General features: G+C 70.6%; 215 protein-coding genes, 1 pseudogene and 1 riboswitch (2 of these 217 running past the window's edge). Of the genes and pseudogenes, 104 read left to right on the top strand and 112 right to left on the bottom strand.

All coding sequences use genetic code 11. The features are described 5' to 3' along the window. The 3 genes in view from cydC to V1351_RS13745 are tightly spaced (each overlapping or abutting the next) and all read left to right on the top strand, a layout consistent with a single transcriptional unit that may run on beyond the window. Positions 1 to 581: the end of a thiol reductant ABC exporter subunit CydC gene (cydC, locus tag V1351_RS13735; RefSeq protein WP_338748757.1), read on the top strand. 1,093 nt of this gene lie to the left of the window's left edge; only the last 581 of its 1,674 coding nucleotides appear in the window; its start codon lies beyond the left edge, outside the window; it ends in the stop codon at positions 579 to 581. Then, positions 556 to 978 (top strand): BlaI/MecI/CopY family transcriptional regulator, encoded by a 423-nt coding sequence (locus V1351_RS13740; RefSeq protein WP_338748758.1) that lies wholly within the window; start codon positions 556 to 558, stop codon positions 976 to 978. Before cydC ends, V1351_RS13740 begins: the two co-directional genes overlap by 26 nt. Continuing rightward, on the top strand, positions 975 to 1,823 hold the full coding sequence (locus V1351_RS13745; protein WP_338748759.1) for a M56 family metallopeptidase: 849 nt from the start codon (positions 975 to 977) through the stop codon (positions 1,821 to 1,823). The genes V1351_RS13740 and V1351_RS13745 overlap by 4 nt, the downstream gene beginning before the upstream one ends. Positions 1,824 to 1,887: 64 nt before the next feature. On the opposite strand, the gene V1351_RS13750 is transcribed toward V1351_RS13745, so the two are convergent. After that, a complete protein-coding gene (locus V1351_RS13750) occupies positions 1,888 to 2,988 on the bottom strand; it encodes a L,D-transpeptidase family protein (RefSeq protein ID WP_338748760.1) in 1,101 nt (366 codons plus the stop codon). 220 nt (positions 2,989 to 3,208) lie between these two features. On the opposite strand from V1351_RS13750, the gene V1351_RS13755 reads away from it, so the two are divergent. The 14 genes from V1351_RS13755 (at position 3,209) to V1351_RS13820 (ending at position 15,315) form a co-directional block, all read left to right on the top strand. Next, entirely contained in the window at positions 3,209 to 3,481 is a 273-nt protein-coding gene (locus V1351_RS13755) for a hypothetical protein (protein ID WP_338748761.1), read from the top strand. 202 nt (positions 3,482 to 3,683) lie between these two features. Beyond that, a complete protein-coding gene (locus tag V1351_RS13760) occupies positions 3,684 to 4,271 on the top strand; it encodes a TetR/AcrR family transcriptional regulator (protein WP_338748762.1) in 588 nt (195 codons plus the stop codon). Positions 4,272 to 4,335: 64 nt separating this feature from the next. Further along, positions 4,336 to 6,633, top strand: coding sequence for an MMPL family transporter (locus V1351_RS13765; RefSeq protein ID WP_338748763.1), 2,298 nt, complete (start codon positions 4,336 to 4,338; stop codon positions 6,631 to 6,633). 126 nt (positions 6,634 to 6,759) lie between these two features. Next, positions 6,760 to 7,797: a 2-dehydropantoate 2-reductase gene (locus V1351_RS13770; RefSeq protein ID WP_338748764.1), complete on the top strand. Its 1,038-nt coding sequence runs from the start codon at positions 6,760 to 6,762 to the stop codon at positions 7,795 to 7,797. Between the two features lie 57 nt (positions 7,798 to 7,854). After that, positions 7,855 to 8,358 carry a low molecular weight protein-tyrosine-phosphatase gene (locus V1351_RS13775; RefSeq protein ID WP_338748765.1) on the top strand — a complete coding sequence of 168 codons (504 nt, stop codon included), beginning with the start codon at positions 7,855 to 7,857 and terminating at the stop codon, positions 8,356 to 8,358. Positions 8,359 to 8,434: 76 nt separating this feature from the next. Further along, entirely contained in the window at positions 8,435 to 9,079 is a 645-nt protein-coding gene (locus V1351_RS13780) for a hypothetical protein (RefSeq protein WP_338748766.1), read from the top strand. 67 nt (positions 9,080 to 9,146) lie between these two features. Then, entirely contained in the window at positions 9,147 to 10,565 is a 1,419-nt protein-coding gene (purB, locus tag V1351_RS13785) for an adenylosuccinate lyase (RefSeq protein WP_338748767.1), read from the top strand. Next, positions 10,562 to 11,134 (top strand): biotin transporter BioY, encoded by a 573-nt coding sequence (locus tag V1351_RS13790; protein ID WP_338748768.1) that lies wholly within the window; start codon positions 10,562 to 10,564, stop codon positions 11,132 to 11,134. The genes purB and V1351_RS13790 overlap by 4 nt, the downstream gene beginning before the upstream one ends. 19 nt (positions 11,135 to 11,153) lie before the next feature. Continuing rightward, on the top strand, positions 11,154 to 11,825 hold the full coding sequence (locus V1351_RS13795) for an energy-coupling factor ABC transporter ATP-binding protein (RefSeq protein ID WP_338748769.1): 672 nt from the start codon (positions 11,154 to 11,156) through the stop codon (positions 11,823 to 11,825). After that, positions 11,822 to 12,433, top strand: coding sequence for an energy-coupling factor transporter transmembrane component T family protein (locus V1351_RS13800; protein WP_338748770.1), 612 nt, complete (start codon positions 11,822 to 11,824; stop codon positions 12,431 to 12,433). The genes V1351_RS13795 and V1351_RS13800 overlap by 4 nt, the downstream gene beginning before the upstream one ends. A gap of 78 nt (positions 12,434 to 12,511) precedes the next feature. Beyond that, entirely contained in the window at positions 12,512 to 12,901 is a 390-nt protein-coding gene (locus tag V1351_RS13805) for a universal stress protein (RefSeq protein WP_338748771.1), read from the top strand. A gap of 110 nt (positions 12,902 to 13,011) precedes the next feature. Next, the gene (locus tag V1351_RS13810) at positions 13,012 to 13,692 is read left to right on the top strand and encodes a 3-oxoacid CoA-transferase subunit A (protein ID WP_338752551.1); all 681 of its coding nucleotides are present in this window, start codon (positions 13,012 to 13,014) and stop codon (positions 13,690 to 13,692) included. Further along, on the top strand, positions 13,692 to 14,387 hold the full coding sequence (locus tag V1351_RS13815; RefSeq protein ID WP_422389032.1) for a CoA-transferase: 696 nt from the start codon (positions 13,692 to 13,694) through the stop codon (positions 14,385 to 14,387). Before V1351_RS13810 ends, V1351_RS13815 begins: the two co-directional genes overlap by 1 nt. Before the next feature lie 67 nt (positions 14,388 to 14,454). Continuing rightward, entirely contained in the window at positions 14,455 to 15,315 is an 861-nt protein-coding gene (locus V1351_RS13820; RefSeq protein ID WP_338748773.1) for an acyl-CoA thioesterase, read from the top strand. A 35-nt stretch (positions 15,316 to 15,350) separates the two neighbouring features. Here V1351_RS13820 and V1351_RS16320 read toward each other — a convergent pair whose 3' ends face one another. From V1351_RS16320 to V1351_RS13850, 5 genes are read right to left on the bottom strand one after another with little or no spacing between them, the layout of a single operon-like run. Further along, complete coding sequence (locus V1351_RS16320) at positions 15,351 to 16,475, bottom strand: alcohol dehydrogenase catalytic domain-containing protein (RefSeq protein ID WP_422388982.1); 1,125 nt, start codon at positions 16,473 to 16,475, stop codon at positions 15,351 to 15,353. Between the two features lie 34 nt (positions 16,476 to 16,509). Continuing rightward, positions 16,510 to 17,310, bottom strand: coding sequence for an enoyl-CoA hydratase/isomerase family protein (locus tag V1351_RS13835; protein WP_338748774.1), 801 nt, complete (start codon positions 17,308 to 17,310; stop codon positions 16,510 to 16,512). After that, the gene (locus V1351_RS13840; RefSeq protein ID WP_338748775.1) at positions 17,307 to 18,395 is read right to left on the bottom strand and encodes an acyl-CoA dehydrogenase family protein; all 1,089 of its coding nucleotides are present in this window, start codon (positions 18,393 to 18,395) and stop codon (positions 17,307 to 17,309) included. The genes V1351_RS13835 and V1351_RS13840 overlap by 4 nt, the downstream gene beginning before the upstream one ends. Further along, the gene (locus V1351_RS13845) at positions 18,392 to 19,522 is read right to left on the bottom strand and encodes an acyl-CoA dehydrogenase family protein (protein WP_338748776.1); all 1,131 of its coding nucleotides are present in this window, start codon (positions 19,520 to 19,522) and stop codon (positions 18,392 to 18,394) included. Before V1351_RS13845 ends, V1351_RS13840 begins: the two co-directional genes overlap by 4 nt. Beyond that, a complete protein-coding gene (locus tag V1351_RS13850; RefSeq protein ID WP_338748777.1) occupies positions 19,519 to 20,742 on the bottom strand; it encodes a CaiB/BaiF CoA transferase family protein in 1,224 nt (407 codons plus the stop codon). The genes V1351_RS13845 and V1351_RS13850 overlap by 4 nt, the downstream gene beginning before the upstream one ends. 86 nt (positions 20,743 to 20,828) lie before the next feature. Here V1351_RS13850 and V1351_RS13855 point away from each other — a divergent pair, with 86 nt between their 5' ends. Genes V1351_RS13855 through V1351_RS13865 form a run of 3 tightly spaced genes read left to right on the top strand, consistent with a single transcriptional unit; the run spans position 20,829 to position 23,172 of the window. Continuing rightward, positions 20,829 to 21,218: a Zn-ribbon domain-containing OB-fold protein gene (locus tag V1351_RS13855; RefSeq protein ID WP_338748778.1), complete on the top strand. Its 390-nt coding sequence runs from the start codon at positions 20,829 to 20,831 to the stop codon at positions 21,216 to 21,218. Next, the gene (locus tag V1351_RS13860; RefSeq protein WP_338748779.1) at positions 21,215 to 22,381 is read left to right on the top strand and encodes an acetyl-CoA acetyltransferase; all 1,167 of its coding nucleotides are present in this window, start codon (positions 21,215 to 21,217) and stop codon (positions 22,379 to 22,381) included. Before V1351_RS13855 ends, V1351_RS13860 begins: the two co-directional genes overlap by 4 nt. 35 nt (positions 22,382 to 22,416) lie before the next feature. Further along, entirely contained in the window at positions 22,417 to 23,172 is a 756-nt protein-coding gene (locus V1351_RS13865) for an SDR family NAD(P)-dependent oxidoreductase (protein ID WP_338748780.1), read from the top strand. Between the two features lie 85 nt (positions 23,173 to 23,257). Here the strand turns inward: V1351_RS13865 and V1351_RS13870 are convergent, their stop codons facing one another. The 9 genes from V1351_RS13870 to V1351_RS13910 all read right to left on the bottom strand — a co-directional run bounded on the left by V1351_RS13870 (position 23,258) and on the right by V1351_RS13910 (position 33,535). Continuing rightward, positions 23,258 to 24,235, bottom strand: a complete 978-nt coding sequence (locus V1351_RS13870; protein WP_338748781.1) for an NAD(P)H-dependent flavin oxidoreductase — start codon at positions 24,233 to 24,235, stop codon at positions 23,258 to 23,260. Between the two features lie 41 nt (positions 24,236 to 24,276). Next, entirely contained in the window at positions 24,277 to 25,170 is an 894-nt protein-coding gene (locus V1351_RS13875; protein ID WP_338748782.1) for an enoyl-CoA hydratase-related protein, read from the bottom strand. Further along, a complete protein-coding gene (locus tag V1351_RS13880; RefSeq protein WP_338748783.1) occupies positions 25,167 to 25,958 on the bottom strand; it encodes an enoyl-CoA hydratase/isomerase family protein in 792 nt (263 codons plus the stop codon). Before V1351_RS13880 ends, V1351_RS13875 begins: the two co-directional genes overlap by 4 nt. An 11-nt stretch (positions 25,959 to 25,969) precedes the next feature. Beyond that, positions 25,970 to 26,983, bottom strand: coding sequence for an acyl-CoA dehydrogenase family protein (locus V1351_RS13885; protein ID WP_338748784.1), 1,014 nt, complete (start codon positions 26,981 to 26,983; stop codon positions 25,970 to 25,972). Further along, the gene (locus tag V1351_RS13890) at positions 26,980 to 28,140 is read right to left on the bottom strand and encodes an acyl-CoA dehydrogenase family protein (protein ID WP_338748785.1); all 1,161 of its coding nucleotides are present in this window, start codon (positions 28,138 to 28,140) and stop codon (positions 26,980 to 26,982) included. The genes V1351_RS13885 and V1351_RS13890 overlap by 4 nt, the downstream gene beginning before the upstream one ends. A 7-nt stretch (positions 28,141 to 28,147) precedes the next feature. Continuing rightward, positions 28,148 to 29,677: a tripartite tricarboxylate transporter permease gene (locus V1351_RS13895; protein ID WP_338748786.1), complete on the bottom strand. Its 1,530-nt coding sequence runs from the start codon at positions 29,675 to 29,677 to the stop codon at positions 28,148 to 28,150. A gap of 1 nt (position 29,678) precedes the next feature. Further along, positions 29,679 to 30,212, bottom strand: a complete 534-nt coding sequence (locus tag V1351_RS13900; RefSeq protein ID WP_338748787.1) for a tripartite tricarboxylate transporter TctB family protein — start codon at positions 30,210 to 30,212, stop codon at positions 29,679 to 29,681. A 75-nt stretch (positions 30,213 to 30,287) separates the two neighbouring features. After that, on the bottom strand, positions 30,288 to 31,277 hold the full coding sequence (locus V1351_RS13905; RefSeq protein ID WP_338748788.1) for a tripartite tricarboxylate transporter substrate binding protein: 990 nt from the start codon (positions 31,275 to 31,277) through the stop codon (positions 30,288 to 30,290). An 86-nt stretch (positions 31,278 to 31,363) separates the two neighbouring features. Beyond that, positions 31,364 to 33,535, bottom strand: coding sequence for an acetate--CoA ligase family protein (locus V1351_RS13910; protein WP_338748789.1), 2,172 nt, complete (start codon positions 33,533 to 33,535; stop codon positions 31,364 to 31,366). Positions 33,536 to 33,737: 202 nt separating this feature from the next. Here V1351_RS13910 and V1351_RS13915 point away from each other — a divergent pair, with 202 nt between their 5' ends. Beyond that, entirely contained in the window at positions 33,738 to 34,397 is a 660-nt protein-coding gene (locus V1351_RS13915; RefSeq protein WP_338748790.1) for a GntR family transcriptional regulator, read from the top strand. Here the strand turns inward: V1351_RS13915 and V1351_RS13920 are convergent. Next, complete coding sequence (locus V1351_RS13920) at positions 34,363 to 35,643, bottom strand: MFS transporter (protein WP_338748791.1); 1,281 nt, start codon at positions 35,641 to 35,643, stop codon at positions 34,363 to 34,365. The two genes, V1351_RS13915 and V1351_RS13920, sit on opposite strands and share 35 nt — an antisense overlap. A 1-nt stretch (position 35,644) precedes the next feature. Beyond that, a complete protein-coding gene (locus V1351_RS13925) occupies positions 35,645 to 36,097 on the bottom strand; it encodes a MaoC family dehydratase (RefSeq protein ID WP_338748792.1) in 453 nt (150 codons plus the stop codon). 83 nt (positions 36,098 to 36,180) lie between these two features. On the opposite strand from V1351_RS13925, the gene V1351_RS13930 reads away from it, so the two are divergent. From V1351_RS13930 to V1351_RS13940, 3 genes are all read left to right on the top strand, one after another. Further along, positions 36,181 to 37,236, top strand: coding sequence for a zinc-binding dehydrogenase (locus V1351_RS13930; RefSeq protein ID WP_338748793.1), 1,056 nt, complete (start codon positions 36,181 to 36,183; stop codon positions 37,234 to 37,236). 145 nt (positions 37,237 to 37,381) lie between these two features. After that, positions 37,382 to 38,020, top strand: coding sequence for a DUF433 domain-containing protein (locus V1351_RS13935; protein ID WP_338748794.1), 639 nt, complete (start codon positions 37,382 to 37,384; stop codon positions 38,018 to 38,020). Positions 38,021 to 38,051: 31 nt separating this feature from the next. After that, positions 38,052 to 38,396: a hypothetical protein gene (locus tag V1351_RS13940; protein ID WP_338752555.1), complete on the top strand. Its 345-nt coding sequence runs from the start codon at positions 38,052 to 38,054 to the stop codon at positions 38,394 to 38,396. Positions 38,397 to 38,414: 18 nt separating this feature from the next. Here the strand turns inward: V1351_RS13940 and V1351_RS13945 are convergent, their stop codons facing one another. From V1351_RS13945 to V1351_RS13980, 8 genes are all read right to left on the bottom strand, one after another. Continuing rightward, positions 38,415 to 39,344 (bottom strand): type II secretion system F family protein, encoded by a 930-nt coding sequence (locus tag V1351_RS13945; protein ID WP_338748795.1) that lies wholly within the window; start codon positions 39,342 to 39,344, stop codon positions 38,415 to 38,417. A 1-nt stretch (position 39,345) separates the two neighbouring features. Beyond that, entirely contained in the window at positions 39,346 to 41,298 is a 1,953-nt protein-coding gene (locus V1351_RS13950; protein WP_338748796.1) for a type II secretion system F family protein, read from the bottom strand. Next, positions 41,295 to 42,674: a CpaF family protein gene (locus V1351_RS13955; protein ID WP_338748797.1), complete on the bottom strand. Its 1,380-nt coding sequence runs from the start codon at positions 42,672 to 42,674 to the stop codon at positions 41,295 to 41,297. Before V1351_RS13955 ends, V1351_RS13950 begins: the two co-directional genes overlap by 4 nt. Then, positions 42,671 to 43,849, bottom strand: coding sequence for an AAA family ATPase (locus tag V1351_RS13960; RefSeq protein ID WP_338748798.1), 1,179 nt, complete (start codon positions 43,847 to 43,849; stop codon positions 42,671 to 42,673). Before V1351_RS13960 ends, V1351_RS13955 begins: the two co-directional genes overlap by 4 nt. Then, positions 43,849 to 44,661: a Flp pilus assembly protein CpaB gene (cpaB, locus tag V1351_RS13965; RefSeq protein ID WP_338748799.1), complete on the bottom strand. Its 813-nt coding sequence runs from the start codon at positions 44,659 to 44,661 to the stop codon at positions 43,849 to 43,851. The genes V1351_RS13960 and cpaB overlap by 1 nt, the downstream gene beginning before the upstream one ends. A gap of 40 nt (positions 44,662 to 44,701) precedes the next feature. Continuing rightward, positions 44,702 to 45,928 (bottom strand): pilus assembly protein TadG-related protein, encoded by a 1,227-nt coding sequence (locus V1351_RS13970; protein ID WP_338748800.1) that lies wholly within the window; start codon positions 45,926 to 45,928, stop codon positions 44,702 to 44,704. Next, positions 45,916 to 46,317 (bottom strand): TadE family protein, encoded by a 402-nt coding sequence (locus V1351_RS13975; protein WP_338748801.1) that lies wholly within the window; start codon positions 46,315 to 46,317, stop codon positions 45,916 to 45,918. The genes V1351_RS13970 and V1351_RS13975 overlap by 13 nt, the downstream gene beginning before the upstream one ends. 173 nt (positions 46,318 to 46,490) lie before the next feature. Next, a complete protein-coding gene (locus V1351_RS13980) occupies positions 46,491 to 46,682 on the bottom strand; it encodes a Flp family type IVb pilin (RefSeq protein WP_338748802.1) in 192 nt (63 codons plus the stop codon). Between the two features lie 166 nt (positions 46,683 to 46,848). Here V1351_RS13980 and V1351_RS13985 point away from each other — a divergent pair, with 166 nt between their 5' ends. Both V1351_RS13985 and V1351_RS13990 read left to right on the top strand, forming a co-directional pair. After that, a complete protein-coding gene (locus V1351_RS13985; RefSeq protein ID WP_338752557.1) occupies positions 46,849 to 47,232 on the top strand; it encodes a prepilin peptidase in 384 nt (127 codons plus the stop codon). 156 nt (positions 47,233 to 47,388) lie between these two features. Further along, the gene (locus tag V1351_RS13990; protein WP_338748803.1) at positions 47,389 to 48,696 is read left to right on the top strand and encodes a polysaccharide deacetylase family protein; all 1,308 of its coding nucleotides are present in this window, start codon (positions 47,389 to 47,391) and stop codon (positions 48,694 to 48,696) included. Here the strand turns inward: V1351_RS13990 and V1351_RS13995 are convergent, their stop codons facing one another. The 4 genes from V1351_RS13995 to V1351_RS14010 form a co-directional block, all read right to left on the bottom strand. Then, a complete protein-coding gene (locus V1351_RS13995) occupies positions 48,697 to 50,820 on the bottom strand; it encodes an MMPL family transporter (protein WP_338748804.1) in 2,124 nt (707 codons plus the stop codon). It lies immediately after the preceding gene. Between the two features lie 57 nt (positions 50,821 to 50,877). Further along, complete coding sequence (locus V1351_RS14000) at positions 50,878 to 51,933, bottom strand: SGNH/GDSL hydrolase family protein (protein ID WP_338748805.1); 1,056 nt, start codon at positions 51,931 to 51,933, stop codon at positions 50,878 to 50,880. Positions 51,934 to 52,054: 121 nt separating this feature from the next. After that, on the bottom strand, positions 52,055 to 52,909 hold the full coding sequence (locus V1351_RS14005; RefSeq protein WP_338748806.1) for a transglutaminase-like domain-containing protein: 855 nt from the start codon (positions 52,907 to 52,909) through the stop codon (positions 52,055 to 52,057). Between the two features lie 34 nt (positions 52,910 to 52,943). Further along, positions 52,944 to 53,294, bottom strand: coding sequence for an ArsR/SmtB family transcription factor (locus tag V1351_RS14010; protein ID WP_338748807.1), 351 nt, complete (start codon positions 53,292 to 53,294; stop codon positions 52,944 to 52,946). An 80-nt stretch (positions 53,295 to 53,374) separates the two neighbouring features. Here V1351_RS14010 and arsM point away from each other — a divergent pair, with 80 nt between their 5' ends. The 3 genes from arsM to V1351_RS14025 are packed head-to-tail and all read left to right on the top strand — an operon-like array spanning position 53,375 to position 55,680. Further along, a complete protein-coding gene (gene arsM / locus V1351_RS14015; RefSeq protein WP_338748808.1) occupies positions 53,375 to 54,199 on the top strand; it encodes an arsenite methyltransferase in 825 nt (274 codons plus the stop codon). After that, on the top strand, positions 54,200 to 55,297 hold the full coding sequence (gene arsB / locus V1351_RS14020; RefSeq protein WP_338748809.1) for an ACR3 family arsenite efflux transporter: 1,098 nt from the start codon (positions 54,200 to 54,202) through the stop codon (positions 55,295 to 55,297). Then, a complete protein-coding gene (locus V1351_RS14025) occupies positions 55,294 to 55,680 on the top strand; it encodes an arsenate reductase ArsC (RefSeq protein WP_338748810.1) in 387 nt (128 codons plus the stop codon). Before arsB ends, V1351_RS14025 begins: the two co-directional genes overlap by 4 nt. Before the next feature lie 22 nt (positions 55,681 to 55,702). On the opposite strand, the gene V1351_RS14030 is transcribed toward V1351_RS14025, so the two are convergent. Then, complete coding sequence (locus V1351_RS14030; protein WP_422388983.1) at positions 55,703 to 57,262, bottom strand: SulP family inorganic anion transporter; 1,560 nt, start codon at positions 57,260 to 57,262, stop codon at positions 55,703 to 55,705. A gap of 93 nt (positions 57,263 to 57,355) precedes the next feature. On the opposite strand from V1351_RS14030, the gene V1351_RS14035 reads away from it, so the two are divergent. Then, positions 57,356 to 58,969 carry a peptide chain release factor 3 gene (locus V1351_RS14035; protein WP_338748811.1) on the top strand — a complete coding sequence of 538 codons (1,614 nt, stop codon included), beginning with the start codon at positions 57,356 to 57,358 and terminating at the stop codon, positions 58,967 to 58,969. Continuing rightward, on the top strand, positions 58,966 to 59,361 hold the full coding sequence (locus V1351_RS14040; RefSeq protein ID WP_338748812.1) for a MerR family transcriptional regulator: 396 nt from the start codon (positions 58,966 to 58,968) through the stop codon (positions 59,359 to 59,361). Before V1351_RS14035 ends, V1351_RS14040 begins: the two co-directional genes overlap by 4 nt. A gap of 105 nt (positions 59,362 to 59,466) precedes the next feature. Here the strand turns inward: V1351_RS14040 and nhaA are convergent, their stop codons facing one another. From nhaA to V1351_RS14055, 3 genes are all read right to left on the bottom strand, one after another. Next, a complete protein-coding gene (nhaA, locus tag V1351_RS14045; RefSeq protein WP_338748813.1) occupies positions 59,467 to 60,714 on the bottom strand; it encodes a Na+/H+ antiporter NhaA in 1,248 nt (415 codons plus the stop codon). Between the two features lie 92 nt (positions 60,715 to 60,806). Beyond that, positions 60,807 to 60,962: a hypothetical protein gene (locus V1351_RS14050; protein ID WP_185992662.1), complete on the bottom strand. Its 156-nt coding sequence runs from the start codon at positions 60,960 to 60,962 to the stop codon at positions 60,807 to 60,809. Between the two features lie 38 nt (positions 60,963 to 61,000). Next, a complete protein-coding gene (locus tag V1351_RS14055) occupies positions 61,001 to 61,525 on the bottom strand; it encodes a YbaK/EbsC family protein (RefSeq protein ID WP_338748814.1) in 525 nt (174 codons plus the stop codon). A gap of 102 nt (positions 61,526 to 61,627) precedes the next feature. Between V1351_RS14055 and V1351_RS14060 the strand changes: the two genes are divergently transcribed. The 14 genes from V1351_RS14060 to mftM all read left to right on the top strand — a co-directional run bounded on the left by V1351_RS14060 (position 61,628) and on the right by mftM (position 76,343). Further along, complete coding sequence (locus V1351_RS14060) at positions 61,628 to 62,107, top strand: hypothetical protein (RefSeq protein ID WP_338748815.1); 480 nt, start codon at positions 61,628 to 61,630, stop codon at positions 62,105 to 62,107. A gap of 68 nt (positions 62,108 to 62,175) precedes the next feature. After that, entirely contained in the window at positions 62,176 to 63,831 is a 1,656-nt protein-coding gene (gene pgm, locus V1351_RS14065; protein WP_338748816.1) for a phosphoglucomutase (alpha-D-glucose-1,6-bisphosphate-dependent), read from the top strand. 28 nt (positions 63,832 to 63,859) lie between these two features. After that, on the top strand, positions 63,860 to 65,068 hold the full coding sequence (locus V1351_RS14070; protein ID WP_338748817.1) for a transcriptional regulator: 1,209 nt from the start codon (positions 63,860 to 63,862) through the stop codon (positions 65,066 to 65,068). A 191-nt stretch (positions 65,069 to 65,259) separates the two neighbouring features. Further along, positions 65,260 to 65,367 carry a mycofactocin precursor MftA gene (gene mftA, locus V1351_RS14075; protein WP_338748818.1) on the top strand — a complete coding sequence of 36 codons (108 nt, stop codon included), beginning with the start codon at positions 65,260 to 65,262 and terminating at the stop codon, positions 65,365 to 65,367. 25 nt (positions 65,368 to 65,392) lie between these two features. Continuing rightward, positions 65,393 to 65,686, top strand: a complete 294-nt coding sequence (mftB, locus tag V1351_RS14080) for a mycofactocin biosynthesis chaperone MftB (protein ID WP_338748819.1) — start codon at positions 65,393 to 65,395, stop codon at positions 65,684 to 65,686. Positions 65,687 to 65,694: 8 nt separating this feature from the next. Beyond that, entirely contained in the window at positions 65,695 to 66,960 is a 1,266-nt protein-coding gene (mftC, locus tag V1351_RS14085; RefSeq protein WP_338748820.1) for a mycofactocin radical SAM maturase, read from the top strand. Positions 66,961 to 66,974: 14 nt separating this feature from the next. After that, positions 66,975 to 68,228, top strand: coding sequence for a pre-mycofactocin synthase MftD (gene mftD / locus V1351_RS14090; RefSeq protein ID WP_338748821.1), 1,254 nt, complete (start codon positions 66,975 to 66,977; stop codon positions 68,226 to 68,228). Positions 68,229 to 68,233: 5 nt separating this feature from the next. Further along, positions 68,234 to 68,944 (top strand): mycofactocin biosynthesis peptidyl-dipeptidase MftE, encoded by a 711-nt coding sequence (mftE, locus tag V1351_RS14095; protein ID WP_338748822.1) that lies wholly within the window; start codon positions 68,234 to 68,236, stop codon positions 68,942 to 68,944. After that, the gene (locus tag V1351_RS14100) at positions 68,941 to 69,729 is read left to right on the top strand and encodes a mycofactocin-coupled SDR family oxidoreductase (RefSeq protein ID WP_338748823.1); all 789 of its coding nucleotides are present in this window, start codon (positions 68,941 to 68,943) and stop codon (positions 69,727 to 69,729) included. Before mftE ends, V1351_RS14100 begins: the two co-directional genes overlap by 4 nt. Further along, a complete protein-coding gene (gene mftF / locus V1351_RS14105; RefSeq protein ID WP_338748824.1) occupies positions 69,726 to 71,108 on the top strand; it encodes a mycofactocin biosynthesis glycosyltransferase MftF in 1,383 nt (460 codons plus the stop codon). The genes V1351_RS14100 and mftF overlap by 4 nt, the downstream gene beginning before the upstream one ends. Positions 71,109 to 71,309: 201 nt before the next feature. Beyond that, the gene (mdo, locus tag V1351_RS14110; protein ID WP_338748825.1) at positions 71,310 to 72,602 is read left to right on the top strand and encodes an NDMA-dependent methanol dehydrogenase; all 1,293 of its coding nucleotides are present in this window, start codon (positions 71,310 to 71,312) and stop codon (positions 72,600 to 72,602) included. 94 nt (positions 72,603 to 72,696) lie between these two features. Next, positions 72,697 to 73,887, top strand: a complete 1,191-nt coding sequence (locus V1351_RS14115; protein WP_338748826.1) for an AAA family ATPase — start codon at positions 72,697 to 72,699, stop codon at positions 73,885 to 73,887. Positions 73,888 to 73,899: 12 nt separating this feature from the next. Next, positions 73,900 to 75,429: a VWA domain-containing protein gene (locus tag V1351_RS14120; protein WP_338748827.1), complete on the top strand. Its 1,530-nt coding sequence runs from the start codon at positions 73,900 to 73,902 to the stop codon at positions 75,427 to 75,429. Next, positions 75,426 to 76,343, top strand: a complete 918-nt coding sequence (mftM, locus tag V1351_RS14125) for a mycofactocin oligosaccharide methyltransferase MftM (protein WP_338748828.1) — start codon at positions 75,426 to 75,428, stop codon at positions 76,341 to 76,343. Before V1351_RS14120 ends, mftM begins: the two co-directional genes overlap by 4 nt. 6 nt (positions 76,344 to 76,349) lie before the next feature. On the opposite strand, the gene V1351_RS14130 is transcribed toward mftM, so the two are convergent. The 3 genes from V1351_RS14130 to V1351_RS14140 are packed head-to-tail and all read right to left on the bottom strand — an operon-like array spanning position 76,350 to position 79,653. Continuing rightward, entirely contained in the window at positions 76,350 to 77,021 is a 672-nt protein-coding gene (locus tag V1351_RS14130) for a MadR family response regulator transcription factor (protein ID WP_338748829.1), read from the bottom strand. Between the two features lie 2 nt (positions 77,022 to 77,023). Beyond that, a complete protein-coding gene (locus tag V1351_RS14135; protein ID WP_338748830.1) occupies positions 77,024 to 78,418 on the bottom strand; it encodes a MadS family sensor histidine kinase in 1,395 nt (464 codons plus the stop codon). Continuing rightward, entirely contained in the window at positions 78,415 to 79,653 is a 1,239-nt protein-coding gene (locus V1351_RS14140) for an iron-containing alcohol dehydrogenase (RefSeq protein ID WP_338748831.1), read from the bottom strand. The genes V1351_RS14135 and V1351_RS14140 overlap by 4 nt, the downstream gene beginning before the upstream one ends. 175 nt (positions 79,654 to 79,828) lie before the next feature. Between V1351_RS14140 and V1351_RS14145 the strand changes: the two genes are divergently transcribed. From V1351_RS14145 to V1351_RS14170, 6 genes are all read left to right on the top strand, one after another. Beyond that, a complete protein-coding gene (locus V1351_RS14145; protein WP_338748832.1) occupies positions 79,829 to 81,352 on the top strand; it encodes an aldehyde dehydrogenase family protein in 1,524 nt (507 codons plus the stop codon). Between the two features lie 43 nt (positions 81,353 to 81,395). After that, the gene (locus tag V1351_RS14150) at positions 81,396 to 81,770 is read left to right on the top strand and encodes a DUF779 domain-containing protein (protein WP_338748833.1); all 375 of its coding nucleotides are present in this window, start codon (positions 81,396 to 81,398) and stop codon (positions 81,768 to 81,770) included. 153 nt (positions 81,771 to 81,923) lie between these two features. Beyond that, positions 81,924 to 83,177: a threonine ammonia-lyase IlvA gene (ilvA, locus tag V1351_RS14155; protein WP_338748834.1), complete on the top strand. Its 1,254-nt coding sequence runs from the start codon at positions 81,924 to 81,926 to the stop codon at positions 83,175 to 83,177. A gap of 44 nt (positions 83,178 to 83,221) precedes the next feature. Then, positions 83,222 to 84,028: a class I SAM-dependent methyltransferase gene (locus V1351_RS14160; RefSeq protein ID WP_338748835.1), complete on the top strand. Its 807-nt coding sequence runs from the start codon at positions 83,222 to 83,224 to the stop codon at positions 84,026 to 84,028. Between the two features lie 57 nt (positions 84,029 to 84,085). Further along, the gene (locus tag V1351_RS14165; protein ID WP_277237620.1) at positions 84,086 to 84,367 is read left to right on the top strand and encodes a metal-sensitive transcriptional regulator; all 282 of its coding nucleotides are present in this window, start codon (positions 84,086 to 84,088) and stop codon (positions 84,365 to 84,367) included. Between the two features lie 193 nt (positions 84,368 to 84,560). After that, on the top strand, positions 84,561 to 86,765 hold the full coding sequence (locus V1351_RS14170) for a heavy metal translocating P-type ATPase (RefSeq protein ID WP_338748836.1): 2,205 nt from the start codon (positions 84,561 to 84,563) through the stop codon (positions 86,763 to 86,765). Positions 86,766 to 86,891: 126 nt separating this feature from the next. Here the strand turns inward: V1351_RS14170 and V1351_RS14175 are convergent, their stop codons facing one another. From V1351_RS14175 to V1351_RS14200, 6 genes are all read right to left on the bottom strand, one after another. Beyond that, positions 86,892 to 88,058 carry an ABC transporter permease gene (locus tag V1351_RS14175; protein WP_338748837.1) on the bottom strand — a complete coding sequence of 389 codons (1,167 nt, stop codon included), beginning with the start codon at positions 88,056 to 88,058 and terminating at the stop codon, positions 86,892 to 86,894. Further along, entirely contained in the window at positions 88,055 to 88,972 is a 918-nt protein-coding gene (locus tag V1351_RS14180) for an ABC transporter ATP-binding protein (protein ID WP_338748838.1), read from the bottom strand. The genes V1351_RS14175 and V1351_RS14180 overlap by 4 nt, the downstream gene beginning before the upstream one ends. A gap of 208 nt (positions 88,973 to 89,180) precedes the next feature. Continuing rightward, a complete protein-coding gene (locus V1351_RS14185) occupies positions 89,181 to 89,846 on the bottom strand; it encodes a response regulator transcription factor (protein ID WP_338748839.1) in 666 nt (221 codons plus the stop codon). Beyond that, complete coding sequence (locus V1351_RS14190) at positions 89,843 to 91,192, bottom strand: sensor histidine kinase (RefSeq protein WP_338748840.1); 1,350 nt, start codon at positions 91,190 to 91,192, stop codon at positions 89,843 to 89,845. The genes V1351_RS14185 and V1351_RS14190 overlap by 4 nt, the downstream gene beginning before the upstream one ends. 12 nt (positions 91,193 to 91,204) lie before the next feature. Then, the gene (locus V1351_RS14195; RefSeq protein WP_338748841.1) at positions 91,205 to 91,846 is read right to left on the bottom strand and encodes a VOC family protein; all 642 of its coding nucleotides are present in this window, start codon (positions 91,844 to 91,846) and stop codon (positions 91,205 to 91,207) included. Between the two features lie 47 nt (positions 91,847 to 91,893). Next, on the bottom strand, positions 91,894 to 92,718 hold the full coding sequence (locus tag V1351_RS14200; protein WP_338748842.1) for an RNA methyltransferase: 825 nt from the start codon (positions 92,716 to 92,718) through the stop codon (positions 91,894 to 91,896). 17 nt (positions 92,719 to 92,735) lie between these two features. Here V1351_RS14200 and V1351_RS14205 point away from each other — a divergent pair, with 17 nt between their 5' ends. The 3 genes from V1351_RS14205 (at position 92,736) to V1351_RS14215 (ending at position 94,199) form a co-directional block, all read left to right on the top strand. Further along, positions 92,736 to 93,407: a phosphatase PAP2 family protein gene (locus V1351_RS14205; protein ID WP_338748843.1), complete on the top strand. Its 672-nt coding sequence runs from the start codon at positions 92,736 to 92,738 to the stop codon at positions 93,405 to 93,407. Positions 93,408 to 93,537: 130 nt separating this feature from the next. Next, complete coding sequence (locus V1351_RS14210) at positions 93,538 to 93,843, top strand: hypothetical protein (protein ID WP_338748844.1); 306 nt, start codon at positions 93,538 to 93,540, stop codon at positions 93,841 to 93,843. Continuing rightward, positions 93,843 to 94,199: a hypothetical protein gene (locus tag V1351_RS14215; RefSeq protein ID WP_338748845.1), complete on the top strand. Its 357-nt coding sequence runs from the start codon at positions 93,843 to 93,845 to the stop codon at positions 94,197 to 94,199. Before V1351_RS14210 ends, V1351_RS14215 begins: the two co-directional genes overlap by 1 nt. A gap of 16 nt (positions 94,200 to 94,215) precedes the next feature. Here V1351_RS14215 and V1351_RS14220 read toward each other — a convergent pair whose 3' ends face one another. The 9 genes from V1351_RS14220 to V1351_RS14260 form a co-directional block, all read right to left on the bottom strand. Then, complete coding sequence (locus tag V1351_RS14220; RefSeq protein WP_338748846.1) at positions 94,216 to 95,007, bottom strand: HAD family hydrolase; 792 nt, start codon at positions 95,005 to 95,007, stop codon at positions 94,216 to 94,218. A gap of 66 nt (positions 95,008 to 95,073) precedes the next feature. Beyond that, entirely contained in the window at positions 95,074 to 95,940 is an 867-nt protein-coding gene (locus tag V1351_RS14225) for a siderophore-interacting protein (protein ID WP_338748847.1), read from the bottom strand. Then, complete coding sequence (locus tag V1351_RS14230) at positions 95,937 to 96,797, bottom strand: ABC transporter ATP-binding protein (protein ID WP_338748848.1); 861 nt, start codon at positions 96,795 to 96,797, stop codon at positions 95,937 to 95,939. Before V1351_RS14230 ends, V1351_RS14225 begins: the two co-directional genes overlap by 4 nt. Next, positions 96,797 to 97,858 (bottom strand): FecCD family ABC transporter permease, encoded by a 1,062-nt coding sequence (locus tag V1351_RS14235; protein WP_338748849.1) that lies wholly within the window; start codon positions 97,856 to 97,858, stop codon positions 96,797 to 96,799. Before V1351_RS14235 ends, V1351_RS14230 begins: the two co-directional genes overlap by 1 nt. Further along, entirely contained in the window at positions 97,855 to 98,847 is a 993-nt protein-coding gene (locus V1351_RS14240; protein ID WP_338748850.1) for a FecCD family ABC transporter permease, read from the bottom strand. The genes V1351_RS14235 and V1351_RS14240 overlap by 4 nt, the downstream gene beginning before the upstream one ends. A gap of 4 nt (positions 98,848 to 98,851) precedes the next feature. Further along, the gene (locus V1351_RS14245; protein WP_338748851.1) at positions 98,852 to 99,883 is read right to left on the bottom strand and encodes an ABC transporter substrate-binding protein; all 1,032 of its coding nucleotides are present in this window, start codon (positions 99,881 to 99,883) and stop codon (positions 98,852 to 98,854) included. Positions 99,884 to 100,064: 181 nt separating this feature from the next. Then, positions 100,065 to 100,619: an orotate phosphoribosyltransferase gene (gene pyrE, locus V1351_RS14250; RefSeq protein WP_338748852.1), complete on the bottom strand. Its 555-nt coding sequence runs from the start codon at positions 100,617 to 100,619 to the stop codon at positions 100,065 to 100,067. A gap of 101 nt (positions 100,620 to 100,720) precedes the next feature. Next, positions 100,721 to 101,485: an SDR family NAD(P)-dependent oxidoreductase gene (locus V1351_RS14255; RefSeq protein ID WP_338748853.1), complete on the bottom strand. Its 765-nt coding sequence runs from the start codon at positions 101,483 to 101,485 to the stop codon at positions 100,721 to 100,723. Continuing rightward, on the bottom strand, positions 101,482 to 102,234 hold the full coding sequence (locus tag V1351_RS14260) for a dienelactone hydrolase family protein (protein WP_338748854.1): 753 nt from the start codon (positions 102,232 to 102,234) through the stop codon (positions 101,482 to 101,484). Before V1351_RS14260 ends, V1351_RS14255 begins: the two co-directional genes overlap by 4 nt. Positions 102,235 to 102,336: 102 nt before the next feature. Between V1351_RS14260 and V1351_RS14265 the strand changes: the two genes are divergently transcribed. Continuing rightward, a complete protein-coding gene (locus V1351_RS14265; RefSeq protein ID WP_338748855.1) occupies positions 102,337 to 103,155 on the top strand; it encodes an exodeoxyribonuclease III in 819 nt (272 codons plus the stop codon). Beyond that, positions 103,152 to 104,030 (top strand): alpha/beta fold hydrolase, encoded by an 879-nt coding sequence (locus V1351_RS14270; protein WP_338748856.1) that lies wholly within the window; start codon positions 103,152 to 103,154, stop codon positions 104,028 to 104,030. The genes V1351_RS14265 and V1351_RS14270 overlap by 4 nt, the downstream gene beginning before the upstream one ends. Here V1351_RS14270 and V1351_RS14275 read toward each other — a convergent pair. Genes V1351_RS14275 through V1351_RS14285 form a run of 3 tightly spaced genes read right to left on the bottom strand, consistent with a single transcriptional unit; the run spans position 103,992 to position 107,443 of the window. Further along, a complete protein-coding gene (locus tag V1351_RS14275) occupies positions 103,992 to 105,692 on the bottom strand; it encodes an MFS transporter (RefSeq protein ID WP_338748857.1) in 1,701 nt (566 codons plus the stop codon). The genes V1351_RS14270 and V1351_RS14275 overlap by 39 nt on opposite strands. Beyond that, on the bottom strand, positions 105,692 to 106,381 hold the full coding sequence (locus V1351_RS14280; protein ID WP_338748858.1) for an LppX_LprAFG lipoprotein: 690 nt from the start codon (positions 106,379 to 106,381) through the stop codon (positions 105,692 to 105,694). The genes V1351_RS14275 and V1351_RS14280 overlap by 1 nt, the downstream gene beginning before the upstream one ends. Positions 106,382 to 106,390: 9 nt before the next feature. Beyond that, the gene (locus tag V1351_RS14285; protein WP_338748859.1) at positions 106,391 to 107,443 is read right to left on the bottom strand and encodes an FAD-dependent oxidoreductase; all 1,053 of its coding nucleotides are present in this window, start codon (positions 107,441 to 107,443) and stop codon (positions 106,391 to 106,393) included. A gap of 135 nt (positions 107,444 to 107,578) precedes the next feature. Here V1351_RS14285 and V1351_RS14290 point away from each other — a divergent pair, with 135 nt between their 5' ends. Genes V1351_RS14290 through V1351_RS14300 form a run of 3 tightly spaced genes read left to right on the top strand, consistent with a single transcriptional unit; the run spans position 107,579 to position 110,324 of the window. Further along, on the top strand, positions 107,579 to 108,754 hold the full coding sequence (locus tag V1351_RS14290; protein WP_338748860.1) for an acyl-CoA dehydrogenase family protein: 1,176 nt from the start codon (positions 107,579 to 107,581) through the stop codon (positions 108,752 to 108,754). Between the two features lie 2 nt (positions 108,755 to 108,756). Further along, positions 108,757 to 109,845: an acyl-CoA dehydrogenase family protein gene (locus V1351_RS14295; RefSeq protein ID WP_338748861.1), complete on the top strand. Its 1,089-nt coding sequence runs from the start codon at positions 108,757 to 108,759 to the stop codon at positions 109,843 to 109,845. A gap of 44 nt (positions 109,846 to 109,889) precedes the next feature. After that, the gene (locus tag V1351_RS14300) at positions 109,890 to 110,324 is read left to right on the top strand and encodes a DUF1330 domain-containing protein (protein ID WP_338748862.1); all 435 of its coding nucleotides are present in this window, start codon (positions 109,890 to 109,892) and stop codon (positions 110,322 to 110,324) included. Positions 110,325 to 110,337: 13 nt separating this feature from the next. Here V1351_RS14300 and V1351_RS14305 read toward each other — a convergent pair whose 3' ends face one another. From V1351_RS14305 to V1351_RS16325, 4 genes and pseudogenes are all read right to left on the bottom strand, one after another. Beyond that, positions 110,338 to 111,660, bottom strand: a complete 1,323-nt coding sequence (locus tag V1351_RS14305; RefSeq protein WP_338748863.1) for a mechanosensitive ion channel family protein — start codon at positions 111,658 to 111,660, stop codon at positions 110,338 to 110,340. A gap of 150 nt (positions 111,661 to 111,810) precedes the next feature. Beyond that, a complete protein-coding gene (locus V1351_RS14310; protein WP_338748864.1) occupies positions 111,811 to 112,962 on the bottom strand; it encodes a hypothetical protein in 1,152 nt (383 codons plus the stop codon). Between the two features lie 234 nt (positions 112,963 to 113,196). Further along, positions 113,197 to 113,739, bottom strand: coding sequence for a glycosyltransferase (locus V1351_RS14315; protein WP_338748865.1), 543 nt, complete (start codon positions 113,737 to 113,739; stop codon positions 113,197 to 113,199). A 12-nt stretch (positions 113,740 to 113,751) separates the two neighbouring features. Next, a pseudogene (locus tag V1351_RS16325) lies at positions 113,752 to 114,339 on the bottom strand (glycosyltransferase); the annotation flags it as partial. Positions 114,340 to 114,692: 353 nt separating this feature from the next. Between V1351_RS16325 and V1351_RS14320 the strand changes: the two are divergent. From V1351_RS14320 to V1351_RS14340, 5 genes are read left to right on the top strand one after another with little or no spacing between them, the layout of a single operon-like run. Next, entirely contained in the window at positions 114,693 to 115,943 is a 1,251-nt protein-coding gene (locus V1351_RS14320; protein WP_338748866.1) for a hypothetical protein, read from the top strand. After that, positions 115,940 to 116,725 carry a polysaccharide deacetylase family protein gene (locus tag V1351_RS14325; protein ID WP_338748867.1) on the top strand — a complete coding sequence of 262 codons (786 nt, stop codon included), beginning with the start codon at positions 115,940 to 115,942 and terminating at the stop codon, positions 116,723 to 116,725. The genes V1351_RS14320 and V1351_RS14325 overlap by 4 nt, the downstream gene beginning before the upstream one ends. Positions 116,726 to 116,728: 3 nt before the next feature. Beyond that, a complete protein-coding gene (locus V1351_RS14330) occupies positions 116,729 to 118,015 on the top strand; it encodes an O-antigen ligase family protein (RefSeq protein WP_338748868.1) in 1,287 nt (428 codons plus the stop codon). Continuing rightward, on the top strand, positions 118,012 to 120,123 hold the full coding sequence (locus tag V1351_RS14335; RefSeq protein ID WP_338748869.1) for a glycosyltransferase: 2,112 nt from the start codon (positions 118,012 to 118,014) through the stop codon (positions 120,121 to 120,123). The genes V1351_RS14330 and V1351_RS14335 overlap by 4 nt, the downstream gene beginning before the upstream one ends. Further along, on the top strand, positions 120,120 to 121,571 hold the full coding sequence (locus tag V1351_RS14340; protein WP_338748870.1) for an oligosaccharide flippase family protein: 1,452 nt from the start codon (positions 120,120 to 120,122) through the stop codon (positions 121,569 to 121,571). The genes V1351_RS14335 and V1351_RS14340 overlap by 4 nt, the downstream gene beginning before the upstream one ends. A 9-nt stretch (positions 121,572 to 121,580) precedes the next feature. On the opposite strand, the gene V1351_RS14345 is transcribed toward V1351_RS14340, so the two are convergent. The 3 genes from V1351_RS14345 to clpB form a co-directional block, all read right to left on the bottom strand. Then, the gene (locus V1351_RS14345; RefSeq protein ID WP_338748871.1) at positions 121,581 to 122,420 is read right to left on the bottom strand and encodes a phosphotransferase; all 840 of its coding nucleotides are present in this window, start codon (positions 122,418 to 122,420) and stop codon (positions 121,581 to 121,583) included. Beyond that, a complete protein-coding gene (locus V1351_RS14350) occupies positions 122,420 to 123,202 on the bottom strand; it encodes a GNAT family N-acetyltransferase (protein ID WP_338748872.1) in 783 nt (260 codons plus the stop codon). Before V1351_RS14350 ends, V1351_RS14345 begins: the two co-directional genes overlap by 1 nt. A 260-nt stretch (positions 123,203 to 123,462) precedes the next feature. Then, positions 123,463 to 126,036, bottom strand: coding sequence for an ATP-dependent chaperone ClpB (clpB, locus tag V1351_RS14355; protein ID WP_338748873.1), 2,574 nt, complete (start codon positions 126,034 to 126,036; stop codon positions 123,463 to 123,465). 178 nt (positions 126,037 to 126,214) lie between these two features. Between clpB and V1351_RS14360 the strand changes: the two genes are divergently transcribed. The 5 genes from V1351_RS14360 (at position 126,215) to V1351_RS14380 (ending at position 130,644) form a co-directional block, all read left to right on the top strand. Then, positions 126,215 to 126,811: a DoxX family protein gene (locus tag V1351_RS14360; RefSeq protein WP_338748874.1), complete on the top strand. Its 597-nt coding sequence runs from the start codon at positions 126,215 to 126,217 to the stop codon at positions 126,809 to 126,811. A gap of 198 nt (positions 126,812 to 127,009) precedes the next feature. Continuing rightward, positions 127,010 to 128,119 carry a FecCD family ABC transporter permease gene (locus tag V1351_RS14365; protein ID WP_338748875.1) on the top strand — a complete coding sequence of 370 codons (1,110 nt, stop codon included), beginning with the start codon at positions 127,010 to 127,012 and terminating at the stop codon, positions 128,117 to 128,119. 28 nt (positions 128,120 to 128,147) lie between these two features. Next, positions 128,148 to 129,149, top strand: coding sequence for an ABC transporter substrate-binding protein (locus V1351_RS14370; RefSeq protein ID WP_338748876.1), 1,002 nt, complete (start codon positions 128,148 to 128,150; stop codon positions 129,147 to 129,149). Next, a complete protein-coding gene (locus tag V1351_RS14375) occupies positions 129,146 to 129,916 on the top strand; it encodes an ABC transporter ATP-binding protein (protein WP_338748877.1) in 771 nt (256 codons plus the stop codon). Before V1351_RS14370 ends, V1351_RS14375 begins: the two co-directional genes overlap by 4 nt. After that, the gene (locus V1351_RS14380) at positions 129,913 to 130,644 is read left to right on the top strand and encodes a class I SAM-dependent methyltransferase (RefSeq protein ID WP_338748878.1); all 732 of its coding nucleotides are present in this window, start codon (positions 129,913 to 129,915) and stop codon (positions 130,642 to 130,644) included. Before V1351_RS14375 ends, V1351_RS14380 begins: the two co-directional genes overlap by 4 nt. A gap of 12 nt (positions 130,645 to 130,656) precedes the next feature. Here V1351_RS14380 and V1351_RS14385 read toward each other — a convergent pair whose 3' ends face one another. Then, on the bottom strand, positions 130,657 to 132,150 hold the full coding sequence (locus V1351_RS14385; RefSeq protein ID WP_338748879.1) for an LCP family protein: 1,494 nt from the start codon (positions 132,148 to 132,150) through the stop codon (positions 130,657 to 130,659). A gap of 119 nt (positions 132,151 to 132,269) precedes the next feature. Continuing rightward, positions 132,270 to 132,530, bottom strand: coding sequence for a hypothetical protein (locus tag V1351_RS14390; protein WP_338748880.1), 261 nt, complete (start codon positions 132,528 to 132,530; stop codon positions 132,270 to 132,272). A 105-nt stretch (positions 132,531 to 132,635) separates the two neighbouring features. Here V1351_RS14390 and V1351_RS14395 point away from each other — a divergent pair, with 105 nt between their 5' ends. Together V1351_RS14395 and V1351_RS14400 are read left to right on the top strand one after the other, a co-directional pair. Next, positions 132,636 to 133,100, top strand: coding sequence for an SRPBCC family protein (locus V1351_RS14395; RefSeq protein ID WP_338748881.1), 465 nt, complete (start codon positions 132,636 to 132,638; stop codon positions 133,098 to 133,100). A gap of 1 nt (position 133,101) precedes the next feature. After that, positions 133,102 to 134,316: a cysteine desulfurase-like protein gene (locus tag V1351_RS14400; protein ID WP_338748882.1), complete on the top strand. Its 1,215-nt coding sequence runs from the start codon at positions 133,102 to 133,104 to the stop codon at positions 134,314 to 134,316. A 58-nt stretch (positions 134,317 to 134,374) separates the two neighbouring features. Here V1351_RS14400 and V1351_RS14405 read toward each other — a convergent pair whose 3' ends face one another. The 5 genes from V1351_RS14405 to dnaK all read right to left on the bottom strand — a co-directional run bounded on the left by V1351_RS14405 (position 134,375) and on the right by dnaK (position 139,133). Then, positions 134,375 to 134,950, bottom strand: a complete 576-nt coding sequence (locus tag V1351_RS14405) for a maleylpyruvate isomerase family mycothiol-dependent enzyme (protein ID WP_338748883.1) — start codon at positions 134,948 to 134,950, stop codon at positions 134,375 to 134,377. A gap of 100 nt (positions 134,951 to 135,050) precedes the next feature. Next, positions 135,051 to 135,506 carry a heat shock protein transcriptional repressor HspR gene (locus V1351_RS14410; RefSeq protein ID WP_338748884.1) on the bottom strand — a complete coding sequence of 152 codons (456 nt, stop codon included), beginning with the start codon at positions 135,504 to 135,506 and terminating at the stop codon, positions 135,051 to 135,053. A 37-nt stretch (positions 135,507 to 135,543) separates the two neighbouring features. Further along, complete coding sequence (locus V1351_RS14415) at positions 135,544 to 136,566, bottom strand: DnaJ C-terminal domain-containing protein (RefSeq protein WP_338748885.1); 1,023 nt, start codon at positions 136,564 to 136,566, stop codon at positions 135,544 to 135,546. Between the two features lie 27 nt (positions 136,567 to 136,593). Then, positions 136,594 to 137,238 (bottom strand): nucleotide exchange factor GrpE, encoded by a 645-nt coding sequence (gene grpE / locus V1351_RS14420; RefSeq protein ID WP_338748886.1) that lies wholly within the window; start codon positions 137,236 to 137,238, stop codon positions 136,594 to 136,596. Then, entirely contained in the window at positions 137,235 to 139,133 is a 1,899-nt protein-coding gene (gene dnaK / locus V1351_RS14425) for a molecular chaperone DnaK (RefSeq protein WP_338748887.1), read from the bottom strand. Before dnaK ends, grpE begins: the two co-directional genes overlap by 4 nt. A 232-nt stretch (positions 139,134 to 139,365) precedes the next feature. Here dnaK and V1351_RS14430 point away from each other — a divergent pair, with 232 nt between their 5' ends. Then, positions 139,366 to 139,875 carry a hypothetical protein gene (locus tag V1351_RS14430; protein ID WP_338748888.1) on the top strand — a complete coding sequence of 170 codons (510 nt, stop codon included), beginning with the start codon at positions 139,366 to 139,368 and terminating at the stop codon, positions 139,873 to 139,875. A gap of 29 nt (positions 139,876 to 139,904) precedes the next feature. Here V1351_RS14430 and V1351_RS14435 read toward each other — a convergent pair whose 3' ends face one another. After that, complete coding sequence (locus V1351_RS14435; protein ID WP_338748889.1) at positions 139,905 to 140,612, bottom strand: spermidine synthase; 708 nt, start codon at positions 140,610 to 140,612, stop codon at positions 139,905 to 139,907. Positions 140,613 to 140,703: 91 nt separating this feature from the next. Between V1351_RS14435 and V1351_RS14440 the strand changes: the two genes are divergently transcribed. From V1351_RS14440 to V1351_RS14455, 4 genes are all read left to right on the top strand, one after another. Next, positions 140,704 to 141,399: a GAF and ANTAR domain-containing protein gene (locus V1351_RS14440; RefSeq protein ID WP_338748890.1), complete on the top strand. Its 696-nt coding sequence runs from the start codon at positions 140,704 to 140,706 to the stop codon at positions 141,397 to 141,399. 67 nt (positions 141,400 to 141,466) lie between these two features. Then, entirely contained in the window at positions 141,467 to 142,402 is a 936-nt protein-coding gene (locus V1351_RS14445) for a cation diffusion facilitator family transporter (RefSeq protein ID WP_338748891.1), read from the top strand. Between the two features lie 37 nt (positions 142,403 to 142,439). Beyond that, a complete protein-coding gene (locus V1351_RS14450) occupies positions 142,440 to 143,387 on the top strand; it encodes a DMT family transporter (protein ID WP_338748892.1) in 948 nt (315 codons plus the stop codon). Continuing rightward, positions 143,384 to 144,082 carry a hypothetical protein gene (locus tag V1351_RS14455; protein WP_338748893.1) on the top strand — a complete coding sequence of 233 codons (699 nt, stop codon included), beginning with the start codon at positions 143,384 to 143,386 and terminating at the stop codon, positions 144,080 to 144,082. Before V1351_RS14450 ends, V1351_RS14455 begins: the two co-directional genes overlap by 4 nt. Positions 144,083 to 144,113: 31 nt before the next feature. On the opposite strand, the gene V1351_RS14460 is transcribed toward V1351_RS14455, so the two are convergent. Continuing rightward, on the bottom strand, positions 144,114 to 144,989 hold the full coding sequence (locus V1351_RS14460; protein ID WP_338748894.1) for a diacylglycerol/lipid kinase family protein: 876 nt from the start codon (positions 144,987 to 144,989) through the stop codon (positions 144,114 to 144,116). After that, the gene (locus tag V1351_RS14465; RefSeq protein WP_338748895.1) at positions 144,986 to 146,653 is read right to left on the bottom strand and encodes an FAD-binding oxidoreductase; all 1,668 of its coding nucleotides are present in this window, start codon (positions 146,651 to 146,653) and stop codon (positions 144,986 to 144,988) included. The genes V1351_RS14460 and V1351_RS14465 overlap by 4 nt, the downstream gene beginning before the upstream one ends. Before the next feature lie 74 nt (positions 146,654 to 146,727). On the opposite strand from V1351_RS14465, the gene V1351_RS14470 reads away from it, so the two are divergent. The 4 genes from V1351_RS14470 (at position 146,728) to V1351_RS14485 (ending at position 151,651) form a co-directional block, all read left to right on the top strand. After that, entirely contained in the window at positions 146,728 to 148,260 is a 1,533-nt protein-coding gene (locus V1351_RS14470; protein ID WP_338748896.1) for a glycerol-3-phosphate dehydrogenase/oxidase, read from the top strand. 89 nt (positions 148,261 to 148,349) lie between these two features. After that, complete coding sequence (locus tag V1351_RS14475) at positions 148,350 to 149,714, top strand: TrkH family potassium uptake protein (RefSeq protein WP_338748897.1); 1,365 nt, start codon at positions 148,350 to 148,352, stop codon at positions 149,712 to 149,714. Then, the gene (locus V1351_RS14480; RefSeq protein WP_338748898.1) at positions 149,707 to 150,114 is read left to right on the top strand and encodes a potassium channel family protein; all 408 of its coding nucleotides are present in this window, start codon (positions 149,707 to 149,709) and stop codon (positions 150,112 to 150,114) included. Before V1351_RS14475 ends, V1351_RS14480 begins: the two co-directional genes overlap by 8 nt. 103 nt (positions 150,115 to 150,217) lie before the next feature. After that, positions 150,218 to 151,651: a carboxyl transferase domain-containing protein gene (locus V1351_RS14485; RefSeq protein WP_338748899.1), complete on the top strand. Its 1,434-nt coding sequence runs from the start codon at positions 150,218 to 150,220 to the stop codon at positions 151,649 to 151,651. On the opposite strand, the gene V1351_RS14490 is transcribed toward V1351_RS14485, so the two are convergent. The 16 genes from V1351_RS14490 to V1351_RS14565 all read right to left on the bottom strand — a co-directional run bounded on the left by V1351_RS14490 (position 151,638) and on the right by V1351_RS14565 (position 172,346). Continuing rightward, positions 151,638 to 152,792 (bottom strand): XdhC/CoxI family protein, encoded by a 1,155-nt coding sequence (locus tag V1351_RS14490; RefSeq protein WP_338748900.1) that lies wholly within the window; start codon positions 152,790 to 152,792, stop codon positions 151,638 to 151,640. The two genes, V1351_RS14485 and V1351_RS14490, sit on opposite strands and share 14 nt — an antisense overlap. Beyond that, entirely contained in the window at positions 152,785 to 153,897 is a 1,113-nt protein-coding gene (locus V1351_RS14495) for a vWA domain-containing protein (RefSeq protein WP_338748901.1), read from the bottom strand. The genes V1351_RS14490 and V1351_RS14495 overlap by 8 nt, the downstream gene beginning before the upstream one ends. A gap of 7 nt (positions 153,898 to 153,904) precedes the next feature. Then, positions 153,905 to 154,756, bottom strand: a complete 852-nt coding sequence (locus V1351_RS14500; protein WP_338752561.1) for an AAA family ATPase — start codon at positions 154,754 to 154,756, stop codon at positions 153,905 to 153,907. A gap of 120 nt (positions 154,757 to 154,876) precedes the next feature. After that, a complete protein-coding gene (locus V1351_RS14505; RefSeq protein WP_338748902.1) occupies positions 154,877 to 156,085 on the bottom strand; it encodes a CaiB/BaiF CoA transferase family protein in 1,209 nt (402 codons plus the stop codon). A gap of 6 nt (positions 156,086 to 156,091) precedes the next feature. Next, positions 156,092 to 157,198, bottom strand: coding sequence for a ring-opening amidohydrolase (locus V1351_RS14510; protein ID WP_338748903.1), 1,107 nt, complete (start codon positions 157,196 to 157,198; stop codon positions 156,092 to 156,094). A gap of 58 nt (positions 157,199 to 157,256) precedes the next feature. Next, positions 157,257 to 158,195, bottom strand: a complete 939-nt coding sequence (locus tag V1351_RS14515) for a carbamate kinase (protein WP_338748904.1) — start codon at positions 158,193 to 158,195, stop codon at positions 157,257 to 157,259. An 85-nt stretch (positions 158,196 to 158,280) separates the two neighbouring features. Then, positions 158,281 to 159,102 (bottom strand): SDR family oxidoreductase, encoded by an 822-nt coding sequence (locus V1351_RS14520; protein WP_338748905.1) that lies wholly within the window; start codon positions 159,100 to 159,102, stop codon positions 158,281 to 158,283. After that, entirely contained in the window at positions 159,099 to 161,039 is a 1,941-nt protein-coding gene (locus V1351_RS14525) for a hydantoinase B/oxoprolinase family protein (protein WP_338748906.1), read from the bottom strand. Before V1351_RS14525 ends, V1351_RS14520 begins: the two co-directional genes overlap by 4 nt. Further along, a complete protein-coding gene (locus V1351_RS14530) occupies positions 161,036 to 163,135 on the bottom strand; it encodes a hydantoinase/oxoprolinase family protein (protein WP_338748907.1) in 2,100 nt (699 codons plus the stop codon). Before V1351_RS14530 ends, V1351_RS14525 begins: the two co-directional genes overlap by 4 nt. A gap of 109 nt (positions 163,136 to 163,244) precedes the next feature. Continuing rightward, positions 163,245 to 164,660: an amidase gene (locus tag V1351_RS14535; RefSeq protein ID WP_338748908.1), complete on the bottom strand. Its 1,416-nt coding sequence runs from the start codon at positions 164,658 to 164,660 to the stop codon at positions 163,245 to 163,247. Between the two features lie 10 nt (positions 164,661 to 164,670). After that, positions 164,671 to 165,309, bottom strand: coding sequence for an SRPBCC family protein (locus tag V1351_RS14540; RefSeq protein ID WP_338748909.1), 639 nt, complete (start codon positions 165,307 to 165,309; stop codon positions 164,671 to 164,673). After that, on the bottom strand, positions 165,306 to 167,726 hold the full coding sequence (gene cutA, locus V1351_RS14545) for an aerobic carbon-monoxide dehydrogenase large subunit (protein WP_338748910.1): 2,421 nt from the start codon (positions 167,724 to 167,726) through the stop codon (positions 165,306 to 165,308). The genes V1351_RS14540 and cutA overlap by 4 nt, the downstream gene beginning before the upstream one ends. Continuing rightward, on the bottom strand, positions 167,723 to 168,235 hold the full coding sequence (locus V1351_RS14550; RefSeq protein ID WP_338748911.1) for a (2Fe-2S)-binding protein: 513 nt from the start codon (positions 168,233 to 168,235) through the stop codon (positions 167,723 to 167,725). Before V1351_RS14550 ends, cutA begins: the two co-directional genes overlap by 4 nt. Further along, the gene (locus V1351_RS14555) at positions 168,232 to 169,119 is read right to left on the bottom strand and encodes an FAD binding domain-containing protein (protein WP_338748912.1); all 888 of its coding nucleotides are present in this window, start codon (positions 169,117 to 169,119) and stop codon (positions 168,232 to 168,234) included. Before V1351_RS14555 ends, V1351_RS14550 begins: the two co-directional genes overlap by 4 nt. After that, positions 169,116 to 170,507 carry a uracil-xanthine permease family protein gene (locus V1351_RS14560; RefSeq protein ID WP_338748913.1) on the bottom strand — a complete coding sequence of 464 codons (1,392 nt, stop codon included), beginning with the start codon at positions 170,505 to 170,507 and terminating at the stop codon, positions 169,116 to 169,118. The genes V1351_RS14555 and V1351_RS14560 overlap by 4 nt, the downstream gene beginning before the upstream one ends. Positions 170,508 to 170,687: 180 nt before the next feature. Then, positions 170,688 to 172,346, bottom strand: coding sequence for a PucR family transcriptional regulator (locus V1351_RS14565; RefSeq protein ID WP_338748914.1), 1,659 nt, complete (start codon positions 172,344 to 172,346; stop codon positions 170,688 to 170,690). Between the two features lie 100 nt (positions 172,347 to 172,446). Between V1351_RS14565 and V1351_RS14570 the strand changes: the two genes are divergently transcribed. The 5 genes from V1351_RS14570 (at position 172,447) to V1351_RS14590 (ending at position 177,657) form a co-directional block, all read left to right on the top strand. Continuing rightward, a complete protein-coding gene (locus tag V1351_RS14570) occupies positions 172,447 to 173,265 on the top strand; it encodes a DUF2877 domain-containing protein (protein ID WP_338748915.1) in 819 nt (272 codons plus the stop codon). Next, on the top strand, positions 173,262 to 174,767 hold the full coding sequence (locus V1351_RS14575; RefSeq protein ID WP_338748916.1) for an FdrA family protein: 1,506 nt from the start codon (positions 173,262 to 173,264) through the stop codon (positions 174,765 to 174,767). Before V1351_RS14570 ends, V1351_RS14575 begins: the two co-directional genes overlap by 4 nt. Beyond that, on the top strand, positions 174,764 to 176,182 hold the full coding sequence (locus V1351_RS14580) for a DUF1116 domain-containing protein (RefSeq protein ID WP_338748917.1): 1,419 nt from the start codon (positions 174,764 to 174,766) through the stop codon (positions 176,180 to 176,182). The genes V1351_RS14575 and V1351_RS14580 overlap by 4 nt, the downstream gene beginning before the upstream one ends. A 192-nt stretch (positions 176,183 to 176,374) precedes the next feature. Next, entirely contained in the window at positions 176,375 to 176,893 is a 519-nt protein-coding gene (locus V1351_RS14585; RefSeq protein ID WP_338748918.1) for a GNAT family N-acetyltransferase, read from the top strand. Further along, entirely contained in the window at positions 176,890 to 177,657 is a 768-nt protein-coding gene (locus V1351_RS14590; RefSeq protein ID WP_338748919.1) for an SDR family NAD(P)-dependent oxidoreductase, read from the top strand. The genes V1351_RS14585 and V1351_RS14590 overlap by 4 nt, the downstream gene beginning before the upstream one ends. A 3-nt stretch (positions 177,658 to 177,660) precedes the next feature. On the opposite strand, the gene V1351_RS14595 is transcribed toward V1351_RS14590, so the two are convergent. Beyond that, positions 177,661 to 178,992 (bottom strand): NAD(P)/FAD-dependent oxidoreductase, encoded by a 1,332-nt coding sequence (locus V1351_RS14595; RefSeq protein WP_338748920.1) that lies wholly within the window; start codon positions 178,990 to 178,992, stop codon positions 177,661 to 177,663. Positions 178,993 to 179,067: 75 nt separating this feature from the next. Here V1351_RS14595 and V1351_RS14600 point away from each other — a divergent pair, with 75 nt between their 5' ends. Both V1351_RS14600 and hrpB read left to right on the top strand, forming a co-directional pair. Beyond that, positions 179,068 to 180,381: a threonine/serine ThrE exporter family protein gene (locus V1351_RS14600; protein ID WP_338748921.1), complete on the top strand. Its 1,314-nt coding sequence runs from the start codon at positions 179,068 to 179,070 to the stop codon at positions 180,379 to 180,381. A 114-nt stretch (positions 180,382 to 180,495) separates the two neighbouring features. Beyond that, complete coding sequence (gene hrpB / locus V1351_RS14605; RefSeq protein ID WP_338748922.1) at positions 180,496 to 183,006, top strand: ATP-dependent helicase HrpB; 2,511 nt, start codon at positions 180,496 to 180,498, stop codon at positions 183,004 to 183,006. Between the two features lie 39 nt (positions 183,007 to 183,045). Here the strand turns inward: hrpB and V1351_RS14610 are convergent, their stop codons facing one another. The 6 genes from V1351_RS14610 to V1351_RS14635 all read right to left on the bottom strand — a co-directional run bounded on the left by V1351_RS14610 (position 183,046) and on the right by V1351_RS14635 (position 187,480). Continuing rightward, the gene (locus V1351_RS14610) at positions 183,046 to 183,519 is read right to left on the bottom strand and encodes a hypothetical protein (RefSeq protein WP_338748923.1); all 474 of its coding nucleotides are present in this window, start codon (positions 183,517 to 183,519) and stop codon (positions 183,046 to 183,048) included. After that, positions 183,516 to 184,025 (bottom strand): mycothiol transferase, encoded by a 510-nt coding sequence (locus V1351_RS14615; protein ID WP_338748924.1) that lies wholly within the window; start codon positions 184,023 to 184,025, stop codon positions 183,516 to 183,518. Before V1351_RS14615 ends, V1351_RS14610 begins: the two co-directional genes overlap by 4 nt. A gap of 130 nt (positions 184,026 to 184,155) precedes the next feature. Next, positions 184,156 to 184,884, bottom strand: a complete 729-nt coding sequence (locus tag V1351_RS14620; RefSeq protein ID WP_338748925.1) for a DsbA family oxidoreductase — start codon at positions 184,882 to 184,884, stop codon at positions 184,156 to 184,158. An 8-nt stretch (positions 184,885 to 184,892) separates the two neighbouring features. Continuing rightward, a complete protein-coding gene (locus V1351_RS14625; protein WP_338748926.1) occupies positions 184,893 to 186,098 on the bottom strand; it encodes an MFS transporter in 1,206 nt (401 codons plus the stop codon). A 90-nt stretch (positions 186,099 to 186,188) separates the two neighbouring features. Beyond that, positions 186,189 to 186,617 carry a universal stress protein gene (locus V1351_RS14630; RefSeq protein ID WP_338748927.1) on the bottom strand — a complete coding sequence of 143 codons (429 nt, stop codon included), beginning with the start codon at positions 186,615 to 186,617 and terminating at the stop codon, positions 186,189 to 186,191. 158 nt (positions 186,618 to 186,775) lie between these two features. Next, entirely contained in the window at positions 186,776 to 187,480 is a 705-nt protein-coding gene (locus tag V1351_RS14635; protein WP_338748928.1) for a DUF1361 domain-containing protein, read from the bottom strand. 129 nt (positions 187,481 to 187,609) lie between these two features. Here V1351_RS14635 and V1351_RS14640 point away from each other — a divergent pair, with 129 nt between their 5' ends. From V1351_RS14640 to V1351_RS14650, 3 genes are read left to right on the top strand one after another with little or no spacing between them, the layout of a single operon-like run. Further along, positions 187,610 to 188,194, top strand: a complete 585-nt coding sequence (locus V1351_RS14640; RefSeq protein ID WP_338748929.1) for a DinB family protein — start codon at positions 187,610 to 187,612, stop codon at positions 188,192 to 188,194. Positions 188,195 to 188,208: 14 nt separating this feature from the next. Then, complete coding sequence (locus tag V1351_RS14645) at positions 188,209 to 189,003, top strand: hypothetical protein (RefSeq protein ID WP_338748930.1); 795 nt, start codon at positions 188,209 to 188,211, stop codon at positions 189,001 to 189,003. 41 nt (positions 189,004 to 189,044) lie between these two features. Then, a complete protein-coding gene (locus V1351_RS14650; protein ID WP_338748931.1) occupies positions 189,045 to 189,620 on the top strand; it encodes a hypothetical protein in 576 nt (191 codons plus the stop codon). A 183-nt stretch (positions 189,621 to 189,803) separates the two neighbouring features. Here V1351_RS14650 and V1351_RS14655 read toward each other — a convergent pair whose 3' ends face one another. The 3 genes from V1351_RS14655 to V1351_RS14665 form a co-directional block, all read right to left on the bottom strand. Continuing rightward, positions 189,804 to 190,298, bottom strand: a complete 495-nt coding sequence (locus V1351_RS14655; RefSeq protein WP_338748932.1) for a flavodoxin family protein — start codon at positions 190,296 to 190,298, stop codon at positions 189,804 to 189,806. A 91-nt stretch (positions 190,299 to 190,389) separates the two neighbouring features. After that, positions 190,390 to 192,702 (bottom strand): ATP-binding cassette domain-containing protein, encoded by a 2,313-nt coding sequence (locus V1351_RS14660; RefSeq protein ID WP_338748933.1) that lies wholly within the window; start codon positions 192,700 to 192,702, stop codon positions 190,390 to 190,392. 5 nt (positions 192,703 to 192,707) lie between these two features. Then, positions 192,708 to 193,352 (bottom strand): ECF transporter S component, encoded by a 645-nt coding sequence (locus V1351_RS14665; RefSeq protein ID WP_338748934.1) that lies wholly within the window; start codon positions 193,350 to 193,352, stop codon positions 192,708 to 192,710. A gap of 86 nt (positions 193,353 to 193,438) precedes the next feature. Continuing rightward, positions 193,439 to 193,540, bottom strand: a riboswitch (TPP riboswitch). Positions 193,541 to 193,670: 130 nt separating this feature from the next. Here V1351_RS14665 and V1351_RS14670 point away from each other — a divergent pair. Further along, positions 193,671 to 194,003, top strand: coding sequence for a DUF4235 domain-containing protein (locus V1351_RS14670; protein WP_338752563.1), 333 nt, complete (start codon positions 193,671 to 193,673; stop codon positions 194,001 to 194,003). A 1-nt stretch (position 194,004) separates the two neighbouring features. After that, a complete protein-coding gene (locus V1351_RS14675) occupies positions 194,005 to 194,982 on the top strand; it encodes an NAD(P)H-quinone oxidoreductase (protein ID WP_338748935.1) in 978 nt (325 codons plus the stop codon). Between the two features lie 63 nt (positions 194,983 to 195,045). Here V1351_RS14675 and V1351_RS14680 read toward each other — a convergent pair whose 3' ends face one another. From V1351_RS14680 to V1351_RS14695, 4 genes are all read right to left on the bottom strand, one after another. Then, positions 195,046 to 195,765: an ABC transporter ATP-binding protein gene (locus tag V1351_RS14680; RefSeq protein WP_338748936.1), complete on the bottom strand. Its 720-nt coding sequence runs from the start codon at positions 195,763 to 195,765 to the stop codon at positions 195,046 to 195,048. Next, positions 195,762 to 196,598, bottom strand: coding sequence for an ABC transporter ATP-binding protein (locus V1351_RS14685; RefSeq protein ID WP_338748937.1), 837 nt, complete (start codon positions 196,596 to 196,598; stop codon positions 195,762 to 195,764). The genes V1351_RS14680 and V1351_RS14685 overlap by 4 nt, the downstream gene beginning before the upstream one ends. Further along, positions 196,595 to 199,621: an FtsX-like permease family protein gene (locus V1351_RS14690; protein WP_338748938.1), complete on the bottom strand. Its 3,027-nt coding sequence runs from the start codon at positions 199,619 to 199,621 to the stop codon at positions 196,595 to 196,597. The genes V1351_RS14685 and V1351_RS14690 overlap by 4 nt, the downstream gene beginning before the upstream one ends. Positions 199,622 to 199,752: 131 nt before the next feature. After that, positions 199,753 to 201,417 (bottom strand): FAD-binding dehydrogenase, encoded by a 1,665-nt coding sequence (locus tag V1351_RS14695; RefSeq protein ID WP_338748939.1) that lies wholly within the window; start codon positions 201,415 to 201,417, stop codon positions 199,753 to 199,755. A gap of 68 nt (positions 201,418 to 201,485) precedes the next feature. Here V1351_RS14695 and V1351_RS14700 point away from each other — a divergent pair, with 68 nt between their 5' ends. Then, complete coding sequence (locus V1351_RS14700; RefSeq protein WP_338748940.1) at positions 201,486 to 203,012, top strand: metallophosphoesterase family protein; 1,527 nt, start codon at positions 201,486 to 201,488, stop codon at positions 203,010 to 203,012. A gap of 274 nt (positions 203,013 to 203,286) precedes the next feature. On the opposite strand, the gene V1351_RS14705 is transcribed toward V1351_RS14700, so the two are convergent. From V1351_RS14705 to V1351_RS14720, 4 genes are all read right to left on the bottom strand, one after another. Beyond that, on the bottom strand, positions 203,287 to 204,747 hold the full coding sequence (locus V1351_RS14705) for a glyceraldehyde-3-phosphate dehydrogenase (protein WP_338748941.1): 1,461 nt from the start codon (positions 204,745 to 204,747) through the stop codon (positions 203,287 to 203,289). Positions 204,748 to 204,835: 88 nt separating this feature from the next. Further along, positions 204,836 to 205,726, bottom strand: coding sequence for a sucrase ferredoxin (locus V1351_RS14710; protein ID WP_338748942.1), 891 nt, complete (start codon positions 205,724 to 205,726; stop codon positions 204,836 to 204,838). Positions 205,727 to 205,736: 10 nt separating this feature from the next. Next, positions 205,737 to 206,969 carry a cupin domain-containing protein gene (locus V1351_RS14715; protein ID WP_338748943.1) on the bottom strand — a complete coding sequence of 411 codons (1,233 nt, stop codon included), beginning with the start codon at positions 206,967 to 206,969 and terminating at the stop codon, positions 205,737 to 205,739. Beyond that, the gene (locus tag V1351_RS14720; protein WP_338748944.1) at positions 206,966 to 207,172 is read right to left on the bottom strand and encodes a hypothetical protein; all 207 of its coding nucleotides are present in this window, start codon (positions 207,170 to 207,172) and stop codon (positions 206,966 to 206,968) included. Before V1351_RS14720 ends, V1351_RS14715 begins: the two co-directional genes overlap by 4 nt. 240 nt (positions 207,173 to 207,412) lie before the next feature. Here V1351_RS14720 and V1351_RS14725 point away from each other — a divergent pair, with 240 nt between their 5' ends. Beyond that, positions 207,413 to 208,696, top strand: coding sequence for a saccharopine dehydrogenase family protein (locus V1351_RS14725; RefSeq protein ID WP_338748945.1), 1,284 nt, complete (start codon positions 207,413 to 207,415; stop codon positions 208,694 to 208,696). 48 nt (positions 208,697 to 208,744) lie between these two features. Here the strand turns inward: V1351_RS14725 and V1351_RS14730 are convergent, their stop codons facing one another. The 3 genes from V1351_RS14730 to V1351_RS14740 are packed head-to-tail and all read right to left on the bottom strand — an operon-like array spanning position 208,745 to position 210,976. Beyond that, positions 208,745 to 209,839, bottom strand: coding sequence for a GNAT family N-acetyltransferase (locus V1351_RS14730; RefSeq protein ID WP_338748946.1), 1,095 nt, complete (start codon positions 209,837 to 209,839; stop codon positions 208,745 to 208,747). Continuing rightward, on the bottom strand, positions 209,836 to 210,645 hold the full coding sequence (locus tag V1351_RS14735; protein WP_338748947.1) for a crotonase/enoyl-CoA hydratase family protein: 810 nt from the start codon (positions 210,643 to 210,645) through the stop codon (positions 209,836 to 209,838). Before V1351_RS14735 ends, V1351_RS14730 begins: the two co-directional genes overlap by 4 nt. Before the next feature lie 10 nt (positions 210,646 to 210,655). Next, on the bottom strand, positions 210,656 to 210,976 hold the full coding sequence (locus tag V1351_RS14740; protein WP_338748948.1) for a hypothetical protein: 321 nt from the start codon (positions 210,974 to 210,976) through the stop codon (positions 210,656 to 210,658). Between the two features lie 43 nt (positions 210,977 to 211,019). On the opposite strand from V1351_RS14740, the gene V1351_RS14745 reads away from it, so the two are divergent. Continuing rightward, positions 211,020 to 211,523: a hypothetical protein gene (locus tag V1351_RS14745; RefSeq protein ID WP_338748949.1), complete on the top strand. Its 504-nt coding sequence runs from the start codon at positions 211,020 to 211,022 to the stop codon at positions 211,521 to 211,523. 214 nt (positions 211,524 to 211,737) lie between these two features. Here V1351_RS14745 and V1351_RS14750 read toward each other — a convergent pair whose 3' ends face one another. After that, on the bottom strand, positions 211,738 to 212,208 hold the full coding sequence (locus V1351_RS14750) for an SRPBCC family protein (protein WP_338748950.1): 471 nt from the start codon (positions 212,206 to 212,208) through the stop codon (positions 211,738 to 211,740). Further along, positions 212,205 to 214,754, bottom strand: coding sequence for an MMPL family transporter (locus V1351_RS14755; protein ID WP_338748951.1), 2,550 nt, complete (start codon positions 214,752 to 214,754; stop codon positions 212,205 to 212,207). The genes V1351_RS14750 and V1351_RS14755 overlap by 4 nt, the downstream gene beginning before the upstream one ends. 88 nt (positions 214,755 to 214,842) lie before the next feature. Between V1351_RS14755 and V1351_RS14760 the strand changes: the two genes are divergently transcribed. The 4 genes from V1351_RS14760 (at position 214,843) to ppdK (ending at position 220,002) form a co-directional block, all read left to right on the top strand. Continuing rightward, the gene (locus V1351_RS14760; RefSeq protein ID WP_338748952.1) at positions 214,843 to 216,057 is read left to right on the top strand and encodes an MFS transporter; all 1,215 of its coding nucleotides are present in this window, start codon (positions 214,843 to 214,845) and stop codon (positions 216,055 to 216,057) included. Between the two features lie 57 nt (positions 216,058 to 216,114). Next, positions 216,115 to 216,630, top strand: a complete 516-nt coding sequence (locus V1351_RS14765) for a GNAT family N-acetyltransferase (RefSeq protein WP_422388984.1) — start codon at positions 216,115 to 216,117, stop codon at positions 216,628 to 216,630. Further along, positions 216,630 to 217,166 carry an SRPBCC family protein gene (locus V1351_RS14770; RefSeq protein WP_338748953.1) on the top strand — a complete coding sequence of 179 codons (537 nt, stop codon included), beginning with the start codon at positions 216,630 to 216,632 and terminating at the stop codon, positions 217,164 to 217,166. Before V1351_RS14765 ends, V1351_RS14770 begins: the two co-directional genes overlap by 1 nt. A gap of 118 nt (positions 217,167 to 217,284) precedes the next feature. Further along, entirely contained in the window at positions 217,285 to 220,002 is a 2,718-nt protein-coding gene (gene ppdK / locus V1351_RS14775; RefSeq protein WP_338748954.1) for a pyruvate, phosphate dikinase, read from the top strand. A gap of 212 nt (positions 220,003 to 220,214) precedes the next feature. Here the strand turns inward: ppdK and V1351_RS14780 are convergent, their stop codons facing one another. Continuing rightward, a complete protein-coding gene (locus V1351_RS14780; RefSeq protein ID WP_338748955.1) occupies positions 220,215 to 220,361 on the bottom strand; it encodes a hypothetical protein in 147 nt (48 codons plus the stop codon). A 108-nt stretch (positions 220,362 to 220,469) separates the two neighbouring features. Here V1351_RS14780 and V1351_RS14785 point away from each other — a divergent pair, with 108 nt between their 5' ends. Together V1351_RS14785 and V1351_RS14790 are read left to right on the top strand one after the other, a co-directional pair. Continuing rightward, positions 220,470 to 221,372 carry a LysR family transcriptional regulator gene (locus V1351_RS14785; protein ID WP_338748956.1) on the top strand — a complete coding sequence of 301 codons (903 nt, stop codon included), beginning with the start codon at positions 220,470 to 220,472 and terminating at the stop codon, positions 221,370 to 221,372. Between the two features lie 248 nt (positions 221,373 to 221,620). Beyond that, positions 221,621 to 223,006: an NAD(P)-binding protein gene (locus tag V1351_RS14790; RefSeq protein ID WP_338748957.1), complete on the top strand. Its 1,386-nt coding sequence runs from the start codon at positions 221,621 to 221,623 to the stop codon at positions 223,004 to 223,006. A 10-nt stretch (positions 223,007 to 223,016) separates the two neighbouring features. Here the strand turns inward: V1351_RS14790 and V1351_RS14795 are convergent, their stop codons facing one another. Beyond that, entirely contained in the window at positions 223,017 to 224,645 is a 1,629-nt protein-coding gene (locus V1351_RS14795; RefSeq protein WP_338748958.1) for a DHA2 family efflux MFS transporter permease subunit, read from the bottom strand. A 195-nt stretch (positions 224,646 to 224,840) separates the two neighbouring features. Between V1351_RS14795 and V1351_RS14800 the strand changes: the two genes are divergently transcribed. From V1351_RS14800 to V1351_RS14810, 3 genes are all read left to right on the top strand, one after another. Next, a complete protein-coding gene (locus V1351_RS14800; protein WP_338748959.1) occupies positions 224,841 to 225,698 on the top strand; it encodes an NmrA/HSCARG family protein in 858 nt (285 codons plus the stop codon). Then, positions 225,695 to 226,624 carry a DUF5996 family protein gene (locus tag V1351_RS14805; protein WP_338748960.1) on the top strand — a complete coding sequence of 310 codons (930 nt, stop codon included), beginning with the start codon at positions 225,695 to 225,697 and terminating at the stop codon, positions 226,622 to 226,624. The genes V1351_RS14800 and V1351_RS14805 overlap by 4 nt, the downstream gene beginning before the upstream one ends. A gap of 83 nt (positions 226,625 to 226,707) precedes the next feature. Then, positions 226,708 to 228,148: the 5' portion of an NAD(+) synthase gene (locus V1351_RS14810; RefSeq protein WP_338748961.1), read on the top strand. 674 nt of this gene lie beyond the right edge of the window; only the first 1,441 of its 2,115 coding nucleotides appear in the window; the start codon lies at positions 226,708 to 226,710; its stop codon lies off the right edge, out of view.

The following is a 228,148-nucleotide window of genomic DNA, read 5'->3' on the forward strand; positions in this document are numbered from 1 at the left end:
TCGCGATCACCGGCCCGAACGGCAGCGGCAAGTCGACGGCCCTGGCGGTCCTCGCCCGCCACCTCGACCCCACCGGCGGCAGCTACACCATCGACGGCGTCGAGGCCACCGACCTGGACCTGCAGGAGGTGCGCGAGCTCTTCGCGATCGTCGACGACGAGCCGCACGTGCTCGCCGGCACCCTGCGGGCCAACGTGGTCCTGGCCGCCCCGGGCGCGGACGACGAGGTGGTCATCGACTCCCTTCGTCGCGCGGGGCTGGGCGCCTGGCTCACCGGCCTGCCCGACGGGCTCGACACCCGTCTCGGCGCCGGAGGTCTGGGGATCTCCGGCGGTGAGCGGACCCGCCTGGCCATCGCCCGCGCCGTCGCCAGCGCACGCCCGGTCATCGTCCTCGACGAGCCGGTGGCCCACCTCGACCACCCCACTGCGGAGGCGGTCCTGGCCGACCTGCTGCACCACGCCGACCGGCGGTCGGCAATCATGGTGACCCACCACGGGATCGGCCTGGACCACATGGACCGCGTCGTCATGATCGAGCGGGAAGGAGCAGACGGTGTCCAAGAACGCATTGCTGGGTGATCTCGAGCAAGCCATCATGGACGTGCTGTGGGCCGACGACGCCGGACTCACGGTGCGGGAGGTCCTCGCGCGCCTCACCGGACGGGACCTCGCGTACACGACCGTCATGACCGTCCTCTCGCGCCTCGAGGCCAAGGGTGTGACGACGCGCGAGCGTGACGGCCATGCCTGGCGCTACCGGGCCGTGTCCTCCCGGGAGTCGATGACCGCCCAGGCCATGCGTGACCGGTTGCACGACCTGAGCAGCGCGGACCGGCAGGCAGCGATCCTGCACTTCCTCTCCGAGGCGAGCGCCGACGACCTCGATGCCGTGCGGGCCGCGATGGCCGAGGTGGAGGCGAAGGGAGATCGTCCGCGCCGTCGTCGGGGACGAGGTAGGGCAGACTCCGCAGGGTGATCGCCGCCCTGCTCCTGCTCTGCACAGCGGGCCTGCTCGCCGTCCCGCGCCTGCTGGTGCGGGTCGAGCGACTGCGTCGGAGCCCGCGGGCGGCGCTCTTCGTGTGGCAGGCCCTCTCGCTGTCCGCGGTGCTCTGCCTGCTGGGGGCGGGTCCGGTCGCGTGGCTGCGCCCACGACCGCTGCCCCCGCTCCCCGGTGGCGTCGTGATCGTCGTGGCCACCGTCGCCTCGCTCGCCGTCCTCGTCCACCTGCTCCTGCGGAGCCACCACGTGGGCCGTCGGATCCGGGCCGCACGGGCCGAGCACCGACAGCTCGTCGACATCGTCGGTCGCCACGAGGGCGAGTACACCCGGGTGCTGCCCTCCCCGCGGGTGGCCGCCTACTGCGTGCCCGGCGCCGACTCCCGGCTGGTCATCACCGATGCCCTCGGCTGCCTGCCCGATGACCAGATCGCCGCGGTCGTCGCCCACGAGGAGGCGCACCTGCGCGAGCGGCACGATCTGGTCCTCGAGTTCTTCACCGTGCTGCACACCGCGACCCCGCGGCTGCTGCGTACGGACGCGGCCCTGACGGAGGTCGCCCTGCTCATCGAGGTCCTCGCGGACCGGGCGGCGCGGCACGAGGTCGGCGAGGTGTCGCTCGCACGGGCGCTCGGCTCGCTCGCCGAGGCCGCGGGTGAGCAGGTCCCGGTGCCGGGCGTCTCCGCCGGCGCCGGTGCAGCCACCACCAGGATCCGTCTGCTCGTGGCCGACGACCCGGCGCCGTGGCAGACGCTCGCGCTCTACCTCCTCTGCGTCGCCGCGCTGGTCACCCCTGTGGTGCTGTCGGTGATCGTGGCCCGGTGAGCCGCACCGGGCACCGGGAGCCGCCGGTGGGCACCAGTTCCCAGGCGCAAGGAGTTCCGGCCGGTCAGTGCACGATGACGGCGGCCCCGATCGGCATGAGGTCCTGCGACCAGATCAGGTCCATGGCCGCATTGGTCACCCGCGCGCACCCGTGCGAGGCCGGGTGGCCGGGGACCGACCCGAGCCCGTGGACGGCGATGCCTCCGTTGAAGTAGCGCGGCCGGTACAGCGTGCCGAGCGTGGCCTCGTCCCACCCGTCGACGGAACGGAAGACCGAGAAGCTCCCGGGCGGCGTGGTCGCGATGGCCGGCTCGCCCTGCGAGGAGGTATAGGGCTGTCCCGAGCCGGTGCTGGTGTGTAGGACGTACCTCACCGTCCCACCGCGGACGACGACCAGGACCTGTCGGTCGAGGTCGATCTCGATCCGGTTGGCCGGGCCGCCGTGGACGGGCGGACGGACGCCGCGCTCGAGGGCGGCGCGCGTGTTCGGCCCAGCGATGCCGTCGCGGCCCAGTCCGGCCGACCCTTGCAGTGCCATGACGGCCTGGACGGTCAGGCCGCCGTAGTTGGCGTCGGGGGCGCCCAGCCAGTACCCGAGGGCGGACAGCTTCTGCTGCAGGTCCTGCACGGCGGGTCCGGAGTCCCCGGGACGAAGGGTGGTGCTCGCCGGCGCCGTCTCCGGCGCCGGCGGCGCGGGAGCCGAGTTGGCTGGCGCCCCCTTCGCCTCCTCGGCCGCGGCCTCCTCCCGCGCGGCCTCCTCGGCTTCGGCTTCGGCTTCGGCCTTCTCCTCCGCCTCGGCCTCCGCTTCAGCCTTCTCCCTGGCCTCCGCTTCAGCCTTCTCCCTGGCCTCCGCTTCGGCCTTCTCCCTGGCTTCGGCCTCTGCCGCGGCCCTGGCCTTGGCCTCCTCCTCTGCCTTCTCCTCGGCCCGTGCCCTGGCCTCCGCCTCGGCTCGGGCCTCCGCCTCCTCCCTCGCGTGCGCGTCGTCCTTGGCATCGGACTTCTCCCGGGAGGCGTCCTGGGAGGAGTACGACGGTGCGCCGCTCCCGTCGGGCGAGAGGGTCGTGGGTGCCGACTCCGGCGCCTGTGGCGCCCCCTGCACGCCACAGGCAGCGAGCAGCCCGGTCACGGCGAGGGCAGTCAGGACACTGCGGGTCCGATGGATCATGTGAGGTTCCCCCTGACAGAAGTTGGGTGCAGTCTCGTGACCCGTGACGCGCTCTGCCCACGCGTCGTTGCGTGTCGCCGCGGACTGTGACCGAGGTGTAACCAGTGGGTGCGAGCCGCGCGCGATCGAGGGGTGATGTTCGTCTCTGTGCCTGCGCGCACTATTCTGCTCGGGTGCTTGTTGACCTGCCGATGCCACACACTGCCCCGGGGACGCCGTGATGAGCGACCTGCCCACCGCCGGCGACCCCGGCTGGAGCGACCCCGACACGCTCGGCGCGATCCCGCCGGTCCGCACCATCACGTACTGCGGCTACTGCGGTGAGTCGGCCTCGAAGAAGAGCCACGTGCTGTGCCGCCAGCGGCTCGAGGTGGAGCCACCGAGGATGTGCCCCACCTGCCGGCGCCAGTTGATCGTGCAGGAGACCGAGGACGGCTGGGTCGCCCGGTGCAAGAAGCACGGTGAGACCTCCGGCACGATCACCCGCGCCTGACGCGACCGCAGCGGGGAGCGCCCCCCTTCGTCCCGCCCGCCGCCAAACGAAGTGCTGCAGGCCCTATTTCGTATGGCCAGCCGCACCACGAGGTGCTGCACGCAATACGAAGTGCTGCCTGCAGCACTTCGTAGGGGAGACGCGGACGAAGGGGGCGGGACCGGATTTTGCACCATCGACCAGATAGTGCAAACTGCACTGTGTGACCAATAGTGCAACGGACAGTCGACGGACGGCGATCGTCGCCGCCGCGCAGCGACTGGCGGTCAGCTGCGGCTACTCCGGCTTCACCGTCGACGACCTCGCCCAGGCGGTGGGCGTCTCCCGGCGCACCCTCTTCAACCACGTCTCCTCCAAGGAGGAGGCCGTGCTGGGTCTGCTGCCGGTCCTCACCGACGAGCAGGTCGAGACCCTGCGCGCGGGCGGCCCCACGGGCGACCTCGTGCAGGACCTGGTCATCACGGCCATCGACAGCCTCGGCGGCGACGCCGCGACCGCCGAGGACTGGCAGCAGCTCCAGGACGTCGTCCACCGCAACCCCGAGCTGCTCGTGCGCGTCCAGGCCCACGTCGAGGAGCTGGGCCTGTCCCTGGTCACGCACCTCGCGGCCCGTGACGGCGTCGGCGAGGAGCAGGCACGGATCGTCTTCACCGTCGTGGGCGGTCTGATCAGCCGCACCGTCCAGGACCTCATCGACTCCCCCGCCGCGGACCTCCGGTCCGGCGGGCTCACCGCCCGCGTCCACCACAACCTCGCCATCGCACGGGAGCTCCTCGCCACCCGGCGGTGACCCCCTTCGTCCATCCCCGGCCCCGACGACGTGGTCGCACCCACCCCCGCCCGAAAGGCATCCCATGGCCCACGCCCTCTACCGGCTGGGTCGGCTCGCGCACCGGCGCTGGTCGGCCTTCATCATCGGCTGGCTCGTCCTCCTCGTCGCGATCGGCGCCACCGCGGCGACGATCGCCAAGCCGATGACCGACTCCTTCACCATCCCGGGGATCCCGTCCGAGCAGGCCATGGAGCTGCAGCAGGAACTCTTCCCCGACGCCGACGACCCGCTCGACACGCCGATGGGCACCGTCGTCGTGGTCGCTCCCGAGGGCGAGCAGCTCTCCGACCCGGCCAACGCCGAGGTCGTCAACGACCTGCTCGCCGACCTGCGCGGCGTGCCGCAGGCCGGAGACCCGGAGCAGTTCGTGGACCCGGTCGTCGCCGACAAGGGCCTGACCCAGCAGTACCTGTCGACGGCCCAGGAGAACGGCACCCCGGAGGAGGTCGCGAAGGCCAACGCCGCCGCGGTCTCCCCGCTGTCGCAGGACGGTCGCGCCGGCCTGATCCAGTGGACCTTCGAGGGTGACTCGGTCACCGACGTCGAGCCGGCCACCAAGGACGCCGTCCACGCCGCCGTCGAGGACGCCCGCGACGCGGGGCTCGACGCCGCCGCCACCGGGTCGGGCATGCAGGGCATGCCGGACATCGGTGTGACCAGCGAACTGATCGGTATCGCCGTCGCGCTGCTCGTGCTCGTGCTGACCTTCGGCTCGCTCGTCGCCGCCGGGCTGCCGATCCTCACCGCGCTCGTCGGTGTCGGCACGGGCGCGCTCGGCGTCACCGCCGCGACCGCCTTCTTCGACCTGTCGACGACGACCCCGATCCTGGCCACGATGCTCGGTCTGGCCGTCGGCATCGACTACGCGCTCTTCATCCTCTCCCGCTACCGCACGGAGCTGCGGGGCACGAGCGACCGCGGGCACGCGATGGGCCTGGCCGTCGGTCGCGCCGGCTCGGCCGTCGTCTTCGCCGGACTGACCGTGATCATCGCGCTCGTCGCGCTGTCGGTCGTCAACATCCCCTTCCTGACCGCCATGGGTCTGGCCGCCGCGGGCACCGTGCTCGTCGCCGTGCTCGTGGCGCTCACCCTGCTGCCGGCGATCCTCGGTGCGCTGGGCGCACGCGCCTTCGCCGGGCAGGTCCGCAAGGACCGGATCGTCGACGAGGGTGCCGTCACCGAGAACGGCGGCACCCGCTGGGCCCGCGCCATCGGTGCCCGCCCGGTCCTGGCCGTGCTCATCACGGTCCTCGCCCTCGGCGCCCTGGCCATCCCGGCCAAGGACCTCAACCTCGCCCTGCCGACCGACTCGACCGCTGCCGAGGGCACACCCCAGCGCGAGGCGGGCGACCTCATCGCGGAGCACTTCGGCGAGGGCCAGGAGGCCAGGATGTCCGTGGTCGTCGACGCCCGGGAGGTCGAGGACCCGCGTGCGGCCGGTGCCGCCTTCGGCGAGGTCACGGCGGAGCTCGGCTCCCTCGACGGCGTGGCCAACGCGCAGGTCACCGGCGTCAACGAGGCCGGCGACGGCGGTCAGGTGCTCGTCACCCCGACCACCTCGGCGTCCGACCCCGCCACCGAGGAGCTGCTGCACGAGATCCGCGACCGCGTCACCGAGCTCGAGGAGGCGACGGGGACGACCATCGGCGTCACCGGACTCAACGCGATCCAGACCGACGTCTCGGAGAAGCTGCAGGACGCCCTGGTCCCCTACCTCGCGGTCGTGGTCGGGCTGGCCTTCGTGCTGCTGATGCTCGTCTTCCGCTCGATCCTGGTGCCGCTCACCGCGACCCTGGGCTTCGTGCTGTCGACGATGGCGACGCTCGGCGCGACGGTCCTGGTCTTCCAGGAGGAGCTCTTCGGCCTCGTCGACGGCGCCCCGCTGATCAGCTTCCTGCCGATCCTGATGATCGGGATCGTCTTCGGGCTGGCGATGGACTACCAGGTCTTCCTCGTCACCCGGATGCGTGAGGCCTACGTCCACGGGGAGAGTGCCCGCGAGGCCGTCGTCGACGGTTTCCGCCACGGGGCCCGGGTCGTCACGGCGGCCGCGGCGATCATGATCTCGGTCTTCGCCGCCTTCGTGCTGCAGCCGGACAACCTGATCAAGTCGATGGGCTTCGCGCTGGCGACCGCCGTCCTGCTCGACGCCTTCGTCGTGCGGATGGTGCTCATCCCGGCACTGATGTACCTGCTGGGTGACCGCGCCTGGGCGATGCCGACGTGGCTGGACCGCCTGCTGCCCAATGTCGACGTCGAGGGCGAGGCGCTGACCCGGCACACCGCCGCGGCACCGACCGAGGACACGGTCTCGGCCTAGTCCGTCCTTCGCCCCTCGCCGCGACATGCGCGGGTGAGGGGCGAAGGGTGGGCCGGACCGGCCCCCTTCGTGGATACGATCGGGGCACAGGACCACAGGGACTGCCACGTCGAAGGGGGTGAGGCGGTGCGTCGTACACGCGTCGCGATCATGGGCGCCGGGAGCATCGGCTGCCACCTCGGGGGCTGGCTCGCCTCCTCCGCCGAGGTCACCCTCATCGGGCGCGCCCCGACCATCGACGCCATCGAGGAGCAGGGGCTCACGGTCAGCGACCTGAAGGGCCACCGCCGCACCGTCCCGCCCGAGCGACTGACCCTGGCCACCGAGGCCAGCGCCGTCGTCGACGCGGACTACGTGCTGATGACCACCAAGAGCAGCGGCACCAGCAGGGCAACCCGGCAGATCGCGCCCTACCTCGACCACGACTCGGTGATCATCTCCTTCCAGAACGGCCTGCGCGCCGCGTCGATGATCGACGAGGCCCTCGGGTCGGCCTTCCCCAGTCGCGCGTCACGGCCGCTCGCCCTGTCGGGGATGGTCCCCTTCAACGTCGTGCGCGTCGACGAGACCCACTGGGCCCAGACGGTCAGCGGACGGCTGAGGGTCAAGGACCACCCGCGCATCGACCCCCTCATCCGGGCGGCCCACGGCGCCGGCCTGCGGATCGAGATCGAGCCGGACATGCGCGCGGTCCTCTTCGGCAAGCTCCTGCTCAATCTCAACAACGCCGTCAACGCCCTCACCGGCGAGCCGCTCGCCGTCCAGCTGCGGGACCGTGACTGCCGCACCGTCCTGGCCGCCTGCCAGGACGAGGCCCTCGCGCTCGCCCGACGTCTGGGCGTGAACCCGGCGCGGATGACTCCCCTGCCTCCTGCGCTGGTGCCGGCAGTGCTGCGCTCCCCCACACCGCTCTTCACCAGCCTCTCCCGCGCCTCCCTCAAGGTCACGCCGCAGGCCCGCTCGTCGATGGCCGACGACCTGTCCGCCGGTCGCCCCACCGAGATCGACGAGATGCAGGGCGCGATCGTCACCCTCGGGCGGACCCACGGCACCGCCACCCCCGTGTGCTCCCGGGTCGTCGACCTCGTCCGTGAGGCCGAGGAGGCCGGCGCGGATCACCGTCGCTGGACCGGCGCACAGCTGCGCGCCGCCGTCGGCCTCTGACCCTGCCGCACCGACCCCGAGTGGTGCTCCTGCGACCTCGTGGGCGACGATGCAGGCATGACGTATCGGATCACGGTGGTGTGCACCGGCAACATCTGCCGGTCGCCGATGGCCCAGTTCGTCCTGCGGGAGCGCTTCGAGGAGGCCGGACTCGCCGACCGGGTCGTCGTCGACTCCGCGGCGACGACCACGTGGGAGGAGGGCAACCCCGCCGACCCGCGCACGATCAGCGCCCTGCAGCGTCACGGCCACACGGGTGACTACTCGGGTCACCGCGCCCGCGTCTTCGACCGGCGGTCCTTCGCCGACGTCGACCTCGTCCTGGCGGCCGACCACGAGCACCACGCGGTGCTGCGCCGCATCGCCGCGGTCCCCGAGGCCCAGGACAAGATCCGCATGCTGCGCTCCTTCGACCCCTCCGGGCCCAAGGGCGGCGCCCTGAGCATCGACGACCCGTGGTTCGGCGACGACTCGTCCTTCGACCGCACCTACGAGGAGGTCGCCGCGGCGGCCGACGGCGTCGTGGAGTTCGTGCGTACGCAGCTCGCAGAAGCCGACTGACCGACCCGCTCATGAGTGCTCGTCGCGTGCAGGGGGCACCCAGTTGCGTGTCAGACACGGCGGGTAACCTCCCGGCATGCCTCGACCCCGCCGCACCGCCGCGCTGACGAGCACGCTGCTCGTCTCGACGGCGCTGGCCGTCGCGGCGTGCGCCGGAGCCACTGGCGAGCCCCCCTCCGCCGGGAGCCCTTCCTCGTCGTCCACGAGCAGCCGGACCTCCCCCACCGAGACGTCGACCTCTCCCACCGGGACGCCCACGCCCGACCCCTACACGATCGACTGCGACCTGGTCACGCAGCGGGTCGTCGACCGGTGGACGGGCGATGGCCGGCCCGCGCAGGTCGAGGCGGCCGACGACGGCTGCCGCATCGTCAGCTCGGACGCCACGGGCGCCCTGATCATCGCCTGGCGCTACCTCGACGTGCGCGAGGACTCCGGCGTGGTCAACGACGTCAGCGAGAACAGCCGGCCGGTCGAGATCACCGAGGGCCTGACCGCGGTGCGCAGCGAGTCCGACGTCGATCCGACCCGCAAGACACGGCTCTACGTCACCTTCGACAACGGGCGCACCCTCTACGCGGAGGCCACGGCGACCCTTGATCGGCCGCGGACCATGCCGGAGCTGCAGAAGATGACGGCCACGATCGTCACGACCTATGCCGACCAGCCGCCGCTGCCGAGCGCGCCGGTCGAGGACGAGACCTCCTCGACGTCGAGCTGACCCCCGGCGAAGGGGCCGCGCCCCGACCGGGGCGGCACCCCCCTTCGCCTGATGGGAAGATGTGCGCATGCACAGCCTCGCTGACGCCACTCCCCAGATCGCCCTCGGCGCGCTCGACGGCCGGTACCGGCCGGCCATCGCCCCGCTCATCGACCACCTGAGCGAGCCCGCGCTGAACCGCATGCGCGTGCACGTCGAGGTCGAGTGGCTGATCCACCTGACGACCCACCGGGTCGTGCCGGGCGTGCGCGCCCTCACCGAGGACGAGCAGAGGCAGCTGCGTCAGGTCGTCGAGGACTTCGGCCCCGAGGACATCGCCGAGCTGGCCGCGACGGAGAAGGTCACCCAGCACGACGTCAAGGCGGTCGAGTACTTCCTCAAGCAGCACCTGTCGCGGATCGCCCCGGACGCGCAGGACGCCGGACTGGCCGAGCTGATCCACTTCTGCTGCACCAGCGAGGACATCAACAACCTCGCCTACGCGCTCATGGTGCAGGGCGCGGTCGAGCAGGTCTGGCTCCCGCGCGCCGACGACCTGGCCACGAGCGTGGCCGCCATGGCCGAGGACCTGCGCGACGTACCACTCCTCGCCCACACCCACGGCCAGCCCGCGACGCCGACGACGATGGGCAAGGAACTGGCCGTGCTCGCCCACCGCCTGCTCCGGCAGGTGCGGCGCATCGCCGCCGACGAGTACCTCGGCAAGCTCAACGGCGCGACCGGCACCTACGGCGCACACGTCGCCGCGGTGCCGGAGGCGAACTGGCCGCAGATCTCGCGCGACTTCGTCGAGCACCTGGGCCTGACGTGGAATCCCCTCACCACCCAGATCGAGTCCCACGACTGGCAGGCCGAGGTCTACGCCGACATCGCTCGCTTCAACCGCGTGCTGCACAACCTCTGCACCGATCTGTGGAGCTACATCTCGATGGGCTACTTCGCCCAGGTCCGCGGGCAGGGGACGGTCGGATCGAGCACGATGCCGCACAAGGTCAACCCGATCCGATTCGAGAACGCCGAGGCCAACCTCGAGGTGAGCAACGCCCTCCTCGACGTCCTCGCGACGACGCTCGTGCAGTCCCGCCTCCAGCGCGACCTCACCGACAGCTCGATGCAGCGCAACATCGGCACCGCCCTCGGTCACTCGCTGCTCGCCCTGGACAACGCCACCCGCGGTCTCGCCGGGCTCGACGCCGTGCCCGAGGCGATGGCCGCCGACCTCGACGCCAACTGGGAGGTGCTCGGCGAGCCGATCCAGTCGGTGATGCGCGCCCTGGGCGCCCGCGGGGTCGAGGGCATGGACGAGCCCTACGAGCGCCTGAAGGAGCTGACCCGTGGGCGGCGCATCGGCCAGCCCGAGCTCGTGGAGTTCGTCCGCGGGCTCGGGCTGCCCGCGGACGTCGAGGAGCGGGTCGCGGCGATGACCCCGCAGACCTACATCGGTCTCGCGCCGAGCCTCGTCGACACCGTCCGGGACAGCCGGTGAGCGTGGCACCGCAGGCTCGGGGCGACTCCGCCGTGAGGGAGATCGCCTTCGTCGCGGTCTTCGCGGCGCTCATCGTCGCGCTGACCCTCTTCCCCGCGATCGACGTCGGTCCGGTGCCAATCACGTTGCAGACCTTCGCCGTCGCGCTCGCCGCGATGGTCCTCGGGGCGCGAAGGGGGGCGCTGACCGTGCTGACCTACCTCGCCCTCGTCGCCATCGGGCTGCCCGTCGCCGCCGGGTACGTCGGTGGGCTGGGCGTCTTCGCCGGCCCGACCGGTGGGTTCCTCGTCGGATTCCTCCCGACGGCGCTGGTCGTCGGTGCGCTGGCCACGTGGGCCGTGCGTCGCGAGGTCTCGGTCCTGCGGCTCACGCTCGCCGGGATCGCCGGGATGCCGGTCCTCTACGTCATCGGCACCGGGTGGCTCATGGTCGTCACCGGGATGGGCCTGGGCGCGGCGCTCGGTGCGGCGGTGCTGCCCTTCCTCGTGGGTGACGTGGTCAAGAACGTCCTCGCGGCGGTCGTCACCGCGGGTGCCCTCCGCGCGCTGCCCGACCTGCGCCGCCGCTGAGCCGGTCGGCACGCCCGCGATGAGCATCCGATTCGAGGACGTGCACCTCGATCTCGGGGATCGCACCGTCCTGCGCGGGATCGACGCCGACCTCACCGAGCAGCGCATCGGCATCATCGGCGCCAACGGCTCCGGCAAGTCGAGCCTGGCCCGGACCATCAACGCGCTCGTGCGCCCGACCCGGGGCCGGGTCCTGCTCTCCGGCACGGACGTCGCACAGGATCCGAAGGGGGCCCGTCGCGCCGTGGGATTCCTCTTCCCCGACGCGACCTCCCAGATCGTCATGCCCACGGTGCGCGAGGACCTCGAGTTCTCCGTGCGGGGTCTGCCGCGTGCTGAGCGGGAGGCGAGGGTCGCTGCGGCACTGGCCGACTCGGGCCTGGCCGACCACGCCGACCACCCGTGCCACCTGCTCTCGTCCGGGCAGCAGCAACAGCTCGCGCTGGCGGCGGTGCTGCTCGTCGACCCGCAGGTCGTCGTCGCTGATGAGCCGACGACGCTGCTCGACCTGCGCAACCAGCGCGCGGCCCGGGAGCGTTTCGCCGCGCTGCCCCAGCAGCTGGTCCTCGTCACCCATCACCTGGAGCTGCTGGACGACTTCGACCGGGTGCTGCTCGTCGACGAGGGCCGGATCGCCGCCGATGGCGCACCGGCCGAGGTCATCGCGCACTACGAGCGGATGATGACGTGACCCTCATCGGGGTCTACCGCGCGGGTGACTCCTGGGCGCACCGGCTGCCTGCGGGGGTGAAGGTGCTCGCGCTCGTCGCCGTCACGATCGCGGCGCTGCTGATCGCCTCGCCGTGGGTCGCGCTCGGTCTGCTCGCGGTCTCGCTGCTCGCGCTGCTCACGACCGGGGTGCGGTTGCGCACGCTGGCCACGCCACTGCGCTTCGTCACCATCGCCGCGGTCGTGCTCGCGGGGATCATGTGGTGGCAGCAGGGCGCGGCGGCGGCGACCGTGACGGTCGGCCGGCTGCTCTCGCTCGTGCTGCTGGCGTGGACGGTCTCGCTGACCACGCGGGTGAGCGAGATGCTGGCCACCCTGCAGCGGGCCATGCGTCCGCTGCGGCACGTCGGGGTCCGCCCGGAGGTCATCGGGATGACGATCGCCCTGGCCGTGCGCAGCGTGCCGCTGCTCATGGCGACCGTCGAGACCGCCCAGCAGGCGCGGCGTGCCCGCGGCCGCGGCTGGTCGATCACGGCGCTCGGGGTCCCCGTCGTCGTGCGGTCCGCGCGGGTGGCCGAGGAGCTCGGGGACGCGCTCATCGCGCGGGGGTACGACCCAAACGAGCGCTGATGGACATCCAGCGGGAAGGATCGTACTCACAAATGTATGCATTCTCTGATACAGTTCCCCCCGAAAGGGGCCCAAACCATGATCCTGCTGTCCTATATTCCCACCGAGCCCGGTCGAGTCGCCGCTGCGGCTGCTGTCCGCGAGGCCGCTGCGCACGACACCGATCTGGTCGTGGTCAATGCCCGACGTGGCGGCGCGCTCGTCGATAGCCGCACCGCCTCCGACGAGGACCTGGACGCCATCGTTCGTGGCGCCGCAGAGGCCGGCGTGACGGCAACGATCCACCGTCCGGAGAGTACGGACGTCGTGGCGGCGATCCTCGATGCGGCCACAGAGCACGGCGCCCAAGCGGTCGTCATCGGCATCCGCCACCGCTCCCCCGTCGGAAAGCTCCTGCTGGGCAGCACGGCCCAGCAGATCCTCCTCGAAGCGCCGTGCCCCGTGATCGCCGTCAAGTCCGAGGGCTGAACCACAGGTTCCACGCATCCCGAAGGGCCGAATCGCTCGCTCTCGAGTAGGCACTCTCACACATATCGGATCAATGTGAGTCCGACGGACGAAGGAGTTCAGTGGTGCAGATTGACAAATTCGTCCCGACCGCGCAGGAAGCGCTGGCGGACGTTCGGGACGGGTCGACCATCCACGTCAGTGGCTTCGGCTCAGCCGGCCTTCCGGTGGATTTGCTGGAGACACTCGCCGAGCAGGGCGCCCGCGACCTGACGATCGTCTCGAACAACGGCGGCACTGGAGACCGTGGCCTGGCTCGATTGATTGCGGCTGGTCAGGTGAGTCGTCTCGTCGCTTCCTTCCCTCGCGGTGCCGACACGAAGGCCTTCGACGAAGCATTTGCCACCGGCCGCCTCGAGTACGAGTGCGTTCCGCAAGGAACGCTCGCCGAGCGCATCCGCGCGGCAGGCGCCGGCATCGGTGGATTCTTCACTCCGACCTCGTACGGAACGGAGCTTGCTGAAGGCAAGGAGACCCGTGTGATCAATGGGCGAGGTCATGTCTTCGAGAAGCCCCTGCACGCAGACGTGGCGCTCGTGCGCGCGTGGGGCGCCGACGCCCTGGGCAATGTTGTCTACCGCAAAACAGGTCGCAACTTCGGCCCGGTCATGTGTACGGCGGCCACGACGACGGTCGTCTCCGTCGAACATCGGCTGGCCATCGGCGAGATCGACCCAGAGCACGTCGTGACTCCGGGGATATTCGTCGACCGCGTGGTGGTCGACGACCCGCACTTGGCGGTGAGCGCGTGATCACCCCAACCGCCCTCCCCGGTCGGCCCGGGATCGTCCAGCGCGTTGCCCGTGACCTCGGACCCGGCTCCTACGTCAATCTGGGCGTGGGTATCCCCGTTGACGTACTCCCGTTGCTGCGTCACCGTCCGGACATCTTCGTCCACTCCGAGAACGGCGTCCTCGGCATGCGCACACTCGACCCCGACGAGGCCACGGACGACAACATGGTCAATGCGGGAAAGATGCCTGTTGGAGCACACGAGGGTGCGGCGTTCTTCCACCACGCCGACTCATTCGCGATGATGCGCGGCGGCCATCTCGACGCGTGCGTCCTCGGTGCTTACCAGGCCTCGGCCTCGGGCGACTTGGCAAACTGGTCACTCGGCCGCCCCGACGCGGCGAACACTGTCGGCGGCGCGATGGATCTCGTCGTTGGCGCGAAGCAGGTCTGGGTGACGATGGAGCACCTCACCCACCAGGGCAAGCCACGGATCCTTCCGGAATGCACCCTTCCACTGACGGGAGTTGGTGTGGTCAACCGGGTCTACACGGACAAGGCCACACTGCACATCGTCGACGGCACCGTGATCGTCGCTGAGCTCGTCGGGGACACGACCTTCGATGAATTGGTGGACATCACACCAGTCCCGCTGATCGATCGGCCAGTCGAGCGGGAGCAAGGCCAGGCTCTCCACCCGCGCCAGGTTGGGTAGCCGTCAGGTGTTCATGACCGAAATGGACCACTGTGACCATGGCGCAACAGCAGTTGCCACAGCCACGATGCCAGACCTGCTGGAGCTCACCTGCATCGACGACCCAGCGGCCCGAGTGAGCACGTGGGTGGGTCGCCCTCAGGACGTTCCGGCAGGCAGATCCTTCGGTGGACTCCTCTTGGCCCAGGCCCTGCTGGCTGCCGGTCGCACGGTGCCCGACGGCCAGCAGGTCGTCAGCCAGCAATCCGACTTCATCACGGCAGCCCCCACGGACCAGCCGCTGCGCTGGGAGGTGACCCGGATGGGCGACTCCCCGTCGCTGTCGACACGCCGCAGCCGCCTCCTCGACCCGCGGGGATCGGAACTGTTTGCAGCGACCACGAGATGGGCCGTCGACCGTGACGACTTGCCGTCCTACGACGCCGTCCTACCCAGATCGGCTCCGGACCCGGAGTCTCTTGCGGACCTGCACGACCACTTCGCGCGGATCGAGCAGGTCCCACCGTGGTGGCGGGTGCGTCGTCCCGTCCACGTGCGTCACGTCGTTCCCCCGTCGTACACCGAGAGTGGTCCGCGTACCGACGAGCAGACCGCCTTCTTCCGGTCCATCGCCCCACTGCCGGCCGACTCCATGCTCCATGCAGCGGTGGCAGCGTACGTCTCCGACATGTGCTTGGTTGAACCGGCCTTCACCGCACTCGGCGCCGCCAGGCACGCGCCCGGCGGACTAATCCTGAGCCTCACCCACGCGCTGACCTTCCACCGCCCCCTCGACATCAGTGACTGGGCGCAGTGTGACTGTCGCGTCCGGGTCGTGGCCCACGGACGGGCTGAGGGACGCAGCGATCTCTTCGACACGAACGGCATGCTCGCGGTCAGTGCCTCACAGCTGGCGCTGGTCCGGATGCCGTACCCGCCTTCCACATGAGCCCCTGACACACCACCACGCGTCTGCGGAGCCTCTCAGCAGCCCTCGTCGTCGAAGGTGATGAGCTGGCGCAGCTCGGTTCCGCTGGCTAGGAGGTCCATCGCGCGATTGATGTCCTCGAGCGCGATGGTCGAGCTGATGAGCCGCTCCACCGGCAGGCGACCCGCCCGCCACATCTCCACATACCTCGGGATGTCGCGGGATGGGACGGCCGAGCCGAGGTAGCTGCCGACGATGGAGCGCCCCTCGGCGACGAGCGCGAGCGGCGAGACCTCAACCAGGTCGTCGGCTCTAGGCAGTCCCACGGTGACTGTCCGGCCGCCCGGGGCAGTCAGATCCAGCGCAGCGGCGAAGACCGAACCCCGCCCGACGGCCTCGATGACTGCGTCTGCCTTCACCCCACGCGCTGCGGCCTCGTCCGGCGTGAACGTCTCGTGGATTCCGAGATCACGCGCCACGGCGAGCTTGCTCCTCAGAGGGTCGACGCCGATGACCCGCACGTCGTCGAGGGCGAGCGCCGTCATGGCTGCAGCGAGACCCACACCGCCGAGACCGACTACCGCGACACTCGAGCCCGGGGCCGGTGTCGCGACGTTGAGCACTGCACCTCCACCCGTCAGCACAGCGCAACCGAGCACGGTGGCAACGGCGGGTGGGACGTCGTCGTCGACAGGGACGAGGGAGCGGTGGTCGACAACAGCGTGCGTGGCGAAGCCGGAGACGCCGAGGTGGTGGGCCACCTCCCCCCTCTCTGAGCGCAATCGGCTACCACCCGCCAGGGGCACGCCTGCTCCGTTGGCCTGGCTACCGGGGCGGCACGGAGCCAGACCGCCACTGGCGCAGCCGACACAGTCCCCACACCGGGGCTGGAAGGTCATGACCACCCGCTGTCCAGGCGTCACCCCGCCGACTTGGGACCCCACGGTAACCACGCGGCCGGCGGCTTCGTGGCCCAGCAACATCGGTACCGGTCGTGGCCGGCTTCCGTCCACGACCGACAGGTCGGAGTGGCAGACACCGGCCGCCTCCACCCGGACGAGCACCTCCGTCGGTCCCGGCCCGTCCAGGTCCAGGTCCAGGTCGGTGACCCTGATCGGGGTGGATCCGGCGAAGGGCGACGGGTCGCCGATGCGGTCGAGTACGGCTCCTCGTATCCTCACCTTGCGCTCACTTCCTGATCGGCGCGCCGTGTGCTCAGCGCGCGGAGAACTGTGCCGTCCGCCGCTCGAGGTTGGCGGCAATCCCCTCAGCGCAGTCCTCGGTCTTCCACAGGGCGATCTGCTCGGCGATCTCGTGCTCGAGGATCTCGGTGACGGCGTCGGCCAGGCCCTCTCGCAGTGTCCTGCGGATAGAGCGGACGGCCAACGGCGCACGCCCTGCGATCGTCTGCGCCAGCTCAACGGCGCCTGCCCGCACGGAGGCGTTGGCGTCGTCACCGTCGGCGACGAGCACGTCGGCCAGGCCAGTGGACCGAGCCTGCTCCCCCGTGACCCGCTCCGCCGTCAGCAGCATGTGGCTCGCGACCTGATCGCCGACGATGCGCGGGAGCGACACACTCAGCCCGAAGCCCTGGTGGAACCCCAACGACGCGAAGTTCGCGTGGAAGCGTGACGAAGGCGCCGCCACCCGGAAGTCTGCGGCACAGGCCAGTCCCAGACCACCGCCGACAGCGGCCCCTTGCACCGCCGCGACCACCGGTACCGGGATGCGGAAGATCTGCGCTGCAGCCGTGTACACCTCACGGGCGTGGCGGGCACGCTCGTCGAGTCCGCCGTCCGCCCCGAAGTTCAGTCCGGCACAGAAGTGCTTTCCCTGGGACGCGAGCACGATCGCCCGAGCTCCGTTCGTGGCCAGCTCGTCGCCGACCTCGGCGATGCGACGCAGGACCTCCAGGTCGAAGTAGTTCGCCGGCGGACTCTGGACCTCGATGAGGCCGATGTGGCCCTCAACGGTGACTCCCACCGGCACGGTGTTGGTGGTTGGTGTGGGACTCATGTGGACGGAAGTCCTTCCTCAGGGTGACGGGCAACGAGTTCTGATAGGGATGGGGAAGCGAGGACCATCCGCCCGACGCGCGCTTGGACGTCGCACGACGGGGCCCACACCTGCAGCATTGAGTGCACACGTCGGGTCACCTGCTGGAGCGGGTACTCCCGCGTCATGCCGATCGCTCCGTGCGCTTGATGGGCTGCCGCCGCCGCACGGGCGGCGTTCTGCTCGACGACGACGGTCATGGCGTCAACCTCGAACTCGCCGGCACCCAGCGCGACGGCGCCGGCGGCGCGCTCCACGCCCAGTGTCGACATCGCGGCGGCCTGGGCCAGACCCACGACGTGCACCTGGACGGACTGGAAGGAACCCACGGGCTTGCCGAACTGGCGGCGCTCAGAGACGTACCGTGCGGTGATGTCGTACAGGCGTTGGGTCAGCCCGGCGAGGACGGCTGATCGCATGACCTCGGCGTGGCGTCGCAGCGGCGCGGCACCGCCGACCAGCTCCCCGACGATGCCGGACGGACTGTCGACCCGCACGCGGGGCCCCGGAATTCCGGCCATGTCCGTCGCAGCGGCAACGGTGTAGTCCTCGCGGCGCACCAGCACCACGACGTCACGGCCCGTCTGGTCGGTCGTCAGCACGACGACCCCGGCCGCCTCACCGGCCCACGGGACGGCCTGGATCTCGCCGGAGAGGACGCCGTCGACCACTTGGGGCACCGGTTCGTGGGTCGAGGCGCCCGCCAAGGTCAGGGGGCCCGCCACCGGTTCCACTCCCGCGCGCCCCAGCAGGGTCACGGCCACGTGGTGCTCGAGCAGTGGGAGTGGCGTGGCCCGGTGGCCGGCGAGCTGGAGCATCGCGACAGCGTCCGCGGAGGTCCCGCCGACGCCACCGTGCTCCTCGGCGATCCCGATCCACGGGATCTCGACCGCCTCGGCCCGTTCCCACAGCTCCCGCGGGAGGGCACCAGCGCGCTCGGCCGCATCGACGACCTCCGGCGTGACCTCACGGGCGAAGAAGTCGGTCAGGAGCTCGACGATCTCCGGGTCGGGGGCGACCAGGCTCCGCTCGTCAGTGGCGCTCATCGTGTCCTCAATCCCTTCGAGATGACCGATCGCAGGATTTCGTTCGTACCTCCGCGGATGGACCACGAGGGAGCCACCTGTACTGCTGTCGCCAGCAGACGCTCCTCGGGGTCGTCGGAGTCCTGCCGCGGCGGGCGTCCCAGGTGACGGGTGACGATCTCCACGCACTCCTGCTCGAACCGCGTCGCCATCTCCTTGACGAGGGCGGCTTCGATGACGGGCGACTTGCCGTCGTCGACCATCCTCGCCACGGCCAGGCTCATCCCCCGGAAGGCCCAGCACCGGGCCGCGATGGAGCCCAGATCGGAGGCGACGGACTCGCGCGCCCCCGTGGACTCACGGGCAGCCCACCGCTCGAGGACGGGCATCGCGCTCATCCAGCGGTCGACCCCGCCGCGCTCGAGCGCGAGCTCACCGGTGTTCTGCGACCAGCCGGCACCTACCAAACCCAAGCGCCATGTGTCATCGATGAAGACGTCCACGAAGGACAGCTCGCAGAAGTCCTTGGACCCGTCGATGAACTCGATCGGCGACACCGTCAAGCCGGGGGCGTGGCGATCGACGATGAATTGCGTGAGGCCGTTGTGGCGGTCCTCCGACGTGCGAAAAAGCGAGAGGATGTGGGTGGCCGTGTAGGCACCCGTGGTCCAGATCTTCGCGCCGTTGACGAGCCACCCACCGTCGACCTTCTCGGCGCGCGTGCGCACCGAGGCGAGGTCGGACCCCGAGTCCGGCTCACTCATCCCGATCGAGAACGACAACTCGCCGCGGGCGATACCGGGCAGGATCTGCTGCTTCTGGAAATCCGTGCCGTTGGCCGCGATGCTGGGCCCGGACTGGCGGTCGGCGATCCAGTGGTAGCCGACCGGAGCGCCCTTCGCCAGCAGCGCCTCGACCACCACGAGCCGATCCACGGCCGTCCGCCCATGACCTCCGTACTCCGTGGGCAGGGACATGCCCAACCAACCCCGGCCGCCCAGATCGCGGGAGAACTCCGGGTCGACGGCTCCGGCCATGCCCAGCCCGAGAGGGTAAGAGCCCTCCGGCAGTCGCTGGTCCAACCAGGAGCGCACCTCGTCCTGCAGGTCGCGCTCAATGCGGGTGAGTTCCGTCGCCTCGAGTCTCATGCCAAACCTCCTGCTGCTTCGACGGGCTCCGCGCTGCCGACGCCGACAGGCGTGCGGTCCTGCGCGGTCGGCAGGAACTCTGCGAGCACCTCGGCGGTGTGCTCTCCGATCAGAGGCGCTGCTCGACGCAAACCCCCGGGAGTGCGCGAGAAGTTCGCCATCTGGGGAACGACCCGGTACTGGCCCGCTGCCGGGTGCGTGACCAGCTCCAGGTCATCCACGAGGTCCTGAAGGGTCGCCACCCGAGTGGCCGGGATACCTTCGACCCGACAGAACTCGAGCCACTCCTCGGTCGTACGCGTAGGCCCGACCGCGCGAACATCCCGGTACAGGGAGTCGGAGTTGACGAGGGTCGCGCGCTGGTCGACGTAGCGCGGATCATCGTCCGCACCCTCCACACCGGCGGCCGAGAACAACCGCACGTAATGCCGTGGAAGGTAGGGGAAGAGGTGGACGAGACCGTCCTTGGTCGGGTGAGGGCGACGTTCGGGCGACAGCACCCGCGGGTAGCCCGGTGCCGGTCGACCAGGGGCCGCCACCGGCGGCTCCGAGATCGCGCCGCTGCCGTGCTCCGTGAGCATGAAGGCAGATGTCGCCTGCTGCATGGGGACCTCGACGTGCTGGCCGCTGCCCGTGCGCTCTCGGTGGAAGAGTGCGGCAGAGATCGCCTGCGCCATCACCAGGCCACACACCTTGTCGGCGAAGATCGTCGGCAGCAGGGACGGCTCGCCCGTGACCCGCTCGACCATGTCCGCGACGCCGCTGGCGGCCTGGATGATGTCGTCGTAGGCAGGCTCCTCGGACCGGTCGCTTGCCAGCGGAAATCCCTGCGCCTGGCAGTAGACCAGGTCGGGGCGCAGCTCCTTGAGCGAGTCGTAGTCGAGCCCGAGCCGACGCAGCACCTGTGGCCGCATGGTCGCGACAACGACGTCGCACTCCGGGACCAGCGCCCGGATGATCTCGCGACCTTCCTCGGACTTCAGGTCGACGTCGATGGACCGCTTGTTGCGGAGCAGGTTGAGCGCGATGCCCGACAGCTGCGCGTGCGGCCCCGGCCCCATGACGCGGTTGGTGTCGCCACCCGGCGCCTCGACGAGGATCACGTCCGCCCCTTGGTCGGCCAGCACCTGCGTGGCCAGCGGACCCATCACCACCCGCGTCAGATCAAGGACGCGGACGCCACTCAACGGACCGGACGGCGTCTCTGCCTCGCTGTTCACACCTGCCCCCTTCGAGCATCTAGCGAATTCATGCATGAATGTATACTATCATGAATGCCATCTCGTCCAATCGCCAGGAGACGCACATGAATCCGACAGAGGAACGGTCGCTCGACGCGATCTACCAGCACCGACTCTCCGAGGGCTCGCTATCCTTCCAGCGCTGCGACAACGACCACGCGGTCTTCCCACCGCGCCCCGCCTGCCCGACCTGTGGTTCCCGCGAGCTGGTCTGGCAGGACGCCGGGCCCGAGGCCACGATCTACTCCGCCACGACGATCTCGCCGCGCAACGCAGACCCCTACACCGTCGTCATCCTCGACGTCGACGACGGCTTCCGGATGATGTCCCGTCTCGACGGCGATGATGCCACGACGGCCCGCATCGGGGACCGGGTCCAGATCGACATCCGTCCCCTCACCGAGGACGGCGTCCCCCTCCCCTGCGCCGCCTTGATCCAGGCGGTGCCCGCATGATGCGCGAGGAGCAGCTGCGCGGCAGCACCTCCGTCGTCGGCGTGGCGGAAGCCGGCATCGGCGAGGTCGGCCCGGGCGTATCGGCCCTCCAGATCGCGGGCGAGGCCTCCCTCGACGCCATCGCCGACGCCGGACTCCAACCTTCCGACGTCGACGCCGTCTTCTGCCATTCGGCCTTCTTCACCTTCCCGGCCACCACCCTGAGCGAGTACCTGGGCCTCACCCCCCGGTACGTCGACACCACGGCCACCGGCGGCAGCTCGTTCGTCGCGCACCTGCGGCACGCGACGGCAGCCATCAACGCCGGGATGTGCGAGGTCGCGCTCATCGCCTACGGCAGCAACCAGCGCTCCCACTCCGGTGGTCTGGCCACGTCGGGTGCCAACTTGGTGCCGTCCTACGAGTTGCCGTTCGGTCCTCGCATGCCGGTCTCCGGATACGCACTCGCGGCCGCCCGACACATGCACGAGTACGGCACGACGCGCGAGCACCTCGCCCACATCGCCGTCGCTGCACGCCAGTGGGCTCAGCTCAACCCGGCAGCCTTCGCCCGGGACGACTTGAGTGTCGACGACGTCCTCGGGGCCCGCATGATCTCGTCCCCCCTCTCGGTGCGGGACTGTTGCCTCGTGACCGACGGCGCGGGTGCCGTCATCGTCACCACCACCGAGCGCGCCCGCGACCTGCGGCGCCCCATCGTCCCGATCCTGTCGGTGGCCGAGGCGTCGCGCCACATGAACATATCGACGACTCCGGACCTCACGACCACGGCCGCAGCCGAGTCCGGGCCCCGCGCCTTCGAGCTCGCTGGCCTGCGCCCGGCGGACGTGGATGTCGTCGAGGTGTACGACGCCTTCACGATCAACACATTGCTCTTCCTCGAGGACCTCGGCTTCTGCGTCAAGGGCGAAGGAGGGGCATTCGTGGCCGACGGCGGCATCGCCCCGGGAGGGCGACTTCCCGTCAACACCAACGGCGGCGGCCTGTCCTACACCCACCCCGGGATGTACGGGATCTTCCTCGTCATCGAGGCCGCGCGGCAGCTGCGCGGCGAGGCCGGGGACCGCCAGGTGGAGGACGCCCACGTCGGCCTCGTCCACGGCAACGGCGGCGTCCTGTCGAGCCAGGCCACCGCCCTGCTCGGCGATGCCAGCACCATCTGACCAGCTTGACCACCACAGTTCAGGGAGAACCAGATATGTCACGAATCCTGCAGGACCGCGTTGCCGTCGTCACGGGCGCCGGCCAAGGGATCGGTCGCGCCATCGCCGAGCGCTACGCCGCCGAGGGCGCCAAGGTCGCCGTCATCGACATCGATGGCGACCGGGCGACCGAGGTCGCCGACGCCATCACTGCCACTGGCGGCATCGCGATCGGCGTCGCCAACGACGTGGCCAGCCGAGAGTCTGTCAACGCAGCGGCAGCCGAGGTCGCCGAGAAGTTGGGGCCGATCACCATCCTCGTGAGCAACGCCGGCGTCACCCGCCCAGCGATGCTGTGGAAGATGACCGACGAGCAGTGGGACCTCGTCCAGGCAACCCACGTCAACGGCAGCTTCTACTGGCTCCAGGCCGTCGTGCCCGCCATGCGTGAGCTCAAGCAGGGCAACATCATCCTCACCAGCTCCGCTGCCGGAATCAACGGCACCATCGGCCAGATCAACTACGCGACCGCCAAGGCCGCGCTGCTCGGCATGGCCCGCTCCGCGGCCAAGGAGCTGGCGTCGTCCAACATCATCGTCAACGCGATCGCGCCGGCGGCCTCCACGCCGATGACGGAGACCATCCGCACCGACGAGCGCTTCAAGGACAAGTACCTCGACACGATCCCGCTCGGCCGCTGGGCGGAGCCGGAGGAGATCGCCGGAGTGTACGTCTTTCTCGCGTCGCCGGACTGTAGCTACATGACCGGCCAGACCTTCTCGGTCGACGGCGGTCGAGTGCCCGTGCGCTGACCGGACCGGTCGCAGGACGAAGGGGAGGGGCGTGGTGCCTGATCAGGCACCACGCCCCTCCCCTTCGTTCGGGTGCAGTCGTGGCTCACCCTGCGGTGATCAACCCGCCCAAGCGCTCGGAGATGATCCGCTCGGCACCGGCGACCATCCGCTCGACGAGCTCCTGCACCGTGGGCACATCCTCGATGAGGCCCTGAACCATCCCCACGGACCAGATCCCGGCATCCAGATCGCCGGTCTCGTAGACCTCGCGACCGCGCACACCAGCAACGAGGTCCCTGACATCGGCGAACACGGCGCCCGCGTCCAGCATCTCGACGACCTTGGTGCTGATCTCGTTGCGCGCGACCCTCGCGGTGTTGCGCAGCGGACGGAAGATCAGTTCAGTGTCGTGCTCGGTCGCGTCGACGATGCGGTTCTTGACCCGGTCGTGGATGAAGGACTCCTGCGTGCTCATGAATCGGGTCCCCATGTTGACCCCGTCTGCGCCCAGCGCCAGTGCCGCCACCAGGCCCCGCTCGTCGGCGATCCCGCCGGAGGCGATCACCGGGATCGTGATCCTGCTCGTCGCGGCCGGGATGAGGATGAGTCCCGGGGTGTCGTCCTCGCCGGGATGCCCTGCGCACTCGAAGCCGTCGATGCTCACGCCGTCGACGCCGACTGCCTCGGCCTTGACGGCGTGCCGCACACTCGTGCACTTGTGCAGCACCTTGATCCCGTGGTCATGGAAGAACGCCATGTGCGGCTCGGGATTCTGCCCGGCCGTCTCGACGATCGTGATGCCTGCCTCCGCGATGACGCGGCGGTACTCGTCGTACGGAGGCGGGTTGATCGAGGGCAGGATGGTGAGATTGACGCCCAGCGGCTTGTCGGTCATGTCCCGCGCCCGGCGGATCTCCGTCGCGAGGTCCTCGGGGGTGGGCTGAGTGAGTGCGGTGATGATGCCGAGTCCGCCGGCGTTGGACACGGCCGCGGCGAGCTCGGCCCGGCCTACCCACTGCATCCCTCCCTGGACGATGGGGTGCTCGACACCGAAGGTCTCGGTGAAGCGGGTACTCAACATGTCTGCCTCGTCTCTGGCTGTGGGTGGCGGGCGAAGGGTGGTCAGTGGGCCCAGTCGGGCCTGACCGGCCAATCGGGCAAGAAGTCGGGAACGTGGTCTTCGAGACCGGCCTCGAAGACCGCGGGGCGCTTCGCGAGGAACGCCTCGACGCCTTCGGCGGCATCCGGCCCGGTCTTCATCTGGGCGATGAGGCGGGACTCGAGGTCGTGGGTTTGCCAGATGTCGGTCTGGGTCAGCTGTGACCACAGCATCCTGCGGGTGACCGCCACTGAGACCCCCGAGGTGTTGTCGGCGATCTCGCGGGCGATGGCGCGCGCGCTCGAGAGCAGGTCCTCGGGCTCGACGACTCGAGAGATCAGACCACCACGCAGCGCCTCGTCGGCGTCGAAGACACGCCCGGTGAGGGCCCACTCGCTCGCCTGCGCGATGCCGACGACGCGGGGCAGGAACCAGCTGGAAACGGCTTCCGGTGCGATCCCCCGTCGGGCGAAGACGAAGCCGAACTTCGCCGTCGTCGAGGCGATGCGGACGTCCATCGGCAGTGTCATGGTCACCCCGACCCCGATCGCCGCTCCGTTGATCGCGGCAATCACCGGCTTGCGCAGTGAGGCCAGTCGGGTGGCGATCCGGCCGCCGCCGTCCCGGCGCAGGCCGTTGATCGAGTCCTCCTCGTCGGGAGCCGGCTGCATGCCCGCGCCTTGGTAGGCGAATGGCTTAGCGCCACTCGAACCGAGGTCGGCCCCGGCACAGAATCCCCGGCCGGCGCCGGTCACGATCACGGCCCGGACCTCGTCGTCGGCGTCGGCGCGGTCGAGGGCCTGCACGAGCTCGACGGTCATCCGGGGGGTGAAGGCGTTGAGCCGGTCCGGTCGATCGAGGGTGATCTCCATGACGCGGTCGACCACGCCGACCGAGATGTGGGTCGGGTGGCTCACTTGATGCCCCACTCCCCGGTGAACTCGACGTCCGTCTTGTCGGCGAAGGCCTTGAACGCAGCGGGCGCATCGACCGTCGCGTAGTTGACCGCCTGTGCCCGGGCCTCGGAGTCGAGTGCCTCCCGCATCGACTGGAGCACGCCCGCCTGAAGGAGGTCCTTGGCCTGCGCAAGGGCGATGGGTGGCATGGCCGCCAGGCGAGTTGCCAGATCCGCCACGAAGGCGTCCAGCTCGTCGGGCTGCGTGACCCAGGTGACGAGTCCGAGCTCGCGCGCCTCGTCGGGCGTGACGAACTCGGCCAGGTAGGCGAGCCGCTTGGCCTGCTGCAGACCCGCGAGACGGGGCAGGAGGAAAGAACCGCCGAAGTCGATGGTCAGGCCCCGCTTCGCAAAGATCTGGGAGAACTTCGCGTCCGCCGCGGCGACGACGAAGTCGCAGCACAGGGCGAGGTTCCACCCGGCGCCGACCGCGGCACCCTCCACCCTGGCGATGACGGGCGTGGGCAGGGTGTAGAGCGCCTCGGCGGTGCGGCTGATGTTGCGCACCCGGGTCAGCGGGTGCCCGCCCGGAACACCGGAGATGTCCGCGCCGGCGCAGAACGCCCCACCGGCACCGGTGAGCACCACTGCGCGGATAGAGTCATCGGTCGCGACGGTACGCAAGTGGTCGTACAGCCGGTCCCACCCTTCGGCGGTCTGGGCATTCTTGCGGTGGGGCCGGTTGAGGGTGATCGTCGCGACCGCCCCGTCACGGGAGAGGAGTACCGGGTCTTCGGTCGTCGCTGTCATGATCGTCTCTTTCACAGAGTCGCGAGGACGGCGGCGCCGAGCTCGTCCGCCACCTCTCCCCTGTTGCCGTGGGCCTGCTCGAGCGCCTTGCCCCGCTTGAGCCAGATCTGCAAGTCGTGCTCCCAGGTAAACCCGATGCCCCCGTGGAGCTGCAAGGCAGCGCGGTTGGCCTCGAACTCGGCGTCGAGGGCCACTCGGCGGGCGGCCAACGACGCGTGGCGCGCGTCCTCAGCGCCGGCAGCGACCTTGGCGGCCGCGGCGTGCACCTGGAACCGGGCCAGGACGATCCGCGCGGTCGCGTCCGCCAGCTGATGCTTCACCGCCTGGAAGGAGCCGATGACCCGTCCGAACTGCTCGCGTACCTGGACGTAGTCCACGGTGTAGTCGATCATCCGCTGCGCCAGCCCAATGAGGACCGAGGCCGAGCCGGATGCCTCGTGCGCCAACACCGCCTCGAGAGCCGCCGCGGAGCCGGGCAGCGGCTCGGCGGCCTCGGGCGGGACCTCGACGGCGAACTGCCGTCGCGAGGGGTCCATCGAGACCAGCGGCGTGAGGGCGCAGCGACTCAGGTCCGCCAGGTGCAGGGATTCGCCCTCCCGGTAGACGAGCACGTCGCTCACATGTGCGTCGGGCACCGAGGTGAGCCCCCGCAGTGCCGCGGTCGCGCGTATGGACCCGTCGGCGATGCCGGGGAGCCATGCCTCCTGCTGCTTGCTCGAGCCGGCCCGGGCGATCGCCACCGGGCCCGTCACGAGCGCCTCCAGCAGGGCGTCCGGGACCGCGTGGTGACCGATGCGCTCCAGGACGAGGGCCAGGTCGACGAGCGTGCCGCCGAACCCCTCGTTCTGCCCGGGGACTACGATCGCGGTCAGCCCCATCTCGGCCACGGCCCGCCACAGGTCCGCGGAACGACCGGTCTCGGTGTCCCACAGGCCACGGGCGACCTGGGGGCTGGCGACAGCGGCTGCGGCGCGGTCGAATCCCGCCGCCAGGTCGTGCTGCTCGGGTTCGAATGCGATCTTCATCCGCGTGGCTCCTTGGGAAGGCCGAGCTGGCGCTCGGCGATGAGGTTGCGCTGGATCTCGTTGGATCCGGCGTAGATCTCCGCACCACGGCCATGCCAGTAGTTGCGGCGCATGCCGAACATCTCGTTGTTCGGACCGTGGTCGGCCATGACCTCGGCGCCCGCCTGGAGCACCTCGAGGTTCTCCTCGTGCACCGCGGTGAGGATCTCGGTTCCCAGCATCTTGATGAAGCTGGAGTAGTCCTTGCTCCGCCCCGTGGCGATCTCGTGGGTGGAGGCGTAGGCGGCCTGCTCGTAGGCAGAGACCCACGCGGCGAGCTCTCCCAGACGTCGGACGGACCTCGGGTCCGAGCCTGCGTCGGCGGTGTCGCGTGCGAGGTCGACCAGAGCCTGCTCCATGCGGGTCTGGCTGCCGCGCGAGGTCCCGCGCTCCAGCGCCAGCGAGGTCGATGCCACCCGCCAGCCGTCGCCGACCTCGCCGATCACGTTGGCCACCGGTACCTCGACTCCGGTGAAGAACACCTCGGCGAAACCCGGGTTGCCGTGCAGCTGCCCGAGCGGCCGCACCTCCACCCCCGGGGAGCGCAGGTCGATGATGACGAAGGTGATCCCACGGTGCCCGCGGGACTGCGGGTCGGTGCGCACGAGGGCGAACATGGTCGTGGCGATGACACCCTGGGACGTCCAGATCTTCTGGCCGTCGACGACCATGGTGTCGCCCTCGATCCGGCCCGTCGTGCGCACCGCGGCGAGGTCGCTGCCGGCACCGGGCTCGGAGAAGCCCTGGCACCAGATGTCCGAGCAGTCGAGGATGCCGGGGAGGAAGGCCCGCTTCTGCTGCTCCGTCCCGTGGGCCATGACGGTCGGTCCGCCGTGGACCAGGCCCATCTTGTTCAGGCGCTCGGGGAGGCGGAAGCGGGCGTACTCCTCGTCGTAGATGAACTCGGCCCACGGGTCGAGGTCGCGTCCGCCGGCCTCGCTCGGCCAGCTCGGAGCGGCCCATCCTGCCGCGTGCAGCTTCGTCTCCCACTCCATGTGCTGGCTGAAGCCGGGCTCGGAGTACGGGCTGTCGAGTCGGCCCTGGGGCCTGTTCTCGGTGAACCAGTCCTGCAGCTCGCGCCGAAACGCCTGCTGCTCGGGTGTGAACGTCAGATCCATGGTGGGGTCAGTCCTCCGCGAGTTGTTTGGTCTTGTCGATGAAGCCGCCCGTGGTGCCACGTCGCCGGCGGACGGCACCGACGATCGAGGAGAGGACGACCAACCCCATGACCGCGAAGATCGAAGCCGCGACGGGGCGGGAGAAGAAGATGGACATCGAGCCTTCCGACAGCAGCATCGACTGTCGGAAGGCGATCTCGAGCACACTTCCCAGCACGAATGCGAGCACGAGCGGGGCGGGCTCGAAGCCCGTCTTCCGCATGAGGTAGCCGACCAGCCCGGCGGCGAGCATGACCCACATGTCGAACTCGGTGTAGTTGATCGTGTAGACGCCGACGAGGGTCACGAGCAGGGCGATGCCACCGATGATGCCGATGCGGACCCGGAGCAGCTGGACGAAGATCCCCACGAACGGCAGGTTCAGCGCGAGCAGGATCGCGTTGCCGATGAACATGGAGGCGATGACTCCCCAGAACAGCTCGGGGTGCTCCACGATCATGTTCGGCCCGGGGGTGATGTCCTGCATCATCAGGGCGCCGAGGATCAGGGCCAGGACGGCATTGGACGGCAGGCCGAGCGTGAGAAGGGGGATGAAGGCCGAGATCGACGACGCGTTGTTGGCCGTCTCAGGGCCCGCGACGCCCTGAATGGCGCCCTTGCCGAAACGGCTCGGGTCCTTGGCAAGCTTCTTCTCAGTCGCGTAGGAGGCGAGCGACGACATCACTCCCCCGCCACCGGGCAGCATGCCGATGGGGAACCCGAGCAGGGTGCCTCGGGCGATGGAGCCCCGGGACTGGTTCCAGTCGTCGCGCGTGGGGATGATTCCGTTGATCTCGCCGATCGTGCCTGAACCCGTCAGCCGCTTCTCGAGGTTGTACATGATCTCGCCGATACCGAAGAGGCCCATGGCGATCGCGACCAAGTCGATCCCCGAGAACATCTCCGGGATGCCGAAGGAGTACCTGGACGTACCCATGATCGGGTCCGGGCCGACCACTGCGAGCAGGAGGCCGAGGAGCGCTGCGATGACGCTCTTAAGGGTCGACTTGGTGCCCAAGTAGGTCACGAGGACGAGACCGAGGATGGTCAGGGCCGCGTACTCCGGCGGACCGAAGCGCAGCGCCCATGAGGCGAGCAGCGGCGCCACGAACGCCAGGCCGAGGATCGCGACCGTGCCGCCGATGAAGGAGCCGATCGCTGCGATCCCGAGCGCTGGACCACCACGTCCCTGACGCGTCATCTCGTAACCGTCGACGGCGGTGATGGCGCTCGCCGCCTCACCGGGGATGCGCAGCAGGACCGAGGTGATGGTGCCCCCGTACATCGACCCGTAGTAGACGCCGGCCAGCATCATGATCGCGGCCTCGGGAGAGATCGAGTACGTGATGGGCAGCAACAACGCGATAGTCGCGGTGGGGCCGAGTCCCGGGAGCACACCGATGACAGTCCCGATCGTGACCCCGAGGAAGACGAAGAGCAGGTTCTCAGGAGCGAGGACGACGCTGAATCCGTCAGCGAGCAGCGACAGGGGTCCCATGTCAGCGACCTCCCCAGAGACTGGCGACGATGTCGTCGGGGAAGCGAACCCCCAGGGCCTGGGCGAACAACAGATAGGTCAGGATCGGCGCGACGACGGCGATGATCGCGGACAGCCGCCAAGACTCCCCGTTGAGGCCCTTCAGCCAGAGCATCAGGAGGATCATCCCGGCGAGGATCATGCCGGTGTTCTGGAACACCACCACGAAGAGGCACAGTGCGACGAAGCCCGCGAGGACGCGTACCGAGTTGGACAGCTCGAATGCCTCGATGCCGTCGGTCAGGTCGACGCACAGGCCGACGACCGAGCTCACGATCAACGAGATGACCAGGACCCGGGGCCAGAACCCGGGGCCAGGTTGGCTCAGCGTTCCTACGGCCATGTCCCCGCCCTTGACGTGGAAGACCAAGGCGACGGCCACCACGAATAGCAAAGGCACCTTGGACGCAATCCATCCGGTGCCTCGCACGCGGCGCTCGGACCCTTCAGTGGCGACCTCGGTGAGGGTCTGCTCTTGATCCGTCATCTCGCTCATAATCCGTCCTCTCGGAGGGCCTGCCCGATCCGGTGTGTGGGGCCCGGGAATGTTCCCGGGCCCCACACGAGCGGATCAGCCGAAGAGGTCCTTCAGCACTGGCTCAAGGACCGCGATCTCCTCGTTCATCTTCTTGGTCAGCTCCTCGGACCCGATGAACTCCTCGGGAACCATGATCTCGCCCGACAGCGCCTCGTAGGTCGCCTCGTCCTGGACAGCCTTCTCCAGAGCGTCCTCAAGCGTGGCGATGACGTCATCGGGCGTCCCGGCCGGAGCGATCAGGATGAATGTCGAAACCCCATAGATGAGATCTTCGAAGCCGGACTCGGCAAAGGTGGGAGTGTCGGGCAAGAAGGGCACCCGCTCGGATCCCATCACCGCGAGCGGGCGGATCTTGCCTGCCTCGTGATGGGCCTGGACGCTCTCGGTGTATGCGGGCACGACCGCATCGACATTGCCGCCGAGGAGTGCGGTCACAGCTGGGGCGTCACCCTGGAACGGCACGAGCTGCACCGGGACGTCGTACTCACTCTGCCACCGCTCGATCTCGACGGCCTGCGGGGTCTGTGCGCCGGCAGCACCGATCTTGATCTCGCCGGGCTTATCCTTCGCGGCCTTCACCAAGTCGTCTATGGACTCGTACGGCGAGTCGACACCAACCAGGAGCACACCTGCTCCCTGCGTTACAACGCCGATCGGTGCAACGTCCTCAAGCGTGAAGCCCACATCCTCGATCAAAGGGACCCGACTCACGGCCGACGTCGTCGTCATGCCGATGTTGTACCCGTCGGGCTTGGCACGCGCGACCTCAGCCGACCCGACGGAGCCAGAGGCGCCCTCGACGTTCTGGACGACGACGGATGTGTCCAGCTGCTTTTCGAAGGCGGCTGCGATTGCTCGCCCGGAGATGTCCGTGGGCCCCCCGGCCGCATATGTCACGGTCATGTTGATGTCATCGTCGGGGTATCCCTCGCCTCCGGAGCCACCAGCGGAGCCAGAGCTCCCGCAGGCAGCCATCGACAGGGCCAGAACGCCGGCGAGAGTGCCGATGCCCAGTTTCTTCATGTTCCTACTCCTTTGTAGTGACTTACTTGCCGGCAGGCTCACGGGAGGCTCTTGGGACCCGCCGGTGACGTGGCCTGTCGTGGCTGTCAGCGGGTGGTGACCAGCGCGTCGAGCGCGAGAGCGCCCTGGCCGACCGGTCGCACGATGAACGGGTTGACGTCGATGCTGTCGAGGCGGTCGCGGTGGGCGTCGGCCAGTCGCGACAGCGCGACCAGCGCCCGGGCCAGTGCCTCGACGTCAGACGGTTCGGCACCCCGCGCGCCCGCCAGCATGGCGGAGCCCCGGATCTCGCCGATCATGAACTTGGCCGTCTCCAGGCCGAACGGCGCGAGGCGGTAGGTGACGTCCTTGAGGACCTCGACGAAGACGCCCCCGAGACCGAAGACGACCACCGGGCCGAACGTCGGGTCGTTGGACACTCCGATGATCGTCTCGACGCCGTCGGTGACCATCGGCGAGATCAGGACTCCCTCGATGCGAGCGCCGCCGTCGTACGCCCTCGCTGAGGCGACGATCTGGTCATAGGCAGCAGCCGCCTCCTCGGGCGTCGCAACGCCCAGAACCACACCACCGGCCTCGGTCTTGTGTGCGATGTCCGGGGAGACGATCTTCAGGACGACCGGGGCGTCGAGGCCCGCCTGCGCCTGTGCCGCCTCGGCAGCCGAGGTCACAACCGCCTCGGGAACAACGTCGATGCCGGCTGCCGAGATGAAGGCCTTGGCCGTAACCTCAGTCATGGTCTCCGGGAGCCCGGGAAGGACGGCCGTGCTGTCCGTCGCCGTCGCATCGGACGCCCGGCGGTCCTCGAACTCGCGGCGACGGCGCGCATAGTCATTGATCCGACCCATGACCTTGACCGCGTTGGAGATGTCGGCGAAGACGGGGATGGACATCTCCTCGATGGCTCGCCTCACCTCCGGCCGCGTCGAGGCCGTCACGACGATCGGGGCATCCGGATGCGCGGCACGTGCGGACGTCAGGCCGTTGACGAGGAGATCCGACCACGGCTCCAGGAATCCCATGTAGATGACGCCGAGCACGAGCTGGTCGAAGCCGCCGTCGGCCAGACAGGCGTCGATGAAGCTCGGCAGTAGCTTGGGGTCGTTCATGAGCTGGGCGGTGAGGTCGACGGGGTTGCCCACGCCCGCTGGCGGCCAGATGGCCTTGAGGTCGCGCTGCAAGGACGGCGACGTCGGCGGCACCTCGAGTCCGCTCTCGCCGGCCTCATCCGCGGCGAGGATCCCGACGCCACCCGATCCGGTGAGGATGCCGAGGCGGTCACCTTCGGGGAGCTTGCCGATCGCGAGCGCATAGCAGACGTCGAACATCTCGGCCATCGAGTCCACCCGAATGGCGCCGTACTGCTGGAAGAGGGCGTCGAAGACCTCGTCGGCCCCCACGAGGGAGGCGGTGTGGGACGCAACGGCCGTGGCCCCGACCTCCGAACGACCCACCTTCAGGACGACCACCGGCTTGCCAGCCTCCTGGGCGAGCTCGAGGGCCTCCCGCAGACGGTCCCCGTCGCGGCATCCCTCGAGGTAGGCCGCGATGATCTCCACCGACGGGTCCATCGCCATGTGCGCGAGGACATCGGCGAGCTGGATGTCGGCCTCGTTGCCGGTGGAGAGCCAGGGGTCGAACTGCAGCCCCTGCTGGGTGCCGGCGACGACCCACTCACTGGCGATCGCTCCGCTCTGACTCGCCAGTGCCACCGTGGCGAGGGGCTTCTGGGTGAAGGGGACGCCGGAGGACGCGGCGAAGGTGCCCACGGCGCCCGTGCGTCGATTCATGCTGCCGATGCAGTTGGGGCCCAGGAGGCGCATGCCGTAGCCGCGAGCGATGTCGACGAGCTTCTGCTGCTGCGCATCGCCGTTCTCGTCCATCTCCGCGAAGCCAGCGCTGAAGATGGTGACGACCTTGACGCCCTTGCGGCCGCAGGCATGGACGGCGTCGGTCACGGCCGAGTTCGGCAGGGCGATGAGCGCGAGGTCGACCTCCCCCGGGATCGACTCGATGTCAGGGAACGCCGGCAGGCCCTGGATGGTGTCGGCCTTGGGATTGACGGGGTAGACGGCTCCGGTGAAGCCGGACTCCTTGGCGAAGTGGACGGGGCGACCACCGATCTTGGTGGGGTCCGAGGAGGCCCCGAGGACGGCGATGCTCCGCGGCTCGAAGAGCGCGTCGAGCCCCGCGACGTTCGCCTTGCGGGCGGAGTGCGTCCGGGTACCGAAGTCGATCGGGGGCGAAGTGGTGGTCACAGCCACGGGTCCTTTCGTCGCGACGAGGTGTCGTAGCACACAACGTAGAGAGGAATTGTCCTGAATGCAAGATCGGATGCAAGAATGTATAAGAAAATGTTCTCCGATCTCGGAGTGCGGCCGATACGCTGCCGACACCGATGTAGACCCGAGTCTGCCCACCCCACCCGAGGGGTGACCCACTGAATCCAGGAGTGCCCCGATGGCCACCAAGACGTCCGCGACGACCGGCGTCCAACGTTGCTTGACCGAGATCCGCCAGATGATCATCTCCGGAGATCTACTCCCCGGCCAGAAGGTCCACCAGGGCGAGATCGCCGAGGTGCTGAACGTCAGCCGCATCCCCGTCCGTGAGGCCCTGTCCACCTTGCAGGCCGAGGGCGTGCTCACCTACAAGGCCAACACCGGCTTCACCGTCTCCCGATTCAGCGGTGAGGACCTCGCCGAGATCTACCTGATGCGCCGCCTTCTGGAGACCGAGATCCTCCGGTCGATCGACCTGTCGACCGTCGATGTCGACGAGCTCGAGGCGCTCAATGAGAAGCTGTCCGCGCTCTCCTCGTCCGACAACCCGGACGAGTACCAGGACACCAACCACGAGTTCCACTTTCGACTCTTCGCCTACTCAGACCTCCACCTGGTCACCCAGGAGGTCCAGAGGCTCTGGTACATGTCGAGCTTCTACCGCTCTTTGTACATCCAGGCCGCCGACTCCCGCCTGCGCGTGTACGAGGAGCACATCCAGATGATGGACGCCATCCGCAACGGCGACATCGAGGCCCTGATCGAGATCTCCAACGAGCACCGGCGCTCCACCGAGGCCCTGGTCACCCAGCGCATCGGCTTCTCCCGCCCGCGCTGACGGAGAGGGGCAAGTCCACCTCGGGTCGAGTTGCCCTCTGCAGCACTCCGGGCAGGCAGAGCCCCGCAGTGGTGGCCACATAGGCGCCCATCACCACCAGCGCGGCCCCCGTGCCGAATGCATCGGCCAAGAGGCCGTTCACCATCGCGGCAAGGGGCCGGGTGCCCATGAAGGCGATGAGCCACAAGGACATCACCCGTCCTCGCATCGAGGGAGGCACCACCTGGTGGAGCCTCGTAGTGCACCCGGATAGCGCCATGGTGAAGCCCACACCGGCCACGAGGAAGCAAGCGCACACCGTCCACGCCGTCGACATGAGTGGAATCGAGGCGAGACCCCCACCCAGGACGAGGAGACCCAGCACGGGCGCGATCGGAGCGTGCCGTCCCGAGTTTGCCGTGGTGGCGACAAGGCTCCCCAGCACGGCACCCACCCCGAAGGCCGAGCCGAAGTACCCGACGAACTCCTCACCGACACCGTGCCCGTCGGCCATCGCGGGAGCGAGGGTCACGACAGGATCGGCCCCCATGCCGACGGCGGTGACACCCAGAAGCAGGAGGATCACGACCGGGTTCCGCCGTATGTAGCTGAGGCCGTCGAGGAAGCCACCGCCCTCGACCCGCGCCCGGGGAACCTCGCCACGAGCGAGGGACATTGCGATCAGCCCGAACGCCAGGTGCCCTCCGGCCGCCGTGACCAGGGCAGCTCCGGACCCCACGAAGGCGGCGAGCAACGCGCCGATCGCCGGCCCCGCGGCTCGACCGAGCATGGTTGGAAGGGAGTCGATCCCGACCGCCCGACCGAGCTCGTCCGGCTCGACGAGGTCCGGGATCATCGCCTGCATGGCCGGGCCGCTGACGGCGAAACCGACACCGACCACGCAGGTCGCGACCAGAAGGACCGGGAGCCCCAGGCCATCCACACCGGCGGCGAGGACCCACAGGCCTAGACCCGCCGAGCCGGAGAAGCAGAAGGCGCGTCCGGCGGCGACCATCCGCCCTTGGTTCGCCCGGTCGGTCATCGGCCCGACGACCGGCGCCAGCAGGACCTGAGGCAGGAACTGGACCACACTGACGACGGCGACCCAGGTGGCCGACGAGGTGATCTGCCACGCGAGCACCGCCGCGACCACGTTGTGGATCCAGACACCCACGAAGGCCAGCGTCTTGCCGAGGATGAACGAGCCGAACCGCCGGTCCGTCAGCAGCTGCCAGGTGGACCGCCCTGCTCTGGGCGCGGTCGGCACGTCAGAAGTAGATGCGGGTGATGCTCTCGGCGACACACACGGGCCGATCCCCGCCCTCGCGCTCGATGGTGACCTTCCACACGAGTTGGAGCCCTCCCTGGATCGGATCGGCGGCTGTCAGGGCCAGGCGCCCTCGCAGACGCGACCCGACCGGGACCGGCGCCGGGAAGCGGACCTTGTTGACCCCGTAGTTGACCGCATGCTTGCGGTTCTCCACGCGGTAGATCTCCAGCATGAAGGGGACCATGAGACTCAGGGTGAGGTACCCGTGCGCGATCGTGCCGCCGAAGGGCCCGTCAACCGCGCGCTCAGGGTCGACGTGGATCCACTGGTTGTCCCCCGTAGCCTCGGCGAACTGGTCCACGCGATCCTGAGTCACCTCGAGCCATGAGCTCACGCCGATCTCCTGACCGGCGGCCTCCTGCAACTCCTCTGGCCCCGCAAACACCCGCATGTCGGCTCCTCCACATCTCAAGTATCTGATACATTTTTGTATACGGTTTGGACATTATCAGAGAATCGTCGGAGGGTCACCGAATGCGCGCCACTGTCTTGCACCTCCCCGGTGAGATCGCTCTGGTAGAACGCCCGAAGCCGCGCATCGTCGACGGCACGGACGCGGTCGTTCGCGTCACCACCGCTGCGGTCTGTGGCTCCGACCTGTGGTGGTACCGCGGTGACAACCCGTTCGACCAGCCACGACGGATGGGGCACGAGTTCATCGGCCGGGTGGAACAGGTCGGGCCAGATGTCACCACGGTCCAGGCGGGCGACGCCGTCATCGCGGCCTTCAAGGTCAGCGACGGCACCTGCATCCCGTGCTCCGACGGCTACACGTCGAACTGCCACCGCGGCTCGTACTGGGGGCAGAGCGACCGCGATGGCGCAGACCTCGACGGCGGCCAGGGCGAGCGAGTCCGGGTTCCGTACGCGGACGGCACACTCGTGCCGGTCCCCGGCGGCCTCGACGAGGCGCTGCTCCCCCACCTCCTCGCGCTCACCGACGTGATGCCCACCGGTCTTCACGCTGCGCAGTGCGCCGGGGTCCGGCCCGGCAGTGAGGTGGTGGTCATCGGGGACGGTGCGGTGGGTCTTTGCGCGGTCCTGGCCGCACGGCGGCTCGGCGCAGAGCGCGTCACCATCATGTCGCGCCACCCGGATCGTCAGGAGACGTCCCGGGCATTCGGTGTCGACGACATCGTGACCGAGCGGGGGGCGAAAGGGGTGGCCCGGATCCGCGCGCTCCACGGGGGCCTCGGCGCAGCCCACGTCCTGGAGTGCGTGGGGTCGGAGCAGAGCCTGCAGCAGGCCATCGACTGCACGCGACCCGGGGGCCAGATCGGCATGGTGGGAATCCCCCACGGCGTACCGTTGCGACCCCGTGACCTCTTCATCAAGAACCTCGGCCTGCGTGGTGGAGGGGCCCCTGCTCGCGCCCTCATCCCCGGGCTTCTCCCGGACGTCCTCGACGGCACACTGCTCCCCGGCGCCGTCTTCAACCGTCGCTACACGCTGGACGAGATCGGCACTGCCTACGCCGACATGGCTGAGCGGCGCACGATCAAGGCCCAGATCGACGTCACCCCGGTGTGAGACCACCAACATCCTGAGAGCCCAAGTACTCGCCGCCACTTCACCTCGTCTGCTGCTGTCCACAACAGTGGCCATGGCGCCAGCGCAGCTGGAGTCCATCCGTCAGAATGGGAGACATCCGAGGACTCGCTAGGGAGGAGGCAGCATGCGCGACATCGTGGAGACACCGATTTTGACGCTGTCCGCAACGAGTCGGCACCTCGCCATCCCGAAGGGGACACTCCACGCCTGGCTCACGGACACGCGCGGCCCGCTGGTGCATCGTGTCCCCGACCAACCCCACAACTGGCCGACGATCCCCTTCGTGGGGGTCGTTGAGGCCCACGTCCTACGTCTGCTGCGGCACGACCTCAAGCTGTCGCTGCCGAAGGTCCGAGACGCGGCGATGGCGGTCCGCCGTGAGTTCGACACGCCGTACGCTTTGGCGACGAAGCGGGTCGCCACGGACGGCGCCGACATCTTCATCGAGTACGCCACAGGCGAGCTCGCCCGTGCTCACGACGGGCAACAGCCGTTCCGCGAGGTCATCGACAGTCACCTGCGCTTCATCCGCTGGGGTGATGACGACTGGCCCGCCGCCATCACACTCCAGCAGTACTCGGAAGTTGCGCCGGTGATCATCGACCCCCGTTTTGCCTGGGGTCAACCAGTCGTCGAGCGGAACCGAGTCCCGGTTGCGGCGATCACAGAGATGTGGCGCGCCGGTGACCCGATGGACTTGATCGCAGAGGAGTTTGATCTCACCCGTGAGCAGGTCGAGACGATCTGCCGCGCAGCCGCCTGAGTTCTTCTGCGACAGAAGCCTGGGCAAGGTGGTGGCGCGAGAACTTCGCGCCCGTGGGTGGACGGTGCATCTGATCGCTGAGTACTACGACAACGACGGTCAGGACGTCCTCGACGAGGAGTGGATCTCCGAAGGCACTGCCAACGGGTGGCACTTGCTCACCAAGGACGCGGCGATCCGCCGTCGAGACCACGAAGCAGTTGCAGTGGGAGACGGGATGTTGTTCACGCTCGCTCGCCAGAATCTGCGGGCGCTGGACATGGTCGAACTTCTCGAACGCCACCGGAATCGCATCCTCAGGCTGATTGCTGCTGGCGAACCCGGGATCTACGTGATCAGGCAGTCAGAGGTCACGAAGTACACGCGTCCCAGATGAGCCCATCAACAACCCGCCCTACAGTGCCCCGCCGGAGCCGAAGATGTTCTCCATCATCCGGATCGCACCGGGCCCGATGATGACGACGAACATGGCGGGGAAGATGCACAACAGCAGCGGAAAGAGGATCTTCACGGTGATCTTCTGCGCCTGCTCCTCCGCCTTCTGCCGCCGGACGACACGCATGGCGGAGGTCTGCTCACGCAAGACCTTGGCGATCGGGATGCCGAGCCGGTCGGCCTGCACGATCGCGGAGATGAAGTTCTTCACCTCCGGCAGCACGACCCGCTCGCCCATCGAGGAGAACGCCTGCCCTCGGGTCTTGCCGAGCTGGATCTCGGAGAGCACTCGGGCGAACTCACCCGACAGCGGTCCGTCGGTGGTGCGCGCGACCCGCAGCACGGCCCCGTCGAACCCCTGGCCGGCCTCGACGCAGACGGTCAGCACGTCGAGCACGTCAGCCAGGTCCTTGGCGGTGCGCTCCTGCCGACGCAACGACGCGTTGTAGAGCAGCAGGTCCGGCAGGTAGAACAGCGCCGCCCCGAAGAAGACCGCGAGGAGCACCCCGACGACACTGATGTCCCCGAACAGCAACCCGAGCGCCAGCCCGAGCAGCAACAGCATCCCCTTCACACCCATGATCCGGTCGACCGTCCACGGCGCCGGGTTGCCTGCCTTGTCCAGGCCGTTGGCGAGCCGCTCGACCGTCCCACCCGGGGACAGGCGGGTCGCCAGGCGCCGGGATCCGTCGATGATCGGGGCGACGAAGCGCTCCGAGGCCGGCAGTTCGCTGCGTACGGCCGACTGCGCGGACGCCGTCCCTTCGATCAGGGCCAGACCGCGCGCCACCCCGGTCGGTTCGGACGGCCGCAGCGAGATCGCCAGCACGAGGACGAGCACGAGGAGGGCGAGCGCGAGGAGGGCGGCCCCGATGAGTGCGGTGGTCATGTCACACCTCGATCTTGACGACGTTGCGCATCCAGATGATGCCGATGACGATGCCGACGATGGCGCCGACGGACATCAACAGACCCAGCGCCGTGGTCCAGAGCAACTGGATGTACTCGAAGTTGACCAGCAGCATGTAGAAGAAGAGGGCGAACGGCAGCGCGATGAGGATGTAGGCCGACAGTCGCCCCTCCGCCGAGAGAGCCTTGACCTGACGGAAGAGGACCTCCCGCTCCCGCAGGGTGTGGGCGGTCGTCTCGAGGGTCTCGGCGAGGTTGCCGCCGACCTCCCGCTGGATGCGGATGGCCATGACGGCCATCGCCATCGCCTCGCTGCCCATCCGCTCGGCCATCCGCTCCAGGGCGTCGGCGATGTCCGTGCCGATGCGGGTCTCGGCGAGGGCCCGGGAGAACTCCTTGTCCACCGGCGGTGCGGAGTCCTGCGCCACGGCATCCAGGGACTGCATCAGACCGAAGCCGCTCTTCAGGCTCGTCGCGACGAGCACCAGGGAGTCCGGTAGCACCCGCTCGAATGCGCGCGCCCGGCGTGCGGCGAGCAGACGCAGCACCACCTGGGGTACGGCGATCCCGACGAGCAGTCCGACGATCACTCCGACGACCCAGGGCCCGGGCACCAGGAGCATGAACACGGCGATGGCGACGATGATCGCCACGCCGCACAGGACGTACCACTCCCCTGCGCGCAGGGGCAGGTCGGCACGGTTGATCAGCAGCATCGTGTGAGCGGTGGAGCCGCGCTTGGCCATCCGACGCTCACCGAAATCGATGAGGCGCTCGCTCACCGCCTTGCCGTCGTCACGTCCCTCCCGGCGGGACCACTGCTTGACCGGGACGACGTAGTCGTCGATGCCGGCCAGACGCAGCTCGCGACGGGAGCGCACCGTCGGGGTGATCAGGCCCAGGGCGAACAGGAAGATCGCCACGCCGACGGTCAGGGCGGCGACCCACGGCCACGGCGACCACCCCGGCAGACCGCCGGTGGCCAGCTCTGGAGCTGCGGCGTCGGCAGTCTCGGCCGGCGCGGCCGGCTCAGCCGCAGCCACTCCTTCGAGGGTGACGGTCCGCTCCACGGCGAAGGGGGCGCCGTTGGCCGTCCCTTCGAGGCGCACCACGTGGCGTCCCGCGAGCTGGTCCGGTGTCGTGATCTCGAAGGGGGCCTGCGAGTTCAGCGCACGAGCGGCGGTCTGGAAGGCGTCCCCGACCGCCTCGGCGTCGGCGGCGGCGAGGATGGACCCGTCGCCGGCCTCGGCGAACCCCTTGAGGGCATTCATCGTTTCTTCGTCCTCGGTGCGGAACCGCACGACGTCGACGCGGATGCCGCGCTCCCGCACTGCTGCGGTCGCCTTCTTCAGATCAGCCTTCGGCTTGGCGCTCACCGTGTCGGCGCCGTCACTGAGCAGGACCATGCTGCGGTCGCCCTCATCGCCCAGGGCCTTGGCGGCGGCGAGCACGGCGGCGTAGAGGCTCGTCTCACCGCGCGCGACGAGTCCGTCGACGACCCGCTGGACCTGCGCGCGATCGTGGGAGGGCTTCAGGTCCACCCCGGCGGTGTTGGCGAAGGTCGCCACCCCCACCTTCACGTCCGTGGGTACCGCGTCCAGGTAGGCGCGGGTGGCCGCGCGCACGGTCGCCATCCCGTCGGCGCCCATCGACCCGCTGGTGTCGATGACGAGCATCGCCGACCGTTCGATGCTCGTCGACTTCGCAACGCTCGCCTCGTGCTCGCGACCGTCGATGGTCGCGGTGAGACTGTCCGGGTCGACCTGCACGACCTCGGGGCCGCGGAAGGTGAGCACCCCGGTCACGGCCTGCGACTGCGACTCGACGTCGCTCATCGAGACGTCGGGGGCGGCGTTGGCTGCCGTCCCCGACAGCACGAGAAGGGCCACCGTGAGGGTGACGGCGGCGAGGAGGCGCTGGAGGAGGTGGGTCACTGGGCGATCCGGGCGAAGAGGTGCACCGGCAGCTCGACCCCGAGGTCGGCGAGGTCCTGGACGAACCCCGGTCGGACGCCGGTGGGCAGCAGCTGCCCCAGGTAGCGGCCGTGCTCGTCACGCCCGGCTGAGTAGTCGAAGGTGAAGACGTCCTGCAGGGTCACCACGTCCCCCTCCATCCCGATCACCTCGCTGATGGCGACGATGCGACGCGAGCCGTCCTTGAGCCGGGCCTGCTGGACGATGAGGTCGATGGCCCCGGCGACCTGCTCGCGGATCGCTCGGACCGGCAGGTCGACGCCCGCCATGAGCACCATCGTCTCGAGGCGGGAGAGGCTGTCGCGGGGCGAGTTGGCGTGGATGGTCGTCAGCGATCCGTCGTGGCCGGTGTTCATCGCCTGGAGCATGTCGAGCGCGGCGCCGTCACGCACCTCACCGACGATGATCCGGTCCGGTCGCATGCGCAGCGCGTTGCGGACGAGCTCGCGGATGGCGATCGCACCGCTGCCCTCGATGTTCGGCGGGCGGGACTCGGTGCGCAGCACGTGCCGCTGGTGCAGCTGGAGCTCGGCCGCGTCCTCGATCGTGACGATCCGCTCCTCCTCGGGCAGGAAGGAACTGACGACGTTGAGCGTCGTCGTCTTGCCGGAGCCGGTGCCGCCGGAGATGAGGATGTTGCGTCGGCCGCGCACGCACGCCTCGAGGAAGTCGCGCACCGGCGTGGACATCGTGCCCATCGCGATGAGGTCGCTGTCGGTGAAGGGGTCCTTGGCGAACTTGCGGATCGTCAGCATCGAGCCGTCGAGGGCGACCGGCGGCAGGACGGCGTTGACGCGGGAGCCGTCGGGCAGGCGAGCGTCGACCATGGGGCTGGACTCGTCGACGCGACGTCCGACGCGGGAGACGATCTTGTCGATCGTGCGGCGCAGGTGGGACTCGTCCGCGAAGCGCGTGCCGGTGGGGAAGATCCGCCCGTCCCGCTCGATGTAGATGTCGTCCGCGCCGTTGACCATGATCTCGGTGACGTCGGGGTCGCGCAGGTACGGCTCGAGCGGGCCGTGGCCGAGGATGTCGTCGGAGACGTCCTGGGCGATCTTCGTCCGGTCCGACTGGGACAGCGGCGTGTTCTCGGAGTCGATGACCTGCTGCAGGGTGTGACGCACCTGGCTGGCCAGTTCCTGCTCGGACAGGTGCGGGTCGTAGAGCCGGGGGCCGAGGGAGGCCACCAGAGCTTGGTGGACGCGGTCCTTGACGTCGGCGAAGGGGTCCTCACGTCGCCGTGGTGCCTTGGCACGCCGGGTGGGGCCCGCTTGCGGCGGGGCCGCACCGGCCCGGGCGCTGCGCGCCTGCTCCAGACGTTCGGCCAGATTGCTCATGCCCTGCTCCTTCGCCGTCCGAAGCCACGCCGCGGGCCCTGCTCGACCGGTTCACCGAAGCGGGCGCGCACCTCCTGGTCGGCCAGCTCACGCATGGCCACGGCCGCGGGGTTGCGTTGGTCCTGCACGACGATCGGGTACCCGCGGTTGGCCGCCTTGGGCACGCCGAGGTCGTTGGGGATGCTCACCGAGACCGACTGCTTCAGGGCCGTCTCCACCTCGTCGACGTCGAGCCCGACCTTGATGCCCGACCGGTTGAGCACGATCACCCGGGAGTCCTTGGAGGCACCCAACGTGTCCAGGGTGTTGATCGCCAGCCGCAGGTTCTTCACCGCCGGGATGTCCAGCGTGGCGACGAGCAGGGTGAGGTCGCTGACGTCGAGGGCCGTCAGGACGTGCTCGGTGAAGGACGGCGGGGTGTCGACGACGACGTAGGTGTAGTGGGTCCGAGCGGTGCGCAGCAGCTCGAGGATCACGTCTGCCGGGACCCGCTCCGCGTCGGCGGGGTCACTCGACGGGGCGATGACGTCCAGACCCGTCTGCTCGTGGGTGGCCACGACGGACTCCAGACCCGCCCGGTCCAGGTGACCACGCATGCCCACGAGGTCACTGACCGTCCCGGCCGGGACGAGCTGGAGGCTGATCGCGACGTCGCCGAACATCAGGTCGAGGTCGACGAGCAGCGTGCGGGCACCGCTGGCCGCGAGGTGCGCGGCGATGTTGGTGGACAGCGTCGTCTTGCCGACACTCCCCTTCGCCGAGAAGACGGTGATGATGCGACCGTGGCTCTCCCGGTCGCCACGACCCGCTCCCTCGCCGACGAGTTGTGCCGTCAGCTGCTCGCTGCGCCGCACCGCATCGGCGAGCGTCGTCTGGTCGTCGGACTGCACGACCTCGCGGATGCCGCTGCGCAGTGCCTGGGCCAGGACGTTCACGTCGATCCGCTGACGCAGGAGGAGGACACCGACCTCGGGGCGGTCCACCCGCAGGCGCTCGGCGAGCTCGCACGCCGGGTCGACACCGATGTCGAGACCGATGACGACGAGGTGCTGGTCCGCCGACTCGTCGACGGCCTTGGTGATGTGTGGTGCGTGGGTCAGCACCGCCACCCCCCCGCCGAGCGCGAAGCGGTAGGTCTCGCTGACGCGCGGGTCGAGGCTCCACAGGATCGTCATCACTTCACCGCATTCGTCAGGTCGGCTGCGGCGTCCTGGGGGAAGATCGTGATGTCGTTGGCGTGCGAGTCCGTCCCGATCTTCACGTCCGATCCCCGCAGTCCGGCGTAGAGGGTGTACTCGGTGATGCCGTGCGCCAGTCGGGGCGCGTCCTTCGGATCGACCGCCACGGTGACGAGGAAGCTGGGCGCGCTGTCCTGCTGCGCCTGCTCCTCGTCGTCCTGCGCCGGCTTCGGAGCGGAGAGCGCGGTGTCGCCCATGGCGATGACCTGCACATCGGGGAGCAGGACGCTCGTGCCCTGCACGTCGAGGTCGTTGAACTCCGTGGCCTCATCACTGCCGCCGGTGAGCTTGATCTCGTGCGTCGCATAGATCGCGAGGTTCGACCCCGGGGTGACGAACTCACCGACGCGGGCCGGGTCCGACAGCTCGACGGACATGGCGACCATGCCGGATGGCACCTGGATGGCCTTCTCCCCCGTGGGGGTCGTCCCGAAGCGGTCGGCCATGAGGAACTCGCCGGCCGCTACGTCGGAGAGCGCCAACAGGGCGTTGTTGTCCGGACCGATCTCCTCCAGCGCACCGGAGGGGAATGCCGCCGCGGCCACCGTGGTCTCGGTGATCAGCTCGCTGCGCAGCGCGTCCTTGAGGGTGGTGCCCGCCGGGACGACCTGCGACGCGACGTACACGGGGATCGGCTGGGCATCGGCGACAGCACGCTGGTCCGCGCCGCGGACGTAGTTGATGACCAGGGCTGCTCCGACCACGGCCAGCAGGACCGCGACGAGCACGGCGATGACGCGACGGTTCATGCGGGACGCTCACTCTCGATAGGGGATGACATTGGTCGGGTCACCCGGCCGGTTTGATGATGTTCACGCCGAAGTCATCGGCGTCCGGATCGATGGAGCCCACGGGCAGCTGGCCGGAGGTGAACCATCCCCAGATGTAGGAGACCGAGTCATTGCACTTGTCGGTGCAGACCGCGCTGGGCTCCTGGTAGATCTCATAGGTCTTGGTCGGCGCAGCCCCGGACATTCCGTGCCAGCCGGCGAAGTAGAAGGACGCCACCCCGGAGATCTGGTACTTGCCGCCCTTGCCCGTCCCGTCCGCGGCGACATGGATGGGGATGAAAACCTCGGTCCCGATGTACTTCTTCAACTCACTCGCCGAGCACGTGTCGCTCTTACCCGGGGCGCCGTCGACCCAGCCGCCGACATCGATGGTGGCCACGCAGTCCGAGTTCGCCAACCAGGCGAACCCACCGGGGTAGTGGTGGCCGGGACTTCCGGTGCACTTGTGGTCGCCGCTGTCGTGCGTGAAGATCCCGGTCGCGTAGCCTCCAGCAGCGATCTCAGCGGGGACGGCGGGCGGAAGACCTCCATTGCCCTCGGGGGTGTAAGGCGGGGACGGCGCGTACTTCTCTCCAGCGACCCCGCCCACCGCAGTCTTGTTGGCCCAGTCGCACTGACCGATCGTGATGGGCAGAGTCGCCCCGGTGCTTCCCGGCGGACCCCAGGCGGCCCGGGCGCATGCGCTCACGCTCACGTCATCGGCTTCACCGGTGACCAGCATCTTGGAGAAGGGCAGGAACAACTTGTCCCCGCTGGCGCTCTTGGTGGCTCCATAGGTCTCGACGTAGGGGATACCAGTGCTGAACTTCGACGGGAGCGGGGGGCACTTGCTGAGGTCGGTCATGTCGCCGTCGATGGTGCAATCACCGAGAACCGTCCCGACCTGCTCTGCTGTGCCACTGGCACAGGCACCGTCGGTGTATTTGGTCTTGCCGTACTGCCCCAAGGCGTCATGGGAGTTGGCTCCGAGCAGGTCGTCGACCCGGTCGGGATCGCAGTTGGTTGCGGCCTTGGCGCACTCCGCGGCCAGGGCCAACGAGGTCGCGTCGGCGGCATTCTGCACCTGACGCCGCTCGTACATGATGTTTCCGATGTCGATGCTGATGGCGAGCATGCCCATGACCACCCCCCCCCCCCCGGCGAGCAGAACAGCGAGAAGGGTCGCAGCCGCACCGCGCTCCTGCTGATTCCCGCGTCGACTGAAGCTCCGCATCAGACCTCGCATCGCATGACCGCCTTTGCCTTGGGCTCGAGGGTCATCTCACTGCCGAACATGCCCATCGCGGGGTCGAGCACGAACCACGTGAAGCTCGGGTAAGTCGCGGTCACGCTCACGTCGCCACCTGGGGAGCATGATCCAGGCACAACGGTGATCCCGGTCATGTTGTTGGTGGCGGTCCTGACCCTCAATTCCACATCTGCCGCGTCGTCGACGACCGCGACGCGGGCGCCTTCACGGACCGCATTCGTCAACGTGACCTCGTAGAAGAAGAACCGACCGAAGTCGACGATGCCGCCGATGACCAGGAGCAGCATGGGCAGGATGATCGCTATCTCGACGGCCGCTGCGCCGCGGTCGTGCCAGCGATGGCCACTGCGTCGGATAGAGCGCATGATCCGCCCCTTTCGCGTGGTCGGTCTTGGTGTGGGTGACTGTCCGGCTATCGAGCCTGGAGAATCACAGAAGTCTTCTGGTCACGCCCGCCCGGTGGGCTCGTGACCACGGACATCCGTGGCGGGGCGTCAACGCTGCGGCACCCCGCCACGGATCACTTCACGTCAGGTCATCACTGGCCACCGGGGTTAGTGATCCCCGTCGTGACCTCGTTGAAGAGGTTCGTGAGCTCCCCGCCCAAGGCGAACACCGCGCCGATGATGGCGACGGCGATGAGGGCGACCATCAGGCCGTACTCGACGGCGGTCGCACCCTTCTCGCGCTGGGACATGAGGCTCTGCAGGCGAACGAAGATCTCGAGCATGGTGTTTCTCCTTCTGTGGGTGCCGCACGTGCCGGCGGCACCTGTGGCGATCGAGTTGTTGCAGGGAACTGCGGTCGTACCCGACGTGGGGACTTCGTCGGTGGTGGTGCCGGCCGGTGGTCTGATCTCGTCAGCGCAGCACTGATCCCCGCCGGACAGGATCCAGCTGCCCGCCTACCCGGCACTCGCCGCGCTGCTGGCGATCTGCAGCTACGCCACGGGCGAGTGGCCCCCCTTCGCCCGGGCCCTGCTCGCCGGGCTCGCACTCTTCCTGCTCTTCTTCGTCATGGCGATCCTGCCGGGCAGCGGGATGGGCTTCGGTGACGTCAAGCTCGCCGGTCTGCTCGGCATGCTGCTCGGGTGGCTGTCCTGGACGCAGGTCCTGTGGGCGACACTGGCGACCTTCCTCATCGGCGGGGTCGTCGCCGTACTCGTGCTTGCGTTGGGGCGCAAGGGCCGTCGCGACGACTTCGCCTACGGCCCGTCGATGCTGCTCGGCACCGTCACCGCACTCGCCGCCCCAGCAGTGCTCCGGCTCGTCCTGGCCTGACGGCCGCCCGACCTCGTCCGTCGACCGCCCCCTTCGTCCAGAACGCGACGCGGCGCCGCACCCGGTCCCACACTCGTGCCGACCGGCGTGTCAACATGGCCTCGTCGACCCACCCAGGGGACAGCGCCACGGGGCCGACGCGCGTAGGAGGACGACATGCACCACCGCTCTCGCGGCCGGCACCACCTGCGGCTCGCCGCACTCGCGTCGGCAGCCGCGCTCGGGGTCGCCGGCTGCAGCACCGCGGCCGACGCGCCCCCGGAGGACACGACCTCGACGTCGACGTCTTCGGCACCAGCCACGTCCCCTTCGTCCTCGACCGACGCCAGGCAGGACGAGCCCACGGCCGACACCAAGCTGGCCCGGGCACGGGCCCTGGCCGAGGGGCACGATCCCGAGGCAGCCCTCGAGGTGCTGGCCGACGTCGACGACCAGCGGGCCCAGGAGCTGACCCAAGCCGTGCGGTCCCAACGCTCGAAGCAGGTCACCTGGCCGAAGGGCAAACCGGTCCCGCACCTGTTCTTCCACAGCCTCGTCGTCGACCCGGAGCGGGCCTTCGACGGGGACGACCGGGCCCAGGGTTACGACGACTACATGGCCACCATCCCGGAGTTCACGCGCACGCTGGAGGCCCTCCTCGAGCGCGACTACGTCCTCGTCGACCCGCACGACATCGCCACGGTCGGCGACGACGGACAGATGCACTACCGCTCCATCCGACTGCCCGAGGGCACCACACCCATCGTCCTGTCGCTCGACGACCTCAGCTACTACGAGTACATGGACGACGACGGCTTCCCCGACCGGCTCGTCGTCGAGGACGGGCGGGTGCGCACGGTCTACACCGACAGCTCCGGGAAGAAGGAGGTCGGCGCGCACGACGTGGTCCCGATCCTCGACGACTTCGTCGAGAAGCACCCGGAGTTCTCCTACCGGGGCGCGAAGGGGGTCGTCGCCATGACCGGCTACGACGGCGTCCTCGGCTACCGGACCTCGCATCGCTCCCACGGGCAGCGGGACGACCTGACGGAGCAGCAGGAGAAGGCCACCGCGGTCGCCACGGCGATGAAGGAGGACGGCTGGTCCTTCGCCTCGCACACGTGGGGACACATCACCCTGACCGGAGCGTCGAAGGCCCGGGTGCAGGCCGACCAGGAACGGTGGGCGCAGGACGTCGAGCCGATCGTCGGCAAGACCGACCTGCTCATCTACCCCTTCGGCGCCGACATATCCGGCGTCGCCCCATACTCCGGGCCGGTCTACGAGTACCTCCACGGGCAGGGGTACGACTACTTCTTCAACGTCGACGGCACCCGACCGTGGCAGCAGCTGCAGGGCGGCTACCTCCGGCAGGGCCGGATGAACGTCGACGGGCTGATGCTGCGCAAGAACCTGTCCGGTGGCTCGGACGCGCTCGCGCCCTTCATGGACGTCACGGAGGTCTTCGACTCCGCCCGGGACTGATCAGGGACGGGCGTCGGGCTCGCGCTCGTCGGCGGCCATCCTGCGGTCGCCCGGCCACCAGATCCGGTTGCCGACGTCCGCCACGATCGCCGGGACGAGGATCGAGCGGGTGACGATCGTGTCGAGCAGGACTCCGAACGCGACGACGAAGGCGATCTGCGCCAGGAAGAGCAGCGGGATCACCCACAGCGCGGAGAAGGTCGCTGCCAGGACGACTCCCGCACTGGTGATCACCCCGCCGGTCACCGCGACCGCGCGCGGGATGCCGCGGCGCGTGCCGACCGCGAGCGCCTCCTCGCGGGCCCTCGTCATCAGGAAGATCGAGTAGTCGACGGCGAGCGCGACGAGGAAGACGAAGGCCAGCACCGGCGTCGACGGGTCGGCCCCCGGGTAGTCGAGGACGTGGTTGAAGAGCACCGCGGCCACCCCGAGCGTCGCGGCGAAGCTGAGCACGTTGACCGTCACGAGCATCAGCGCAGCGGCGACCGAGCGCAGCAGCACCACGAGGATCACCGCGACCACGAGCAGGATCGCCGGGATGACGACGACGTAGTCGCGTTGGCTCGCATCGTCGGTGTCCACGGCCGTGGCGGTCGCCCCGCCGACGAGGGCGTTCGGGCTGACCGAGTCGAGCTCATCCCGCAGCTCGCGCACGACGTCGCGGGCCTGGTCCGACTCGGTGCCGACGGTCAGCGGCACGCTGAGCAGCACGTCACCGGCGCCCTCCTGCGAGGGCATCTCCTCGACGCGGTCGGCCACCTGCGGGTGGTCGGTCAGCACCCCCTTCGCCTCGGCCGCGTCGGACTCCGGGACGATCACCTGGACCGGACGCTGGTCGCCGCCGCCGAAGTGCTCGTCGATGATCTCCTGCCCCTGCACCGACTCGACGTCCGTGGTGAAGAACTCCGCCTGCGTGATGCCCGAGGCGTTGAAGGTCGTGGCCGCGCCCGCCGCGACGAGCAGCGCGGCGGTGGTGATGATCCACGTGCGGCGCGGACGACGGGTCACCCGGTCGGCGACACCCGACCACAGCCGGTGGCGCGGCTCGTCACCACGCCGGGGGATCGAGGGCCAGAAGGCGGCGCGGCCGAGCAGCGCCAACGCGGCCGGCAGCAGGGTCAGGGCCGCGATCATCGCGCCGACGATGCCGAGCGCACCGATCGGCCCGAGACCGGAGATGTTGCCCAGGTCGGACAGCAGCAGGCACAGCAGGCCGGCGATGACCGTCAGCCCGCTGGCCGCGACCGGTCCGAAGGTCTGCCGCCACGCCACCCGCAGCGCGGGCAGCGGGTCGGACCGGTGCAGCTCCTCCCGGTAACGCGCGACGAGCAGCAGCGAGTAGTCCGTCGCCGCGCCGACGACGAGGATGAAGAGGATCCCCTGGCTCTGCCCGGACAGCTGGATCCAGCCGGCGTCGGCCATCGGGTAGATCAGCAGCGCGGCGAAGGCCAGGCCGAAGACGCTGGTCGTCAGCACGACGAAGGGCAGGATCGGGCTGCGGTAGACGACCACGAGGATGACCAGGACGACCACGAGCGCGACGAGCAGCAGGATCCCGTCGATGCCGGCGAAGGCCTCCCCCAGGTCCGCGACGAATCCGGCCGGTCCGGTGACCGCGACATCTGCGGCCACGTCCGGGCCGAGGTCCGCGCGCAGGGCGTCGACGATCGAGGTCGAGATCGCCGTGCCGTCCACGCTCTTCTCCGCCTCCGCGGCGTCCAGGGTCAGCGGGACCAGGACCGCCTCGCCGTCCTCGGCAGGGATGACCGGGACCTTCGGCTCGGCCAGGTAGTCACCGACCGTGCCCGGTACGCCCTCGATGCTCTGCTGCGGGAGCTGTTTCGCCCAGCCCTGCAGCTCGCCGATGGTGGCGCGGTCGAGGCCGCTGTCGTCCTCGACGACGAGCAGCAGCGGCAGCGTGGTGTCGGCGCCGAACTCCCCGAGCCGCGCCCCCACCTTCGTCGACTCGGCGTCGTCCGGCAGGAAGGAGGCCTGGTCGTTGTTCTGCACGCTGGTCAGCTGGCCGACGAGCGGGCCGCCCACCCCGGCGAGCGCCAACCAGACGAGGACGAGCACCCCCGCGAGGAGACGCGCCCTGATCCGTGACCTCGCCGGTGCAACCATGAACAAACCTTATACGAAGCGCCGGCCTCCCTCGACTGCAGGAGCGGGACGGTTCGCTCAGACCATGGCGGCGTAGAGCGCCAGGGCACTCGCGCTCCAACCCGCGGGGCGCGGGTGGACCCACTCGGAGAACTCGCGGCCGGTGCCGAGCACGGGCACGAGCCAGGAGTACGGGTTGCCGGTCAGGGCGCCGGTCTCCATGCCGTGCGCGTAGCCACCCCAGTCCGGCTTGACGTCGACGAAGGTGAACCCGGCTCCGGCCGTCGCGGCGGACAACTCCTCCATCGCGGCGCGCTGCACCCGGTCACCACGCTCTTGCATCGTGCTCAGCGCCTCGCCGGCGTCGTAGGTGGAGCTGAGCTCGTAGGCGTCGGTGTTGATCAGGTACGGGTACCCCAGCAGGTAGACGTGGGCGTTGCCCTCGGAGCGCTCGTGCACTGCCTGCAGCGCTTCCGTGGTGCGGGTCTTCATCTGCGGGATCGTGGCGTTGGCCGCGTCCATCGCGCTCTTGCAGCCACCCGCGGACCGCAGGACGAGGCAGTTGGTGACGATGGTCGTGAAGCCGATGTCGTTGCCGCCGATGGTGAGGAAGACGGCGTCGGTCTGCGGGGTCACCGCCTCGATCTGGGGCGCTGCGGTCAGCTGGCACTTCACGGTCGCGGTGAAGAGGTCACCGATCGCCGCGCTCGAGTCGATCGTGTAGGTCCAGGACCAGTCCGGCTGCGCCGGGGTGCCGCACAGCTCGGCCTCCTTGGCCTGGTGCAGCCACTGGGCGCGGGCGTCGACGGCGCCCTGGGGCACCGAGAAGGTGCGGGTGCGCAGCCTCCAGGAGCCGATGTCCCGGGGATTGAGGATGTCGGCGATGACGCCACCGCTGCACGCGGCATTCGTGTAGGTCGCTCCCTGACGGCGGGCCACCTTCTCCCCGTAGTTCTCCGACGAGCGCCAGCAGATCTTCTCCGCGTACGAGCCGGCCCCGTTGCCCGAGGAGTAGGAGTCGCCGAGCTGGACGTACTGGGGCGCGTCCGCGGCGGTCGCGACGGGCGCACCCACCCCGATCCCGGCGAGGGCAGCGGCGACTGCGGTGGCGATGGACAGGGGGCGGCGACGCATGCTTCCTCCGGTGGCGTGGCCGATCTCCTGACGGTCGACCTTGACTACCGGACGGTAACCTACTGAAGGGTAGGGCGCGACCCGAGTGCTCGTACCCTGAGAGCGAGGCGTCCCGACGCGGTCAGGGGAGGCGGACGAGGGCGCCCGGGTCCTCCCGCGGCAGATCGCCCCGCTCGAGGGCGGCCGTGACCACTTGGCGGTCGAAGGTCGTGCGGCCACCCCGGGTGGTCAGGAAGGCGGTGTCCGCGGCATCGCGGCCGGTGGCGATCCGCACCATCGCCTCGCGGGGCGCGAGGTGGGTGCCGTCGACGATGTGCCAGGCACCCTCGACCCACACCTCGGCAACGGCGTGGAAGTCCATCGGGGTCAGACCGGGCGCGTACACCGACACCAGTCGGGCCGGGGTGCCGAGGGCCCGCAACAGCGCCACGGCGACGTGGGCGAAGTCCCGGCAGACACCCTTCGCCTGCAGGATCGAGTCGATGGCGCCGTCCGTGCCGCGACTCGACCCCGAGATGTAGGCCATGTGGGCGTTGACCCACTCGGTGACCGCCTGCACCCGCGCCACCCCGGTCTGCGTCGGGAAGAGCTGCGCGGCCATCGGCGCCAGACGATCGGACTCGGCGTAGCGGCTCGGGCGGGTGAAGACCCAGCGGTCGTACGACACCGCGCGGCCGGCCTGCTCACCGGCGGGACGGGTGAGGTCCACGAGGGCGTTGTAGCTGACCTCGAGCCACCCGTCACCGACCTCCTCGAGCAGGTGCAGTCGGGTGCCGTGACTGCCGGCCAGCTCGATCGGCTCGACCCGCCTGCCGCCCGAGTGGATCAGGATCTCCTCCTCCAGCACCTCGTGCGCACCCGACACCGCGAAGGACAACAGCGCCTCACGCACCCCCGTGGTGCCGTAGGCGAACTTGGTACCGACGCGCGCGCGAAGGGGGGTCGGGTCGGCGGCGACGATCGCGAGGTCGGTCATGGGTCAATGGGAACACAGGTGCCGCCGATCGCCATCAGACCGGCTCGGCCACCGCCAGCAGTGCGGACAGCGCCCCGAGGACCTCGGAGTTGATCCAGTAGTAGACATAGGTGCCGCGGCGCTCGGAGCCGACGATCCCGGCCTCGCGCAGCAGCCGCAGGTGGTGCGAGATCGTCCCCGACGACAGGTCGAAGGCCGGGGTGATGTCGCAGACGCACAGCTCTGGCTGGGCCGCGATCATCGACGCCATCCGCAGCCGGACCGGGTCCCCGAGCGCCTTGAAGACCGGGGCAAGCCGGGCCGCGTCCTGCGCCGAGACCGGCGAGGTGGCCAGCCCGCAGCAGGTCACGGCCCGCTCCCCGGGCACGGACTCGAGTGCACTCATACGGCTATCTTGACACACTTCAAATCAGGGAGCACGCTGTTCCTGCCATTGATTCGACAGACATCAAAGCAGGAGCGGTCATGACCCAGCAGGGCACCCACGACGCCGTCCGCGACCGGTACGCCGCAGCAGCACGCGAGGCACTCGAGTCCCCCACGACCGGGACCTCGTGCTGCAGCACGCAGGCCACCGACCCGATCACCGTCGGTCTCTACGAGGGGAGCGACACCCCGTCGGATGCTGCCCTGGCCGCCTCGCTCGGGTGCGGCAATCCCACCGCCCTGGCCGAGCTGGCCACCGGCGAGGACGTCCTCGACCTCGGCTCCGGAGGCGGGCTGGACGTGCTGCTCTCCGCCCGACGCGTGGGACCGACCGGCACCGCCCACGGGCTCGACATGACCGACGAGATGCTCGACCTCGCCCGACGCAACCAGGCCGAGGCGGGGATCGAGAACGCGCAGTTCCACCGCGGCACGATCGAGCAGGTGCCGATGCCCGACGCGTCCATCGACGTGATCATCTCCAACTGCGTCATCAACCTCTCCCCCGACAAGGATGCCGTCCTCGCCGAGGCCCACCGCGTGCTGCGGGACGGCGGGCGCTTCGCCGTCTCCGACATCGTGCTGCTGCGCGAGATCCCCGACGCGCTGCGCGGGATCGTCGGACTGTGGACCGGGTGCGTCTCCGGGGCCCTGCTCGACTCCGACTACGTCGCACGGCTCGGCGACGCCGGCTTCACCGACGCCTGCGTCGAGGTCACCCGCACCTTCGACCGGGACGACCTGCAGCGCATGTCCGACATGGTCGGCGACCACCTGCCCGAGGGCTGGACGCTGACTGCCATCATCGACGCGCTGGACGGGGCCTTCGCCAGCGCCTTCGTCCGGGCCCGCAAGGAGAGCTGAGTGTCCGTCACCACACCGCAGGCGCCGGCAGCAGCCCGCCTGTCGACCCTCGACCGCTACCTCGCCGTGTGGATCGGCCTGGCCATGGTCGCCGGGCTGCTGCTCGGCCGCGCCGTGCCCGGGCTCGGCAAGGCACTCGGCGCCGTGGAGGTCGACGGGATCTCGCTGCCGATCGCGCTCGGGCTGCTGGTCATGATGTACCCGGTCCTGGCGAAGGTGCGCTACGACCGGCTCGACACCGTCACCGGCGACCGGAAGCTGCTGGGGTCCTCGCTCGTGCTCAACTGGCTCGTCGGTCCGGCGTTGATGTTCACCCTGGCCTGGCTGCTGCTGCCCGACCTGCCCGAGTACCGCACCGGGTTGATCATCGTGGGTCTCGCACGATGCATCGCCATGGTCATCATCTGGAACGACCTGGCCTGCGGCGACCGGGATGCCGCCGCCGTGCTCGTCGCGATCAACTCGATCTTCCAGGTCATCGCCTTCGCCGCGCTCGGCTGGTTCTACCTTGCCGTCCTGCCCGGCTGGTTGGGCCTGCCGCAGACCGAGTTCGACGTGTCCGCGTGGCAGATCGCCCGGTCGGTGCTGATCTTCCTGGGCCTCCCGCTGCTGGCCGGCTACCTCTCCCGCCGGATCGGCGAGCGGCGCTGGGGCCGCGAGCGCTACGAGGAGTCCTTCCTGCCGAGGGTCGGCCCGTGGGCCCTCTACGGCCTGCTCTTCACGATCGTCATGCTCTTCGCCCTGCAGGGCGAGGCGATCACCTCCCAGCCGCAGGACGTCGCGCGGATCGCGCTGCCGCTGCTGGCCTACTTCGCGATCATGTGGGGCGTCGGCTACGCCACCGGCCGGCTGCTGCGGATGAGCTACGAGCGCACGACCACGCTCGCCTTCACCGCCGCCGGCAACAACTTCGAGCTGGCGATCGCCGTCGCGATCGCGACCTTCGGCGCGACCAGCGGGCAGGCGCTGGCCGGGGTCGTCGGGCCGCTCATCGAGGTTCCCGTCCTCGTCGGCCTGGTCTACGTCAGCCTCGCGCTGCGACGGCGCTTCCCGCTCCCTTCGTCCGACGGGACCGTCACCGCCGGGAGGGCCCGATGAGCAGCGTCCTCTACGTCTGTGTGCACAACGCCGGACGCTCGCAGATGGCCGCCGCGTACACGCGTGTGCTCTCCGAGGGCGCCGTCGAGGTGCGCTCGGCCGGCTCGGTCCCCGCGGCCTCGATCAACCCCGCGGTCCACGAGGCGATGCTCGAGGAGGGCATCGACATGTCCGCCGAGTCGCCGAAAGTCCTGACCACCGACGCCGTGCAGGCCAGCGACGTCGTCATCACGATGGGCTGCGGCGACGCGTGTCCGATCTTTCCCGGCAGGCGCTACGAGGACTGGGAGCTGGTCGACCCGGCCGGCCAGGACGTGGCGGCGATCCGCCCGATCCGGGACGAGATCAAGGAGCGGGTGCGCGCACTGCTGGACTCCCTCTGACGAAGGGGGCCGACCCCCTTTGTCAGTGCCCCTCGCCGAGGCGCCCGGACAACAGCTCGTGGCGATCGGCCGAGGCCTGGTTGAGCCCGACGATCTCGACGGTCTTGCCCAGCCGCTCGTACTTGGCCCGGACACCGTCGAGGGCGGCCACGGTCGAGGCGTCCCAGATGTGGCTGTCGGACAGGTCGATGACGACGCGCTCTGGGTCGGCGCTGTAGTCGAACTGGTAGACGAGGTCGTTGCTCGTGGCGAAGAACAGCTCACCGGTGACCTTGTACACCCGCACGTCCGGCTCGCCGTCACCATCGACGTCGGTCTCGGTGATCCGCTCGACGTAGGCGAAGTGCGCCACGCGACGGGCGAAGGCGATCATCGCGGCCATGACGCCGACGATGACGCCGTAGGCGAGGTTGTGGGTGGTCACGGTGACGATGACGGTCAGGGCCATGACGACGGTCTCGCCCCGGGGCATCCGGCGCAGCGTGGCCGGGCGGACGCTGTGCCAGTCGAAGGTCGCGACCGAGACCATGATCATCACGGCCACGAGCGCGGCCATCGGGATCATGCCCACCAGCGGTCCGGCACCGACGACGAGGACCAGCAGGAAGACGCCGGCGAGGAAGGTGGAGATCCGGGTGCGGGCGCCGGAGACCTTCACGTTGATCATCGTCTGGCCGATCATCGCGCAGCCACCCATGCCGCCGAAGAAGCCGGAGGCCATGTTGGCCACGCCCTGCCCCCAGGTCTCGCGGGTCTTGTCCGAGTGGGTGTCGGTGATGCCGTCGACGAGCTTGGCGGTCATCAACGACTCGAGGATGCCGACGAGGGCCATCGCCAGGGCGAACGGGCCGATGACCTGCAGCGTCTCGAGGGTGAGCGGGACGTCCGGCAGGAACAGCTGGGGCAGCGACTGCGGCAGCTCACCCTGGTCGGAGACGTCCGGGAGACGCCACCCGCCGACCCACACCACAGCGGTGATGGCCGCGATCGCGACCAGGGGCGCCGGCAGCACGGTCGTCAGTCGGGGCAGGCCGACCATGATGAGGATCCCCGCCGCGACCATCGGGTAGACCAGCCACGGCACACCCACCAGGTACGGCAGCTGCGCCATGAAGATCAGGATGGCCAGGGCGTTGACGAAGCCGACCATGACCATCCGCGGGATGAACCGCATCAGCTTGGCCACACCCAGCAGGGAGAGCACGATCTGCAGCACGCCGGCGAGGATGACCGTGGCCAGGAAGTAGTCCATGCCGTACTCGCGGGCGACGGGGGCGATGACCAGCGCGATGGCACCCGTGGCCGCCGTGATCATGGCCGGCCGGCCGCCGACGAAGGCGATCGTCACGGCCATGACGAAGCTGGAGAACAGACCCACCCGCGGGTCCACCCCGGCGATGATCGAGAACGAGATCGCCTCGGGGATCAGCGCGAGCGCGACGACGAGACCGCCGAGGACCTCGATCCGCAGCCGGCGCGGGTTGCGCAGCGCGGCCCGGGTCGAGGTCTCCCGCTCGCCGGCCTCGGGCACCGTCGAGGCGCCTGGGCCGGTGGGCACGGTGGTGACGGGGGCGTCGGGCACAGAGGGTCCTTGCGGAAGGGGGGTGTCAGGGGACGACGGGCGGTCTGCGACCGCGGCGCCGGACAGACTCTACCGCAACGTTAGGGTGGTCCCGTGTCCATCCCCCACCCCACCACGCGTGACGACGTGAGCAGCGAGGCCGCACGGCGGCGCACCTTCGCAGTCATCTCCCACCCCGATGCCGGCAAGTCCACCCTCACCGAGGCGCTCGCACTGCACGCCCACGCGATCGCCCGCGCCGGGGCGGTCCACGGCAAGGGGTCGCGTCGCGGTGTGATCTCGGACTGGAACGAGATGGAGCAGGCGCGCGGGATCTCGATCACCGCGGCCGCGCTGCAGTTCACCGTCGGCGACGTCGTGCTCAACCTCCTCGACACCCCCGGCCACGCCGACTTCTCCGAGGACACCTACCGGGTCCTGTCGGCCGTCGACTGTGCCGTGATGCTCCTGGACTCGGCCAAGGGGTTGGAGCCGCAGACGCTCAAGCTCTTCGAGGCCTGCCGTGCGCGGGCGACCCCGGTGATCACCGTGATCAACAAGTGGGACCGACCCGGCCGCGAGCCCCTGGAGCTGCTGGACGAGATCAGCGACCGGCTCGGCATCCACCCCACACCGCTGAACTGGCCCGTCGGGATCGCCGGGGACTTCCGCGGGGTGACCGACCCGGACACCGGTGGGATGACCGAGTTCAACCGGACACCCGGAGGGGCCACGATCGCCGTCGGGGAGGCACTGGACGCCGGTGAGGCCGCCCGCCGACACGGGCAGGACTGGCAGCGGGCCGCAGAGGAGTTCGAGCTGCTGACCGCCTCCGGTCACGAGCACGACCAGCAGGGCTTCCTCGCGGCCCGGACCACGCCGGTCCTCTTCGGGGCGGCAGTGCTGAACTTCGGTGTCGCAGAGCTGCTCCGGGCGGTGATCGAGTTGGCGCCGCCACCCAGCGCGTGGGCCGACGTCGAGCAGCAGCCGAGGCCGGTCGACGCTCCCTTCTCCGGGTTCATCTTCAAGGTGCAGACCGGGATGGATCCGGCCCACCGGGACCGGTTGGCGTTCATGCGGGTGTGTTCCGGACGCTTCGAGCGGGGCTCGGTCCTGACGAATGCCCGCACCCGGCGCCCCTTCCAGACCAAGTACGCCCAGTCGGTCTTCGGACGCGAGCGCGAGACCATCGACGAGGCCTACCCGGGCGACGTCGTCGGTCTGGTCAACGCCCATGCCCTCCAGGTGGGCGACACCCTCTACGAGTCCCGCCCGGTCACCTATCCCGGCCTGCCGCGGTTCACCCCGGAGCACTTCGCCGTCTTCCGCCCCCGCGACGCCGGACGCGGCAAGCAGTTCCGTCGCGGGATCGAGCTGCTCGACCAGGAGGGAATCGTCCAGGTCCTCGTCTCCGACCGCCGCGGCGTCCAGGCCCCGGTCCTGGCCGCGGTCGGGCCGATGCAGTTCGAGGTCGCGGCCCACCGCCTCGAGCAGGAGTTCGGCGCTCCCGCCTCCCAGGAGATGCTCCAGTACGGCGTGGCACGACGTGTCGTGCCCGAGGCGGTCGCCGTCGTCAACCGTCAACGGGGCGCGGAGGTGCTCGAGCGCACCGACGGCGTGGCGGTCGCGCTCTTCAACGACAAGTGGCGCATGCGCACCATCGCGAGCGACCTGCCGCAGGGCAGCCTCCCGCCCGTCTTCGGTGACGACGACGGAGTGGGGCCGTGAGCGAACCCCACGTGCACATCGGCGAGGTGGTCTCCCGCACCGGCCTGTCGCACCGCACCATCCGCTATTACGAGGAGATGGGTCTGCTGACCCCGTCGGCACGCACCGAGGGCGGGTTCCGCCTCTACGACGAGGCCGGCATCGAGCGGCTGCTGCTGATCAAGCCGATGAAGCCGCTCGGCTTCTCGCTCGAGCAGATGCGTCAGCTGCTGGACGCCCTCGACACGTTGGCCGACTCGGCGTCCGCTCCGGCCGGCTCAGCGGCAGCCCGGGCCCAGCTCGATGCGATCCACGACGAGGCACTCACCAGGGTGGCCGAGCTGAAGGAGGCCACCGCGCGGGCCGAGGCCTTCACCGAGCAGTTGACGCAGATCTCTCCCCCGGCGTCGTAGGCCATCGACCGGGCCGTGGGCCGATGCCGGCGGCGTGGGACGGCCGTGGGAGCGGCCGAGACGTCCGCCGACGACCGGCGGCCTGCCGGTGCAGCTCGGGGCGAGTCACTCCCGTCGCGCCCGGCTGAGCCGACGGTTGCTGCCCGAGAGGAGCACGCCTCCGACGACGGCCGCGATGAAGGACCCCAGGAGGACGCCGATCTTCACGTGCTCCACGGCGGTGCCGGTGCCGGCGAAGGCGAGCTCACCGACGAGCAGGGAGACGGTGAAGCCGATACCGGCCAGGAAGCCGGCTCCGACCAGGTCGCTCCAGCGCAGCGAGTCATCGAGGTCGAAGGAGGGCAGTCGGCTGAGCGCGACGCTCGTCCCGACGATCCCGATCGGCTTGCCCAGGACGAGGCCCGCCATGATCCCCAGGGTGATCGGGTCCGCGAGTGCGCTGCGCAGTCCGTCGAGGCCACCGACCGTCACGCCGGCGGCGAAGAAGGCGAAGACCGGCACCGCGACCAGCGTCGAGATGATCCCCCACTGGTCGGCCAGATGAGCGGTCAGACCGTCGTAGATCGGCTCGCCCTCCTCGGTGGTGGCAGTACGCACCCGCGCCCGCCGGGTGGCCAGGACGGGCACGGTGAAGCCGAGCAGGACGCCGGCGACGGTGGCGTGGATGCCTGCGGCGTGCACGAGCGCCCAGGTGGTGACGGCCAGGGGCAGGAGCAGGTACCAGGAGTAGATCCCGCGCTGGGCGAGCACGGCGAACAGTGCCAACGGCACCAGGGCCAGCAGGAGCCACTGCAACTGCAGACCCTGGGAGTAGAACACCGCGATGATCGTGATCGCGATCAGGTCGTCCACGATGGCCAGGGTCAGCAGGAAGACCCGCAGCGCCGGCGGCAGGAAGCGCCCGACCACGGCGAGCACGGCGACGGCGAAGGCGATGTCGGTCGCCGTCGGGATCGCCCACCCGCGCAGCGCATCTGCGCCGGCAGACATCGCGATGGCGGCAAAGATCAGCGCGGGGACGACGACGCCACCGATGGCCGCGGCGACGGGCATCGCTGCCTGTCGTGGGTCGCGCAGCTTGCCCGCGACGAACTCCTCCTTCAGCTCCAGACCGACGACGAAGAAGAAGATGGCCAGCAGCCCGTCGGAGGCCCACTGGCCCACGGTCAGGTCGAGGTGCAGTACCGCCGGGCCGACGGAGAAGTCACGCACCGCCTCGTACCCGCCGACGGCCGGGGTGTTGGCCAGCACCAGGGCGAGGACGGTGGCGCCGAGCAGCAGCGCACCGCCGAACGCATCGCTGCGGGCGCTCTCGCGCACACCTCGCCACAGCTGGTGGGGTGCGCGGCGCATGGGTACGGACGATCGGTTTTCGGGCACGGGGGAACTCAGCTCTCACGGGGATACCGGCATGGGCGACCTGTGCGTCGACGGGGACGCGTGGGTCACGCTGGTGGCGGGCAGCCGGCGATCTCGCCATGGGCGTTGGTGCCCCATTCGCTGGTCCACCCGTTCGTGCCCGGGTGGCGCATCGTGCGCATCAGGACCCGCATGCGCGCGGCATTCGCCATCACGCGCTGGGTGGTCACTGGGGCCGGCATGTCGCCGAGTCTACGGAGGCGGCGACCGGACGGACGAACTACAGGGTCAGCGCCAGCACCTCGGCGGAGGGCAGGGCAGCGAGCTCGGCAGCATCGACGAGCAGCTTGGAGTCGCGCACGCCGGAACCGATGACGACCTCACCGGCCGCGACCACGTCCACGTCCACGAGCACCGGCCACCCGTCCGGGAGGCCGACCGGGGTGATCCCGCCGTACTCCATCCCGGTCAGCTCGACGGCCTGGTCCATCGGGGCGAAGGAGATCTTGCGTGCGTCGAGGTGCCGACGCACCACGTTGTTGATGTCCGCCCGGTCCGTCGCCAGGACGAGGACAGCGGCGTGCGTGGTCTGGCCACCCCTTCGTCCGGCCACGACCACGCAGTTGGCCGAGTGCTCCGGCGAGGACTCGTACGCCTCGCAGAAGGCCGCCGTGTCCGCCAGCTCCGGGTCGATCCGGGCCACCCGAGCGGAGGGGACGCGCTCGATGACCCCGGACACGGGAGGCGCCAGCAGGTCGGGCGCCTCGGCGGCTGGGGTCCAGGTGAGGTTTCCGGCAGCGCTCATGGCACGACGGTAGCGCCGGCGGACGAGCCCTGTTCACCCGCCTAACGGTCTGGGAGACTGCGGGCACTGGGTGGTTGGCTCGGGGAGCCTCTCCTCTTTGGGGTGATCGTCGTGGTGTGGCCGGAACGCATCGTTCTCGGGGTCATCGGGCGCGGGGACGAGCTCGCGCTGGCCTGGGCGCTCGGGCTCGCGCGCCGGTGGTCCGCCGACCTGCAGGTGGTCGCGGGGTACCACCCGCCGGTGGGGATGTTCCCGCACATCGTCTCCGCGCGTGAGTGGCGGGAGGCCCGCGACCGGGCCCGGAGTCGGCTGACCGCTTCGGTGCGGGACGCCCTCCTCGGGGTCGAGCGCGATGCACTCGGCGAGGTCGGACTGACGCTCGTCACCGACAACCAGCTCGACCACGCCATCGCGACACGGGCGCAGACGTCCGGACTCACGCTCTTCAGCATTGCCCCCACCGGGCTCCTCGCCCGGCGTCACCGCGCGAGAGCCCGTCGGCTCGCCGCCGAGCTGCCGTGCCCGTCCAGCCTCGGCCCGGGCCAGGCCGTGGAGCCGGCGGGGCTCGACCTCGTCCACTGACCGCAGCCCCGTACACGTGGATGCTGGCTCACCGGGCCACACCTCGTGCGCACCGCTACCGTCGTGGCATGAGCACAGCCGCTGATCGTGCCGGTACGCCCGCCCTGCCCGAGGACCTCATCGACGTCAGCCACGTCGTCACCGCGTACTACGCGGTCCGGCCGGACCCGGAGGACGTCGACCAGCAGGTCGCCTTCGGCACGAGCGGGCACCGCGGGAAGTCGGTGACCGGGTCCTTCAACGAGGCGCACATCCTCGCGACGACCCAGGCGATCGTCGACGTCCGGCGCGCCCAGGGCATCGACGGGCCGCTCTTCCTCGGGCGCGACACCCACGCCCTCTCCGAGCCGGCGTGGGTCTCGGCGCTCGAGGTGCTCGCCGGCAACGACGTCACGGTGCTCGTCGACTCCGCCGACCGCTACACGCCGACCCCGGCCATCTCGCACGCCATCCTCACCGCCAACCGGGGCAAGGACCTCAGCGCGAAGGGGGTGGGCCTGGCCGACGGCATCGTCGTCACCCCCTCACACAACCCGCCGAGCGACGGCGGGTTCAAGTACAACCCCCCGCACGGCGGACCGGCGGACTCCGACGCGACCACCGCGATCGCAGATGCCGCGAACGCCCACCTGAGGGATGGGCTGCGGCAGGTGCGGCGGACCCCCTTCGCCCGGGCCCGGGCCGCGGCCACCGAGCACGACTACCTGACCGCCTACGTCGACGACCTGCCCAATGTCGTTGACCTGCAACGGATCAAGGAGGCGGGGGTGCGCATCGGCGCCGACCCGATGGGCGGCGCCGCGGTCGACTACTGGGGTGCGATCGGCGAGCGCCACGGGCTGGACCTGACCGTCGTCAACCCGCTCGTCGACCCGACGTGGCGCTTCATGACGCTGGACAAGGACGGGCAGATCCGCATGGACTGTTCCTCCCCCTCCGCGATGGCCAGCCTGATCGCCAGCAAGGACCGCTACGACATCGCCACCGGCAACGACGCCGACTCCGACCGGCACGGCATCGTCACCCCCGACGGCGGGCTGATGAACCCCAACCACTACCTCGCCGTCGCGCTGCAGTACCTCTACGGCGGCGCGCGTCCGGGGTGGTCGAGCGAGCGGATCGGCAAGACGCTCGTGTCCAGCTCGATGATCGACCGGGTCGCCGCCGACCTGGGCAAGGAGCTGTGGGAGGTGCCGGTCGGGTTCAAGTGGTTCGTGCCCGGGCTGCTCGACGGGTCGGTCGGCTTCGGTGGCGAGGAGTCCGCGGGGGCGTCGTTCCTGCGGTTCGACGGGTCGGTGTGGACGACCGACAAGGACGGGATCATCCTCGCGCTGCTCGCCTCCGAGATCACCGCGACCACGGGTCGCAGCCCGAGCCAGCACTACGCGGACCTCGTCGCGCGCCACGGCGAGCCCGCCTACGCCCGCGAGGACGCCCCGGCGGACCGCGCGCAGAAGGCCGCGCTGAAGGCCCTCACTCCCGACGCCGTCACCGCCGACTCGATCGCCGGCGAGCCGATCACCGCGAAGCTGACGCAGGCCCCCGGCAACGGAGCCCCGATCGGCGGGCTGAAGGTGGTCACCGAGTCCGCGTGGTTCGCCGCCCGCCCCTCCGGCACCGAGGACAAGTACAAGATCTACGCCGAGTCCTTCCGCGGGCCCGAGCACCTCGCGCAGGTGCAGGCCGACGCGAAGGGGGTCGTCGACGCCGCGCTCGGGGGCTAGGCTGTGCGCACCACATGGAGGTGGACGGATGGCGGAGTCGGGCCGACGCCGCAGTTTGGAGCGGGCCTGGGAGCACTGGCGCGGAGGCAGTACGCCCCCTGACGAGGTGCGACCGGAGATCCTCTCGTCGTGGCAGCGCTCCGCCGAGCACCTGCCCGAGTCCGTCGATGCCGCTCCCCTCGCAGACGAAGGGGAGACCCGCAGCCTCTTCGAGGAGTCACCCTTGTCGGCTGCGGTCAATCGTCTCGAGGGCGCATTGCGTTCCGCCGCCGAGGACGGCGACCTCGTCGTCGCGGTCACCGACCCGCAGACCCGCATCCTGTGGACCTATGGAGGGCGGGTGATGCGCAACGCCGCCGAGGACATCAACTTCGTCGCCGGCGGCCGCTGGGACGAAGGGAGCATCGGCACCAACGCCCTCAACCTCGCCCTCCGCAACAACCGTGTGTCGACGGTCTTCGCCGCTGAGCACTACGCCCCGATCGTCCACGACTGGGTCTGCTGGGCCGCCCCGGTCCACGACCCGGTGACCGGCGTCCAGCTCGGCGTGCTCGACCTGTCGACCACCTGGGATCGCGGCCACCCGATCGGGGCAGCGACCGCCCAAGCCCTGGCCCGGCTCCTCGAGACGGCCGTCCCCGCGACCGGCCACCCCGGCGTGACCCGTCATCTCGACACGGGCCTGCACCTACGACTCCTGGGCGCCGTCGAGGTCCACCTCGATGGAGTACGACTGCTGCTCACTCGCCGGCAGGGCGAGATCCTCGCCATCCTCTCGCTCCATCCCGAGGGTCTTTCCCTCGGTGAGCTGCATGCCCATCTCTACGGCGATGAGCGGGTGTCTACGAGCACGTTGAAGTCCGAGGTGAGTCACCTGCGTTCGGCCCTGGGCGGGCGTCTGGCATCCCGCCCTTACCAGCTCGATCTCCCGGTGACCAGCGATGTCGACTCGGTCCGCTCGGCAGTCCGTCGCGCCGATGCCAGGGCAGCAGTCGACGCCTACGGCGGCGACCTCGTCCCGGGCACGGGCTCACCCCTGCTCGCCGAGACGGCCGAGTACCTGGCCGTCGCAGTGCGCGAGTGCTTGTTGGTCGACCCCGACCCTCTGGCGGTCCTCGCCTACAGCGAGGTCGTACCCGACGCCGAGGTCGTCCAGCGGGCCCTCGACGCGCTCGGGGACGAGCCCCACCCGGCTCGCGCGGAACTGTCCGCGCGGCTGGCCGCCGCGCTGCGCTGACGGGTGTCCTGAGGTTCGACGGGCGGTGGACGACCGACGAGGACTGGTGGCCGACGCCGCACTGGGCCGCTGTGTCCCCTGCGCGCACCGCCTCGGACAGGTCCCGGACTACCCGTTAGGGCAGTTACGCGCGTCCTCTCACGTGACTAACTTGGGCCGGACCAGACAGCGACGTCGGAAGGACGGACACCATGGCAGACGAGCAACACGACGACCACGAGCAGGACCCGCAGATCGACGCAGTCGCCGACGACCTCGTGGAAGAGGTCTCCATCGACGGCATGTGCGGCGTCTACTGACCAGCGTCTCAACCGAGAAGAGAGGATGACGATGATCGCGGAGACACCACGGATGCTGCAGCGACCATGGGAGCTGTCGGCATCCGTGGCGCTTCGTCCCGAACCCTTCGGGGCACTGGCCTACAACTTCGCCAACCGCACGCTGTCCTTCCTCAAACGACCGGCTCTCGTCCGCGTCGTGGAGCACCTCGCCGACCACCCGGACGTACACAGCACCTTGGTCGCCGAGGGCATCCCGGAGGAGCAGCACGACGCGTACCTGCGTGCACTGCGGGGTCTGGCTGCCAAGGACATGATCCGCCCCCGCACCGATGCCTGAGGAGCCCAATGACGCTCACCACCGACCCACCCGCCGCCACGATCGCGGCACCGTCGCGACCCGAAGGGGGCACCCTCGTCGAGCAGTTCGAGTTCGGGTTGAACGCCCCGATCTGCCTGACGTGGGAGCTGACCTACGCCTGCAACCTCGAGTGCGCGCACTGCCTCTCCAGCTCTGGTCGTCGTGATCCGCGCGAGTTGAGCACCCAGGAGTGCAAGGAGGTCATCGACGAGCTGCAACGCATGAAGGTCTTCTACGTCAACGTCGGAGGCGGTGAGCCGACGATCCGCCCCGATTTCTGGGAGCTGCTCGAGTACGCCGTGGCCCACGACGTCGGCGTGAAGTTCTCCACCAACGGCGCCCGGATCACCCCCGAGCGCGCGGCCTTCCTCACCGCGACCGACTACGTCGACGTGCAGATCTCGCTCGACGGCGCGACACCTGAGGTCAACGACTACGTGCGCGGCCCGGGCTCCTACGACATGGCGATCCGCGCCCTCGAGAACCTGCAGGCAGCCGGCTTCTCCGATGCCAAGATCTCGGTGGTGTGCACGCGCCAGAACATCGGACAGCTCGACGACTTCAAGGCCCTCGCCGACCGGTACGGCGCCACCCTTCGCCTGACCCGGCTGCGGCCGTCCGGCCGCGGCGCCGACGTCTGGGACGAGTTGCACCCGCTGCCGGAGCAGCAGCGCGAGCTCTACGACTGGCTCGTCGCCCACGGTGAGGACGTCCTCACCGGCGACTCCTTCTTCCACCTCGCGGCCTTCGGTGAGTCCCTGCCGGGCCTCAACCTCTGTGGGGCGGGGCGCGTCGTCTGCCTCATCGACCCGATCGGCGACGTCTACGCGTGCCCCTTCGCCATCCACGACCAGTTCCACGCCGGCAACCTGCTCACCGGGGGAGGTTTCGGCGAGATCTGGCGCAACTCCGAACTCTTCCGCGAACTGCGCTCCCCCCAGACCGGTGGCGCCTGTTCTTCGTGCAGCCAGTACGACAGCTGCCGCGGTGGGTGCATGGCCGCGAAGTTCTTCACCGGCCTGCCGCTCGACGGCCCCGACCCCGAGTGCGTCAAGGGCTATGGCGAGTCCGCGCTCGCCGGCGAGCGCAGCGTGCCTGCCTCGAGCCAGGACCACTCCAAGGCCAACCCCACCCGCAACGAACCGGTCATGCTCCAGCTCATGCGCCGACGGCCCGACAGGGAGGCCGCTCCCCCTTCGCCTCCGGTGTCGCCGTGCGCCGAGAGCCCCCTGGCCGACTTCACCCCCCGATGACGAGGAACGAGACAATGAAGACGCCCGAGTGGCTCGAGAACCCCTGGCGGCAGAACCCTTGGTTCGAGTCCGTCGCCGTCGCTCAGGAGCGCGCCCGCAAGCGGCTGCCGGCTCCCGTCTACAGCGCCCTGCTCGCCGGCTCCGAGCGCGGCCAGAGCCGCGATGACAACCAGAGCGCCTTCGCCGAGCTCGGTCTGGCACCGCACGTCGTCGGGCAGCAGCCGGAGCGCGACCAGGTGACGACGGTCTTCGGCCAGCAGGTCAGTTCGCCGGTGCTCGTCAGTCCGACCGGAGTGCAGGCCGTCCATCCGGACGGGGAAGTCGCCGTCGCCCGTGCCGCCGCGGCCCGCGGCACGATCATGGGCCTGTCCAACTTCGCCTCGAAGGCCGTCGAAGAGGTCTGCGAGACCGGCGCGACCACCTTCTTCCAGATGTACTGGACCGGCGACCGCGACACGATGATCCAGCGGATGCAACGCGCCCACGACGCCGGTGTCCAGGGACTCATTGCCACCCTCGACTGGTCCTTCTCCATCGGTCGCGACTGGGGCAGCCCCGAGATCCCTGAGAAGGTCGACCTCAAGACCATGATCCGGATGGCCCCGGACGTCGTGACCCGACCACGGTGGCTTGCTGACTTCGCCCGCCAGTACCGGGACACCGGCCGTCTGCCTGACCTCACCGCGCCCAACCTCGCCCCTCCGGGAGGAGAGGCGCCGACCTTCTTCGGTGCCTACTACGAGTGGATGACGACGCCACCTCCGTCTTGGGAGGACGTCTCGTGGATGCGCGAGCAGTGGGCCCAGATCAGTGGCACCCCCTTCGTGCTCAAGGGAGTCTCCCGCGTCGACGACGCCCTGCGCGCGGTCGACGCGGGCGTGGCCGGCATCTCGGTGTCCAACCACGGCGGCAACAACCTCGACGGCACGCCGGCTGCGATCCGCATGGTGCACCCGATCTCCTCGCACGTCGGCCACCAGGTCGACGTCGTGATGGACGGTGGCATCCGCCGAGGGTCCGACGTCATCAAGGCGCTCGCCCTCGGGGCCAAGGCCGTGCTCATCGGCCGCGCCTACCTCTGGGGCCTGGCGGCCAATGGTCAGCAGGGAGTGGAGAACGTGCTCGACCTGCTCACCGGCGGCGTCGACTCCGCGCTGCGAGGACTCGCACTCTCGTCGGTCGCGGAGCTGGGGCCCGAGCACCTGCTCATCCCCGGCGACTTCCACCGGGAGCTCGGCGTGCCGGTGGCATCCACCGCGACGCACTGACGGACATGGACGCACCCGCACGGTCACGCGCACTCGCCAGCGCCGTCCACCAGGAGGTGCACGACACGGACCTGCTGCTCGTGCCGGTCGGGTCGCTGGAGCAGCACGGGCCGCACCTGCCCCTCGACACCGACTCGACCATCGCCCACGCAGTTGCGCGCGAGGTCGCGCAGCGGCTCACCGCCTCCGGGACGACGACGTGGGTGTCGCCCACGATCGCCCTCGGGTCGAGCGGCGAGCACCAGGACTTCGCCGGCACGATCTCCATCGGCACCGAGGTGCTGCGCCAGGTGGTCGTCGAGACAGTGCGCTCGGCCGGCACCTGGGTCCCGCGGGTTGTCCTCGTCAACGGCCACGGCGGCAACCGCGATGCGCTCGACGCGGCCGTCACGCAGCTCGTGCAGGAGGGTCACGACGTCGCCTGGGCACCGTGCGCTCCCCCGGGTGCGGACCCGCACGCCGGTCGCGCTGAGACTTCCCTCATGCTCTGGCTTCGGCCATGGTCCGTGCACACGGAGCGGGCAGAGCCCGGCAGCACCCAGCCCCTGCGGGTGATCCTCCCGGCGATGCGGGTCGGCGGGCTGGCCGCCGTCTCACCCAACGGCGTACTCGGGGACCCCCGTGGCGCGACCGCGGACGAAGGGCGGCGCCTCCTGACCGCAATGGTCACCGCCGTGCGCGCGGTCGCCGATCCGGACGAAAGAGCAGTGGGGTGAGCCAGCGTGTCGCCCTCGTCACCGGGGCCGCCCGGGGCATGGGCGCGGCGACCTCCCTTCGCCTCGCGGGCCAGGGCTACGACGTACTCGCGGTCGACTGGTGCGCGGGAGCCGACGCGCAGCCCTACCCCATGCCCACGACCGACGACCTCGACGCGGTCGCCGCCGACCCCCGAGCCGCGGGGCGGATCGCCACCCGGGTCGCCGACGTGCGCGATCCCGACGCCGTGGCCGAGGCGGTTGCCGATGTCCTCCAGCGGTGGGGACGGCTCGACGTCGCCGTGGCCGCGGCAGGCGTCGTCGCCGGCGGGGCGCCCCTGTGGGAGACGCCTGCCGCTCAGTTCGACCTGCTGTGGCAGGTCGACGCTCTCGGCGTCTGGCACACCGCCGCCGCAGCCGTCCCGGCGATGCTCTCCGGGCCCGACCCGTCGGGCTGCCGATTCGTCGCCATCGCCTCCGCTGCAGGCGGCCGCGGCCTCTTCCACCTCGCGGCCTACAACGCCGCCAAGCACGCCGTCGTGGGCATGGTGCGCGGCCTGGCCGCCGACCTCGTCGGTACCGGCGTCACCGCGGTCGCCGTGAGTCCCGGCGCGACCGGCACCCCGATGCTCGAAGCGACGGCAGCGATCTACGGCACGACGACCACGGATCTGGCGTCGCACCAGCTGATCCGCCGGCCGATCCACCCGGAGGAGATCGCCGCGACAGTGGCGCTGTGCTGCTCCTCCGAGGGCGCAGCGCTCAACGGCGGCGTGGTCGCTGCGGACGGGGGTTTCGCAGGATGACCGGACGTTTCCCGGCGGGCTTCGAGGCGCAGATCAGGCACGACGTGCGCTGCTATGACGATCAGCTCGTCGGTGGATCCCCCTTGCGCATCGTCCGGCTCGGGGCCGTGGCCCGCGCGCGGGTCGTCGACGGACGGCTGCTTGTACGGGACTCCACCGATGAGGCCCTCGTCTCCCGGCTCGTCGACGGCAACCTCGCTGACCCAGTGCTCCTCGGCGCCGGCCCCGATCCGGACGAGCTCTCTGTCATCATCCCGATCCGCGACCGGCCCGAGGAGCTCGGCCGTGCGCTGGAGGCCCTCGACGGGCTGCAGTGCGTCGTCGTCGATGATGACTCCCACGACCCCGACGCGGTCGCCCGCGTGGCGGCCGACCACGGGGCCCGGGTCATCTCCCTTCCGGTCAACCTCGGACCCGCCGGCGCACGCAATGCCGGCCTGCTCGCCGTCGAGACCCCGTTCGTCGCCTTCGTCGACTCCGACGTGCAGGCCGATACAGCCATGCTGCGACGGCTGGCCCGGCACTTCGCCGATGACAAGGTCGCGCTCGTGGGCCCGCTCGTGCGCAGTCGCGCTCGGACCGACGCCCCGCGATGGTTCGAGCGCTACGACGAGCAGATCTCCTCACTCGCCCTTGGCCGACGAGCCTGCTCGGTGCGTCCGGGCGCCGCCGTCGGGTGGCTACCGAGCGCCTGCCTGGTGGCGCGAGTGGACCGGATCAGGGCCGCGGGTGGGTTTGCGCCGGGGATGCGGGTCGGTGAGGACGTCGACCTGGTCTGGCGTCTCGTCGAGGCCGGCGAGGTCGTCCGCTACGACCCCTCGGAGATCGCCTGGCACGACACCCGCGCGACCGTCAGCGGGTGGCTGGGCCGCAAGTTCCTCTACGGCACCGGTGGTGCCGACCTGGCCGCACGCCATGGCCGCAAGGGCGCGCCCGCCGTCATGTCGGCGACGATGGCCGTCACGGCGGCCGCTGTGCTCGTGTTCCGTCCCTGGTCATTGCCCGTGGCCGCAGTCGGGCTCATGCGCGGGGTGCGCTCCCTCGACCGACGACTGCCCGCCGGCCCGCACCGACGCAGCCTCGCGGTCCGCCTCGGCGCGCAGGGACTCGGCTGGGCCGTCCGACAGGAGACCGCCCTGCTCCTGCGTCACTGGTGGCCGCTCGCTGTGGTCGCGGCCACCCGCAGCGGCTCCGTCCGCCGCGCGCTCGTCACCGCCCTGCTCGTCGACGTCGTCGTCGCCCGCATCGACCACCCCGGTGTTCGCTACGACCCGGTCAGCCGACGTCTCGACGACCTCGCCTACGGCGCCGGCCTGTGGGCCGGTGCTCTGCGAGCTCGCTCTGTCTCCGCCCTCCTCCCGCGGCGACCCGGCCGCTGACGGGCGCCCATCGCTCCACGGTCGCGACCGGCTGGGAGCGCCACCGCGCTGACTTGTGCTCGCACGCGGCCCAACCTCCTGCCCGACCGGACGGGGACCCACCTGTCCAGCGGGCGGGTATCTCTGTTCTGGACTGTTCGCCGCACACCCGCCAGCCCTAGCGTCCGAGTGCACCCCGTCCCCGGTCAAAGGAGACCAGCCATGCAGGTTGATGAACTACTCAAGCCATTCCCGATCAAGGAGTTCCACCCCTTCCCGCGCGCCATGATGGGCCCCGGGGCCTGGGAGATGATCGGCCCGGAGGCCCTCAAGCTCGGCTTCCGGAAGACACTCATCATGACGACCGGCCTGCGGGGCACGGACATCGTCAAGAACATCGCCGAGTCACTCAGGCACCACGGTCTCGAGGTCGTCGTCTTCGACCAGGTCGAGTCCAACCCCAAGGACTACAACGTCATGGACGCGGTGGCCATGTACCAGGAGAACGCCTGCGACTCGTTCGTCTCCATCGGTGGCGGCTCCGCGCACGACGCCTGCAAGGGCGCGCGCATCTCTGTCGCACACGACGGGCGCAATGTCAACGAGTTCGAGGGCTTCAACATGTCCGAGAACCCGAAGAACCCGCCGCACATCGCGGTCTCGACCACGGCCGGCACCGGCTCCGAGACCTCGTGGGCCTATGTCGTCACCGACACGACCACCGACCCCGACAACCCGCACAAGTACGTCGCCTTCGACGACGCGTCGGTGGCCAGCCTGGCCGTCGACGACCCGGTGCTCTACTACGACTGCCCGACCGACTTCACCGCCCAGTGCGGCTTCGACGTCCTCGCCCACGCCTCCGAGCCCTACGTGTCCCGGCTGAACTTCGAGCCCTCACTCGGCAACGCCCTGCGGGCCGTCAAGCTCACCTCGGAGAACCTGCGCGAGGCGGTCTGGAACGGCCAGGATCTCAAGGGACGCGAGGGCATGATGTACGCCCAGTACATCGCAGCCCAGGCCTTCAACTCCGGTGGCCTCGGCATCATCCACTCGATGAGCCACGCGGTCAGCGCCTTCTACGACACCCACCACGGGCTGAACAACGCCATCGCCCTGCCGCGCGTATGGGCCTTCAACATGCCCGTCTGCTACGGCCGGTTCGCCGACATCGCCGAGGCGATGGGCATCGACACGCACGGCATGACCAAGGTCCAAGCTGCAGACGCCGCGCTCGAGGCCTCGATCCGCCTCCTGCGGGACGTGGGTATCCCCGAGCGTTTCGTCGATGTCACGGCGGACAGCTACTCGAAGAACCGCCTGGGTCAGGGACCGACCGCCTACTACCAGAACTCGCCGGAGATCAAGGGCGACGCCGCCGACGTCGATCGCATCACCCACCACATCCTCGGCGACGCCTGCACTCCGGGTAACCCCAAGGAGTGCACCTTCGAGACCGTCCGGCCCGTCGTCGAGCACTGCATGACCGGCGACCTCGACGACCTCATCAGCTGACCCAGCCACAACAGACACCACGGCCCCCTTCGACGTCCGCTCCACGGGACGGCGAAGGGGGCCTTCCCCACACGAACCTTCGACAGGAGCAACCATGTCCACCACCACGACGGATGCCGTACCCGTCCTCACGAGCGTCGAGGACACCATCGAGCAGTTCCGCGACCACGGGTACCTCGCCGACCACCGGATGGGCACCACCGTCTTCCTCCAGACCCGCCTCGAGAAGCCGGTGCTCCTCGAGGGACCCGCCGGCGTCGGCAAGACCCAACTCGCCCAGAGCCTGGCTGAGGTGACCGGACGCCGGTTGATCCGTCTGCAGTGCTACGAGGGCCAGGACGAGTCCAAGGCCCTCTACGAGTGGGACTACGGCAAGCAGCTCCTCTACACCCAGATCCTGCGGGAGAAGATCGGCCAGATCGTCTCCGACACCACCGACCTGACCGAGGCCGTCGACCGGATCTCCGCCCACGACAGCGTCTTCTTCTCCGAGCGATTCCTCGCGGCGCGACCGCTCCTCGAGGCCATCACCAGCGAGGACCCTGTCGTCCTGCTCATCGACGAGGTCGATCGCGCAGACGAGGCCCTCGAGGCGGTGCTGCTCGAGCTGCTCTCGGAGTTCCAGATCTCGATTCCCGAGATCGGTACCGTCCGGGCCAAGCACCTCCCGCTCGTCGTACTGACCTCCAACAACACCAGGGACCTGTCGGCCGCGCTCAAACGCCGCTGCCTCCACCTCTTCCTCGACTACCCGGGCCCCGAGCGCGAGCTGGACATCCTGCGCTCCAAGGAGACCGGCCTGCGCGACGCCCTCGCGGCCCGGCTCGTCGAGATCGTGCGCGGCCTGCGCGAGCTCGAGCTGCGCAAGGCACCGAGCATCTCGGAGACCATCGACTGGGCCCGCACCCTCGCCGTCCTCGGGGTGGATGAGCTCGATGCGACCGTCCTGTCGGACACCCTGAGCGTGGTCGTGAAGTACGAACGCGACATGCGTCGGGCCGGTGAGGCCCTGCCCAGGCTCCTCGATCCCAACGCGGTGGTGCCGGAGGGTCACGGTCATGGCCACGACCACCACCACGGTCACGGGCACAGCCACGAGCATCCTCACCCACACTCTGACGACGACCTCGACGGACGTGAGGTGCGGTTGGCCAAGGACTCCCCTGGTCGACACGACACCGACTACTACGGGGCACCGGGCGGGCTCGACCGATCTCGTCAAGTGAACCAAGGTCAGGGAAGTCGCTCCTTCGCCGGTCGTGGCGCCCGCAAGCGTCCCGTCTGAGGCGGGTCGACGATGGAGACCACCCTGCACCGGTTCATCCGGATCCTCCGGCTGCGCGGGGTCCCGGCGTCCGTCGCCGAGGCCATCGACGGACTCAAGGCCGCCGCGCAGCCGGGAGTGCTCGACGATCGCGAAATCCTGCGGGCCGCCCTGGCAGTGAGCCTGATCAAGGACCGGCGGGACCTACCCGTCTTCGACGAGACCTTCGACCGCTTCTTCTCCCTGCGCCCGGTGATCACCGACGACACGGGACACGGGCACAGTCACGACGACCTGTCCGATGGCGGGGAGCTGACGGACTTCTCCCTCTCCGACGAACCGGGCGACAAGCCGCAGGACAGCCACTCCCATGGCAAACCGGTCGACCTGCACCAGTTCTTCCGACCGGAGGACATGGGTCAGCAGTACAACCTCCACCAAGAGGCCAACCGGCTCGACATGGCCAACCTCACCGACGAGATCGTCCTGTCGGACGGTGCGCGGACCGACGCCGAGGACCTCGCCCGGGTGCAGATCACGACGTCCCGGCTGCACAACCCGGGCGCTCCTGGTGACCTCGCCCGCCGACCGGGCATGCAGGTGGACGCCGAGCTGAGCGTCGCCCAGGAGATGGCGCTGCTCGCGTGGCTGGACGAGTCCTCCGACCTTCCCGACGACGGGGATGAGGAGGGCCCGGAGATGGCCGCGCTGCGCGAGGCGCTACAGCCCTTCCTCGATACACTCCCCGAGCGACTCAAAGGCTTCCTCGAGGAACTCATGTCCCGCGAGGCCGAGCTCGAGATGCGCGAGATCGAGGCCGCACAGACGGAGACCGTCGACGAGGCGGACCGGGTCGCGCTCGAGGACTCGATCCGCCGGCTGCTGCGTAGCCTGCACGGTGCGCCGCGCCCCCGACGTCAGGTCGCCGCACGAGGGACGATCGACGGCCGTCTGACGATGCGACGCAACATGCGTTACGACGGTGTGCCCTTCCGGCCGGTCACCGTGAGCAAGGTCGAGGACCGGCCCCGGCTCATCGTGCTCTGCGATGTCTCCTTGTCGGTACGGCAGACCTCTCGCTTCATGCTCCACCTCGTCCATTCCCTGCAGTCCCAGACGGCCAAGGTCCGTTCCTTCGCCTTCGTCAAGGACGCCGTCGAGATCACTGACCTCTTCGCCGACCACCCGGTCGAGGAGGCACTGTCGCTCGTCATGTCGGGCCTGCCGGAAGGTGGGGTGCTCGACGTCGATGCCGACTCCGACTTCGGCTCGGCCTTCGAGGTCTTCCTCGAGCAGTACGGCGGTGCGCTCAACCGCCGTACGACCGTCATCGTGCTGGGCGACGGACGCAACAACGGCAACGATCCACGGATCGAGGTCTTCGAGGAGATCGCCCGGCGGGTGAGGTCCGTCATCTGGCTGACACCGGAACCGCGGTACTCGTGGGGCCTGGGCAGCTGTGACCTCCCGCTCTACGCCGAATCCTGCGACCGGGTGCAGGTGGTGCGCAGCCTGGGCGGGCTCGAACGCGCCTCAACCGTCGTCGCCGGGACCTCGGCATGAGCACCGGCGTCGAGGCCACCGCACCACGTCCCATCGACCCGCTCGCGCCGGCCCGCCCCACCTACGTCGATGACCTCGTCGAGGTCATGAGCACCGTCGGAACGTTGCCGCGCCGAACCCTGCGGACCGTGCGTACGGAGCACTTCGACATCAGCCACCAGGGGCACGTGGTACGCGTGGCGCACCGGGTACCGCTGGGCCAGGTCCACACCGGCCTGTCCGAGCTCCTCTCCCGCGAGGTCTTCGGCCCCGGATGGCTGCGCGGCGCGGACGTGTTCGAGCGGATCGTGACCGGCATCGTCCTCACCTCGGCCGAGGACCCGTTGGACGCGTGGGAGCACTACTACCGCACGAGCCTGCGCGAGATCGAGGCTGCTGTGAGCCTGGGTGATTCGCCGGCTGCGGGGCTGCACGGGGCGATCGCGGGGTACGCCCCCGTGTACGCACACGCTGAGGGGCAGCTCGTGGGCGAATCCCTCCTCGAACTCGGCTCCAGCTTCGGCTTCTTCTCCCTGCGGCAGGCGAGCACCCGGACGGTGACCGCGATCGATGTCTCCCCCGGCTCCGTCCGGCTGCTCGAGCGTGTGTCCGCGCGCCTGGGCACACCCGTGGAGACCCACGTCGCGGACGCCGCGCACGTACCGCTACCCGACGGATGTGCCGACAGCGTTGTCGCCCTGCACCTGCTTGAGCACGTGGAGCCCGGGCACGGGTGGCGGATCATCGACGAGGCCATCCGCCTGGCCCGCAAGCGGGTCATCATCGCCGTTCCCTACGAGGACGTGCCCGAGGAGCTCTGGGGACATGTGCGCACCCTCGACAGCGAGGACCTGCGCGCCTACGGCCAGCGCACGGCCCTGCCCTTCAGCGTGCAGGAGCAGCACGGTGGGTGGCTCGTCATCGATGTCGACTGACCGCTCTCAGATGAGGCCCGTCTTGGAGGCCTCGTAGACGGCCTCGGCCCGCCGGGAGACGTTCAGCTTGCGCAGGATGTTCCCCACGTGGAACTTCGCCGTCGTCTCGGAGATGAACAGCTCCTTCCCGATCCTGCTGTTGGACATCCCCGACGCGAGCAGGCGCAGGACCTCGAGCTCTCGGCTCGTCAGCGCCTTCGGCTCTTCCTCCTCCGACCCGTGCAGACCCCGGACGACGGCGGCGGCCGAACGGGCGTCGAAGGCGCTGCCCCCGCGGCTCACGTCGTGGATGGCCCGCACGAGCCCCGTGGTGTCGACGTCCTTGACGACGTAACCCCGCGCACCGGCACGGATCGCGCGGAGGACCAGGCGCTCATCGAGGAAGGTCGTGAGCACGAGCACTGCGATGTCCGGATGCAAAGTGGTCAGCTCCTCGCACAGCGCGATGCCCTCGCTGTCGGAGGTCGTCGACAGCTTCAGGTCGAGGCAGACCATGTGCGGCGCCAACTCCGCCACGAGCGTCTTGGCCTGCTCCGCGTCCTCCGCCTCGCCGACGATCTGGATGCCGTCCTCGCGCTGCAGCACCGACCGCAGACCCTGGCGAACGATCGCGTGGTCATCGACGAGCAGCAGCCTGATCCCGTCGTGGTCGCCAGCCACCCCTGCGTGTTCGGTCATCGTCATTCCCTCTCCTGGGTCCCGTCACCACGGGCCAGCTCCTCGATGAGGCCCGGCTGTCGGGCCTCCCCCGGCACCGGGACCCGGATCTCGACCCGGACGCCTCCGATGCGGGCCCGACGGAAGCGCACCCGTCCGCCGAGATCGGCCACCCGGGCCTCGATGTTGGCCAGCCCCCGGTGGCTGCCGTCGGAGCTGCGTCGCTCCACCCTGATCAGCCGTCCGAGCACCACGGGATCACCGCACCCGTCGTCGGCGACGGTCACGAGCACCTCATCGGGTCGGTACCGCAGCCGAACCACCGCCCGGGTCGCGTGGGCGTGCAGGGCCACGTTGAACATCGCCTCACCGACGGCACGAGCGATGTCGTGCTCGGCATCGACCCCCAACGACAGTGCCTCTCCCTCGACCCTGACCTGGACCTGCAGATGGCTTCGGTGGTGCTCGGCGACCTCACGCACGAGGTCGGGCAGCGACGCCAACGTCTCCCCCTGGCGGCGGCTCAGCGCGTAGATCGCCCGCCGCAGCTGCCCCACGGCCTGCTGGGTCAGGTCCTTGGCGGTGACGAGCTGCTCGTGGATCGGGTCGTCGCCACCGGCCCGCGCCTCGGCCTCCCCCCGCGCCATCTCGACCGCCATCCCCGCCGAGAGCACGTACTGGGTCACTGAGTCGTGCAGCTCCCGGGCGATGCGGCCGCGCTCGGTGTCGATGAGCTCGCGCTGCCGGGCCAGCTCGAGCCGCTTCTCGAGGCGGTGCAGCTCGTGCGTCCGGAGCGCCAGGTCCCGCGCTTGGGCCTGCACCTCGTCGTAGAGCTGCTGCGCGCGACGGTGCAGGCCCTGTCCCTCGAGGTACTGCTCCGAGGTGTGCAGCGAGACGGCGGCCTGGTTCGCAAGGATCCGCAGCACCGCGAGGTCGCCCGGCTCCGGGTCGGCGACGAGTCCGTGCAGGCCGACGAGCGCCCCCACATTCGTGCCCGCGAGGATGACCGGCACCCGCACCCAGGGGTTGTCGTCCGCGGTGCGCACGGCCAACCCGGCCCGGATCGCCCCGAGCTCCCGCCGCACGGCGCCCGGAAGTGCCTCCGCCTCGTCGACCGGAGCCGTCTCCCCCTTCGCCAGGGCGAGGAAGCGGGGGCGGGCACCGATGAGGTGACCGTCCGTGAGGGCCAGGATGGTCCAGTCGGCCTCGAGATGCGCCGCGGCCGCTCGCACGACCTCCTCCAGCAGTCCGCGCGGACCCTCGTGGGTGCGGACCAGAGCCCGGGAGATCGTGTCCATCGCGCGCACGGCCCGCTGGGTCCGCTCGTCGGAGCGGACGTAGGCGCGGTAGTACGAGCGCTTGCCCGACCGGACCCCCGTCAGGGCCCCGAGGTCGGGTCCCGGGCACGCGGAGGTCACAACGCTTCCAGGAAGAGGGTTCTGATGTCGTTCTGATCGGCCGCCCGAGGATTGGTCGCCAGGCACGCGTCCTGCAGGGTCGTCGCCGACAGCGACTCGATGTTGTCCTCGCACACCCCGAGCTCGCGCAGCCCCCGAGGCACGCCCACGTCGTCGGCGAGCCGCCGCACGTGGTCGGCCAGCAGCTCGGCGGCCTCCTCGCCGGGCATCGTGCCCACGGCCAGGCCCGCGGAGAGAGCCAGCCCCACAAAGCGATCGGGCGCAACGCGCGCGTTGTACCGGATGACGTGCGGCAGGAGCACCCCGTTGATCACCCCGTGCGGTGCGTCCAGGAGGCCCCCGACCTGGTGGCTCATCGCATGGGTCGCGCCGAGGATGGCGTTGGAGAAGGCCATCCCCGCCTGCAGGCTCGCCTGGGCCATCTTGCCGCGGTGCTCGAGCTGGAACGGGTCGCTCATCGTCAAGCGAAGGTGGCGGCAGACGAGGCCGACCGCGCTCAGCGCCTGACCGTCGGCGAGCGGGTTGTGCGCCAGTGACACATAGGACTCGACGGCGTGCGTCAGCGCGTCCAGCCCGGTCGCCGCATTGAGGTCGTCCGGCATCGTCGTGAGCAGACGCGGGTCCGTGATCGAGATGTCCGGCACGAGAGCGCGACCCATGATCGTCAGCTTCACGCGGCGATCGGTGTCGGTGACGATGCAGAACTGCGACACGTCGGCCCCGGTCCCCGAGGTGCTCGGGATCATGAGCAGCGGTGGGATCGGGGACTCCATCTGGTCGATCCCCGCGTAGTCCCGGATGTCGCCGCCGTTGCCGGCGAGGACCGCGACTCCCTTCGCCGCATCCGCGCAGGATCCCCCTCCGATGGCGACGATGACGTCGCCACCCACCTCGAGATACCGCTCGTACGCGGCCGAGACCTCGTGGTCCTTGGGGTTGGGCGTCACCGACGTCCACACGGTGGGGTGCAGGCCCTCGGCACGCAGCAACGGCAGCAGCTCATCGACCCAACCCGCCTCGACGACGCCCGGATCAGTCACGACGAAGGGGCGACGGGCACCCAATCGCGCTGCGGCATAACCCGATTCACCCATCGAACCGGGGCCGAAGAGGATCTCCGGCGCGTGGAACTTCAGAAGGAACGCGCCATCGTCCGGGGCCGCCCCGGGGACGGCGGATGTGCGGGAGCTGCCGTCGCCCTCCGTCGCCATCGACGTGATCCCTGCCGGTCTCATCTCGCCACCGTAACCGGCTGCGTACGCCGCCGGAAGGCGAACGGGAGAGACCTACCCGATCGGGTAGGTAGGTCGTCAGGCGACCAACCTTCGGCCAACCCCCTTCGTCCTAACGTCACCCCAGGACGACGGCGCGACGGAGCGTCGTCGGTTGACTCTCAGGAGGCAGACAGACATGGCCGTCTACAGCCAGCCCGGTAGCTCCGACTCGACCATCGAGGTCAAGGAACGGTACGAGAACTTCATCGGGGGGGAGTGGGTCCCGCCGGTCAAGGGTGAGTACTTCGACAACATCACCCCGGTGACCGGTCAGGCCTTCACCCGGATCGCCCGCGGCACCGCCGAGGACATCGACAAGGCCCTCGACGCGGCCCACGCCGCCAAGGACGCGTGGGGACGCACCTCGATCACCGAGCGGTCCAATATCCTGCTCAAGATCGCCGACGCCATCGAGGCCAACCTCGAGGACATCGCGGTCATCGAGACCTGGGAGAACGGCAAGGCGGTCCGTGAGTGCCTCGCCGCCGACATCCCGCTCGCGGTCGATCACTTCCGCTACTTCGCCGGCGCGATCCGCGCGCAGGAGAGCGGCAACACCGAGATCGACAACGACACGATCGCCTACCACTTCCACGAGCCGCTCGGCGTCGTCGGCCAGATCATCCCGTGGAACTTCCCCATCCTCATGGCCGTGTGGAAGCTGGCTCCGGCGCTCGCCGCGGGCAACTGCATCGTCCTCAAGCCGGCCGAGCAGACCCCTTGGTCGATCCTCAAGGTCGCCGAGCTCATCGGTGACCTGCTGCCGGCGGGTGTGCTCAACATCGTCAACGGCTTCGGCGTGGAGGCCGGCAAGCCATTGGCCTCGAGCCCGCGCATCGCCAAGATCGCCTTCACGGGCGAGACGACCACCGGCCGGCTGATCATGCAGTACGCCAGCCAGAACATCATCCCCGTGACCCTCGAGCTCGGCGGCAAGTCGCCCAATGTCTTCTTCGACGACGTGGCCGCGGAGAACGACGCCTTCTACGACAAGGCGCTCGAGGGCTTCACCATGTTCGCCCTCAACCAGGGCGAGATCTGCACGTGCCCGTCGCGGGCGCTGGTGCAGAAGGGCATGTACGACCAATTCGTCCCCGATGCCATCAAGCGGGTCGAGGCGATCGTGCAGGGCAACCCCCTCGACACCGACACGACCATGGGCGCCCAGGCGAGCAACGACCAGTTCGAGAAGATCAAGAGCTACCTCGACATCGGCCGCGAGGAGGGCGCCAAGGTGCTCACCGGCGGCGAGGTCATCGACCTCGGGGGCGACCTCTCGGGCGGGTACTACATCGCCCCGACGGTCTTCGAGGGCACCAACTCGATGCGCATCTTCCAGGAAGAGATCTTCGGCCCGGTCGTCTCGCTGACCTCCTTCACCGACGAGGACGAGGCCCTCTCGACCGCCAACGACACCCTCTACGGCCTCGGCGCCGGCGTCTGGTCGCGCAGCGCCCACACCACCTACCGGATGGGTCGTGGCATCCAGGCCGGTCGCGTGTGGACCAACTGCTACCACCAGTACCCGGCAGGCGCCGCCTTCGGCGGTTACAAGCAGTCCGGCATCGGCCGGGAGAACCACAAGATGATGCTCGAGCACTACCAGCAGACGAAGAACCTGCTGGTCAGCTACGACCAGAACAAGCTCGGCTTCTTCTGATCAACCCGGGCACCTGACCACCACCACGAAGGGAGTCCCCGCCATGGGTACACGCGTCGACCTCACCGACGAAGCCGCCACGCTGCTCGCCACGCTGGAGCGGCGGCACGGACCGCTGATGTTCCATCAGAGCGGCGGCTGCTGCGACGGGTCGTCCCCGATGTGCTACCCGGCGGGGGACTTCATCACCAGCGAGGCCGACATCCACCTCGGCACACTCACCGGTGAAGGGTTCACGCCCGTCGACTTCTGGATGAGCGTCGCGCAGTACGAGTACTGGAAGCACACCCACCTGACCGTCGACGTGGTTCCCGGCCGTGGCTCGGGATTCTCCGTCGAGGCTCCCGAAGGGGTGCGCTTCCTCATCCGTTCCCGCCTGATGACCGAGGACGAGCTGGCCGAGTTCGACCTCCTGTGACCCGGCCCCCTTCGCAGCGACGGCTGACCTGCGAAGGGGGCCGACCAGGCTGCGCCGATCAGCTGCGCTCCCGCTCTGCCGCGCGCGGTTGTGTGACGACCCGGAGGCGAGCCTCTCCGCCGGCCACGGTGCCCGAGGACTACCGTGGCCCCCGTGACGTCTGCATCCCCACTGACCGCCGCCGCCGTCGACGAGGCGGCGGCGCTCTTGGCCGAGTTCCTCCCGCCGACGCCGCTGCAGCGCAGCGAGCGACTCTCCGCCGTCACGGGCGCCGAGGTCTGGCTCAAGCGCGAGGACCTGCAGCCGGTGCGGTCGTACAAGGTGCGCGGGGCCTTCACGCTCATCGCCTCCCTGCCCGAGGAGCAGCGGGCGAAGGGGGTCGTCGCCGCGAGCGCCGGGAACCACGCCCAGGGCGTGGCCTTCGCCGGGCAGCGGCTCGGGGTTCGCTCGCGGATCTACCTGCCGCGCAACACTCCTCGCCAGAAACGTGATCGCGTCGCCGCCCTCGGTGGGGACATGGTCGAGGTCATCGTCACCGGGGAGGTCTACGACGACGCAGCGGCCGCGGCTGCCGCCGACGCGGAGCGCACCGGCGCCGTCGTCGTCCCCGCCTTCAACGCGGTGGAGACCATGGCCGGGCAGGGTGCCGTCGCCGTGGAGATCCTCGAGCAGCTCGGCCGCGCACCCGACGTCGTCACCGTGCCCGTCGGCGGTGGGGGCCTCCTCGGCGGCATGTCGACGTGGTTGGCCGCCCACGCCTCCGACACCCGGCTCGTCGGCGTGGAGCCGGAGGGCGCGGCCTCGATGGCGGCGGCCCTGGCCGCGGGGGCGCCGGTGACGCTCGAGGAGGTCTCCCCCTTCGTCGACGGGGCCGCGGTCCGCCGGGTCGGGGACCTCACCCATGCGGCCGTCGACGCGACCGGCGCCGAGCTGACGACGGTCTCCGAGGGGGCGATCTGCGTCGAGATGCTGGAGATGTACCAGACCGACGGGATCATCGCCGAGCCCGCGGGAGCGATGGCCACGACCATCCTGGGCGACCTCGACATCGTCCCGGGGTCGACCGTCGTCGCCGTCGTCTCCGGGGGCAACAACGACGTCTCCCGCTACGCCGAGATCGTCGAGCGGGCCCTGGTCCACGAGGGGCGCAAGCACTACTTCCTCGTCGACTTCCCCCAGGAGCCGGGGGCGCTGCGCCGCTTCCTCGACGAGGTCCTCGGGCCGGAGGACGACATCACCTTCTTCGACTACATCAAGCGCAACAACCGCGACACCGGCACGGCGGTCGTCGGCCTCGAGCTCGGCGACCCCGACGACCTGCTGCCGCTGCTCGCGCGGATGGACACCTCCCCGCTGAGCATCGAGACGATCGCGCCGGACAGCCCGCTCTTCCGCATCATCGGCTGACCCGGGGTCTGTCCTCCCGGCCGCAACAGGGTCATACTCAAAGGGTGTCCACCGACAGCGTCTTCGCTGGAACGATCCCCGAGCTCTACGACACCGTCGTGGTGCCGCTGATGTTCCTCGACTACGCCGAGGACGTCGCCGCCGAGGTCGCCTCGGCCGCGCCCCACGACGTGCTGGAGACCGCCGCCGGGACCGGGGTCGTGACGCGTGCGCTCCACCGACTCCTGCCCTCGGCCCGGATCACGGCGACCGACCTCAGTCCGGCGATGCTCGAGCGAGCCGCCGCCGTCCTCCCGCCGTCCGACCGCGTGCGGTGGACGTCCGCCGACGCGCAGGACCTGCCGTTCGACGATGCGGCCTTCGACGCGGTCGTGTGCCAGTTCGGGGTCATGTTCTTCCCGGACCGCCCGGGCGCGTACGGACAGGTGCGGCGGGTCCTGCGTCCCGGCGGGCGCCACGTCATGGCCGCGTGGGGGCGGATCGAGGACCACGAGGCCAGCCTTGCCGTGGACGACGCGCTCAGGGTGATCTTCCCCGACGACCCACCGCAGTTCCTGCGACGCAGCCCCTTCGGGTACACCGACCCGGCCGTCATCCGGGGGGAGCTCGAGGACGCCGGCTTCAGCGACGTCCGCATCAGATCGGTCACGCACCACAGCCGGCCCACGTCCGCCCGCGACATCGCGATCGCGCACTGCCAGGGGACCCCGCTGGCGCACATCCTCGCCGAGCGCCACGCCGACGCCGCACGCACCACCGCGGAGGTGACCCGGCTGCTCGAGGAGCGGTGGGGCACGCAGCCCCACTCCGGCCGCCTCTCGGCCCACGTGGTCACCGCCGTCGCGGCCTGACTCTCATACCCTGAGGGGGTATGATGGGCCACAACGACGACACCCCTGGAGGATCCCATGGCCGGATACAGCGGCAGCAAGGAGCAGTATCTCAAGCGGCTCGGCCGCGTCGAGGGCCAGATCCGCGGCATCGCCCGCATGGTCGAGGACGACACGTACTGCATCGACATCCTGACCCAGGTCTCCGCGGCGACCAAGGCGCTGCAGGCCGTCAGCCTCGGCCTGCTCGAGGACCATGTCGGCCACTGCATCGTCGACGCCGCCCGCGAGAGCGACGAGGCCGCGGCGGAGAAGGTCACCGAGGCCAGCGAGGCGATCGCCCGACTGGTGCGGTCCTGACCGCCCGGACGTCGCAGGAGCCTAAGCAGTTGCGACAAGTGACCGCCCGGACTTCGCAGGAGCCTAAGCAGTTGCGGAGCAGGATGGGGCGACCCACCCCTTCGCCTCCCCGAACCACCCCGCCCGATCAGGAGAATGAAGCCATGGACACCACCCCCTTCTCCCCCTGTGCCGGGACCACGGTGACGACCTGATGTCGACCGTGACCGACCCCCGCTCCGAGTCGACGACGGACGAGCACACCGTCGACCTGGCCATCACGGGGATGACCTGCGCCTCCTGCTCGGCCCGGGTCGAGCGCAACCTCGGCAAGATCGACGGGGTCGACGCCGTCGTCAACCTCGCGACGGAGAAGGCCCGGGTCAGTCACCCGGAGTCGGTGAGCATCGACGAGCTGATCGCGACGGTGGAGAAGTCCGGGTACGGCGCCACCGTCATCGAGCCGGAGGCCCGCCTCGCTCCCCCGAAGCACACCCCGGTCGCCCGCGCCGACCTCGCCCGCCGCGCGATCGTGGCCGGTGCGCTCGCCGCGGTCGTCGTGCTGCTCGCGATGGGCCCGTGGAGCTTCCCCGCGAACCCGTGGCTGCAGCTGCTCGTGACCACCCCCGTCGTGGTGTGGGCGGCGTGGCCCTTCCACCGCGCGGCCTTCGTCAACGCGCGCCACCTCGCGTCGACGATGGACACCCTCGTCTCGCTCGGTGTCAGCGCCGCGTACCTGTGGTCGCTCGTCACGCTGCTCACCGGCGCGGGGCAGGACGGGCACTACTACTTCGAGACCGCTGCGGTCATCACCGCCTTCCTCCTCATCGGTCGGTGGCTCGAGGCCCGGAGCAAGGACGAGGGCCGCTCCGCGCTCACCGAGCTCATGGACCTCGGGGCGAAGGGGGTGGCCGTCCAGCGGATCGACTCGCGCACCCGGGCGACCACCGAGGTCATCCTCCCGCTGGACGAGCTGCAGGTCGGCGACCACTTCATCGTGCGGCCGGGAGAGAAGGTCGCGACCGACGGTCGCATCATCGACGGCACGAGCTCCATCGACACCTCGCTCGTCACCGGTGAGTCCGTGCCCGTCGACGTGCGCTCCGGCGACACGGTCGACGCCGGCACCGTCAACACCTCCGGGCGGCTGATCGTCGAGGCGACCGCGGTGGGCTCTGACACGACCTTCGCCGCGATCGTGCGACTGGTCGAGCAGGCGCAGACCGGCAAGGCCGACGTCCAGCGCCTCGCCGACCGGGTCTCCGCGGTCTTCGTCCCCGCCGTCCTGGTGGTCGCGTTGCTGACCTTCGTCGGCTGGTGGATCGGCTCCGGGTCGGCGACGACCGCGATCGGCGTCGCCGTGACCGTGCTGATCATCGCCTGCCCGTGCGCGCTGGGCCTGGCCACGCCGATGGCGCTGCTCGTCGGCACCAGTCGCGGCGCGCAGAAGGGCATCCTCATCAAGGGCCCGCAGGTCCTCGAGGACACCCGCCGTATCGACACCCTCGTCCTGGACAAGACCGGGACGATCACCACGGGCGTCGCCCAGGTGACCGACCTCGCCGCTGCTCCCGGGCTGCACCCCGCCGCCGTCCTCAGCGCGGCCGCGGCCGTCGAGTCCGGCAGCGAGCACCCGATCGCGCGGGCCATCGTGCGCCGCGCGCAGGACCAGGGCATCAAGATCCCGCGCATCACGGACTTCGAGAGCCTGCCCGGCTCCGGCGCGGTCGCCACGATCAAGGGCACCCGCGTCACCGTCGGCAAGTCCGACCTCTTCGACGAGGTGCCGCCGGAGCTGGCGACGCTCGAGCGGCGCGGCACGACCGTCTTCGTCGGGTGGGAGCGCAAGGCGCGCGGCGCGCTCACCGTCGCCGACGAGGTCCGTGACACCTCGGGCGACGCGATCCGCGCGCTGCGGGCCGAGGGTCTGCAGGTGTGGCTGCTCAGCGGCGACGCCGAGCACAACGCGACCGCGATCGCCGCGACCGTCGGCATCGACGCCGAGCACGTCATCGCCGGGGTGCGCCCCCACGACAAGCACGACGTCATCGAGCGCCTCCAGGGCGAGGGTCGGGTCGTCGCGATGGTCGGCGACGGCGTCAACGACGCGGCCGCGATCGTGCGTGCCGATCTCGGGATGGCGATGGGCACCGGCACCGACGTCGCGATGGAGTCCGCCGACATCGTGCTCGTGCACGCCGACCTCGAGTCGGTCCCCCGCGCGATCTCGCTCTCCCGGGAGACGCTGAAGGTGATCAAGCAGAACCTCGGCTGGGCGTTCGGCTACAACATCGCCGCAATCCCGCTCGCGGTGGCCGGCCTGCTCAACCCGATGATCGCCGGCGCGGCGATGGCGATGAGCTCGGTCCTCGTCGTGCTCAACTCCCTGCGGCTGCGCAGGGTGCTGCCGGACGACTGAGGGATCCCCCTTCGCCACGGAGCGGATCGGCCGGGCACCACCCCTGCGGGTGCCCGGCCGACCACGTCCTCCTCTCGCCCGCGACGCACGCGGATCCCTGTTACCCCGCGGCGGGCGCTCGATCCCTCAGATCTCGGCCTTCCACGCCTGCGCGACGGAGAGCTTGCCGGAGGTCTGCATCAGCGCCCGGCGGTAGATCCGCTCGGCGAGCAGGATGACCGCGAAGGTGGCGGCGGCGAGCAGACCGAGGCTGATCAGCGCCTCCCACCAGGACGACTCACCAGAGACCAGGCGCATCGGCTGGAGGATCGCCGAGAACGGGGGGATCCAGGCGAGCACCTCGACGACCGTGCCCTTGGCGAAGATCGCACCGAAGAACATCACCATGATCAGCATCGTGACCGGCAGCGACGTGGACTGGATGTCCTCCTGCCGCGAGGCGAGCGATCCGGCCACCGCGTACAGTGCCGCGATCATCGTGAAGCCGGCGAGGAAGAAGACGACGAACCAGGCCAGGCTCGAGGTGAAGCCCGGCAGCAGGTCGCCCCACTCGGTGAACGTCACCCCGATCACGGCGACGATGCCGTACAGCACGAGCTGGCCCACGGCGAGCACGACGGCGGCGGCGAGCTTGCCGAAGAGCAGGTGGCGAAGGGGGATCGACGTCGCGATGATCTCCACGATCCGCGACTGCTTCTCCTCGGTCACGCTCATCGCGAGGTACATCCCGAAGATGATGGCGGCCATGTAGAAGAGGAAGGCCATGCCGAACCCGACCGCCTGCCCGATCTGTCGCTGCTCGGCGTCACCGTCGAGGATGTCCGTGCTGACGGCGCTGCCTGCTTGGAGGGTCGCGAGGTCGGTGCCGGCGTGCGCGGCGTTGGCGGTCAGGACGTGCTGGCGGATCGCCGTGTCTGCCACGGAGAGCAGTCCGCTGTCCACCTCGGACTTGCCGACCAGTTGCCAACCGTCGTCGGTCGGCGAGAGCCAGGCGTCGACATCCTTGTCCATGACGGCGCTCTTCGCAGCGGCGTCGTCGTCGACCTCGGTGGTCGTGATCGTCACCGTGTCGTCGATCGTCGGGGCCTGGTCGGTCAGGACCTCGCCCATCTGCGCGGACTGGCTGGTGACCGCGACGTCGTAGGTCGACTCCTGGTTGCCCTGCCAGATCTGGAAGCCGAAGACACCCAGGATGATCACGAGGGTCAAGAGGGTCGACCCGATGAAGGTCTTGTCGCGCATGCGGACCGACACGTCGCGCTGTGCGACGAGTGCCCAGGCGTGCGTACTCATGCCGTCACCTCTCGGTAGACCTCGGACAGCGGCGGGATGATCGGGCTGAGCTCCTCCACGCCGCCGCGGCGCAGGCCCTCGGCGAGCACCTCGCCCAACAGGCGACGGCGTTCCTCCTCGACGTCGGTCGGCAGGTCGATGATCGCCGTCGGGCCGTCCACGTCGACGGTGACCAGACCGGGGATCTCGCGCACCCAACCGGCGTCGCGGACAGCGACCAGCCGGTGTCGGCGCGGCGCTCCCCCGCGCAGCTCGGCGGGACTGCCACTGCCGCGGACCCGGCCCCCCGCGAGGATGACGAGCTCGTCGCAGAGCCGGTCGACGAGGTCGAGCTGGTGGCTGGAGAAGAGCACCGGGACCCCGCGAGCGGTGTGCTCACGCAGCAGGTCGGCCATCGAGTCGACGGCCTCCGGATCGAGCCCGGAGAAGGGCTCGTCGAGGATCAGCGCCGACGGCTCGATCATCAGCGCGGCTGCGATCTGCACACGCTGCTGGTTGCCCAGCGAGAGTGCCTCGACGGGGTCGGTCGCGCGCTCGGCGAGGTCGAGTCGCTCGAGGAGGGTCATGACGGACTCGCGGGCAGCCGTGCGGGTCAGGCCCTTGAGCTGGCCGAGGTAGATCAGCTGGTCGAGAACCTTCTGCTTCGGGTAGAGGCCCCGCTCCTCCGGCATGTACCCGATCGTGCGCTGGTCGGCGACCGTGATCGGTCGCTCCCCCCAGAGCACCCGACCCTCGGTGATCGACAGGACGCCCATGATCATCCGCATGGTCGTCGTCTTCCCGGCGCCGTTGCCCCCGACGAAGCCGGTCATCGATCCCTGCTCGACCGTGAAGTCGACGTGGTCGACGGCGGTGAAGTCACCGAACCGCCGCGTCAACCCTTCCACGGTGATCGTGTGCGGTGTGTTGGCCATGGTGACAACGCTATGGATCCGGCCATCCGCGCGGATCCGCCTCCGGGGTGGTCTTGAGGCGTTGGCGGCATCCCCCCGCGGGTGGACGTGCCGCCCCCTCGTCCGGCAGCTCCGCACGTGCCCGGGCAGTCGCGATCCTGGGTTTGCAACTGCCTGGGCAGTTGTGACCCGACAGTGCAGCTGAGGCTCGGTGCGGGGTCGGCCCGGGTCAGACGATGCCGGCCTCGTGGGCCACGATCACCGCGCCGACGCGGTCGCGCACCTGCAGCTTGGCGAAGATGCTCGACACGTGCGTCTTGACCGTCGCGGCGCCGATGACCAACTCGGCGGCGATCTCCCGGTTGGACTTCCCGGTGCCGACGAGACGCAGGACGTCGAGCTCGCGACCCGTCAGCTGGGAGATCAGCCCGGCGTGCGGCGAGGGACTCCCCTCGCCCGTCGCCTGCGGATCGGCCGACATCTGCGCGATGACCCGCTTGGTCACCTCGGGCGCGAGCAGGGCGTGGCCGTGGCCGACGGCTCGCAGTGCCTCGACGAGCTGCTCCGCCTCGGCGTTCTTCAGCAGGAACCCGCTGGCGCCGGCCCGCAGGGCGTCGAAGAGGTAGTCGTCCCGGTCGAAGGTGGTCAGGATGAGCACCCGGCCCAGCTCGCGCTCGACGATCTCCCGGGTGGCGGCGACCCCGTCCATGACCGGCATCTGCACGTCCATGACGATGACGTCGGGCCGGTGCGTGGCCGCCATGTCGACGGCCTCGCGGCCGGTGGCGGCCTCGCCGACCACCTCGAGGTCGTCCTCCACCGAGAGCATCATCGCGAAGCCGGACCGGATCAGCGGTTGATCGTCGACGAGGAGCACGCGCAGCGTCCGGCTCACGAGCCACCCCCGGAGCGAAGGGGGATCCTCGCCCGCACGCGGTAGCCACCGAGCGGACGTGGCCCCATCTCGACGGTGCCGTGATGGGAGGAGATCCGTTCCCGGATCCCCAGCTGGCCCATGCCCGTCCCCGAGGTACCGGGACGGGGACGCCCGTCGTCGGTGACCTCGACCTCGGCACTGCGCGCACCCACCCGCACCGTCACCCGGGCGGTGCGTGCGCTCGAGTGCCGCGTGACGTTGGTCAGTGCCTCCTGTGCAGTCCGGTAGAGCGAGTGCCCCACGGCGTCCGGGACACGGACCAGGTCGTCATCGGACTCCTCGACGAGGTCGTGGACGACGGTGAGCGACGACGTCGTGCGGGAGGTGACGAGCTCGGGGAGGTCGCCCAGTCCCGGCTGCGGGGTGAAGTCCGGCGCAGCGTCGACCGACCCGTCGACACCGGCACCCTCGACCGCGGCGGAGGCCTCCCCCTTGCGCAGGGTGCCGAGCAGGCCACGCATCTGGATCACCGCGTCGCGGGAGCCGTCCTCGATCCGGCCGAGCGCCCCCTTCGCCGCCTCGGGGTCGGTGTCGAGGACTCGACGGGCCGCTGCCGCCTGCACCCCGATCCCGGAGACGTGGTGGGCGACGACGTCGTGCAGCTCGCGTGCGATGCGCAGCCGTTCCTCGATGATCGCGTTGTCGCGCAATCCCTCCGCCTGCTCTCGGATCGTCGCGGTCTGCTGCTCCAGGTCGGCGCGCTGCCGGGCGCTGCGCCAGGCCATCTGGCCGCCGATGACCGCACCGCCGAAGTAGAGGATGTTGATGGTGCCCGCCATCAGTGCCGCCGCGACCGTCACGGAGAAGAGTGCCCCGGGGTCGGGAGCAGGGGCCATGTCGCGGAGCACGCGCCCGACCGCAAAGCTCCACACGAGCCAGAGGAACATCGCGGCGAGGATGACGGCGTAGACCACCACCATCGCCCTCCGGTTGCGCGCCCACGCCACACCGGCGAAGACGACGAGGAAGAAGACGACCTGTGTCGAGAGCAGGCTGGTCATCAGGGGCACGTAGATCCCGATGGCCAGGTACCCCGCCGATGCGAGGGCTGCGGTGGTCAGCGGCCACCGCCGACGAGGCAGGAGGAAGAGGCAGGGCACCGCGGTCAGCAGCACCTGCTGCCAGACGGGTCCGTCGACCTGCGAGAGGCTGCCGACGGAGCGCATCAGCTCCAGGACGAAGAGGGAGACGGCCACCGAGACGACCGTGAGGACCACGTCGGAACGGCCGATGCCCCCGTCGGGCCGGACCCAGTCGTCGTCGAGCGCGAAGAAGTCGCCGACGCGGTCCACCCAGGAAGCCATCGGCTCAGACCATCAGAGGGTGACGGGACCGTTGGGGGTGTTGAAGGTGACGGACATCAGGCCGGGCGTGCCGTTGGGTGCGACGAAGTCGAAGTCGATGACCGAGGAGGTCTCCTGCGCGGGGTGGCCCCCCAGCCAGTCCCGCACGCGGTCGGGGTCGCCGGCGATCTGCAGCGACGCGATGGTCACGTCGGTCTCGGCCTCCTGGGACGGGTGCGGTGAGCCCTCGCCCCACTTGACGAAGAAGGGCAGCTGCGGGTCCGCGAGGGTGCCCTTGATGCCGATCTGCTTCCACAGGAACTCACGGCCGTCGTTGAGGCGACGGTTGCCGTCCACGGCCTGGCGGTCCAGACGCTTCTCGACGGACTCGAGGTCGTCGTCGACGCGGATGACCCAGCCCATCCAGCCGCCACCGGCCTCGGAGCGGGCGCGCACGACCTGCCCGAAGGGTGCCTTGTCGGAGCTGGGGTGGTCGAGCACCTCGACGATCTCGACGTAGCGCTCGTGCGCCAGCGGCAGGATCATGTTGCGGGTGCCGAATCGCGGGTGCAGTCCGCCATCGACCGGTGTGACCCCGAGGGCCTCGCCGAGGCGCTCCGCGGTGGCCTTGACACCGCTCTGGTCGGCTGCAAAGGAGACGTGGTCAACGCGCATGGTGGCATCGTGACACAGGCCGCACTCCGGCCGGCAATCGGGTCCCGTCAGCCCGCCCGGCGCTGGCGGACCGCCTCGTAGACGACGATGGCCGCCGACGTGGCGACGTTGAGCGAATTCGCCTGTCCCACCATGGGGATGCGCACCCGGTACTGGGCCCGCGCGAGGGCCGCCTCGCTCAGGCCGTACTTCTCCGAGCCGACCGCGACGGCGACCGGGCCGGTGAGATCGGCATCCGTGTGGTCGACGTGGGTGTCCGGCGTCGTGGCGACGACGGCGACGCCACGCTCGGTCAGCCACGCCCAGGCCTCGTCGGTGCTGGCGGAGGCGACCGGGACGGAGAAGACGGTGCCCTTGCTCGACCGGATGACGTTCGGGTTGCCCCAGTCGGTGACCGGGTCGGCGGCGATGACGAGGGCGACGCCGGCCGCGTCGGCGGTGCGGAGCACGGCCCCGAGATTGCCGGGCTTCTCCACCCCTTCGCACAGGACGACGAGCGCCCCCTCCGGCAGCTCGACGTCGGCGAGTGCGTGGCCGGGCAGGGGGACCCGCGCGAGGATCCCGTCGGGGCCCTCGCGGTAGGCGACCTTCTCGAAGGCGGTCCGCCCCAGCTCGACGATCTCCGCGCCGGTCCGTCGCGCGCGCTCGACGAGGGCGGCACCGGCGTGTGGGTCGAGCATCAGCTCGGGGCAGTGGAAGAGGGCACGTGGCACGACGCCGGCGTCGAGGGCGAGGGTGGTCTCCTCGAGGCCTTCGAGGAGCGTGGTCCCGGAGCACTCGCGGGCACGGCGGCGGCGCAGCGCAACGAGGTCCTTCAGTCGCTGGTTGGCGGGTGAGGTGATGACGAGATCGGCCATGGCAGGAACCAGCATGCCCCACAATCAGGTGGATGGCCGATGATCGTTCCTCCCCCGCTCGCCTCGTGTCGGCGCTGGCGGCGATGACCGCCGTGATGCTGCTCGTCGCGGCGCTCGGCGAGTGGCTGCTGCTCCCGTCGGCGACGGTTCGCGATCTGGACGAAGGGGGCGTGGCCCGCGGAGTCGGTCTCCTCACCACCGTCCCGGGGCTCGAGTCCGTCGCGCTCCTCTGGTCCGACCTCACGCAGCCGTGGGTCGTCCACACCCTCGTCCTCGTCGTCGCGCTCCTCCTCCTGGCCCGGGGCCGGGTGTCGTCACGGGCCCTGCTCGTCGTCCCCATCTCTCTGGTCGGCTGGACGCTCGAGGCCGTCTGCAAGGTGCTCGTCGAGCGTCCGCGTCCCGCGGAGGCAGTCGTCGAGGTGGGCAGCTGGTCCTACCCGAGCGGGCACGCCACGAACGCCGCCCTCGGCGCGGTCCTGCTCATCACCCTCGTCACCACGGTGCGCTCGGCGTGGGTCCGGTGGGGCGCGACGACCCTGGTGGTCATCGGCGCCGTGCTCACCGCAGCCGACCGGGTCGTCCTCGGCGTCCACTACCCCGGTGACGTCCTCAGTGGCCTTCTGCTCGGGACCGTCCTCGGGCTCATCGGGGTGTGGGGGCTGGCGCCGACAGCCCATCCTCCGCTCGAATCGCGCGCGGGGTAGCCGACGGCGCCGCCCACTCACCCACCGCGCCCGTTCAGGACTTCCCCTGCCGCGGACGCCGCGGTACCGCATGTACCGGCCGCACTCGGGAGCCCACCAGAGTCCCACCGATTGGTGCAGCATGGTGCCCATGGACGCCGAGCAAGCCTTCACTCGTGTCACCGGAGTCCTCCAGGAGCAGCTGGGTACCGGTCTGCGCACCTCCCGGGAGCGTGCCGCGCTCATGGCTGTGCTGGAGCGGGGGCACGAGCGAGCCGACGGCGCCGCCGAGGACTACGACGAGGCCGTGGACGCGCTGGCAGCCGCACTGGTGCGCACGGGTGCGACACGTATCGAGGGGCACGCCAGCGCCGACGGCGCAACACCCACGGACATCGAGCCGGGAGTGGTCGAGGCCTCCCTCAGGGCCATCTGTCCCCTCTGGCCCTTCTGCTGATGGCGTCGCCACGGGAGCGGTCCTTCACGCTCGTCACGGACTTCACCAGGCAACTGATCACGCTGTGCGCCGCGATCGTCGCCCTGGAGGTCTCCTTCGTCGCGTCGAGCTCCGTCCCGCTCGACGAGGCGACCCGACGCATCTTCGGCCTGTCGTGGTGCGTCTTCCTCGGGTCCATCGTCTTCGGCCTGCTCGTCTTCCAGAAGTTCATCGGCGAGGATGCCCGGCAGCAGGACGAGGAGGCGCGGCCACCGAACCCGTACTCCGGCTGGATCAGGCGCTTCGCGTTCGCGCAGATCGTCCTGTTCCTCCTGGCTGTGGCCCTCGGGATCGTGGCCGGTTGGCGGGTCCTGTGACCGCGGCGCTGCGTGGTCACAGCAGGGGGCGCAGTGCCGCGGCGAGCCCGTCCTCCTCGACGGTGCCGGTGGTCTCGTCGGCGGCGGCGACGACCTCGTCCGGGGCGCCGCCCATGGCGACCCCGCGGGCGGCCCACTGCAGCATCTCGAGGTCGTTGCGCTGGTCGCCGGCGGCGAAGGTCCGGGCGGGCTCGACGCCGATCCGGCGGCGCACGATCTCCAGGGCCGACCCCTTGGAGACGCCCTCGGGGGCCAGGTCCAGCCACGCGGTGTAGCCCACGGCATAGCTGACCCCGTGCAGTCCGATCCGGTCGACGAGGTCGAGGAAGTCGGCGCTGTCACCGTTGGGGTCGTGGAAGGTCACGCGGGTGGTGGGCTCGGCGACGAGCTCCTCCCACGGGACGACGACCTGTTCTCCCCACAACACGCCCTCGGGGTAGGGCCGGGCGACCTTGAAGCCGGCCCCGACCTGCTCGACGGCGCACAGGATGTGCGGTGCGTGCTCGCGGATGAGGGTCATCGCCGGCTTCGGGTCGAAGGTCACCGTCTCCTCGACGCGGTACCCGTCGGGCTCCGCGGAGTCGAGGGCGATCGTCACCGCGCCGTTGGAGCAGACCGCCCACCCGTGGGTCAGGTCGAGCATCTGCAGGATCTGCAGCGTCGCGACGACCGAGCGACCGGTGGCGACGACGACGTGGTGGCCGGCACCTGCCACCGCGCGCACCGCCTCCCGGGTCACCGCGGGCATCCGCCCGTCGTGGGTGAGCATCGTGCCGTCGACATCCAGTGCGACGAGGTGCGGATCCATGCCCCGAACGCTATCCGGCGCACCCTCCTGCCCCGCGCAGCGCCCCTGCCCCGACTCACGTGGGAGTCAGCCCCGGGCGGCACCGAGCTTCCAGTACCCGGAGAAGGTGATCGCCTTCTTGTCCATGCCGACCTGCTGCACGAGATGCCGGCGCACGGAGGTGGCCAGACCGGACTCGCCGCACGCCCAGGCGTAGTCGAGACCTGTCGTCGCCGAGGGGTCGGCAACCAGGGCAGGGAGCACCGCGGTGCCCGGGTCGGCGTCACCGCGCTCGTGCACGGTGATCCCGGCGGGCACCCCGACGCCGTCGAGGAGTGCCGTCGAGGGGACCTCGACGTGGGCGGCGAGGCCCTCGCCCGGGCCGGGGAGCCCCCTTCGCTCCCGCTCCTCGAGGATCGCCAGGAGTGCCGGGACCGCGGTCTCGTCCGCGACGAGGAGCTGGCGCGGCGGGTCGAAGGCCGTGTACAGCGCTCCCCCGGAACGGAATCCGACCGGGTCCCCGACTCGCGCCCGCGACGCCCAGGCCGAGCCGGGACCGCAGTCGCCGTGGGTGACGATGTCGACGTCCACCTCACCGCGGGAGCGTCGCAGCCCACGGATCGTGTACCAACGCAGCCCGGGCTGCTCGGCCTCGGCCATCTCGGCCACGGCGGCGCGCACGTTGACCCGCTTGGCGTCCGGCAGGTGCAGCCGCCCGTCCGCCCCGGGCATGAGCAGCCCGAAGTACTCGTCCGGCCCCGCGAGGTCGTATCCGGTGAGCTCCGGCGCTGCGAGCGTGATCCGTCGCATCGAGTCGTTGAGGTCGGCCACCGCGGCGACGCTCGCCCCGAACTGCACGTGGCCCTGTCGCTCGGCGACGTCGGCCATCTCCCTGCGCTGCAGGCGGCGGGCGACCCCGAAGAGGACGCGGTCCTTCAGCTCGGCGATGGTCATGACTGCTCCTGGGGTCGGGGGAGGACGACGGGGGTGCCGGTGTCCGGGTCGGTGAGGATGCGGCAGCGCACGTCGAAGACCTCGTGGACGAGGTCCGGCGTGACGATGGTGCACGGATCACCCTGGGCGAGGATCCGGCCGTCGCGCACCGCGACGAGATGGGTGGCGTAGCGGGCCGCCATGGCCAGGTCGTGCAGGACCATGACCACCGTCGTGCCACGCGTGCGGTTGAGCGAGCGCACGAGGTCGAGCACCTCGATCTGGTGCGCGATGTCCAGGAACGATGTCGGCTCGTCCAGCAGCAGGATGTCCGGCTGCTGGGCGAGGGCGAGCGCGATCCACACCCGCTGTCGCTGGCCGCCGCTCAGCTCGTCGACGACCCGTTCGGCGAGCCCGGTCGTCCCGGTCAGCTCCAACGCCTCGGCGACGACCGCGTCGTCCTCGCGGCTCGCCCGCCGCAGGAGCCCCTGGTGGGGGTGGCGGCCGTGGGCGACCAGCTCGGCGACCGTCAGGCCCTCGGGCGCGATCGGCCCCTGCGGCAGCAGGCCGATGCTGCGGGCGACGGCCTTCGTCGGGGTCCTGGCCAGGTCACGGCCGTCGAGGACGATCCGCCCGCCGCGCGCGGGCAGCAGCCGGGCGAGCCCGCGCAGGAGCGTGGACTTGCCGCAGCCGTTCGGCCCGACGATCGCGGTCACCGCGCCGTCGGGTACGTCGAGGTCGAGCCGGTCGACGACGATGCGGTCGCGGTAGCCGAGGCTGACCGAGTCGGCGCGTAGTCGGGCCGGGGCGAAGGGGGTCTGCCCCGTCGCCCCGGCGGCCGCCGGCGTCACGGGCGGGGTGTGCGTGTTAGCCGTCATCAGGTCTCCACTCGGGTTCGGGTGACGATGAGCCACAGGAGGAAGGGGGCACCGGCGAGGCCGGTGACCACGCCGACGGGCAGGTTCCCGCCGCCGGGCACGAGGTAGGCGCCGATGTAGTCCGCGACGACCACCATCAGCGCGCCGATGAGGGCGATGTCGACGAGCCGGGTACGGCCCCGGTGCAGCCGGCGACCGATCGGGCCCGCCAGCAGCGCGACGAAGGCGATCGGTCCGCACACGGCACAGGTGCCCGCGACGAGCAGGACGACCCCGAGCATCGCGAGCGCCCGGTGGCGTTCGACGGCGACGCCGAGCCCGGCGGCGAGGTCGTCGCCGAGCATCATCACGCGCAGCTGTCGGTGCAGCAGGAGCATCGCCGGCAGGGCCACGGCGGCGAGCACCGCGAGGCGAGCGATCTCGGTCCAGCTCGCGGCAGCAACCGACCCGGTCAGCCAGACCATCGCCTCGGACAGTCGGTAGACGTCCGCGCGCAGCAGCACCCAGTGGGTCAGGGCGACGAGCAGCGCGGAGCAACCGACCCCGACGATGATCAGGGCGTGGGTACCCCCCTTCGCTCCCCCGCTGCTCATGCCCACGAGGACGGCCGCCACGGCAAGGGCTCCGAGGAAGGCCACCATCGTGACGCCCGGCCCGGACAGACCGAGGACGATCAGCGAGAACACGGCCGCGGTGGACGCTCCGCCGCTGATGCCGAGGATGTCCGGGCTGGCCAGGGGGTTGCGCATGAGGTCCTGCATGACGCCGCCGGCGACGGCCAGCGAGGCACCGGCGAGCACCGCGGCCACCGCCCGCGGGAGTGTGGACTCCATGAGGATGAAGCTCGCGCCGGGGATGTCGGCGCCGCCGATGATCCGCAGCGTGTCCGGGATGGTGACCGTGTAGTCGCCGAGGGTGACCCGCACGACGACGGCGGCGGCGAGGAGCAGGCCGAGGGCCGACGTGCGGCGCAGTGCCCGCCGCGAGCGGTGACGCCGCGCTCGACGCACGAGCTGCGCTGTCTCGGACGTGGGGTCCGGTGCGGTGGTCAGTGTGCTCATCGGCGCACCGCCCGCCGGGCGAGGAGGATGAGCACCGGAGCGCCGACGACGGCGGTCATCACGCCGACCTGGACCTCGCCGGGCGGAGCGATGACCCGGCCGAGGGTGTCCGCCGCGATGACCAGGGCAGGGCCCACCAGCAGCGAGCCGATGAGCAGCCGGCCGTGGTCCGGCCCACCGAGGAGCCGCAGCAGGTGCGGCACGGCCAGACCGACGAAGGCGATCGGGCCGGCGAGCGCGCACGCGGCCGCAGTGAGCAGGAGCGCCCCGGCGAGCGCCCCACCGCGGGCGAGCACGACCCGCTGACCGAGGGAGCGGGCGACGTCGTCACCGAGCGCCATCGCGTTGAGGGTGCGTCCGGAGGTCAGCGTCAGCAGCAACCCGACGAGGACGAAGGGCAGGATCGGCAGGATCAGCCCGGCGTCCTTGCCCGCGACGGAGCCCACCTGCCAGTAGCGGAAGAGGTCGAGCGCCGTGTCGTCGGCGAGGAGCAGGCCGACCATGATGCTCGAGCTGGCAGCCATGATCGCCGCGCCGGCGAGGGCGGTGGTCATCGGTTGATGGCGAAGGGGGACGGTCGCCGCGATCGTGTGCACCACGAGTCCGGCGATGATCACCCCGACCAACGCGGTCCACAGGTAGTCGACGACACCGTCGAGGAGCCCGAAGCGGATGCCGATGACGACGAGCAGCGCTGCCCCGGAGTTGAGCCCGAGGATGCCGGGCTCGGCGATCGGGTTGCGGGTCAGCCCCTGCAACACCGTGCCCGCGATGGCGACGCAGGCACCGACCACGAGCGCGATGAGTGTCCGGTCGACCCGGGCGGTGACGATGCCGGCGGCCGCGCTGTCATCCAGGTCACGGATGCCGGCAAGGACCTCACCGGCGGGGACGGGCTCCGCCCCGTAGAGCAGCGACGCGAGCGATACCGTCGCGAGGAGGACGGCGCCCCCCACCGCGACGGCACCCGTGCGCGTGGCGCCGGTCATGCGCTCAGACGGCCTTCGCGGCGTCGGCCACCAGGGGCAGGAACTGCGTCACCGCGACCTCCATGGAGATCGGCGACGGTGAGGACATCGTCATCGCGACGGTGTTGTCGGCGGACGCGACGAAGCTCCCTCGCTCGATCGCGGGGATCCTGCCGAGCAGCGGGTCGGACTTCAGGTCCTCGATCTGCGTGTCCTCGGCGTAGAAGATCAGGACGTCGGCGTCGATGTCCTGAGCCTTCTCCGCGGAGACGGAGAAGAAGAAGGCGTCCCCGTCGGAGTTCTCCTTGACGATCCCGGCGTCCTCCATGCCGAATCGGCGCAGCAGCTGCGGGCGCAGGTCGATGCTGGTGTAGATGTCGATCGTGGACGTGTCGGTCGGGCTGAAGGAGGCCCAGGCGACGGACGTGCCCTTGACCGCGGAGTTCTTCGCGACCGCGTCGTCGATGAGCCGGTTGGTCTCCCGACCGAGCTGATCGGCCTCGTCGGGCTGGCCGATGGCCTTGCCGATGATCGCCACGCTCTCCTCCCAGGGCGTCCCCCAGGCGAGCTCGGGGTAGGCCACGGTCGGCGCGATCGTGGACAGCTTGTCGTACTCCTCCTTGGTCAGCCCGGAGTTGACGCCCAGGATCAGGTCGGGCGCCAGCGTGGCGATCTCGGCCACGGGGACGCCGTCCGCGTCGTCGTAGCGCACGACCTCGGCGTCCGGGTCGATCTCCTGCACGGCCTCGTCGAACCACGGGGTTGATCCCTGCGCGTTCCCGCCCCAGGTGATCTTGGTGGCTCCGACGGGCACGACCCCGAAGGAGGCGACGACGTCCTGGTCGTTCCACCCGACCGTCGCGATGCGCGTGGGCGCCCGGGTGATCTCGGTCGAGCCGAAGGCATGCGTGATCGTCACGGGGAAGGCGCCGGCCTCCGCGGAGGGCGACGTGTCCCCCTTCGCCGTGGTGTCAGCGGCGGAGCCGGTCGAGCAGGCGGACAGGGCCAGCAGGACCGCAGGCGTCGAAGCGAGTACTGCACGACGATTCGGGGACACGGTGAGACCTTTCGTAAGTTAGGCAAGCCGTGCCTAACTTAGGGTCACCTCATTCACTGCGCAACCCCGGCCCACGAAGTGCTGCAGGCTCGAGTTCGTATGGCCAGCAGCACCACGTACTGCGGCTGGCTCACCAAACTGCTGCAGGCTCTCGTTCGTTCGTGGAGGAGGGAAGGGGGCGTCAGGCCAGACCGAGGTCGACCAGCCCGAAGACGTGGCGGTACTCCAGACCCGCCTCGGCGAACTTCTCGGCGGCGCCGGTGGCCCGGTCGGCGATCGTCGCGACGGCAACGACCTCGGCCCCGGCCTCCCGGGCCGCCGTGGCGGCCTCGAGCGGGGAGGAGCCGGTCGTCGAGGTGTCCTCGACGATGAGCACGCGACGCCCCTCGATCGAGGGGCCCTCGATGCGCTGCTGCAGCCCGTGGGCCTTGCCGGCCTTGCGCACGACGAAGGCGTCCAACCGCTCCCCCCGCGCCGCGCTCGCGTGGAGCATCGAGGTGGCGACCGGGTCGGCGCCGAGGGTCAGCCCGCCCACGGCGTCGAAGTCCAGGTCGGCGACCAGGTCGAGCAGCACGCGCCCGACCAGCGGCGAGGCCTCGCCGTCCAGGGTGATGCGGCGCAGGTCGACGTAGTAGTCGGCCTCCGTGCCGGAGGAGAGAGTGACCCGTCCGTGGACGATCGCCTTCTCCTTGACGATCTCGAGCAGTCGGGTGCGGTCGGCGGCGATGTCAGTCACGCCGTCAGTGTAAGGACACGTGCGATGCATCAGCCGGGACCGGAGGTGACCTGCGGGTAGAGCGCCCTGCGGCGGCGCGGGCCACGGGTCGCGGCCGCAGCTCAGGTCGGGCGGTGCCGGACGCTGACCCGACGGCTGCGCAGCAGGACCCGGGGGATGTGCCGCACGATCCCGACGATCGCCTTGTACTGCGCACTCGGCACGGAGATGGCCCTGCCGGCCTGCGCATCGGTGAGCGCGTCCCGGACCACGCCGCTCGCGTCCAGCCAGAAGGGACCCGCGCGCTCGCCCTTGTCGATGCCCGCGCGCTCGTGGAACTCCGTACGCACGTACCCCGGCAGCAGCGCGGTCACCGTCACGCCGGTGCCCGTCAGCTGTCCCGCCAGCGACTCGCTGAAGGTCGTCACGTACGACTTGGCCGCCGCGTAGGTGCCGCTCGCGAGGAGACCGGCGATCGAGGAGACGTTGATGATCCGGCCGTGACCACGAGCGACCATCGCCGTCGAGGCGGCGTGGCTGAGGACGAGGACGGCGCGCACGAGCACGTCGAGGAGCTGCTCCTCGGCGCGCACGTCGCTGTCGACGAAGGGGGTGCCCAGGCTGTACCCGGCATTGTTGACCAGCAGGTCGACCGGCCGGGACGGGTCGCGCAGCCGCCGGGCCACCTGCTCCAGCGCGTCCCGGTCGGACAGGTCCGCGGGCAGGACCTCCACGGCCACACCGTGCCTCGCTCGCAGCCCGGCCGCGACCGACTCCAGCCGTGCGCCGTCGCGGGCGACGAGGACGAGCGCATCCCCCTTCGCAGCGAGCTGCTCCGCGAACTCCCGACCGATACCGGCGCTCGCCCCGGTGACCAGCGCCGTCATGCGTGCAACGCGGCGTCGAAGAGCTCGCGCAGCTCGGCGAAGTGCCGCTCGGCTCCCGCCTCCTGGTAGCTCGAGGTGTCGCTCATCGTGTAGCCGTGCGGGGCGTGCGGGTAGACCGCCGTGCGCGCCCGCAGACCGCGCCCGGCGAGCATCGCGTCCAACCGGGCGACGTCCTCGGGCGGGTTGGTGCGGTCCTGGTCGGCGTGACCGTAGACGAAGGCCGCCTTCGCGTCGGCAAGCGACAGGTGCGGGCTGTCCGGGTCGCTCGTCGCGATCGCCGCACCGTGGAAGCCGCCGACGGCGGCCACGCCCGGGTCGATACCGGCGGCACGGGTGGCGAACGTCGCGCCCATGCAGTACCCGGTGACGCCGATCGGGCCGTCGGCGACACCGGCCAGAGCGCGCAGGGCAGCGATGTAGCGCGGCAGGTCGGCCTCGACGCGCTGCTTCGTCAACGTGCCGACGCGGGGGATGCTCACCGCGCCGTACTCGGCCCGCTGGGCGGGGTCGGTCAGGTCCGTGCCGGCCGGCGGTGACGTCTGGGCAGCGGTGCCCAGGCGGTAGAAGGTGTTGGGGGCGAGGACGTTGTACCCCCAGGAGGCGATCCGGTCGGCCATCTCCTCGATGCGGGGCCGCAGCCCGATGGCGTCCATGAAGAGCAGCACGCCGGGATGGGCGCCCTCGTCGGGTCGCGCCACGATCGCCTCGGCGGTGCCGTCGGCCGCGGGGATGTCGATGAAGGGTCGCATGACTTCGAACCTACGACCCGGGCCGCGGGGTGCGCCAGACGACCCGGGCGGCCGCCATGGCCGGGTCCACCCGGGTGACCGGCCGTGGCTAGGGTGGCGCTCGTGCGTATCGCGACCTGGAACGTCAACTCCATCCGCTCCCGCGTCGACCGCGTCGAGGCATGGCTGCACCGCAGCGACGTCGACGTGCTCGCCATCCAGGAGACCAAGGCGCGGGAGGACCAGTTCCCGTATCAGCGCTTCACCGACCTCGGGTACGAGGTCGCCCACCACGGCCTCAACCAGTGGAACGGCGTGGCGATCCTCTCCCGGGTCGGGCTCGACGACATCGCCATCGGCTTCGACGGCGACCCCGGCTTCGGCGATCCGGTCGCCCCCGAGGCCCGCTCCATCGGCGCCACCTGCGGCGGCGTGCGCATCTGGTCCCTCTACGTCCCCAACGGCCGCGCCCTGGGGGACCCGCACATGGACTACAAGCTCGCCTGGCTGGAGCAGCTGCGGCAGCGTGCCGGTGACTGGGCCGCCGACGGCACTCCGCTGGCCCTGTGCGGGGACTGGAACGTCGCCCCGCAGGACGAGGACGTCTGGTCCATGGAGTACTTCGTGGACAAGACGCACGTCTCGCCGCCGGAGCGGGCCGCCTTCAACGCCTTCCTCGACGACGGCTTCGTCGACGTCGCGCGCCCGTACACCCCCGGACCGGGCACCTACACCTACTGGGACTACCAGCAGCTGGCCTTCCCCAAGCGCCGCGGCATGCGCATCGACTTCGTCCTCGGGTCGGCCGGTCTCACCGAGCGCGTCTCCGGTGCGGCCATCGACCGGGAGGAGCGCAAGGGCAAGGGCGCCAGCGACCACGCCCCGGTGATCGTCGGTCTCGACGGTGACGACGGCGCGGCCGCCGAGCGCGTGACGACGTGATCCCGCAGCCCCACCGGCTGACCGTCGAGGCGCCTGACGGCGCGCGCATCGCTGTCGTGGAGCACCCACCGGTCGCCGATCGGAGCGGCCCGACGCTCGTGCTCGCGCACGGCTGGTGCCTGACCCTCAGCGCCTGGGACCGGGTCGTCGCCGAGCTGCGACGGCGGCGTCCCGACCTGCGGATCATCAGCTACGACCAACCCGGGCACGGTCAGTCGACGATGGGCCGCGAGCGCTGCGTCGACCTGGTCGACCTCGGTGCGACCCTGCGCGCCGTCATCAAGCAGACCACCCCCGAGGGCGACGTCGTCCTCGCCGGCCACTCCATGGGCGGCATGACGATCATGGCGCTGGCCGAGCTGGACCCCGACCTGATGCGCGAGCGGGTCCGCGGCGTCGGCCTCGTCGGGACCGCAGCACACCTGCCGGGCCGACGGGGGATCCCCGGCGAACGGATCGCCATGGGCGTCCTGAGTCGTCTACCCGCGGGCGTTCGCGGCCTGCCCACCACACCCCGCCTGACCGCAGCCAATCTCTTCGGTGACGACCCCGACCCGGAAGCGGTGCGCGCCACCGCGCACATGACCAGTCGTACCCGGGCCAACGTCGTCGCCGCCTGGTACCACGCGATCGTGGGTCTCGACCTGCGGTCGGGGCTGACCCCCTTCGCCTCGATACCGACGGAGATCGTCACCGGTGCCCGCGACCGGCTCACGCCGGTCTCGGCGGGTCGACGTCTGGCGGCGGCGATCCCGGGCGCGACCTTCCGGTTGGTGCCCGGGGTGGGACACATGATCACCTACGAGGCCAGCGGCCTGCTCGCCTCGCGGATCGAGTCACTCCTCGACGCCGAACCCGCGGGCCAGCGCGCCTGACCCCTCCCTGCGCCGGATCCCGAGCAGGGCGAGCGCGACGATCGCGCCGACGAGTGCGGCGCCGGCAGCGCCGAGGAAGACCGTGTGCACCTGCAGCAGCGCCGCGTCGAGCAACGCCCGGCCATCGGTCTGCTGCTCGGGTGTCATCGCGGCGACGGCCTCGTAGTACCGGTGCAGCCCGACCCCGGTGAGCAGGGCGAGACCGACGACCATCCCGACCATCCGGGCCACCACGACGAGACTGCTCGCGGTGCCGTGGGCGTCCTGCGGCGAGTCGGCGAGCGCGGCGTCGTTGACCGGGGCGAGCGCCATGCCCAGCCCGAAGCCGACGAGCGCGAGCGTGATCGTCGCGGAGAGCTCCTCGAGCGAGCCCCGCTGCCACCCGGACATCACGACGAGGCCGCCCGCACCCAGGGCGAGCCCGAGGCCCGCGGACAGTCCGTCGCCGATCCAGCGCAGGATCCAGCCGCCGACGAGGGCGCCGACGGGCACGGCGAGGAGGAACTTCACCAGCTCCATGGCCGCCTCGGTCTGCGACCCGCCCGTCGTCAGCCGCGAGAAGAGGGGCACGTCGACGACGACCGCGACGAGCGCGACGCCGACGAGGAATGAGACGACCAGTGCCCACGGGGTGCGACCCCGGACGGTGCCGCGCGGCACGAGCGGGTTGTCGGCACGCCGGTGGCGCCAGACGTAGAGCCCGGCGCTGACGGCCGCGATCGGCAGGAGTGCGTAGCCGAGCGGGCCGACGACCTCGGTCTCCGGGTCGGCGGAGGCGAAGGTGAGGATGATGCACCCCAACGCGGTCCCGAGCAGGAGGGCGCCGGGTAGATCACTCACCCGCAGCGGCGGCCACCAGCGACCGCGCGTGATGACCACGAGCACGAGCAGCAGCACCGCCGTGACGGCCCCGATCGGGGTGAGCACCCGGCTGTCCCCGACGAGGGGCACGAAGGGGATGCCCAGCACGACGTCGGTCGCCAGCACGGCGGGCGCGGCGAGGGTGAGCCACAGCAGACCGACGGCGACGACACCGAGCAGCGTCGGGGCGAAGGGGGGTCGACGCCTCTCCCCCGAGACCACGGCGATCGCGATGAAGAGCAGGACGCCGAGGAGGACGTTGAGCCAGAAGATCGCCCGCCAGTCCGCGACGACGAGGACGGCGGCGCCGAGGAGTGGGCCGAGGACGGAGCCGAGCTCCTGGACCGCGCCGACCATGCCCAACGGCATGCCGCGGCGCCCCGGCGGCCAGAGGTCGGCCACGAGGGCGAGTGTCGCGGGCACGAGCCCTCCCCCGCCGGCTCCCTGGACGATGCGACCGGCGACGAGGACGTCGAGGTCGACCGCCAGTGCGGTCACGCCGGAGCCGACGACGAAGACGACGAGGCAGCCCAGCAGGATCCGCGAGCGGGGGACCAGGTCGGCGAGGCGACCGATGAGCGGCAGGACGGCGACGTAGCCCAGGAGGAAGCCGGAGATGATCGGGGCGGCACGCTGGAGGTTGTCCAGACCCAGGCCGACGCCGGCCATCATGTCGGTCAGCGCGAGGACGACGACGTAGGTGTCCGCCGCGGCCAGGGCGACGGCCGTGGAGGCCAGGGCAAGCAGCGTCCGGGGACGGGCTCCGAGCTGCGGGGACCTCTCTGCCGCAGAGGCACCCATCACTTGGGTGCGCTGATCTCGACGTCCTTGCCGTAGTCCTTCAGGTCGAGGGCGAAGGTCGTCGGCTTCTCCTTGTAGAAGTCGCCGTTGATGATGACCGCGCGCAGCTCGCCGCTCTCCGGCTCGATGCCGTAGGTGACGTCGAACTCGGTGGCGGTCTCGCCGAGGTTGAACAGGCGCTGGATGTCCTTCGCCGGGACGGTGCCGGTGTACTCCTGCAGGACGGTCTTGCCGTCGCGCACCTGCTCGCCGACCTCCACGTCGGTCGAGGTCGCCAGGATCTGGTCGACGCCGCTGCCGACGCGGAAGAACTCGGCCGGGTTGGGCGCGCCGAGGTCGGCCATGTCGACGGGGTTGAAGTCCTGGGTGAAGAAGGACATCCACGTCTTGGTGTCGACGGCGATGATCTCCACTCCGGCCGAGTTGCCGTTGATCACGCCGGTGACCTGACCGCGGAACTTCGGGGTCGTCGCATCGATGATGCCCGACCCGGAGGCTGCGGAGACGCCGTTGCGGCCCTGGGGGATCGCCGACTGCTTGAGGTCGAAGGCGACGGTCCCCGCATCGACGAAGCTCTCCCGGGCCGTGGCGAGGGCCTCGTCGGGGGGTGTGGTCTCCTCGAAGACCGAGCACCCGCTGACCAGGGTCAGGGCGAGGGGGAGGCCGACCAGCACGGCACGTCGTCGCATGGGCACACGCTAGCCCGTGGGTGGGCGTTGCTGGGGCAGCGCGCGCACCACGTGATCACGCACACGGGCAAGCCGTCTCGTCGTCGCCGTCCGCAGGGCCACCGACGAGGCCGCACGCAGCACCTGGGTCGTGGCGTGCCGCCGCCTGTGGAAGGCGGGGGACGCCCCCTTCGCGCCGTGGTGGTGGAGCATCCGCGCGAGGACATCGGCGTCACGGATGGCCTCGTTGGCCCCGCGCCCGAGGTTGGGCGCCATCCCGTGCGCGGCGTCACCGATGAGCACGAGGCCCCCGACGGCACTGCGCCGCAGGGGCGGCGCGAGCAGGATGCGCTGGACATCCGCGTCAGGCCCGGCACCGGCGAGGACCCGCTGGAGAAGGGGGTCCCAGTCGCCGAACCGGCGGGTCACCAGGGCCAGGGCCTCGTCGAGGGGCGGGGCCTGGAGACCCGGGTCGGGTTGATCGGCGCGAACGGCACAGAACCATGCCGCACCGTGCGGACCGGGTGTCACCCCGAAGACACCGCCGGGACCCCACCACTCGGTCGGGCCCTGCGGTCGTGGCCCGGGGAGGTGACCGCGCAGGGCGATCCAGTCGGTGACCACGGGAGCGGTCCCGGCGAAGGCGGTCTGTCGGCAGACCGAGCGCACCCCGTCGGCACCGACGACGAGGTCGGCGCCGACCTCGCTCGCGAGCGCGTCCGGGTCGGTGACCTCGCGGGTGAGGCGGGTGGCCGTGGTCGGCAGAGCCGCCTCGAGGGCGCCGACGATCTCGGGTCGCGGCGCGAAGCACAGCTGCGGCATGCGGTGCCGGACGAGCACCCCGCCGCGGGCGTCGCGCAGGGTCCCGTGATCGGACGTGACGGACGCGGTGCGGATCCGCTGCCCCACGCCGAGGCGGTCGAGGTCCGCCATCGCACCCCGCCACAGGGCAAGGACGGTCCCCGCCCCGGCGCGCTCCGGTCGCTCCTCGACGAGCGTCACGCGGAAGCGGCACGGGTCGAGCGCCGCCGCCAGGGTCAGCCCGGCGATGCCGCCGCCGACGACGAGCACGTGCTCGGTCATGTACGCGTCGCCTCGAGGTGCATGGCGTCATCCTCCTCTCCCGCGTCCTCACCGGGCGACCGCCGGCAACCGTTGCGGAGCCCGGCCCGTGGGCGGGGGTGTTCACCAGCCGCACCCCGCACTACGTTGGCCGTCATGCACCTGCGCCTCTCGTCGGACGACGCCGCATTCCAGCAACGGATGCGCACCTACTTCACCACCGAGTTCCCCCAGGACCTGCGCGAGAAGGTCCTCGCCGGCGCCACCGTGGAGCCGGAGGACTTCCGCCGCAGCCAAGCGGCCCTCGACGAGGCCGGTCTGGCCGTGCCGAACTGGCCGACGCAGTGGGGCGGTCGGGACTGGAGCACTCTCCAGATGCACATCTGGAACAGCGAGCTCCAAGCGGCGGGTGTGCCACCGCCGTTGCCCTTCAACACCTCGATGGTCGGGCCGGTGATCGCCGCCTTCGGGTCCGAGGAGCTCAAGGCCCGGTTCCTGCCGAGGACGGCCAGTCTGGACATCTGGTGGTGCCAGGGCTTCTCCGAGCCGGGCGCCGGCTCCGACCTCGCCTCGCTGCGCACGACCGCCGTCCGCGACGGTGACGACTACGTCGTCAACGGACAGAAGACGTGGACCACGCTCGGCCAGCACGCCGACTGGATGTTCGCACTCGTACGCACCGACCCGGACGCGCCGAAGAAGCAGGTCGGCATCTCCTTCATCCTGCTGGACATGCGCAGCGAGGGTGTGACGATCCGACCGATCCGCACGCTCGACGGTGGGGTCGAGGTCAACGAGGTCTTCTTCGACGACGTCCGTGTCCCGGCCGAGCAGCTCGTGGGCGAGGAGAACCGCGGCTGGGACTACGCGAAGTTCCTGCTGGGCAACGAGCGGGTCGGCGTCGCGAGCACGGGCCTGATCAAACGGTGGCTCGCCGACCTGAAGGACCACGCAGGCCAGGTCAGGTGCGGCGAGGGGACCCTCGTGGACGATCCCGCCATCGGCGCTCGCCTCGCCGAGCTCGAGGCCGAGCTGATGGCGATCGAGCTGACGGCCGTGCGGGTCTCCGGTGGCTCGACCGACGGTCGTCCCGACCCGGCCTCGTCCATCCTCAAGCTCTGCGGGTCCGAGCTGCAGCAGGACGTCCTCGAGCTGGCCGTGGACATCAGCGGCCCGATGGCCCTGGCCTGGGACGGGCTCGAGTCGGTCCCGCAATGGGCGAGCTCGAGCGTGCCCACCTACCTCAACTACCGCAAGGCGACGATCTACGGCGGATCCAGCGAGGTCCAGCGCGGCATCGTCGCAGCGACCATCCTCGGACTGAAGGGCTGACCATGGATTTCACCCCCACCGACGAGCAGCAGGCCCTCGGGCAGGCCGTCAGCGGCGCACTACGGCGACACGGCTCCCCGGCGGCGGAGCGTGGCGCGTCGGCGGCGCCGGCCGTCCACGATCCCGCGCTGTGGGATGCGCTCGTGGAGATCGGCGTCCCCGGCCTGACCTGGCCCGAGGACGACGGCGGCGTGGGCGCAGGCGTCGCGGACCTCGCGGCCGCGGCCACCGAGCTCGGGCGGTCCGGACTGCAGGCGCCACTGGCCGAGACCGTGGCTGCAGGGGCCCTCGTCCGCGCCCTGGCCCCGGACGACCTCCGGAGGGAGATCCTCGGCGGCCTGACCGACGGGAGCGTGCTGGCGATCCCTGCCCTGTCCGAGCCATTGCGTGCGTGGTCCCCCACCCCGGTGGATGTCACGGCGACCGCTTCGGGCGACGAGTGGTCCCTCACCGGGACGAAGGCTCCGGTGCGGTACGCACCGGCAGCGACGCACCTCCTGGTGACCGCCGCCACGGATGCCGGTACCGGGGTCTTCCTCGTCCCGCAGTCGGGCGCCACGACGGAGGAGGTCGCGTTCGACGCCACACCGGCGACCGTGCTCGCCCGGGGCGAGCGGGCAGAGGCGGCCCTGCGCGAGGCCCTGGCCGTCGGTGGTGTCGTCCTGTGCGCCGAAGCGATCGGCGCGATGGACGAGGCCCTGCGGCTGACCACGACGTACCTGACGGAGCGCACCCAGTTCGGCCGTCCCCTGGCCAGCTTCCAGGCGCTCACCCACCGGGCCGCTGACATGTACGCCCGGCTCGAGCTGGCCCGCAGCGCGACCCTGTTCGCCGCGATGGTGGCCGACGAGCAGCCGCTGGACACCGACGCGGTCCTGCGCGCTCGGGTCGTCGTCGACTCGGCTGCCCGTCTGGCCGGCCAGGAGGCCATCCAGATGCACGGCGGTATCGGCGTCACCGCCGAGCACCCGGTCGGCCACCTCACCGCGCGGCTGACCACGATCACCCGCACGTGGGGTGACCGCCGCTCGCACCTCGCCGAGCTGGCCGGCCGCATCGGCGATCACGACGACGTCACCATCCTCGGCTGAGCCACACCACGGCCCCGGCCCGGCCACACGACACAGGAGGCGCGATGAGCACAGCTCACGTCGATCCGAGCAGGGAGGCATTCGACCTGTTCAAGTCGCTCCCGCGCGACGAACCGATCCAGATGCTCAACCTGATCCGCTACCGGGAGAAGGCGTCCTACCCCGCGGATCACGACAACGCCGGGAAGGACTGGAGCGGGGCCGATGCCTACCGCGAGTACGGCCGGACGAGCGGTCCCGTCCTCCAGCGTGTCGGTGGACAGATCATCTGGCGCGGCAAACCCCAGGTCACCCTGACCGGGCCGCCCGAGGAGAGGTGGGATGCCGGATTCATCGCCGAGTACCCCTCTGCCGCAGCCTTCTTCGCGATGATCACGGACGAGGAGTACCAGCGAGCGGTGATCAACCGAACGGCTGCGGTCGCGGACAGCCGACTGATCAGGTTCGATCCGCGTGAGGGAGGGGCAGCCTTCGCCTGAGCCGTCTCGCCGGTCAGTCGTGCGGAGTCAGGGGCTGCGAGGGGGGCGCAGGGGCGGCAATCTCCATCGAGGGATTGGACAGGAGCACCTCGTGCTCGGCAAAGGAATCGAGGATCCGGCGGTAGGTGGCACTGCGCACATTGCCCAGACCCTGCTCCGGGTCGGAGATCCAGAACCGCAGTTCGTGGGTGACTCCGTTGTCGGCCACGGCCGTGATGCGAGCCCGGGGGGGCGGCTCGGCGAGAACTCGCTCGTGGCCCCGCGCGGCGTCCACCATGAGCCGTTGGACGAGGTCGTAGTCACTGCCGATCATGACGCTGATCGGCATGCGCAGCCGCACGCGATGCTGCTCGTACCCCCAGTTCTCGACGCGTTCCGTCAGGAGGGTCTCGTTGGGGATGAGGTGTACCTTGCCGTCGCGGGTGAGTACCGAGACGGCGCGCGTACCGACCTTCGTGACCTCGCCCGCGACGTCGGCCGTGTCGATGACGATCGTGTCGCCCGGTTTCACGGACCGGTCCGACAACAGCACGATGCCGGCCGTGAAGTTGGAGACGACCTTCTGCAGACCGAAGCCCAGGCCCACGCCGAGCGTTCCGGAGAAGATCGACAGCGCCGCGGTGTTGATACCGGCCAGGTCGATGGCCACGAAGACGGCCACGGCGCTGAGGATGATCATCGTCAGCTTTTCGGCCAGTTCACGCTGCGATGCGTCGAGAGTGGTGCGGGAGTGGATCACCGTGCGAGCCACCCGGTCGAGCACCTTGACCGTCGCATAGAGCGCGAGGATCCCAACGGCGAAGTTCAGCAGATCCAGCAGCGAGACGTCCATGGAGCCGAGGGTGAAGGAGACCGCATCGAGGGAGTCCCCGATGACATCCAGCCGCTCGTAGCGTCGGGAGATCGTCACTGCGGCAACCACGACGGCCGCGGCTCGCGCGACCGACCTGGCCCCGAAGACCCCTGCCACGATGAAGTAGACGGACAACCCGACGGCGACGGTGATCGCGACGTCGAAGGCGAACTCCGCGTAGGCCGGCCACGCCCCCACGGCTGCGACGAACGACAGCAGGACCCCTGCCGACGCCTGACCGAATCCCTTGGCCAAGCGGGTGCTGTCGAGTTGGTCCCTCTCGCGTCCCGGCGCCACACGGTCGGCGAGCATCTCCAGCCACGTCCGAATCCACCGCCACACGATCCAGCCGGCGACGAGGGCGAGGGCACCGATGACGATCGCCGCAGCGAGCGGAGCCAATTCGGCCTCCTGCAGCGGCGGGAGACCGAGGAAGTCCCCCACCCACTCAGCGGCGGCGAAGTCACCTGAGCTTGATGCCATGGTGCATATTGGCACAGTCGGCATCCCCAGCCGGGGGATCACGCCCGCGCCAGCGACCGTCGGCCGCTGGCGCTGGGTAGGACGAAGTCATCTGATCACCGACCCGCAGGACGGCAGCGCGCAGACCGTCTCGGCGGTCCTCGATCGTCCTCAGTAGCGGAAGATCGCGGCGACCTCACTGTCGGGCACCACGGATTGCGAGGTCGCGTACACCTGACCACTGGTGTTCAGCGTCGCGATCGCTGCGGCGTCGACGAGTTCACAATCGGCGTAGCGATCATCGGCACCCAGCTGCACGACCGGCAGGGTGGTGTCCTCGACGCCCTCCCAGCACCACGGGTCGGCCTGGACGAAGAGCGTCTCGACCCGGCCCTCGGCGGCCGCCTGCGCGATGGTCTGCAGGTCAGCAGACACGCGCCCGGTCCCGTGCAGCTCGTGGAACCGCTCGATCACCCGGGACCGCTGCGCGCGCAGCCGCTGCTCGATCAGTGGCCACGCCAGCTCGTGCAGCGTCTCGGGCGCGAGCTGATCGGGGTTGCGCTCGACGACGTCCTCGACCAGATGGGGGTAGCGGTTGACCTCCCGGTAGGTTGCGACGACCTGGTCGAGGCCGACGAGCACCATCGGAGAGGTCTGGCCCACCAGTACGTCACGCAGGCCGGTCGAGACCGAGCGCAGGAAACGCTCGATCTCGACGCTCTTGTGGTGGTCATCGCCGGCGCCGTGCCCGTAGAACACCGCCGGTCCGCCCCGACCGGCGTTCGCGGCGGGTCGGGCCATCGCATCGGAGCGCGGCTCCTGCGGCTCCACGGCCTCGGCGAGACTGGTGGGCACCTCGTCCAGCCGCACCTCCTCGACCGTGTTGCGACTGCCCTCCATCAGACGGGTCTCCCGCTGGCTCAGGGCCAGCAGCAGGAAGTGCTCGTCGCCGGAGAGCATGCGCAGCATGGGGCCGAGCACCAGATGGTCACCCACGGTCGCCAGGGCCGGCAGCGACGCCGGCACCCGGAAGGTCCGCTCCCACCCCGGCCGCAGGAACATCGCCAGGCCGTCGCTCATGTACTGCCACGCCATGTCGTCGGCGTGGAGGCGGCGCGCTGGAGCGAGCAGGGCCTCGATGTCCGGGCGGCGCAGCCGACCGACGAGCGCGGCCTCCACACCGTCGACGAGGTTCTTCCATGCCAGACGGTCCGCCTCGACACCGCGACCGAAGCGGTGGGTCGGCATGAAGAGGGAAACCTGGGAGTCACCGCCCTCGGGCTCGGCCAGCAGGTCGATGTCCGCGCGTGTCACCAGATCCATGAAGTCCTCCTGAACTCATCCCCACCATAGGCGGGGAGGTCAAGGGCCGGACGACGTCGACGGACGAGCCGTCACGCGCGCACCGGACAGCAGCGAGGTGGCCGGACGGTCCCCGACCTCCTTCTGCACCGGACGGCGAAGGGGGGTGCTCCTTGGGCCGTGTCGAAGCGTGTTCACCGACGGACGATCCGTGCTCGTGGATTTCACGGCGTCAGGCCGGCCGACCGGCCGCCGTCAGCCGTAGATGCGTGCGATCGCCTGCCGCTGGCTGTCGGTCGTCATTCCGGCCAGCAGCTCCTCCCCGGCACGGACAGCGTTCGCCCTCTGGGTCTCGTCATCGAGCACGGCGAGCACGAGGTCGGCAGCCGCGCGAGGCGTGGGCGCGGACGGCAGCCCCGTGTCGGACAGGGCAGGTATGGGCCGGACGACAGCCGGGACTCGACACCACAGGGCATCAAGAAGGCTGATCGGGAATCCCTCGTAGATCGCGCTGTGCAGGTACACACCCGCGTGAGCGAGCGCATCTGCCAACTCCAACGGGGCCAACCACCCGGTGATCTCCACACCGGCGCCACGCAATCGCCGCGTGTGGTTGGAGTCGACCTCCCCGCCGATCCACCGGAAACGGACGGTGGGGTCACGGCGCCAGACCTCCTTCGCCGTCGACGCGAAGAAGCCCGGGTCCTTCTGGTCACTGATCCGTCCCGACATGACCACGACGCGGTCGTGCTCGCGCGGGATCTGGCCCCGGGGGACCGTGTCCGCGAGTGCGGACACGTTCGGCAGAAGTGTCCGACGCGCCTGCGGGGTGACGGTTGCCGCGATCTGGCTCTCTTCGGGGGAAAGGACAACCACATGATCCGTGTGGCGTCCGAGGACGCGCTCAGCGAGTGCGATGGCACGGCGACTTGGCCACCCGAGGTGCGGGTCACAGAGCTTGTAGCCGTGGGGCTGATAGACCGTGACGGGCGAACGGTCGAGCGCACGGGCGTAGACACCCGCCCAACTTGAGTGTGCGTGCACGATACTGGCGCCGGTCGTGGTCCGCACGTCCTCAACCGACCGCACCCGCGCCACGAACCCTCGAGGCAGCGCGGTGACCGTGTCGAACCCGTCGCTCGGGGACGCCTCGCCTGCCCACAGCAAGTGGTGACTGTGCTGGGGACTCAACCGGACGATGGTGTCGATGGCCCGAGCCACGCCGGTGGTGTAGCACTCCGTGACGTGCAGGATGCGGTGTCGCTTCATCAGGCCCTCCCGGAGCCAAGACAGTGCGGTGCGGCACGTCTGCGAGGACTGGCTGTCCGGCTGACTACGCCGCCCTGCCTGCGGACGACAGCACCCAGGGCCCGAATCACGGTCTGTACGTCCCCCCACACGGACCCGGCTGCGTTGCGACCGTCGTGAACTGCGCCCTCCCCGGCCGGGAGTCGACCTTGTGGGAACGACCCGGCGCGATGAGGCTGGGGCGCGAGTACGCAGAACTCAGCGAACGCGGGCGCCCAGATTCCAACAGAATCGCGCGCGGCGGAGTCCGGATTCGACAGGCCACCCCCCATGACGCCCTTCCTATCATGACGCCGGCGAATCAACTCCTGCCGTCAGTCGGGTGTGGTCTCCGACCGCGTGAGCACGACAGGACCTGGCGTGAAGCCACGCTCAGTCAGGGCTATCTCGGTTGTGGCCGGCCGTGATGTGCAACCATCGCCACCATGGCGGGAGAGTCCTCGATGCGAGAGTCAGGTGCGGGGTCGACGTTGCGGCGCGGACTGCGTCGGCACTGGCGGATCGCCATGGCGGTGTTCATGACCTGGACCGCAGTTGCGACCTTCTACGTCCTGTCTCTGTCGCCGCAGTACGCCGCGGTGAGCGTGGTGTCCATCGTCCCGGACGGCCCCGAAGCCGCCAGCAGTGACTTCATCTCCGTCACCGCGTCACGATACGCAGTGGCGATGACCTCCACAGGACGATTGCAAGCCATCGCCCGACAGACCGGGGTGTCTCCTGATGAGCTCGAGCAGTCCGTGACCATTGACACCACCGCCCCGAGCGCCAACCTTCGTGTGACGGCAACCTTCCCCGACCCGCAGATGTCGGTGAGCGTCGCGAACGCGGTGGCGGACAACGCCGTCAACCTCAGCCAGGACACTGATCAACTCTCGACCACCAAGGTGGCTCCGGCAGCGGTCCAGAACCCCTCGTTCGCTTCCTCTCGATGGGTGCTGTTCGCACTACTCCTGCTGGCCGGGGCAGCACTCGCCGCCTGGATCGCCTATCTGCGCCAGCGCCTCGAGCCCACCGTCCAGGACGAGGCGGATCTGGAGCGGGTGACTGGAGTGCGTTCACTGATGTCCATCGATGCGCGCGTGTCCACGCCGAACGACGCTGACTCGCGGACCATCGCCATGCGGCAGGCTCAAGCCCTACAGCTCGCCCTGCCGCACGTGGTCGGGGGCTCCCTGCACCAGATCACTCTCGTGGGCGTGGGGACGGCTCGCGGCACGGCGACCGCCGCTTACCTCCTCGCGAAGACGCTCGCTCGCGGGGAACGGGTGCTGCTCATCGACGAGGATGTCGACGCGACCCTGAGCGGGCTGGTCCATGACGTCACCCGCACACCCTTGAACGACGCCTTGAGTGCGGGACACGCGCCGCCGCTTCCCCCGCAAAGCCACACCGGGATGCAGCTCCTGGCCCAGCCGAAGACCGGTCAGAGCATCGATGTCCACGAAATCGACATCCGCACGTGGACTGACTTCCTCGAGGGCACAGCACAAGACTGGGACAAGGTGGTCCTGGCAACTCCGATCTTCGAGGCAGACGCCGAGTTCCGACAGCGCCCCCTCCCTTCGAGCAATGCTGTACTCGTCGTCCCCCGTGGCGCGAGCGAGGCCGCGGTGCGCGTTGCGGCGCGGCGGGTGCGCCTCATTCACGGGGACCTGCGTGGCTCCATGATTTTCGACGGACCGGCGGACTCGTGATCGGGGCGCTCGGCGGGGGTCGGCAACCCGTCATCTTCATGTACCACGGCTTCTGCGAGAGCCGGCTCAGTAACGACCCCGAGAATCTCTTCGTCGAGGTGAGTGCGCTCCAAGCGCAGATGCGCTTTCTCCTCGATCGCGGTTGGACGCCCCTGACGCTGGACCAGTGGCTCGACGTGCGTGCCGGACTGCGGCCGCGGCCGCCGAAGAGCTTCCTGCTGACCATCGACGATGCATTCGTCAGCGTGGCCGACCTGGCCCTTCCCGTCCTGGCCCGTCTCGGGGTCCCGTGCGTACTCTTCGTGCCCGTGGGCCTGACGGGCCGGACCGCCGAGTGGCTTCCCGACCCACCCGATGTTCCGATCCTCAGCCGCGAACGACTCCTCGCGCTGGATGGTTCTTTGGTGGACTTGGGCGTGCACGGCTGGGACCACACACCCATGTCGCGGTCCGACACGCACGGCCTGTCATTGCAGGTGGAGCGCAGTCGGGAAGAACTGGCCTCCGTCACGGATCGGCCACCACGCGCCTTCGCCTACCCCTTCGGCGATCACGACGAGCAGGCTCGCGCTGCGGTCGCGGGCGCAGGCTTCGACGTCGCCTTCTCCGTCTTCGACGATGTCGGCACCATGGCCGTCTCCCGGGTCGACGTCAACGCCACGGACACCGTGCGCTCATTCCGTGTCAAGACGCTCCCGGGCTACCGTCGTCTGTGGCGGATGGCCCAGCACGTCGCCTTCGCTCGACGGTTGCTACGGGTCGCCCTGACCCGGGGCCAGTGAGTCGTGACGAAGGACAGCGGCCGGTCGGCGCTGGACGTCGCTGCGCTCGGGGTCATGGCCCTCACGGTCGGGTCCCTGCCCGTGGGCAACGTCAGCGTCGGCCCACTTCAGCTGATTCAGGTGATGACAGCATTGGCGGTCCTCACGACGTTGACCGTCTCCGTGATCCAACTCCGGCTGCCGCTGCTCCCGTGGCCAGTTGGGCTCCCTCTGGGCGCCATGGGAGTCTCCGCGGCGCTGGCGACGTCGGGCACGCCCGTCCCGGACGTCAGCCTCCGCATCAACGCCGCCTTCGCGGTCGGCGCGCTTCTCGTTGCGGCCATGTGGATCGTCGTCGACCGGGCATCGCACCTGATGCTGCTCGCACGAGTGCTCGTCGTCGCAGGCGCCGTGGTCGGTGTCATGTCAGCGACGAGTGTTGATGAGCTGACCACTGCTGCCGGCGGCGCCATCGTGCGGGGTCGCGCAGTGGGGGTCTTCGCGCAACCCAACGAGCTGGGGGTCTTCACCGCGATGCTGCTGCCCGTGGCGATTGCCCTGGCCCTCGCCCGGTCCGGCCGTCAACGCCTGGTCGCCAGCCTGGGTGCCGCCTCCCTTGCCTCCGCCCTGGTCCTGACCCTGTCCCGCGGCGCATGGTTCGGCGCCGCCGTGGGCGTTCTCGTCCTGCTGATGCAGCTGCCCGACCGCCGGCGCACCGCGGGAACGCTGGCGGCAGGGCTCGCCGCGATGGGTGCCGCTGCGTGGCTGGTGGCGCCCCCGGCCCTCGCCACCGTCGTGGACCAGCGGATCTCCTCGATCTCTTCCGGACCGTCGGAGAACCCCTACGACGAGCGCAGTGAGATCTACGCGGAGGCCTCGCGCCAGTTCACGGACGCACCGCTCACCGGGCACGGCCCCGGGGCGTTCACCAAGACCGCGCACCGCCTCACTCAGGACGGCTACGACCTCGACATCGTCCATGCCCACTCCCTCCCGCTCGTCGTCATCACCGAGTACGGCCTGATCGGCGCGCTCTGCGGGATCGCGCTGGCCTTGGGTCTGGTCCATCTGTTGTACCGGGCCTGGTGGCAGCGACGGGACCACGTCACCGGAGTCGAGCGTGAGGTGGCGATCGTGGCAGCGGGCCTCTTTGCGGGGCTGGTGGCGGTCCTCGCCCACGGCATGGTGGACTACCCTTTGCGCAATCCCGTCGCGGGGACGACGGCGTGGTTGCTTCTCGCACTTGCCGTCGCGAGCGTTCGGTGTGCCCGCCGCACGTCCGCGACACCTGCCCGGGAGGACGACGCATGACGAGCACCACCCGACCGCTGCGCTGTGCCATCGTGACGGCCTACGGGGGGCTGGGCGGATCGGAGCGGTGGCTGCTCTCGGTCCTCACCACCACCCGACGGCTCGACGCACGCGTCGTCATGCTTCAGGACGGCCCGCTGCGCTCACGCCTCATCGACCTCGGGATCGACGTGACGGTGCTGCCAACCGGGCCATCCGGTGGGGACATCGCACGGTCGATCAGGGCACTGACGGCCTACCTCAGAGAGCCCGACCCAGAGGTGGTCTTGGCGAATGGTGTCAAGGCTGCGGCAGCAGCAGTCCCCGCCGCTCGCATCACGGGCGTCCCGGTCGTCTGGGCCAAGCACGACTTCTCCTTCGACTCCGCACTCGGGCCCTTGTTGGCGCGGCTGAGCGATGCCGTCCTCGCCACCTCGGAGGCAGTAGGACAGGCGGCGCCGGCCAGCAAGGTCGTCCTGGTCCCGCCCCCGCGCCCGCCCTTGGACGTGCTCGACCGAACTGCGGCCCGGGAGCGCTGGCGGAAGCGCGGGACGCCACTTCCCCACGGTCCGGTGCTGGCCATGGTGGGGCGCATCGTGGGCTACAAGGGCATCGACACCGCAGTCCGGTCCTTGCCGGAGGCGCCGGGTTGGCATCTCGTCGTGGTTGGCACCCCAGCCGATTCAGAGCCGGAAGAGACCCATCGGCTGGCTCGCCTTGCCGCCTCGCTGGGCGTATCCGATCGAGTGATGTTCGTCGGCGAGATGGAGGACGTCGCTGGCGCCCTGCGTGCGGTCGACGCTGTCGCGGTGCTCACCCGACGTGCCGGCCACGTCGGGCGGGAGGGATACTCGATGGTCGGTCTGGAAGCCTTGGCAGCGCGCGTGCCGCTCATTGGCGCACAGGGCAACCCCGAGGTGGTTCGCATGGCCACCGCGGGTGGGGTCGTCGTCCCCGTGGACGATCCGCGCGCCGTCGCGGCCGCCCTCTGCGACCTGCGGCCCGGGGAGCCGGCATCATCGGCGGGACACCGCCTGATCCAAGAGCATCCGGATGCGGCCCAGGTCGCGGGGCAGGTGGCGGAGCTACTTGCGCACGTCGCCCTCAGGCCGGGCGCAGGCCTCTCGGGTCCGCCGATGACCGTGCTCACCTGCTTCCGGAACGAGGCGGGCCACATCGACGGTGTCGTCTCGGCGGTCATGCGTCAGCTGCGCGTCGACGACGAGTATCTGCTCGTCGACGACCAGTCGGAAGACGGCACGGCCGCAGAACTTCGGGCATGGGCGACTCGAGACCACCGGATCAAGGTCCTTCGCGGTCCCGGCATCAACCTGTCAGCCGCACGGAATCACGGATTCGAGCACGCCAGCAGCTCCTACGTCGCGTGCACGGACGCAGGTGTGCTCCCGCACGAGGACTGGTTGGACACTTTGCGCGCGGCATTCGCGGAGCCGGGCGACGTGGACCTGGTGGTCGGCAGCTTCGACGTCGACGACGGATCACCGAGCAAGGCCGCCTCACGCCTGGCGCTCTTTCCCGATCCGGAGCACACACGACGACGCACTCCGCTGCGTCGCGTGCGCGCACGGCTGCGAGGCGGCCAATTCCGGGCGGACCGACTTGACGGCCGCTCGATGGCCTGCAGCCTCGAGGCCTGGCGACGTGCCGGAGGGTTCGACGAGACGTTGTCGAGCTCCGAGGACGCGATCTTCGGCTATGCCGTTCGCGACTCCGGCGGTAGGTCCGTGCTCTCCCTCGCCGCGCGAGTGACGTGGGAACAGCCCGACTCCCTGCTCGAGATGATGACGACCTTTCGCAAGTACGGCTACTGGGGTGGCCGCGCCGGCTCGACCCCGCTGATCGCCAAGGACATGTCGCGGGTCGCCGCCATGATGCTCGCCCTCGGTCTTGCCACGGCGGGTGGCACGCCTGGACGCCGTGTTGCAGCACTGGGCGCCACCGGATACCTGGGTTTGCCCGTGACGATGGCGATCGCCGCTGGCGCGTCGCCAGGAGTCATCGCCCGTATGCCTTTCCTGCTGCTGCTCAAGGACTCAGCCAAGGCGGCCGGATGCACTCACGGACTCGTTGACCGCGCTCGAGCCCACGTCCGCGGTATGACAAGGTGACCCCGGCCGTCGGTTCGGTAGGCGACGCCAGCCGGAGAACGGCTCGGGGCGCCGCGGTCCGCGGCGTCGCCGAGGTCGGCGGCAAGGTGGCAACACTGGCATGGACAGTGGTCGCGGCACGGATGCTCACTGCCACCGACTTCGGTGTCGTCTCCTTCGGGCTGGCCACGATGCTCTTGGTGAGCACTCTCCCCGCATGGGGTTTCGACGCGGGAGTGATCCGTCGTGGCGCCGCCGAACCGGAGCACCTCGACACCATCTACTCGGCCACGCAGTGGTGGAAGACAGCCTTGGCCGTCCCCGTGATGATCGTCACCGCCGTGGTGATGGTCCTCGGTCACGACGATGTCGTCGCCCGCCTGACGGTGCTCCTCATCCTCGTGGCGCTGCTGCCAGAGGTGTGGAGCAAGACCGTGCGCTCGGCCTCCTCTGCGCGGCAGCGCGCGCGCGACGTGTCCTCGGCCCTGCTCGCGCAACGCGTGGTCACCGCGCTGCTCATCGTGGCGGTACTCGCCGCAGGCGGGGGTAGCGCGGCCGTTGCCGGCGCCTTCCTCTGCGGAACGCTCATCGGGTGGGCAGCACACGTGGTCGCGCTGCGCAGGGTCGGTCTGGTCCGAACCCCCGGGCTCCCCACGCGAGATGATCTGGCACGGGCGGCAAGGGGCACGTGGCTCATCGGCCTCAACGGTCTGCTGCTGATGCTCCTGATGCGTGTGGACATGATCTTCCTCGGTGGGATGCAGGGCGCGGCGGCCGTCGCCGTGTACGCCATTGCCTACCGACTCCTCGAGACCGTCCTCTTCGTCACCTACGCAGTGAACCAAGCCGTATTCCCGGTGCTCAGCGCAACCAGGGACCTCGACCGATGGCGTCGGGGGTATGAGCGCTCACTCTCGGTGGCAGCATTCGTCTACCTCCCTTTCGTGGCGGTCTGCGTGACCGACGGCCCTGCGGTGATCGGACTGCTCTTCGGCGAGCGCTACCGCACCGAGAGTGGGCTGATCCTGCTGTGGTTGGCTCCGTCGGCGCTCTTCTTCGCCGCTGCCTTCTTCGCCTCCACGCTGCTCATGGCCATGGAGCGTCCGCTTCCCATGCTCCTGGCCACGGCAGTGGCGGCCGCCGTCAATCTTGCGCTCAATGCCGCGCTCATTCCCCAGTGGTCAGGGGTGGGGGCCGCCGTCGCCACGACGGTCGCGTTCGGCGTGCAGGCCGTGGGCGTGCACTTCGCCATCCGCAGCACCGGGGTCGCACCGCGCCTCCTGGGTCCCGTCCTCCCCGCTCTGGTGGCGAGTCTGGCGCTCGCCCTCGGGCTGTGGCTCGCCCCCTGGCCGCTGCTCGTCGAACTCGTGGTCGGGGCGGCCTTCTACATCGCCCTGTGGCTGATCGTCGTCAAACGGGTCGACCCCGTGCAGCGCGACGTCCTCATCGGCCTCGTGAAGAGGACCTAGTACCAAGGCTCAGGAGGGCCGAGGGCTGAACCGAGCGTGGGCGATCTCGTCCGCCCATCGCGCTGCTTCCAGCCAACGCCTGCGCACCGCATCCTTGCGCTCGCGGCTGACCACCAAGGGTTCCGCGGTGAGCTGATCGGCATAGTGCCGTAGTGACAGCCACCGCAGTTGGGTGGCGATGGAGTACAGGTCCGACGTCCGTGCCCTGCCCAGGATGCACTCGATCGCGTAGCCGGCATCCTCATCGCGTGCGAGGGTCGTGGCGAACCGAATCTCGTCCGAGAACCGGGGGCCGACCCCGGCGTGCTCCCAGTCGATGATGGTTGCCGAATGCTGATCCACCAGGAGCACGTTGCTGTCGTACAGATCGCCGTGCACTGCGGTGTCGACGGGAAGATCGTGCGCAGCGCCGCGCTCCCGCATGAACTGGGCCGGTGAGATCCCCGCCCGCCACAACTGCCCGGCCCGCAGCACTCTCCCGCGCGCTGGTGCCCGCCACCCCGACGTCGATTCCGAGGAGACCATGGGAGTGGCAGCGGCAACCCGACGAGCGATCTCCAGCCCTGCCTCCACGAAGCCGCGTCCCTGCTGCGGAAGGCTGGTGACGTCCTCGCTCACGAGCCATGCGCCGGCGGGGTCGTGGCTGAGGATGCTCGGCACCCGAATGCCGTGTCGATCGGCCCACGCTCGACCCTGCACCTCGAGTCGGTTGCGTCGGCGCCCCTCGTCGTCAACGCCGACGCGCACTCGGACGCGACCCGGGTGATCCAGGACGACTTCAACCGTCTGCGCGTCACGCTCCACGGGACGCCCTCCCCCGGGGCCGGACCGGGCACCCTTGGCCGCCATCACGGGTGCGGTGGCAGATCGATGGGCGCGAACTCGCTCTCGTCGCGGCGACGGGACGCGAGCGCGACTGCCAGGCGACCTCGACGTGTCAACGGCACGGCGACGGAGTGGACGTCGCGAGAGACGTTGGCGAAGCGGTACTTGTAGGCATCGTTGCCGCGGAGGAACCGGAACTCACTCAGGCCCTCCTCACACACCGACCGAAGGGTGTCCGTGGTGAGCACGAATCCCACCGAGGAGCCATCCAGGTCAGGGTTGCGTCCGGCTTGGTAGAGCGACTCGGAGCTGCCGTAGCGCAGGTTCATCTGGACGGCCTGGGGGGTGCCATCCACCTCCAGAACGCGCAACCTGAGCCAGTCCCGGGCAATGGCGACGTGGCAGAAATCGTCAGTGAAGGCGCGCACCGAGCCTCGCGCGAACTCGGCCGACTCACCCCACCGCTGGACATGCAGCTGCCAGAACGTCTCGAGATCCTCGTCAAGGCGGTCCGGCGTGCTCACCCGGGTCTGAACATCGTGGTCGCGCCGCAGGCCGTTCTCCCTCCGGCGCATCTGCGAGCGCATGTTCTTCGACTTGCTGGCCTCGTACGCCCCCCACCCACCATCGGGAAAGCGCACCGCCGGCGACGCCACCGTGCGGACGACGGTCCCCCCCAGCGGAAACCACCAGTCCGCTGTCACTGGTTGGTCCTGCAGCAGAAGCACGTCCGCGCGTAGCTCTCCCGTGGAACGGGCCCGCTCGAGCAGGGCCAGTGCACGGGGACGGTCCTCGGGACGCGACACCGGCCCCAGCTGATCGGCCCGACCGGTGCCGACCAGCCGAAGCCTGCGCAGAACCGAACCCGAGCGGACCAGAGGCACGATCACCTCTGGTTCCGTGGGCTGGTCGGTGAGAATCAACGACTCGCACCCTTGGCCGAAGTGACGCCACCAGCAGTCGGCCCATTCCGGGGTGGAGAAGATGTTGTCCGTTTCCTGCGCCAATCGAGCCCAAGAGTCACGGACAGGCTCAGGTACATCGGGCATGGCGTGAGTCTATTCCGTCAGCGAAGGGTGAGGGCCTGCCCTTCGCCATCGACGTCGACCACGACGGCCGAGCCGTCACGCACGTCACCGGACAGCAGCGAGGTGGCCAGACGGTCCCCGATCTCCTTCTGCACCAGACGGCGAAGGGGGCGGGCCCCGTAGGCCGGGTCGTACCCCTTCTCAGCCAGCCAGGCACGAGCGGCGTCGGTGACCTCCAGCTCGATGCGGCGGTCGGCCAGCCGCGTCGACAGCTCACGCACCTGCAGCTCGACGATGTGGCTCAGCTCGTCCCGGCTGAGCGCGTCGAAGACGACGACCTCGTCCAGCCGGTTGAGGAACTCCGGCTTGAACGCCTGGCGCACCATGCCCATCACGGACTCCCGCTGCGCCTGGACGTCGAGCGTCGGGTCGGTGAGGAACTGGCTGCCGAGGTTGCTCGTCATCACGAGGATGACGTTGCGGAAGTCGACCGTGCGGCCCTGACCGTCGGTCAGGCGCCCGTCGTCGAGCACCTGCAGCAGGATGTCGAAGGTCTCGGGGTGCGCCTTCTCCACCTCGTCGAGGAGGACCACCGAGTAGGGCCGACGACGCACCGCCTCGGTCAGCTGCCCCCCTTCCTCGTAACCGACGTAGCCGGGCGGGGACCCGATGAGCCGCGCGACCGCGTGCTTCTCGGCGTACTCCGACATGTCGATGCGCACCATCGCCCGCTCGTCGTCGAAGAGGAAGTCCGCGAGCGACTTCGCCAGCTCGGTCTTGCCGACACCGGTCGGGCCGAGGAAGAGGAAGGAGCCGGTCGGACGGTCCGGGTCGGCGACGCCGGCCCTCGAGCGGCGCACCGCGTCACTGACCGCACGCACCGCCTCGGTCTGGCCGATCAGCCGCGAGCCGATGATCGACTCCATGCTCAGCAGCTTCTCCGTCTCCCCCTGCAGCAGACGGCCGGCGGGGATACCGGTCCAGGCGGCGATGACCTCGGCGATGTCGTCGCTGCCGACACGCTCCTTGACCATCGGCGATTCATCGCTGCCGGCGGCCTGCGACTCCTGGGCCTGGGCCTGGGCGAGCTCCTTCTCCGCGGACGGGATCTCGCCGTAGAGCAGCCTCGAGGCACCCTCGAAGTCACCCTCGCGCTGCAGCCGGTCGGCCTGCGTGCGCAGGTCGTCCAGTCGCGACTTGAGCTCTCCCACGGCGTTGAGGCCGGTCTTCTCGGCCTCCCAGCGCGCGGTGAGCGCGGCGAGCTCCTCGGACCTGTCGGCGAGGTCCTGCTGCAGCCGCGCGAGGCGCTCCATCGAGGCCTCGTCGGTCTCGTTCTCCAGATGCAGCTCCTCCATCTTCAGCCGGTCGACGGAGCGACGCAGCTCGTCGATCTCGACGGGTGAGGAGTCGATCTCCATACGCAGCCGGGAGGCTGCCTCGTCGACGAGGTCGATCGCCTTGTCCGGCAACTTGCGACCGGTGATGTAGCGGTCGGACAAGGTGGCTGCCGCGACGAGCGCGGTGTCCTCGATCTCGACCTTGTGGTGGGCCTCGTAGCGCTCCTTGAGCCCACGCAGGATGGCGATGGAGTCCTCGACGCTCGGCTCACCGACGAAGACCTGCTGGAAGCGGCGCTCCAGCGCAGGGTCCTTCTCGATGTGCTCGCGGAACTCGTCGAGCGTCGTCGCGCCGACGAGACGCAGCTCACCGCGGGCGAGCATCGGCTTGAGCATGTTGCCGGCGTCCATCGCACCGTCGCCACCCGCGCCGGCACCGACGACCGTGTGCAGCTCGTCGATGAAGGTGATGACCTCGCCCTCGCTCGACTTGATCTCCTCGAGCACGGCCTTGAGGCGCTCCTCGAACTCCCCGCGGTACTTCGCGCCGGCGACCATCGCGCTCAGGTCGAGGCTGATCAGGCGCTTGTCGCGCAACGACTCGGGGACGTCGCCGTCGACGATGCGCGAGGCGAGCCCTTCCACGACGGCGGTCTTGCCGACGCCGGGGTCACCGATGAGCACGGGGTTGTTCTTCGTCCGACGGGAGAGCACCTGGACGACCCTGCGGATCTCGGCGTCCCGGCCGATGACCGGGTCGAGCTTGCCGTCCCGGGCCATCCCGGTCAGGTCCGTGCCGTACTCCTGCAGGGCCTCGCCACCGTCAGCGGGCGTCTCGGAGGTGACCTTCCGGCCCGCGCGCAGCTCCTCGATCTTCGCCTCCATGTCCTTCGCACCGCGCTTCTCGACCGCGGCGAGGTGGCCGCCCTCGGCCAGCGCGAGCAGCAGCACGTCGAGGGCGAGGTGGGTGTCCCCCTTCGCCCGCATCAGCGTGTCGGCCTGCTGCAGGACGGCACCGAGCTCACGCCCGAGCGTTGGCGGCTGGGCGGCACCGCTGGTGGTGGGCAGCGAGCGCAGTGCGGCGTCGGCCTGGCCGAGCACGTGCGAGGCACCGGTCCCGGCGGCCTGCAGCAGCGTGTCGCACTGCGGGGTGTCGAGCTGCACGAGCGCGCTCACCAGGTGGGCAGGAGTGACCTGCGCGTGCCCCTGCGTCTGGGCGGCGCGCTGGGCCAGGGCAAGCGCCTCGGCAACCTTCGTCGTCGGCTGGAACTCCATGGTTCTCCTTCTGGGCTGATGGTTCGTCTGCCTGGATCAACCGACCCAAAGTTGAGTCTATTCCGCTCAACCCTCACCCGCGGGCCAGGTGCGCCACTTTACTCTGACCTGACGTAGTACTACTGTATGTAGTGGGCGGCGACAGCCCTCCACCACCGCCGAACCGGAAGGGATCGCCATGAAGTCCCACACCCCCACCCCGGCCCGGGAAGGCACCGCCGACCGCGCCGTGCGCAGAGGCACCCCACTCTTCAACGACGACATCATTCGCTCCGGCCCGGCCCGCAAGCTCTTGGCCGGAATGCGAATCCTCATCGGCTGGACCTTCATGTGGCCCTTCATCGACAAGGTCTTCGGCCTGGGCTACGCCACGGAGTCGACGGACGCGTGGATCTCGGGCGGGACCCCCGCCCAGGACTACATGCTCAACGCCACCGCGGACAGCCCGCTGGCCGGCATGTTCACGTGGATCGCCGAGACCTTCGGGGCCTTCGCGGATGTGCTGTTCATGGCCGGTCTCTTCGGCATCGGCCTGGCCATGCTCACCGGCGCCGGCCTGAAGATCGCGGCCTGGAGCGGCACTCTCCTGATGGCCTTCATGTACCTGGCGGCACTGCCCATCGGCCAGGCGAACATGGGCTTCACCAACCCGATCACCGACTCCCACTGGATCGAGGCGCTCGTCCTCCTCGTGGCCGCCTACACCCTCTCCGGCGACACCTGGGGCCTCGGCCGCTGGTGGGGCCGCACGGTCGGCAACAGCTGGCTGCGCTGACCCTACGGCCACCCTGCCCGCCCCCGCTCCCGAGCGGGGGCGGGCAGCCGCCTTGCTGCAGCGCCATCCCGACCACCCGCCCGGCGGGCCCTCTGCGGCCGGGGTCGACGTCCTCGACCGCCACGGGCCCCCGGTGGCGCGGCCACCACGGAGGTGACCTAGGCTCGTTGCGAATCACTTGCAAAAAGACGGGTGTGCATGACCACCACGGACCAGACCACGACGACTCAGGCGCCGCCTGAGGCCGCAACCGAGGACGACCTCGGGCTCGGCGCCCGACGCCACCGCGCGACGCTGTGGACCCTCGGGCTGCTCGTGCTGCTGCTCGCCTCGGTCACCGCCTCCGTCGGCGCCGGAGCAGTCGCCATCCCACCCTCGGACACGGCACGGATCATCGCCCACCACCTCATCGGCGTCGGCGAGCAGACGTGGAGCGTGCCCCGCGACGCCATCGTCTGGGACGTGCGGATGCCGCGCGCCCTGCTCGCGATCGGTGTCGGCGCAGGCCTGTCCGTGTGCGGCGCGGCCCTGCAGGCGATGGTGCGCAACGTCCTGGCCGACCCGTACCTGCTCGGCGTCAACTCCGGGGCCTCCAGCGGCGCCGCTGCCGCGATCCTCTTCGGTGCCGGCGCGGGGGCCGGGGCACACGCCCTGCCACTGAGCGCCTTCGTCGGGGCGCTGGCCGCCTCGATGCTCGTCCTGCTCGTCGCCCGCTCCGGTGGCCGGGTGACCTCCCTGCGTCTGCTGCTCGCGGGCGTCGCCGTCGGTTACGCCCTCTACGCCGTCACCAGCTTCCTGATCTTCGCCTCCGACTCCGCCGAAGGCTCACGCTCGGTGCTCTTCTGGCTGCTGGGCTCACTCTCCCTCGCCTCCTGGGGCGCCCCGCTGGTGATCGTCGCCGTCGTCGCCACCCTGACGGTCCTCGTCCTCGTCGGTCTCGGGCGGCGCCTGGATGCCCTGGCCATCGGCGACGAGACCGCGCAGACCTTGGGCGTCGACCCCGACACCTTCCGCGTGCGCCTGCTCCTGCTCGTCGCGCTGTGCGTCGGCGTCGTCGTGTCCGCCTCCGGCAGCATCGGCTTCGTCGGCCTGGTCATCCCCCATCTGGCCCGACGCGTCGTCGGCTCCGCCCACCGCCACATGGTGCCGGTCGCCGCGCTCATGGGCGCGATCTTCCTGCTGTGGGCCGACATCGTCGCGCGCACCGTGCTGGCCCCCCAGGAGATCCCGCTGGGCATCCTCACCTCGCTCGTCGGTGCCCCCTTCCTCCTCGTGCTCATCCGACGCATGCACGTCTCGTCCACCTGACCAGCCACCACCCCCAGGAGTTCCTCCCGTGCCCTCCCCGCACCACCGCACCCGCGCCACTGCCCTCGTCGCCGCGACCACGCTGCTCGCGGCCGCCTGCGGTGGCGCGTCCGGCAGCACCGACGCCGAGACCCGCGCCGACGACGGTCACTACCCCGTGAGCGTGGAGAACTGCGGCCACGAGGTGACGTTCGAGTCCGAGCCGACCGATGTCGTCATGCTCAAGTCCGCGATCGTCCCCTTCCTCACCTCCGTCGGCGTGCTCGACCACGTGAGCGCGAAGGCGGGCGTCTACCCGCAGGGGTACTTCACCGACGAGACCGCGCAGCAGATCGCCGAGATCGACACGCTCACCGACCGCGTCGACGCCTCCGGGCACCTGCTGATCTCCAAGGAGGCCGTCGTCGAGCGGGACCCGGACCTCGTGCTCGGACAGACCGACAACCTCTCCCACGCCTCGCTCGCCGAGGTGGGTGTCCCCTCCCTCGAGGCGTCGGGCCTGTGCACGAGCAACCTGCCCGAGCCCGGCTTCCAGCAGATCTACGACGAGGTCGAGATGTACGGCCGGGTCTTCCACCGCGAGGCCGAGGCCGCCGAGTCCGTCGCGGACCTCCGGCAGCGTGTCGAGGAGGTCACCTCCACCGTGACGAAGGGGGAGCGCACCGGAGCGGTGCTCTACCCCACCGTCGGCGGTGGCACCACGTACGCCTACGGCAACAAGTCGATGACCGACCCGATGCTCGAGGCAGCCGGGATCGAGAACGTCTTCGCCGATCAGGACGAGCGGGTCTTCGAGGTCACCCTCGAGACGCTGCTGGAGAAGGACCCGGACGTGCTGGTGCTGCTGCACTCCGAGGGTGACCCGCAGGAGGTCGAGCAGGCCGTGACCGAGCTGCCCGGGGCCGAGAGCCTGACCGCGGTCCGTGAGGACGCCGTGCACACCGAGCTGTTCAACTTCGCCGAGCCGGCGAGCCCGTTGGTGGTGGACGGACTGGAGCGACTCATCGACGAGCTGGGCGACGGCTCGTGATCAGCGCGACCGGGCTGCGCTTCGCCTACGGCACCACCGAGATCATCCGGGACATCTCGCTCGCGGCCCGTCCCGGGCGCGTGCTCGGCCTCATCGGCCCCAACGGCAGCGGCAAGACGACCCTCCTACGACTCCTGCACGGAGGGCTCACGCCCGCTGCCGGGGAGGTCCTCATCGACGACACCCGCCTCGACGGGATCGACCGGCGGACGATCTCGAGGCGGATCGCCGTCGTCGTCCAGGAGGCCGGGGGCGAGATGACGATGACTGCCGCGGAGATGGTCCTCCTCGGGCGCACGGCCCGACTCTCCGGCTTCCAACGGACCGGCGAGGGGGACATCGCTGCGGCCCGCGCCGCGCTGCAGCGGGTCGGCGCCCTCGACCTCGCCAAGCGCGACTTCGCCGGCCTGTCCGGCGGGGAGAAGCAACGCGTGCTCATCGCACGTTCGCTGGCCCAGGATGCCGACCACCTGCTCCTCGACGAGCCGACGAACCACCTCGACATCCGCTACCAGCACGAGGTGCTCGGCCTGCTGCGCGGCCTGGCCACGACCACGGTCGTCGTGCTGCACGACCTCAACCTCGCCGCACGCTACTGCGACGACGTCGTGCTGCTCTGCCGGGGAGAGGTCGCCGGCGCCGGCACCGTCGACGCCGTCCTCGAGCCGGACCTGCTGACCCGGGTCTACGGCATCGGCGTGCGCCGTGTCGACGACGCCGACGGGCTGCACCTGTTCTTCACCCCCCTTCGTCAGGAGGTCGCATGAACACCGACACGAGCGCCACCGTCCGCTCCGCCGGCGCCGGGCTGCAGGCCCGGATCGACGACTACTGGGACCGCCGCGCCCGGGTCTACGACGAGGCCCAGCACCGCGATGGACGCGACGCCGTCGACCGCGACCTGTGGGGCCGTGTCTGGTCCAGCGCACTGCCACCGGCGCCCGCACGCGTGCTGGACCTCGGCACCGGCAGCGGCCACGCCGCCTTCGTCCTCGCCGACCTCGGGTACGACGTCACCGGAGTCGACTCCTCGGCCGGGATGCTCGACATCGCGCGAGCCCGGGCGGAGGCGGCGAAGGGGGCGCCCCCCACCTTCGTCCTCGGTGATGCGATCGACCCACCGGTCGACGGGGGCTTCGACGTCGTCGTCAGCCGCTACCTCATGTGGACCCTGCGGGAGCCGTTGGTGGCACTGCAGCGGTGGCGTGGTCTGCTACGCCCCGGTGGGGTCCTCGCCGTCGTCGACAGCACCTGGTTCGACGCCGGCCTGGAGGGGTCGCCCTCGGAGTTCGTCGACTCCTACGCGGCGGTGATGGACGATCTGCCCCTGGCGACCGCCCACTCCATCGAGGCCACGACCGAGCTCGTCACCGCCGCCGGATTCTCCGATGCCACCAGCCGGCCGCTGACCGGCGTCCTCGACGTCGACCGGCGTCTCGGAGTAGCGCCGGGGCACCGGCCGAGACTGCAGCACCTGGTCCGCGGGACGGCCTGACGCCGGGTCTGCTCAGCAGGTGGTGGCGATGTCGCTGGGGGTGTCCTGGGTGGTCTCGCTGGTCGACGGGGTCGGGGTCGTCGATGGTGATGTGGTCGGGGTGGAGGTCGAGGGTTGGGGTGTCGACTCGGGCGGGGTGATCGCGTCGGTGACCATCTGGTGGATCTTCGGGTAGTCGGGGTTGACGACGTCGATGACGTCGTTGGTCAGCGGCAGCGACTTGATCGAGCCGCCGTGCTGGATCCGCAGCACCAGCTCGGCCCACTCATCGAGGTCCTGCTCGGGGACGTCCACCCGCACGTTGTCCTCCAGCGTCGAGGCCAGCGCCGGGTAGCGCACGAGCATCGACGTCGGGTTGACCTGGTTGAGCAGCGCTCCGACCATGCACCGCTGTCGACGCATCCGGGAGAAGTCCCCATCACGCGAAGCCGCCCGCGAACGCGAGTACCACAACGCGTGGAAGCCATCGAGCTGCTGCACACCGGGCTCGATCCACCCCGTGGTCCCCACCACGTTGCCGTACGCATCCAGCTTGCACCCGATGCAGACCCGCTCCTGCACATCGACCTCGACGCCGCCCATCGCGTCCACCAGCTGGGTGAAACCCTCGAGGTTGACCACCGTCGTGTAGTCCACGTCCAGACCCAGGATCTGCGAGACCGCGTCCTTGGTCACCGTCAGGCCCGGGTTCGGGTCATCAGGGAAGAGATCGGCGTGGTCCTTGCCCAGCGTCCAGACGAACTCCATCAGGCACTGGTCACCGCAGTCGTACCCCTGCGGGTAGAGCTGCGAGAGGGGATTGTCCTGCGAGAAGGGAATGTCCTGCAGGTTGCGCGGGATCCCGAACAAGACCGTCTCACCGGACTGCGGATCGATACTCGCAACCATGATCGCATCCGGCCGGGTCCCGATCCGGCCCTTGCCGGCGTCCGACCCCAACAACAACATGTTGACCCGATCGGTACCGGCCCACGGGTCCTGACCACCACCGGGCCCCACCGCACCATCGGGACGCAACGTGTCGAAGACACTACCGATCAACGAGTGCTGGATCACCGCGTAACGCACCGCCTGCGCCGCGGGCGCCAGGACCAGCACGGCAGCCAACGCAGCAAAGACCACCATCGCGACCTTCGGACGACCATGCGCGCCCTCGGGCATGTTGTCCCTGGCCGTCAGCAGGATCGCCCCGATCCACACCACCGCCACGACCACCAGGACCGAGATGACCACACTCAACGCGCTACGACTGACCACGACACGAATCAGACCCATCAACCCCCTGGCCACCAGGTAACCAACCAGGACGACGAACGCGACCACGAACACGGCAACCAGCCCCTGCCCCACCCGGCGCCGGGTGGGGATCAACCCCAGACCCGGAACGATCGTGCTGGCCGCAGTCAGCGCGTAGTACCGACGGACCTGACGCGCCGCACGCCGAGCATGCGCCCCACGCACCCCGGGCCCACGATGACCCCGGGCAGTCTCGTCCTGAGAAGCCACAGGTGCCACCCTTCGCGCTCGCTCCCGTGGACGTCCTCAACGCGCCCCTGGGCAGATATCACCCGACATCGTGGCACAACGCGACCCCCGCACGTAACGTCCCACCCCCGACCCACCCATCACACCGGATCCGGGTCATACCACCCATCACACTCCTCGACCAACCCAGCAAACCGCTCGCGCACCCCACCACCGGGAGCACCGTCCCGCGGGTCCGGGGGCGCGACGACGTGGACCGCCCACTCGTGGTCCTCGCCGTCGTCCTCCCCGGCCAGTGCCTCGCGAACGACCCGCACCTCGAGGAACCCCTCGTCGATCAGGTCGTCTGCGATCCGCTCGGCGTCGTCCCGGTCGGGGAAGACCATCAGGTGCTCGGTCATGCCCCGACTTTCGCACGGACGCCGCCGTCGATGCCACGTCGCGGGTGGCGGGCGCGAGGCCGGACCCGGCTTTACACCACCGGCGAGACGTGGTCTGGTCGAGGCATGGCACAGGAAAAGAAGATCACCGTCCAGCGCACCATCGACGCGCCCACCGAGGACGTCTTCGAGGTGCTGACCAACCCCGAGCGCCACCCCGACCTGGACGGGTCCGGGTTCGTCCGCTCGGTCGATCATGCAGACCGGATCCAGGCCGTCGGCGAGGTGTTCACGATGAACATGTCCGGCGACCACATGGGTGGGGACTACCAGACCGACAACCACGTGACCGCGTACAGCGAGAACAAGATGGTCGGTTGGAAGACGGCACCCGCCGGCACCGAGCCGCCCGGGTGGGAGTGGCTGTGGGAGCTCGCACCCGAGGGGCCGGGCCACACCCTCGTCACCCACACCTACGACTGGAGCGCCGTCACCGACGAGGCGCTGCTGGAGAAGGTCGACTTCCCACTCGTCTCCGAGGAGGACCTCGAGGAGACCCTCAAGCACCTCGCCGCCGCGGTGAGCCGCTGACGTGACCGATCTCGACGTCGCCGCGCTGCGCGCGGGTTTCCCCTCGCTGTCCTCCGGCATCGCCCACTTCGACGGTCCCGGAGGAACCCAGACACCAGCAGTGGTGGGCGAGGCCGTTGCCCGTACGTTGACCGGGCCGCTGTCCAACCGGGGCAGCGGCCTGGTCAGCGGGACCAACGCCGAGGAGGCGATCACCGGTTTCCGCAGCGCGCTGGCGGACCTGCTCGGGGCGCAGCCGCAGGGCATCGTCTACGGCCGCAGCGCCACCCAGATCACCTACGACATCGCGCGGACCCTGGCGAAGGGGTGGGGACCGGGTGATGACGTCGTCGTCAGCGAGCTCGACCACGACTCGAACGTGCGCCCGTGGATCCAGGCGGCCCGGGCGGTGGGCGCGACAGTGCGGTGGCTGCCGCTGGACCCGGTCACCGGCGACCTCGACCTGAGCGGCATCCACGGGGTGATCACCGGGCGCACCCGTCTCGTGGCGGTCACTGCGGCGTCGAACCTCTTGGGTACGCAGCCGCAGGTCGCGCAGATCGCCGAGGCAGCGCACGCGGTCGACGCCCTCGTCTACGTCGATGGCGTCCATCACACCGCGCACGCGAGCGTGGACGTGGCCGCACTGGGGGCCGACTTCTACGTCTGCTCCCCCTACAAGTTCTTCGGGCCGCACTGCGCCGCGCTCGCCGCGGACCCCGAGCTGCTGGCGGGCCTCGACCCCGACAAGTTGCTCCCGTCCACGGATGAGGTGCCGGAGCGCTTCGAGCTGGGGACGCTTCCCTACGAGCTGATGGCCGGCGCGACGGCGGCGGTCGACGTCATCGCCGGCATCGCCCCGCAGGGCGGCAGCCGGCGCGAGCAGCTGGCCCGAGCCCACGAGCTCGTGCACGAGCACGAGACGCGGCTGCGCCGACGGGTCGAGGAGGGCCTGGCCGGGCTGGGCGACCGCGTCACCCTGCACTCCGTGGCCGAGCACCGCACTCCCACGCTGTTCTTCACCTTCGTCGACCGGGACGCCGCCCGGGCCAGCGCCTTCCTCGGCGAGCGTGACGTCCTCGCCCCCGCCGGTACGTTCTACGCGTACGAGACCTTCCGCGCACTGGACCTGCCGGTGGACCTCGGGATGAGGGTGGGGCTGGCGCCCTACACCGACGACTCCGACGTCGATCGACTCCTGACGGGCCTGACCGACGTCCTCGCCCGAGGTGACTGAGGTCCGGGCACATGCCCTGGGCAGTTGCGACGTTCGAGCCCCACGAACCCGCAAGAGCCTATGCAGGTGCGACGGGGTCGCGGCCGGTGAGGCCGATGAGACGCTCCTGACGGGAGGCGTCGGCGGGGAGGTCCACCGCCGGCGCACACACCCCTTCGCCCCGGATCGCCTCACCGAAACCGGCGATGGCCTCCTCGATCTGGTCGAGCTCGCGGTCGCTGAAGACCACGTCGATGCCCGCGGTCCGGCCGATGTCCCAGCGGTGGACCAGCAGGTCGAAGCCGTAGAACCGGTCGAAGGCACCGCCGACGGTCGTGCTGCCGAAGGGAGTGTCGTAGGGCCGCTCGGCGAGGGTGTCGTCGGCGAGCTGGCGGGCCACCGCCTCGGCATGCGTGCGCCACGCGGTGGCTGCGCCCAGGGCCTCCGTCGTCGGGGTCGGGTCGGGCATGTCGGCCCCGGCCTTGAGCAGGAAGTCACGCTGGGTGTCGATGAGGTGCTGGACCACGTCGAATCCCGTCCAGCCCTCGCAGGGACTCGGGCCGGCGAGCTCCAACGGGTCGGCGGAGTCGACGAGCCGCATCAACGGTGTGTTCTTGCGGTCGAAGACGGAGGCTGCATCAGAAGGAAGGGGCATGACCCCAGCCTGCCATCCCCGACCGGCGCGACCCAGTGCTGCGGGGCAGGACGTACTCGAGCCTGCGGCGGTTCGTAGGAGCGATGACGAAGGGGGTGGGTCAGTCGCGCCTGCGCGGCTGCCAGACGACGAGCGCCTGACCGGCGTTGCGGGGACGCGGGCGCTGCCCGTGGCGCAGGGCAACGATGTCGCCCTGTGAGCCCACGGCAAAGAATCGCCGTCCGTGGCCGAGCTCCTCGCGGGCTGCGTCGAGCTCCGCCCCGAGCTCGAGCACCCGGTCGCGCAGGGCGGCGACCTGGTGCTCGAGCTCGAAGATGCGCTGGATCCCCTCGAGGGAGACGCCCTCGTCCTGGGAGAGTCGCTGCACCTCGCGCAGTCGGGTGACGTCGGCGGCGCTGTACCGCCGGCCCCCACCACGGGTGCGCGAGGGGATGACCAAGCCGATCCGGTCGTACTGCCGCAGCGTCTGCGCGTGCATGCCGGCGAGCTCGGCGGCGACGGAGATGACGAAGACCGGGGTCTCGTCGTCCCCGCTCAGTCCGGAGATCCGGGCCATCGAGCTCACTCCCTTCGTCCGTCAGTCTCCCGCAGGCTCAGGCCTGCGCCGCGGAGGCCAGGCCGGCCCGCGGGTCGTCCGTGGCCGAGTCGCGCAGCACCTCGACGGCCTCGCGCTCGGCGTCACTGAGATCCCTCGGCACGACGACCTGCACCTTCGCGAGGAGGTCACCCGTCGCCTTGGCCGTCTTCACTCCGCGGCCCTTGAGCCGCAGCACGCGGCCGCTCGGCGTGCCGGGTGCCACCTTGACCCTCACGCTCGAGCCGTCGAGGGTCGGCACGGCCACGGTCGCTCCGAGCGTCGCCTCGGCGAAGGTCACCGGCAGGTCGATCGTCAGGTTGTTGCCGTCGCGACCGAAGACCGCGTGCGAGTCCACCGAGACGGTGAGGATCAGGTCGCCGCGTCCGGCCTGCGGGTCGCCGTGGGCGCCCTTGCCGCGCACGCGGATCTTCTGCCCGTCCTTGACCCCGGCCGGGATCTTGGCGGTGACCTTCTCTCCGTTCACGTCGAGGGAGATCGTGCGCCCCTCGACCGCGTCGCGGAAGGACAGCTGCGTGCGGGCGGTGAGGTCGGCCCCCTTCTGCGGGCCACGAGGCGCGCGGAAACCGGCGCCCTGTCCGCCGAAGCCGGCCGCGCCGCCACCGCCGAACATCGAGAGGATGTCCTCCAGGTCCGGCTCACCGGCCCCACCCCCGGCGAAGGGGGAGCCGCCCCCCGTGCTGTAGCGCATCCGGGAGCCGCCCCCTCCCCCGCCGAAGGCGGAGAAGATGTCCTCGAAGCCCCCGTTGCCGCCGGGGCCACCCGCGGTGAAACGGGCACCCCCTCCGGTCATGGAGCGGATCGCGTCGTACTCGCGCCGCTCCTCGGGGTCGGAGAGCACGGCGTGCGCCTCGCCGATGTCCTTGAACTTCTGCTCGGCCGCGGCGTTCCCCTCGTTGCGGTCGGGGTGGTACTGCTTGGCGAGCTTGCGGTAGGCCTTCTTGATCTCACTGGTCTCGGCGTCCTTGCTGACCCCGAGGACGGCGTAGAAGTCCTTGTCCAACCAGTCCTGATTTGCCATGTTCTCCTCCTTTCGGGCGTCCGGTGGCTACTGCGGGTCGGCGACGGCGACGCGGGCGGCCCGCAGGACACGCTCGCCCGCACGGTAGCCCGGCTGGAGCACCGTGACGATCGTCGTCTCGGTGGCATCCGTCGGCAGGTCCGAGTCCTGCGGATCCCACTCGGCGTGCATCAGTGCCTCGTGGACGTTGGGGTCGAAGGGCTCACCCTTCGCCCCGACACGCTCCAGGCCGTACTTGCCCAGCGCTTGCTGGAGCTTGTCGGTGATGGTGCGCACCGGGGTGCCCTCGGGCAGGTCCCCGTGCTGATCGGCGAGCTGGATCTCGTCGAGCACCGGCAGGAGCGTCTCGAGGACGTCGTGCGCCGCACGGATCTGGATCTCCGCCCGGTCGCGGTCCACACGTCGCTTGTAGTTGACGTACTCGGCCTGCAGTCGCTGCAGGTCCGCGAGCCGCTCGGCCGCGAGGGCGGTGTCGGGGTGCACATCGCCCTCGGGGGCGTCCGACGGTGTCGTGTCGTCTCCGTCGGACGAACCGCCGGGGGCGGCCCCGGAGCCAGCGCTCGGCTGCTCCTGCGGGACCACCTCGGCCTCGACCGGCTCCTCGGCACCAGGGGCAGCGTCGACCGCGTCCACGCTCACCTCGGGGTCGATCGGCTGGTTGGGGTCGGTCACTTCTTCTCCTCGGTGTCGGACTCGTCGTCGACGACCTCGGCGTCGACGATGTCGTCGTCACCCTCGGCGGAGCCCTGGTCGCCACCGGCGTCGGCACCCGGGGTCCCGCCACCGGCCTGCTCCTCCTCGGCGGAGGCCGCGTAGAGGGCGGCGCCCATCTTCTGGCTCTCCTCGTTGAGGGTGTCGACCTTTGCGTTCAGGTCCTCGACGCTGATCTCGGACTCGGGCTTGATGGCCTCCTTGAGGTCGGCCAGGGCGTCGTCGACGGGCTTGCGCTGCTCGTCGGTCAGCTTCTCGCCGGACTCGGTGAGGAACTTCTCCGTGGAGTAGACGAGGTTCTCCGCGGTGTTGCGTGCCTCGGTCTCCTCACGGCGCTTGGCGTCCTCGTCCGCGTGGGCCTCGGCCTCCTTGACCATGCGGTCGATCTCCTCCTTCGACAGCGCGGAGCCGCCGGAGATGGTGATCTTCTGCTCCTGGCCGGTGCCGCGGTCCTTGGCGGAGACATTGACGATGCCGTTGGCGTCGATGTCGAAGGTGACCTCGACCTGCGGCACACCGCGCGGTGCCGGCGCGATGCCGGAGAGCTCGAAGGTGCCGAGGTTCTTGTTCTGCTGGGCGATCTCACGCTCACCCTGGAAGACCTGGATGAGGACCGAGGGCTGGTTGTCCTCGGCGGTGGAGAAGACCTCGGAGCGCTTGGTCGGGATGGCCGTGTTGCGCTCGATCAACTTGGTGAACAGGCCACCCTTGGTCTCGATGCCCAGGGACAGCGGGGTGACGTCGATGAGCAGGACGTCCTTGCGCTCACCCTTGAGGACGCCGGCCTGCAGGGCCGCGCCGAGCGCGACGACCTCGTCCGGGTTGACGCCCTTGTTCGGGTCCTTCTTGGTCATCTCCGTGACGAGCTCGCTGACCGCGGGCATGCGGGTCGAGCCACCGACGAGGACCACGTGGTCGATGTCGGAGAGGGAGACGCCGGCGTCCTTGATGACGTTCTCGAAGGGCTGCTTCGTGCGGTCGAGCAGGTCCTTGGTCATCTTCTCGAAGTTGGCACGGGAGAGCGACTCGTCCAGGTGGATGGGACCGTTGTCGCCCATGCTCAGGTACTGCAGGTTGATCGACGTGGTCGACGCGGAGGACAGCTCCTTCTTGGCCTGCTCCGCGGCGTCACGCAGACGCTGCATGGCGATCTTGTCGTTGGCCAGGTCCACGCCGGTGTTGTTCTTGACCTGGGTCAGCAGGTGGTCGACGATCCGCTCGTCCCAGTCGTCACCACCGAGCTGGTTGTCACCGGAGGTGGCGCGCACCTGGATGGTGGAGAAGCCGTCCTCGGGGTCCTTGCCGACCTCGAGCAGGGAGACGTCGAAGGTACCGCCACCGAGGTCGAAGACGAGGATGAGCTCGTCCTCCTTGCCCTTGTCCAGCCCGTAGGCCAGCGCAGCCGCGGTGGGCTCGTTGACGATGCGCAGGACGTTCAGGCCCGCGATCTCGCCGGCCTCCTTGGTGGCCTGGCGCTCGTGGTCGTCGAAGTAGGCGGGGACGGTGACGACCGCGTCGGTGACGTCCTCACCGAGGTAGGCCTCGGCGTCGCGCTTGAGCTTCTGCAGGGTGCGCGCGGAGATCTCCTGCGCGGTGTACTTCTTGCCGTCGATGTCGTCCGAGGTCCAGTCCGTGCCGATGTGGCGCTTGACGGAGCGGAGGGTGCGGTCGGCGTTCGTCACGGCCTGACGCTTCGCGACCTCACCGGCGAGGACCTCGCCGCCCTTGGAGAAGGCGACGACGGACGGGGTGGTGCGACCACCCTCGGCGTTCGCGATGATCGTGGGCTCGCCACCCTCGAGGACGGCGACGGCAGAGTTGGTGGTTCCGAGGTCGATGCCAACGGCACGGGCCATGGGGCGCTCCTTCGTGATCGGGTGTCGAGGCCGGGCCCCGACGGGAGTTGAGTTGCTGATACTCAACTTAGACACCGAACTGCAGCCTGCGCAAATCCGAGGCTCAAAAGTTGAGTTCACTTGGCTCAACTAAGGACGGCCGGGGTTTGTTCCCACCCGTGATGCAGCAGCGGGACTACCATTCGCCCATGGGTTGCAGCTGCGCGCCGGTCCCGGAGAGCTGGGCCCACTCGTGTTCCTGACCCATCGCCACACCACGGCCCTTGCCCCCGCATCTGCGGCCACTCGCATCAGTGCCTACGTCTACGGCAACATCCTGGTGCTGGCCGCCCTGGTGCCGATCACCCTCTCCCAGACCTACTGGGGCATCGCCATCGTCGCAGGCGTGGCGTTCTCGACCTTCATCGCGCACGTGTTCGCGCACGCACTCGTGCAGAACCTGCACGCGGGCAGGTCGCTGACCCGCTCCGAGCGCCTGGCCCTGCTGCCGGATGCCATGCCCATCGTCACGTCCGCCGTGCTGCCCTGCGCCGTCCTCGCCACGGCGGGTCTGCACTGGACGGATCCGCGCAACGTGCAGCTGCTCGCCGAGGTGGTGATCCTGATCCGCATCGCGATGATCGTCTTCGTCGTCGAGCGGCTCCAGGGGAAGAAGCCCTCGGGTGGGACATGGATCTTCTCGGTCGCCATCGCGTTGTTGGCCGCGGTCGTCGTCGCGGTGAAGGTGGTCCTCACCCACTGATCACCCGCCGTACCGTGCGGCGGTCCCGATCAGCGGGCCACGTAGACGGTGTTGCTCGACTCCCCACCGGTGAGGAAGTTGTCGAAGCCGACCACGTGCGCGTCCACCCGGTCGAAGACCTGCTCGAGCAGCGCGCCGAACTGCTCGTCCGGCGGGTCGTCCGACCAGAGCGCGAAGACACCGTCGGACCTGAGGTGCGAACGCAGACGGCGCAGCCCGTCCACCGTGTAGAACGGCGCGTGGTCCGGATGCAACAGGTGGTGCGGCGTGTGGTCGATGTCCAGCAGCACGGCGTCGAAGGTGCGCCCGGGAGCCTGCGGGTCGAGCCCCTCCTCGGATGCGGCCAGCGCGAAGAAGTCGTCGTGGAGCAACCGGGTGCGCGGGTCCCGCACCAGCTGCCGGGACTCCGGCAGCAACTCGCGCTCGTGCCAGTCGATGACCTCGGCCATGGCGTCGACGACGACCAACGAGCGCACCCGCGGGACCTCCAGGGCCGCCCTCGCGGTGCAGCCGAGGCCGAGGCCGCCGACGACGACGTCCAGCTGGTCGCCCTTCGCCTGCGCCAGGCCCAGCCGGGCCAGCTCGACCTCGGCGACCGTGAAGAGGCTGGACATGAGGAACTCGTCGCCGAGCTTCACCTCGTAGACATCGACCTTGAGCGTCGGCTCGATCCGCCGGCGCAGGCTGATCTCCCCCCGTGGCGTCTCGCTCCAGGCCAGTTCCTCGAATCGTCGCATCGCCCCCAGTGTGCCTCCCGGGGCGCGCCTCCTGCGTCAACCGTGGGTGAGGGGGTAGGGCAGTGGTGACGTCGTGGAGAGGACGCCATCGATGAACGACGAGGACGAGACGGTGCTTTTCGCGACCATCGCGAGGGATCTGGCCAGCGAGACCTCCGAGCAGGGCGTGCTCGACGCCGTCGTGGACATGGCCGTGGACCTGGTGCCCGGGTGCGACGACGCCGGGATCATGCTCCTGACCAAGCGGCAGAAGGTCGCGACGCCTGCCGCCACCAGCCAGCGGGTGCGCGACTCCGACGATGCCCAGGCAGAGTTCGGCGAGGGACCGTGCTACGACGCCTCGCACGCTCAGGAGGCGCGCAACCAGGCCTTCCACTGCCCGTCGACGAGGACCGACACCCGGTGGCCCCGGTACCTGCCCCGTGCGCGTGAGCTCGGGGTCGGGGGCATGCTCGGCTTCCAGCTGTTCAACCACCAGCACACGTTCGGCGCGCTGAACCTCTACAGCGACCGGGAGCACGCCCTCGGCGTCGTGAGCGAGAGCCGTGGCTGGGTCCTGGCCTCCCACGCCGCGGTCGCGCTGACCGCGGCACGCACGAGCCGACAGCTGCACGCCGCGCTGGAGAACGCTCGCACGATCGGGCAGGCGGTCGGGATGGTGCGGGCGCGCTACGACATGTCGGAGGAGCAGGCGACCTCGGTCCTGCTGCGGATGTCGCAGGAGAACAACGTCAAGATGTCCGACCTCGCCGAGTCCGTCGTCACGCGGGGCGACCTGTCGGGCTGACCCGCAACGACCGGCCGGGGAGTGACCCGGCACCCGATCGGTCATCGACGAAGGGGACAATGCCGTCATGGGTGCAGGACACGATCACACCCCCGCCATCGAGACCGGCCACCCGGGGGACTTCCGCGCGAAGCTCGCCATCGTCTTCGTCATCACGGCGGGCGTCGTGGTCACGCAGGCCGTCGGCGCGTGGCTCACCGGGAGCCTCGCGCTGCTGACCGACACGGCCCACGCCCTCACCGACGCATCAGGGCTGCTCGTCGCGCTCGTCGCCGGCACATTGATGCTGCGCCCCCCGTCGCCCGGGCGGACCTGGGGCTACCGACGCATCGAGGTGATCGCGGCGCTGGCCCAGGCCACCCTCCTGCTCGTCGTCGGTGCCTACGCGGCGGTGGAAGGCGTGCGCCGCCTCCTCGACCCGCCGACGATCCTGGCCGGGGAGCTGCTGGTCTTCGGTGTCATCGGTCTGGTGGCCAACGTCATCGCCATTGCCGTGCTCGCCTCGGGCCGGTCGGCGAACTTCAACATGCGCGCCGCCTTCCTCGAGGTGCTCAACGACGCCCTCGGCTCGGTCGGCGTGATCATCGCGGCGATCGTCATCTCGACCTCCGGGTACCTGCGGGCGGATGCCATCGCCGCCCTCTTCATCGCGGTGCTCATCCTGCCGCGCGCGATCAAGCTCATGCGCGAGACCTCGAGCGTGCTCATGGAGTTCGCGCCGAAGGGACTGGACCTGGACGAGGTCCACCACCACATCCTGTCCGTGGAGCACGTGCGCGAGGTCCACGACCTGCACGCCTCCACCGTGGCAACCGGGCTGCCCACGCTCACCGCCCACGTCGTCGTGGACGAGGAGTGTTTCGTCGACGGGCATGCCGCCGAGGTACTGGCCCAGGTCAAGGAGTGCGTCGCCGAGCACTTCGACGTGGCGATCCACCACTCGACCATCCAGGTCGAGACACCGACGATCAGCAAGGATGAGCCGCGCTCGACCAAGCACTGACGGACACGACCCGGGGTCACCGGCGAGGATGGTCCCCGTGACACGGAGTACGGGGACAACGACAGCGGTGGTGGCCGCCATCGGGGCTGCCGCGCTCTGGGGAACCACGGGCACCGCCCAGGCACTCGGTCCGGAGGGTACCCAGCCGGTCGTGGTGGGAACGTTGCGCATCGTCGCCGGTGCGCTGGCCCTGGCGCTGCTGGCCGTGGCGATCCGGCCCCGGAGCGGCCGGGCCCACCCCACCGTCCGGGCGGCACGGGTCCCCCAGCCGGTCGTCGTGCTGCTCGGCGGCCTCTGCGTCGCGGCTTACCAGGTGTGCTTCTTCGAAGGGGTCGCCCGCGCCGGGGTGGCGGTCGGTACGGTCGTGGCGCTGGGGACCGCTCCTCTCGCAACCGGTCTTCTCGGCCTCCTGCTGTCCGAGAGACCACGTCCCCGGTGGGCCGTGGCGACGACCGGGGCGGTCACGGGTGTCGTCCTCCTGGTGGCCGGATCCGCCGGCGGGGCCGAGCGGGTCGATGCGCTGGGCATCGCCGCGGCCGTCGGCGCGGGTGTGTCCTACGCGGGCTACACGGTCGCCGCCCGCACGCTCCTGCTCCGGGGAGTACGCGGACTGGCCGTCGTGGCCGGCCTCTTCGTCACCGGCGCCGTCCTGCTGTTGCCCGCGCTCTTCTCGGCCGACCTGACGTGGCTGCGTGCCCCCGCCGGGTGGGCCGTGGTGCTCTGGCTCGGGATCGGCGCGACCGGGGTCTCCTACGTGCTCTTCCAGCACGGGCTGGCCCGGCTCTCCGCGAGCACGGTCGCCACCCTCTCGCTCGCCGAACCGGTCACGGCGACCCTGCTGGGAGTGCTCGTCCTGCGTGAGACCCTCTCGGCGCTCTCTGCCGCCGGTATCGCTGTGGCCCTGCTCAGTCTGCTGCTCGTGGCGGCTCCGGCGCACCGCCGTGGACGACGCCTCGGCTCGAGGTCGGTGCCGTCCCCGCCATGAGGACAGTCGCCTTCCACTGGAGCGGCGGCAAGGACTCGGCCCTGGCCCTGACCGCCCTGCTCGACGACGAGAGCGTCGTCGTCGACCGGCTGGTGACGACGGTCCTGCGTGAGAGCAGCGCCTCGACGGTGCACGAGATCCCGGTCGACCTGCTGCAGGCGCAGGCGGACAGTATCGGCCTGCCGCTGCAGACGGTGGTGATCCCGGGGCCGGGTCTGGGCGGATACGTCGAGGCGATGGACGCTGCCGCGACCCGGATGCGAAGGGAGGGCATCGACACCTTCGCCTTCGGTGACCTGTGTGCATCGGGGGTCCTCGACCACAAGGTGGCGCAGTTCGCGCCGCTCGGGATCGAGGTGCTCGAGCCCCTGTGGGGGCTGACCTCGCACGAGTGCGTGGAGAGGTTCCTCGCCTCGGGCATCCGCGCCGTCACCGTCGTCGTCGATGCGGCCGTGCTCGGTCCCGACGGCCTCGGGGTCGGCCTGGACCACGACTTCTTCGCCGACCTTCCCGCTGGTGTCGATCCGTGCGGGGAGCTCGGCGAGTTCCACTCCTTCGCGCACGACGGTCCGCTCTTCCGGCGACCGGTCGACTTCGAGCTCACCGCACCGCGCCGGTTCGAGCAGGAGATCGGGACCACCGACGGGATGCGGACCTACACCTACTGGTTGGCCACGCCCCGGGGACGCCGGTGACCTCCCGGGCCGCAGCGCAGCAGCGACGCAGCTACACGAGGATGCGCAGCGCCTGCTGCCGGACGGTGAAGCTCATCGGTGTCCGACCGACGATGTCCCCGTCCGCGTAGACCCGCTGCCCGACGGGCGCACTGACCTCGATCTCCCGTCCCCGAGCCGCGCGGATGTCGACGCCGTCGATGTGGGTGCCCTTGAAGTACCGCGGCAGAAGCATCGGGTACTTCCACCGCGGTAGGCCCTCGACGGTGGTGACGTCGAGTTCCCCGTCGTCGAGGTCGGCGTCCGGGTTGACCTTCATCCCGGCGCCGTAGTGGCCCGAGTTGCCGATCGCCACACTCCACCCGGCGAAGGTGCGGCTGCGCCCGTCCGTCGTCATCGTGATCGAGGTCGACCGGGTCTCCAGCAGGGCCCGGGCTCCGCCGTAGGCGTAGACCAGACCTCCCGGCAGCCAGCCCGGAGCCTGGTTGGCGTGGTCGTTGGCGCGGGAGTCGTAGCCGACCGTGGCCACGCCGAGGAAGGGGGTGGCTCCCGCGTAGCCGACGTCCACCCTTCGCTCCGTGGCGAAGGGCAGCGCCGACGCCGCCTCGTCCAGGATCCGGGAGCCACCGACGGCTCGGATGAAGTCGCACCCACGACCGCCGGGCAGGGGCGCGACGAGCGCGTCGGATCGGATGGCCCCCTCCGCGACCCGGGCGAGCAGACCGTCGCCGCCCAGCGCGACGAGCAGCCGTCCGTCCGACCCTCCGGCCGCGGCGGTCTCGACCGCGTGCTCGGCGGACGTGGTCACCGCGACCTCGACCGACCACCCGTGCGCACGCAGGATGTCCGCCGCCACCGGGATCAAGGTCCTGGTCTCGCCGTTGCGCGCGGCGGGGTTGGCCACGATCAGGGCGTCCCGGATGCTCATCCGCGGTCCCCCTCCTCGGGCAGGAGCTTGCCGGGGTTGAGGATCCCGGTCGGATCGAGCTCGGCCTTGATCGCCCGCAGGATCCGGATGCCGCCGTCGCCGATCTCCGTCCCGATCCACCGACGGTGGTCGGTGCCGACGGCGTGGTGGTGGGTGATGGTGCCACCGGCCTCGATCATCGCGGTGCCGGCGGCCGTCTTGACCCTCTCCCACTGGGCGATGGGGTCGCTCTCGCCGCTGGCCAGCACGGTGTAGTAGAGCGAGGCGCCACCGTCGCCGAGGTGGGAGATGTGGCACTGCACCCAGACACGACCCATCGACTCGGCGATCGCCGCCTGCACCCGGTCGTGGAGGTGCTGCAGGTTGTCCCACGTCGTCGCGGTCTCCACCGTCTCGACGAAGACGCCGCGGTCCATCAGGTGGTCGCGCTGGTACGGGCCACGGAAGCGGCCCCCCATCCAGTGCTCGGCGATCGAGTCGGTCATCCTGACCGCGCCGTGGCGCTTGAGGAGCGCGGCGAGCCGCTTGCGTCGGAACTTCAGCGTGGCCTTGTCCTCGGCCTCGAACTGGAAGACCGCGAGAGCGGGGTCGCGCCACCCGCGGGCCCGCATCAGCCCCATGCCGGCCATCCCGGGGATCCCGGCCTGCGCCATCACCGTGGTCGTCTCGTTGTGGTCGGACAACCGGGAGACGTCGGGCATGATCCCGTGGCCCAGCTCCTGCGCCAGGCCGCGGAAGGCGGCGAACCCGGTCTCGGTGTCACGCAGCGCCCAGGTCTCCTGGTGCTCGATCACGGGCCGGCGGGCCAGCTGCACCGTGGCCTCGGTGACGACACCGAGGAGGCCCTCGCTGCCGATGACGACGTCGAGCAGCTTCGGTCCCGCCGCTGTCTGGTTGGCCGGCGTCCGGCCACCGAGGACGACATCGCCGGTCGGGGTCGCCATGGTCACCGAGACGACGTTCTCCTCGAACCGGCCGTACCCGGACGAGGCCTGGCCGGCGCTGCGGGTGACGAGGTACCCACCGATGGTGGCCTGCTGGTAGCTCTGCGGGAAGTGGCCCAGGGTCAGGTCGTACCGCTGGAAGACCGCCTCGGCCTCGGGCCCGCGGGCACCGGCCTGCACGACCGCCGTCTGGGAGACCGGGTCGACCCGTGTGACGGCATTGAGGCGCCGCAGGTCGAGACTGATCACCGCGGCGAAGCGGCCGCGTACGGGGTCGACTCCACCGACGACGCTGGTGCCGCCACCGAAGGGGACGACCGCCACCTCGTGCTCCACGCAGGCGGCGAGCAGCTCGGAGACCTCCCGTGAGGTGCCGGGGAAGACCACCGCGTCCGGGGCCCGGGATCCGTCGCCGGTGCGCAGGCGGTGCAGGTCCGGGTAGCTCTTGCCGCCGGCATGCTCCACGCGGTCGAGGTGCTCGGTGGAGACGTGCTCGTCGCCGACGACCGCGGCCAGCGCCGCCCGGGCGGAGTCCGTCAGGCGCACCGCGGGCAGGCGCACGTCCTCCAGCGCGACCGGCGGCGTCTCCCGCGCGGCCGGCTCGACCCCGCCGAGGAACTTCAGCAGCGGCCAGCCACCGGTGGGCAGGGGCTTGACGTGCGCCGGGTCACCCCACCCGTGCCAGACGGAGCGCCGCGGAAGGTCGGTGAGATCAGCCATGCGGGCATTGTGCCAAGTTGTACGATCCACGAACTGCCCGACAACCGTGACGCTCCACTCAGCCGAGGAGTCCATTGAGCCCCCGGACCCCGTCCTCCAGCCTCAACCGCGAGCAGCGGCGCGAGGCCCTCGACCGGCTGGCCACCGACCGCTATGACGTCATCGTCGTCGGCGGTGGCGTCACCGGTACCGGCGCCGCGCTGGATGCCGCGTCCCGCGGTCTGCGCACCGCCCTCGTCGAGCGCGCCGACCTCGCCTCGGGCACGAGCCGCTGGAGCAGCAAGCTCGTGCACGGCGGGCTGCGGTACCTGGCCAAGGCCGACGTCCCGATCGCCCACCGCTCGGCGGTCGAGCGCCATCACCTGCTGACCCGGACCGCGCCGCACCTCGTACGTCCGCTGCGCAACATCGTCCCGGACACGACCGTGGTCGAGTCGCTCGCGTCCAATGCCGGCATCGTCCTCGCCGACGGGCTCCGCCGGGTCGCCGGGACCCCCGGCTCGATCCTGCCGACCCCCTCCCGGGTCTCGGCCGCCGGGGTCCGCGCGCTCGTGCCCGCGGCCCGCGAGGGCCTGCGCGGGATCATGTACTCCGACGGTCAGGTCGAGGACGACGCGCGTCTGGTGACCACCCTGGCCCGCACGGCCGCCGCCCACGGGGCGGACATCGTCACCTATGTCGACGCCGAGCCGCTCGACGCCGATCGGGTGCGCCTGACCGACACCCTCTCCGGCACGACGATCGACGCCACCGGACACGTCCTGCTGGCCACCGGTGTCTGGAGCGGCGAGTACGAGCCGTCGATCGCCGTCACCCCCTCCCGCGGGTCCCACCTCGTGCTGCGGGCCGAGCGGCTGGGCTTCCCCACCGCGCAGCTGAGTGCGCCGGTGCCCGGGCACTTCGGCCGCTTCATCTTCACCATCCCGATCAGCGGCGACCTGGTCCTCCTCGGCCTGACCGACGAAGGCGCTCCCGGCGCCGACCCCACCGCTCCCCCGGTCCCGCTGGCCGACGAGACCTTCCTGCTGGAGACGATGAGCACCGTGCTAGCCGAGCCGCTGACCCGGAGCGACGTCGTGGGTCGCTTCGCCGGCCTGCGGCCGCTGGTCACCCTCGCCGGCCGGGGCGAAGGGGGCGCCAGCGCCGACGCCTCCCGCGACCACCTGCTCATCGACGAGCCGGGACGCCCGATCACGATCACCGGCGGCAAGCTGACCGAGTACCGGAAGATGGCCGAGGACGCGATCGACGCCATCGCAATCCGCGTCGGCGGTCCGGTCGCCCCGTGCCGGACCACCTCCCTTCCCCTCCTGGGTGCCGCGCCGCCACACCTGCTGGAGCGGGTCGCGGCCCCCACCCGGCTCGTGCGCCGCTACGGCACGCTCGCTCCCCGGGTGACGGCGTTCGCGGAGGCCGATCCGGGTCTGGCCGAGCAGGTCGCGCCGGGCTGCCCGACCATCGGCGCCGAGTTCACCCACGCCGTCGCGCACGAGGGCGCCCTCACCGTCGAGGACCTGATCGAGCGTCGCACCCGGATCAGCTTCGTCGATGCGGACGTCACACGCGCCACCGCCGCCGCAGAGCGCGCGCTCGCACTCACCGTCTGACGCCATCGCCCCGGATTGTCGCCTGAACCACCCTGCTGGACCCGGCCGTCGCGGACTCCTCGAGCGCGAACGGGGGTAGCGTCATCCGCGTGGCCCAGGGCACGATGAACACGCATCTGCTGAACCGTCTGGTGGCGAATCCTGCCCGAACGGTCATGATGGGCTTCGCCACGGTCATCGCCCTCGGCACTCTGGCCCTGTGGACGCCACTGGCCGCGGAGACGGGCGAGTCCACCGACGTCCTCACGGCGCTGTTCACCGCGACGTCGGCCACGTGCGTCACCGGTCTGACCACCGTCGACACGGCCACCCACTGGTCGACCTTCGGTGAAGTGACCATCCTCGCGCTGATCCAGATCGGCGGCCTCGGCGTCATGTCGGCCGCGACCCTGCTGGTCATGGTCATCGGCCGCCGGTTGGCCGCCCCGGCCAACGTGCTGACCAGCGCCGAGTCACGCGCCATCTTCCACCGCACCCCGGGCGACGTCGTCCTCGGCATCGTCTGGTTCACCCTGGCCGTCGAGGTGGCGACCACCCTGGCGCTCTCGGTCCGGCTGCGCGTGGCCTACCACGACGGCTGGTCCGAGGCGCTCTATTCCGGCCTCTTCCACGCGATCTCGGCCTTCAACAACGCCGGTTTCGCCCTGCAGGCCGACAGCGCAGTGCCCTGGGTGGAGGACCCGTGGATGTGCGTGCCGATCATGGCATCGGTGATGGTCGGCGGACTCGGCTTCCCCGTGTGGTGGGAGGTGCTGCGGCACTGGCGCCAGCAGTTCCGGCGGTGGACGACACACGCACGGATCGTCCTGTGGGGATCGCTCGTGCTGTGGATCGGCGGCGCGGGTGCCCTGGCCGCCTTCGAGTGGCGCAACGAGGACACGCTCGGCCCCTTGGGCACCGGGGGCAAGTTCCTTGCCGCGGCCTTCCAGTCCGTGGCCGCCCGCACCGCCGGCTTCAACAGCATCGACATCGGCGCACTGCACGAGGAGAGCCTGCTGCTGCTGGACGGACTGATGTTCATCGGGGGCGGCAACGCCGGCACCGCGGGCGGCATCAAGGTCTCGACCTTCGCACTGCTCGGTTTCGTCATCTGGGCCGAGCTGCGCGGCGAGCCCTCCGTGCGCGTGCTGCGCCGTCGGCTCTCCCCGGAGAACATGCGCCAGGCGTTGACGGTGGTCCTGCTGGGTGTCGGCCTCGTCGGTGGGTCGACGGCCATCCTGCTCGTGGTCACCCCCTTCACCCTCGACGCCGTGCTCTTCGAGGCGATCTCGGCCTTCGGCACCGTGGGGATGTCGACCGGCATCACCGGCAGGCTCCCACCGAGCGGCGAGGTGATCCTCATCGGGATGATGTTCCTCGGTCGCCTCGGACCGCTGACCCTCGGCGCCGCACTGGCGCTCCGCCACCGCCCTCGACGCTTCGAGGTCCCCCACGAAAGGGTTCTCGTTGGCTAGGTTCGACATCGCCGTCATCGGCCTCGGTCGCTTCGGCGCCGCCCTCGCGCTGCGTCTGGAGGGCGCAGGCCGTCGCGTCCTCGGCGTCGACATCGACGAGGCGGTGGTCGATGGCCTCGCCGAGGACATCGAGCACCTCGCCATCGCCGAGGCCCGGGACGAGGAAACCCTGCGTCAGCTCGGCATCACCCCCGACACCATCGTCGTGCTCGGGATGACGAACGTGGCTGCGTCCCTGATGACCGCGACGGCGCTGAACGAGCTCGGGATCCACGAGGTGTGGGCCAAAGCCGGCTCCCGCCAGCACTACGAGGCCCTGCTCCGCCTCGGTGTCACCCGGATCATCCAGCCCGAGCGTGACGCGGGCCTGTCGATGGCCGACGACCTCCTGCAGCGGTAGCGCCGGACCACCACGAGAGGCAGCAGGTTGTGCCTACGCACGCCGGGACGTTCGGCACCTGTTGCCCTGCCCCCGCAGGTCCGCCGTGGCTAGCCTCGCCAGCATGTCCTCTCGTCATCGCCTGTCCGTGCACGACCTGCTCGACCGGGTGTTCGATCCCGGGTCGTTCGACTCGTGGGACCGACCCATCGACATCAGTGGGCACCCGCAGGACTACCGGGCAACACTGCGCCGCGCCGCTGAACGGGCCGGAACCGATGAGTCGGTGGTCACCGGCAGCGCACGCGTGCACGGACGCCCGGTGGCCGTGATCGCCAACGAGTTCTCCTTCCTCGCCGGCTCGATCGGCGCTGCCGCCGCCGACCGGATCGTCCACGCCGTCCGACGGGCCACCGCCGAGGGACTGCCACTGGTGGCCTCCACGGCTTCCGGCGGTACCCGCATGCAGGAGGGCACCCCGGCCTTCGTGCACATGGTGACGATCTCGCGCGCCCTGATGGACCACCGGGACGCGGGCCTGCCCTACCTAGTGCACCTACGCCACCCCACCACCGGAGGAGTGCTTGCCTCGTGGGGATCACTGGGTCACATCACCGTGGCCGAGCCCGAGGCCCTGGTCGCCTTCCTCGGACCGAAGGTGTACGAACAGCTCGAAGGGCGACCCTTCCCCCCGGGGGTTCAGGTCGGCGAGAACCTGGTCCAGCACGGCATCATCGACGCCGTCGTCCCGACCGAGGACCTGCCGCGCCTGCTGGACCGCACCCTCGGCCTGCTGCTGGACCCACCGGCTCCCTCCACGCGCCGGGAGCGTCCGACACCGACGACCCGGCGCCGGTCCTCGTGGCAGTCCGTCGAGCTGACCCGCGAGCCGGATCGTCCCGGGGTGCGCGACCTGCTGCGCCACGGCAGCGATGCCATCGTGCGGCTGCAGGGCACCGACGAGGGCGAGCGTGACACCGCGATGCTCGTCGCGGTCGCCCGCATCGACGGGGTCGCCTGCGTCGTCATCGGCCAGGACCGGGCCCATCAGTCCCCGTCCTCGCCCATGGGCCCGGCGGCGCTGCGCGAGGCACGCCGCGGCATGAAGCTGGCCAACCAGCTGCGCCTGCCGCTCGTGTCCGTCATCGACACCCCGGGCGCAGAGCTGTCCCAGCGGGCCGAGGAGGGCGCCATCGCCGGCGAGATCGCCCGGTGCATCGCCGGCATGACGACGCTCACCGTCCCCAGCGTCTCGGTGCTGCTCGGTCAGGGCTGCGGGGGTGGCGCGCTCGCCCTCCTCCCGGCGGATGCCACGATCGCCGCCGAGAACGCCTGGCTCTCCCCGCTGCCCCCGGAGGGCGCCAGCGTCATCGTCCACGGTGACACCACGCACGCGCCGCAGATGGTCGAGCAGCAGAAGGTCTCCGCATTCGAGCTGATGGAGACCGGGACCGTCAGCCGGATCATCCCCGAGACGGCCACCGACACCCCCGAGGACTTCGCCGATGCCGTCGCCGCGTCGATCGGCGCACGCCTGCGCGAACTCAGTGGGGACTGACCGGCTCCTGCCGCCCCTCGGCGTGGATGTCGTGCCCGGTGCTGCGTAGCTCGCGGCCCGATCCGCCCCAGCGCAGGGCGATGATCTCGGCGGCGATGGCCACTGCGGTCTCCTCGGGGGTCCGCCCGCGCAGGTCGAGACCGATCGGGCTGTGGAAGCCTGCGAAGTGCTCCTCCCCCAGCCCGACCTCGCGCAGGCGCTCGAGCCGGTCCTCGTGCGTCCGGCGCGACCCCATCGCGCCGATGTAGAACGGCCGCTGCCGCCCTTCCAACCGCAGGGCGATGTCCAGCACCGGCACGTCGAACTTGGGGTCGTGCGTCAGGACGCACACCACCGAGCGGTTGTCGATGCGTCCGGCGTCGAGCTCCCGCTGCAGGTACCGGTGCGGCCAGGAGACGACCACCTCGTCCGCCTCCTTGAAACGCTCCCGGGTGGCGAAGAGCGGACGCGCATCGCACACCGTCACGTGGTACCCGATGAGCGCTCCCTGGCGGGCGACCGCCGCGGCGAAGTCGATCGCGCCGAAGACGATCATCCGCGGCCGGGGCTGGAAGGACGACACGAAGACCGACATGCCGCTGTCCATGCGCTGGCCCTCGGGCCCGTAGGCGAGGATCGCGTTCGTCCCTGCTGCCAGCAGGCCCTGGACGTCGTCGGCCACGGCATGGTCTGCGTGGTCATTGCCCAGGGTGCCCTCCGTCGTATCCGGACGTACCACCAGCCGACGACCCAGCCACGCCGGATCGGGGTGCTCGATCACCGTCGCCACCGCCACCGGACGCCCGTGCCGGATGTCCTCGGCGACGGTGCCGAACTGCGGGAAGGTCTCGCGACTGACCGGCTCGACGAAGACGTCGATGATCCCCCCGCAGGTCAGCCCGACCGCGAAGGCGTCGTCGTCGCTGAACCCGTAACGCTCCAGGACCGGCGTCCCGGTGGCCACGACCTCCTCGGACAGCTCGTAGACCGCGCCCTCGACGCAGCCGCCGGAGACCGACCCCGCAGCGCTGCCGTCCGGGAGCACGACCATGGCCGCTCCGGGCAGTCGGGGCGCCGAGCGGATCGTGTTCACCACGGTCGCCAGACCGGCCACGCCCCCTTCCTCCCACGCAGACACGACGTCGTCCAGAACATCACGCATCGCGCACCACCTCCATCAGTTCCGCGAACGCTGCCAACGAGTGGCCGGCAACCAGACCGTCGAGGAAGGGCATCGCCGCCTTGATGCCTCCCTGTACCGGAACATACCCCGGCTTGCCGCGGTGCGGGTTGGCCCAGACGATGGCGTGCGCCAGCAGTCGCAGGCGACCCACCTGCTCCCCCAGGAGCGTGGCGCCCCCGCGCTCCCACCCATCGCTGGCGATCACCACGACGGCGCCGCGGGCCACGCCACGCTGCCCCCACCGGTCCACGAAGGCCTGGAGCACCTCACCCAGCCGAGTGCCGCCGGACCAGTCCGGCACCAGGGACCCCACGCTCGCGAGCGCCTCCTCGGGGTCGGCCTGGCGCAGCGCCGGCGTCACGCGGGTCAGGCGGGTGCCGAGTGTGAAGACCTCGGTCGTGCGGGGCGCCGCGCCGACCATGCGATGGGCCAGGCGCAGCAGACTGTCGGCGTAGGGCTGCATCGAGCCCGAGACATCGATCAGGACGACCACGCGCCGGGGCCGCGACCGGCGCGACCGGCGACGCAGCGGACCCGGCTCACCCCCACGACGCAACTGGTCACGCACGGTCCTGGCGATGTCGATGTCGCCACGCCTGGCCGGGTAGCGACGTCGCGACCGTCGCTGGGGCCCGCGCGCATCGAGCCGCGCCAGCATGGCGTTGACCCGTCGCCGCTCCGCGGCGCTCAGTTCGGCCACGTCCCGGTGCCTCAGCTGCTCCACCGGTGAGGCGGTCGCCGCCACCGCGTCCTCCTGGGCGTCAGAGGAGCCGGAGTCGTTCTCGTCCTCGCCGAAGGCCTCCGCCGACGCGCGGACCTCGGTCGTCGGTGACCCTCTCCCACCATCGACGAGCTCGGCGACGAACCACGACCGGAAGACCCGGTCATAGGTGGGGATGTCATCCGGCTCGTCGCACAGCGTCGCCCGACCGGCCCAGTAGACGTCGTCCCGGGAGCCGGCGTCCAGCCGGCTGATGGCCTCGATGAAGTCCTGGGCCCGCCGGGTGCGCACCCCGGCAGCACGCAGCGCCCGCGTGAAACCGACGAACCCCGTGATCGGGTCGGCCGGCTGCTCGGGTGCCACGCCGACCTCAGTCGCTGATGATCTGGTCGAGCGCGGAGCGCACCCGCTCGGTGTCCTCGCGGTACTTGCACAGGGCGCCGATCGTGGCCGAGGCCGACTCCAGGTCCAGGTCGGCGCGACCGAGCTCGTGCAGGGCGCGCGCCCAGTCGAGTGTCTCCGCCACACCCGGGGGCTTCATCAGGGACCCCTCCGCGCGCAGTCGTTGCACCACGTGCACGACCCGCTCGGCGAGCCGCTCGCTCACCTGCGGCAGTCGGCTGCGGACGATCGCCGTCTCGCGCGCCAGATCAGGATGCTCGATCCAGTGGTAGAGGCAGCGACGCTTGAGCGCATCGTGCAGCTCCCGGGTCCGGTTCGAGGTCAGCACGACGATCGGGGGCTCCGTCGCCCGGACCGTCCCGATCTCGGGGATGGAGACCTGATACGTCGAGAGCACCTCGAGCAGGAAGGCCTCGAACTCGTCATCGGCACGGTCGATCTCGTCCACGAGCAGGACGGCGGGACTGCCGCGCAGGGCCTGCAGGATCGGTCGCGTCAGCAGGAAACGCTCGTCGAAGAGGGACTCCTCGGTGGCCCGCAGGTCACCCGCGGCGCCGACCGCCTCGACGGCGCGCAGGTGCAGGATCTGGCGGGTGAAGTCCCAGTCGTAGAGGGCCTGGGTGGCGTCGATCCCCTCGTAGCACTGCAGGCGGATCAGGGGCAGGTCGAACGACTGCGCCAGGGCCTCGGCGAGGGCCGTCTTGCCGGTACCCGGTTCGCCCTCCAGCAGCAGCGGCCGTTGCATGGCCACGGCGAGGTAGGCGATCGTCGAGACGCCCTCGTCGGCGAGGTACCCGACCTCGCCGAGCTGGGCACGCATGCTGGCGGCGCTGTCGGGGGTGGTCACGCGCTCATCCTAGGTGCGTGACCGTGCCTCCCGGCCGACGCCGCCACCCGCCGGTCCTCGTGACTGCTCATCAAGGAGCTCCCATCCACCCGGCTACCGGCCGGTGTCGTCCTCGGTCTCGGCCAACCAGGTCCGAATCGACTCGTTGTGCTGGCCCAGGGTCGGCGGGGCGATGTGCTCCCGTCGTGCCCCGGCGTAGTCGTTGTCGTCCAGCCGCAGGACGGGTCCGGGCAGCGCCAGGCGGCCCTTCGTCGCGTGGTCGACCTCGATCCGCAGGCCCTGGGACAGGGCCTGATCCCACTGGTAGACCTCATCGAGGGTGCGCACCTTGCCGGAGGGGACCCCGACGTCGGTGAGCACCTCGAGCCAGTGCTCGGCGCTCTCCTCGGCGAAGATCCCCTCGAGCAGGGCGATCAGCTCGTCCTTGTGTGCCACGCGGTCGCCGTTCGTGGCGAAGCGGGCCTCGGCCGGGTCGAGCCCGAGCGCCGGGGCGAACCGCTGCCACAGCGACTCGGAGCCACACGAGAGCTGAATCGGTGCCGTGGCGGTGTGGAACAACCCGTAGGGGGCGATGGACGGGTGGTGTGAACCGGACAGGCCCGGCACCTCGCCCCCGACGGTCCACCGGGTGCCCTGGAAGGCGTGGATGCCGACGACGCTCGCAATCAGCGAGGTGCGTACCACGCGGCCACGGCCGGTGCGCTCGCGCTCGTAGAGGGCGGCCACGGCCCCGTAGGCACCGTTCATGCCCGCCAGCAGGTCGGCGATCGGCACGCCGACCTTCGTCGGCTCGTCGATCCCGGTCAGGCTCATCAGCCCGGCCTCACCCTGGGCGATCTGGTCGTAACCCGCCCGGGTGGCCTCGGGCCCGTCATGACCGAAGCCGGTGATGGACAGGATGACCAACCGGGGGTTGAGCTCGTGCAGGTGCTCGACGCTGAATCCCAGCCGGGCCAGCACACCGACCCGGAAGTTCTCCATCAGCACATCGGCCCGGCGCACCAGCCGGGTCATCACCTCGCGGTCGTCCTCGTCCTTGAGGTCGAGGGTGATCGACTCCTTGTTGCGGTTGGCCGACATGAAGTAGGTGGACTCGCGGTCCTCCCCCTCGCCGAGGAAGGGAGGGCCCCAGCCGCGGCTGTCGTCGCCGGTGGGGCTCTCGATCTTGATGACCCGGGCGCCCATGTCGCCGAGCATCATGCCCGCGTGGGGGCCGGCGAGCGCCCGGGTCATGTCCAGGACCAGGGTCCCGGACAGTGGCCCGGCGCCCGCCGACGCCGCGGTGACGTCGCCGTCAGTCACGCGCAATCAGCCCATGTCCACGATCGCCGCGACGGGCCCGCCACCCTCGGGGCCCTGGTGGGCTGCGGAGACCGAGACGAAGACGGCCGGGTCGCCGGTCACCGCGGCGGTGACCCCACCGACGGCAGCCTTGATCTGGCGGTGCCAGTGGACGTCCGAGTCGTCGAGCATCGCGTTGCGGCGACCTCGCACGTGTCCGTCCTGGCTGGTCTCGCACTTGAGGAAGACATTGACCAAACGGTCATCAAGGTCCGAGGGGTGCGGCCGCTCCGGGAGCTCCAGACCGGCGTCCCGGATCGCCTCCCAGATGCCGTCGGCGTCGAGGGCGTCGTCCATCACGGAGTGGCCGATGCGGTAGTTGCCACCGATGCCGCGGGCGTTGCCGACGACGACGACCTGGGCGCGGTCCAGCTCCACACCGGAGGAGCAGGAGGCCACCGCGGAGTAGAGGTCACGGTTCTCCAGCACGTCGGCGTCCGTCGGCATCTCGATCTCACCGAGCGCGACGGCGATGCCCAACGCGGTCACGCCGTTGGACAGGTCCATCGACTTCAGCGTGTCGTCGGTCCAGACGCTCTTGCCACGGCTCTTGGCATCGCGGATGGTGTCGATCGTCAGCAACGGCGTCTTGGTCTGGACGTAGTGGACGTCGGCCGGATCGGTGATGCCGGCCCGCTCCATCGCGTCCTTGACCGCCACCGCGACCTTCTCGATCATCGGCGTGCGCCCGATCTCCTCCGGCAACAGCTGGTCGCTCATGGCGAAGCCCACGGACAGGCGCGGCTCGTCCGTGGCCGTGGTCTTCTCCTCGGGCAGGGTGGCGAAGATGGTCGCGTGGGGGCTGATGACGCCGTCGGTGCCACCGGACCAGACGATCGGGATCTGGCGCACCTCCTCCTCGGAGCGGGTGCCCTTGTCCTGGATCACCTCACGGAAGGCACGGTCGGCGATGATGCGGGTGTAGTCGTTGACTCCGCCGTTGCCCTCGGTCTTGCCGATGATGGCGATGACGCGGTCGGCCTCCATGACGCCGCCGTCGATGAGCGTGGCCAGCTCACTGGCGTCGGCCACGGAGTGGATCGGGACCTTGCGGACTTCGATTGCAGATGGCATTGGCATGTCCTTCCGTTGTACTGGCTGGATCGGTGGTGGTGCGGGTGCGGACTGTTGCTCACCGGGCGGGCACGACACGCGTACCGGCCCGGGACTCGATGGCAGCGGTGATGCGGTCGAGCGAGGTGATCACGCCCGTCCCCGTGCCGGACTCGGCGAAGGTGGTCACGGCCTCGACCTTGGGTCCCATGGACCCGGCGGCGAAACCCTGCTCGGCGGCGATGGTGCGCATCTCCTCGGTGGTGACCTCGTCGATCGGGTGCGCCGACGGGGCCCCCCAGTCGGCGACGACCGCGTCGACGTCGGTGGCGATGACGAGATAGTCGGCCGCCACCTGCTGGGCGATGAGGGCTGCGGTCAGGTCCTTGTCGATGACCGCTTCGACCCCGACGTAGGCGCCGTCGGAGTCCTTGATCGTGGGGATGCCGCCGCCGCCGGAGCAGACGACGACGTAACCGGCGCTCATCAGCGCGTCTGCGGTCGGCCCGTCGAGGCACTCCACCGGAGAGGGCGAGGCCACGACGCGGCGCCAGCCACGGTCCTCGACCTCGATGAACTGCTGCCCCTGGGCCATCAGCGGACGGGCGTCCGCCTCGGTGAGGTACCGCCCGATGGGCTTGGTGGGCTCCACGAAGTGCTCGTCCTGCGCATCCACCAGGGTGCGCGAGACCAGTGCGGCGCTGCGCCGGTCGACACCTCGGGCAGCGAACGCCTCGTCGAGGGCGTTCAGCAGGAGCATGCCGATCGTCGCCTGCGTCTGGGCGCCGCACCAGTCCAACGGCACGGGTGGCACGTGCCCCGCCGTGAGCTCGTTCTTCACGAGCAGGTTGCCGACCTGGGGGCCGTTGCCGTGGGTGAGCAGCACCTCGTGGCCGGCCGCCACGAGGTCGACGATGGGACCGGCGGCGCGCCGGATCGCATCCCGTTGGTCGCCGGGCCGGGCACTGCCGTCCTCGGCGGTCATGGCGTTTCCGCCCAGAGCAATCACGAAGCGCATGTGATGCACCTTACGAGTCGACCGGATGGGCCCGCATGGTCAACAGATGCCGAGTTCGCGGCTGTGGGAGGCAGGTGTTGCCAAGTCACTCACGGTGATGCCCGGGGCCGGGGTCCAGCTCTCGAGCCAGCACCTCGCGCACGTCGCGCGGCGGCCGACCCAGCAGGCCGGACAGGGTCCGGGGACGCGCGGGCAGGCCGTAGCGGTCGTAGTAGGCGAACATCGCCAGGAGCCACTCCTGCTCCCGCGGGTCGAGACCGGCCCCGGCACCTGCCGCCCATGCCCAGGCACCGATCCGTCGCGCCCGCACCGGCCGGGACAGCACCTCCTGCGCGATCGCAGCCACGTCACGCATACCCACCAGATCGGGGCCGCCCAGCTCGTAGGTGGCGCCGATGTGCTCGGCCCGGGTGAGCACGGTGGCCGCCGCCTGCGCCACGTCCGCGACATCGACCAGGCCGAAGGGGGCATCGAGGTCGTAGGCGACGTCGATCCCGGGGTCCTCCCCCTGCAGACCGGGGATGACGTTCTGCACGTAGGCGCAGGGCTGCAGGATCGTCCAGTCGGTCCCGCTGCGGCGGACGAGGTCCTCCGCCACGGCCTTGTTCACGTGATGGGGCATCAGCGGCGCGTAGGGAGCGGCCACGGAGTGGTAGACCACCCGGGTCACACCCGCGGACCGCGCGGCGGCGAGTACCTCTCGCACGAGGTCGGGCTCGTCCGGGGCCATGTTGGGCGCCATGAGGTAGACCGCCCGGCACCCCCGCAGGTCCGTGCCCGGGTCGGCTCGCTCGGCACGGCCCAGGGCTCGGGCTCCGACCCCGAGGTCGGCGAGCGCCGAGACCACCGCCGTGCCGGTCTTGCCCCGGCCACTGATGACGGCGATCTCGGCGCTCGGGGCCCTCACAGCCAGTCGACGTCCGCGCTGAGGCTGCCGCCGCTGAGTCGCTCGTACCCGGGGCCCCGGTCGAAGAAGGGCTCCTCGGCACGCGCGTCGCGGATCCGCTGCCGCTCGGCCGTGGTGGCCGCGGCGTCGTGCGCCAGGTCGTCCGTGTCGACCGCACCGGTGAGGACGACACCGTAGTCGCGCAGGGCGGCCTCCGTGGAGACCTTCGCCCAGGTCACGTCCCGGACCACGAGCTCGGGGTCGCGGTCGAGCGGGTCGCCCCATCCGCCTCCGCCGGTGGTGCGGATGCAGATCGTCTCGCCGGCTGCCACGAACTCGTCGTCGGCGAGCGCGTCGACGCGACGCTCCTGCGGGGTGTCGATGTTGATGATCACCTCGAAGGGGGAGCCGGCCTTGCCGCCCTTGACTCCCCAGCACGCGAGGATCGAGCGGTCGGCGATGGACATGAAGTGCGCGTCCTTGAGCATCCGCAGACGCTTCTCGTACCCCAGCCCACCGCGGAACTGGCCCGCTCCGCCGGAGTCGAGGGCCAGACCGAGGCTCTCCACGATGAACGGGAAGCGCGACTCGGTGAACTCGGTCGGCAGGTTCCGCGAGTCCGGCACCACGTGGATGGTGTCCTCGCCGTCGGCATAGTAACGACCACCGGAGCCGCCGCCGAGCACCTCGCGCATCAGGTACGAGCGCCCCTGGAGGTCCTCGCCGTAGACGCCGGTGTACCGGATCGTCTCCTGGTCCGCCGGCATCCGCCCGTCGACCGCCTTGGCGATCACCCCGGACAGCACCCCGAGCAGGCGCAGGATGACGAAGGTGCGGGCATTCGTCGGCGCCGGGAACTCGGGCGTGAGCAGGGTGCCCTTCGGGGGGAAGCGCATCTCGATCAGCGGCACGATGCCCTCGTTGACGTCGAGCTCGGCCATGCGCTCGGGCGTCTGCGCCAGGTTGCGCAGGATCGGGGCCAGCCACTTCTTCAGGAAGACGCCGTCGGAGTAGTCACCGCAGTGGTTGATCGGCCCCTTGGCCTGCGGGGACGTGCCGGCGAAGTCGAAGATCAGCCGTTCACCGTCGGGGTCGCTGGCCGGGGTCTTGGTCAGCGTGATCCGCTGCGTGTGCAGCTTCGGCTCGTCGACCCCGTCGTGCTCGGCGTAGTCCTCCCACGTCCAGGTGCCCACGGGGATCTGGCTGAGGATCTCCCGGCGGTAGGTCCGGGTGGTGTTGTCGATGATGGCGTCGAAGGCCTCCTCGACAGGGCCACGGCCGTACCGGTCGAAGAGCTCCCCGAGTCGCTGCGCACCCATGAGGCAGGCGGAGCACTCGGCGTCGAGGTCGGCTGCGAGGGCCTCGGGCGTGCGGGAGTTGCGGGTCATGATCCGCAGCGCCGACTGCACGGGGACCCCGGCGTCCCAGAGCTTGATGGGGGGAACCATCAACCCCTCCTCGTAGACGCTCGTGGCGCCACTGGGCATCGAGCCGGGCACGGCGCCACCGATGTCGTCGTGGTGACCGAAGGCCTGGACGAAGGCGACCACCTCGGACTCGCCGGTCTCCGGTGAGGTGTGGAAGACGGGCACCGTGACGCACAGGTCCGGAAGGTGACCGATGCCCCCTTCGGACTCGTAGACGTCGTTGTGGAAGAAGACGTCGCCCGGGACCATCGTCTCCAGCGGGAAGTCACGCGCCACGGGGTGGACGAGCGCGCTGTACGAGCGGCCCGTGAGCTTGCGCATCAGCCGGTCGTGGATGCCGGCGCGGAAGTCGTGGGCGTCGCGGATCATCGGGGACCGGGAGGTGCGTCCGATGGCCGTCTCCACCTCCATCTCGACCGCGGCCAGGCTGCCCTGGACGATCTCGACCAGGACCGGGTCGGCACCCGCCCCGGCGTCGGGGGTCAGCGAGTCGAACGGGAAGTCGGTGGGGGCAAGCCTCGAGGTGGTCATGAGTCGGCTCCTTCACGGGTGACGATGATGTTGCGGTATTCGTCGACGCGCACGGCGAATCCGGGGTGGATCGGGACGGTGGAACCGAACTCCTCGATGATGGCCGGCCCGGTCAGACGCGTTCCGGGCACGAGGTCCTCGCGCCAGTGGACGGGGGTCTCGACACGACCGAGCTCGGCGTCGAAGCAGACCTGGCGACGGGAGGTCGGCTCGGGTCGCGGGTCCTGCTGCAGGGCCTCCGGGGTGAGTTCCGGGCGCTGGATCGGGCCGATGCCCGAGACCCGCAGGTTGACCCACTCGACCTGCTGGTCGGGGTTGCCGTCGAAGTCGTAGCCGTAGAGCGCCCGGTGCTCGTCGTGGAAGCGCTGGGCCACCGCGTCGACCAGCTCCTGGGTGATGGGCCCGTCGTCGACGGACACCCGGACCTCGAAGGCCTGACCGAAGTAGCGCAGGTCCGCCGTGCGGACGAGCTGGTGGGTCTCGGGGTCGAAGCCCTCACGGTTCAAGGCGTCGATCGCGCGCTCGCCGAGTTCGTCGTAGATCCTCGCCAACCGGTCGGTCTCGAGGGCCTCGTGCAAGGTGACCGACGTCTGGACGTAGTCGTTCTTCACGTCCACGGTCAGCAGGCCGAACGCGGAGAGGTTGCCGGGGTTGAGCGGGACGAGGACCGTGGAGATGTCCAGGATGTCCATCAGCCGGCACAGCAGCAGGGAGCCGGAGCCGCCGAAGGTGGTCAGGGTGAAGTCGCGCACGTCGAGACCACGCTTGACGGTGATCTGCCGCAGTGCGTTGGCCTGGTTCCACGCCGAGATCTCCAGGATCCCGGTGGCGCACTGCTCGACCGTCATGCCGAGCTGACCGGCCAGTTCCTCCAGCGCCGTGCGGGCGCTGTCGACGTCCAGTGCGATCTCACCACCGAGCAGGTGGGCCGGGATGCGACCCAGGACGACGTGGGCGTCGGTGATCGTGACCTCGGTGCCCCCGTTGCCGTAGCAGACCGGGCCGGGATCGGCGCCGGCCGAGGCGGGACCGACCTTGAGGGTGCCCTCCGGTGACAGCGCGGCGATGGACCCGCCACCGGCGCCGACGGTGACGACGTCGATCATCGGGATCTTGCTCGGGAAGACGCCGACGGAGCCCTCCGTGGTCAACGTGGGCTCACCGTCGATGACGACCGAGACGTCGGTGGAGGTACCGCCGCCGTCACAGCCGAGGATGCGGTCGAAGCCGGCGATCTCACCGATCATGGCCGCGCCGAGCGCGCCGGCGGCCGGACCGGAGAGCACGGTCGTGATCGGCTGGTGCACGACCTCGTCGGCGCTGAGCACGCCACCGTTGGACTTCATGACGTAGAAGGGGACCTCGCGCTGGGCGGACTCCGAGGTCATCTCGCGCAGCCGGTTCTTGATGTTGTCCACGTATCGCGAGAGCTTCGGCTTCACCGCGGCGTCGACGAGCGTGGTCATGGACCGCTCGTACTCGCGGTACTCGCGCAGCACCTCCGAGGAGACCGAGATGATCGCCTCGGGGTGCTCCTCGGCGAGGATCTCGCGCATCCGCTGCTCGTGGGCGGGGTTGGCGTAGGAGTGCATGAGGCAGACGCCGAGGGTGTTGACCTCGTGGGTGCGGAACCAGCGCGCGATCCCGCGGGCCTGCTCCTCGTCGAAGGGCTCGATCTCCTTCCCGGTGAAGTCCAACCGTCCGGAGACCCCCTTGACCAGGTGCCGCGGGACGATGCGCTCCTCCTTCACCCAGAAGTAGGAGTTGCCGTACCCGTCGGGCACGGACTGGCGCGCGATCTCCAGCACCGACTCGTACCCGGTGTTGGTGATGAACCCCATCCGCTCGATCTTGCCCTCGAGCAGCTGGTTCGTGGCGACGGTGGTGCCGTGGCTGATGGCACTCAGCGTGTCCACGCTCAGGTCCAGCATCTGCAGGACCTTGGCGATGCCGGCCAAGAAGCCGTCCGCGGGATCACCGGGTGTCGATGGGGTCTTGGTCGTGACCGTCAGCCCGGTGGACTCGTCGAAGGCGACGACGTCCGTGAACGTCCCACCCGTGTCGATCCCGATCCTGACGTGGCTTTCCTGTGGCACCTGTGCAGCCTCCTGGTTGTCGTTGCCGTCACATCCCATCGCGCTGGAGGCGCATCATCCATGGCGACACATGATGACGAAAGGTCGTTCCGTTGGCAGAGTACGCCAGTCAGAGGGCGGGGTGACGCCGCCCGATCAGGGTCAGCTGCTCGTAGGCGTGGGCGATGGACAACAACCGCCGCTCGCTGTTGGCAGGTGTCACGATCTGCAGACCGACCGGCCACCCCTGCCGGGTGAATCCGGCCGGGACCGACATCGCCGGGCACCCGGTGACCGTGATCAGGTACGCCGAGCGCATCCAGTCCAGATAGGTCTGCTGGACCTGCCCGTTGATGTCGGCCGGATACTCCTGATCGGCGGGGAAGGGGGGCACCTGGCTGACCGGCAGCACCAGGGCGTCGTAGTCGGCGAAGAAGGTGCGCATCCGCTCGGCCAGCAGCGACCGTTGCCGGTACCCCCGGGCGATGTCGGCACCGGTGAGAGTCTCCCCCGCCCGGATGTTGTCGGCCAGGGACGCCTTGAACTGGTCGGGGTGCTCGGCCAGCAGGCCACCGTAGGAGGCGTGGAAGTGCCAGGCCCGCAGGGTGCGGAAGGTGTCCTCGGCCTCACTGAGGTCGGGCGCGGCATCGGTGACCCGGGAGCCGACACCCTCGAAGATCGCTGCCTGGGCGCGAATGATCGAGGCCACGTCCGCGTCCACCTCGAAGGCACCGCCCAGATCGATCGACAGGGCGATCCGCAGGTCCTTCAGGTCCAGTGGGTCGATCAGGTCGAAGGTCTCCCCCGGCACCTGCTGGGAGAGGGGGACACGATCGGTGGGACCGGCCTGCACCGAGAGCAACAACGCCAGGTCGTCGACGCTGCGGGCCAACGGGCCCTGGACCGAGATCGCCTCCCAGTGGTTGGGGTTGGGCCACTGCGGCACCCGCTGGAAGGAGGGGCGCATGCCCACGACGTTGCAGAACGAGGCGGGGTTGCGCAGGGAGCCGCCCATGTCGCTGCCGTCCGCCAGCGGCACCATCCCGCTGGCCAGCGCCGCGGCCGAGCCGCCGCTGGAGCCCCCGGCCGAGCGGCCGAGGTCGTAGGGGTTGTACGTCGTGCCGAAGATCGGGTTGAAGGTGTGCGAACCGGACGCGAACTCGGGGGTGTTGGTCTTGGCGACCGTGATCGCGCCCGCGGCACGGGCTCGCTGGACCACCAGCTCGTCGTGCTCCGGGATGTGGTCGGCTCGCACCGGGGAGCCGGAGGTGGAGCGCCACCCACCGACCTCGTGGGTGTCCTTGACGGCGTAGGGGAGCCCGTGCAGGGGCCCGACGGGCTCTCCCCGGGCCAGCCGCTCATCGGCCCGATGTGCCTCGGCACGGGCCCGCTCCGGGTCGAGGCTGACGAGGGCGTTGACCTGCGGGTTCGTCCGCTCGATGCGCTCGAGGTGCAGGTCGAGCAGCTCCCGGGCGGAGATCGACTTCTCCCGCACGGCGTCGCGCATCGTCCGTGCGCTGGAGTAGTGGTCGATGGATTGACTCACGGCCGCCTCCTCACCTGCGGCGCGCGGCGAGCGCGCCGGTCACGACGCCCGCGAGCATGACGCCCGCGCCGAGCAGGAAGCCCTTGACCAGGTCGCTCGAGGAGGCAACCGGCGCCGCGACCGCGCGGGCCCCGGGCTGCTGCAGAGCCGCATCGGCGACGGGGGTGGGCGCCGTGGGGGCGGCCGCCGCCACGGCTGCCGGCGTCTCGGTGCCGGTGAGCACCTTGTTGACCGAGGTGAAGAACTCCGCGGCCAGACGCTTGCTGACCGATGTGAGCATCCGCTGGCCGACGCCGCCGATCATGCCGCCCACGACGGCATCCGCGTCGTAGCTGAGGTTGGTCGTGCCGTCCTCACCGGGTTCGAAGCGCACGAGCACGGTGACACCGATGGTGCCGGCCGACCCGGCGGCGTTGACCCGCATGGTCAGCGACGAGTGGGGGTTGAGGTCCTCCAGGTGGACGTCCCCCTTGTAGGTGCCCTTGATGGAGGCGACCCCGGCCGTGACGGACAGCGCGTAGCTGTTCTCGCCGGTGGCCTCGAGTCGGCCGCAGCCCGGGATGGTGCGGACCAGGACCTCCGGTGACAGCAGGGCGTCCCAGACCTTCTCCGGTGGTGCGGCCAGCTGCGCGGACCCAGAAATCTTCACGAGTTCGACCTTTCGATGGTGTCCTGATCGCGTGCGCGATCGTGTTCATGGGTGAGCCGCAGAGCGTGCAGCTCGGAAGGGGAGATGGGCATCGCGGTGATCGGAAAGCCTTCCGCGTCCTCGATGGCTGAGGCGAAGACGGCGGAGGTGGGGATGACACCGGCCTCTCCCGCCCCCTTCAGCCCGAGCGGGTTGAGCGGGGACGGTGTCTCGAGGTGGTCGACCTCGATCCCGTCGGGGACCTCCGTGACGTAGGGCATCAGGAAGTCCATGAACGAGGCGTTCTGCAGCTGGCCGTGCTCGTCGTAGGCCATCTTCTCGTAGAGGGCACCGCCGACGCCCTGGGCCACGCCACCGTGGATCTGCCCCTCGACGATCTTGGGATTGATCAGTGTGCCGCAGTCGTGGACGACCGCATAGCGCAGGATGGTGATCTCCGCCGTCTCCGGGTCGGTCTCGACGATCACCGCGTGGATCCCACTGGCAAAGGTGCACCGCATCGGCGAGTAGTAGTCCTTGCCCTCGAGCCCCGGCTCGTCGTCCTCGCCGACCGGCGGTTGCAGCGGGTCGCCGACGATGAACTGGGTCGCGGCCCGGGAGGCCTCGTCGAAGGCATAGCGAAGGGGGTTGGACAGCACCGCCAGCGTGCCCAGCGCGATCTCGCTCTGGGGCACACCCTTGACCCGGACGATGCCCTCGCTGATCTCCAGGTCGTCGACATCGGCCTCCAGTGCCTGCGCCGCGATCCGTAGGGCCTTCTGGCGTGCGTTGCGTGCGGCCAGAGCGATCGCCGAGCCACTCATCACCGCAGCCCGGGAGGCGAATGTCCCCACCGAGTAGGGCGAACGCCGGGTGTCCCCGGTGACGACCTCGATGTCCGCGAAGGGGACGCCGAGCTCGTCGGCCACGATCTGCGCGAAGGCCGTCTCGTGGCCCTGCCCCTGGCTGGTCAGGCCGGTCGAGACCTTGACCTTGCCGCTGGTCTCGATGTGGACGTGACCGCCCTCGTAGGGCCCGACGCCGGTGCCCTCGACGTAGCAGGCGATACCGATGCCGACCTTCCGGCCGGCGGCCCGGGCCTCCTCGCGGTAGGCCTCGAAGTCCGACCAGTCGATCAGGGCCTTGGCCTTGTCCATCAGCTCCGGGTAGTTGCCCGAGTCGTAGATCAACGGCCGGCCGTCCTGGAAGAGCAGATCGCCCTGCGCGTACGGGAAGTCCTCGGGCTGGATGAAGTTGGCCTCCCGCACCTGCACCCGGTCCTTGCCCAGGTGCGCCGCGATCGCGTCCATGGTGCGTTCCATGGCGTACACGCCCTGCGGACGCCCGGCGCCGCGATAGGGGGTGACGATGACCGTGTTGGTGTAGAGGCTCTCGAAGGTCACCGAGTAGTTCGGCGGCTTGTACGGGCCGAGCAGCTGGGTGGAGGTGATGATCGGCACGATCAGGCCGTAGGGGGTGTAGGCCCCGTTGTCGTGCCAGAAGTGCACCGACAGCCCGGTGATCCGCCCGTCGTCGTCGAAGCCGACGTCGACGTGCTGCTCCTGGCCGCGCTCGTGGGCGGCGGAGATGAAGTGTTCCCGGCGGTCCTCGGTGAACTTCACCGGACGCTTCAGCGACCTCGCTGCCAGGGGGACGAGCAGCTCCTCGGGCCAGGGGTGCATGATCTTCACGCCGAAGCCACCGCCGACGTCGGGGGTGATCACGTCGACCTGTCCCAGGTCGAGACCGAGCTTGGACGCCACCGCGGCGCGCACTCCGGTGGAGGTCTGCGTGGAGGTCCACACGCTCAGCCGCTTGAGGTCCTCGTCCCACCGTGCGACCGTCCCACGTCCCTCCAGTGGCATCGACGCGCTGCGTTCGATGGTGAAGTCCAGACTCAACGTGTGCGTCGCGTCCCGGATCGCCGCGTCGGCGTCACCGAAGGACTGGTGCATGGTGGCGGCCCGGTTGCCGGGGACGTCCTCGTGCACCAGCTCCTGTGCCGCCCGCGCGGCGGGGATACCGACCACGGGGGGCAGGAAGTCGTACTCGACCTCGATGTGCTCCAGCGCGTCCTCCGCGATGTAGCGGTTGTCGGCGACGACGAAGGCGATGGCCTCGCCGACGTAGTTGACCTCGTCCTTGGCCAGGGCGTACTGGGTGCGTCCGTGCGTCAGCGCCGGGTGCGGGATGAGCAGCGGAAGCGGATCGGCCATCGGGCCGGGCAGGTCCTCGTAGGTGTAGACCGCGTGCACACCGTGCACGTCGAGGACCGCCTCCACGTCGATCGAGACGATCCGGGCGTGGGCGTGGGGACTACGCAGTACTGCGGTCTCGAGGGCTCCGGGGACCAGGTCGTCGGAGTAGCGGCCCTTGCCGGTGACGAGCCGGTCGTCCTCGACCCGCGGGACGCGCTCTCCCATCATCTTGGTGGTCACGATGCCTCCTCCTCGCGCTGGATCTCGGCCGCGCGCAGCACCGACGCCACGATGTTCTGGTACCCGGTGCACCGGCACAGATTGCCGGCGATCATGTCGCGGGCGTCCTCCCGGTCGGGGTCGGGGTTGTCCCGGATGCCCGCAGCGATCGTCGTCAGGAACCCGGGCGTGCAGAATCCGCACTGCAGCCCGTGGCAGTCCTTGAATGCCTGCTGCACCGGGCTGAGGCTGCCGTCCTCGTGGGTGAGCCCCTCGACCGTGGTCAACTCGACGTCCTGGGCACCGACGGCGAACATCAGGCAGGCTCGCGAGGGCGCTCCGTCGACGAGGATGGTGCAGGCACCACACACCCCGTGCTCACATCCCACGTGTGTTCCGGTCAGACCGATGTCGTGACGGAGCGCGTCGCTGAGCAGACGGCGTGGCGGAACGACGATGTCGTGGGTGACTCCGTTGACGTGCAACCGGACGGGCACCGTCTCTTCGCTGGTTGGTTCGGACATGGTCATGAACTCACCTTCTGCGCCGCTCTGGCGCGTGCGTCGTCCTGCGCGGCCTTCAGCACGCGCGCGGTGAGCGCACGCGCCAGTTGCGCGCGGTAGTCGGCCGTGCCGTGGATGTCGGACTCCGGGTCGAGCTGCCCCACGGCCATCTCCCCCGCGGCGGCCAGTGTCCGAGCGGTCATCTCGCCGTCCGGGAAGCACTCGGTCAGGTCGACGACGGCGGGGGTCTCGGAGACCGAGACGTAGCCGGCACGGACGTGCTCGACCGAGCCGGCCCCGTCGAGGGCGACCACCGCGCCCACGCCACAGAGGGCGTAGTCGCCGTGTCGACGAGCGACCTCGTCGAAGGCGACCCCGCTTCCCGCAGGGAGGGCAGGCACGAAGGCCTCGACAGCGATCTCGTCGGCCGCCAGGCTCGTCTCCAGGGGCCCGACGAAGAGGTCCCGCGCGGCGATCTCCCGACGTCCACGGGATGAGGCCACCGTCAGGGTCCCGTCGGCGAGGCGCAGGATCATCGGCATCTCACCCGAGGCATCGGCGTGGACGATCGAACCCACCGTCGTCCCGCGGTTGCGGATGGTCGGGTGCGCCACGTGCCGCAATGCCGCAGCGAGCAACGGCTGGGCCGCCGCGGCACCCTCGTGCGCCAGCAGGTCGCTGTGCCGCACGAGGGCACCGAAGCGCACTCCCGAGTCATCGACGGTGACCCGGGCCAGGTCCGGCAGACCGTTGATGTCGATGAGCACGGGCACCGAGCTCAGCCGCATGGACAGCAAGGGCACCAGGCTCTGGCCACCGGCCAGGACCTTCGCCTCGGGTTCCTGCGCGAGCAGGTCGAGGGCCTCGGTCAGGGACGTGGGACGTCTGTAGGTGAAGGGTGCTGGTTTCACGTGTAGGTCGGGTCCGTTTCTTCAGCTGGCTTGTTGTCGATGTCGTGAGCCTTGCCCTTGACCATGTGGTAGAGCCCCACCACGAGGATGGTGCCGAAGGCGATGCCGCTGAGCTGGAAGTCGTCGGTGATGTTCAGCGTGACGTCACCGATACCGACGATCAGGCCCGCGGCCAGCGGCACGATGTTGACGGGGTTGCCGAAGTCGACCCGGTTGTCGACCCAGATCTTGGCGCCGATCAGGCCGATCATTCCGTAGAGCACCACGGTGATGCCGCCGAGGACCCCGCCGGGGATGGCGTTGATGATGACGCCGAACTTCGGCACCAGGCCGAGGATGATCGCGACGATCGCGGCCACGTAGTACGCGGCGGTCGAGTAGATCCGGGTGGCCGACATGACGCCGATGTTCTCCGCGTAGGTCGTCGTGGGCGAGGCACCCACCGAGCTGGCGATGGCCGTCGCCAGACCATCCGCACCCAGCGCGCGGCCCATGTAGGGGTCGAGGTCGTCGCCGGTCATCTCCGCGACCGCCCGCACGTGGCCGGTGTTCTCGGCGATGAGCGCGATCACGCCGGGCAGTGCCAGCAGGACGAAGACGAAGGAGAAGCTGGGGCCGTGGATCGCGGAGACCCCGTCGGCGAGTTGTCCGCTCGGCAGGCCGAACCACGCCGCGTCGCCCAGACCCGCCAGATTCACGCGGTCGTGCGCGATGGCCTCGCCACCGCTGGTCGGAGTGACGGAGGTGATCGGTCCGAAGACCAGGTCGGCGATCCAGGAGGCGGCAAAGCCGAAGACGAGACCGAGGAAGACCGCGATACGTGCCCAGAAGCCGGGGAAGAGAACGGCTCCGGACACGAGGAAGAGTGTGGTCAGGATCGCGATCCACTGGTCCTGCGGCCAGTAGACGTTGGCCACGACCGGAGCGAGGTTGAAGCCGATCAACATGACCACGGCGCCGGTGACCGCGGGCGGAAGCACCTTCTTCAGCATGCCCGGACCCGCGAAGTGGACCATGACGCCCACCAGGCCCATGACGATGCCGGCTGCCATGATCGCGCCGGTGACGTCGGCCGAGTCACCGCCCTGGGCACGGATCGCCGCCACGACACCGACGAACGCCGCGCTGGTACCGAGGTAGCTGGGAACCCAGTTCTTGACGATGACCAGGAAGAGGATCGTCATCAGGCCGGAGAACAGGATGGCGAGGTTGGGGTCCAGCCCCATCACCACCGGGAAGACGAAGGTGGCGCCGAACATCGCGACGACGTGCTGCACGCCGATGCCGATGGTGCGGCCCCAGCTCATTCGTTCGTGGGGCCCGACCGATTCACCCGGAGGAGGGGTCTTGCCGCCGTGGACCTCGGTCCACTGGAAAATGCTCGCCATGAGGTACTCCTAGAAGAAGAGCGGTAGCCGCTGCGGTGGCCTGAGCCTAGTGCGGAGAATCACACATACTCATTGGTCACTAGTGACAGACGACCGCGCTGACTACTGGCACATCATGAGTAGCGGCAGCCGTGCGGATCGAGCCTGACGCGCCTACACCTGAGCGCTGGTTCAGGTGTTTCAGAAGGATACTTCGTGCACCTTCAGGGCCACTGCGAGGTTCAGCCTCAGGACCGCATCCGTGGTGAATGGACCCACGATCTGCTCCAGCTTGGCGATCCGGTAGCGCATCGTGTTGTAGTGCACGAACTGCACCCGGGAGGCCTCCGCGACGTTCAGGTTCGTGTCCAGCAGCACCTGCAGGGTCTCGCGCAGGCTCTCGTGCTCGGCGTCGGCGCCGGCGAGCTCGCCGAGGACGTCGCGGGCGAAGGCCGCCATCTCGTCCCGGTCGGGGATGAGACCGATGAGGCGGTGGATGCCCAGGTCGTCGAAGTGGGATGTGCTCCGGTCCCCGTTGAACCGGCGACCGACCTCGTTCGCCCGGCGGGCCTGCCCGTAGGCGGCGGGCAGCTCCTCGAGGCTGTGCGCCAGCCGACTGGTCCCCACCGAGAAGGGGCGACGCCGACCACCGCCGTCCCCGGCCACCGCGGTGACGATCTTGCCCACCTGGGCCTGCAGGTACGCGGTGTCGGCCTGCGGGTCCTCACGCAGATGCGCGGGCACCGAGATCACGCTGACCACCTCGTCGAAGAAGTCGGCCGACGGAAAGCTCTTGCTGTGCGAGGCGACGACCTTGTTCCAGGCCAGGAAGAAGCGCTCGTGCCACGCCCGACGCGTGGTCGTGGGCACCTCCGAGTCCGAGCGCTGGGGATCGAGCGTGGCGGTGACCACCATCGCGGGCAGGTCGAGGCTCCACCCGAGCCCCTCCGCGTACTCCGCGATGCGCTGGGCCTCACCCGCCCGCCCGCTGAGGACGTCCCGCAGGAAGTCCCCGCGGTACTTCGACTCCACCGCGTTGACCGCCTGCTGCTGAGTGATCAGGAGCGCAGCGACGGCCGAGGCCCGCTGCAGTGCATGGACGTCGTCCTTGGGCACCGCCCGGTCCGGGTCGAAGGCGACGAGCCGCGCCAGGTCGCTGCTGGCGGCGACCACGGGTTGCACGAGCACCTGCCCCTCGCCGACGGGCATCGGTTGCAGCCTCGCCCGCTCGACCCGGAAGCGCCCGGTGTCGTCGAAGGCGTCGGCCGCCACGAGCACCTCCCGCATGTGCTCGGTGAGCGCACCCGCGAGTTCGCGCCCATCCACGGTCGTGACCAGGATGCCCAGGCCGAGCACCTCGGAGATGCGCCCGGCGATCTCATCCAGCCCTGCCCCCTCGAGAAGCAGCCCTTCAAGGGCTGCGTGCAGGGCGTCAGTGCGTTGGAGCACGTCCGCCTGGACGTCGGTCAGCCTCACGTGGACCTCCTCGAGGAGGTCGTCGAAGGCCATGTCCGCGGACAGGGAGAGGATGGGGAACCCGAGGTCGTCGGCCACGTCGAGCACGGCGGACGGGATCTCGTTGACGTACCGGCCGATCTTGATGCCAAGCGCCGCGACGTCGCGGTCGACGAGCGAGCGCAGCAACTCGATGAAGCGGGCCTCGCTGAGACCGACGAGGGGGTAACCGGCGGTGACCAGCAGTGCGTGCGGACGGACCCAGTCGACGATGTCCGGGACCTCCATCACGTTCAACCGCGTGACCACACGGTCGAGCCCGGACCGTCCCGCCAGCACCGAGGTGTTGCGCATCACGTCGACCTTCAGCACGTCCCGTAGCGGAACCCGGTAACTGTGGCTCATCACAATGTGGTCATCCGATCTCAGATCCTTGGCAACTTCTGCCTTCAACGAGGCTAGCAGGACCGGATACCGTCCCAGACATGACCATGTCGAGGCCGTCGTGTCCACAGTGACCCGGGTAGAGCTCGCCGCAGCGGCGCCCCGGTGGGTTCGCGACCTGCTCGCCGCCGGCAGCGGCGAGGCGACCGTCGTCCACGCCGGCCCCGACGCCCTGTACCTCGCACTGGACTCGGACGTCCTGGCCATCACCACCCGAGCTGCCGTCCAGGTCCCCTGCGCCCTGCGCACCACGCTGAGCACGACGGCCGACCTGTCCGCGTCCGGGGAGGTCCCCCCGGTGGGCACGGCGATACCGATCGTCGCCCGCAGGGTGCACCTCAGCGGCGCCACCGTCCGCATCGGACGCACGATCGACACGACGGCGCCGCGGATCGACCCGGCGACCGCCCCGGCCATGGCCGAGCGACTGTCCGCGGCCCTGGGGCCGGGGCACGCACGAGCCCGTGCCGAGCTGCCGGAGGCCGGGCTCGGGCTGCTCGAGGCGGCCGAACCCGATGCCGTCGTCGCCCTGCTCGGCCGGGGCAGCGGTCTGACCCCGGTGGGGGACGACGTGCTCTGCGGTTGGTTGGCCACCATGGTCGCGGCCTCCTATCCGGGCGTCGCCCCCGTGGCCGAGCGGGTCATCGACCTCGCGGACCACCGAACGACCGCGCTGTCGGCGACGCTGCTGCGCCGCTCGGTCCACGCCGAGGTCGTGCCCCAGTTCGGGCAGCTGCTGACCGCGCTCGCCCACCCGTCCACCAACCCCGCAGAGTCCCTGGCGAGCGTCACCCGGATCGGCCACACCTCCGGAGACGGGCTCGTCCTCGGACTCGCCCTCGCCCTCGCCCACCTCGCACCAAGGAGTAGTTGCACATGACGAATTCACCCGGCGAAGCCGGTTTCACCCACGTCGAGCGCCGTCCCGGGGCGTACGCCGACTCCGTCGCCCTGCTGCAGGTGAGCAAGGACGTCGCCGCGGTCGACGGCGTCCGCGCCGCCCAGGTCGCGATGGCCACACCGTTGAACCTGGACGTCATCGCCTCGATGGGCTTCGACCTGCCGGAGACCTCCCCGAACGACATGGTCGTGGCCGTCCGTCTGGACGACGAGAGCCGTCTGGACGCCGCCCTGGCCGCCGTCGACGCCGCTCTGGCCGCCGTGACCAAGCGGGGCGGGTCCTCGGAGAGCAGCGAGGAGGCCCCCCGCACCATCGGCACCGCGATCAAGCGCACCGGTACCGCACTGGCGCTGGTCTCCGTACCGGGGCCCAACGCCACCGTCGAGGCCATGGACGCGCTCGACGCCGGACAGGACGTGCTCATCTTCAGCGACAACGTGCCCGTGGAGCAGGAGGTCGCCCTCAAGCGCATCGCCAGCGACCGGGACCTGCTCGTCATGGGACCCGACTGCGGCACCGCGATGGTCGACGGAGTCGGTCTCGGGTTCGCCAACACGGTCCGGCCCGGGCCCGTCGGCATCGTCGCAGCCTCCGGGACCGGCTGCCAGCAGCTGATGTGCCTGCTCGACCACGCAGGCGTCGGCATGACCGCCGCGCTCGGCGTGGGCGGTCGGGACCTGAGCACCGAGGTCGGCGCGCTGGCCACCCGCCAGGCGATGCGTCGACTTGACGCCGACCCGTCCACCGAGCTGATCGTCGTGGTCTCCAAGCCGCCCGCGGAGGACGTCGCCGGCGAGCTGCGCGCCTACGCCGAGACGCTCGCCACCCCGGTGCACTTCGCCCTCCTCGGCGCCGGCCAGCCTGACCTGACCGCATCGGCGGAGGCGATCCTGACCACCCTCGGCCGGACGGTTCCGCAGTGGCCGATGTGGGGATCGGCCCCCGAGCAGGTCTCCTCCGGTCGGCTGCGCGGCCTCTTCGCGGGGGGCACCCTCTGCGACGAGTCGATGCTCCTGGCCAGCGAGAGCCTGGGGCCGGTGCACAGCAACATCCCCCTCGACCCGGCCCACGCACTCGACTCCTCCCTGACCGCCGAGGGCACCGTGATGATCGACTTCGGTGATGACTCGATGACGGCCGGACGCGCCCACCCGATGATCGACCCGACCATCCGGATGGACCACCTGGCCCGGACCGCGGCGGACCCGGAGTGCTCGGTCGTCCTGATGGACGTCGTCCTCGGGCACGGCGCCGACGCCGACCCGGCCGCCACCGCCGCCCCGGCCATTCGGGAGGCCATCGCCTCCGCGCAGGCGGACGGCCGTCGCCTGGCGGTTCTCGTCTCCTGCGTCGGCACCGCCGACGACCCCCAGGTCCTCAGCACCCAAGCGCAGGCGCTGGCCGACGCCGGCGCCGAGGTCCACCTCTCCAACGCCCGGGCCACCCGCCGGGCCCTGACGCTGATCGGAGCCGCATCATGACGACGACCCACACCAGCCTCGAGACCGGGGTCTCCTCCGCGGGTGTCGGCATCTTCGCCGACGCCCTGGATGCCCAGGCCGTTCCCGTCACCCGCGTCGACTGGCGCCCCCCGATGGCGGGCACCGAGGCCGACCTGGCCACGGTCGTCACCGACCCCCTTCGCGCCGAGGCGAACCGTCGTGCCGTCGAGGCGGTCCTGGCGGTGCAGGCCATGGTCGTCGACGTCGCCCCGGCCCACGAGGTGCTCGGCCTGCAGAAGGGCGAGTTCCTCCACGCCGGACCCCCGCTGAGCTGGGAGAACGCCTCCGGTCCGATGCGCGGGGCCCTGATGGGAGCCGCCGCCCTCGAGGGCCTCGTGGAGGACCCCGAGGACGCCGAGGCACTCTTCGCCTCGGGAGAGGGAGTCAGCCTGGCGCCCTGCCACAGCCGCCGCGCCGTCGGCCCGATGGCCGGCGTCGTCTCGCCGTCGATGTGGATGTGGGTCCTGGAGGACCCCGAGGACGGTCGCCGGACGTACTGCTCCCTGAACGAGGGACTGGGCAAGGTCCTGCGCTACGGCGCCTACGCGCCCGAGGTCCTCGAGCGCCTGCGGTGGATGTCGCGGACGCTCGGTCCACTGCTGGCCGAGGCGGTCCGGGCGACGGGGCCCATCGACGCCACGGCCATCCTCGGTCAGATGCTCCAGATGGGCGACGAGGCGCACAACCGCAACCGCGCCGGGACCCTGATGCTCCTGCGGGACCTGGCGCCGGCACTGGTGACATCCGATGCCGACCCGTCCGACGTCGCCGAGGCCTTGGCGTTCATGGGCGGCAACGACCACTTCTTCCTCAACGTCGCCATGCCGGCGTGCAAGCTCCAGCTCGACGCGGCGCGCGGTATCGAGGGATCGACCATGGTGGTCGCGATGGCCCGCAACGGCACCGAGTTCGGCATCCAGGTCGCCGGGACGGACGACGAGTGGTTCACCGGGCCGGCGCAGATCGCCGACGGCCTCTTCCTGGGTGACTTCGGTCCCGAGGACGCCAACCCCGACATCGGGGACTCGGCGATCACCGAGACCGCCGGGATCGGCGGGTTCTCGATGGCGACCGCGCCGGCGATCGTCCGGTTCGTCGGCGGGTCGGTGCCCGACGCGTTGGCCACCACGCGCCGAATGGGTGAGATCACCCTGGCGGAGAACAACCGCTGGGCGATCCCGGTGCTGGAGTTCATGGGTGCGCCCACGGGTATCGACGTCACCAAGGTCTGCCGGACCAGCATCCTCCCGCAGATCAACACCGGCATGGCCGGCCGCCTCGCCGGGGTCGGTCAGGTGGGCGCCGGCCTCGTCACGCCGCCCGGGGAGATCTTTCCCAAGGCCCTCGCCGCGCTGGCCACCAGGACCCGTTCCCGGGCGGACCGGTCCGGCTGAGCCCACGCATGTACCGCGCCGCTCCGACCCGTGGGGTCGGGGCGGCGCGCTCTTTGCGGTCCCGGTCGACCGCCACCGCCGACCTCCGGTCGGGTCGCCCTCGCAGCGGCGGGGGTGGGCGGGCACGATGGGCCCGTGCGCCCACCGACGAGTCCGACCACACCGATGATCCGAACCCGACGAGCCTCAGACGTGCCCGACCTCGCCGCGGCCCTCCTCGAGCAGCAGCCCGGCTCGGGCTACCCGCACCGCCACCCGCTGCCGTACCCGGCTGAGCAGTTCATCCAGCGTCCGCGGATCTCGAGCGCCTGGGTGGCCGAGATCGACGAACGACCGGTCGGGCACATCGCCATCTCGACGCCGGCCGACCCGGCGAGGCTCGAGGGCGGTGACGCCGACGTCGTCCGCGCCTGGGAGCGCGGCCACGGGCGCCCCCACGACGAGCTGGGTGAGGTCGCGGTCTTCTTCACCGCCACGGCTGCGCGGGGCACCGGTACCGGAGCCGCGCTCCTGGCGACCGCCGTCGAGTCGCTGCGGGAGCAGGGCCTGGCGCCGTGCCTCGACGTCGTGCCCACCTGCACTGCCGCCATGCGGCTCTACCGACGCGCCGGATGGCACGAGGTGGGGCGGGTCCGCCCCGGGTGGCTCTCCCCTCAGGCCCCCGATGTCATCGCCATGGTCCTCCCCGCTGGCGACGGTGGAGCACGATGAACCGCCGCGTCCTCGTCACCGGCGCCTCGCGCGGGATCGGCCGCGCGGTGGCGCAGGCCTTCGCCGAGCAGGGCGATCACGTCGCCGTCCACGTGCGCACGGCCCGGGACGAAGGGGGCGAGACGCTCGCGTCCCTCCCGGGCACCGGTCACGCCCTCCTCGCGGCCGACCTGGGCGACGCGGAGGACGCCCGTGGCCTGCCGGCTGCCGCCGAGATGGCCCTCGGTGGTCCGGTGACAGTGCTGGTCAACAACGCCGGGATCGCGACGACGCCGACCCTGGGGCACCACCCGGCCACGACGGAGTCCGTCGTCTGGCAACGCCGGTGGGAGGAGTACCTGCGGATCAACACCCTCGGTACCGCTCTGGTGACCCACGCGATGACAGCCCGTCTGATCGAGCTCGGGCTGCCGGGCCGGGTCATCACGGTCGGCACGCGCGGGGTTCACCGCGGCGAGCCGGACTTCCCCGCCTATGCGGCGTCCAAGGCGGCGCTGCACTCCATGGACGCCTCGCTCGCGGTCGCGCTGGCCCCGCACGGCATCGCGGTCGCCACGGTCGCGCCCGGGTTCATCGACACCGAGCGGGTGGCCGACCGGCTCGCCTCCACGGATGGCGATGCGATCAGGGGGGACTCCCCCTTCGCCCGGGTGGGTCGACCCGAGGAAGTGGCCTCCGCCGTGCTCTGGCTCGCCTCGCCCGACGCGCAGTGGGCCTCCGGCGCCACGGTCGACCTCAACGGGGCCTCGCACCTGCGGCCCTGATGCTCACTCGTCGGTGATGCCCTCGCTGGCGCGGAAGCCGGCCTCGTCGGCACTGACCAACCCGAGGCGGGAGATCGGCCGGTCGCTGGTCACCTCGGCGGTCCACGCGAGCGCGGTCGCCCAGCGGTTGGCCGACCGTGGCAGGGACGCCAGGTGATAGCCGCGGGCGGCGATCTTGGCCGGCCACCCGGACAACCTGACACCCAGGGGGTTCGCCACGGCGTACTTCGGTCCCAGGTCGACCACCAGACCGAGGTTGCGGTGCTTGTAGCGCCGGCTGCTGCCCACGCCGAGGCTCGCCGCGACGTTGCGCGCGACGGCCTTGCCCTGACGCACCGCGTGCTGCGCGGTCGGCGGGGTGATCGCGTCCTTGTCCTTGCTCGCGAGGTCCGGCACGGCCGCGGCATCACCGGCCGCGAAGACGTGCGGGTGGCCCGGGACGGACAGGTCCGCGTTGACGGCGAGGCGACCCTTCGTCAGCGGCAGGTCGAGCGTCCCGAGCATCGGTGCACCCGTCACGCCCGTCACCCAGGCGACCGTCCGCGTGCCGATGACGTCGCCGTCGGTCAGCGTGGCCTCCTCCGCCGTGAGTTCCTCGAGGCTCGTGCCCAGGCGGACCTCGATGCCCCGTCCCCGCAGCGACTGCAGCGCACGGTCGCCGAGCTTGTCACCGACCTCGGGCATGACCCGGTCGGCGAGGTCGATCAGGACGAAGCGGGCCTGGCCCGAAGGCTTGCCGCGCTGACGCGCATGGTCCTGCGCGAGCGCGTGCAGCTGGGCGACGAGCTCCGTCCCCGCGTACGAGGCGCCCACGACGACGACCGTGCGTCGGGCCTGTCGCACCTCGGGGTCGCGCTCGTGCTCGGCGAGCTCGAGCTGGTACAGGAACTGCTCGCGCAGGTACAACGCCTCCGCGACGGTCTTCAGGCCGCGGGCGTGCTCGGCGACCCCGGGCACGCCGAGGAGCTTGGTCACCGACCCCGGCGTGAGGACCAACCGGTCCCAGTGCATCTCCTCGTCCTCGGGCGCGCAGCCGCTGACGTGCAGCGTCCGCGCCTGCAGGTCGACACCGTCGACGCAACCCGGTCGCAGCGAGACCCCCGGCAGCTCGTTGGCCAGCGGCACCGCCACGTAGCGCGGATCGATGAGCCCGCCCGCCACGTCGGGAAGCAAGGGGGTGTAGAGCATGTAGTCGTGCATCGAGACGAGCACGACCTCGGCAGGTCGCTCGGCGCGGCGCAGCCGTCGGGAGACTCCTCGGGCCGCCTCGAATCCGGCGAACCCGCTGCCGACGACGACCACCCGTTCGGGGCGGTTGCTGCTCGAGACGGTCACTGGGACTCCTTTCGTCGTTGGTCTGTCACTACGGCCTACCCACCTCTGCCGTCCCCAATCCCCCACAATGGCGCGGTGACCACGACCGCCGCCCAGGACACCCGCCGACTGCTCGCCTGGCTCGGCGCCGGGCTGCTCGCCGGCGGCATGCCGGTCCACGAGGTCGAGGAGGACGTGCGGGAGGCTGCGCAGACCCTCGGCCACGTCGGCATCGAGGTCGCTGCCTCGCCCACCGGGCTCTGGGTGTCGCTGACCAGTGGCGACGCGGCCACCTTCGAGGGTGTCGACGGCGGGGTCCGGCTCGATCAGCTCGCCGAGGTGACGGCCGTGCACGCGGCCCTCACCGCCGGCACCCTCCCACCGGCCGATGCCCTGGCCAGGCTGGCGGTCCTGCGTCAGCATCCGCACCGCTATCCCGCCTACGGTCTGCCGCTGGGCATCTTCCTCATCGGCACCGGGGTCGCCCTCGTCCTGGCGCCGGCATGGACGTCGGTGCTCTTCGCCGCCGTGCTCAGCCAGGTCATCGCCGGACTGATGATGCTCAGTGGTCGCACCCTCCTCGTCAGCACCCTGATGCCCTTCCTGGCGGCCTTCGCGTCGGCCATGGCCGCCTTCGGCGCGGCCGAGATCGGACTCGTCGACGCACCGCTGTGGACGCTCGTCCCCCCGATCGCCGTGCTGCTGCCGGGGGCCCTCATCGTCACCGGCCTCACCGAGCTGTCCGCGGGCGCGATGGTGGCCGGCACGTCCCGGCTGGCCTACGGCGCGACCCAGCTGCTGCTGGCCACCCTCGGAGTCGGGGCGGCCGTCGCCGTGCTGGGCGTCCCGCTCTCGCGGATCAACGGTGAGCGCCCGGACCAGTTGGGCCTGTGGGCGCCCCTCCTCGGCCTGCTGCTCGTCGCCGTGGGCATCTCCCTGCTCGAGTCCGTGCCCCCGTCCCTCGTCCCGGCGCTGCTCCTGACGATCGGCGCGACCGTCATCGCGCAGGAGCTCGGCCGCGCGACGGACCAGGGTCCGTGGCTCGGCGCCTTCCTCGGCGCCTCCGCCGCGAGCCTCGTCGCGACGTTGGTGGAGTTCGTCAGGCCGCAGGTGCCCCGCGTCGTCGCCTTCCTGCCGAGCTTCTGGCTGCTCGTGCCCGGGTCGCTGGGGCTCGTCTCCGTGGCCCAGATCGAGTCCTCCCCTGCCGCCGGTGTCGTCGCCGCGGCCGAGGTCCTCGTCATCGTGGCAGCCATCGCCCTCGGGGTCCTCGTCGGCGCCGCGCTCGCCCACCCGCTGCGCGACATCGCCCGCAGGCTCAGTCCTGCGCGTCGGCGGTTCGTTCGGCAGCTGGCCGTGCGGTCTGCACGCCGCCCCCGCAGGTCCGGCGGCCCGCAGGGGCCCACTCCCTGAGCGGCAGCCCGACACGACGCGCAGGCCACGCCCCGTGCCCACGCGCACGACGATCGCACCCGGACACCACAGCCATGCGGCTCGTCGACCCCCGCGGTCGGGGAGACTGGGCGGGTGCCCTCCTTCGACCTCGCCGCCATCGGTCAGGCACTCCCCTTCGCCGAGGCCCTCGACGACCTGGGGATCGCCGTCACGGGTCGGGGCGTCGCGGTGGTGCAGGCGCCGCCCGGCAGCGGCAAGACGACCCTCGCCCCGCCCCTCGTCGCGGACCGTGTCCCCGGTCGGGTCGTGGTCACCGGTCCCCGGCGCGTGGCCGTACGCGCTGCTGCACACCGTCTCGCCCACCTGACGGGTACGGCGGTCGGCGAGCTCGTCGGCTACACGGTGCGCGGCGACCGGCGGCTGCGGGCGGGCGCGCGGATCGAGTTCTTCACCCCCGGCGTCCTCGTGCGTCGGCTGCTCTCCGATCCGGAGCTGTCCGGGACCGCTGCCGTCGTCCTCGACGAGATCCACGAGCGCGCCCTCGACACCGACCTGCTGCTGGGGATGCTCGCCGAGGTCCGCCAGTTGCGTGACCTGCCACTGGTGGCGATGTCCGCGACGCTTGATGCGCCGACCGTCGCGGATGCCCTGGCCGACGGGGCCGGACCTGCGCCGCTCGTCGACAGCCCCGGTGCGCTGCACCCTCTCGAGGTCCGGTGGGCGCCCTCCCCCACGCCGCGCACCGACGCCCGCGGTGTGACACGCGACTTCCTCCACCACGTGGCGACGACGACCGCGCACCACCACGGCGAAGGGGGCGACACCCTCGTCTTCGTTCCCGGCGCCCGGGAGGTCGAGCGGGTCATCGAGGGGCTGAACCGGCTCGTGCCCGGCGCGGAGGTGCTGCCGCTGCACGGACGTCTCGGTCCGCGGGAGCAGGACCGGGCGACCGGCGTGCGACGCGGCGACTCGTCACGGATCATCGTCTCCACCGACCTCGCGGAGTCCTCGCTCACGGTCCCCGGGGTGCGACTGGTCGTCGACGCGGGCCTCTCCCGCGAACCACGCCGCGATGCGGCCCGGGACATGTCCGGCCTTGTGACGGTCCAGGCCTCCCGGGCCTCGATGATCCAGCGGGCCGGCCGGGCCGCCCGCCTCGGTCCCGGCACCGCGGTCCGCCTCATCGAGGAGTCCGCGTGGGTCCGCGCGCCGGAGCACGTCACCCCGCAGATCACGACCGCGGACCTCACCGAGGCGGCACTGGTGCTCGCCGCCTGGGGCTCGCCTCGGGGTGACGGGATGCCGCTGCTGACCCCGCCCCCTGTCGCCGCCATCACCGCTGCCGAGGAAACCCTCCACGGGCTCGGACTCGTCGACGACGAGGGCCGGATCACCGACCTCGGGCAGGCTGCCGTCCGGGTGCCCGCGGACCCCCGGCTGGCCAGGGCCCTGCTCGCCGGCACGCACCTCGTCGGCACCAGGGCCGCCGCCGAGGTCGTCGCTGCGCTGGCCGATGACCTGCGCAGCGAGGACGGGGACCTCACCCGGCTCCTCGCGGGCCTGCGCGCCGGTCGCGGTCGGGAGGCCCCCCGCTGGCGGCGCGAGGTGGACCGGCTGACCCGACTCGTCCCCGCCGTGGACGGCGAACCACACTCCGGCGCAGCAGGGCTCATCGCCGCCCTGGCCCACCCCAGCCGCATCGCCCGACGCGTCGGTGACGGACCGACCTACCTGCTCGCGTCCGGGACGCGGGCCGCCCTGCCGGCGGGCAACTCCCTTCGCCACCACGAGTGGATCGTCGCCGCGGACGTCGCTCGCGCCGAGGGGCGGGTCGCCGCCGGGACCGGTGCCGTCATCCGGCTGGCCACCGGTCTCACCCGGCAGGAGGCGGAGACCGCCGGAGCGGGACTGCGCGTGCGTCAGGTCCGCGCCGACCTCGGCGACCAGAGGGTGACCGCCCGTGAGGTCGACGCCATCGGGGCCATCGAGCTGAGCTCCACCCCGGTCCGGGTGGACGCCCGGACCGGCGCCGCGGCAGTCGCCCGTGCCCTGACCGGTCGCGGGCTCGACGTGCTGGTCTGGTCACCCGCCGCGGACACACTTCGACGCCGCCTCGCCGCGCTGCACCACCACCTCGGCGACCCGTGGCCGGACGTGTCCGACGAGGCCCTGGGCAGACGGCTGGCCGAGTGGCTGGGCCCCGAGCTGCAGCGGATCGCCATGGGGACACCGGTGGCCACGATCGACCTGACCGACCCCCTTCGCCGGCTGCTGCCGTGGCCCGAGGCGACGCGACTCGACGAGCTGGCGCCGGACCGGCTCGCGGTCCCCAGCGGCTCACGCGTGTCCATCACCTGGCCGGAGCACGACGAGCCCTCTGCCGCACCGGTGGTCGCGGTGAAACTGCAGGAGTGCTTCGGCCTCGCGGAGTCGCCGAGGCTGGTCGACGGTCGGGTGCCCGTACTCTTCCACCTGCTCTCCCCGGCCCGGCGTCCGCTCGCGGTCACCGACGACCTCGCCTCCTTCTGGTCCGGGCCGTACACGCAGGTGCGCGGCGAGATGCGAGGGCGCTACCCGAAGCACCCGTGGCCGCAGGACCCGTGGTCCGCTCCCGCGACGTCCCGGACCAAGCGCCGAATGTAGCTCGCGGGACAGGCAACCCGGCGACGATCGGTGCCGCGCTCACGCCAGGAGGCGGTTGAGGACCATCCGGTAGCCGGGGGCGGCAGCCCGGGCAGCGAGACGCTCCAGCCACGACAGGCGCGACGGGAGCCACGGCAGGTCGACCTGCTGGCGCCAGCTGATCCGCGTCCCGCCCTTGGCGACGGGGACGACGGTGACCTCGATCCGTCCACCGATGACGGAGCCGGTCTTGGTCACGACGGCACGACCCGCGCCCGAGGTGGGTGGCTCCCACACGTCGACCCGCATCGGGTCGTCGAAACCGGCCGGCCCCACGGCCGTCCGACCGCAGAACTCCACCCCGACGGCAAGCGGCGTCGCCGGGCCGACGGTGGTCACGGTCGTCAGGGGGATGACCTCGGTGTGCCGGTCGAAGTCCCACACCCGCTGCCACGCCTGCCCCGGCGTGAGCGGCGTGTCGACCTGGACGACGAAGTCGGCCGGCACCTCTCCGCCGTCGGCCCGTGGCCTCACGCGGACCCGTCGATCAGGCCCCGGAGATAGGCCGCCTGACCGATGTGCTGGGTGTCGTCGTTGACGACACTGACCAGCCGCACCCCGAGGGTGACCGGCGGATCCCATGCGGTGTCGACGACCCGGTCGAGGTCGGCCTCCGTCAACCCGCCGACCCAGGCGAGCGTCTGGGCATGGACCTCCTGCGCGTATCGGGCCAGCAGGTCGGCGGGAGCGCGCACCGTCGCCACCTGGGCGGGCGTGTGCCGGAAGCCGGTGTCGTCCTCGTCGAGGTCGAGATCGAAGTGCTCGATGAACCCCCGCGCAGCCCAGACCTGCTGCAGTCCGGCGGCGTCGGCGACGTGGTCGTCCTGCACGCGGTAGGTGTGCCAGACCAGCCACGCGATCGAGTTGGCGTCCGGGGCGATGCGGTGCGCCAGCTGGTCCTCGGTCAGTCCGTCGACCGCGGCGAGCGCACCCTCGCGCACCCGGTCGAAGGCGTCGATGAGCAACTCTGCAGGTGTCATGACCCGACGCTACGCCGCTCGCCCGCTCATACGAAGTGCTGCTGGCCGCACTTCGTATGGCCAGCCGCAGTACGAGGTGCTGCTGACCATACGAAACCGAGCCTGCAGCAGTTCGTCAGGGACGGGGCGCTCAGATCGCGCAGCCGTCGGGGCCGCACGACTCGGCGTCGGCGGAGCCGCGCTCGACCACCTGGATGGCCGGGGCCTGCTCCGCCCAGGCCTTGTCCAGCACCTCGCGGAAGACCTCCGGCGGCTGCGCACCGGAGACGGCGTACTTCATGTCCACGACGACGAAGGGCACACCGGTGACCCCGATCTGGCGGGCCATGTCGATGTCGGAGGCGACGGCGCCCCGGTAGCGGCCGTCCGCGAGGGCCGAGCGGGCCTCCCCTGCGTCCAGACCGGCGGAGGCGCCGAGGCGCACCAGGGTGTCGACGTCGCCGATGTCCGCCCCCTGCTCGAAGTGAGCGGACAGCAGGACCTCCTTCAACTCGTCGCCGAGGCCGCGGTCCCTGGCCAGGTGCAGCAACTCGTGGGCACGAGCGGAGTTGGCGACGACGAGCGAGTCGAAGTCGTAGGCCAGCCCCTCACCCGCAGCCTGCGCGGCCACGTGCGCGAACATCTGCTGCACCTGCTCGGCGGGCATGCCCTTGCGGGAGGCCAGGTACTCGACCTCGGTGCCGTCGTAGTGCTCCGGCAGGGTCGGGTCGAGCTGGTAGCTGTGCCAGGTGACGCCCACCTCCGCCCGGTGCGGGAAGTCAGCCAGGGCCGTCTCGAGACGCCGCTTGCCGATGTAGCACCACGGGCAGGCGATGTCGGACCAGATGTCGATCTGCATGTCCGGGGCAACAGCGCCCATCGGCCGAATCATCCCCGGTGGATGATCAGGGTCTCCTGCGCCCGCAGCCACGGGATGATCGCGAGCGCCGAGATGACCCCGCTCAGCGCGAACGCCCAGTGCCATCCGGCGTGGTCCGCGACGAGGCCCACGATGATCGGGCCGCCGATCCCACCCGCGTCCTGGCACATCTGGAAGCCGGCGAGGACCTTGCCGCCGGAGCGGTCGTTGCCCACGACGTCGGCGACGCTCGCCTGCTGCGCCGGGTTGAGCAGGCCCGCGCCGGCGCCGACGACCACAGAGAGGACGAGGATCAGGACGAGCCCACCGGACAGTCCCATCACGCCCATCCCGGCGCCGCTCAGACCCAGGCCTGCCATCACCGGCAGACGCCGCCCCACACTGTCGGCGAGCCGACCGGAGACCTGCAGGGTCAGCGCGGTGGCACCCGCACCGACGGCGAGTGCGACACCGGCCGCCCAGGTCTCCCCGACGACCGCGACGGCGAAGAGCGGGAGGACGGCGACACGGACGCCGAAGTTCGTCCACCCGTTGGCGAAGGCGGAGACCATTGCTGCGCGGTAGGCGCTGTTGTGCCGCGCCTCGCGCACGGACATCGGCGGCAGCTCGGCCTTCGTGGGGTCGGGCCGCATGTGCGCACCCCGCAGCATCACGCCGACGAAGACCGCCGCGATGAGCAGGGCGATCCCGTAGACGACGAAGGGCACCCGCATCCCGAACTCGCCGAGCAGGCCACCGATGACGGGACCGATGACGCCACCGATGAGGAAGGCGCTGCCGTACAGTGACGAGACCTTCCCACGGATCACCGGCGGGGCCATCCGCACGAGCAGGGCCATCGCCGAGACGGTGAACATCGTCGACCCGATGCCGCCGAGGGAGCGGAAGATCAGCAGCTGCCAGTACGTCTGCGCGAAGGCGGAGGCACCGGTGGACAGCGCGACGATGACCAACCCGGTGAGGTAGACGGGCCGCTCGCCGAGTCGGGTGACGAGCACGCCTCCGGCGGGGGCGAAGACCAGCCGGAAGAAGGCGAACGCCGAGACGATCACCGTCGCGGCTGCGACGGTGACGTCGAAGCTCTTGGCGAACTGCGGCAGGACCGGTGAGATCAGGCCGAAGCCGACGGCGATGACGAACGCCGCGGCCACCAGGACGAGGATCTCCCGCGGGATGGGGGGCCGCTCCTGCACTGTCGCGGCCCGGGTAGTCACCCTGCGTACTCTGCCATCCGGCGAAGGGGGTGGCGAACCACCACCGGCCCGGCCCCCGGGGTCGAAGGTCGGGTCGGTTGACGTGGTCGGCTACCCCTTCTCGTGCTGCATGACGGTGACCGGGCACCGGGCGTGGGTGACGAGGTGATGGCTGACCGAGCCCAGCAGCATGCCCCGGAACCCGCCGAAACCACGGCTACCCACGACGATCAGCTGCGCATCCTTCGACTCGCGCACGAGCACCTCCGAGGCGTTGCCCTTCTCGACGCGCACATCGACCTGCGCACCCCCACCGAGGGTGTCGGACACCAGCTTCTCGGCCACCTCGCGGTGCTTCTGCTCGACGGCGGTGCTGTCCCACTCGCCGGAGAAGGTGTCGCCGTAGAGCGTCGACACCTCCCAGGTGATCAGCGCTTGGAGCGGCGCCCCGGCCTGTTGGGCGTAGTCGGCGGCCCACTTCAGGGCTCGTCCGGAGTCCTTGGACCCGTCGACTCCGGCGATGACTGGTTTGACGTCCATGTGTTCACTCCCGTAGGGCTTGCCGACTTCGCGACAGAATCTGCGTCGGTCGCTGCATCGTCAGCCTAGAGCCGGAGGATGCGCCAACGGGGCGATACGCCGCGACGGATCCACGACTCGGCGGTGTCGATCCTGCCCGGACCGCGCGAGGGGACAGCTCACGCGCCGGGGTGAGCCACCCGGCCGATCGGTCGCCGGACGACCAGCCGGCCGACACCCCACGTCAGGAGGTAGGACAGGACCAGCCCGCCGGTCATCGCAGCGGCGAAGCTGAGCAGGAAGGGGTTTCCGAGCGGGTCGCCGAGTCGGTAGAGCACGACCCCGACGAGCCCCTCCGGGTTGGTCAGCACGTCCCAGGAGTTGAACCGGGGGAAGCGGCCCAGGTAGATCCCGAGCGAGGACAGCGCCAGGGAGCCGAAGACCAGCACCCAGCCGGCGACGGATCCCAGTCGTGACCCCACCACGTCGTGGACCAGCAGCAGCGAGGCCATCCCGAGCAGCAACCCGGTACCGGCGAAGGCGCCGATGAGCAGCACGTCGAACCACAGTGGCGCCCCCGGGATCGCCCCCAGGTGGATGAAGTCGGTGAGGAGGTACGGCGCGTTGGGCAGGAAGAGCAGCCACACCACACCGGGGACCGCCAGCAGCCATCCCGGCGCCCGCACCCGGTTCAGGCCGACGAGGACGAGCGCGACCACGTACGGCACCCACGCGAGGAAGAGGTTCCAGTGGAGGAAGGCGAAGGCGGGCGCGCCCGTCATGTCGGCACGCACGTCCTGCAGGGCCCAGGCCAGCAGGGAGCCGACGCCGAGCAGCACCGTCAGCCCGACGAGCCACGTGACGGTGCGCGGGGTGGAGGCCATCCACGGAATCTAGACGATCCGGCTGGGAGAGCGGAAGGTGGTGGCTGGACGATCGCTGGACGATCCGGCGATCGCTGGTGCGCACGGCACGGCGGTGGGAGGCTGGATCACCGACTGCAAGGAGCCGCGATGACCGACGAGTCGAAGACCACCCTGCACACGGTCCTGCGCAGCCAGCGGGACGCCCTTCGCCTCAAGCTCGAGGACCTGTCCGAGCGCGATGCCCGCCTGCCGCGTACCGCGACCGGCACCAACCTGCTCGGCCTGTACAAGCACGCCGGGGCCTGCGAGCTCGGCTACTTCGGGGAGACCTTCGGCCGCCCGAGCGACCTTCCGCTGCCGTGGGACGCGCCGGGGGTGTCGGTCGAGGACGACACCGACCTCTTCGCGACCGAGGACGAGTCGATGTCCGGGGTGATCGAGTGGGTCGGGGCGTGCTTCGCCCACGCCGACGCGACGATCGAGGCACTACCGCTCGATGCACGCGGATCGGTGCCGTGGTGGCGACCGGGGAACTCGGTGACGCTCGAGCGGATCCTGGTGCACATGATCGAGGAGGAGGCCCGCCACGCCGGGCAGGCCGACATCCTGCGCGAGATGGTCGACGGGGCGGTCGGCTGGCACGGCGCCGACGACAACGTGCCGGATCGAGGCGTGGGGGGCTGGGCCTCCCGCCACGAGCGCCTCACCCGCATCGCCGATGCCCGCGCCTGACAGGATCGTCCGTCATGGACCTGGCCGAGGCGGTGGACGAGCTCTACGGAGCGTCACTGGCGGACTTCGTCGCCGTGCGCGCCCGCCTCGTGGCGCGAGCGAAGGATGAGGCCCCCGATCTCGTCGACGAGCTGAAGACCCTGCGCAAGCCGACCGTCCCCGCGTGGCTGCTCAACCGGGTCGCCCGCTGCGAGCCGGCCGTGGTCGGCGCCCTCCTCGACCTCGGTGAGCGCATGCGCACCGCCCAGGCGAAGGGGGACGGCGCCGCCCTGTCCGCGGCGAGACCAGAGCGCCACGAGGCGATCGAGGCGCTCGTCGGGGCAGCGCGCAGGTCCGCGGAGGCGACCGGCACGTCCTTCGGCCCGAGTGCAGCCGACGGGGTCTCCTCGACCGCGGTGGCCGCGTTGGCCGACCCGGCGAGCGGGGAGGCCCTCGCGTCCGGTCGGTTGCTGCGGCCGCTGGCATATGCCGGGTTCGGCGAGGTCGAGCTCGACGACGCGGTGGCCGTGCTGCGGCTCGTCCCACCGCTACCCGGGAGCGAGGACGAGAAGCCGGACGGGGCCGGGGGGAGGGTCGCCGACGACGCGCGGGACACCGGCACCGAGGCCGAGCGGGCCCGCGAGCGTGAGCTCGCCGACGCCCGGGACTCGCTGCGGGAGCGCGAGCGGGCACTCGGCGCGGCGCGACTCACCCGCTCCGAGGCGGTCGCGGCACTCGAGGCGGCGTCCGCGGAGGTCGCACGGCTCGAGGAGGAGGTCGCCCGGGCCACGGAGCACGTCGCCGACCTGGAGACACGCCCGCGCGCCTGACATGCACGGAATCGCTCCGGGCGCAAGAGATAGTTGTTCACATGAGCACCACGCGCACCATGCCGCCGTCCTCGGGGCCCACCGCCCTGCCGTCCGTCTCCCGGACGCGCGACATCCCGAGCGGGGACCTGGAGGCGATGCTCGCGACCGACGACGACGTGGTCGACACCGCGCTCATCCCCACTCTCGCCTTCCGTGACGCCGTCGAGGAGGCCGCCACCCCCGGCAAGGCCCCGGTCACGTCCACGACGCAGGCCAGCGCGGTCGCCTCGGCGCAGGACGCCGAGACCACCGTCGTCCCCGCCATCGACACCCCCGCACCGGAGGGCGGGGCCACGCCCGAGAGCGGTCTCGAGCGGGTCGTGCCTCCGGTCGGCCACAGCCTGCGCAGCCGGCACGCGACCCCCGAGTCCCGGGCGGCCGTGCGCCGCAACCTCATCGCGGTCTGCTGCGTCGTCGTCTCCGTGGTGGTCATCGGCATCGCCGTCGGCCTCGTCGGGGGCTGGCTCGCCCTTGCCGCCTATGCACTGCTCGTCGTCGTCGCTGCCTTCGCACTGCGCCGCGCCAATGCGCGGTACGCCCCGCGCCACAGCCGTTACACCGCACGTCACGCCTGAGCCCCGGCAGGGCACGAAGGGGGGTCCCACCAGCTGGTGGGACCCCCCTTCGCCGTGTCCGCGGCGTGTCGCCTCACCCAGCGCGACCCCGGTCGCACCTGCGTGGCTCTTGGAGGGCACCTGTCCGGCTCCCACCACCACAGCGACGCAACCGCTTGGGCTCTTGCGACGTGGGGGCCGTGGTCAGCTGCTGAGCAGGGCGGCGAGGGTGCCGCCGAGCTCGGTGGCGCGGTCGGTGGCGTCCTCGTCCACGTCACCGAGCACCTCGAGGACCTCGGCCGCCTGCTTCCACTCGAGGGCCGAGACGATCGAGTTCACCGCACGGACCGCCCCGGTGACGTCGTAGCGCCCGTGGACCCACAGGCCGAAGGGTCGCTTGGCGGTCGGACCGGTCTGCCCCTCGCCGGCGCCGCCGGAGTCGTCGAGCGCTCCGCCGACCTGGAGGAAGGTCGAGTCGAAGAAGTGCTTGAGCGCCCCGGACATGTAACCGAAGTTCGCCGGTGTGCCGAGCAGGTAGCCGTCAGCGGCGAGGACGTCGTCGGCGGTGGCCTCCAGGGCGGGGACCACCTCCACCTCCACCCCCTCGATGTCGGGGTGCCGCGCGCCCTCGAGCGCCGCGTCGAGCAGCGCCTTGGTCGAGCGGGTCGGGCTGTGGTGGACGACGAGGAGACGTGCCATACCTCCATGGTGCCTGTTCCCCGCACATCAGGTACAGGGGCGCAATCGCCTGGGCAGCTGCGCAGGGAGCCGGGCCACAATGCGCAAGAGACTAGGCAGTTGCGAAGCGCGCGAGCGCGACGATGACGATCGGCACGCACGCCACCAGCACGACGAGTGTGTCCGCGAGCCGCCAGGGAGCGCGAGTCGCCCAGGTCCGGCGACCGGCCGAGGCGAAGCCCCGCGCGTCCATCGCCACCGCCAGGGTCGCTGCGGAGCCGAGCGAGCGCAGCAGCATCCCCAGCGTCGAGGACCACAGGTGCGCGACGACGCTGCGCGGGTGGCGCCAGCTGATGCCTTGACCGCGCAGCCGGCGTGCCCAGCCGACCTCGGTCCACGCCGCCCCGAAGGACTGGAGCCGCTGCAGCGCCGCACCGACGGCGACGACGGGCCTCGACGGCAGCCGGAGGCGTTGGCCCAGGTGGTCGGCGAGGTCGTCCGGGTCGATGAAGGCCAGCGTGATCGCCGACGGTACGACGATGACGAGCATGCGGGTGGCCGCCGAGTACGCCGCCCCGACGTCCTGGCCGCCGAGCAGCCAGGTCGACCAGCCGACTCCGAGGCCGCCGAGCAGCGCGGGCACGAGACGGATCGCCAACCCGCGCCAGCGCCCGGCCACGGTCCAGCCGCGACCGGAACCGGGCAGGTTCGCCAGTCCGACGAGCGCGCCGAGTGCCAGGAAGGCCAGCACGAGGAGCGATGCCGGCCACCCCGGTGAGAGCACCGCGGCGACGATCGGCAGTGCGGCTGCGGCGAAGAGCGACAGGGGCCCGCACGCCGAGAGCACCGCCCGCGCACGTGGCGGCGCCTCTCGCGGTGGCGGGGGGGTGACGGTGTGCACCTCGTCGACGAGCCGGACGAGGTCGCGGTCGTGCGTCGCGGTGACCACGGCCCCGCCCCGCTCGCGGTGCGCGGTGAGCAGACCGGCGACGGCCGCCCAGGTGCCACGGTCCTGCCCGACGGTGGGTTCGTCGGCAAGGACCACTCCGGGACCGTGGGCCAGCGCGGCAGCGACCGCCAACCGGCGCTGCTCCCCCCCGGAGAGCGTCTGCGGGTCGGCCCGCTCGAGGTGGGCCAGGCCGAGCGCCGCCAGGAGGTGACGGGCGCGCCCTTCGTCCTGCGTGCCGAGGCCGCGCCCGGTCAGCATGACCTCGTCGAGGACGGTCCGCGCGAGCAGCGCGCTGGAGCTCCACTGCGGGACCCAGCCGAGTCGGCCGGCGACGTCCTGCGCCGGGACGTCGGCGACCTCCAGTCCGTCGTGGGTCACCACCCGGCCCGACGAAGGGGGCAGCAGCCCGGCCGTCGCCGCCAGCCAGGTGCTCTTGCCGCCCCCGCTGGGCCCGACCAGCGCGGTGGCCCGGCCGGCCGTGACAGTGAGGGTCCGGTCGGTCTCCAGCACGGTCGTGGTCTCGGTGCTGCCGTCCAGGCGGGTGCGGCGTCGCTCGACGTGCAGCGGGTCGGCGGTGACGAGGTGGGTGCCGTGCGGCTGCGGCTGGTGGAGGGGCCCGAGGTCGATCGTCGTCGGCGTCGGCGCGGGAGCGCCGGGGACCCAGATGCCGTCGGCGACGAGTTCGTCGTGGTGCTCGGCGAGCACCTGCTCGGGGGCGCCGTCGTGCCGGATCCGGCCGTCGATGTCCAGCACGACGATCCGGTCGACGAGATCGAGCCAGGGCCCGATGCGGTGCTCGACGAGGACGGTGGTCAGCCCCTCACCGGCGGCGATGACGGCATCACGCACCTCCGCGCCGGTGGCCTCGTCGAGCATGGCGGTGGGCTCGTCGAGCAGGAGCAGGGACGGGCGCAGCGCGAGCGCCCCGGCGAGGGCGAGGCGCTGGGTCTGCCCGCCGGAGAGCGTGTGGGTCGGGGTGTCCAGCGGCAGGTGGCCCAGGCCCACGCTGTCGAGCGCAGCCGTCACACGCGACGGCATCTCTTCGGCGGGCAGGGCGATGTTCTCCAGCCCGAAGGCGACGTCACGACCGACGGTGGCCGAGACGGTGCCGGAGCCGGGCTCCTGCAGGACCAGACCGACGGCTCCGGGGCGCTCCCCCGGCTCGCGGCCGTCGATGTGCACGCTCCCGGCACGGTCGCCGGAGTCGACGGTGAGCAGCAGGCCGGCCAGTGCTCGCAGCAGCGTGGACTTGCCCGAGCCGCTCGGTCCGACGAGCAGGACCCGCTGGCCCGCGGGCACGGTGAGGTCGAGGTCGCGCAGCACCGGCTCCCGACGACCCATCGGTCGCCAGGTCAGGCCCCGGACGGCGACGTCTCCCCCCTTCGTCCCCGCCGCGGGTGGAGACGAGCGCGCGGAGGAATCCTCGGCGCGGCCACCTCCCCCCAGCGGCGTGTGCGAGTGGATCAGCGCAGCCACCGGACTCAGACCGCCCTCTGCTCCAGGACCTCCTGGCCCGGCGGGAAGGGGTTGAGCGCCCCCGCCCGGGCGAGCGCCCGGGTGAGAATCCAGCCGCCGAGGCCGGCGATGACGATGCCGGAGACGACCATGAGCGGCAGGTAGGCCAGCTGCCACGCCCAGGTCCAGTCGGTGAAGTACGTCGTGATCTCGTAGACCCACTCCAGCGGCGCCGACAGCGCTCCGGAGAGCACGGCCACGACGGGGCCGAAGGAGGCGTAGGCGAAGAGCGCGAAGGCCAGCTCGGCGCCGATGCCCTGCGCGAGGCCGGAGACGACCGTCGTCACGCCCCACTGGTTGCCGAAGAGCGCGGAGACGGTCGCGGCGATGAGCTCGCACGCCACGGCTGCCCCCGGACGGCGGATGACCAGCCCCCCGACGACCCCGGCGATGAACCAGAAGCCGACGAAGAGGCCGAAGAGCGGCTGGAAGGCCAGCCCCAACGCGGAGATCGGGCCGTTGTAGATCAGGCCGTAGCCCCAGTAGGCGACCCCGAAGGCGACGCCGAGGAAGGCGAGCGTCAGCAGGTCGACGGTGCGCCAGCCCATGAGCGGGCGGGTGGCGAGGACGGTACCGGTGCGGATCTTGTCCGCCGGCTTGGTGGTGGTCATGTGGGTGCTTCTCCTGTGTCGATGAAACCCACAGGGACGGTCCCCCACCGATGACCGCGGTCCCGGGGACCTCGGTCATCGACGAGGGCCCTTGAGACTCGACTCCCTACGCCGGTGCGAACCGGATCAGGTACGAGGGTCTGCGGTTGCCCGCACTCTCAGCGCTGTGCGCTCCCCTGTCGTGCCCGTCCAGCATACCCATGACCGGGTGCGGTCGGACAGCCCCGGGTCCACGCTGTGGCAGTGTTGGACCTGAACCGGTGGTCGCGGCGCCCTGACCGTGACCATGCGACGACGAAGGGAACCGCTGTGGGAAACATGGTCTGGAAGTTGCTCGGCACGGGATCGGCGATCATCGCCGGCATCGTGGCGAAGAAGGCGATCACGCTGATCTGGGAGAAGTCGGGCCACGACACCTCCATCGACCCGACCAACCCGGACGTCCCCGTCGGGGAGGCCATCGCCTACGCGGCCCTGGCCGGTGTGGCGATGGGCCTGGCCCGCACCTTCACCACCCGCCAGGCCGCGGCGATCTACCAGCGTTCGGCGGGGCACCTGCCCAAGCCCATGCGCGAGGAGATCGAGCAGGAGCTGGCCTCGGGCGGGCGCAACGCCGAGGACATCAGCAAGCACAACCGCGCGACCTCCTGACGTGCGCGGGATCTCGATCACCGAGCCCGGCGAGGCCGACGTGCTGCAGGCCACCGACGTCGGGGCGCCGACCGCGCAGTCGGGCCAGGTCGTCATCGACACCGTCGCGGCCGGCGTCAACCGTGCCGACGTCATGCAGCGCAAGGGTCTCTACCCACCGCCGAAGGGGGCCTCCCCCCTGCCCGGCCTCGAGGTCTCGGGCACGGTCCGCGAGGTCGGCCCGGACGTCGAGGGCTGGTCCGTCGGCGACGAGGTCTGCGCACTCGTCGACGGAGGCGGTTACGCCGAGCAGGTGCTCGCGCCCGCTGCCCAGCTGTTGCCGGTCCCCCGGGGTGTGTCCGTGCGCGATGCCGCCGGGCTGCCCGAGGTCGCCTGCACGGTCTGGTCCAACGTCTTCCTGACCGCCAACCTCCAGCCGGGCGAGGTCTTCCTCGTGCACGGTGGCTCGTCGGGCATCGGCACGATGGCGATCCAGCTGGCCAAGGCCGCCGGCGCCACCGTCGCGGTGACCGCCGGGACCGAGGAGAAGCTCGCCTTCTGCCGCGAGCTCGGCGCGGACATCGCGATCAACTACCGCGAGCAGGACTTCGTGGAGGAGGTCCGCGCGGCCACCGACGGGCACGGCGCGGACGTCATCCTCGACGTCATGGGGGCGAAGTACCTGCCCCGCAACGTCGACCTGCTCGCGACGAACGGCCGGCTGGTCGTCATCGGCCTGATGGGCGGACGCACGGGCGAGCTCGACCTCGGGAAGATGCTCAGCAAGCGGGCCGCGGTCATCGCGACGTCCCTGCGTGCCCGTCCCGCGGACGAGAAGGCCACGATCGTCGCGGCCGTGCGCGAGCACGTGTGGCCGCTCGTCGAGGACGGCGCGGTGCGCCCGATCATCCAGGGCTCCCACCCGCTGGACCGGGCCGCCGACGCCCACCGCGAGCTCGAGGCAAGCGGTCACATCGGCAAGATCCTGCTGACTCCCTGACGCCGAGGACCTTCCGCTGCCTCCGCTGGGTCGAGGTGGTGACGAGCACTCGGGTGCGCGGGATCACCTCGACCCAGCGGTGAGCCGGCCGTCGTCGAGGTGCCAGCACGCGGCGGCGACCGCGGCGACCTCCGGGTCGTGCGTGGCCAGCAGGACGATCCCGCCACGGCGGGCGATGTCCTCCACCAGCGAGACCACCCGCTCGCGGGTGTCGTGGTCGAGCTCGGAGGTGGGCTCGTCCGCGAGCAGCAGCACACCCCCTTCGTCCAGGCGAAGGGAGGCCAGGGCCAGCCCGCGGGCGACGGCCACGCGCTGGCGCTGGCCCCCGGAGAGCTCCTCGGCGAGGTGACCGGCGTGCTCGCCGAGTCCGACGGCGGCCAGCGCCTCGTCGGCACGTCTGGTCGCGTCGGTACCGGCCGTGCCGGCCGCCAGGAGGGGGACGGCCACGTTGTCCCTGGCGGTGAGCACCTCGGCCAGGGCGCTGCCCTGCGGGATGAGGACCGCGCCCGCGGCGCGGGAGGACTCCTCGTCACCGATGGTCTGCCCGTCGAGCAACACGGTGCCCTCGACCTGCTGGTGCCCGAGCAGCCCGCCGACGGCCCACAGCAACGAGGTCTTGCCGGCGCCCGAGTGCCCGGTGACCGCGGTGACCTCGCCGGGCCGGGCGGTCGCGACGACGTCACCGAGCGCGCGCAGGTCGCCGTAGACCACCCCGAGTCCATCGAGCACGAGATCGGCGGACGCCGCTCCCGCGGCGGACTCCGGGCGCGTGGCCTGGCTCATCGCTCCTCCTCGCCGGACATCAGCAGCCACTGACCGTCCTCGTCCTGGTGCACCCGCACGAGGGTTCCGGGCGGGAAGGCCCCCAGTGCCGGTGGCGGCAGCGGCAACGAGCCGTCCGCGGCGACGACGGAGTACTCCTCGCCGCTGCGGCCCTCACCGCCGACGCGACCGTCGCGGATGGTCACGGTGCGTGGGAAGGCCCGCGCCACGTCCGGGTCGTGGGTGACGACGACCACCGTCGTCCCGAGCGTGCGGCCCACCTCCGCCAGCGCGTCGAGGACGACGTCGCGGGACTCGTGGTCGAGCTGGCTCGTCGGCTCGTCACCCAGGAGCAGCCCGGGACCTCCGGCGAGGGCGACGCCGAGCGCGGCCAGCTGGAGCTGGCCGGGGGTGAGCCGCTCGAGCGGCTGGTCGGCGACGTCGCTCAGCCCGAGGAGGGCGAGCAGCTCGTCGATGGCGGGCACGTCCCGGCCGCTGCGGCCTGCCGGCTGCTGGGCGAAGTCGATGTTGCCCCGGACGCTCAGCCACGGCAGGTGGTTGCGTGCGGCTCCCTGCAGGACGATGCCGACGTCGCCGGCGCGGAAGGCGTCGATCTCGCCCTCGGTCATCGCCGACAGCTCGTGCTCCCCGACGTGGATCCGCCCCGCGCTCGGACGCAGCAGCCCACCGAAGAGCGCGAGCAGGGTCGACTTGCCCGCGCCGCTCGGGCCGAGCAGCGCGATCTGCTCCCCCGCCGCGACGGTGAGGTCGACACCGGAGAGGGCCGCGACGTCATGGCCCTCCGCGCGGTAGATGTGCACGAGTCCGTGGGTGCGCACGGTCAGCCCGCTCATGACGACTCACCCCTCACCGCGGCGGGGCGCACCCGGCGCGCCACCGCAGCGGCGATGGCCAGGGCGAGCCCGAGCAGCACGGCGGCGACCACCACGGTCGTGACCAGCACGGTCGGCCAGTGCGGGGACAGGTCCGGCGCGGGGACCGCTGCCGGCGTGGTGAAGAGCGGGATCGACGGCATCGCCAGCCGTGACCCGAGCAGTGAGCAGGCGGCCCCGAGGACGACGCCGACGGCGACCGTCACCAGGTGCTCGGTGCGCAGCGAGCGGGCGATCGCGCGCTGGCCGACCCCGCTGATGCGCAGCGCGGCGAGGTCCCGTGCCGCGGCCCGCCAGCCGGTGACCGCGAGGATGACGAGCACGAGTGCGGCGAGCAGGACGGCGAGTGCGCCGCCGATGACGGCCAGCTGCAGCCCCCACCCGGAGGCGGACTCGTCGAAGACGCGATCGGCGTCCTGCGTCGTCGTCACCGAGCGGATGGGCGCGCCCTCCTCGGCGAGGACGTCACCGGCCCGCTCGATCGCTGCCGGGGAGGCGTCGGCGAGCCAGATCTGCTTGTCGGCACGGGTGGCGATCTCACCGTTGACCCGCGACAGGGCGGGCAGGGAGAGCAGCACACCCCGGTCGGTCACGGCCGGCAGGGCGGCCACGTGCTGGTCGACGACGACGCCCGTCTGGCCGCCGGAGACGTCGATGACCTCGAGCTCGTCCCCCACCTCGACCTCGGGCGAGCTGACGATCGCCGGCACCGGCCGGGGCACGTCGGTGACGTAGGTCGTCACGTCCGCGCCGTCGGCCGCCCCGACGTGGAGGCGCAGCTGGTCCCCCGTCGCGCTCACGTCGACGCCGGTGCCGCTGTCGACGAGGTCGGAGGTCCACGTGCTCCCGTCCGCCACGGGAAGGCGCTCGCCGCCGACGGCGAGGTCGGTGATCGTCACGGTGCCGCGCACCTGTGACCCGGTGTCCCCGGAGACGGCCACGGTCAGGCCGGCGAGACGGCAGTGGTCGGAGCAGTACAGGGAGGTGTCGACCTTCGTCCGGCCCGACCTCGTGGGGCCGAGGGTCGCCAGTGCCGTGGAGCGGTTGCCGCCGTCGGGGGTGGTCATCTCCACGCGCAGCTCAGGGGGCGCGCCGCCGGAGCCCTCGAGGTCCCAGCCGACCGTGGCGGTCGCGTTGCCCGCGGGCAGGATGATCGGCTGCTGCTCCGGGAGGGCGAGCGCCTCGAGGTCGAGGTCCCGCAGGGCCGAGGGGTGGGCGACCTGCCGCAGGCGCTCGGGGTCGACGGCGATGGTCGCCGACGAGGTCTCGTCGTGTGGACGGATCACGGCGACGGGCGCGGCCGTGATGCCCTTGTCCCGCAGGGCCGCTGCCGCATCGAGCAGGCCCGGCGCGGACGATGCGGAGATCGACGCGACGGCGTGGGCGCCGGTCTCCAGCTCCGCCCTCGCCTGACGGTTCTGGTCGGCGACGACGACCGCGTTGGCGCCGAAGACCGCGACCGCCGTGGCGACGGTCGTCACGACGAGCACGCGGCGGGCCGCGGGCCGACGTGCGATGGCGTGGCCGGAGATGGCGGCGGCGACCCGGCCACGACGCACCGCCGCGCTCGCCCGACGCGCGGCCAGGCTCGGGACGACACGCGCGGCGAGGACGCCCACGGCGATGGCCAGCAGGGTCGGGGTGGCCAGCGCGGCAGGGCCGCTCAGGACGCCGGTCGACAGACCGGCGACGCCGAGCAGCGCCAGGACGACGACGACGGCCTCGACGACCATGGACCCATCCGCGGTCGAGGGTCGTACCGAGCGCAGGAGGTCGTTGACGCTCTCGCGCAGGACGGGGCGGGCCGCGAAGTAGACCGCGAGCACCGAGACGAGGAGCGCACCGAGCACCCAGGGCAGGACCGTCAGGGGCACCTCGAAGGGCAGGTCGGGCGGCAGCAGCCAGCGCCGGACCACCACGGCCATCCCGAGGGCCACGAGGAGTCCCAGCGGCAGGCCGAGCAGCACCGGGACACTCAGCTCGGTCAGCAGCAGGCGCCGCGCACCCGTGCGGGAGCGGCCCCGCAGGCGCGAGAGGGCCACGTCGTGCCGACGCTGGTCGACGGCTGACTGGGCGACGAGGAAGAGCACCAGGACCGACAGCAGTGCCAGCTGGACCATGACGAAGGGGATGATCACATCGGTCTGGGCCCGCCCGGTCGAGATCCCGTCGACGAGCGCCTGCGCCGACTCGTCGACCCGCAGCTCGGGGTGCTTCTCGGCGAGGGCCGTCGCCGCGTCGGCGGCCCTCGGCATGGCCTCGAGGGTGGCCCGGTCGGGGTCGAGCGGGAGGATGGCATAGGCGACCGCGTGGGGGAAGGAGTCCGCGAAGGTCGCGTCGACGGTGAGGAAGTCATCCAGCGCCGGCACGTTGTCCATGTCCGGCTGGGGCACGCCGGACTTGCCGTCGGGGCGGTCGCCGAGCCAGTAGCCGGGAGCGTCCCGGGTCACCTGGTAGATGCCGACCACGGTCAGCTCGACCGGTGGTAGGTCCTGCTCGAACCGGGTGTACTTCTGCTGGCCGATCTCGAAGGTCCTCCCGGGCTTCCACCCCCACGCCTTCGCGTCCGCCGAGGAGATGATGATCTCGCCCGCCGACGACGGGCAGGCGCCCTCGATCTCGAGGTGCTCGCACATCCCGGTACGGGACCGGATGACGACCGGCGAGGGCTTCTTGCCCTCCTGCGGGACGACCGTCGTCCCGTGTCGCACGGCCTCGATCGGGTCCTGCGACACGTCGGTGAGGGCATCCGGGAGGATCTCGGTGATCTCCGACGGGAGGACGTCGCGGTCCTCGGAAGAGCGCCCCTGCGAGATGGCGGTGGCCGCGACCACCGGGCCGGCCTCCTCGACGGCGACCCGCATCAGCCCTTGGTCGACGCTGCGCGCGAAGACCGGCGCGAAGACGGCGCAGGTGGCCACGAGGGCCGAGACGAGGGCAAGGGCGATGACCTGTCCCCTGCGGTGACGCAACGCTGCCCACATCCGGTGCGGCTCTCCCTTCGGCCGCAGGCCACGGTAGAGGCCCACACCGTGGGATGGGGGTTTACCGGTGCACCGATGTGGCCGGGTCGCCTCGGGCGGAGGTGAGCACGCCCGACCCGGGGCGAAGGGGGTCAGTCGCCCAGCTCGGTGCCCATCGCTCGACCGGCGGTGCGGCCGGAGAAGATGCATCCGCCGAGGAAGGTCCCCTCGAGCGCCCGGTAGCCGTGCAGGCCACCGCCACCGAAGCCGGAGGCCTCGCCCGCGGCGTACAGCCCACGGATCGGCGCGCCGTCATGGCCGAGGACACGACCGGACAGGTCCGTCTCGAAGCCGCCGAGCGTCTTGCGGGAGAGGATGTGCAGCTTCACGCCGACGAGCGGGCCCTTCCCGGGGTCCTGCAGCTTGTGCGGCGGGTAGGCGCGCTTGGAGATCTTGTCGCCGATGTAGGAGCGGGCCACCCGCATCGCGGCGATCTGGGCGTCCTTCGAGTAGGCGTTGTCGAGCTGGGCGTCACGTTCGTCGAGCTGGCGCTTGACGTGCTCGACGTCGAGGGTCGGCTCGCCCTCCTCGACGAGGCCGTTCATCTTCGCGACGAGTTCCTCGACGGTGTCGGCGAGGACGAAGTCGGCGCCCTTGTCCAGGAAGGCCTGCATCGACGGGGTGACATCGGCCAGCGAGCGCTTGCGCAGCACGCCCCGGACGTCCTTGCCGGTGAGGTCCGCGTTCTGCTCCGAGCCCGAGAGTGCGAACTCCTTGCCGGCGACGGAGCGGTTGGTGACGAACCAGCTGTGGTCGTGCCCGGTGGCGCGCAGGTGGGCGAGCGTGCCGAGGGTGTCGTACCCGGGCAGCAGCGGGGCGGGCAGGCGGTTGCCCTCCGCGTCGAGCCACACCGAGCTGGGTCCGGGCAGGATCCGGATGCCGTGTCGGTCCCAGATGGGCGTGTGGTTGCGGATGCCCTCGACGTAGTGCCACATCCGGTCGCGGTTGATCAGGCGACCGCCGGCCTCCTGCGTGATGGCGATCATCCGGCCGTCGACGTGGGCCGGCACGCCGGTGACCATGTGCGTCGGCGGCTCACCGAGGCGTTGCGGCCAGTTCTCCCGGACGAGGTCGTGGTTGCCACCGATGCCTCCGGAGGCGACGAGGACGACCGGCGCGCGCAGCTCGAAACCGCCGACCGGGTCGCGGTTGGTCGCCACTCCCCGCTCGGCGCCGTCCTCGGCCAGCCGCACCCCACGGACACCGGTGACCACACCCCCTTCGACGATCAGCTCGTCCACACGATGGCGGTGGGCGTAGGTGACCAGTCCCCGATCACGGGCCTCCTCCACGCGGCGGGCGAAGGGGGCGACCACCCCCGGCCCCGTGCCCCAGGTGATGTGGAAGCGGGGCACGGAGTTGCCGTGCCCGTGGGCGGACCCGTCACCGCGCTCGGCCCACCCGACGAGCGGGAACCAGCGCATCCCCTGCTCGTGCAGCCAGGCGCGCTTCTCGCCCGCGGCGAAGTCGAGGTAGGCCTTCGCCCACTCGCGCGGCCAGTGGTCCTCCTCGCGGTCGAAGCCGGCGGTGTTCATCCAGTCGGAGTACGCGAGATCGGATGAGTCCCTGATGCCCAGGCGGCGCTGCTCGGGGCTGTCGACGAAGAACAACCCGCCGAAGGACCAGTGCGCCTGGGCGCCGAGGCTGGCCCGGCTCTCCTGGTCGAGGAGCAGGACCCGGCGCCCCGCGTCGGTCAGCTCTGCGGCGGCGACCAGTCCGGCGAGGCCGTGGCCCACGACAATGGCATCAGCATCCATGAGGTGACCCTAGATCCCCGTACTCGTCAGTAGCAACAGTCCGCAGCCGCACGACCTACAGTGACCCCGTGCGATGGACTGCAGCCCTGCGCCCTGCGGCAGCCGCCCTGCTCGTCGCGGCCGCCACCCTCACCGGCGGACTGACCGTGGCGACGCTGTGGCCGGTGTCGGTGGAGACGACCTACTACGCCGCCGACGTGCGCCTCTCGCCCGTCTGGGAGCAGCGCTCGAGCATCGGCGCGGAGACGGTCGTCGGCGGGATGTCCGCGGAGTTCGATGGCTTCGCGCCCGGGATCCGCGTGGAACCGCGCATCAAGCCAGAGATCACCGACCTCGTGGAGTCGGGCGACCTCGACCTGTCCACGCTCACGGTGGACGGGGACGAGCGCCAACGGCTCATCGGTGAGGCGGGCACGGGCATCGGTCTGCGTTTCCTCGGTGGAGCCGTTCTCGGTCTCGGTCTCGTCGCCCTCGGCACCGGCCTCTACCGGCGTGGCGTCCCCAGCGGCAGAACGGCTCTGGGCGCGGCGCTCGTCGCCGCCGTCACCTGCGCAGGCGCCGGTCTGGCGACCCAACGCACCTATACTCCCGAGCGGCTCGCGGCCCTGCACTCCAGCGGCCTGCTGGAGATGGCCGTGGCCAACCGGGGACTCTTCGGCGACGTGCGGCACCGCACCGACCAGGCCGCCCCGTACCTGCGCAACCTGCTCGCGCTGTCCAACGCGGTGCAGGCCGAGTACGCGCCGGTGGAGATCTCCGACGACAGCGCGCTGAAGGTGCTGCTCGTCTCCGACATCCACTCGGCCAACCAGTACTCCCTGATGCGCATGATCGTGCAGGAGCAGGACATCGACGTCGTCATCGACTCGGGCGACCTGATCAACTTCGGTCACTCGGCCGAGGCGCAGCTGACCAACCTCAACCAGGGCATCGCCTCCCTCGGTGTCCCCTACGTCTTCGTCCGGGGCAACCACGACGCGCTCTCCCCCGACGACACGGCGTTGATCGATCGGCTATCCGAGGTCGACAACGTGTACCTGGTGGAGCCGAAGCCCGGGGACTACCAGCAGGTGAGCATCGGTGGTCTGCGGATCGCCGGGTTCAACGACCCACGCACGTTCGGCCATCCGGCAAGCGAGGAGATGCACCAGAAGGAGCTCGAGGCCCGCGACGCGTGGGTCGAGGCCCTCGGCGACGGACAGGTGCCCGACCTGACCGTCGCACACAACCCACAGTCCCTCGAGGACGCGCCGGGTCGGCTGCGCATCAACGGTCACATGCACATCGCGGACCTCGAGGACAACCGGATCCAGGTCGGCACCTTCACCGGGGCCGGGAACCTGCGCCGCTTCACGTGGAACACCGACGGCGAACGCCTCGGACAGCCGAGCGCCTTCGACGTGCTCACGTTCGACGACGCGTGCCAGGCGAAGCGGCTGACCCGCTACGAGTACCGGTCCGTCATCGAGGGACGACCGACCTACGACTCGGTATCGGTGCTCAACGCCGGGCGCGTGGCCGAGCCGGCCCAGGAGGGACGCACCTGTGGCGGGGACTCGGTCGAGGTGGAGCCGCTGGGCGCCCCGGCGCCCTGAGCCACCCCCTTCGCCCACGGTCGGTAGCGCTCGTCGGGTCGGGTCACCGCACGGTGGCCCGGTCACCCCGATCGAGCTGCGTTGCCTCTCGGTCGGCGGGAGGTATCGCGTCCGGCTCACGCTGTCCCGGGCACGTCGACGGAGACGACCCACGGATGCGGTGGACAGCAGAAACCCCGGGTGCGCCGGAGTATGAAACTCGTGCGAACCCGGGGTTTACCGGGTGACCCGATAATCGTGGGGGTTGGGCGAGCGGGCCGCCCCACCCCTGCACTCAGATGCGCGGGAAGACCGGCGGGTGGACCTTGGCCATCTGCTCGAGGACACGCACGACCTGGCAGGAGTAGCCGAACTCGTTGTCGTACCAGACGTAGAGGATGCAGCGATCGCCCGCGGTGATCGTGGCCCGGCCGTCGACGATGCCCGCGTGGCGGTTGCCGACGAAGTCGGTGGAGACGACCTCGGGGCTGTCGATGAAGTCCAGCTGCTTGTGCATCTCGCCGTAGAGCGAGGTCTGCCGCAGGTAGTCGTTGAGGGCGTCCGCCTCGACCGGCGTCTCCAGCGTGAGGTTGAGGATGGCCATCGAGACGTTGGGGGTGGGCACGCGGATCGCGTTGCCGGTGAGCAGACCCTCGAGCTCCGGGAGGGCCTTGGCGACGGCCTTGGCGGCCCCGGTCTCGGTGAGGACCATGTTCAGGGCGGCGGAGCGACCGCGCCGCTCGCCCTTGTGGAAGTTGTCGGTGAGGTTCTGGTCGTTGGTGAAGGCGTGCACCGTCTCGATGTGCCCGCCGACGATCCCGTACTCGTCGTTGACGGCCTTCAGGGCCGGGACGATCGCGTTGGTCGTGCACGAGGCGGCGGAGACCACGCGGTCGTCGTCGCCGATCATCGCGTCGTTGATGCCGGTGACGATGTTGGGCACCGAGCCCTTGCCCGGGGCGGTGAGCAGCACGCGCGAGACGCCGGGGCACTGCAGGTGCTGGGACAGGCCCTCCTCGTCGCGCCACCGGCCGGTGTTGTCGACGACGATCGCGTCGTCGATGCCGTACCGCGTGTAGTCGACGGTGGTCGGGTCGTTGGAGTAGATCACCTGGATCAGGGTCCCGTTGGCCAGGATCGTGCTGTTCTCCTCGTCGACGGTGATCGTGCCGTCGAAGGACCCGTGCACCGAGTCGCGGCGCAGCAGGCTGGCGCGCTTGACCAGGTCGTTCTCGGCGCCCTTGCGCACGACGACCGCGCGCAGGCGCAGACCGTGCCCGGCGCCGGCGTGCTCGATGAGGATGCGGGCCAGGAGCCGGCCGATCCGGCCGAAGCCGTAGAGGACGACGTCGGTCGTGCCCTGACCGTCCCCGTCGCCCCCGTTGATGACGTCCGCGAGCTCGCTGCGCAGGAAGTCCTCGAGGGGGACGTCGCTGCCGGCCTCGAGGCGGCGGTTGTGCAGGCGGGCGATGTCGACCGACGCGGGGCCCAGGTCGAGGGTCGACAGGACCTCCAGCACCGGAAGGGTGTCGCTCACGGTCAGCTCGACGTCCACCCGACGGGTGAAGCGGTGGGCCTTGAGGATGTCCGTCGGCGACTGGCCGAGCAGCGTGCGGCCGTGGATCGAGGTGACCACGCCGTTCTCCCGGTAGAGGCGCCCCACGAGGGGGATCATGGCCTCGGCCTTGGCCTGTCGGTCTGCCCAGTCGGCGAGGTGGTCGTCCGCTGCGGCGCTCGTCTGCTGCGTCGTCGTCATGGCACCACACAGTAGTCGCGGACGGCGCCGGCGTGGGCCTCGGGTCCGCCCACGCGAGGACCACCGGGGGCGAAGGGGGCCGCCCGGGTCAGGCGGGGGTCGTCACCGTGAAGAGCGCCTGCTGCTTGGGCGCCCCGTTGCAGGTGAGGACGTGGGCCTGACTCATCGTGCGGGTCACCAGCCGGCGGTGGACCGAACCCGCCAGATCGATGTCCACGCGCCAGGTCCCCGAGCCGAGATCGGTCGAGGTCGGCTCCGCGACGTCCGCGAGTCGGGCGTCCGGCACCGACCCGAGCACGTCGTGCACCGCCACTTGGACGACCGGTGCCCAGCAGCTGCGCCCGCGCCAGCGATCGAGGTCGACGTGACCGTCGAAGTGGTCAAGGACGACCCGCGGCGCGCTGTCGCCGTCGAGCCTCCCGTACATCGAGCCCTCGGGCAGCAGTGCCGCGTTGCCCGCGAAGCGGTCCCCGCCCAGGTGGGTGGTCTCCCACACCGCGCCGGGCAGCACGTCGTCGAGCACCGCAGCCACGACCCGCCCGTCGATGGCGCAGCAGACGTCCTTGCGGGCGTGCGTGCACACCAGGGCGAGGGGCTCCCGGCTCGCGTCGGGCAGGTCGTCGAAGCGTCCGGCGAGCTCGACGAGATCCTGCGGTGTCCGCCAGGTCGAGCGTCCGACGAGTCCGCGGCGCACGTCGACGAGGAAAACCGGCTGCAGCCCTTCGGACTCGACGAGCGGGCCCTCGAGGCGACCATGGCGGCGCACCAGTTGCAGACGCGCTCCGAAGCGGTTCAGCTGCTGGGACAACGCGGCAGCGACCTCGGTGAGCGGTTCTGCGTTGATGGCCTTCTGCGGCCACGGCCCGGGGTGCCCGACGAGGAACCAGTAGGGGGCCGGCACCGCCGTCCCGACAGGCACATCCCCCCGCTCGCGGGCGGCGAGCGAGCACCGGTTGCGGGAGTCTGCGGGAGTGCTCACGTGATCGACCCTAACCCTCCTCCCGCAACCCGGGCAGGGTCCCCACCCCGGCCAGGAGCAGGCGGCGGGCGAGACCGTCATCGAGGTCGACGGGTTCACCGTCGAGCCACCGACCCACCGTGACCGCCTCCCCCTCGCGCAGCGGCAGTCGCCCGGTCCGGGAGACGAGCAGGTACCCGTCGTCGCCGCGCTCGATCCGGGCCGCGAGGTGCAGACGCGGCCGCAGCCGGGGACCCACCACACCGTCTGCCGCCGCCACGGTGGCGACCGGGGGTACCGGCGCGGGTCGCTGCCCGGCCCGGTGGCGGGCCGCCAGGCCGTGGGCCACCTGCTGTGCGTCGACATCGGCCAGGGCATCCAGCAGAGCGGCTCGCACCTGCTCCACCTCGTCCCCGATGGCATCCGCGTCACCGACGTCCACCCCGGGGCGAAGGGGGGTGCGCTGGTCCGCGCGGCCGAGGACCTCCCTGCGCGCCCGGTCCAGGAGGGTCTCGGCGAGGTGCCCGCGGTGCCACACGTGCACACCGACCGTCACGTGCGTGCTGACCCCACCCAGCGCGGTGGCGGCGTGCAACCACCCGCGAGGGACGTAGAGGGTGTCGCCGGGCCGCAGGGTGACCTCGAGGCGGGGCGGCGCCGACGCGGCCTGCTCGACCGCCTCGGCGTGCTCCTGCCACGGCTGGTCGCGAAGGGGGTGGGTCACCACGGGCGGGTACAGGCGCCAGCGCTTCTCCCCGGCGACCTGCAGGACGAAGACGTCGTGCACGTCGTAGTGCGCGGAGAAGCCGGTGCTCTGCGCGGGGGTGATGTAGGCGTTGACCTGCACGGGGTGCCCGAGGTCGGCGGCGAGCTGCTGCGAGAAGTCCAGCAACGGCGGGTGGGTGCGGTGCAGCCCCTGCAGGACGAGGGAGTGGCCCTCGGCGAAGAGACGCAGCAGGGCCGTGTCGTCGAGCTGGTCGGTGATCGCCGCGCCGACGCCACCACCTCGGGTGAACTCGGCATCGGGCAGGGTGCGCCCGTCGCGTGCCACCCGGAGGAAGGGCGCGCGCAGGCCCCGACGGGAAAGCAGGTCGTCCACGTCACCGGGACCGAGCAGGTCGGCGAAGGGGGTCGGCAGCGCTGCCGCCGGGACGTGCCGGGGCTCCCGGCCCCAGATCTGCGCGAGCCGGTCCGGGTCGAGGCCGGTGATGCGACGCAGGCCGGTGCACCGCGTCGATGCACCGGCCCCGGGGGTGTCGTTCACTCAGGCGCTGCCGTCGGCACCGCCGTCACCGGCACCACCATCAGCGCCGCCGTCACCGGCACCACCGTCGGCGCCACCGTCACCGGCACCACCGTCGGCGCCACCGTCACCGGCACCACCATCAGCGCCACCGTCACCGGCACCACCATCAGCGCCACCGTCACCGGCACCACCATCAGCGCCACCGTCACCGGCACCACCATCAGCGCCACCGTCACCGCCAGCGGTGAGCGGCTGGTCGGTCGGCATCCCACCGATCGTTTCGTCGGACAGGTCCGGAGTGTTCTGCGGAGGCTGCGTCATGGTGCTTCTCCTTTGCTCTTGGTGGACGGTGCGTGCTGCACCGCCGTCACCCCCATGTCTACCCACAAGGCGGCCCCGGCAAAAGCCCCCGGGCCCTCGGGTGTGCAAAGGGCTTGCAGGACAACGGTTACTGTCGTGTCATGACTTCCCCCACTGACCGGCGCGAGTACGACATCGTCCTCGTCGGCGCGACCGGTTTCGTCGGTCGCCTCACGGCGGCCCACCTGCGGGACCACGCACCCGAGGGCCTGCGCATCGCCCTGGCCGGGCGCTCCCGGGCCAAGCTGGACGCCGTCGCTGCCGAGATGGGTGGTGCCGCCGGCTCGTGGCCACGCCTGATCATCGACGTCACGGACCCGGCCGCGTGCGCCGACATCGCCGCGTCGACCCGCGTCCTGGTCACGACCGTCGGCCCCTACGCCCGCTACGGCTACGAGCTGGTCAAGGCCTGCGCGTTGGCCGGCACGCACTACGCGGACCTGACCGGTGAGGTCCTCTTCGTCCGCGACACCAGCGAGGCCTTCCACGACGTCGCCCACCGCAGCGGTGCCCGGGTCGTCCACTCGTGCGGCTTCGACTCCATCCCCTCCGACCTCGGCGTCCTGGAGACCGCGCGGGTGGTGGCCGAGGAGGGGGCCGGGCAGCTGACCGACACGGTCCTCTACGTGCGCAGCCTCAAGGGTGCACTCTCCGGCGGCACCATCGACTCCATGCGCCAGCAGGCCATCGCCGCACGTGAGTCCCTCGAGGCCCGACGTGCCATGACCGACCCCTACGGCCTCAGTCCCGACCGGGCGGCCGAGCCGACCCGCGCCGAGCGGATCGAGGCCGGGACGAAGGACGAGTCGTCAGGCCCGCTCAAGCGCTTCGGCTCCCGCCTCCCGGTACGTCGGACGGACGACGGCCACTGGACGGGCCCCTTCATCATGGCCTCCTACAACACACGGATCGTGCGTCGCAGCAACGCCCTGCTGGACTGGCGGTACGGACGAGCCTTCCGCTACCACGAGGTGAGCGACTTCGGGACGCGCCGGTCCTCCCCCTTCGCCGCCACCGGCATGACCGCCGGACTGCTCGGCCTCGTCGGCGGCATGTCCTTCCGGCCGACCCGGGCGCTGCTCGCCAAGGTGCTGCCGGCCCCCGGAGAGGGGCCGGACGAGGAGGCACGCGCCAACGGCCGCTTCCGGATGGAGGTCGTCGCCACGACGACGAGCGGGGCGCGGTACGCCACGACCGTCGCGGCCAAGGCCGACCCCGGCTACAACGGCACGGCGATCATGCTCGGACAGTCCGCGCTCTGCCTCGCCGAGGACGACCTCACGAGCGAAGGGGGCGTGCTCACCCCCGCGGTGGCGCTCGGCCCGGCGCTCGTGGAGCGCCTGCGGGAGCACGACTTCGTCATCGAGACCCGCCGCCTGGACTGACCCGCACTCCCCCCTTCGCACGCGCCCAAGCAGTCGCGCAGGGGGTCGTCAGTCGTCCAGGCGCGCCGAGGGCACCGGGTCGTCCGTGCCCTCGAGACGCACGTCGCGGTGCCACGACTCGGTGCGGTAGCGGGTGGTCCACCCCATCGACTCGTAGAGTCCGTCGGCGCCCGTCGGGCTGTCCGCGTCGACCTCGAGGGACACGCGGTTGCGACCACGTCTGGCGGTGTCGGCGAGGACGGTGTGCAGCAGCGCCTTGGCCACACCCCGCCCGCGCGCCAGGCGGTGAACGCCGATGTAGTCGATGTAGGTGCCCTCGACGCCACCCTCATCGGGCGGCAGCACGAGCGCGGCGACGGCACCGCCCGGGACCCACTGGCCCTCGACGTCGATGTCGGCGATCCACCAGTGGTCCCAGCGGTGGCCGGGGGACTCCCGCAACCGGGCGAGGAACTCGGGGAAGGACTCCCGGTAGGAGTTGAAGTGGTCCGCGAAGGACTCCTCGATCATCCGGTAGACCGACTGCAGGTCGGCCGCCACGGGAGTGCCGTCCTCACGCTTGGCGATCCGCCGGGCGACGACCCCCTCGCGGCGGTGGGTCTCGGCCAGGTCCTCGTCACCGGGTCGGCGAGGGCGCGTCATCTGCAGCCAGGTCCGGGCGAGGTGGTACCCGGCCGGGGCGAGCATCGAGCGCAGGCGGTCGTCGGCCTCGTGCACGGAGACATCGAGTCGCGTGCCGCCGAGGCCGCGTCCGCGGGCGATGCTCAGGGCGACCTGCTCGGCCCAGTCGAGCAGGATCCCGGCGAGGTGCTGCTCCTGCTCGCGGGTGAGCCCGGGGTCGGCGGTCAGGTCGACGTTGGTCCGTCCGGCGGCCCGGTCGTGGACGCGGGCCCACACCCGGATCCGCCCCTCGGTGTCGAGCACGACGACCTGACGACGGGTCCAGGCGCCCTGCCCGACGGCTTCGCCGGCGATCACGTCCGCCTGGACGGTGCCGGAGCCCTCGACCTCGAGCTTCTCCGCGAGGGCGAGCCCGACGATCTCCTCGACGTCCGCCTCCTCCGGCGCGCGACTCACCCAGCCCTCGGGGAGCCCCGCGGGGACGATCGGGAGGAAGCCGGCCTGCGGGTCCCCCTCGGTCATCGCACGAGCTTCCGGCTGCGCGGCAGGTACTCGGGCGGCTGCCGCTGGACATTGGCCTGACGGGCACGTCGGGTGTTCGCGCCGAAGAGCAGCCCCAGCTGCTCGACGCGCTCCCGGACGAAGGTGGCGCGTGGGCCCTTGTGCCACGTGTCGTCGAAGAGCCGCTTGGTGCTGGCGAGTGCGTCCGGCGAGCGCTCGGACAGCTGAGTGGCCAGCATCGTCGCCGCAGCGACGGGGTCGAGCGCCAGCTCGGTGACGAGGCCGAGTTCCTTGGCCTGCTGCCCGGAGATCTTCTCCGCCGTCATCGTCAGCTTCTTGGCGACGTCGATGCCGACGAGCTGGGAGAGTGCGTGCACGCCCGACATGTCCGGGATGATCCCCCACCTGCCCTCGAGGACCGACCAGGTCGCCTCGGGGTGGGAGATGCGGAAGTCGGCCGCGAGCGCGATCTGCAGGCCGCCACCGAGACAGTGGCCGTCGACGGCGGCGATGACGGGCACCGGGATCCGGCGCAGCGCCCAAGCCGCCTCCTGGAAGGTGTTGGTCCCGCGCCAGGGCCGCGGTACGAAGCGGGCGAAGATCCCCGCCTGGTCCTTCATCGCCGAGCCGAAGTCCAGTCCGGCGCAGAAGGAGTCGCCCTCCCCGGAGACGATGACCGCGCGCAGGCGGCGGTCGCTGCGCAGCCCGTGGGCCGCGGCCGCGAGGTCGTCGAGCATCTCCAGGGTGAGCGCGTTGAGCTTGTCGGGCCGGTCCAGGCGCAGGTGCGCGACACCGTCCTCGATCGTGGTGGTGACGTGGCGGGGCATGCGCCCCAGCCTATGCGTCCGCGATCGCGGCGAGGAGGTCCGTCAGGATCTGGGCGGTCTCGGCGGCGGTCTCGGAGGACCCGGAGACGAGCACGCCGTGGCCGGCCACGACGCCCACGCACTGGTAGTTGGCGCTCGTGCTCAACTTGCCGCAGGTGATCTCGCCGTGCTTGGAGGTGTCCTCCCAGATCCGGTCGTAGAACCCCTCGACCTGGTCGCGGGGAATGGCGACGACACTCAGCGCCTCGTCGTCGCCCTTGCGGTAGATCGCCAGGGTGTCCGTCGCGCTGTCGCTCTTGGTCCAGTCGCCGAAGGAGTCCGGGAAGGCCACGGACGGGACGGTTCCGGTTGAGGACGGCGACGACGAGGTCGGCGTGGGCGTGGTGGAGGTGTCGTCCGAGGGCGAGCTCGTCGTGCTGCTCGTCGAGGAGGTGGCGCTCGAGGTGGACGTGCTCGACGTCGTGGTCGAGGTCGACGTGCTGCTCGTGGTGGTGCTCGTGCTGCTCGGGGTGGAGGCGGACTCCGACGGGCTCGTCATCGACTCCGGCGCCTCGGCGTCATCGTCCCTGACCGCCCAGAAGCCGCCGATGCAGCACAGGATGACCACGAGCACGACCAGGCCGGCGATCGCCGCGAGGACACCGCCCGTCAGTCGCTTGCGCGGGGGTGGGCCCGGTTCGGGACGCTCCTCGTCCCACGACCCACCGTGCGGCCCCGACGGCGGCTGCCCACCACCCGACCCACCCGCGGACGCGGACGCGGGTGAACCGGTGGGTGGGTACGCCATGACATGCATGGTCACACAGGACGCGGCGCGTCCGTGGAACCTCCCCGGCGGCGGCATCGCGTGTCCGACGCCGACGGATCGGCCGACATGACGACGCAGGCGGGACTCTCCCCTGCGGAGTCCCGCCTGCGTCTGCCGTGGCCCCCCTGCGGTCCACGGTCCGGTGGTGGCGGGCGATTCCCCTTTCGCCTGCCGCCACAACACAACCTATGGCGGGACTGGCCGGGGGGTCGATGAGGAGAAGTACCCATCTCCTACGGGGGCACCCGGGAGAGGACGAAGGGGGATCTCCCCCCCCTTCGCCGTCAGCTGCGCTCGAGGAGCGCCTTGAGTCGCTCGAGGGTCGTGGCCATGCCCAGGGTCAACTCCTGGTCGAACTCCCCGACACCCCCGAGGACCTTCTCCTGCAGCATCCGGGAGACCTTCGTCGTGCCGTTCGGCGCCTCGCGCCGGTGGACCACCCGGGTTCCGGTGGCCGTGGGGGTCAGCTCGAAGGACCAGATGCTCGCGTTGTCCTTGATCCGGAACGCGTAGTCGCGTGTCGGCTCGAAACGCACGACCTTCGCGCGGGTGGGCCACAGCAGCGGCCCACGCCTGTTGATGTTGATCGTGCGCGTGCCCAGCCCCACCGGCGCGGTCCCGACGACGTGGGTGCGCAGCACCTGGTCGCTCAGCCCACCCAGGGCGCGCGGGTCGGCGATCACGGCCCACACGGCCTCGGGCGGGGCGGCGATCTCGGTCTCGGTCTCGAGCAGCGGTGCGTTCGTGGTCGTCATGCATTGACCCTATGCGCGGGCTCAGCCTCGAGCTGGTCACTCGTGACCGGTTCCACCCCGGTGGTCGACCCCTCGGTGGCCCCGGGGCGCTGCGCCTCGAGGGCTGCGCCCTCGACATCGAGGTTGGGCAGGATCCGATCCAGCCATCGCGGCATCCACCACGCACTGTCCCCCAGCAGGTGCATCACTGCGGGGGTGAGCGTCATGCGCACCAGCAGGGCGTCGACGAGCACACCGACGGCCAGCGCGAAGCCGATCGGTCGGATCATCGTCAGGTGGGCGAAGATGAAGCCCGCGAAGACCGCAGACATGATCAGCGCCGCCGCGAGGACGACCTTCGCGCCGTGGGTGAAGCCGGTACGGACCGCCGCGCGAGCGGTGCTGCCGTGGGTGTAGGCCTCACGCATCCCGGACACGAGGAACATCTGGTAGTCCATCGCCAGCCCGAAGAGCACACCGATGAGCATGATCGGCATGAAGCTGAGCATCGGCCCCGGGGTGTCGACGGCGAAGATCGCGCCGAGCCACCCCCACTGGTAGACCGCCACGGCGGCGCCGAAGGAGGCGGCGACCGACAGCAGGAACCCGGCCGTGGCCACCAGCGGCACGAGGAGGCTGCGGAAGACGATCGTCATCAGCACCAGGGAGAGCCCGATGACGATGGCCAGGTAGGTCGGCAGGGCTGCAGCGAGCTGGCGGGAGACCTCGACGTTGGCGACGGTCTGGCCGGTCAGGCCGATCTGCGAGTCGGTGGCCCGGCCGATCGCGGCGGTGCTCGCGTTGAGCTCACGCACCGTCTGCGCGGTCTCGGCGTCGGCCGGTCCGGACTCGGTCACCACCTGGAAGGCCAGTGTCTGCCGGTCCTCGGCGACGCCGAAGGGCACGACCGCGTGGACGCCGTCGACGGCCATGAGGCGGTCGACGAGATCGGCCTGCTCGAGCAGGACGGCGTCCTGGTCGGCGGCCGGCTCGTCCAGGTCGGCCACGGCGATGATCGGACCGTTGGCGCCGGCCCCGAAGTGCTCGTCGACCTGGACATAGGCCCTGTGGGCCGTCGTCCCGGCCGGCTCGCTCGACCCGTCCGGCAGGGCCAGTCGAAGGGAGAGCGCCGGCACCGCCACCACGCCGCAGAGGAGGATGACCGCCGCGACGACGAGACCGGGACGCCGGGTCACGCCGCGGACGTAGCCACCACCGTGCTCCTCGTCCGCTCCGGCCCTCTGCCAGCCGCGACGGGAGATCACCCGACGACCGGCCAGCCCCAGGAGCGCCGGGGTCAGCGTGAGGGCGACGGCGACCGCGACCGCGACCGTGGCAGCCGCGACCAGACCCATCTGGCCCAGCAGCGGGATCGGGGCGACGACCAGGGCCATCAGGGCGATGGCGACCGTCGTCCCCGCGACCACGACCGCCGATCCGGCCGTGCCGACGGCGTGCGCGATCGAGTCGGTCATCTCGTGCCCACCGAGCAGCTGGTTGCGGTGGCGGTTGACGATGAAGAGGGAGTAGTCGATCCCGACGGCCAGGCCGAGCATGAGCGCCAGCGCCGGGGTCATCGAGTGCATGTCGAAGAAGTGGGTCGTCGCCATCGCGCCGGCCAGTCCGACGCCGACACCCAGCAGGGCCCCGGCGATCGGCAGGCCTGCGGCGATGATCGACCCGAGAGCGATCAGCAGGACGATGCCGGCGACGACGAGACCGACGGCCTCGCCCGGACCGACGAGTGAGTTCTCCTGGGTGATCTCGACGCTGTACTCGGCCTCGACGCCGGCATCCTGCAGTTGCGCGCCGATCCGGGGGATGGCCTCCTTGACCTCGGGGTCGACCGAGTGGGTGTTGGTGTCGAACTGGATCTGGGTCAGCGCATACCCGTCGTCGGTGACGAACTCGGTGTCCGCGGCGCCCGCGAGGACGGACTCCCCGGCCCGGTGGGCGGCGCGCCCGTCGGCCAGCTCCTCCTCACCTGCCTCGTACTCCTCCTTGGCCTCGGCGAGCTGCTCCTGGCCGTCGGCCACCTGCTGACGGATCTGCGGGAGGCGATCGGAGTCGGGGTCGTTCTCCTCGAAGAACTCGATCCATGCCTTGCCGTAGTCGACCTGCCCCTGTGCTTCGGAGATCTGGGTCCAGGCGTCGTCGAGCTGCTCCTGACCGGAGGTGATCTCCTCCTCGCCCTCCTCCAGGGTGGTGGCCGACTCGTCCAGCTGCTGCTGGTTGTCGAAGGGACTGAGGACGTCCTTGACGTGCGGGGTGTCCTCCCACTCGGCGAAGACCTCGTCGATCGCGGCCCGCTGCCGAGGGGTGAACTCACCCTGCGAGCTGTGCAGGACGACGGTGCCGAATCCGCCCGCGGCCTCGGGGATCGAGGTCTGCAGGTCGTCCAGCACCTGCTCGAACTCGCTGCCGGGCACGGTGACCTCATTGGTCATCGGGCGCGAGAAGGCCAGAGCCGCAGCGCCGACGCCCACCAGCACGACGAGCCAGAGGGCGAGCACGGCCTTGGCGTGCGTGGCACACCACCGGCCGAGGCGGTGCAGGCGTAGGGCCATGGAAGAACTCCCGGGGTCATGAACGAGGTGGGCAAGCCTTTACTACAAATGTAGAGCGGTTCCGGCGTCACGTCAAAGGTGCGGGAGGATGTCCGGCGTGCCCCTCCCTTCGCCCTCCCCCGCCACCGGTGGCCGGGGCCACTCGACGACGCTGGCGCTGGTTGCCCTCGTCCTGGGCGGGATCGGCATCGGGACCACGGAATTCGTCACCATGGGACTCCTCCCGGAGATCGCCGCGGGCATCGACACCTCGATCCCCCGGGCCGGGCACACGATCTCCGCGTACGCCCTCGGCGTCGTGGTCGGCGCCCCCACGATCGCCGTCCTGGGCAACCGACTCCCCCGACGGGAGCTGCTCGTCGCGCTGATGCTCCTCTTCGCGCTGGGCAATTCCGCCAGCGCGCTCGCGCCCGGCTACGGCACGCTCCTGCTCTCCCGCTTCGTCGCCGGCATCCCGCACGGCGCCTTCTTCGGGATCGCCTCGATCGTCGCCTTCGACATCGTCGCCCCCGGCCGCGGGGGGTGGGCGGTCAGCCGGATCATGCTCGGCATCCCGATCGCCAACGTCGCGGGCGTACCGCTCGCGACCTGGCTGGGTCAGCAGACCGGCTGGCGCTCGGCGTACTGGCTCGTCGCGGCCATCGGCCTGCTCACCGCGCTGCTCGTCAGCACGCTCGTCCCCCACCAGCCCGGCGACCGCGAGGCCAGGGTACGCAGCGAGCTGGCCGCCTTCCTCGACTCGCAGGTGTGGTTGACCCTGCTCGTCGGCGCGGTCGGCTTCGGGGGGGTGTTCGCGATGTACTCCTACATCTCGCCGATCCTGCGCAACCAGACCGGCCTGCCGGCCGACGCCGTCCCGATCTACCTCTTCATCTACGGCATCGGCGGGCTGCTCGGCACGATCGTCGCCGGCCGGCTGGTCGACCGCTCGGTGCTGCACACGCTCGTGTGGTCGACGGTCGCCACCGGCGCGAGCCTGGCCCTCTTCGCCTGGGCCGCCGACTGGGCCGTCCCCGCGGGGATCGTGCTGCTCCTGGTGTGCATCTCCGTCTCGGCCTTCGTCCTGGCCCTCCAGCTGCGACTGATGGAGGTCGCCGGCAGGGCCCGCACCCTCGGCGCCGCCGGCAACCACGCCGCCCTGAACATCGCCAACGCCCTGGGCGCCTGGCTCGGCGGCGTCGTCCTCGCCGCCGGGTGGGGCTGGCGCGCCCCCTCGCTCGTCGGCGCCGGCCTCTCCGCCGCAGGCCTTCTCATCCTCCTCCTCTCGCTGCGGATCCACCGGGGCCGCACCACGCTCGACTGAGCTCCTCGCCGCGCAACTGCCCGGGGCCGTGCGAAGGGGGTGGCGCAGAATGTGCGCATGACTCATCCCGACATCCGGCCGGCCACGCCCGGCGACCTCCCCGACATCCTCCGGCTCGTCCACGAGCTCGCGGTCTACGAGCGGGAGCCGGACGCCGTCGAGGCGACCGAGGCGGACTTCGCGGCCGTCCTCTTCCCCACCGAGGGTGGGCCGACGGCCTTCTGCCACGTGGTCGAGGCCGACGAAGGGGGGACCCGTCGCGTCGTCGGCATGGCCCTGTGGTTCCTCACCTTCTCCACCTGGACCGGGCAGCAGGGCATCCACCTCGAGGACCTCTACGTCGAGCCCGAGCACCGGGGGTCGGGTCTGGGCAAGGCACTGCTGGTGCACCTCGCGCAGGTCGCCACCGAACGCGGGTACCGACGGCTGGAGTGGACGGTGCTGCGCTGGAACGAGCCGGCCATCGCGTTCTACGAGTCGCTCGCGGCGATGCCGCAGGTCGAGTGGGAGACCTACCGCCTCGACGGGGACGCGCTGACCCGGGTGGGCGCGCCGACGCCTACCGTGGCGTGATGACCCGCCAGAAGAGCGTCTCCGACAGCGTCGTCATCGACGTCGACCCGCAGACCGCCTACGCAGCCGTCAGCGACATCACCCAGATGGGTCGGTGGAGCCCGGAGAACCTCGGGGGCACGCTCGACGGTGGGGCCGAGGGCCCGGCCACCGGATCGGTCACCGTCGGCACCTCCTTCATCGGGCGCAACCGGCGCGGCCGGGCGCAGTGGGTCACCGGGTGCACCGTCACGGCCGCCGACCCGGGCGAGCGCTTCGCCTTCCGCGTGCACCGCATCGGGATCGGCGCCCCGAGGATCACGGGGAAGATCGCCACCTGGGACTACCGGTTCGAGGCCGTGGACGGTGGAACGCGCGTCACCGAGACGTGGACCGACGACCGCCCCTGGCCGGACGTCGTGGCCACGGTCTTCGACACGGTCGCCACCGGTGGACGCACCTTCGCGCAGTTCCAGAAGGGGAACATCCGACGCACTCTCGATCGCCTCAGGAGCGAGCTGGAGGACGGGCGCCGCACGGACGACAGCCGGGGCTGACCCCTTCGCGCCCGACCGTTCACCGCCCCCGCGCCCCCGCAGACGGAACCGGCGGGCGCGCCGCGCGACGTCGGTGCCATAGTGGGCGGGTTGCAGACCGCGCACAGGAGGCCAGACGGTGATTCAGTACGTCCACATGTTCAGCGACGGAGACAGGGACCAGAAGGACCTGCTCGGCGGCAAGGGAGCCAACCTCGCCGAGATGGTGAAGCTGGGCCTGCCCGTACCGCCCGGGTTCACCATCACCACCGAGGCCTGCCGTGCCTACCTGTCCGAGGGGCGGGTCCCGCCGGAGGTCCGCGTCGAGGTCACCCAGCGCCTGCGCGACGTCGAGGACCTCATCGGCCGCACCCTCGGCGACTCCGAGGAGCCGCTCCTGCTCTCCGTGCGCTCCGGCGCGAAGTACTCCATGCCGGGCATGATGGACACCGTCCTCAACGTCGGCCTCAACGACGACACCGTCCACTCGCTGTCCTCCTTCTCCGGTGACGCGCGCTTCGCGTGGGACTCCTACCGGCGCCTGATCCAGATGTTCGGCAAGACCGTCCTGGACGTCGACTCCGAGAAGTTCTCCGACGTCCTCGACCGGCACAAGGAGGAGGCCGGGGTCACCGCCGACGTCGACCTCACCGCCGAGCACCTCAAGCAGATCGTCGCCGAGTACAAGCAGATCGTCCTCGACGAGACCGGCTCCCCCTTCCCGCAGACGCCGCGCCGTCAGGTCGACCTGGCCATCGAGGCGGTCTTCCGCAGCTGGAACACCGAGCGGGCCAGCCTCTACCGCCGCCGCGAGCGCATCCCGGACGACCTCGGCACCGCCGTCAACGTCCAGGCCATGGTCTTCGGCAACCTCGGCGAGACCTCGGGCACCGGCGTCTGCTTCACCCGCGACCCCTCCTCCGGCCACTCCGGCATCTACGGCGACTACCTGCCCAACGCGCAGGGCGAGGACGTCGTCGCCGGCATCCGCAACACCCTCGCCCTGACCGACCTCGAGGACCGCGACCCTGCCGTCTCCCGCGAGCTGCGCACCGCCATGCGCCGACTCGAGACGCACTACCGGGACCTGTGCGACATCGAGTTCACCGTCGAGCGCGGCAAGCTGTGGATGCTGCAGACCCGCGTGGGCAAGCGCACCGCCGGTGCCGCCTTCCGCGTCGCGACCCAGCTGGTCGACGAGGACCTCATCACGATGGACGAGGCCCTCGAGCGGGTCACCGGTGAGCAGCTAAACCAGCTGCTCTTCCCGCAGTTCGACCGCGACGCCGACCGCAGCCTCATCGCCGTGGGCATGGGCGCCTCGCCCGGTGCCGCCGTCGGACGGGTGGCCTTCGACAACGCGAGTGCGGAGGCAGCCCAGGCCGCCGGTGACTCCGTGATCCTCGTGCGTCGGGAGACCTCGCCCGAGGACCTGCCCGGCATGATCGCCGCGGCCGGCGTGCTCACCGCGCGCGGCGGCAAGACCTCGCACGCGGCCGTCGTGGCCCGCGGCATGGGCAAGTGTGCCGTCGTCGGCGCCGAGGACCTGGTCGTCGACGTCGCGAAGCAGCAGATCCGCGTCGGCGAGCACGTCATCAACGTGGGCGACACCCTGGCCATCGACGGCAAGACGGGTGAGGTCTTCCTCGGTGACGTCCACGTCATCGACTCCCCCGTCATGACCTACATCTCCGAAGGCGTCGATGCCGCATTGGCGATCGCCGACGACGACGAGACCAAGGAGCTCATCGACGCGGTGCACCGCCTGCTCACCCACGCGGACGCGCGCCGTCGGCTGCGGGTGCGCGCCAACGCCGACACCGGCGAGGACGCGCAGCGTGCGCGCGACCGGGGCGCCGAGGGCATCGGCCTGTGCCGCACCGAGCACCAGTTCCTCGGGGAGCGACGGCTGCAGATCGAACGGGTCGTGCTCGCCGAGACCGACGAGGAGCGCGATGCCGCGCTGGCGGAGCTGCTCCAGCCCCAGGTCGAGGACTTCGTCGACCTGCTCACCGCGATGGACGGGCTGCCGACGACGATCCGGCTCATCGACCCGCCGCTGCACGAGTTCCTCCCCGACCTGACCGACCTGACGGTCAAGGTCGCCCTGGCCGAGGAGCGCGGCGAGACCGGCGAGGAGATCGACCGGGCCCGCAAGCTGCGCGACGCCGTGCGCTCGATGCACGAGGCCAACCCGATGCTCGGCCTGCGCGGCGTGCGTCTCGGGCTGAAGATCCCGGGCCTCTTCGCGCTGCAGATCCGGGCGATCGCCGAGGCGGTCGTGCGGCTGCGCGAGGAGGGCAAGGATCCCCAGCCGGAGATCATGGTGCCGCTCATCGGGTCCAACCGTGAGCTGGTCATCGTCCGTGCCCAGGCGGAGAAGATCATCGCCGAGGTCGCCGAGGCCCACAACCAGTCGCTGGACCTGCCGATCGGCTGCATGATCGAGCTGCCGCGCGCGGCCCTGACGGCCAACCGCATCGCGCAGACGGCGGAGTTCATCTCCTTCGGCACCAACGACCTGACGCAGACGACGTGGGGCTTCTCCCGCGATGACGTCGAGACGGCGTTCTTCCCGAAGTACCTGGAGAACGGCGTGCTGACGATCTCCCCCTTCGAGACCCTGGACGCCCTCGGTGTCGGCGAGCTCGTGCGCATCGGCGTGGAGAAGGGGCGCGAGACCAACCCCGACCTCAAGTCGGGAGTCTGCGGCGAGCACGGCGGCGACCCCGAGTCGATCCACTTCTTCCACAACGCCGGACTGGACTACGTCAGCTGCTCGCCCTTCCGCGTGCCCGTCGCGCGCCTCGAGGCCGGCCGGGCGGTCGTCTTCACCGACGAGGTGGGGACCAAGTAGGGCCGCCGCCTCACCCGCCCCTCGATTATCGGGTCACCCGGTATTCACCCGCTCCCCACGAGTTCCCTACTCAGGCGAACCCGGAGAAACCCCGGGGGAGCCACCTCGGACGCGCGGTGACGCATGACGAAGGGGGCTTCGCGCCGTGTGGTGCGAAGCCCCCTTCGTCATGGGCGGGGTCGGGCTGGATGTCCCCCGAACCCCACCGAGGATCAGCGTGTGGAGAGCGAGGGGCGGAAGCGGTCGCTCATGCGCTGGTCATAGGGGGTGTGCGAGGTGTGCTCCGGGTCGTGCTCGGCCGCGTGCCGGGGCGCGTGCCTGCGCTCGGACCCGGGACGGAGTGCGTTCTTGGTGGTCATCCAGATCTTCTTCATGACCTTGATACTGCTGTGTTCAACTATCCTTCTCAAATTCAGAGTTCCGAATGATCATGCAGTTCTACTTCATTATTGGCTAGGATCCTGCACATGGTCGATGCACATCGCGTGAGGATCTTCTTGTCCGTCATGGCCTCCGGCTCGGTCAACGCCGCCGCAGAGCACCTGGGGTTGTCCCCCTCCGCAGTCAGTCAGCAGATCGCTGCATTGCAGAAGGAGACACAACTCACACTCTTCACCCGCGACGGTCGCGGCATCGCCCCCACTCCCGCGGCGCACACCCTCGCGCAGGAGAGCGCACCGCTGCTGTCGGAACTCAAGCGCATCGACGCCGTCGTCGACGACCTGCGCCAGGGGGCGACCGGATCACTGGAGATCGGCTACTTCGCATCGGCCGGCTACCGGTGGATGCCGCAGCTGGCCAAACGGATCCAGACGAAGATGCCCGACCTGACGCTGCGGATGGTGCTCACGGAGGGATACCCGGTGGGTGAGTCACCGCCCGTGGACATCGATGTCGTCCCCGTCGACCCGACGACCTCGGTGCGCCCGGGTCACCTGGTCACTCCGCTGATGACCGACCACTTCGTCGCGCTCGTGCCGGCCGGCCACCGCCTCGCGGGCCGACGCCGGGTCGAGATGTCCGAGCTCGCCGAGGAGAAGTGGATCAGCAACGACATCTCCGCCGGGATCACCCAGGACATGGTCGACCGGGCCTGTCGGGCAGCGGGATTCCGTCCGCGGTACACGGTCGAGGCGCAGGACCACCACACGGCGACGGCCTTCGTCGCGGCCGGAGTCGGCATCACGGTCCTGCCGGACATGGCCAGTCGCTCGCTGCCGAAGACCGTGCGCCGGCTGCGCCTGACCAAGCCCAACCCGGTCCGGGACCTGGTCGCCCTCACCGCGCCCGTGGCGCGCACCAACGAGGCAGCCACGCTGGCTGTGGATCTGCTCCAGCAGGTCGCCGCCGCGAGCGCCCGTCGGCGGTAGGCTTCACGCCCCACCCGTCACTCGATTCTCGGGCCACCCGATAAACCCCGCCTTCACACGAGTTCGAAACCCGGGTGACCCCCGAGGAAGTCCTGCTCAGCCACGCTGCGCGGCCGCACTCGGGCGAAGGGGGTGGCGCCGCCGGACGCTCTTGGCCGGCTCGGCCGACCGGATGCCGGGATCCGTCGAGAAGTGCCCACGGATGGCGGGCCCTCCTCCTAGACTGGGCCGAGGAGGGTGCAGCACCTATGCCAGACAGCAGATCCGGTACTTCCCCGCTGCGGGTGGCGATCATCGGCTCGGGACCATCGGGGCTCTACGCCGCCGAGGCCCTGACGAGCCAGGACGATGTCGAGGTCAGCGTCGATGTCCTCGACCGGCTGCCGGCCCCCTTCGGCCTCGCGCGGTACGGGGTCGCTCCCGATCACCTGAGTCTGCGCTCGGTACGCCACACCCTCGCGGCCGTGCTCGACCACTCCGCGGTGCGGCTGCTGGCCAATGTGGAGGTCGGCACGGACATCAGCGTCGAGGAGCTGCACCGGTTCTACGACGCAATCGTCTTCACCTACGGGGCGGCGACGGACCAACACCTGGAGATCCCCGGCGAGGACCTGGCCGGCACCATCTCCGCCACCGAGCTCGTCAACTGGTACTGCGGGCACCCGGATGCGGCGGCCGAGCGCGTGGAGGCCGCGATCATGGCAGCCACATCCGCCGTGGTCATCGGTGTCGGCAACGTCGCCGTCGACGTGACGCGGGTGCTGAGCAAGACCGCTCCCGAGCTCGAGCACACGGACATGCCGCAGCACGTGCTCGACCTGCTGGCCACGAGCAGCATCAGAAGCGTGACCGTGCTCGGACGCCGGGGCCCGGCCCAGGCCGCGTTCACGACCAAGGAGCTCAGGGAGCTGGGGGAACTCGCCGACGCCGACGTGCTCGTGGATCCACGCGACCTCGCGCTCGATCCGGTCAGCGAGGCCGACATCGAGGGTGAGCGGCGTCGAGAGCGCAACATGCAGGTCCTCGCGGATTGGTCCACGAGGGCGAAGGGCGGGGGCCGGCGCACGATCAGGCTCGGCTTCTTCTCCCAGCCGGTCGAGATCATCGGACGCGACCGGGTCACCGGCGTCCGCGTCGAACGCACCCGGCTCGACGCCGACGGCTCCCTGGGTGGGACCGGTGACTACACGACGATCGACGCCGACCTCGTCGTGCGGTCGGTGGGGTACCGCGGGATGCCGCTGGCCGGCGTCCCCTTCGACACCGCCCGCGGCATCATCCCCCACCACGAGGGCCGTGTCCTCGACGACGACGCGGTCGTCCCCGGTGAGTACGTGGCCGGCTGGATCAAGCGAGGACCGACCGGCATCATCGGGACGAACAAGAAGGACGCCACCGCGACGGTGCACTCGCTGATCGCCGACGCGCCGCGGCTCCCGCGGGCGGCACAACCGGACCCGGACGCGGTGACCACCCACCTGTCGGATCGCGGCGTCCGCTACGTCACCGTCGACGGGTGGCGCGCGATCGACGCCGCCGAGATCGCGCTCGGGGAGTCCCGGGGCCGGGCCCGCACGACCTTGCACGACCGGGACGCGCTGCTGGAGTCCGCGCGGTGGAGCGAGCGCGACTGAGGGACAGTGATCACTGAGGTGGGTGGTTGCGTCTGCTCAGGCGCAGCATGATCAGCGCCCCCACCAGACCCAGGGCCAGGAAGGCGACTGCGCCCAGGAGAGGCACCTGGGTCGCCTGCGCGAACTGACGGCTCAGCTCGGCGACCAGGTCCGGCTGGCCACCCTTCTCACGCAGGCCCTGCAGTGCCCCTCCGGCAGAGGTCCGGGTCGCTTCGTCCACGGGGGTACCGGTTGACAGGTAGTGCCCCAGCCCCACCGACAGCAGCGCTCCGGCGACGGCAGTGCCGATGGCCATGCCGACCTGCCGCACCGCGCTCTGGGTCGCCGACCCCTGCCCGGACTCCGCGGTCGGCACGTCAGCGAGGACGAGGGAGGTGAGTTGCGCAGAGGCCAGTCCCAGTCCCAGCCCGTAGACGACGAGCGGGATGGTCATCAGCCACACGCTGACCGAGGGCGCGAGCAGGAGCGCCATCACGCCGATGCCGATCACCTCCAGAGCGAGACCGACGACGACCACTGCCGGTGGCCCGATCCGGTCGGCCAGATGGCGTGCCTGGGCGCCGGCGATGAAGGCGCCGATCGCCATCGCGGCGAGGACGAAGCCCGCCTGCAGGACACTCAGCCCACGGGCGGAGACGAGGTAGAGCGGCAGCACGAAGATCAGCGCGAACTCGCCCACTGCGACCATCGCAGCGGTGACATTGCCCCAACTGAATCTGGGGAGGGCGAACAGCGAGAGATCCAACAACGCCGACCGGCCGACTCGGGCCCGGTGTCGCTCCCACAGCACGAAGAGCGCGATGGCCACCAGCCCGAGCAACCCGAGCACGGGAACCGGGGAGAGCGCGGCGCTCTCGGGCCACGTCCAGAACAGGAACGTCGCCTCCCGGGTCGGCGCCCACCAACCCATCGACGGTCCTTCGATGATGGCGAAGACCAGGGCACCCACGCCCAGGGCCGACAGCAGGAAGCCGTCCACGTCGAGCCCGCGGGAGGTGATCGTGCCCCGGGTCTCCGGGACCAGCAGCACGGTCGCGACGATCACGGCAACACCGATCGGGACGTTGACCCAGAAGATCCACTCCCAGGAGAAGGAGTCGGTCAGCCACCCGCCGAGCAGCGGCCCGACGGCGGCCGCCCCGGACATCGTCGCCCCCCACACGCCGAAGGCAGCAGCACGATCCTTGCCACGGAACACTGCGTTGACGGTCGAGAGGGTGGCGGGCAGCACCATCGACCCGCCCACGCCCTGCACGACCCGGGCCAGCAGCAGCGGGGTGGCCGAGCCGGAGAGCCCTGCCAGGACCGAGCCGACCACGAAGGTGGTCGTCCCGGCGAGGAACAGCCGTTTGCGGCCGAGTCGGTCACCGATCCGGCCGGTCGACAGCAGCAGGGCTGCGAAGACGACCGAGTAGATGCTGTTGATCCACTGCGCCTCGGTGAGGTCCAGATCGAGGTCGGTGATGATCGCCGGCAGCGCCACCCCGACGATGGTTCCGTCCAGGATGATCATGCCCAGCCCCAACGCCAGGACCCACAGTGCCGCCCACCTGTGCGGGGTGGTCACCCCATCGGCCCCGGGGTCCTCGGCGCTCGGGTGAGGGCCCGAGTCCGATCGTCCGCCGTCCGCCACACCCATCTGCTCACTGTAGTGACCGACGCACGCCCCGGAACGTCGCCTTCCGGGCTCATCGACTCCGGATGCACCCCTGACGCTCTGGCCACCCGGGTCCTCAGTGCCGCCGCAGGGGCTGGCACGGATGCTGAGCGGCTACCGTTGTGACGACGCATCCGGCGTGGTGGCGGTGTGCCACCCAACGATGAAGGAAGTGTCATGGCAGGAGCACAACAACCGGTACTGGTCCTCGGAGCGACCGGCGGCCAGGGCGGCGCCGTCGTCGACGCGCTGCTCGACCACGGGCTCCCCGTGCGCGCGCTCGTCCGCGACCCGGCCAAGGACTCGGCCCGGCGGCTGCAGGACCGAGCCGTGGAAGTGGTCGCCGGCTCGCTGGACGAGCGCGACTCCCTGACCGCGGCCATGCGCGAGGTGTCCGGCGTGTTTGCCCTGACCACCCCCTTCGAGGCGGGGACGGACGCGGAGATCGAGCAGGGGCGGGCGATCCTCGCGGCGGCCGGCACCGCCCGGGTGCCGCACCTGGTGTTCAGCTCCGTCGCCGGCGCCGATCAGGACAGCGGCGTGCCGCACTTCGAGAGCAAGGCCGTCATCGAGCGCGAGCTCGCCGTGGGCGACGTGCCCCACACGATCCTGGGGCCCACCTACTTCTTCGACAACGCACTCGGCGGCGAGGACCGGATCCGGGATGGGGTCCTCGACCTGCCCCTCGACCCCGACCGTCCGCTGCAGCAGATGGCCCGCGCCGATCTGGGGCACTTCGCCGCAGCCGTGCTGACGGCGCCCGAGTCCTTCGTCGGCCAGCGCATCGAGCTCGCCAGCGACAGGCCCACGCCCACGCAGATGGCGCAGGCTCTCGGCACGGCGCTGGGCCGCCCCGTCCGGCACGAGCAGGTGGACCTCGAGACGATCGACAACGCGGACATGCACGCCATGTGGAGTTTCCTGCGCGGGCCCGGCTACCGCGTCGACCTCACCGCCCTGCACGCCGAGCACCCCGAGATCGGCTGGACATCCTTCGCCGACTGGGCGAAGCAGACGATGGGAGAGACCCGATGACCGCACAGAGCGCCTGGCCGGGCCTGCGGGTGGAGGACTGGACCGACACCCGCGACACCCTGCACATGTGGACCCAGATCGTCGGCAAGATCCGCATGGCGCACTCGCCGCTGGTCAACCACTGGTGGCAGGTGCCGCTCTACGTCGGACCGCGTGGGTTGACGACCTCGTCCATTCCGTACGGCACCCGGGTCTTCGACATCGAGTTCGACTTCATCGACCACCAGCTGCGCATCCGCGTCGATGATGGTTCGACGCGACAGATCGCCCTCGAAGCGAAGGCGGTCGCGGACTTCTACGACGAGTTCATGACGGCCCTGGACGAGCTGGGCCTGCAGACCCGGATCCAGGCCCGACCCAACGAGGTGGACCCTTCGATCCCCTTCGCCGAGGACCGCGACCACGCCTCCTACGACCCCGACGCGGCTCGGCTGTTCTGGCGCCAGCTGGTCCAGGCCGACCGGGTGATGCAGCAGTTCCGCGCCCACTTCATCGGCAAGGTCAGCCCGGTGCACTTCTTCTGGGGAGGCATGGACCTGGCCTGCACCCGCTTCTCCGGGCGTACCGCACCGACGCACCCCGGTGGCGCCCCGAACTGCGCCGACTGGGTGATGGAGGAGGGCTACTCCCACGAGTTGAGCAGCTGCGGGTTCTGGCCCGGCGGTGGGGACGAGGGCGCCTTCTACGCCTACGCCTACCCGGAGCCGGATGGCTTCACCGAGTACCCGGTCGGCCCCGGCGAGGCGTACTTCAGCTCCGACAGCGGCCTGTTCCTGCTGCCCTACGAGGCCGTGCGCACCGCGCCCGACCCCGACCAGGCGCTGCTGGAGTTCCTGCACACCACCTACGAGGCCGCTGCCGATCGCGGTCACTGGGACCGGGATGCGCTGGAGCACCACCCGTCCCGCTGGGACCACCGGCGCTGACCCGCGCCGACCAGGTCGTCGCCCCACACGCGTGCCACCGGCTCCGGCCACGTCGGCCGGGTGGGGGCCATAGGGTCGGGCTCATGAGCGATTCGTCGGACCGGGACTTCCGCAACCTCTACCGCCACGGTTTCGCGCGGGTGGCGGCGTGCACGCTGCCGGTGACGATGGCCGACCCCTTCGCCAATGCCGGGGCGACGCTGGAGCAGATCCGGCACCTCCACCAGGAGGGCGTCGCCGTCGCCCTCTTCCCCGAGCTCGGCCTGAGCGGCTACGCCATCGACGACCTGCTCCTGCAGGACGTGCTGCTGCGTGACGTCGAGGCCGCCCTCGTCCACCTCGCCGAGCAGACGACCGACCTGATGCCGCTGGTCGCGGTGGGGGCCCCCCTTCGCCACCGCAATCGCCTCTACAACTGCGCGGTCCTCATCCACCGCGGCGAGGTCCTGGGCATCGCGCCGAAGTCCTACCCCGCCAACTACCGCGAGTTCTACGAGAAGCGGCACTTCGCCTCCGGCGCGGGCATCGCCGACGAGTGGTTCCGCCCGACCTTTGCGACCGGAGACGCGGTCGACCTGCTCGACGGGGTCCCCTTCGGCACCGACGTGCTCGTCCACGTCGACGACGTGCCGGGTCTCGTCGTGCATGCCGAGGTCTGCGAGGACGCGTGGGTCCCCCTCCCGCCGAGCCACGAAGCCGCCCTGGCCGGTGCCACCGTCCTGCTCAACCTGTCCGCCTCGCCCATCACCGTCGCCCGGGCCGACGACCGCCACCTGATGGCCCGTGCCGCCTCGATGCGCTGCAACGCCGCCTACGTCTACGCGGCCGCGAGCGAGGGTGAGTCGACCACCGACCTGTCGTGGGACGGCCAGACGATGGTCTACGAAGGGGGTGACCTCCTGGGTGAGTCCGAGCGCTTCCCTCGTGGTCCCCGCGCGACGGTCGTCGACATCGACGTCGACCGGTTGCGCCAGGAGCGTCTGCGGCAGGGATCCTTCGACGACAACGCGATCGCCGCCGGCATCGCCGAGGCTCCCTTCCGGGAGATCCACCTCGAGCTCGACCCGCCGACCGGCCACCTGGGGCTGCGGCGCCACGTGGACCGCTTCCCCTTCGTCCCCGACGACGAGGCGCGACTGGCCCGGGACTGCTTCGAGGCCTACAACATCCAGGTCTCCGGTCTGGAGCAACGGCTGCGCGCCATCGGCCGGCCCGGTTGGCAGCCGAAGATCATCCTCGGGGTGAGCGGCGGGCTGGACTCCACCCACGCGCTGCTCGTCGCGGCCAAGGCGATGGACCGCCTCGAGCGGCCACGCACCGACATCATCGGCATCACCATGCCGGGCTTCGCCACGAGTGACCGCACGAGGACCAACGCCGTCGACCTGATGGAAGCCCTGGGCATCACGTGGGAGGAGCTGGACATCCGGCCCGCCGCCAGCCAGATGCTCCGCGAGATGGGCCATCCCTTCGGTCTCCACCCCGACGCCGACCACGGGGACGAGGTCTACGACGTGACCTTCG

This window comes from Janibacter sp. A1S7, assembly GCF_037198315.1.
GTDB lineage: Bacteria > Actinomycetota > Actinomycetes > Actinomycetales > Dermatophilaceae > Janibacter > Janibacter alittae.

Excerpts from the sequence above, each read along its gene's own strand:
- V1351_RS13750 (WP_338748760.1), bottom strand. The coding sequence starts at position 2,988 with ATGATCCATCGGACCCGCAGTGTCCTGACTGCCCTCGCCGTGACCGGG.
- V1351_RS13755 (WP_338748761.1), top strand. The coding sequence starts at position 3,209 with ATGAGCGACCTGCCCACCGCCGGCGACCCCGGCTGGAGCGACCCCGAC.
- V1351_RS13765 (WP_338748763.1), top strand. The coding sequence starts at position 4,336 with ATGGCCCACGCCCTCTACCGGCTGGGTCGGCTCGCGCACCGGCGCTGG.
- V1351_RS13775 (WP_338748765.1), top strand. The coding sequence starts at position 7,855 with ATGACGTATCGGATCACGGTGGTGTGCACCGGCAACATCTGCCGGTCG.
- V1351_RS13780 (WP_338748766.1), top strand. The coding sequence starts at position 8,435 with ATGCCTCGACCCCGCCGCACCGCCGCGCTGACGAGCACGCTGCTCGTC.
- purB (WP_338748767.1), top strand. The coding sequence starts at position 9,147 with ATGCACAGCCTCGCTGACGCCACTCCCCAGATCGCCCTCGGCGCGCTC.
- V1351_RS13795 (WP_338748769.1), top strand. The coding sequence starts at position 11,154 with ATGAGCATCCGATTCGAGGACGTGCACCTCGATCTCGGGGATCGCACC.
- V1351_RS13805 (WP_338748771.1), top strand. The coding sequence starts at position 12,512 with ATGATCCTGCTGTCCTATATTCCCACCGAGCCCGGTCGAGTCGCCGCT.
- V1351_RS13820 (WP_338748773.1), top strand. The coding sequence starts at position 14,455 with ATGCCAGACCTGCTGGAGCTCACCTGCATCGACGACCCAGCGGCCCGA.
- V1351_RS13835 (WP_338748774.1), bottom strand. The coding sequence starts at position 17,310 with ATGAGTCCCACACCAACCACCAACACCGTGCCGGTGGGAGTCACCGTT.
- V1351_RS13840 (WP_338748775.1), bottom strand. The coding sequence starts at position 18,395 with ATGAGCGCCACTGACGAGCGGAGCCTGGTCGCCCCCGACCCGGAGATC.
- V1351_RS13845 (WP_338748776.1), bottom strand. The coding sequence starts at position 19,522 with ATGAGACTCGAGGCGACGGAACTCACCCGCATTGAGCGCGACCTGCAG.
- V1351_RS13855 (WP_338748778.1), top strand. The coding sequence starts at position 20,829 with ATGAATCCGACAGAGGAACGGTCGCTCGACGCGATCTACCAGCACCGA.
- V1351_RS13860 (WP_338748779.1), top strand. The coding sequence starts at position 21,215 with ATGATGCGCGAGGAGCAGCTGCGCGGCAGCACCTCCGTCGTCGGCGTG.
- V1351_RS13865 (WP_338748780.1), top strand. The coding sequence starts at position 22,417 with ATGTCACGAATCCTGCAGGACCGCGTTGCCGTCGTCACGGGCGCCGGC.
- V1351_RS13870 (WP_338748781.1), bottom strand. The coding sequence starts at position 24,235 with ATGTTGAGTACCCGCTTCACCGAGACCTTCGGTGTCGAGCACCCCATC.
- V1351_RS13880 (WP_338748783.1), bottom strand. The coding sequence starts at position 25,958 with ATGACAGCGACGACCGAAGACCCGGTACTCCTCTCCCGTGACGGGGCG.
- V1351_RS13885 (WP_338748784.1), bottom strand. The coding sequence starts at position 26,983 with ATGAAGATCGCATTCGAACCCGAGCAGCACGACCTGGCGGCGGGATTC.
- V1351_RS13890 (WP_338748785.1), bottom strand. The coding sequence starts at position 28,140 with ATGGATCTGACGTTCACACCCGAGCAGCAGGCGTTTCGGCGCGAGCTG.
- V1351_RS13895 (WP_338748786.1), bottom strand. The coding sequence starts at position 29,677 with ATGGGACCCCTGTCGCTGCTCGCTGACGGATTCAGCGTCGTCCTCGCT.
- V1351_RS13900 (WP_338748787.1), bottom strand. The coding sequence starts at position 30,212 with ATGAGCGAGATGACGGATCAAGAGCAGACCCTCACCGAGGTCGCCACT.
- V1351_RS13905 (WP_338748788.1), bottom strand. The coding sequence starts at position 31,277 with ATGAAGAAACTGGGCATCGGCACTCTCGCCGGCGTTCTGGCCCTGTCG.
- V1351_RS13915 (WP_338748790.1), top strand. The coding sequence starts at position 33,738 with ATGGCCACCAAGACGTCCGCGACGACCGGCGTCCAACGTTGCTTGACC.
- V1351_RS13925 (WP_338748792.1), bottom strand. The coding sequence starts at position 36,097 with ATGCGGGTGTTTGCGGGGCCAGAGGAGTTGCAGGAGGCCGCCGGTCAG.
- V1351_RS13930 (WP_338748793.1), top strand. The coding sequence starts at position 36,181 with ATGCGCGCCACTGTCTTGCACCTCCCCGGTGAGATCGCTCTGGTAGAA.
- V1351_RS13935 (WP_338748794.1), top strand. The coding sequence starts at position 37,382 with ATGCGCGACATCGTGGAGACACCGATTTTGACGCTGTCCGCAACGAGT.
- V1351_RS13945 (WP_338748795.1), bottom strand. The coding sequence starts at position 39,344 with ATGACCACCGCACTCATCGGGGCCGCCCTCCTCGCGCTCGCCCTCCTC.
- V1351_RS13955 (WP_338748797.1), bottom strand. The coding sequence starts at position 42,674 with ATGAGCAATCTGGCCGAACGTCTGGAGCAGGCGCGCAGCGCCCGGGCC.
- V1351_RS13960 (WP_338748798.1), bottom strand. The coding sequence starts at position 43,849 with ATGACGATCCTGTGGAGCCTCGACCCGCGCGTCAGCGAGACCTACCGC.
- cpaB (WP_338748799.1), bottom strand. The coding sequence starts at position 44,661 with ATGAACCGTCGCGTCATCGCCGTGCTCGTCGCGGTCCTGCTGGCCGTG.
- V1351_RS13970 (WP_338748800.1), bottom strand. The coding sequence starts at position 45,928 with ATGCGAGGTCTGATGCGGAGCTTCAGTCGACGCGGGAATCAGCAGGAG.
- V1351_RS13975 (WP_338748801.1), bottom strand. The coding sequence starts at position 46,317 with ATGCGCTCTATCCGACGCAGTGGCCATCGCTGGCACGACCGCGGCGCA.
- V1351_RS13980 (WP_338748802.1), bottom strand. The coding sequence starts at position 46,682 with ATGCTCGAGATCTTCGTTCGCCTGCAGAGCCTCATGTCCCAGCGCGAG.
- V1351_RS13990 (WP_338748803.1), top strand. The coding sequence starts at position 47,389 with ATGCACCACCGCTCTCGCGGCCGGCACCACCTGCGGCTCGCCGCACTC.
- V1351_RS13995 (WP_338748804.1), bottom strand. The coding sequence starts at position 50,820 with ATGGTTGCACCGGCGAGGTCACGGATCAGGGCGCGTCTCCTCGCGGGG.
- V1351_RS14000 (WP_338748805.1), bottom strand. The coding sequence starts at position 51,933 with ATGCGTCGCCGCCCCCTGTCCATCGCCACCGCAGTCGCCGCTGCCCTC.
- V1351_RS14005 (WP_338748806.1), bottom strand. The coding sequence starts at position 52,909 with ATGACCGACCTCGCGATCGTCGCCGCCGACCCGACCCCCCTTCGCGCG.
- V1351_RS14010 (WP_338748807.1), bottom strand. The coding sequence starts at position 53,294 with ATGAGTGCACTCGAGTCCGTGCCCGGGGAGCGGGCCGTGACCTGCTGC.
- arsM (WP_338748808.1), top strand. The coding sequence starts at position 53,375 with ATGACCCAGCAGGGCACCCACGACGCCGTCCGCGACCGGTACGCCGCA.
- V1351_RS14025 (WP_338748810.1), top strand. The coding sequence starts at position 55,294 with ATGAGCAGCGTCCTCTACGTCTGTGTGCACAACGCCGGACGCTCGCAG.
- nhaA (WP_338748813.1), bottom strand. The coding sequence starts at position 60,714 with ATGCGCCGCGCACCCCACCAGCTGTGGCGAGGTGTGCGCGAGAGCGCC.
- V1351_RS14050 (WP_185992662.1), bottom strand. The coding sequence starts at position 60,962 with ATGCCGGCCCCAGTGACCACCCAGCGCGTGATGGCGAATGCCGCGCGC.
- V1351_RS14055 (WP_338748814.1), bottom strand. The coding sequence starts at position 61,525 with ATGAGCGCTGCCGGAAACCTCACCTGGACCCCAGCCGCCGAGGCGCCC.
- pgm (WP_338748816.1), top strand. The coding sequence starts at position 62,176 with ATGAGCACAGCCGCTGATCGTGCCGGTACGCCCGCCCTGCCCGAGGAC.
- V1351_RS14070 (WP_338748817.1), top strand. The coding sequence starts at position 63,860 with ATGGCGGAGTCGGGCCGACGCCGCAGTTTGGAGCGGGCCTGGGAGCAC.
- mftA (WP_338748818.1), top strand. The coding sequence starts at position 65,260 with ATGGCAGACGAGCAACACGACGACCACGAGCAGGACCCGCAGATCGAC.
- mftB (WP_338748819.1), top strand. The coding sequence starts at position 65,393 with ATGACGATGATCGCGGAGACACCACGGATGCTGCAGCGACCATGGGAG.
- mftC (WP_338748820.1), top strand. The coding sequence starts at position 65,695 with ATGACGCTCACCACCGACCCACCCGCCGCCACGATCGCGGCACCGTCG.
- mftD (WP_338748821.1), top strand. The coding sequence starts at position 66,975 with ATGAAGACGCCCGAGTGGCTCGAGAACCCCTGGCGGCAGAACCCTTGG.
- mftE (WP_338748822.1), top strand. The coding sequence starts at position 68,234 with ATGGACGCACCCGCACGGTCACGCGCACTCGCCAGCGCCGTCCACCAG.
- mftF (WP_338748824.1), top strand. The coding sequence starts at position 69,726 with ATGACCGGACGTTTCCCGGCGGGCTTCGAGGCGCAGATCAGGCACGAC.
- mdo (WP_338748825.1), top strand. The coding sequence starts at position 71,310 with ATGCAGGTTGATGAACTACTCAAGCCATTCCCGATCAAGGAGTTCCAC.
- V1351_RS14115 (WP_338748826.1), top strand. The coding sequence starts at position 72,697 with ATGTCCACCACCACGACGGATGCCGTACCCGTCCTCACGAGCGTCGAG.
- V1351_RS14120 (WP_338748827.1), top strand. The coding sequence starts at position 73,900 with ATGGAGACCACCCTGCACCGGTTCATCCGGATCCTCCGGCTGCGCGGG.
- mftM (WP_338748828.1), top strand. The coding sequence starts at position 75,426 with ATGAGCACCGGCGTCGAGGCCACCGCACCACGTCCCATCGACCCGCTC.
- V1351_RS14130 (WP_338748829.1), bottom strand. The coding sequence starts at position 77,021 with ATGACCGAACACGCAGGGGTGGCTGGCGACCACGACGGGATCAGGCTG.
- V1351_RS14140 (WP_338748831.1), bottom strand. The coding sequence starts at position 79,653 with ATGAGACCGGCAGGGATCACGTCGATGGCGACGGAGGGCGACGGCAGC.
- V1351_RS14145 (WP_338748832.1), top strand. The coding sequence starts at position 79,829 with ATGGCCGTCTACAGCCAGCCCGGTAGCTCCGACTCGACCATCGAGGTC.
- V1351_RS14150 (WP_338748833.1), top strand. The coding sequence starts at position 81,396 with ATGGGTACACGCGTCGACCTCACCGACGAAGCCGCCACGCTGCTCGCC.
- V1351_RS14165 (WP_277237620.1), top strand. The coding sequence starts at position 84,086 with ATGGCCGGATACAGCGGCAGCAAGGAGCAGTATCTCAAGCGGCTCGGC.
- V1351_RS14170 (WP_338748836.1), top strand. The coding sequence starts at position 84,561 with ATGTCGACCGTGACCGACCCCCGCTCCGAGTCGACGACGGACGAGCAC.
- V1351_RS14175 (WP_338748837.1), bottom strand. The coding sequence starts at position 88,058 with ATGAGTACGCACGCCTGGGCACTCGTCGCACAGCGCGACGTGTCGGTC.
- V1351_RS14180 (WP_338748838.1), bottom strand. The coding sequence starts at position 88,972 with ATGGCCAACACACCGCACACGATCACCGTGGAAGGGTTGACGCGGCGG.
- V1351_RS14190 (WP_338748840.1), bottom strand. The coding sequence starts at position 91,192 with ATGGCTTCCTGGGTGGACCGCGTCGGCGACTTCTTCGCGCTCGACGAC.
- V1351_RS14195 (WP_338748841.1), bottom strand. The coding sequence starts at position 91,846 with ATGCGCGTTGACCACGTCTCCTTTGCAGCCGACCAGAGCGGTGTCAAG.
- V1351_RS14200 (WP_338748842.1), bottom strand. The coding sequence starts at position 92,718 with ATGCTGGTTCCTGCCATGGCCGATCTCGTCATCACCTCACCCGCCAAC.
- V1351_RS14205 (WP_338748843.1), top strand. The coding sequence starts at position 92,736 with ATGGCCGATGATCGTTCCTCCCCCGCTCGCCTCGTGTCGGCGCTGGCG.
- V1351_RS14210 (WP_338748844.1), top strand. The coding sequence starts at position 93,538 with ATGGACGCCGAGCAAGCCTTCACTCGTGTCACCGGAGTCCTCCAGGAG.
- V1351_RS14215 (WP_338748845.1), top strand. The coding sequence starts at position 93,843 with ATGGCGTCGCCACGGGAGCGGTCCTTCACGCTCGTCACGGACTTCACC.
- V1351_RS14220 (WP_338748846.1), bottom strand. The coding sequence starts at position 95,007 with ATGGATCCGCACCTCGTCGCACTGGATGTCGACGGCACGATGCTCACC.
- V1351_RS14225 (WP_338748847.1), bottom strand. The coding sequence starts at position 95,940 with ATGACCATCGCCGAGCTGAAGGACCGCGTCCTCTTCGGGGTCGCCCGC.
- V1351_RS14230 (WP_338748848.1), bottom strand. The coding sequence starts at position 96,797 with ATGACGGCTAACACGCACACCCCGCCCGTGACGCCGGCGGCCGCCGGG.
- V1351_RS14235 (WP_338748849.1), bottom strand. The coding sequence starts at position 97,858 with ATGAGCACACTGACCACCGCACCGGACCCCACGTCCGAGACAGCGCAG.
- V1351_RS14240 (WP_338748850.1), bottom strand. The coding sequence starts at position 98,847 with ATGACCGGCGCCACGCGCACGGGTGCCGTCGCGGTGGGGGGCGCCGTC.
- V1351_RS14255 (WP_338748853.1), bottom strand. The coding sequence starts at position 101,485 with ATGACGGCGCTGGTCACCGGGGCGAGCGCCGGTATCGGTCGGGAGTTC.
- V1351_RS14260 (WP_338748854.1), bottom strand. The coding sequence starts at position 102,234 with ATGCGACCCTTCATCGACATCCCCGCGGCCGACGGCACCGCCGAGGCG.
- V1351_RS14275 (WP_338748857.1), bottom strand. The coding sequence starts at position 105,692 with ATGGGTGCCTCTGCGGCAGAGAGGTCCCCGCAGCTCGGAGCCCGTCCC.
- V1351_RS14280 (WP_338748858.1), bottom strand. The coding sequence starts at position 106,381 with ATGCGACGACGTGCCGTGCTGGTCGGCCTCCCCCTCGCCCTGACCCTG.
- V1351_RS14285 (WP_338748859.1), bottom strand. The coding sequence starts at position 107,443 with ATGACCGAGCACGTGCTCGTCGTCGGCGGCGGCATCGCCGGGCTGACC.
- V1351_RS14290 (WP_338748860.1), top strand. The coding sequence starts at position 107,579 with ATGCACCTGCGCCTCTCGTCGGACGACGCCGCATTCCAGCAACGGATG.
- V1351_RS14295 (WP_338748861.1), top strand. The coding sequence starts at position 108,757 with ATGGATTTCACCCCCACCGACGAGCAGCAGGCCCTCGGGCAGGCCGTC.
- V1351_RS14300 (WP_338748862.1), top strand. The coding sequence starts at position 109,890 with ATGAGCACAGCTCACGTCGATCCGAGCAGGGAGGCATTCGACCTGTTC.
- V1351_RS14305 (WP_338748863.1), bottom strand. The coding sequence starts at position 111,660 with ATGGCATCAAGCTCAGGTGACTTCGCCGCCGCTGAGTGGGTGGGGGAC.
- V1351_RS14310 (WP_338748864.1), bottom strand. The coding sequence starts at position 112,962 with ATGGATCTGGTGACACGCGCGGACATCGACCTGCTGGCCGAGCCCGAG.
- V1351_RS14320 (WP_338748866.1), top strand. The coding sequence starts at position 114,693 with ATGCGAGAGTCAGGTGCGGGGTCGACGTTGCGGCGCGGACTGCGTCGG.
- V1351_RS14335 (WP_338748869.1), top strand. The coding sequence starts at position 118,012 with ATGACGAGCACCACCCGACCGCTGCGCTGTGCCATCGTGACGGCCTAC.
- V1351_RS14345 (WP_338748871.1), bottom strand. The coding sequence starts at position 122,420 with ATGGCGGCCAAGGGTGCCCGGTCCGGCCCCGGGGGAGGGCGTCCCGTG.
- clpB (WP_338748873.1), bottom strand. The coding sequence starts at position 126,036 with ATGGAGTTCCAGCCGACGACGAAGGTTGCCGAGGCGCTTGCCCTGGCC.
- V1351_RS14360 (WP_338748874.1), top strand. The coding sequence starts at position 126,215 with ATGAAGTCCCACACCCCCACCCCGGCCCGGGAAGGCACCGCCGACCGC.
- V1351_RS14365 (WP_338748875.1), top strand. The coding sequence starts at position 127,010 with ATGACCACCACGGACCAGACCACGACGACTCAGGCGCCGCCTGAGGCC.
- V1351_RS14380 (WP_338748878.1), top strand. The coding sequence starts at position 129,913 with ATGAACACCGACACGAGCGCCACCGTCCGCTCCGCCGGCGCCGGGCTG.
- V1351_RS14390 (WP_338748880.1), bottom strand. The coding sequence starts at position 132,530 with ATGACCGAGCACCTGATGGTCTTCCCCGACCGGGACGACGCCGAGCGG.
- V1351_RS14395 (WP_338748881.1), top strand. The coding sequence starts at position 132,636 with ATGGCACAGGAAAAGAAGATCACCGTCCAGCGCACCATCGACGCGCCC.
- V1351_RS14405 (WP_338748883.1), bottom strand. The coding sequence starts at position 134,950 with ATGCCCCTTCCTTCTGATGCAGCCTCCGTCTTCGACCGCAAGAACACA.
- V1351_RS14410 (WP_338748884.1), bottom strand. The coding sequence starts at position 135,506 with ATGGCCCGGATCTCCGGACTGAGCGGGGACGACGAGACCCCGGTCTTC.
- V1351_RS14415 (WP_338748885.1), bottom strand. The coding sequence starts at position 136,566 with ATGGCAAATCAGGACTGGTTGGACAAGGACTTCTACGCCGTCCTCGGG.
- dnaK (WP_338748887.1), bottom strand. The coding sequence starts at position 139,133 with ATGGCCCGTGCCGTTGGCATCGACCTCGGAACCACCAACTCTGCCGTC.
- V1351_RS14435 (WP_338748889.1), bottom strand. The coding sequence starts at position 140,612 with ATGCGACGATTCGAGGAACTGGCCTGGAGCGAGACGCCACGGGGGGAG.
- V1351_RS14440 (WP_338748890.1), top strand. The coding sequence starts at position 140,704 with ATGAACGACGAGGACGAGACGGTGCTTTTCGCGACCATCGCGAGGGAT.
- V1351_RS14445 (WP_338748891.1), top strand. The coding sequence starts at position 141,467 with ATGGGTGCAGGACACGATCACACCCCCGCCATCGAGACCGGCCACCCG.
- V1351_RS14455 (WP_338748893.1), top strand. The coding sequence starts at position 143,384 with ATGAGGACAGTCGCCTTCCACTGGAGCGGCGGCAAGGACTCGGCCCTG.
- V1351_RS14460 (WP_338748894.1), bottom strand. The coding sequence starts at position 144,989 with ATGAGCATCCGGGACGCCCTGATCGTGGCCAACCCCGCCGCGCGCAAC.
- V1351_RS14465 (WP_338748895.1), bottom strand. The coding sequence starts at position 146,653 with ATGGCTGATCTCACCGACCTTCCGCGGCGCTCCGTCTGGCACGGGTGG.
- V1351_RS14485 (WP_338748899.1), top strand. The coding sequence starts at position 150,218 with ATGTCCTCTCGTCATCGCCTGTCCGTGCACGACCTGCTCGACCGGGTG.
- V1351_RS14490 (WP_338748900.1), bottom strand. The coding sequence starts at position 152,792 with ATGCGTGATGTTCTGGACGACGTCGTGTCTGCGTGGGAGGAAGGGGGC.
- V1351_RS14500 (WP_338752561.1), bottom strand. The coding sequence starts at position 154,756 with ATGCGTGCCCAGCTCGGCGAGGTCGGGTACCTCGCCGACGAGGGCGTC.
- V1351_RS14510 (WP_338748903.1), bottom strand. The coding sequence starts at position 157,198 with ATGCCATCTGCAATCGAAGTCCGCAAGGTCCCGATCCACTCCGTGGCC.
- V1351_RS14515 (WP_338748904.1), bottom strand. The coding sequence starts at position 158,195 with ATGCGCTTCGTGATTGCTCTGGGCGGAAACGCCATGACCGCCGAGGAC.
- V1351_RS14525 (WP_338748906.1), bottom strand. The coding sequence starts at position 161,039 with ATGACCACCTCGAGGCTTGCCCCCACCGACTTCCCGTTCGACTCGCTG.
- V1351_RS14550 (WP_338748911.1), bottom strand. The coding sequence starts at position 168,235 with ATGACCATGTCCGAACCAACCAGCGAAGAGACGGTGCCCGTCCGGTTG.
- V1351_RS14560 (WP_338748913.1), bottom strand. The coding sequence starts at position 170,507 with ATGGCGAGCATTTTCCAGTGGACCGAGGTCCACGGCGGCAAGACCCCT.
- V1351_RS14565 (WP_338748914.1), bottom strand. The coding sequence starts at position 172,346 with ATGAGCCACAGTTACCGGGTTCCGCTACGGGACGTGCTGAAGGTCGAC.
- V1351_RS14575 (WP_338748916.1), top strand. The coding sequence starts at position 173,262 with ATGACGAATTCACCCGGCGAAGCCGGTTTCACCCACGTCGAGCGCCGT.
- V1351_RS14580 (WP_338748917.1), top strand. The coding sequence starts at position 174,764 with ATGACGACGACCCACACCAGCCTCGAGACCGGGGTCTCCTCCGCGGGT.
- V1351_RS14590 (WP_338748919.1), top strand. The coding sequence starts at position 176,890 with ATGAACCGCCGCGTCCTCGTCACCGGCGCCTCGCGCGGGATCGGCCGC.
- V1351_RS14615 (WP_338748924.1), bottom strand. The coding sequence starts at position 184,025 with ATGACACCTGCAGAGTTGCTCATCGACGCCTTCGACCGGGTGCGCGAG.
- V1351_RS14620 (WP_338748925.1), bottom strand. The coding sequence starts at position 184,884 with ATGGGCGCTGTTGCCCCGGACATGCAGATCGACATCTGGTCCGACATC.
- V1351_RS14630 (WP_338748927.1), bottom strand. The coding sequence starts at position 186,617 with ATGGACGTCAAACCAGTCATCGCCGGAGTCGACGGGTCCAAGGACTCC.
- V1351_RS14635 (WP_338748928.1), bottom strand. The coding sequence starts at position 187,480 with ATGGCCTCCACCCCGCGCACCGTCACGTGGCTCGTCGGGCTGACGGTG.
- V1351_RS14640 (WP_338748929.1), top strand. The coding sequence starts at position 187,610 with ATGACCGACGAGTCGAAGACCACCCTGCACACGGTCCTGCGCAGCCAG.
- V1351_RS14645 (WP_338748930.1), top strand. The coding sequence starts at position 188,209 with ATGGACCTGGCCGAGGCGGTGGACGAGCTCTACGGAGCGTCACTGGCG.
- V1351_RS14650 (WP_338748931.1), top strand. The coding sequence starts at position 189,045 with ATGAGCACCACGCGCACCATGCCGCCGTCCTCGGGGCCCACCGCCCTG.
- V1351_RS14655 (WP_338748932.1), bottom strand. The coding sequence starts at position 190,298 with ATGGCACGTCTCCTCGTCGTCCACCACAGCCCGACCCGCTCGACCAAG.
- V1351_RS14665 (WP_338748934.1), bottom strand. The coding sequence starts at position 193,352 with ATGACCACCACCAAGCCGGCGGACAAGATCCGCACCGGTACCGTCCTC.
- V1351_RS14670 (WP_338752563.1), top strand. The coding sequence starts at position 193,671 with ATGGTCTGGAAGTTGCTCGGCACGGGATCGGCGATCATCGCCGGCATC.
- V1351_RS14680 (WP_338748936.1), bottom strand. The coding sequence starts at position 195,765 with ATGAGCCAGGCCACGCGCCCGGAGTCCGCCGCGGGAGCGGCGTCCGCC.
- V1351_RS14685 (WP_338748937.1), bottom strand. The coding sequence starts at position 196,598 with ATGAGCGGGCTGACCGTGCGCACCCACGGACTCGTGCACATCTACCGC.
- V1351_RS14690 (WP_338748938.1), bottom strand. The coding sequence starts at position 199,621 with ATGTGGGCAGCGTTGCGTCACCGCAGGGGACAGGTCATCGCCCTTGCC.
- V1351_RS14695 (WP_338748939.1), bottom strand. The coding sequence starts at position 201,417 with ATGGATGCTGATGCCATTGTCGTGGGCCACGGCCTCGCCGGACTGGTC.
- V1351_RS14705 (WP_338748941.1), bottom strand. The coding sequence starts at position 204,747 with ATGACGACGACGCAGCAGACGAGCGCCGCAGCGGACGACCACCTCGCC.
- V1351_RS14720 (WP_338748944.1), bottom strand. The coding sequence starts at position 207,172 with ATGGTGGTGCCGGTGACGGTGGCGCTGATGGTGGTGCCGGTGACGGTG.
- V1351_RS14725 (WP_338748945.1), top strand. The coding sequence starts at position 207,413 with ATGACTTCCCCCACTGACCGGCGCGAGTACGACATCGTCCTCGTCGGC.
- V1351_RS14730 (WP_338748946.1), bottom strand. The coding sequence starts at position 209,839 with ATGACCGAGGGGGACCCGCAGGCCGGCTTCCTCCCGATCGTCCCCGCG.
- V1351_RS14735 (WP_338748947.1), bottom strand. The coding sequence starts at position 210,645 with ATGCCCCGCCACGTCACCACCACGATCGAGGACGGTGTCGCGCACCTG.
- V1351_RS14750 (WP_338748950.1), bottom strand. The coding sequence starts at position 212,208 with ATGACGACCACGAACGCACCGCTGCTCGAGACCGAGACCGAGATCGCC.
- V1351_RS14755 (WP_338748951.1), bottom strand. The coding sequence starts at position 214,754 with ATGGCCCTACGCCTGCACCGCCTCGGCCGGTGGTGTGCCACGCACGCC.
- V1351_RS14760 (WP_338748952.1), top strand. The coding sequence starts at position 214,843 with ATGTCCGGCGTGCCCCTCCCTTCGCCCTCCCCCGCCACCGGTGGCCGG.
- V1351_RS14765 (WP_422388984.1), top strand. The coding sequence starts at position 216,115 with ATGACTCATCCCGACATCCGGCCGGCCACGCCCGGCGACCTCCCCGAC.
- V1351_RS14770 (WP_338748953.1), top strand. The coding sequence starts at position 216,630 with ATGACCCGCCAGAAGAGCGTCTCCGACAGCGTCGTCATCGACGTCGAC.
- V1351_RS14780 (WP_338748955.1), bottom strand. The coding sequence starts at position 220,361 with ATGACCACCAAGAACGCACTCCGTCCCGGGTCCGAGCGCAGGCACGCG.
- V1351_RS14785 (WP_338748956.1), top strand. The coding sequence starts at position 220,470 with ATGGTCGATGCACATCGCGTGAGGATCTTCTTGTCCGTCATGGCCTCC.
- V1351_RS14790 (WP_338748957.1), top strand. The coding sequence starts at position 221,621 with ATGCCAGACAGCAGATCCGGTACTTCCCCGCTGCGGGTGGCGATCATC.
- V1351_RS14795 (WP_338748958.1), bottom strand. The coding sequence starts at position 224,645 with ATGGGTGTGGCGGACGGCGGACGATCGGACTCGGGCCCTCACCCGAGC.
- V1351_RS14800 (WP_338748959.1), top strand. The coding sequence starts at position 224,841 with ATGGCAGGAGCACAACAACCGGTACTGGTCCTCGGAGCGACCGGCGGC.
- V1351_RS14805 (WP_338748960.1), top strand. The coding sequence starts at position 225,695 with ATGACCGCACAGAGCGCCTGGCCGGGCCTGCGGGTGGAGGACTGGACC.